This window comes from Pseudomonas sp. P110(2024) (assembly GCF_057480795.1).
The window spans coordinates 1-187080 of record NZ_JBLIYT010000013.1 but is presented as its reverse complement, the minus strand read 5'-3'; the positions used below and the strand labels follow the sequence as shown (position 1 = coordinate 187080).

The 187080-nt window shown below is 63.5% G+C and carries 150 protein-coding genes, 6 tRNA genes and 4 pseudogenes; 46 read left to right on the top strand and 114 right to left on the bottom strand.

Annotation, left to right across the window (positions count from 1 at the left end; all coding sequences use genetic code 11):
- Positions 1–100: pseudogene (locus tag AC25ND_RS21065) on the top strand (IS5/IS1182 family transposase); the annotation flags it as partial.
- 87 nt (positions 101–187) lie between these two features.
- On the opposite strand, the pseudogene AC25ND_RS21060 reads toward AC25ND_RS21065, so the two are convergent.
- The 5 genes and pseudogenes from AC25ND_RS21060 to AC25ND_RS21040 all read right to left on the bottom strand — a co-directional run.
- Positions 188–583 (bottom strand): annotated as a pseudogene (locus AC25ND_RS21060) (IS4 family transposase); the annotation flags it as partial.
- Positions 584–816: 233 nt separating this feature from the next.
- Positions 817–1062, bottom strand: coding sequence for a hypothetical protein (locus AC25ND_RS21055; RefSeq protein ID WP_486976570.1), 246 nt, complete (start codon positions 1060–1062; stop codon positions 817–819).
- Positions 1059–11126, bottom strand: a complete 10068-nt coding sequence (locus AC25ND_RS21050; RefSeq protein WP_486976569.1) for a two-partner secretion domain-containing protein — start codon at positions 11124–11126, stop codon at positions 1059–1061. The genes AC25ND_RS21055 and AC25ND_RS21050 overlap by 4 nt, the downstream gene beginning before the upstream one ends.
- Before the next feature lie 56 nt (positions 11127–11182).
- Positions 11183–12877: a ShlB/FhaC/HecB family hemolysin secretion/activation protein gene (locus AC25ND_RS21045; protein WP_062360716.1), complete on the bottom strand. Its 1695-nt coding sequence runs from the start codon at positions 12875–12877 to the stop codon at positions 11183–11185.
- Between the two features lie 144 nt (positions 12878–13021).
- Positions 13022–13921 (bottom strand): DMT family transporter, encoded by a 900-nt coding sequence (locus AC25ND_RS21040; protein WP_236248290.1) that lies wholly within the window; start codon positions 13919–13921, stop codon positions 13022–13024.
- A gap of 133 nt (positions 13922–14054) precedes the next feature.
- Here AC25ND_RS21040 and AC25ND_RS21035 point away from each other — a divergent pair, with 133 nt between their 5' ends.
- The 3 genes from AC25ND_RS21035 (at position 14055) to AC25ND_RS21025 (ending at position 17224) form a co-directional block, all read left to right on the top strand.
- Positions 14055–14492, top strand: coding sequence for an Lrp/AsnC family transcriptional regulator (locus AC25ND_RS21035; RefSeq protein WP_062360713.1), 438 nt, complete (start codon positions 14055–14057; stop codon positions 14490–14492).
- A 449-nt stretch (positions 14493–14941) separates the two neighbouring features.
- Positions 14942–16477 (top strand): NCS1 family nucleobase:cation symporter-1, encoded by a 1536-nt coding sequence (locus AC25ND_RS21030; protein WP_062360711.1) that lies wholly within the window; start codon positions 14942–14944, stop codon positions 16475–16477.
- Positions 16478–16495: 18 nt separating this feature from the next.
- On the top strand, positions 16496–17224 hold the full coding sequence (locus AC25ND_RS21025) for an aspartate/glutamate racemase family protein (RefSeq protein WP_028692810.1): 729 nt from the start codon (positions 16496–16498) through the stop codon (positions 17222–17224).
- Positions 17225–17333: 109 nt separating this feature from the next.
- Here the strand turns inward: AC25ND_RS21025 and AC25ND_RS21020 are convergent, their stop codons facing one another.
- The 43 genes from AC25ND_RS21020 to flgB form a co-directional block, all read right to left on the bottom strand.
- The gene (locus AC25ND_RS21020; protein ID WP_486976568.1) at positions 17334–18527 is read right to left on the bottom strand and encodes a D-amino acid dehydrogenase; all 1194 of its coding nucleotides are present in this window, start codon (positions 18525–18527) and stop codon (positions 17334–17336) included.
- Between the two features lie 45 nt (positions 18528–18572).
- Positions 18573–19235 carry a histidine phosphatase family protein gene (locus AC25ND_RS21015; protein ID WP_486976567.1) on the bottom strand — a complete coding sequence of 221 codons (663 nt, stop codon included), beginning with the start codon at positions 19233–19235 and terminating at the stop codon, positions 18573–18575.
- Between the two features lie 825 nt (positions 19236–20060).
- On the bottom strand, positions 20061–20399 hold the full coding sequence (locus tag AC25ND_RS21010; RefSeq protein ID WP_028692807.1) for an FKBP-type peptidyl-prolyl cis-trans isomerase: 339 nt from the start codon (positions 20397–20399) through the stop codon (positions 20061–20063).
- A 73-nt stretch (positions 20400–20472) separates the two neighbouring features.
- On the bottom strand, positions 20473–20886 hold the full coding sequence (locus tag AC25ND_RS21005) for a GFA family protein (RefSeq protein ID WP_028692806.1): 414 nt from the start codon (positions 20884–20886) through the stop codon (positions 20473–20475).
- Positions 20887–21850: 964 nt separating this feature from the next.
- Entirely contained in the window at positions 21851–22993 is a 1143-nt protein-coding gene (flhB, locus tag AC25ND_RS21000) for a flagellar biosynthesis protein FlhB (RefSeq protein WP_028692805.1), read from the bottom strand.
- Between the two features lie 2 nt (positions 22994–22995).
- On the bottom strand, positions 22996–23772 hold the full coding sequence (fliR, locus tag AC25ND_RS20995; RefSeq protein WP_028692804.1) for a flagellar biosynthetic protein FliR: 777 nt from the start codon (positions 23770–23772) through the stop codon (positions 22996–22998).
- 7 nt (positions 23773–23779) lie between these two features.
- Entirely contained in the window at positions 23780–24049 is a 270-nt protein-coding gene (gene fliQ, locus AC25ND_RS20990) for a flagellar biosynthesis protein FliQ (protein ID WP_023630488.1), read from the bottom strand.
- Positions 24050–24070: 21 nt separating this feature from the next.
- On the bottom strand, positions 24071–24826 hold the full coding sequence (gene fliP, locus AC25ND_RS20985) for a flagellar type III secretion system pore protein FliP (protein WP_028692803.1): 756 nt from the start codon (positions 24824–24826) through the stop codon (positions 24071–24073).
- Positions 24826–25266: a flagellar biosynthetic protein FliO gene (gene fliO / locus AC25ND_RS20980; RefSeq protein ID WP_186597452.1), complete on the bottom strand. Its 441-nt coding sequence runs from the start codon at positions 25264–25266 to the stop codon at positions 24826–24828. The genes fliP and fliO overlap by 1 nt, the downstream gene beginning before the upstream one ends.
- 9 nt (positions 25267–25275) lie before the next feature.
- Entirely contained in the window at positions 25276–25740 is a 465-nt protein-coding gene (gene fliN / locus AC25ND_RS20975; protein WP_028692801.1) for a flagellar motor switch protein FliN, read from the bottom strand.
- Between the two features lie 46 nt (positions 25741–25786).
- On the bottom strand, positions 25787–26755 hold the full coding sequence (fliM, locus tag AC25ND_RS20970; protein ID WP_028692800.1) for a flagellar motor switch protein FliM: 969 nt from the start codon (positions 26753–26755) through the stop codon (positions 25787–25789).
- 10 nt (positions 26756–26765) lie between these two features.
- Complete coding sequence (gene fliL / locus AC25ND_RS20965; RefSeq protein WP_028692799.1) at positions 26766–27263, bottom strand: flagellar basal body-associated protein FliL; 498 nt, start codon at positions 27261–27263, stop codon at positions 26766–26768.
- Positions 27264–27408: 145 nt separating this feature from the next.
- Complete coding sequence (locus AC25ND_RS20960; protein WP_186597448.1) at positions 27409–28746, bottom strand: flagellar hook-length control protein FliK; 1338 nt, start codon at positions 28744–28746, stop codon at positions 27409–27411.
- A 68-nt stretch (positions 28747–28814) separates the two neighbouring features.
- Entirely contained in the window at positions 28815–29153 is a 339-nt protein-coding gene (locus tag AC25ND_RS20955) for an Hpt domain-containing protein (RefSeq protein WP_189662233.1), read from the bottom strand.
- Positions 29154–29196: 43 nt separating this feature from the next.
- On the bottom strand, positions 29197–30888 hold the full coding sequence (locus AC25ND_RS20950; protein ID WP_186597446.1) for an ATP-binding SpoIIE family protein phosphatase: 1692 nt from the start codon (positions 30886–30888) through the stop codon (positions 29197–29199).
- Positions 30889–30896: 8 nt separating this feature from the next.
- Positions 30897–31202 carry an STAS domain-containing protein gene (locus tag AC25ND_RS20945; RefSeq protein WP_028692795.1) on the bottom strand — a complete coding sequence of 102 codons (306 nt, stop codon included), beginning with the start codon at positions 31200–31202 and terminating at the stop codon, positions 30897–30899.
- 79 nt (positions 31203–31281) lie between these two features.
- A complete protein-coding gene (gene fliJ, locus AC25ND_RS20940) occupies positions 31282–31734 on the bottom strand; it encodes a flagellar export protein FliJ (RefSeq protein ID WP_028692794.1) in 453 nt (150 codons plus the stop codon).
- 6 nt (positions 31735–31740) lie between these two features.
- Positions 31741–33096: a flagellar protein export ATPase FliI gene (fliI, locus tag AC25ND_RS20935; RefSeq protein WP_486976566.1), complete on the bottom strand. Its 1356-nt coding sequence runs from the start codon at positions 33094–33096 to the stop codon at positions 31741–31743.
- Entirely contained in the window at positions 33086–33859 is a 774-nt protein-coding gene (fliH, locus tag AC25ND_RS20930) for a flagellar assembly protein FliH (protein ID WP_062360699.1), read from the bottom strand. The genes fliI and fliH overlap by 11 nt, the downstream gene beginning before the upstream one ends.
- A gap of 179 nt (positions 33860–34038) precedes the next feature.
- Positions 34039–35058 (bottom strand): flagellar motor switch protein FliG, encoded by a 1020-nt coding sequence (gene fliG, locus AC25ND_RS20925; RefSeq protein WP_028692791.1) that lies wholly within the window; start codon positions 35056–35058, stop codon positions 34039–34041.
- Positions 35051–36829, bottom strand: a complete 1779-nt coding sequence (gene fliF, locus AC25ND_RS20920; RefSeq protein WP_028692790.1) for a flagellar basal-body MS-ring/collar protein FliF — start codon at positions 36827–36829, stop codon at positions 35051–35053. Before fliF ends, fliG begins: the two co-directional genes overlap by 8 nt.
- A gap of 15 nt (positions 36830–36844) precedes the next feature.
- Complete coding sequence (gene fliE, locus AC25ND_RS20915; RefSeq protein WP_028692789.1) at positions 36845–37177, bottom strand: flagellar hook-basal body complex protein FliE; 333 nt, start codon at positions 37175–37177, stop codon at positions 36845–36847.
- Positions 37178–37284: 107 nt separating this feature from the next.
- A complete protein-coding gene (locus AC25ND_RS20910) occupies positions 37285–38661 on the bottom strand; it encodes a sigma-54-dependent transcriptional regulator (protein ID WP_062360696.1) in 1377 nt (458 codons plus the stop codon).
- The gene (locus AC25ND_RS20905; protein ID WP_062360694.1) at positions 38658–39875 is read right to left on the bottom strand and encodes a sensor histidine kinase; all 1218 of its coding nucleotides are present in this window, start codon (positions 39873–39875) and stop codon (positions 38658–38660) included. The genes AC25ND_RS20910 and AC25ND_RS20905 overlap by 4 nt, the downstream gene beginning before the upstream one ends.
- 159 nt (positions 39876–40034) lie before the next feature.
- On the bottom strand, positions 40035–41510 hold the full coding sequence (gene fleQ, locus AC25ND_RS20900) for a transcriptional regulator FleQ (RefSeq protein ID WP_028692786.1): 1476 nt from the start codon (positions 41508–41510) through the stop codon (positions 40035–40037).
- A 166-nt stretch (positions 41511–41676) separates the two neighbouring features.
- Positions 41677–41973, bottom strand: a complete 297-nt coding sequence (locus tag AC25ND_RS20895) for a flagellar protein FliT (protein WP_028692785.1) — start codon at positions 41971–41973, stop codon at positions 41677–41679.
- Positions 41974–41992: 19 nt separating this feature from the next.
- Positions 41993–42394 carry a flagellar export chaperone FliS gene (gene fliS / locus AC25ND_RS20890; protein WP_028692784.1) on the bottom strand — a complete coding sequence of 134 codons (402 nt, stop codon included), beginning with the start codon at positions 42392–42394 and terminating at the stop codon, positions 41993–41995.
- A 128-nt stretch (positions 42395–42522) separates the two neighbouring features.
- A complete protein-coding gene (fliD, locus tag AC25ND_RS20885; protein WP_062360742.1) occupies positions 42523–43911 on the bottom strand; it encodes a flagellar filament capping protein FliD in 1389 nt (462 codons plus the stop codon).
- 83 nt (positions 43912–43994) lie between these two features.
- Positions 43995–44345, bottom strand: coding sequence for a flagellar protein FlaG (locus tag AC25ND_RS20880; RefSeq protein WP_062360692.1), 351 nt, complete (start codon positions 44343–44345; stop codon positions 43995–43997).
- A gap of 75 nt (positions 44346–44420) precedes the next feature.
- The gene (locus AC25ND_RS20875) at positions 44421–45833 is read right to left on the bottom strand and encodes a flagellin N-terminal helical domain-containing protein (protein WP_062360689.1); all 1413 of its coding nucleotides are present in this window, start codon (positions 45831–45833) and stop codon (positions 44421–44423) included.
- 300 nt (positions 45834–46133) lie between these two features.
- Complete coding sequence (locus tag AC25ND_RS20870) at positions 46134–47063, bottom strand: ketoacyl-ACP synthase III (RefSeq protein ID WP_028692780.1); 930 nt, start codon at positions 47061–47063, stop codon at positions 46134–46136.
- A 286-nt stretch (positions 47064–47349) separates the two neighbouring features.
- Complete coding sequence (locus AC25ND_RS20865; RefSeq protein ID WP_186597442.1) at positions 47350–48912, bottom strand: flagellar hook-associated protein 3; 1563 nt, start codon at positions 48910–48912, stop codon at positions 47350–47352.
- Positions 48913–48924: 12 nt separating this feature from the next.
- Positions 48925–50964, bottom strand: a complete 2040-nt coding sequence (gene flgK, locus AC25ND_RS20860) for a flagellar hook-associated protein FlgK (RefSeq protein ID WP_186597440.1) — start codon at positions 50962–50964, stop codon at positions 48925–48927.
- A 10-nt stretch (positions 50965–50974) separates the two neighbouring features.
- The gene (flgJ, locus tag AC25ND_RS20855; protein ID WP_062360685.1) at positions 50975–52171 is read right to left on the bottom strand and encodes a flagellar assembly peptidoglycan hydrolase FlgJ; all 1197 of its coding nucleotides are present in this window, start codon (positions 52169–52171) and stop codon (positions 50975–50977) included.
- Between the two features lie 11 nt (positions 52172–52182).
- Positions 52183–53292: a flagellar basal body P-ring protein FlgI gene (locus AC25ND_RS20850; RefSeq protein WP_028691033.1), complete on the bottom strand. Its 1110-nt coding sequence runs from the start codon at positions 53290–53292 to the stop codon at positions 52183–52185.
- Between the two features lie 12 nt (positions 53293–53304).
- Positions 53305–54000, bottom strand: coding sequence for a flagellar basal body L-ring protein FlgH (gene flgH / locus AC25ND_RS20845; RefSeq protein ID WP_028691034.1), 696 nt, complete (start codon positions 53998–54000; stop codon positions 53305–53307).
- A 79-nt stretch (positions 54001–54079) separates the two neighbouring features.
- Positions 54080–54865, bottom strand: a complete 786-nt coding sequence (flgG, locus tag AC25ND_RS20840; protein ID WP_028691035.1) for a flagellar basal-body rod protein FlgG — start codon at positions 54863–54865, stop codon at positions 54080–54082.
- A gap of 48 nt (positions 54866–54913) precedes the next feature.
- Entirely contained in the window at positions 54914–55654 is a 741-nt protein-coding gene (gene flgF, locus AC25ND_RS20835; protein ID WP_062360683.1) for a flagellar basal-body rod protein FlgF, read from the bottom strand.
- 162 nt (positions 55655–55816) lie between these two features.
- Positions 55817–56011 (bottom strand): hypothetical protein, encoded by a 195-nt coding sequence (locus tag AC25ND_RS20830; protein ID WP_062360681.1) that lies wholly within the window; start codon positions 56009–56011, stop codon positions 55817–55819.
- A gap of 69 nt (positions 56012–56080) precedes the next feature.
- A complete protein-coding gene (flgE, locus tag AC25ND_RS20825; RefSeq protein WP_062360680.1) occupies positions 56081–57403 on the bottom strand; it encodes a flagellar hook protein FlgE in 1323 nt (440 codons plus the stop codon).
- 30 nt (positions 57404–57433) lie between these two features.
- On the bottom strand, positions 57434–58126 hold the full coding sequence (gene flgD, locus AC25ND_RS20820) for a flagellar hook assembly protein FlgD (RefSeq protein WP_062360678.1): 693 nt from the start codon (positions 58124–58126) through the stop codon (positions 57434–57436).
- Positions 58127–58139: 13 nt separating this feature from the next.
- Positions 58140–58583, bottom strand: coding sequence for a flagellar basal body rod protein FlgC (gene flgC, locus AC25ND_RS20815; RefSeq protein ID WP_028691040.1), 444 nt, complete (start codon positions 58581–58583; stop codon positions 58140–58142).
- A gap of 2 nt (positions 58584–58585) precedes the next feature.
- Complete coding sequence (flgB, locus tag AC25ND_RS20810) at positions 58586–58993, bottom strand: flagellar basal body rod protein FlgB (RefSeq protein WP_028691041.1); 408 nt, start codon at positions 58991–58993, stop codon at positions 58586–58588.
- Between the two features lie 111 nt (positions 58994–59104).
- On the opposite strand from flgB, the gene AC25ND_RS20805 reads away from it, so the two are divergent.
- Entirely contained in the window at positions 59105–59251 is a 147-nt protein-coding gene (locus tag AC25ND_RS20805; protein ID WP_155952689.1) for a hypothetical protein, read from the top strand.
- Positions 59252–59305: 54 nt separating this feature from the next.
- On the opposite strand, the gene cheR is transcribed toward AC25ND_RS20805, so the two are convergent.
- Positions 59306–60133, bottom strand: a complete 828-nt coding sequence (cheR, locus tag AC25ND_RS20800) for a protein-glutamate O-methyltransferase CheR (protein ID WP_028691042.1) — start codon at positions 60131–60133, stop codon at positions 59306–59308.
- Positions 60134–60184: 51 nt separating this feature from the next.
- Positions 60185–61114: a chemotaxis protein CheV gene (locus tag AC25ND_RS20795; protein ID WP_028691043.1), complete on the bottom strand. Its 930-nt coding sequence runs from the start codon at positions 61112–61114 to the stop codon at positions 60185–60187.
- 63 nt (positions 61115–61177) lie between these two features.
- Between AC25ND_RS20795 and flgA the strand changes: the two genes are divergently transcribed.
- The 4 genes from flgA to AC25ND_RS20775 all read left to right on the top strand — a co-directional run bounded on the left by flgA (position 61178) and on the right by AC25ND_RS20775 (position 63765).
- Entirely contained in the window at positions 61178–61927 is a 750-nt protein-coding gene (flgA, locus tag AC25ND_RS20790; RefSeq protein ID WP_028691044.1) for a flagellar basal body P-ring formation chaperone FlgA, read from the top strand.
- A 174-nt stretch (positions 61928–62101) separates the two neighbouring features.
- Positions 62102–62416 carry a flagellar biosynthesis anti-sigma factor FlgM gene (flgM, locus tag AC25ND_RS20785; protein ID WP_028691045.1) on the top strand — a complete coding sequence of 105 codons (315 nt, stop codon included), beginning with the start codon at positions 62102–62104 and terminating at the stop codon, positions 62414–62416.
- A 47-nt stretch (positions 62417–62463) separates the two neighbouring features.
- Positions 62464–62931, top strand: a complete 468-nt coding sequence (locus AC25ND_RS20780) for a flagella synthesis protein FlgN (protein WP_062360674.1) — start codon at positions 62464–62466, stop codon at positions 62929–62931.
- Between the two features lie 90 nt (positions 62932–63021).
- Positions 63022–63765 (top strand): flagellar brake protein, encoded by a 744-nt coding sequence (locus AC25ND_RS20775; protein WP_028691047.1) that lies wholly within the window; start codon positions 63022–63024, stop codon positions 63763–63765.
- Positions 63766–63813: 48 nt separating this feature from the next.
- Here AC25ND_RS20775 and AC25ND_RS20770 read toward each other — a convergent pair whose 3' ends face one another.
- The 3 genes from AC25ND_RS20770 to bkdR form a co-directional block, all read right to left on the bottom strand.
- Positions 63814–65145 carry an MFS transporter gene (locus AC25ND_RS20770; RefSeq protein ID WP_186597436.1) on the bottom strand — a complete coding sequence of 444 codons (1332 nt, stop codon included), beginning with the start codon at positions 65143–65145 and terminating at the stop codon, positions 63814–63816.
- A 130-nt stretch (positions 65146–65275) separates the two neighbouring features.
- The gene (locus AC25ND_RS20765; protein WP_186597450.1) at positions 65276–66517 is read right to left on the bottom strand and encodes a glutamine synthetase family protein; all 1242 of its coding nucleotides are present in this window, start codon (positions 66515–66517) and stop codon (positions 65276–65278) included.
- 204 nt (positions 66518–66721) lie between these two features.
- Positions 66722–67210 (bottom strand): Bkd operon transcriptional regulator BkdR, encoded by a 489-nt coding sequence (gene bkdR / locus AC25ND_RS20760; protein WP_028691050.1) that lies wholly within the window; start codon positions 67208–67210, stop codon positions 66722–66724.
- Positions 67211–67408: 198 nt separating this feature from the next.
- Here bkdR and AC25ND_RS20755 point away from each other — a divergent pair, with 198 nt between their 5' ends.
- Genes AC25ND_RS20755 through lpdA form a run of 4 tightly spaced genes read left to right on the top strand, consistent with a single transcriptional unit; the run spans position 67409 to position 72352 of the window.
- The gene (locus tag AC25ND_RS20755; RefSeq protein WP_486976565.1) at positions 67409–68641 is read left to right on the top strand and encodes a thiamine pyrophosphate-dependent enzyme; all 1233 of its coding nucleotides are present in this window, start codon (positions 67409–67411) and stop codon (positions 68639–68641) included.
- Between the two features lies 1 nt (position 68642).
- Positions 68643–69701 (top strand): alpha-ketoacid dehydrogenase subunit beta, encoded by a 1059-nt coding sequence (locus AC25ND_RS20750; protein WP_028691052.1) that lies wholly within the window; start codon positions 68643–68645, stop codon positions 69699–69701.
- Positions 69702–70970, top strand: a complete 1269-nt coding sequence (locus tag AC25ND_RS20745) for a dihydrolipoamide acetyltransferase family protein (protein ID WP_182324086.1) — start codon at positions 69702–69704, stop codon at positions 70968–70970.
- A 2-nt stretch (positions 70971–70972) separates the two neighbouring features.
- A complete protein-coding gene (gene lpdA, locus AC25ND_RS20740) occupies positions 70973–72352 on the top strand; it encodes a dihydrolipoyl dehydrogenase (protein WP_062360666.1) in 1380 nt (459 codons plus the stop codon).
- A 63-nt stretch (positions 72353–72415) separates the two neighbouring features.
- Here lpdA and AC25ND_RS20735 read toward each other — a convergent pair whose 3' ends face one another.
- Positions 72416–73414 (bottom strand): diguanylate cyclase domain-containing protein, encoded by a 999-nt coding sequence (locus AC25ND_RS20735; protein ID WP_186597432.1) that lies wholly within the window; start codon positions 73412–73414, stop codon positions 72416–72418.
- Between the two features lie 220 nt (positions 73415–73634).
- On the opposite strand from AC25ND_RS20735, the gene AC25ND_RS20730 reads away from it, so the two are divergent.
- Positions 73635–74183: a hypothetical protein gene (locus tag AC25ND_RS20730; RefSeq protein ID WP_186597430.1), complete on the top strand. Its 549-nt coding sequence runs from the start codon at positions 73635–73637 to the stop codon at positions 74181–74183.
- Position 74184: 1 nt separating this feature from the next.
- Here AC25ND_RS20730 and AC25ND_RS20725 read toward each other — a convergent pair whose 3' ends face one another.
- Positions 74185–75576: an aminotransferase-like domain-containing protein gene (locus tag AC25ND_RS20725; protein ID WP_028691056.1), complete on the bottom strand. Its 1392-nt coding sequence runs from the start codon at positions 75574–75576 to the stop codon at positions 74185–74187.
- Between the two features lie 187 nt (positions 75577–75763).
- On the opposite strand from AC25ND_RS20725, the gene AC25ND_RS20720 reads away from it, so the two are divergent.
- Positions 75764–76966 (top strand): benzoate/H(+) symporter BenE family transporter, encoded by a 1203-nt coding sequence (locus tag AC25ND_RS20720; RefSeq protein WP_186597428.1) that lies wholly within the window; start codon positions 75764–75766, stop codon positions 76964–76966.
- A 27-nt stretch (positions 76967–76993) separates the two neighbouring features.
- On the opposite strand, the gene AC25ND_RS20715 is transcribed toward AC25ND_RS20720, so the two are convergent.
- Both AC25ND_RS20715 and phnN read right to left on the bottom strand, forming a co-directional pair.
- Positions 76994–77070 (bottom strand) — tRNA-Arg (locus tag AC25ND_RS20715).
- A gap of 74 nt (positions 77071–77144) precedes the next feature.
- Positions 77145–77768, bottom strand: coding sequence for a phosphonate metabolism protein/1,5-bisphosphokinase (PRPP-forming) PhnN (gene phnN, locus AC25ND_RS20710; RefSeq protein ID WP_186597426.1), 624 nt, complete (start codon positions 77766–77768; stop codon positions 77145–77147).
- A 109-nt stretch (positions 77769–77877) separates the two neighbouring features.
- On the opposite strand from phnN, the gene AC25ND_RS20705 reads away from it, so the two are divergent.
- Complete coding sequence (locus tag AC25ND_RS20705) at positions 77878–78027, top strand: hypothetical protein (RefSeq protein WP_155952690.1); 150 nt, start codon at positions 77878–77880, stop codon at positions 78025–78027.
- An 87-nt stretch (positions 78028–78114) separates the two neighbouring features.
- Positions 78115–78441 (top strand): Arc family DNA-binding protein, encoded by a 327-nt coding sequence (locus tag AC25ND_RS20700; RefSeq protein WP_003254499.1) that lies wholly within the window; start codon positions 78115–78117, stop codon positions 78439–78441.
- Between the two features lie 162 nt (positions 78442–78603).
- On the opposite strand, the gene mgtE is transcribed toward AC25ND_RS20700, so the two are convergent.
- The 22 genes from mgtE to acs all read right to left on the bottom strand — a co-directional run bounded on the left by mgtE (position 78604) and on the right by acs (position 100433).
- The gene (mgtE, locus tag AC25ND_RS20695) at positions 78604–80046 is read right to left on the bottom strand and encodes a magnesium transporter (RefSeq protein ID WP_028691059.1); all 1443 of its coding nucleotides are present in this window, start codon (positions 80044–80046) and stop codon (positions 78604–78606) included.
- A 398-nt stretch (positions 80047–80444) separates the two neighbouring features.
- A tRNA-Arg gene (locus tag AC25ND_RS20690) sits at positions 80445–80521 on the bottom strand.
- A gap of 71 nt (positions 80522–80592) precedes the next feature.
- A tRNA-Arg gene (locus tag AC25ND_RS20685) sits at positions 80593–80669 on the bottom strand.
- A 72-nt stretch (positions 80670–80741) separates the two neighbouring features.
- Positions 80742–80818 (bottom strand) — tRNA-Arg (locus tag AC25ND_RS20680).
- Between the two features lie 70 nt (positions 80819–80888).
- Positions 80889–80965, bottom strand: a tRNA-Arg gene (locus AC25ND_RS20675).
- 48 nt (positions 80966–81013) lie between these two features.
- Positions 81014–81104: transfer RNA gene (locus AC25ND_RS20670), tRNA-Ser, on the bottom strand.
- Positions 81105–81176: 72 nt separating this feature from the next.
- The gene (csrA, locus tag AC25ND_RS20665; RefSeq protein ID WP_003254503.1) at positions 81177–81365 is read right to left on the bottom strand and encodes a carbon storage regulator CsrA; all 189 of its coding nucleotides are present in this window, start codon (positions 81363–81365) and stop codon (positions 81177–81179) included.
- 168 nt (positions 81366–81533) lie between these two features.
- Positions 81534–82769 (bottom strand): aspartate kinase, encoded by a 1236-nt coding sequence (locus AC25ND_RS20660; RefSeq protein WP_028691060.1) that lies wholly within the window; start codon positions 82767–82769, stop codon positions 81534–81536.
- Between the two features lie 83 nt (positions 82770–82852).
- Complete coding sequence (gene alaS, locus AC25ND_RS20655) at positions 82853–85477, bottom strand: alanine--tRNA ligase (RefSeq protein WP_028691061.1); 2625 nt, start codon at positions 85475–85477, stop codon at positions 82853–82855.
- Between the two features lie 380 nt (positions 85478–85857).
- A complete protein-coding gene (gene astE / locus AC25ND_RS20650) occupies positions 85858–86865 on the bottom strand; it encodes a succinylglutamate desuccinylase (RefSeq protein ID WP_028691062.1) in 1008 nt (335 codons plus the stop codon).
- Positions 86866–86875: 10 nt separating this feature from the next.
- Positions 86876–87166: a hypothetical protein gene (locus tag AC25ND_RS20645; RefSeq protein WP_011534960.1), complete on the bottom strand. Its 291-nt coding sequence runs from the start codon at positions 87164–87166 to the stop codon at positions 86876–86878.
- A gap of 15 nt (positions 87167–87181) precedes the next feature.
- Complete coding sequence (gene astB / locus AC25ND_RS20640) at positions 87182–88531, bottom strand: N-succinylarginine dihydrolase (RefSeq protein WP_207851978.1); 1350 nt, start codon at positions 88529–88531, stop codon at positions 87182–87184.
- 23 nt (positions 88532–88554) lie between these two features.
- Positions 88555–90018, bottom strand: a complete 1464-nt coding sequence (gene astD / locus AC25ND_RS20635) for a succinylglutamate-semialdehyde dehydrogenase (RefSeq protein ID WP_062360656.1) — start codon at positions 90016–90018, stop codon at positions 88555–88557.
- Positions 90019–91047, bottom strand: a complete 1029-nt coding sequence (gene astA, locus AC25ND_RS20630; RefSeq protein WP_028691065.1) for an arginine N-succinyltransferase — start codon at positions 91045–91047, stop codon at positions 90019–90021. It lies immediately after the preceding gene.
- A 55-nt stretch (positions 91048–91102) separates the two neighbouring features.
- Complete coding sequence (gene aruF / locus AC25ND_RS20625; RefSeq protein ID WP_028691066.1) at positions 91103–92122, bottom strand: arginine/ornithine succinyltransferase subunit alpha; 1020 nt, start codon at positions 92120–92122, stop codon at positions 91103–91105.
- Between the two features lie 136 nt (positions 92123–92258).
- On the bottom strand, positions 92259–93479 hold the full coding sequence (locus AC25ND_RS20620) for an aspartate aminotransferase family protein (RefSeq protein ID WP_028691067.1): 1221 nt from the start codon (positions 93477–93479) through the stop codon (positions 92259–92261).
- 328 nt (positions 93480–93807) lie between these two features.
- Positions 93808–94788, bottom strand: coding sequence for a transcriptional regulator ArgR (gene argR, locus AC25ND_RS20615; protein WP_028691068.1), 981 nt, complete (start codon positions 94786–94788; stop codon positions 93808–93810).
- Positions 94789–94891: 103 nt separating this feature from the next.
- A complete protein-coding gene (locus AC25ND_RS20610; protein ID WP_023630946.1) occupies positions 94892–95656 on the bottom strand; it encodes an ABC transporter ATP-binding protein in 765 nt (254 codons plus the stop codon).
- A gap of 22 nt (positions 95657–95678) precedes the next feature.
- The gene (locus tag AC25ND_RS20605; protein ID WP_028691069.1) at positions 95679–96377 is read right to left on the bottom strand and encodes an ABC transporter permease; all 699 of its coding nucleotides are present in this window, start codon (positions 96375–96377) and stop codon (positions 95679–95681) included.
- The gene (locus AC25ND_RS20600) at positions 96374–97063 is read right to left on the bottom strand and encodes an ABC transporter permease (RefSeq protein ID WP_028691070.1); all 690 of its coding nucleotides are present in this window, start codon (positions 97061–97063) and stop codon (positions 96374–96376) included. Before AC25ND_RS20600 ends, AC25ND_RS20605 begins: the two co-directional genes overlap by 4 nt.
- A gap of 91 nt (positions 97064–97154) precedes the next feature.
- A complete protein-coding gene (locus tag AC25ND_RS20595) occupies positions 97155–97940 on the bottom strand; it encodes an ABC transporter substrate-binding protein (protein WP_028691071.1) in 786 nt (261 codons plus the stop codon).
- Positions 97941–98471: 531 nt separating this feature from the next.
- Positions 98472–100433 (bottom strand): acetate--CoA ligase, encoded by a 1962-nt coding sequence (gene acs / locus AC25ND_RS20590; protein WP_028691072.1) that lies wholly within the window; start codon positions 100431–100433, stop codon positions 98472–98474.
- A gap of 407 nt (positions 100434–100840) precedes the next feature.
- Between acs and AC25ND_RS20585 the strand changes: the two genes are divergently transcribed.
- Positions 100841–101095, top strand: coding sequence for a DUF2790 domain-containing protein (locus AC25ND_RS20585; protein ID WP_023630669.1), 255 nt, complete (start codon positions 100841–100843; stop codon positions 101093–101095).
- A 186-nt stretch (positions 101096–101281) separates the two neighbouring features.
- Here the strand turns inward: AC25ND_RS20585 and AC25ND_RS20580 are convergent, their stop codons facing one another.
- Positions 101282–102841, bottom strand: coding sequence for a sigma-54-dependent phenylalanine hydroxylase transcriptional regulator PhhR (locus tag AC25ND_RS20580; protein WP_028691073.1), 1560 nt, complete (start codon positions 102839–102841; stop codon positions 101282–101284).
- Positions 102842–103097: 256 nt separating this feature from the next.
- On the opposite strand from AC25ND_RS20580, the gene phhA reads away from it, so the two are divergent.
- The 6 genes from phhA (at position 103098) to AC25ND_RS20550 (ending at position 111602) form a co-directional block, all read left to right on the top strand.
- Positions 103098–103886, top strand: a complete 789-nt coding sequence (gene phhA / locus AC25ND_RS20575) for a phenylalanine 4-monooxygenase (RefSeq protein ID WP_062360651.1) — start codon at positions 103098–103100, stop codon at positions 103884–103886.
- Positions 103887–103924: 38 nt separating this feature from the next.
- A complete protein-coding gene (locus AC25ND_RS20570; RefSeq protein WP_028691075.1) occupies positions 103925–104281 on the top strand; it encodes a 4a-hydroxytetrahydrobiopterin dehydratase in 357 nt (118 codons plus the stop codon).
- Positions 104278–105474, top strand: coding sequence for an amino acid aminotransferase (locus tag AC25ND_RS20565; protein ID WP_182324074.1), 1197 nt, complete (start codon positions 104278–104280; stop codon positions 105472–105474). Before AC25ND_RS20570 ends, AC25ND_RS20565 begins: the two co-directional genes overlap by 4 nt.
- A gap of 238 nt (positions 105475–105712) precedes the next feature.
- Positions 105713–105841, top strand: a complete 129-nt coding sequence (locus AC25ND_RS20560; protein WP_256582346.1) for a hypothetical protein — start codon at positions 105713–105715, stop codon at positions 105839–105841.
- Between the two features lie 163 nt (positions 105842–106004).
- On the top strand, positions 106005–110285 hold the full coding sequence (locus tag AC25ND_RS20555; RefSeq protein ID WP_486976564.1) for a deaminase domain-containing protein: 4281 nt from the start codon (positions 106005–106007) through the stop codon (positions 110283–110285).
- Positions 110286–110411: 126 nt separating this feature from the next.
- On the top strand, positions 110412–111602 hold the full coding sequence (locus AC25ND_RS20550) for an MFS transporter (RefSeq protein WP_028691078.1): 1191 nt from the start codon (positions 110412–110414) through the stop codon (positions 111600–111602).
- Positions 111603–111633: 31 nt separating this feature from the next.
- Here AC25ND_RS20550 and ydiJ read toward each other — a convergent pair whose 3' ends face one another.
- Positions 111634–114651 (bottom strand): D-2-hydroxyglutarate dehydrogenase YdiJ, encoded by a 3018-nt coding sequence (gene ydiJ, locus AC25ND_RS20545; protein ID WP_028691079.1) that lies wholly within the window; start codon positions 114649–114651, stop codon positions 111634–111636.
- Between the two features lie 152 nt (positions 114652–114803).
- On the opposite strand from ydiJ, the gene AC25ND_RS20540 reads away from it, so the two are divergent.
- Positions 114804–115685 (top strand): LysR substrate-binding domain-containing protein, encoded by an 882-nt coding sequence (locus tag AC25ND_RS20540; protein ID WP_028691080.1) that lies wholly within the window; start codon positions 114804–114806, stop codon positions 115683–115685.
- Positions 115686–115756: 71 nt separating this feature from the next.
- Here AC25ND_RS20540 and AC25ND_RS20535 read toward each other — a convergent pair whose 3' ends face one another.
- The 6 genes from AC25ND_RS20535 to AC25ND_RS20510 all read right to left on the bottom strand — a co-directional run bounded on the left by AC25ND_RS20535 (position 115757) and on the right by AC25ND_RS20510 (position 122172).
- Entirely contained in the window at positions 115757–117175 is a 1419-nt protein-coding gene (locus tag AC25ND_RS20535; protein WP_186596962.1) for an amino acid permease, read from the bottom strand.
- A 654-nt stretch (positions 117176–117829) separates the two neighbouring features.
- Positions 117830–118894 (bottom strand): 23S rRNA pseudouridine(2605) synthase RluB, encoded by a 1065-nt coding sequence (rluB, locus tag AC25ND_RS20530; RefSeq protein ID WP_028691082.1) that lies wholly within the window; start codon positions 118892–118894, stop codon positions 117830–117832.
- A gap of 174 nt (positions 118895–119068) precedes the next feature.
- Entirely contained in the window at positions 119069–119830 is a 762-nt protein-coding gene (gene scpB / locus AC25ND_RS20525) for an SMC-Scp complex subunit ScpB (protein WP_062360641.1), read from the bottom strand.
- A gap of 14 nt (positions 119831–119844) precedes the next feature.
- Positions 119845–120663, bottom strand: a complete 819-nt coding sequence (locus AC25ND_RS20520; protein WP_486950477.1) for a segregation and condensation protein A — start codon at positions 120661–120663, stop codon at positions 119845–119847.
- A gap of 5 nt (positions 120664–120668) precedes the next feature.
- The gene (locus AC25ND_RS20515; RefSeq protein ID WP_036986145.1) at positions 120669–121298 is read right to left on the bottom strand and encodes an L-threonylcarbamoyladenylate synthase; all 630 of its coding nucleotides are present in this window, start codon (positions 121296–121298) and stop codon (positions 120669–120671) included.
- A 13-nt stretch (positions 121299–121311) separates the two neighbouring features.
- Positions 121312–122172, bottom strand: a complete 861-nt coding sequence (locus tag AC25ND_RS20510) for a PHP domain-containing protein (RefSeq protein WP_186596958.1) — start codon at positions 122170–122172, stop codon at positions 121312–121314.
- Positions 122173–122239: 67 nt separating this feature from the next.
- Here AC25ND_RS20510 and AC25ND_RS20505 point away from each other — a divergent pair, with 67 nt between their 5' ends.
- The 6 genes from AC25ND_RS20505 (at position 122240) to AC25ND_RS20480 (ending at position 126306) form a co-directional block, all read left to right on the top strand.
- Complete coding sequence (locus AC25ND_RS20505; protein ID WP_028691087.1) at positions 122240–122836, top strand: septation protein A; 597 nt, start codon at positions 122240–122242, stop codon at positions 122834–122836.
- A 1-nt stretch (position 122837) separates the two neighbouring features.
- Positions 122838–123137, top strand: coding sequence for a YciI family protein (locus AC25ND_RS20500; RefSeq protein ID WP_028691088.1), 300 nt, complete (start codon positions 122838–122840; stop codon positions 123135–123137).
- A gap of 144 nt (positions 123138–123281) precedes the next feature.
- The gene (locus AC25ND_RS20495) at positions 123282–123674 is read left to right on the top strand and encodes an SH3 domain-containing protein (RefSeq protein WP_069016763.1); all 393 of its coding nucleotides are present in this window, start codon (positions 123282–123284) and stop codon (positions 123672–123674) included.
- A gap of 7 nt (positions 123675–123681) precedes the next feature.
- Positions 123682–124359, top strand: a complete 678-nt coding sequence (locus tag AC25ND_RS20490; protein ID WP_028691090.1) for a response regulator transcription factor — start codon at positions 123682–123684, stop codon at positions 124357–124359.
- Between the two features lie 129 nt (positions 124360–124488).
- A complete protein-coding gene (locus AC25ND_RS20485; protein WP_486976563.1) occupies positions 124489–124905 on the top strand; it encodes a Spy/CpxP family protein refolding chaperone in 417 nt (138 codons plus the stop codon).
- Positions 124906–124917: 12 nt separating this feature from the next.
- A complete protein-coding gene (locus AC25ND_RS20480) occupies positions 124918–126306 on the top strand; it encodes a sensor histidine kinase (protein WP_186596954.1) in 1389 nt (462 codons plus the stop codon).
- A gap of 32 nt (positions 126307–126338) precedes the next feature.
- Here AC25ND_RS20480 and AC25ND_RS20475 read toward each other — a convergent pair whose 3' ends face one another.
- Positions 126339–126896: a nitroreductase family protein gene (locus AC25ND_RS20475; RefSeq protein WP_028691093.1), complete on the bottom strand. Its 558-nt coding sequence runs from the start codon at positions 126894–126896 to the stop codon at positions 126339–126341.
- Positions 126897–127077: 181 nt separating this feature from the next.
- Here AC25ND_RS20475 and AC25ND_RS20470 point away from each other — a divergent pair, with 181 nt between their 5' ends.
- The gene (locus AC25ND_RS20470) at positions 127078–128532 is read left to right on the top strand and encodes a TrkH family potassium uptake protein (protein ID WP_028691094.1); all 1455 of its coding nucleotides are present in this window, start codon (positions 127078–127080) and stop codon (positions 128530–128532) included.
- Here the strand turns inward: AC25ND_RS20470 and AC25ND_RS20465 are convergent.
- Complete coding sequence (locus AC25ND_RS20465) at positions 128489–129535, bottom strand: AraC family transcriptional regulator (protein WP_028691095.1); 1047 nt, start codon at positions 129533–129535, stop codon at positions 128489–128491. The two genes, AC25ND_RS20470 and AC25ND_RS20465, sit on opposite strands and share 44 nt — an antisense overlap.
- 154 nt (positions 129536–129689) lie before the next feature.
- On the opposite strand from AC25ND_RS20465, the gene AC25ND_RS20460 reads away from it, so the two are divergent.
- Both AC25ND_RS20460 and AC25ND_RS20455 read left to right on the top strand, forming a co-directional pair.
- Positions 129690–130001, top strand: coding sequence for an Mpo1-like protein (locus AC25ND_RS20460; protein WP_028691096.1), 312 nt, complete (start codon positions 129690–129692; stop codon positions 129999–130001).
- Positions 130002–130103: 102 nt separating this feature from the next.
- Positions 130104–130688 (top strand): HD domain-containing protein, encoded by a 585-nt coding sequence (locus AC25ND_RS20455; RefSeq protein ID WP_028691097.1) that lies wholly within the window; start codon positions 130104–130106, stop codon positions 130686–130688.
- Between the two features lie 16 nt (positions 130689–130704).
- On the opposite strand, the gene AC25ND_RS20450 is transcribed toward AC25ND_RS20455, so the two are convergent.
- On the bottom strand, positions 130705–131520 hold the full coding sequence (locus tag AC25ND_RS20450) for a UDP-2,3-diacylglucosamine diphosphatase (protein ID WP_028691098.1): 816 nt from the start codon (positions 131518–131520) through the stop codon (positions 130705–130707).
- A 124-nt stretch (positions 131521–131644) separates the two neighbouring features.
- Between AC25ND_RS20450 and AC25ND_RS20445 the strand changes: the two genes are divergently transcribed.
- Together AC25ND_RS20445 and AC25ND_RS20440 are read left to right on the top strand one after the other, a co-directional pair.
- Positions 131645–132439, top strand: coding sequence for a helix-turn-helix transcriptional regulator (locus tag AC25ND_RS20445; RefSeq protein WP_028691099.1), 795 nt, complete (start codon positions 131645–131647; stop codon positions 132437–132439).
- A 58-nt stretch (positions 132440–132497) separates the two neighbouring features.
- Positions 132498–133385, top strand: a complete 888-nt coding sequence (locus AC25ND_RS20440) for a DMT family transporter (RefSeq protein WP_028691100.1) — start codon at positions 132498–132500, stop codon at positions 133383–133385.
- Here AC25ND_RS20440 and AC25ND_RS20435 read toward each other — a convergent pair whose 3' ends face one another.
- Entirely contained in the window at positions 133386–133667 is a 282-nt protein-coding gene (locus tag AC25ND_RS20435) for an Rdx family protein (RefSeq protein WP_028691101.1), read from the bottom strand.
- A 66-nt stretch (positions 133668–133733) separates the two neighbouring features.
- Here AC25ND_RS20435 and AC25ND_RS20430 point away from each other — a divergent pair, with 66 nt between their 5' ends.
- On the top strand, positions 133734–135920 hold the full coding sequence (locus tag AC25ND_RS20430) for a patatin-like phospholipase family protein (protein WP_486976562.1): 2187 nt from the start codon (positions 133734–133736) through the stop codon (positions 135918–135920).
- Positions 135921–136014: 94 nt separating this feature from the next.
- Here the strand turns inward: AC25ND_RS20430 and AC25ND_RS20425 are convergent, their stop codons facing one another.
- Both AC25ND_RS20425 and recQ read right to left on the bottom strand, forming a co-directional pair.
- Entirely contained in the window at positions 136015–136452 is a 438-nt protein-coding gene (locus tag AC25ND_RS20425) for a MarR family transcriptional regulator (protein WP_028691103.1), read from the bottom strand.
- 138 nt (positions 136453–136590) lie between these two features.
- Positions 136591–138738 carry a DNA helicase RecQ gene (gene recQ, locus AC25ND_RS20420; protein WP_028691104.1) on the bottom strand — a complete coding sequence of 716 codons (2148 nt, stop codon included), beginning with the start codon at positions 138736–138738 and terminating at the stop codon, positions 136591–136593.
- Between the two features lie 244 nt (positions 138739–138982).
- Here recQ and AC25ND_RS20415 point away from each other — a divergent pair, with 244 nt between their 5' ends.
- Complete coding sequence (locus AC25ND_RS20415; protein WP_028691105.1) at positions 138983–139570, top strand: YecA/YgfB family protein; 588 nt, start codon at positions 138983–138985, stop codon at positions 139568–139570.
- 8 nt (positions 139571–139578) lie between these two features.
- Complete coding sequence (locus tag AC25ND_RS20410) at positions 139579–139941, top strand: YbaN family protein (protein ID WP_028691106.1); 363 nt, start codon at positions 139579–139581, stop codon at positions 139939–139941.
- 84 nt (positions 139942–140025) lie between these two features.
- On the opposite strand, the gene AC25ND_RS20405 is transcribed toward AC25ND_RS20410, so the two are convergent.
- A complete protein-coding gene (locus AC25ND_RS20405) occupies positions 140026–147135 on the bottom strand; it encodes a retention module-containing protein (protein WP_486976561.1) in 7110 nt (2369 codons plus the stop codon).
- A gap of 488 nt (positions 147136–147623) precedes the next feature.
- Here AC25ND_RS20405 and AC25ND_RS20400 point away from each other — a divergent pair, with 488 nt between their 5' ends.
- From AC25ND_RS20400 to AC25ND_RS20390, 3 genes are all read left to right on the top strand, one after another.
- Positions 147624–148997, top strand: coding sequence for a TolC family outer membrane protein (locus tag AC25ND_RS20400; protein ID WP_028691108.1), 1374 nt, complete (start codon positions 147624–147626; stop codon positions 148995–148997).
- A gap of 77 nt (positions 148998–149074) precedes the next feature.
- Complete coding sequence (locus tag AC25ND_RS20395; RefSeq protein WP_088852701.1) at positions 149075–151210, top strand: type I secretion system permease/ATPase; 2136 nt, start codon at positions 149075–149077, stop codon at positions 151208–151210.
- A gap of 51 nt (positions 151211–151261) precedes the next feature.
- Positions 151262–152617 (top strand): HlyD family type I secretion periplasmic adaptor subunit, encoded by a 1356-nt coding sequence (locus tag AC25ND_RS20390; protein ID WP_028691110.1) that lies wholly within the window; start codon positions 151262–151264, stop codon positions 152615–152617.
- A 94-nt stretch (positions 152618–152711) separates the two neighbouring features.
- On the opposite strand, the gene AC25ND_RS20385 is transcribed toward AC25ND_RS20390, so the two are convergent.
- The 8 genes and pseudogenes from AC25ND_RS20385 to AC25ND_RS20350 all read right to left on the bottom strand — a co-directional run bounded on the left by AC25ND_RS20385 (position 152712) and on the right by AC25ND_RS20350 (position 160186).
- Positions 152712–153443, bottom strand: a complete 732-nt coding sequence (locus tag AC25ND_RS20385) for a proteasome-type protease (protein WP_028691111.1) — start codon at positions 153441–153443, stop codon at positions 152712–152714.
- Between the two features lie 32 nt (positions 153444–153475).
- The gene (locus tag AC25ND_RS20380) at positions 153476–154273 is read right to left on the bottom strand and encodes a transglutaminase family protein (RefSeq protein ID WP_486976560.1); all 798 of its coding nucleotides are present in this window, start codon (positions 154271–154273) and stop codon (positions 153476–153478) included.
- Positions 154270–155220: an alpha-E domain-containing protein gene (locus tag AC25ND_RS20375; protein WP_028691113.1), complete on the bottom strand. Its 951-nt coding sequence runs from the start codon at positions 155218–155220 to the stop codon at positions 154270–154272. The genes AC25ND_RS20380 and AC25ND_RS20375 overlap by 4 nt, the downstream gene beginning before the upstream one ends.
- A 3-nt stretch (positions 155221–155223) precedes the next feature.
- The gene (locus AC25ND_RS20370; RefSeq protein WP_028691114.1) at positions 155224–156633 is read right to left on the bottom strand and encodes a circularly permuted type 2 ATP-grasp protein; all 1410 of its coding nucleotides are present in this window, start codon (positions 156631–156633) and stop codon (positions 155224–155226) included.
- A 203-nt stretch (positions 156634–156836) separates the two neighbouring features.
- Complete coding sequence (locus AC25ND_RS20365) at positions 156837–157436, bottom strand: tRNA-uridine aminocarboxypropyltransferase (RefSeq protein WP_280063710.1); 600 nt, start codon at positions 157434–157436, stop codon at positions 156837–156839.
- A 150-nt stretch (positions 157437–157586) separates the two neighbouring features.
- A complete protein-coding gene (locus AC25ND_RS20360) occupies positions 157587–158615 on the bottom strand; it encodes a methyl-accepting chemotaxis protein (protein ID WP_371263157.1) in 1029 nt (342 codons plus the stop codon).
- 234 nt (positions 158616–158849) lie between these two features.
- Positions 158850–159146, bottom strand: a pseudogene (locus AC25ND_RS20355) (PAS domain-containing protein); the annotation flags it as partial.
- Positions 159147–159292: 146 nt separating this feature from the next.
- Positions 159293–160186, bottom strand: coding sequence for a LysR family transcriptional regulator (locus AC25ND_RS20350; protein ID WP_028691117.1), 894 nt, complete (start codon positions 160184–160186; stop codon positions 159293–159295).
- A gap of 226 nt (positions 160187–160412) precedes the next feature.
- On the opposite strand from AC25ND_RS20350, the gene speB reads away from it, so the two are divergent.
- On the top strand, positions 160413–161363 hold the full coding sequence (gene speB, locus AC25ND_RS20345) for an agmatinase (RefSeq protein ID WP_062574808.1): 951 nt from the start codon (positions 160413–160415) through the stop codon (positions 161361–161363).
- A 168-nt stretch (positions 161364–161531) separates the two neighbouring features.
- On the top strand, positions 161532–162911 hold the full coding sequence (locus AC25ND_RS20340; protein WP_028691119.1) for a sodium:solute symporter family protein: 1380 nt from the start codon (positions 161532–161534) through the stop codon (positions 162909–162911).
- 70 nt (positions 162912–162981) lie between these two features.
- On the opposite strand, the gene AC25ND_RS20335 is transcribed toward AC25ND_RS20340, so the two are convergent.
- Together AC25ND_RS20335 and ptrR are read right to left on the bottom strand one after the other, a co-directional pair.
- Positions 162982–163110, bottom strand: a complete 129-nt coding sequence (locus AC25ND_RS20335) for a PA1414 family protein (RefSeq protein ID WP_256206021.1) — start codon at positions 163108–163110, stop codon at positions 162982–162984.
- Between the two features lie 124 nt (positions 163111–163234).
- Positions 163235–164128, bottom strand: a complete 894-nt coding sequence (ptrR, locus tag AC25ND_RS20330; RefSeq protein WP_486976559.1) for a putrescine utilization regulator PtrR — start codon at positions 164126–164128, stop codon at positions 163235–163237.
- A 106-nt stretch (positions 164129–164234) separates the two neighbouring features.
- Between ptrR and AC25ND_RS20325 the strand changes: the two genes are divergently transcribed.
- Both AC25ND_RS20325 and AC25ND_RS20320 read left to right on the top strand, forming a co-directional pair.
- Positions 164235–165404, top strand: coding sequence for an MFS transporter (locus AC25ND_RS20325; RefSeq protein ID WP_486976558.1), 1170 nt, complete (start codon positions 164235–164237; stop codon positions 165402–165404).
- Between the two features lie 95 nt (positions 165405–165499).
- Positions 165500–165643: pseudogene (locus AC25ND_RS20320) on the top strand (helix-turn-helix domain-containing transcriptional regulator); the annotation flags it as partial.
- A gap of 16 nt (positions 165644–165659) precedes the next feature.
- Here the strand turns inward: AC25ND_RS20320 and AC25ND_RS20315 are convergent.
- From AC25ND_RS20315 to AC25ND_RS20270, 10 genes are all read right to left on the bottom strand, one after another.
- Positions 165660–166586 carry a DMT family transporter gene (locus AC25ND_RS20315; RefSeq protein WP_084943071.1) on the bottom strand — a complete coding sequence of 309 codons (927 nt, stop codon included), beginning with the start codon at positions 166584–166586 and terminating at the stop codon, positions 165660–165662.
- Between the two features lie 91 nt (positions 166587–166677).
- Positions 166678–167082, bottom strand: coding sequence for a transcriptional regulator (locus tag AC25ND_RS20310; protein WP_186596945.1), 405 nt, complete (start codon positions 167080–167082; stop codon positions 166678–166680).
- 104 nt (positions 167083–167186) lie between these two features.
- Positions 167187–167627 (bottom strand): SMI1/KNR4 family protein, encoded by a 441-nt coding sequence (locus tag AC25ND_RS20305; RefSeq protein WP_062574811.1) that lies wholly within the window; start codon positions 167625–167627, stop codon positions 167187–167189.
- Between the two features lie 289 nt (positions 167628–167916).
- On the bottom strand, positions 167917–168870 hold the full coding sequence (locus tag AC25ND_RS20300) for an IS5 family transposase (RefSeq protein ID WP_081791576.1): 954 nt from the start codon (positions 168868–168870) through the stop codon (positions 167917–167919).
- A 104-nt stretch (positions 168871–168974) separates the two neighbouring features.
- The gene (locus tag AC25ND_RS20295) at positions 168975–169274 is read right to left on the bottom strand and encodes a hypothetical protein (protein ID WP_230962685.1); all 300 of its coding nucleotides are present in this window, start codon (positions 169272–169274) and stop codon (positions 168975–168977) included.
- 1 nt (position 169275) lies between these two features.
- Positions 169276–169848 (bottom strand): hypothetical protein, encoded by a 573-nt coding sequence (locus AC25ND_RS20290; RefSeq protein ID WP_486976557.1) that lies wholly within the window; start codon positions 169846–169848, stop codon positions 169276–169278.
- 764 nt (positions 169849–170612) lie between these two features.
- Complete coding sequence (locus tag AC25ND_RS20285) at positions 170613–170912, bottom strand: hypothetical protein (RefSeq protein WP_486976556.1); 300 nt, start codon at positions 170910–170912, stop codon at positions 170613–170615.
- Between the two features lie 297 nt (positions 170913–171209).
- The gene (locus AC25ND_RS20280) at positions 171210–171470 is read right to left on the bottom strand and encodes a hypothetical protein (protein ID WP_486976555.1); all 261 of its coding nucleotides are present in this window, start codon (positions 171468–171470) and stop codon (positions 171210–171212) included.
- A gap of 788 nt (positions 171471–172258) precedes the next feature.
- Positions 172259–185332, bottom strand: coding sequence for a hemagglutinin repeat-containing protein (locus AC25ND_RS20275; protein ID WP_486976554.1), 13074 nt, complete (start codon positions 185330–185332; stop codon positions 172259–172261).
- A 23-nt stretch (positions 185333–185355) separates the two neighbouring features.
- The gene (locus AC25ND_RS20270) at positions 185356–187029 is read right to left on the bottom strand and encodes a ShlB/FhaC/HecB family hemolysin secretion/activation protein (RefSeq protein ID WP_486976571.1); all 1674 of its coding nucleotides are present in this window, start codon (positions 187027–187029) and stop codon (positions 185356–185358) included.
- Between the last annotated feature and the right edge of the window lie 51 nt (positions 187030–187080).

Below are 187080 nucleotides of genomic sequence, written 5' to 3'. Positions count from 1 at the left end.
GGGTACACGCTATTGCAAGCTAGCGGAAAGCTTCGCTGCGATGCTCACGCTGGCTTGCTGGCGGCGGTGTTTACGACATTACTTTTCGTACACTGCCTAATCTCGGCCTACCTACATGACAGCTAGATCCCTTCGCTGCCAGGAGCTGGAATTAGAGTAGGAAAAATAAATCTGTCCCCTTTTCTACTCTCCAACGCCACGACGAGGGGGCTTGATCACTGATCGATGAAGCCGTGTGACGAACCAGTGTTGAGACCATTTCCACCGGTAAGCGCTGCCTGGCTCTGCAGAAGGCGCCTGTACGAGTGCTGTTGGGCTTCATACCGTTGCAGGATCGCTTGATGGAAAAGTCATTGACCGCCTGCTGGCAGGAGCGATCAGCATTCATTGCTTGAGCCAGGAACATCGAGAGCGTTTCAGTCGGTGGGAATAGGCGCTCTCGATGTGCTGGCAACAATGACTCGACACGCTTTAGCAGTTCGGGGGCCATGAGGAGATCGAAAAATGCCTGAGCGTCACTGGTCGAAGCATGGTGGCGGAAACGCTGCTGTTGATGCTGCAGGATTTGACGTCTACGATCCATTCTGGGCTGCGTCCTTGGCTTAATGGTGTGTGTTCGTAACTATCACCGTAGACCAAGGCCAGCCCTTCTTCATTTTTTCTTGTGGATCAAAGGGTTGGCTGTTAAGTAAGTGCCATTCAAATCTGCCCCTTTTTGGTCCTACAAACCGAAATTAGAGTATGTCCCTTTTCGGTCTTACTCAAGCTTAGCCCCTTGTGGCTCAAGCAATCCGCGCTCGGGAATCATTTAGAAATTTACTTCCTATCACCCCACTTGAAATATGAAGCAACACATATCCCAAGCCACACAGGTACTGCATAAGCTAAAAAACCAGGAAATAATCCGGAGATATCAGACCAGCCAAAATTCCACGCACCATGCTCATAATAAACAATTATAGCCCCTAAAAAATTTGCCATAACACCTGTAAAGAAAAATAAAGCAACTAAATATATAAAAAGCAGCACATAAGCTTGAAACCTCGACTTAGGCTTAATCACTTATTATCTCCCATTGCTCCTAACTTACCGCCTACAACCTCGGACGTCTGAGAAGCCACGGAGGCACCTACCGCCTCAGAATACCTTCCGGCATACGGCTTTAATTTATCGGTTACAACCTGTCCAGCTTTCAGGCCCACCGCACCGCCAATGGCCGCACCTAAAACTGGATACATTGGACTATCACCTTTAATCAAGCTCCCTAAGAATGCCCCTCCCATACCTGCACCAATAGTGAATGCGGCCCCGCGACCTTGAGTTGCACCACCCACAGTGGTAGCAATGGCAGCATCCACATAACTAAACGGCTTATCCGTAGACAATTGATAGCTAATGTTAGCACCACCGCCAATGACACCGCCCATCGCTGTGCCAGCAAGTCCTGCCGGGGGCGATATAACCGTGCCCAACGCAGCTGGAGTATACACCCAACCAGCTACATAATCATGACCAGGGCCTTTGTACCCATCGCTTCTAGCCAAGGACTGGAACGCATCAGAAATCTGCTCGGGTGTCTTGCCTTGCTCCGCCATAGATGTTCCTAAGCTAGCAGCTTCCGCCCCCCAACTTCCCCCTGGATGTAAAAAGTCATTATAGCGCTGAGCGTTTCCAGCCACCCAACTGGCGGTTTCAGGGTTCCCGTTACCCAGGGCTCCTGCCAAAACCCCAATAATCTGGGCGGTCGCCACCTTGAACTGGTCGTCCGTAGCAAACCGTGAATCGAGATACTTACCTAAACCTGCACTTGTAGCCGCCGTGAGCCCCTGCGCTGCAGCACCTGCCAGTGCCCCTGTTTTGAAGTCTCCTCCCTTGGCGGATGACAGCGCTCCACCCAAGACTGCGTGCATTAGGATTTTTTGTGCAGAGCCAGGACTGACGTTGAGATATTCAGCTAAATCGCCGACCTGTTTATTACCGAAGGCCGCCGCCAAATCCAATCCTTCAGACACAGCAGCAGCCCCAAGATTATCTTTGAAGCTGCCTCCATTTATCGCTGTGTTCACACTGCCAGCGACCAAAGCATGTGTGCTGCTACGAAGGATGTTCTGGCTGACCGAATTCCAATCCAACATACCAGAGCTATACCCTGGATTACTGATGCCATTGGCACTCAGAACCAACGGACCATCAGGATTCCACCCCGCAACTGCTGTGTCTATTCCACTCAAAATTCCGCTTGTTACCATCTGCGTAGCGTATCCCTTTATGGCCTTGCTGCTGGTTGCCGCTTTTAGGCCTGCACCGATGTCTCCACCACCGTTTATGGTTCCTACGGCAAAGTTACTGGCCATGGCACCTGCAAGCGGACCAAGATAGACGCTCGCGACAATCGAAATAATCAGGGCGGGTGCTGCTCCCAGCCCTGAATTTTTGTAATCCCAGCTGTCGTGAATTTCTTTTACTACTCGCCAATCCACTTGTCCGCTGGCCTCGGCCTGCTTGATCCACGCCAGTTGGGGCTCTGCTCGGACCATTGCATCAATCGTTTGGCTGACGGTGTTTTGGTCAATTTGCTTAATATCAATATTTATTTTGCCAGCGGCCCGAATCGCCAATTCCCCCTGGGTTACCATCAAGGTCTGGCGCAGCGTCTCATCCGTACTTCCCTTACCTTTGGCGCTGGTCCACGCCAGGTCCGATTTGCTCTTCTCGTGACTCTCCTGATGCATGTCCTTGACCGCTTCGAAGGTCACCGAACCGCCGCTATCAATAGTCAGGTCCGCACCGGAGGCGAGTTTCGCGCCCTGGTACAGCTGGTCACCGCCGCTCTCGAGGGTCAGGTCGCCACCACTGGTGATCTCACTGCCCACCGCCTTCACGTCGGTCACTTCATCACGCTGGGTCTTCTTGCTCCCCCAACCACCCTTCTTGTTCATGTCATACAGCGAGTACTGGCTGTCGTTGGCGGCCAGCAGCTCGAGCTTGTCGCCGGCCACCAGGTAGGCTTCGTCGCCGGCGCTGGCCTTGCTCGCCACCATGCGCAGGTCGCGCCCGGCGTCGATGGTCAGGTCGCCGCCGGCCTTCACTTCGGCCGACTGCTGCTCGACGTCGTCCTCCTGGCGCTCGTACTTGGTCTTGCCTTTCTTACCCTTGGCGTAGCTGTGCTCCTCGTTCGCCGCGGCGGCCAGGGTCACGTCGCGCCCCGCCTGCAGGGCCAGGTCGCGGCGGGCCTCGATCTCGCTGGCGACGATGCTCAGGTCCTGGCCGGCCGTGGCGGTGAGGTTGCCGCCGGCCTTCACCTCGCTGCCGTACTGGGTGATGCTGGTGTCGTGGCCACTGACGCGGCGGCGCTGGTACTCGTGGCTGTCGACACCTTCCTGGCTGGCGATGATCAGGTCACGCCCGGCATCCATGTCGATGTTGCCGCCGGCCTGCACGGCGCCGCCGACAATGCCGATATCCTGCCCCGCCGTGATCGTCAGGTTGTTCGCCGCCTCGATGCGCGCGGCGGTGTCGACCAGGTCCTTGGTCACGTGCTCACCGCCCGCGCGGCCTTCCAGGCGGGTGACACTGCGCTCGTTGATCACGTCGCCGGTCAACGCGGTGAGGCTCACTTCACGCCCGGCGATGATCCCGCCCTGGGCGTTGCGGATCGACTCGGTGGCCAGCATGTCCAGGCGCCCGCCCGCCTCCATCAACCCGGCGTTGCCGATGTTGGTGGCGCTGACGGCGAGGTTGTTGGTGGCGCGCAAGGTGCCGACATTGACCAGTTCGCCGCCGCTGATCAGGTTGACGTCGCGGCCCTGGATCAAGGCGCCGTTGGGGGCCACGCGGCCATTGGCATGGGCCAGGTACAGTACCGGGGCGAGTACCTTCTCGCCGTTGACCTCGACCTGCTCCATCCAGACGATGTCGTGGGTCAGCGCCGCCACCTGCTCGGCGCTGAGCGACACGCCCACGCTCAGCGACAGCTTGTCCTTGCTGGCGATGGCGTTGTCCATCAGGTAGCGGAACAGCGTCTCGTCGCTGGTCATGCCGTCGATGTAGCGCTGGCCGGTACGGGCCACCACCGCCTCGCGGATCAGGCGCTGCTCGTAGAGGCCGTCGCCCAGGCGCTTGATGGCCTGGTCCGGCTTGATATTGAGCTGGCCGAGCATGTAGTCGGAGCTTAGGAACTGCTTGAGGTCGGTCAGGACCGGATTGGTCTCTACCAGGTACTTGTGCGAGACATTCGGCACGCTGCGCTCAGGCACGCCCTGGACCAGCTTGACCCCGGCGGCCAGGCCGCCCAGCGCCACGCCGGAGCCAGCCACGGCGCCCTGCGCCGCGGCCGCGCCGCTGGCGCCAAGCGTCTGCGCGGCACGGCTGTCGGCGCTGGCCGTGCTGGCCAGCGGTGCGATGAAGGTGCCGCTACCGGCCTGGGTGCGGTCGCCGGTCGCGCCCAGGGCGTCGCCGCTGATCGCGGCCTGGCCGGCCTGGCTGCTGATGCGGAACAGGCCGTTGCTGCCCTGGGGCAGGCTGAAGCTGGGCAGGGTCACCGGGTTGACCTGGCGCTGGGCCAGGTCCGGCGGCAACTGCGGGTTGAGCGCGCGCACCTGGGTCTGGGCCTGGCGCGCATCGGCCGTGGCATCGCCACGGGCATTGATGGTGCCGGCACCGGCCTGGTTGACGCGTACCACGCTGTTGTCGATACGCTGGGTGGCGTTGATGGTCACCGCGCCGGCCGACTGCACCACCGCCGGGGCGACCACGGCGCCGGCAATCGGCGTCTTGTTGTCGATGACGTCATAGATGCTGGCATAAGGATAGCCAGACGCCGCCATGACCTGATCGAGGGTCAGCGAACCCGGGTTCTGGTTGAACTGGTTCTTGGCGTTGATGAAGGCGTTGTACTGCCCGCGATCACGGGTGTACATGCTGGCGGTGAGGTTGCGTTGCTCGCCGCCACCGGCGCCCTTGTTCTCGAACACGGCCGTGTTGATGGCGATATCGCCGCCCGCCGAGACACTGCTGTAGTGGTTGCGGAACGCGTTGCCGGCAAAGGTCAGCTTGCCGCCGCTGGTGATGAAGGCCGTGGGGCTGTCCTGGTCGATGACATCCTGCCAGCTTTCCGTGGCCGAGAAGTACAGCTCGCAACCCTTGCCCTTGCAGCGGTCGTCGGAATACACGTTGACGTAGCCGGCGACCAGCTTCTGCTTCGAGCTCAGGTGTTCCTTGCGGTTGAGCAAGGTGTCCACCGCCAGGGTCATGCTGCCGGCGCTTTCCATGCTGGCGGAGATATTGTCCAGCAACGCGGCGCGGGCGCTGCCGTTGCCGGCCAGGTCCAGGCCGCCGAGGCTGTAGATATCGCCGTAGTAGTTGCTCAGGCTGCCCACGCGCAGGGTCATGTCGTTGCCGCTGAACACCAGGCCGCGCTTGTTGCTCAGGGTGTTGGCGGCAAGTGTCACCGCCGCGGCGCCGCCGAGGGTGCCGCGGTTTTCCAGGCTGGCGGCGTTGACCGTGAGGCCACCGAGGGCGGTCAGGCGACCGTCGTTGCTCAGCAGGTTGCGGGCGGTCACCACGCTGCCGGCGCCACCGGCCAGGCTGGCGGCACTGGACAGGCGGATGTCGGTGGCGCTCAGCCCCAGGCCGCCGAGGCTGCTCAGGCGGCCGTTGCCGTCGTAGTTGCCGGTGAGGTCGAGTTGCAGGCTGCCATCGCTGGCCAGCAGGCCATGGTTGGTCCAGTCGCCACCGCGGCCCTTGAAGCTCTCGACCGCCAGCAGCTTGCCGCTGGCAGTCTGCACGAAGCGACCGATGTCCAGCTCCAGGCGCCGGGCCTGCAGCACGCTGTCGTTGGTCCAGCTGGCGGCGCCGATGCTCAGCAGGCCATCGGTATGCAGCACGCCGCCGGCCTGGGTGACCTTGTCCGAGGCCAGGCCGAAGGTGCCAAGGCCGGTGTGCAGCAGTTGCCCGCCGCTGTTGCTCAGGCCGCCGATCTGCAGGTCGAGGTCGTGGTTGGCGGTGGCCAGCACGCCGTTGTCGTTGAGCAGGTTGCCCGTGACGATGAAGCGGCTGGTGCCGGTCTTGCCGAGGGCGCGCAGGTTGCCCGCGCGGTTGTCGAGCTCGCTGGCGCGCAGCAGCAGGTCGTTTTCGCTTTCCAGCTGGCCGAGGCCGTTGTACAGCGCGCCGCTCAGGCCGAAGTCAATGTGCCCGGCGCCGATCTTGCCGCTCTGGTTGAGCAGCTGCTGGCCCTGCAGGTGCAGCAGCCCGGCGGCGTACAGGCCGCCACCGCGGTTGTCGAACTCGGCGGTGTCGAGCTGATTGTCGCCCCCCAGGGCCGAGAGGTAGCCGCCCTGGTTGTTCACCCGGGTGTCGGCCTTGATGTCCACCGACTGCGCCTGGGTGGTGCCGCCGCCGTTGTCGAACAGGCCGGCGAAGACGCCCTTGAACAGGCCTTTGACCGCGCTGAGCATGCCGTTGCCGCCGTTGTCGAGGCTCGCGGCATGCAGCTCGAGGTCGCCCGCCTGGCTCTCCAGGCGTCCGCCGTGGTTGTTCAGGGCCTTGTCCAGGCGCACGTCGATGCCGCCCTGGCTCTTCAGGGTGCCGGCCTGGTTGTCCAGGGCATTGGCGTGGATGTCGAGCTTACCGTGTTCGCTGAACAGCAGGCCGTCCTGGCCGTTGAGCAGGTCGCCGCTCAGGCGCAGTACCAGGTTCTGCTGGCTGGCCAGGTTGCCGCCGCGGCTGTTGTCCAGCGTCGCCGAATCGACACGCAGCAGGCCGTGGCTGATCAGCTTGCCGCCGTTGTTGGCGATGCTGCCGGCCTTGAGCAGCAGGTCGGCGCCACTGACCAGGCGCGCGCCGTCGGTGTTGAGCAGGGCCCCGGTCAAGGTCAGGTCAAGCAGCGCGCGGCTGGTCAGCTGGCCCTTGGCGTTTTCCAGGCGCTTGCCGACGACGGTGATCGCCTGGCCGTTGATCTGCCCGCCCTGGTTGTCGATGACGGTACCTGCCTGGTCGAACGCCAGGTCGCCGGTGGCGGAAATGAGGCCGCCACCGCTGTTGTCGAGCCGGTCGGTGACACTGAGGGTTATGGCCTGCTCGGAAGAGATGATGCCCTTGCTGTTATGCAGGTTGGCCGCGGTGATCTGTTGGTTACCCTTGCTGACCAGGGCGCCCAGTTCGCGGTTGTCGAGGGTACCGTCCAGGGTCACGCTGAGGTCGCCGTCCTTGCTGGACAGGGTGCCTTCGCCGCTGTTGTTCAGGTCGGTACCCTTGGCCAGCAGGCCCTGCGCGCCGGAAATCAGGCCCTTGCCGCTGTTGTCCAGCAGTGGCGCCTCCACGGTCAGCCGGCCATCGCTGAGGATACGGCCCTGCTGGTTGTCGATGCGCTGGGCGAGCAGGCTGTAGGATTGCTGGCTGGTGACTTCGCCGGCGCTGTTGTCGAGCTTGCCCAGGTTGTGGATGTTCAGTGGACCGTTGGCGCTGATCAGGCCGCCCTGGTTCAGCAGGTCGCCGCCGTTCAGGTCGAGGTCGAGCTTCTGTTCGCCGATCAGCCGCCCCTGGCGCTGGATCAGCGTGCTGACCCGCAGCAGCAGGTCGCCCTTGGCGGAAATTTCACCGCCCTGGCTGGAATCGACCTGCCCCGCCACCAGCGTCAACGCGCCATCGCTGTGGATCCGGCCGCCGCGCAGCAAGGCATCGGCGCCGTTGCGCAGGTCGCCGGTGGTCAGTTTCATGGCCTGCTTGCTGCTCAAGGCACCGCCACGGTTGTCGAGCGCGGCGCTGTCGACGGTCATCGCCGCCTGGCTGATGAGCTGGCCGCCCTGGTGGTTGTCCAGCTGGCCGGTGGTGACGGTCACGCCGGTGTTGCCCGACAGCAGGCCGCGCTCGCTGTTGAGCAAGCCGGCGCTGGTCACGGTCAACGCGCCGACGGCGGACAGGATGCCCTGGTCGTGGTTGTCGAGCTGGCCGCCGATCGTGGCCTTGAGGGCCTGGCCGCTGGCCAGGCTGCCGCCGGTGTAGTTGTCGAGGCGGGTGGCCTCGACCGTGAGGTCATGGCTGGCCGACAACACGCCTGCAAGGCTGTTGTCGAGGACGCCGGCGATGCGCAGGGTCAGGTCCTGGGCACTGATCACTCGCCCGCCACGGTTGTCGAGTTTGTTGGCAACCAGGCTGAAACCGTGATTGGCGGAAATCTCGCCCGTCTCGCGGTTGTCCACCACTCCGATCTGACGCAACAACAGGCTGCCCGGAGAACGCAGCAGGCCGCCGTTGCGGTTCACCAACTGGCCGTGCTGCAGGTCGAGGTCGATACCGGTTTCGCTGACCAATTGCCCGTGGTCGTTCTGGTCGAGGCCGGTCAGCGTGGCATCGATCTGGCCGGTGGCGCTGATGCGCCCATAGGTGTTGTTGTCGAGCTGGGTTCCAACCAGCAGCAGGCTGCCGGCACCGATATTGCCCTTGGCACTGTTGTCGATGGCGCCGCTGCGCAGCTCGGCGTGGTCTTGGGCGCTGATGACGCCGAGGTGGCTGTTGTCCAGGCGACCGGCCTTGAGCAGCAGCCCGGTGTTGGTCACCAGGGTGCCGCCCTGGTTGTCCAGCAACCCCTGGCTGGTCAGGTCCAGGGCCGTGTTGGCCGAGACCTTGCCGCCCTGGCGGTTGTGCAACGTGCCGGCATTCAGGGTAACGGTGGCGTCACTGACGATCAGGCCGGCGTCGCTGTTGTCCAGCTTGCCGTCCAGGGTGACGTCGATGTGCTGGCGGCTGCTCAGCTTGCCGCCGTTGTTGAGCAGCTCCGTGCCGTGTAGGCTCAGGCGGTCATGGCCACTGAGCAGGCCCTTGTTCTGGTTGAGCAGGCGCTGCACGGTGAGGGCCAGGCCACGGTCGCCGATGACCTTGCCGCCTTGGTTGTCCAGCAATTCGCTGGCATTCAGGACGACCTTGCCGGCGCTGGAAATCTCGCCCTGCTGGTTGAGGATGCGCGCCGCGCTGATGTCGGCCACGGTGGTCGCGCCAATCTTGCCGCCCTGCTGGTTGTCGATCGTGTCGGCGGTGAGCAGCAGGCTGCCCAGACTGGTCAACTTGCCGCCTTGATGGTTCAAGTTGCCCAGGTGGGCCTCGAGATCGCCCTTGGCGGTGATGTTGCCCAGGCGCTGGTTGTCGACCGTGCCGGCGATCAGGTCGAGACGGCCATCGCTCTGCAGGTGGCCGGCATCGCTGTTGGACAGGCTGGCGACGTCGATGTGGGCCTTGCCCTTGGTGGTGGCCGCGCCCTTGTCGCGGTTGTCGAAATGCCCGCCGGTGACGGTCAGCGAGCGGTCGGCGAGGACCAGGCCGCCACGGTTGTCGAGACGCTCGCCGTGCAGGGTCAGGTCGCCGAGGCTCGACAGCAGGCCGTTGTCACGGTTGTCCAGGGTCGCCACCTTGACGCCCAGTGTGCCGTCGCTGCGCAGGTTGCCCTTGCCGCTGTTGTCCAGGCCCACGGCCTTGAGGTCGAGCAGGCGCTTGGCCGAAACCAGGCCTAGACGATTGTCGATGTCGGCGCTGGCGTTGATCAGCACATCGCCGCCAAGCAACTGGCCGCCACCGTTGAGTAGGCCGGCGGTGCTGATGTCCAGGCGATCCGCACTGAGCTTGCCACCGTCCTGGTTGTCCAGCAGCGCATGGGTGGTCAGCTTGGCCTGCCGGTCGCTGCCGACCAGGCCTTTGTCACGGTTGTCGAGCTGGGTGGCGGTGACCTGCAGGCCACCCTGGCCCACCAGGCGGCCGCCCCGGTTGTCGAGGGTTGCGCTGACATCCACCACGGCCTGGCCCTTGCCTTGCAGCAGGCCCTGGTCACGGTTGTCGATCGCGTGGGCGTTGACCGTCAGGGTGTCGTCGGCCAGTACCTGGCCTTGGCGGTTGTCCAGCTGGCCAGCCGTCAGCGTGGTCGCTCGGCCTTTGAAGGTGCCACCCTGGTTGTCGAGGGTGGTGCTGCCGGTGGCCTCCAGGGTGCGGTTGGCCACCACGCTGCCACGGTTGCGCAGGGTCTGGCCCGTGAGGGTCACGTCGCCGTGGGCATTACGGGTGTTGTCCAGCTCCACGCCGGCTTCGATGATGCCCTGGTTGTCGATCCGCGCGCCGGCCACGGTGATGCTGCCCCTGGCGGCGAGGCTCTGGCCGACGGTCACATCGTCACGCACGCGCACGGTGGCATTGCCGGCGGCGTAGGTCTTGCCGGTCAGCTCGGCGCTCTGCGCGGCGACCGTCAGGTTGCCGGCACTGGACGTCTGCGCCAGGGTCACCTTGCCGTTGGCGTCCACCTGGATGTCGCCGGTGGTGGCGGCCATGTTGCCGGCCAGCTTGACGCCCACGCCCTGCTCGGTGCCGACCAGGCGAATGGTGTTTGCATACATGCCACCCAGCGCCGAGCTGTCGATGGCCAGCAGCGGCTTGTCGCCGCCCTCGTCGGCACGCGGCGTGGCCTGCAGGGTGTCGGCCTTGACGTCGTTGCGCCCGGTGACGACGTTCAACTGCTTGGCGTGCAGTTCGGTGTTGAGCTTGGCGCTGCGGGTGATCAGGTCGAACTGGTCGAGGTTGGTGGCATTGAGCGCATCGCCTTCGATGGCGATGTCGCCGCCGTCCACCTGGAAGCGGTCGAGGCGCTCGCCGTCCATGATCGGCTTGCCGGTGGTGAGGGTGGCCCGCGGCGTGTTGATGAAGCCGCAGCCCTTGCAGGTGATGCCATGGGGGTTGGCGACGATGACCCGGGCCGCCTGCCCCGCCACCTCGGTGTAGCCCTGCAGGGTACTGCGGTTGCCGCCGGTGACCTGGTTGAGGATCACCTGGGCCGCCTGGCCCCTGAGGTTGGGGTTGCCGACGATGATGCCGCCCAGTTGGGTCGACTGGGTCTTGCTGGTGGCGTTGTTGAGGATCAGCCCGTTGCTGCCGACGTTGTAGTCGCGGAAGGTGTTGGTCGACAGGCCGCTGCCATTGGGCGTGGCGATGTTGACGATCGGCACCCCGTTGCCGGCCTGCTTGATGCTGGTGTTGGCATTGGCCGCCGCATCGACGGTCAGTTGCGCGGCCGTGGCGACGATGGGGTTGAGGAACAGCACCCCCGCGACGATCAGGGCGATGCATTGGTTCAGTGGGGTGCGGATATCCATGTCGAACAAACTCCAGGCGCGGGCGGCGGTGTCACGGGCAAAGGGTGGGTCGGGACTCAGAAGAACGCGTCGACTCGGAAATAGATCGGGTGTTCGCGGCGGGTGATGACGTCGGGGCGCTCCAGCGAGCGGGCGAAGGTCGCGCTGGCGGCGAAGTACTGGCCGCGCACGTTGAACTCGAAGGCGTTGCCGCTCAGGCGACCATGGTCCTGGCCATTGCCGTGCTGACCCTTGATCACCCCGGCGTCATAGGCGAAGGCCATGCCGTATTCGCGCAGCCACGGCTGCAGTGCTGCCCAGGTCACAGGGCGGCGCCAACGCAACTGGTTGCGCCAGTAACCGCCGCTGTCGCCGGTGAGGGTCTGCTCCTTGAAGCCGCGCACCGAGGTCAGCCCGCCGACGCTGATGCGCTGGCCACTGTAGAGGGCGTCTTCGCTGCGCTGGCCGGTGGCCAGGCTGTCGAAGCTGAACTGCTCGCCCCACAGCTGGAACGGCTGCAGGTAACTCAGGGTGAGGGTGTACTTGTTGTAGCGCGCCACCGGTTCGTTGCCGCGCGGATCGCCCGCGCCCTGGGCGTCGAGCGCGCCGATGCCCTGCTGCCAGCCGGCATCGAGGTTGACGAAGGCGTTGCCGATGCGCCGGCCGTGGTTGACGCCCAGCTGGCGTTCGGTGATACGGGTGCTGGAGACGTCGATCAGGGTGTCGTCCAGGTAGTTGCGCGCACGCAGGTGGCTGACGCCAGCATTGACCGCGGTCTTGCTCAGGCTGTCGCGGTGGATCACCCGTTCGGCCTGGAACTGGTGCACGCTGTTGTCGCCATCGAGCTTGAAGGGGAAACCGCTGGAGGTGTCGCGGGTGCGGTAGTAGTTGTGGTTGTAGCTGTAGTTGAAGGTCCACCAGCCCCACGGCAGGCTGTAGTTCAGGCCGTGGCTGTCGGAATGGCGCCAGTGGTCACTGACCACGTCGCGCCCGCCACGCAGGCTCAGCTGATCGGCCAGGCCCAGCGGGCTGTCCCACTCCAGGCCGAGGTTCATCTGCTGTTCGCCACTGCTGGCGTCACCGTTGTTGTGCCGGCTGGCAGAGACGCGCCAGGGCTTGTCACGCTGGCCCTTGAGCTGGACGCGGCTGCCGCCGACCTCCTGCCCCGGCACCAACTCCACCTCGACCTGGCGCGAGGGCAGGCGGCCGAGCTGGTCGACCATCTGTTCCATTTCGCGCAGGTTGAGCACCTCGCCGGTATTGCCGGGGAAGGCCATGGCCATTTCCCGAGGGCTGGCCAGGGCGGAGCCGTCCAGCCCTTCCAGGCGGCCTTCGACGATGATGATCTGCAGCACGCCGGAGCCCAGGTCCTGCTGGGGCAGGTAGGCACGGGTGGTCAGGTAGCCACGGTTCAGGTAATGGTCGGTGATGCGCTTGAGCAGGTCATTGAGCTGGCCGACTTGCAGGCACTTGCCTTCGTAGCCTTCGAGCAGCGCCTTGCGCTGTGGCTCGTCGAGCAGGCTGGCACCTTGCAAGTCGATGCGCTGGATCTGGAAGCAGCGCCCTTGCTCGGGGGGCTGGGCGGGCGCCTGCGGTGCCTGCCTTCCCGGCAGTTGCTGAAGCTCCTCGAGACGCTTGCGCTGCTCCTGCAGCAAGTTCTCCTGGCGATCGCGGATCAGGTCACGGTCGCCGGGTGTCTGGAACGGTGCGGCACCGGCGAGCAAAGGCAAGAGTACCAGGCCTGCGGCCAGGAAGCGGGTAGGAAGGGGCATGGGGCGTGTCCATCACTTAAAGCCGAGCGCATCACTGCGAAATAGTCGCGCAGGGTACTAGAGGACAGCAGTGCTATCAATAAGCCACCTTTCCCCTGTATTGCCGGATAAGTTCTCTACGCCGGGAAGCCGCCCGTCATTGCTTTACTGTTGTCGCGCAGGCTTACCGGCAGGCCGGAACCACCACCCCTGCTGCATGCCGGCAGCAGCGAGCAGAATCAGCCCGACTCCCAACCACTGTAATGCCGCCAGGCGATGGTCGAAGGCCAGCCAGTCGACCAGGATCGCGGCGATCGGGTAGATGAACGACAGCGCTCCGGTCAACGCCGTTGGCAGGCGCTGGATGGCGCTGTACAGCAGCACGTACATCAACCCCGTATGCAAGATGCCCAGCGTGACCAGGCTGCCAAGCGCCGGCAGTTCACCCGGCAGCCCGCCCAGTTGCACCCAGGGCGCCAGCAGCAGGACGCCGGTGCTCACCTGGATCAAGGCAATGAGGTGCGGCGGCGTGCCGGCCAGGCGCTTGATGATCAGCGCCGCCACGGCATACAGAAACGCCGCACCCAGTGCCAGGGCGATGCCCTGCAGGTACTCGCCACCACTGGCCTGCCCCGCGCCGTGAGCGCTGACGATAGCCAGCATGCCGAGGAACGCCACGCTCAGCCAGGTCAGCTTGGCCACGGTGATCTTCTCGCCCAGGAACAGCGCCGCCAGCCCCACCAGCATGAACGGCTGGACGTTGTACACCGCGGTGCCGATGGCGATCGATGCCCGCGAGTAGGAGGCGAACAGCAGTACCCAGTTGCCGACGATCGCCACCCCGCTGGCCACCGCCAGCAGGAAGGTGACGCGGGTCAGCACGCCCGGTTTGAGAAAGCCCATGGCCACGCAGATCAGCAGCAAGGTGCCGGCGCCGAACACGCAGCGCCAGAACACCACCTCCAGCACCGGCTGCCCGGACACCAGCACGAACCAGCCAATGGTTCCGGAGATCAGCATGGCGGCGATCATTTCCAGCGAACCACGGCGCAGCGAATTGTCCATCTCACACCTCCTGTCGACGATGGGCACAGTATGCGGAGGGTCGAGGGCGACCTTCCAGCGGATAACCAAGGCATATCGGTGCTCTCGCCTTTACTATCAAGGCATTTATTGAAAATCACCTAACGAGGCTGCCATGACCGATACCATCGACCAGTTGCTGATCAACGCCCTGATGGAAGACTCGCGCCGCTCGCTCAAGGCCTTGGCGCAGATCAGCGGCCTGTCGGCGCCCAGCGTCAGCGAGCGTCTGCGCCGCCTGGAGGAGCGCGGCGTGCTGCGCGGCTATACGGTGGAGGTTGACCCGCGCTGTTTCGGCTACCAGTTGCAGGCCATCGTGCGCATTCGCCCGTTGCCGGGGCAGTTGCAGGAGGTGGAACGGCAAATCATCGCCATTCCCGAGTTCACCGAATGCGACAAGGTTACCGGCGATGATTGTTTCATCGCCCGCCTGCATGTGCGCTCGATGGAGCAGCTGGACACCTTGCTCGACCGCCTCAACGTGCTGGCCGAGACCAATACGGCAATCATCAAGAAAACGCCGGTGAAGCGGCGGCTGCCGCCCATGGCATGAGGCCAAGTACCCGAGAAAAACTTGTACACAAGAATGTCACCATAAGTGCCATTTTTGTGTGCACTCTCCACGGGTAACGCCCCATTAGGTTACACACTTCGTTTAACTAAATTTGACTAAACGATCAGCTAATTGGTTGTGTGAAAAATATAACCTGTTCATTTGGTCAACTTATAGTTCCAATATTTCATCTACTTAACTTTCATACAGATAGATTGAAAATAGTAGCCGCCTGAAAGCGTATTGATCGCTGGCATGGAACTGGCTTTTGTGTGCTTGTGTTTTGTATACAAGTTTTACGAAACATAAATACACAAGAACCCGCAGCGTCGCCCCGTCGGCGACCGTTGCGCCCAGAACCCAGTGATGCCAACGCCTGCACCGACGAGATGGCGAGCCCGTGCGCCAGCGCCCGCTCATCGCAGTCACACGCATCAGGAGCCACCGGAATGAGTAGCAGCCTCCCCCTTGCCCCTGAACTTTCCGTTGCCAGCCCCCATCCCTCGACCACGACCCTCGAAGGCCACCCGGCCGATCTCGAGCTGAGCCCTCGCCTGCACAACCGCGACCTCGCCCCGACCAAACTGGCAGGCCGCCGCTGGGGCGGCTACAGCATCTTCGCGCTGTGGACCAACGACGTGCACAACATCGCCAACTACTCCTTCGCCATGGGGCTGTTCGCCCTGGGCCTGGGCGGCTGGCAGATCCTGCTGTCGCTGGCGATCGGCGCGGCGCTGGTGTACTTCTTCATGAACCTGTCCGGTTACATGGGGCAGAAGACCGGCGTGCCGTTCCCGGTGATCAGCCGCATCGCCTTCGGCATCCATGGCGCGCAGATCCCGGCGCTGATCCGCGCGGTGATCGCCATCGCCTGGTTCGGCATCCAGACCTACCTGGCCTCGGTGGTGCTGCGGGTGCTGTTGACCGCCGTGTGGCCGCAGGTGGCCGCCTATGACCACGACAGCATCCTCGGTCTGTCGAGCCTGGGCTGGGTGTGCTTCGTGGCGATCTGGCTGGTGCAGTTGGTGATCCTCGCCTACGGCATGGAGATGGTGCGCCGCTACGAGGCCTTCGCCGGCCCGGTGATCCTGCTGACCGTGGCGAGCCTGGCGGTGTTCATGTACTTCAAGGCCGATGCGCGCATCGCCTGGTCGGTCGCCGAGCCCCTGAGCGGCTACGAGATGTGGCGCAACATCTTCGCCGGCGGCGCGCTGTGGCTGGCGATCTACGGCACCCTGGTGCTCAACTTCTGCGACTTCGCCCGCTCCTCGCCGTGCCGTAAAACCATCCGCGTCGGCAACTTCTGGGGCCTGCCGGTGAACATCCTGGTGTTCGCGGCGATCACCGTGGTGCTGTGCGGCGCGCAGTTCCAGATCAACGGCCAGGTCATCGACAGCCCGACGCAAATCGTCGCCAGCATCCCCAACACCGCGTTCCTGGTGCTGGGCTGCCTGGCGTTCCTGATCGTCACCGTGGCGGTGAACATCATGGCCAACTTCGTCGCCCCGGCCTTCGTGCTCAGCAACCTGGCGCCGCGCCACCTGAACTTCCGCCGCGCCGGGCTGATCAGCGCCACCCTGGCGGTGCTGATCCTGCCGTGGAACCTGTACAACAGCCCGCTGGTGATCGTGTACTTCCTCTCCGGCCTGGGCGCCCTGCTCGGCCCGCTGTACGGCGTGATCATGGCCGACTACTGGCTGCTGCGTAAGGGCCGTATCAACGTGCCCGAGCTGTACAGCGAGAGTCCCGCCGGCGCCTACCACTACACCCGCGGCATCAACCTGCGCGCCGTGGCCGCGTTTATCCCGGCCGCGCTGCTGGCGATCATCCTGGCCCTGGTACCCAACTTCCACGGTATCGCGCCGTTCTCCTGGCTGATCGGTGCCGGTATCGCCGCCGCCGTCTACCTGCTGATTGCGCCACGCCACCGCCAATACCTCGATGTCAGCGGCGAATGCATCGCCGTCGACCACAGCAGCCACTGAATTTCAGGGAGATCCGTCATGCGTATTCTGATCGCCAACGTCAACACCACCGAAGCCATCACCGAAGCCATTGCCGAGCAAGCGCGCAGCGTGGCCGCGCCCGGTACCGAGATCGTCGGCCTGACCCCGTGGTTCGGCGCCGAGTCGGTGGAGGGCAACTTCGAGAGCTACCTGGCCGCCATCGCGGTGATGGACCGGGTGCTGGCCTACGACCAGCCCTTCGATGCCGTGATCCAGGCCGGCTATGGCGAGCACGGCCGGGAAGGCCTGCAGGAACTGCTGGACGTGCCGGTGGTAGACATCACCGATGCCGCCGCCAGCACCGCCATGTACCTGGGGCACGCCTACTCGGTGGTGACCACCCTGGACCGCACCGTGCCGCTGATCGAGGACCGCCTGAAACTGTCCGGGCTGTACGAGCGCTGCGCCTCGGTGCGCGCCAGCGGACTGGCGGTGCTGGAGCTGGAAAGCGACCCACGGCGTGCGGTGGAAGCCATCGTCGAGCAGGCCGAACGGGCTGTGCGCGAAGACAAGGCCGAAGTGATCTGCCTGGGTTGCGGCGGCATGGCCGGGCTCGACGAGCAGATCCGCCAGCGCACCGGGGTGCCGGTTGTGGACGGCGTGAGCGCTGCGGTGACCATTGCCGAATCGCTGGTGAGGCTGGGGTTGAGCACCTCCAAGGTGCGCACCTACGCCACGCCGCGGGCGAAGAAGGTGGTGGGCTGGCCGATGCGTTTCGGTCGCTGATTGACCAGTAGCGCCCGTCGCAGGGCAAGCCCACTCCCCTGGCGTCAAAAGCAACCCGTGGGAGCGGCGATGCGGCGACCCGACTTGCCCCGCGATGAGGCCAACAAAGTCAGCGCAACAGCCTCGCCAGCCGCTCGCCACTGCCACATGCCAAGGTGAACCCCAGTGCACCATGCCCCAGGTTTAGCCACAGGTTGCGATACCGTGTGGCACCAATGATCGGCACCCCGGTCGGCGTCGCCGGCCGCATACCCGCCCATTCCACTGCCTGCCCGTAGTCGGCGGCCTCGGGCAAGGTTTCCCGGGCCAGCCTCCGCATGCTCGCGAGCCTGCCGGCATCCACCGACTCGTCGTAACCGACGATGTCCACCATAGCCGCCACACGCAGCTGATCCTCCAGCCGGGCATAGACGATCTTGCATTCGTAGTCGGTGATACTTACCTCGGGTGCCCGATGCGCGGCGCCGACCGGCGCGGTCAGGCTATAGCCTTTCAAGGGATAGACCGGCAAATTCAAGCCCGGCAAAGCCAGGCCGGCGCTACGGTGCCCGGCGCTGAGCACCAGGCGCTGCACGTCCAGCTGTTCGTTGCCCATCTCAAGGGCCAGCACCTGATCATCGTGCGCAATCAGCCGTGTCACCGGCCGCCCCAATAGCAACCGGCATTGCCCGGATGCCTCCAGGCGCTCGGCCAGGCGCAGGCAGAAACGGTGGCAATCGGCGACCTCTTCGTCCGGGGTGAACACGCCGCCAACGAACGGTGCCTCGCAAAGCGCCGGGTCGAGCTCGCGCAGTTCGGCGGCATCCAGTGTTCGCTGGCTGTGGGGATCAAGCAGGTGTTGGCGCCCGCGGTCGAATGCACGCTGGGTACGAAATGCAACCAGCTTGCCGTTGCGCCGCCAGGCGAAATCATCAAGGCCGTCCTGCTCGCGCCAGCGCTGTAACGCCGCCTGGCTTTCGAGCGCCAGGCTCAGCAACTGAGCAGCATTACGGCGATTGACGGAGGTGCGGCACGCCATGACGAAAGCCGCCAGCCAACGCCACTGCGCAGGGTCCAGACGCAACCGAAGGCGCAATGGCGAGTCCCCCTGCAACAACCAGCCAAGCGCCTGCCACGGTACTCCGGCATCGGCCAGAGGCGCGACATAACGATACGAAAGCTGTCCACCGTTGGCGAAGCTGGTGGCGCTGGCCAGGCTGTCCCGGGCTTCGACCAGGTCGACCTGCCAACCGTCGAGCACCAGCGCATAAGCCGTCGCCAGGCCGACCACCCCGCCGCCGATCACTGTCACCCGCTGGTTCATGCGTCCATTCCCGTCCAGGCCTTATGGCCAGACAGTAACAGCAGGTCAGGTCGGACAGCCAGGCTCACCGTGATCGAGCCCCTGACGCACGCTACGGCTGAGCAGGGTAGCCTTGCCCTCGCGCCAGGTCAGCGTGAGCACGTACAAGTTATCGAAGTCGTCGCGATGCCAGTCTTCGGTGAGCACCCGCTCCTCCCCCAGGGCCTTGCCGGCCACGGTGTTGATCAATTCCGGGAGGTAACCGCGGGACCAGGCGGTGTAGACCGTGGCATTGCGGTACTTGCTACTGAGCAATTCGTCAGCCAGATCGTCGGTGTCGTTTGCGCCATAGTCGATGTTCACCGGCAAGCCGAGGCGAATGGCGCTGGGACTGATGGTCATCAACGGGCGGATATAGCTGTAGCGCTCATCCTGGCTACCTTCTTCGACCCCCCGCGAAGGGTTGGCGGCGAATACGTAATCAGCCTTGCCGAAGCGCTCGGGCAACAAGGTGGCGAGATCCAGGGCGCGATTGAGCCCCTGGCAGTTCAGCTGTCCCAATCCCTCGCCGGGCTTCTCGGCATGGCGCAGGAAGACCAGCGTCTGGGTGCCATCCACGGGTTGCGCACGGCTCTCGACCACGGCCAAGGCCAATGGCACGGCCGCAGCGGCGAGCGTCAGGCTCAACAACAGGTGACGACGACGGCGAAGGAAGGTGGGCAGCTTCATCTGGGGCGGACTCTTGTGGCCAGGGTACTGGGTTGCCCCGCCACATGGTCCCGCAGCCTTGGCGGCGGGCCGTCCCTGTTGTGAATGCCATCCGTGGCAGCGAGTGAGGGTCAGAGTGCCCTCGACCCGTTTGGTTCCTCCCTGGGCGCACAGGCCGTTCCATCGACAAAGGCCACGTTAATGCATGTGTGTTGCTGAATTATTGCTCGTGGCTCAATCGTCGCGGGTCAGCACAGTTTCGGTCTATCGCAGGACCGGTGAGCCCCAAAGGCTTGAGTCAAAGCGTTGGGAGAGCAACGTCACGTCGCATCCTTGTAGCGGTCTCTGAGTACAATCAGGCATACACCCAGCACGATAGCGAAAGACTTCCACAGCACCACATCAACACCAGTGAGCGTTTCACGGTGCAAGAACAGCATACCGAGCCCCCCATAGTGAGAAGACTCACGCCAAGCCAGGTACGCAGCCGGGGTGACCTCAACCAGCGATCAATGGCAAAGCCTATGAACAGCGACAGGGCGATCTGAACAGGATCCTCGTACATTGGGGGCTCTCACTCTGTGGCATGCGGAGCATCTCCTCCGTAAGGCTCTGGACAACGATCCAAATGAGCTTGGGACGATAGCTCCGGACATGCCTCTCAAGGCACCAATTGACGTCTGATGTTCAAGTGGGAAATTTCCCAAATCAAACAATTAGCATCGCGGCGCCAGGTTTTCATGATCCGGTTTCTTTGCATGGCGCACATTGATGGGCTGGATGACCTCGATTTTCTGCCATTTGTTCAACGGGTAGGAGCGCATTGACCATACCGAAGGCCGCATCTCAGTCTTCCCGGGTCAGCACTTCCAGCAGCTCGATCTCGAAGGTGAGGTCCGAATTCGGTGGAATCGAACCGACCGAGCGCTCGCCATAGCCCAGGTGCGCCGGGACCAGCAGCTTGCGCTTGCCGCCCACGCGCATGCCCATCAAGCCTTGATCCCAGCCCTTGATCACCCGGCCGGTGCCGATCACGCACTGGAACGGCTTGCCGCGCGACCAGGACGAATCGAACTCGCTGCCATCGGCCAGGGTGCCGCGGTACTGGGTGGTGATCAGCGCGCCCTTGACCACGGCCTTGCCGTCGCCTTCCTGTAGATCGATGACTTGCAACTCACTGCTCATGGCAGGTTCCTCGAGACGGTTTTGGTGGGCGCCCTTTTCTCAGGAATGCGTGGGTTTGGCAAGGCGGGTCGGCTCAGGACGGGGCGAACTGTTCGAAGATCTGTTGGCCGGTGAGGTCCTTGGTTTCGTTCTTGAAGCAGTACCAGGCGGGCTTTTCGTCGATGAAGATCTGCTCGGTGAAGGTCCAGTTTGCCTTACCGTCGAGCAGGCCGACTGGTACGACATAGAGGTTGCTCTCTTTCAGGCGGTAGAACAGGTGCGTGCCGCACTGGCCGCAGAAGCCGCGCTGGGCCCAGGGGGAGGAATCATAGACGCTCGGGGTTGAGCCTTCGAACTGCGGGGGTTCGGCGCAATGGACGGCCAGCAGTGGGCCGCCGGTCCATTTGCGGCACATGCTGCAGTGGCAGGCGCTGACGTGGTTGTTATCGACCTTGACGGTCAGTTTGGTGGCTTGGCATAGGCAGGTGCCTTGGTTTTCCTGGGGCATGGGGGGCTCCTTGCTGTTGTTTTTGGGAGTTGGAGTATAAGTGGTGGGTTCGGGTTCGGGTTCGGGGATGATTGTTTTGGATTTTTGGCTCCATTCATCCGGCCCCTGCGCTTCGCTCCGGGGTTCCCTCGCTCCGTTCTTGCTCCCGTGGGTACCGCGCTGTACGGCCCATCCTGGGCCGCAGCGCTCGACGGCCATCCATGGCCGTCGCCCCACTACGCAAGAACTCCGCTCGGCCTCCTGAAGTCGCAATTGGCGGCGCCTGGACTATCGCGCGCTTAGAAGCAAGAGCAAGAGCAAGAGCAAGAGCAAGAGCAAGAGCAAGAGCAAGAGCAAGAGCAGAAATGCGAAGTTATTTATTTGGCAGTTAATTATATATTGGTTATTCCGGTCCTTTCGCGGGGTAAGCCCGCTCCGACAGGGACTCATATAACAGCGACTATCGTGTAGGAACGGGGTTGCGCCGCAATACGATCAAGAGATTAACTAAACTTCCAACTAGCGACAGCTGCGTCAGTCCAGGCGCCGCCCGTAACTTCGCGACTTCAGGAGGCCGAACGGAGGTCTTGCGCAGGGAGGTGACGGGCATGGATGCCCGTCAAGCGCTGGGGCCCAGGATGGGCCCTGCAGCGCGGTCCTCCCGGGAGCAAGGCCAGAGTGAGGGAACCCGGAGCGAAGCGTAGGGCCGGATGAATGGAGCGAGGATTTTTTGGTTCCTTTTTGATCCTTCAAAAAGGAACTCGCCGTAAAGGCGAAAAGGTAACTATGCGTCAACATCGCAAACGAATGAACTTACAACCATTAAAACCAGCGCCGACCGACTTTGACCTTGAATTTGAACTTTAGAGCATGTGTTTTGAAAGCGATATGCGCATTTATTCGCGATGGTGACTATGCGCCAACATCGCGAATAAATGCGCATACAACTTTCAAAACAACCAAACAACCAAACAACCAACCAACCTTAACTGTCCCGCCGCAGATCCTCAGGAATAGGCAAATCCTTCTTCAACGGCTCCGGCGCCTTCCCCCTCCCGGCCCGATACTGCCGAATCTGGAACACATAGGCCAACACCTGCGCCACCGCCAGGTACAACCCCGCCGGAATCTCCTGCTCCATCTCGGTGGAGTAGTAGATCGCACGCGCCAGGGCCGGCGACTCGAGTATCTGCACGTTATGCTCGACCCCGATCTCACGAATCTTCAAGGCAATGAAATCAGTCCCCTTGGCAACCAGCAACGGCGCCGTCCCACCCTTGTCCGGGTTGTACTGCAGGGCCACCGCGTAATGGGTCGGGTTGGTGATGATCACATCCGCGTCAGGCACCGCCGCCATCATCCGTCGCTGCGACATCTCCCGCTGCAACTGCCTGATACGCTGCTTGACCTCAGGCTTGCCTTCGCTATCCTTGTACTCGTCCTTGACCTCCTGCTTGGTCATCTTCATCTTCTTGTTCGTCTGGAACAGCTGGTATGGCACATCCAGCCCGGCAATCAGCAGCAACCCCGCCGCCATCCACAAGGCGCTCCAGCCCACCACCTGCACCGCATGGATGATCGCCTGCTCCAGCGGCTCGTTGGCGATGGCCAGCAGCGCCTCGCGGTCACTGGCCAGCACCAGCAGCGCCACCAGCAGGATCATGATGAACTTCGCCATGGCCTTGAGCAGCTCGGTCAGCGCGTTCATCGAGAACATGCGCTTGATCCCCGACAATGGGTTCATCCGGCTGAACTTCGGCTGCAGCAGGCTCCCGGAGAACAGGAAGCCGCCCAGGGCAATAGGCGCAACGAAGGAAATCACGAACAGCAGAATCAGGATCGGTTGCACCGACCAGATCGCCATCTTGCCCGAGGCCAGCAGGAACGCGCCCATGCTGCGCTCGTCGACGATCACTTCGCGCGTCAGGCTGAAGTTCATACGCATAAGGGTCATCAGCGTCTCCGCCAGATAACCGCCGAACGCCAGCAAGCCACCAGCGCCCGCCAGGGTCACCGCGACCGTGTTCAGCTCCTTGGAGCGGGCGACCTCACCTTTCTCCCGCGAGTCGCGTTTGCGCTTCTCGGTGGGTTCTTCTGTCTTGTCCTGACCGCTTTCGCTCTCTGCCATGCTCAGCGCGCCCGTGCCAGCTCACGCAGCCACTGCAGCGCTTCGCTGGCCAGTGCCTGGTAGTGTGGAAGGATATCGGCCAGGCCGACCCAGAAAATCCCCATGCCCAACACCAGGGTCAGCGGGAAACCGATGGAGAAGATGTTCAACTGCGGCGCGGCGCGGGTCATCACGCCGAAGGCGATGTTGACCACCAGCAGCGCGGCGATCGCCGGCAGGATCAACAGCAGCGCAGCACCCAGCACCCAGCTCAGGCGCCCGGCGATCTCCCAGAAATGGTTGACCACCAGGGCACTGCCCACCGGCAACGTGGTGAAACTCTCGGTCAGCACCTCGAACACCACCAGGTGGCCGTTCATCAGCAGGAACAGCACGCTCACCAGCATGGTCATGAACTGGCTGATCACCGCGACGTTGACGCCGTTGGCCGGATCGACCATGGAGGCGAACGCCATACCCATCTGCACGGCGACGATCTGCCCGGCGATGACGAAGGCCTGGAACAGCAACTGCAGCGAAAAGCCGAACAACGCCCCGACGATGACCTGCTCGGCGCACAGCAGCACGCCGCGCACGCTCAACGGATCGATCTCGGGCAATGGCGGCAACCCCGGCACGATGACCACGGTGATCGCCACGGCGGCATACAGGCGCACCCGCGCCGGCAGCATCTTGGTGCCGAAGATCGGCATGGTCATCAGCACCGCCATCACCCTGAACAGCGGCAGGATGAAGGTGGCGACCCAGGTGCCGATCTGCGTATCGGTCAGCTCCAGCATGGCGGCCTCAACCGATCAGCTGCGGAATGCTGGTGTACAGGCCGATGAAGTACTCCATGAACTTCTGCACCAACCAGGGCCCGGCGACGATCAGCGTGATCAGCATCACCAAAAGGCGCGGCAGGAAGCTCAGGGTCTGTTCGTTGATCTGCGTGGCGGCCTGGAACATCGCCACCACCAGGCCGATCAGCAGGCTCGGCACCACCAGCACGGCGACCATCAGGGTGGTCAGCCACAACGCATCACGGAACAGGTCGACAGCGACTTCAGGTGTCATGCAAGGCTCTCCTTGGCGGCGTCAGACGCCACCGAAACTGCCGGCCAGGGTGCCCATGATCAGCGCCCAGCCATCGACCAGCACGAACAGCATGATCTTGAACGGCAACGAAATGATCAGCGGCGACAGCATCATCATACCCATGGCCATCAGCACGCTGGCGACCACCATGTCGATGATCAGGAACGGGATGAAGATCATGAAACCGATCTGGAACGCGGTCTTGAGCTCGGAGGTGACGAACGCTGGCACCAGGATCGTCAGCGGCACCTGGTCGGGCCCGGCAATGTCGGTGCGCTTGGACAGGCGCATGAACAGGTCGAGGTCGCTCTGTCGGGTCTGCGCCAGCATGAAGTCCTTCAACGGCCCCTGGGCCTTGTCGATGGCCTGCTGGGCGGTCATCTGCTCGGCCAGGTAGGGCTGCAGGGCGTCCTTGTTCACCCGGTCGAACACCGGCGCCATGATGAACATGGTCAGGAACAGCGCCATGCCGGTGAGCACCTGGTTCGATGGCGTCTGCTGCAGGCCCAGGGCCTGACGCAAGATGGAGAAGACGATGATGATGCGGGTGAAGCTGGTCATCAGGATGACGAACGCCGGGATGAAACTCAGCGCCGTCATGATCAGCAGGATCTGCAGGCTGACCGAATATTCCTGCTGCCCGTCCGCCCCACTGGACAGGGTGATGGCCGGGATCGACAGCGGGTCGGCGGCCAGGGCCAGTGGTGCTGCCAACAGCAGCGCCAGGGTCAACAAAAAGCGCAGCGCGCCGCTCATCACGTCTTGTCCTTCTGATCCTTGCCCATCAGCTCGAGCAGCCGTTGGGCGAATTCCGGCGCGGCCTGGCGCGCCGTAGCGGGCACCTCCACGGGCTCGGCCAGCACATGCAAGGCCTCGATGCTGCCGGGACTGTGACCGATCAGGATCTGCTCCTTGCCCACCTGCACCAGCAGCAACCGGTCGCGCGGGCCGATGGCCCGGCTGCCGACGATCTCGATCACCTGCGCGCCACGCTGAGCATTGCCCTGCATGCGGCGCAGCAACCAGGCCAGGAAGAAGATAAGCCCCACCACCAGCAGCAGACCGAAGACCATCTGCGCCAACTGCGCGCCCAAACCGCCGGGCAACGGCGCGGCAGCCGAGGCGTTGGGCTCGGCCGCGGCGATCACCACTTCACTGACCAGCAATACACCGAGGGCAATCAGGCCCCGCACCATGCGCTTCACTCAGCGCAGCTTCTTGATACGTTCGCTGGGGCTGATCACGTCGGTCAGGCGGATGCCGAACTTCTCGTTGACCACGACCACTTCGCCATGGGCGATGAGGGTGCCGTTGACCAGCACGTCCAGCGGCTCGCCCGCCAGGCGGTCCAGTTCGATCACCGAACCCTGGTTGAGCTGCAGCAGGTTGCGGATGCTGATCTCGGTGCTGCCCACCTCCATGGAGATGCTCACCGGAATGTCCAGGATCACATCCAGGTTCGGGCCTTCGAGGCTGACGTGCTCGTTGGGCTTGGGCGAACTGGCGAATTCCTCCATCGGCAGGCGATCGCCACCAAGGTGGCCGGCATCGCCACCGAGCAAGGCATCGATGTCGGCCTGCCCGGCATCACCCGTCTCTTCCAGGGCAGCAGCCCATTCGTCGGCCAAGGCCTGTTCCTCGGGAGAGTTGATCTCGTTTTCGTTAGCCATGATTTCCTCGACAGGCATTCAATACGTTGGAGCGATCGGCACGCCGTCAGCGGCGCTCGATCGGGTCGATGATCTGCAGCGACAGGGTGCCCTTGTGCGAGCCCAGCCGCGCCTTGAACGACGGCACGCCGTTGGCGCGCAGCACCAGGTGCTCCGGCAGCTCCACCGGAATCACGTCACCCGGCTGCATGTGCAGGATGTCGCGCAGCTTCAACTGGCGGCGGGCGACCGTGGCCGACACCGGCACATTGACGTCCAGCACGTCTTCGCGCAGGGCCTTGACCCAGCGTTCGTCCTGGTCGTCCAGATCGGACTGGAAACCGGCGTCGAGCATTTCGCGCACCGGCTCGATCATCGAGTACGGCATGGTCACGTGCAGATCGCCGCCACCGCCGTCGAGCTCGATGTGGAAGGTCGAGACCACCACCGCCTCGCTGGGGCCGACGATGTTGGCCATGGCCGGGTTGACCTCGGAGTTGATGTACTCAAAGGTGACCGGCATGATCGCCTGCCAGGCTTCCTTGAGGTCGACGAAGCACTGGTCCAGGACCATGCGCACCACGCGCAGCTCAGTCGGCGTGAACTCACGACCCTCGATCTTGGCGTGACGGCCGTCGCCACCGAAGAAGTTGTCCACCAGCTTGAACACCAGCTTGGCGTCGAGGATGAACAGCGCGGTGCCACGCAACGGCTTGATCTTGACCAAGTTGAGGCTGGTGGGCACGTACAGCGAGTGCACGTACTCGCCGAACTTCATCACCTGCACGCCGCCCACTGCCACGTCGGCGGAGCGACGCAGCAGGTTGAACATGCTGATGCGGGTATAACGGGCGAAACGCTCGTTGATCATTTCCAGGGTCGGCATGCGACCCCGCACGATACGGTCCTGACTGGTCAGGTCGTAGCTCTTGATGCTGCCGGGCTCGCCAGCGCTCTCGGTTTGTACCAGCCCATCGTCCACCCCATGCAACAGGGCATCGATCTCATCCTGGGACAGCAGGTCCTGCACGGCCATCTATGTGCTCCTACTGCAATACGAAATTGGTGAACAGCAACTGGTCGACGACCGGCCTGCCGACTTCCTTCTGCGCCACTTCCTGCACTACCGCGGTGGCCTTCTGACGCAGCATCTCCTGCCCGACCGGGCTGCTGGCGAGGGTGTCGAAGCCCTGGCCGGAGAACATCATCACCAGGTTGTTGCGGATCACCGGCATGTGCACTTTCAGCGCCTCCAGGTCGGCCTGGTTGCGCCCCTGCATGGTAATGCTCACCTGCATGTAGCGCTGGCGGCCGTTCTGGTTGAAGTTGACCACGAAGGCCGGCGCCAGGGGTTCGTAGATCGCCGCCGGCTTTACGTTGCTCTGCGCAGCGTCAGGCGCTGGCGCCGACGCGCTCTTGTGCATGAAGAACCACGTGGCGCCCACCGACAGGCCGACCGCCAGGAGCAGGGCCAGCACCAGCAGCAGGATCAACTTGAGTTTGCCTTTAGTGGCGGGGTCTTTCACTGCGTCACTCTTCGCCATGCCAATAATCCGTCGTCCATCGGGGTTTCAAAGAAGGATGACGTGGCTTGAGCAAGTGTTATGCCAGATTTGACCGAGAAGGAAGGTACCGGCCCTGTCGCCAGACAAGCGCCACCCGAAGGTGGCCGCGCAGGGCCGGCGAATATCAGGCGTAATAGTCGACCATGCTGTCGCCGACCACCACTTGATGCTCGGCAGGACGCGCGCCCTCGGCAGGATCGACGCCCTCCCCAACCGCCTCGGCGCGGCGCGCCGCCACGCCGGACAGGCTCGAGCCGCCCTGCTGCGCCTGCTGCTGTTGCTGGCCGCGGGACTGGTCGGCCACGCTGACGTCCGGCTGCGCCAGCCCCTGCTGGGCGAACAGCTCGCGCAGCCGGTAGACCTGGCTGTCCAGCGCATCGCGCACGCCGGCATGCCCACTGACAAAGTGAATCTGGGTGGACTGGTCCGCCGCGACATTGACGCGGATGTCCAGGCGCCCCAATTCAGCGGGTTCAAGCTGGATGTCCGCCGACTTGAGGTTCTGGCTCGACAGGTACATGACCCGGTTCACCAGGCCTTCGGCCCAGGCGCCCTGGTTCATCGCCAGCGGCTGCTGCAGCGGGTTCGGGGTCACCGGTACGGCATTGGCGGTCTTGGGCGTCGCCGCCTGCGTCAGGCTGGCCAGACGGTCGGCGAAGTCATCGATCCGCGTGTCGCTGCTGGCGCCCTTGATATCCTTGAGGCCATCGTCGATCAGCCCGGCGAATGCCTTGTCGCCATGCTCGGCGTTCCCCGCTTCCTGCTCGGCCTTGCCAACCACGTTCGCCAAGGTATTGACGGCTGTGGCGGCGGGATCGGCAGGCGCCTGGCTGCTGTCGGAGCGGCTACTGGCCGCATGGGCCGATGTGGTTCCCTTGGCCTGGGCGTCCTGCTCAAGCGCCAGGCGCAAGGTCGGCATGTTGGCCAGAGGGTCCGCCTCCGGATCGAACGCGGCATCCTTGGGCGCTTCCTCGACGACCGCCGCCGCCGACACAGGCTGTGGCGCCTGCGCCGCCTGCAGCACCGGGGCGACCGCTTCGGCCTGGGCCTGGATCAACTGCGCGCCCGGCTGGGCGTCGGTGACCTGGCCAGCCACCAGGCTGGCATCAAGGGACGAGGTAGTGTCGCCTTCGGTGGCTTCATCCGCCTCGGCAACAGGCTTGCTGCCCGGGATGACTGGCAAGTTATTGCCGTCATCGGCAACCGCCGGCTTGCTGGCGTCGTCCGGCTTGCCGCCTGCGGCAGGTGCGGCCTGCTCCTTGGATTTGGCCGGGTCGGCCCCCTTGGCGACCTTGTCGTCACGCGCTGGAACGCTGTCGCGCCCCTGCCGGGCCATGACCTGGTCGAAGCCATCGCCTTGGCTGGCCGGGGCTTGCAGCGGCTTGTCCGCCACACTGGCAGCCGGGCGCGACGTCTTGTTGACGAGGCCGGCTTGCAACAATGGATTGGATGCGACAGGCATTGAGAGGTCTCCGCTGCAGAACTGGTAAAATGCGTCTGTGCGAAGAAAAGCAAAACTCGCGCCAATTTTTACTCGGCGGCGATCCGCTGCCGCTCGGCACGGTAGAAACGCTGGACCTCCACGTACTCCTGGTCGATGCGGTTGATCAGGTCTTCAATACCGTACAAAGGTTGCTGGCGGACCCGCTCCTCCAACTCCCGGCACAGCTCGGCCAGTCCAACGGCGCCCATGTTGCTGCTGCTGCCCTTGAAGCTGTGCGCGGCCAGGCCCAGCTCTTCGGCGTCCTTGGCCTCGTGCAGCTGGCTCAGGCGTCGCTCGGAGTCTTCGAGGAAGGTTTCCAGCAACTGCAGGTAGCCATCTTCCATGACCTCCCGCAAGTCACTCAGCACCCTCTGATCGATATGCATGTCCACCACTTGTTCACTCCCTGATCAAGCCGCGCAAACCGGCTCACCATTGAAACTCCACGCGCGCCAGACGGCCACCTTCCAGCCACTGGGCATTTTCCGCCAGCCGCCGCACCAGGCTCACTCCGCGCCCACTGAACCCGTGCCAACACGGCCTGTCGAGCGGCAAGCGCGCCACATCGAAGCCTGCGCCGCTGTCGCGAACCTCGATGGTCAGACGCCCGCCCGCACCTTGAGGTTCCACCCGCAGGGCAATGCCGACGCTGCCATGCACCTCGCGTCCCAGACGCTCGGCGCGCTGGCGATAGTACTCGGCGAAGCCGTCGGCGTCGCACTTGAGCGCCGAGTCCAACCCCAGCACGCCATGCTCCAGCGCATTGGCATACAGCTCGCTCAGCACACTGTGCAACTTGCCGCTGCTAGGCCTGAGCCCATGAATCTCCTGCAACAGCTGTACCAGATATGGCACCGGGTTGAAGCGACCCAGGCTCTCGCCCCGCAACTCGAACTGCATCGACCAGTCCAGTGGGCTGGAACGACCACTGTCGGAGTACACCACCGCCTGCGGCGCGACAGGCTCGGGGCCCAGCATGCGGATATCGCACAGGCTGATATCGTCACGAGACTGACCACCGAATCCCGCCAGCGCCTGCATAAGCTCGTCGAACAACACCGCCGGATCGTGGTTGGCCGCCAGCACCTCGCGCAGGCGCTCCACGCCAAACAGGCAGTCCTGCTCATCAGCCGTATCAACGACGCCGTCTGACAGCAGGAACAACCGCTCTCCCACCGCAAGCGGCATCACCTCGGTAGCATCGTCGAACTGTTCGGGCGAAAGGATTCCCAGCGGCAAGTGGCGCGAAGGGAGGACACCCAGCACCTCGCCTTGCGACGACAAACGATAGCCATCCGGCATGCCACCGTTCCAAAGCTCCACCGTCCCTCGCTGGTAACTCAGGTTGAGCAACAGCGCGCAACAGAACATATCCACGGGCAGGATGCGCTTGAGCTTGGCGTTCATCTCCCGCAGGGTTTCGACCAGGCCATAGCCCTTGGCAGTCATGCCATAGAACACTTCCGCCAATGGCATGGCGCCGACCGCGGCCGGCAAGCCATGACCGGTGAAGTCACCCAGTAGCACATGCATGTCGCCCGAAGGCGTATACGCTGCCAGCAACAGGTCGCCGTTGAACAACGCATAGGGCGACTGCAGGTAACGGATATTCGCAGCACTCAGGCAGCCGGAGTGGGCGACCTTGTCGAACACCGCCTTGGCCACCCGCTGTTCGTTGAGCAGGTGATGGTGATGGCGGGCAATCTGGTCGCGCTGCTCCAGCACCGTTGCCTGCAGGCGACGCAAACGGTCCATGGCGCGGATCTTCGCCGCCAGGATAACGGCACTGTAGGGCTTGGCCATGAAGTCGTCGCCACCGGCCTCCAGGCAACGCACCAGCCCCTCCTCTTCATTGAGCGAGGTCAGGAAGATGATCGGCACCAACGCCTCGCCCGCCAGCGCCTTGATCCGCCGCGCCGCCTCGAAACCATCCATCACCGGCATCAGCGCATCGAGCAGCACCAGCTGCGGTCGTCGCTCGGCGAACAGCGCCACCGCCTGCTCGCCATTCTCGGCGGTGACCACCACGTGCCCCTGGCGGCGGACGATCTGCGCCAGCAACAACCTGTCCGCGGCACCGTCCTCGGCTACCAGCACGGTCAACGGCTGATCGGCGGCCATGGCCAGGCTCAACTGATGTCGAACAGCTTTTCGAAGTTGGAGATCGCCAGGATCTTGCGCACATCAGGACTGGCATGGACCACACGGATATCCGAGTCCTCGCCGCCGACATGGTCGCGCAGCAACAGCAACATGCCCAGCGCCGAGCTGTCGAGATACGTGGCTTCCTTCAGATCGACCACCACGGAATCCGGGCGCGGACGCTGATGCTCGTAGGCATTCCTGAATTCCTGATGCTTGCCGAAATCAAAACGCCCCTTGACCTTGATCGTCAGCTTTTTCCCGTCCTGTGAAAAATCAGTTTCGACTGCCATGCGAGCGATTCCTTCGATGATGGCGAATGCGGCTTCTGAAGGTTTAGCAGCCGCTGGCGACGAGCGCCAGTCAGGTCGATCAGGGGTGACCCTGGCGTGGCAGGCGTTGGGACAGCTCGTCGAGCAGCTTCTGCTCGCGCTTGTCCTCGGCACGGCGCGCTTCGTCCAGATAACGCTGGACCAGCTTGCGCAGCCCTTCGACGCGGGCATAAGCCTGCTGCCAGGTGTTGCGGGCGTTGTTCAGGTTGTTCTGGTGCCAGGCCATGCTCTGGCGTTGCTGGGTCATTGCCGTTTCCAGCTGCCCGAGGAAACGCTGGTAGTTGACCAGCCAGTTGCCGTCGACACCCTGGCTGCCGCGATTGATCCATTGCTGCTGATAGGCCTCGCGAAAACTCTCGAGCTCGGCCTGCTTGGCCTGGGCATCGCTGAGCAGCTTCTGGAAATGCCCCAGGCGCTGGGCGGCCTTGCGCTCGGCCTCTTCGGCCATTTCCACCACCGGCACCAGGCGTGCCGCTCGGCTGGGCTGGGCCATGATCTATCAGCCCGCTGGCGGCGCGAACACCGCGGCCAGTTCTTCACGGCTCTGCGCCATGCCGACATTCTCATCCAGACGTTGGCGCAGGAAATCCACCAGTTTGGGTTGCAGGGCGATGGCCAGGTCGGTTTCCGGATCACCACCGGCCACATAGGCGCCGACACTGATCAGGTCGCGGCTCTGCGACAGGCGCGACCACAGCTGCTTGAATTTCTGCGCCTGACGCAGGTGATCGGGATCGACCACCTGGGGCATGACCCGGCTGATCGAGGCCTCGATGTCGATGGCCGGGTAGTGCCCTTCCTCGGCCAAGCGCCGGGACAGCACGAAGTGACCGTCTAGCACGCCCCGCGCCGAGTCGGCGATCGGGTCCTGCTGGTCATCACCCTCGGACAGTACGGTGTAGAACGCGGTGATCGAGCCACCGCCCGGCTCGCCATTACCGGCCCGCTCCACCAGCTTGGGCAGCTTGGCGAACACCGAAGGCGGATAACCCCGGGTGGCGGGCGGCTCGCCGATGGCCAGGGCGATCTCACGCTGGGCCTGGGCGAAACGGGTCAGCGAATCCATCAGCAGCAGGACATTCTTACCCTTGTCGCGGAAATACTCGGCAATGCGCGTGCAGTACATCGCCGCACGCAGACGCATCAACGGCGCGTCGTCCGCTGGCGAGGCCACCACCACCGAGCGCTTGAGCCCTTCCTCGCCGAGGATGTGCTCGATGAACTCCTTCACTTCGCGGCCCCGCTCACCGATCAGGCCGACCACGATGATTTCGGCCTCGGTGAAGCGGGTCATCATGCCCAGCAATACCGACTTACCGACGCCGGTACCGGCGAACAGACCCAGGCGCTGGCCACGACCGACCGTAAGCAAGCCGTTGATGCTGCGGATACCGACATCCAGCGGCTGGCTGATCGGATCACGGTTGAGCGGGTTGATGATAGGGCCGTCCATCGGCACCCAGTCCTCGGCCTTCATCCCGCCCTTGCCGTCCAGCGCGCGACCGGCGCCGTCGAGCACCCGACCGAGCATGCTCATGCCCATCGGCAGGCGACCACTGTCGTCCAGCGGCACCACGCGGGCACCCGGGGCCAGGCCAACGATGCTGCCGACCGGCATCAGGAACACCTTGCTGCCGGCAAAGCCCATGACTTCGGCCTCGACCTGCACCGGGTGGTAGCTGTCGTCATTGATCACCAGGCAACGGATGCCCACCGCCGCGCGTAGGCCCTCGGCCTCGAGGGTGAGGCCGACCATGCGCAGCAGGCGCCCTTCGACGATCGGCTGGTCGGGCAGCTTCACCGCATCGGCGTAGCCCTCCAGGCGCTTGCCGAAGCTGGTACGGTCAAGGCGCATCGGTTTCACCCGCCGGCACGTCCAGTTCGACGGAAATATCCGGCGAAGCAGGATGCAGGGCCTGGTCGTGGGACTGGTCGAACAGTTGCGCCACAGCCTTCTCGATACGGGTTTCCATGGTCGCGTCGATCCGGCTGTGAGCGGTCTCGATCCGACAGCCCCCCGGCAACAGCGACTCGTCCTCGAGCAGCTTCCAGCTCTCCTCGTGACGCTCGCGCAAGGCCTTTGCCAGCTCGAAGTCCTGCGGGTTGAGGTGGATACGGATGTTGTCGGCGCCCATCGGCAGCAGCTTCAACGCCTCACGAAGCACGTGGGTGATCTGGCTCGAGTCGCTGCGCAGCTCACGACCAATGACCTGGCGGGTCATGCCGGCGACCAGCTGCACCAGGGCTTTCTCGATCTGCGTATCCTGCTCGGCAATGGGCTCGAGCAGGTGGCTCATGATTTGCTCCAGGCTGGCCAGCTTGGCCGCCAGGGCCACTTCGGCTTCCTGTCGAACCTTCAGTTGAGTGCTGTGGAAGCCTTCGCGCTCGCCGGTGGCGAAGCCTTCGTTGTAGGCCTCCTGACGGATGGCCTCGAGTTCCTCGAGGGTCAGTGGCTGGACTTCCTCCAGCGGCACTTCTTCGACTTCCTCCTCGATGACTTCCGGCTCAGGCTCGGGTTCCGGCTCAGGCTCGGGATCGAAGCTGGGCAGCGCCCACACATCCACACCCTCGAGGTCGCGGGCACGGATCAGGTCGCTGGGGTGTTCGGTGGTGGACATGTTTTCAGGTACTCAAAAGCCATCTGCAACCAATGCGCCCCTGTAGGAGCGGCCTTGTGTCGCGAAAGGGCTGCAAAGCAGCCCCACGATCTCGATGTCACCGCAAGCTGTCGGGGCAGCCTTGCTGCCCTTTCGCGACACAAGGTCGATCCTACGGTAGAACGCGCGCGCCCCACCGATCAGATCATTTCCTCGGCGCCCTTGCCGCCCAGCACGATCTCGCCGGCTTCGGCCATACGGCGGGCGATGGTGAGGATTTCCTTCTGCGCCGTCTCCACGTCGCTGACCCGCACCGGCCCCTTGGCCTCCAGGTCGTCGCGCAGCAGCTCCGAGGCACGCTTGGACATGTTCTTGAAGATCTTGTCCTTGACCCGCTCGTCGGCACCCTTGAGCGACACCACCAGCACATCGGAGGACACCTCGCGCAGCAGCGCCTGGATGCCACGGTCGTCGACGTCGGCCAAGTTGTTGAAGACGAACATCAGGTCTTCGATCTGCTCCGACAGGTCGCTGTCGATCTCGCGGATCGCGTCCATGAGCGCGCCTTCCACGGAGCTGTCGAGGAAGTTCATGATGTCGGCGGCGCGCTTGATGCCGCCCAGTGTGGTGCGCGCGGCATTGGAGTTGCCGGAGAACTGCTTCTCGAGGATCTGGTTGAGTTCCTTGAGCGCCGCTGGCTGCACGGTGTTGAGCGACGATACGCGCAGGACGATGTCCAGGCGCACCTTGTGGTCGAAGTTGCTCAGCACTTCACCGGCCTGGTCGGGGTCGAGGTAAGCGACCACGATGGCCTGGATCTGCGGGTGCTCGTAGCGGATGACGTCGGCCACGGCGCGCGGCTCCATCCACTTGAGGCTGTCCAGGCCGCTGGTGTTGCCACCGAGCAGGATACGGTCGATCAGGCCGTTGGCCTTGTCCTCGCCGAGGGCCTGGTTGAGCATCTTGCGGATGTAGCCGTCGGAACCGACGCCCAGGCTGGTCTGGTCGCCGACGATCTCGACGAACTCGCTCATCACCTGCTCGACCTGCTCGCGATGGACGTTGCCCATCTGCGCCATGGCCACACCGACCCGCTGCACTTCCTTGGGGCCCATGTGGCGCAGGACCTGCGCGGCATCGGTCTCGCCGAGCGAGAGCAGGAGGATGGCCGCCTTGTCGACGCGGCTCAGCTTGGCGGTAATGGCTCGATTGTCACTCATCGGCGTTGATCCACTCTTTCACGACCTGGGCCACGCGGCCCGGGTCTTCGGCCACCAGGCCCTTGATTGCGTTGAGCTGTGCCTCGTAACCCTCGCTCGGGCTTGGCAACAGAATACTTGTCGGGCCACCCAGGCTGACGCGGTCGTTGGCCAGTTCGCCATCCAGACCGATCATGCCGCCCAGCTCCATGTCGCTGTCCGTGGCAGCCTGCTTGCCGCCACCTGTGATGTTGTTGAGCACCGGACGCAGCACGCCGAACACCAGCACCAGGATGAACAGCACGCCCAGCACCTGCTTGACGATGTCCCAGAACCACGGCTGCGAGTAGAACGGAATGTCGACCAGTTCGTCGCCACGGTCGGCGGCGAACGGCACGTTGATCACGGTGACGCTGTCGCCACGGCTGGCATCGAAGCCCACCGCGTCCTGCACCAGGCGGGTGAAGCGCGCCAGGTCCTCGGCGCCCCACGGGGTGCGGGTGGCTTCGCCAGTGGCGGCGTCGAGCTTGACCTGGTCATCCACCACCACGGCCACCGACAGACGGGTCAGGCGACCTTGCTGCTGACGGGTGTGGCTGATGGAGCGGTCGAGCTCGAAGTTCTTGGTACTCTGCTGACGCTTGTCGCTCGGGTACGGCGCGAGCATCGGCTGGCCGGTGGCCGGATCCATGATCTGCTGGCCGTTGGCGTCCACCAGCGGCTGGCCAGGCTGGATGGCACCGGCCGGCGTGGCGGCGGCCTTGGCGTTTTCGGGCGCGGAGGCGCCGGCCGGCGGCTGGTTGCTCAGGGCCCCCGGCACACCTTGCGGCCCCTGGCTGCTGGCACGCTGTTCGTTGACCGACTGCTCGCTGCGCAGCGCAGGCTGGTCAGGGTTGAACTGCTCGGAGGTAGACTCGACGGCGCTGAAGTCGACGTCGGTCGACACTTCGGCCTTGTAGCGGTCGTTGCCCAGCACCGGCTGCAGGATATTGTGCACGCGCTGGGTGAGCATGCCTTCCATGCGGCGGCTGTAGTCGAACTGCTTGCCCGCCATGGTCAGGGCGGTGTCCTGCAACTGATCGGAAAGCAGATTGCCCTTCTGGTCGACCACGGTCACCTGGGACTTGTCCAGCTCCGGAACGCTGGTGGCCACGAGGTTGACGATGGCCATGACCTGGCCGGCTTCCAGGCTGCGGCCCGGGTACAGCTCGACCAGCACCGAGGCGCTGGGCTTGCGCTCGTCACGCACGAACACCGAGCTTTTCGGGATCGCCAGGTGCACGCGGGCGGCCTTGACGTTGTTCAGGCTCGACACGGTGCGCGCCAGCTCGCCTTCAAGGCCGCGGCGGTAGCGGGTGGCTTCCATGAACTGGCTGGTGCCCAGGCCCTGCTCCTTGTCGAGCAGCTCGAAACCGACATTACCGTCGCTTGGCGCCACACCGGCGGCGGCCAGTTTCAGGCGCGCACGGGAGAGGTCGTCGGCCTTGACCAGCAGGGCGCCGGAGTTCGGCTCAACCTTATAGGGAATATCGGCTGAAGCCAGCGCGTCCACCACCTGCTTGGTGTCCATGCCCGCCAAGCTGCCGTACAGCGGCCGGTAGTCCGGCTGCTGCGACCAGAGCACCACGGCGAAGCCGATGGCCACGCTGGCGGCCAGCCCGACCAGCAGGCCGACCTGACGCAGCATGGGCATCTGCGAGATGTTTTCCAGAAATGCCATGCCGAACAGCGGCGGCTTGGCTGCTGGCGGGCCACTCTTGGCGGGGGCGTTATCGACGACTGCTTCGGCCATGACTCACTCTCGCCCTTATACCGGCATCTGCATGATGTCCTGGTACGCCTGTACCAGTTTATTGCGTACCTGGGTCAGGGCCTGGAACGACACCGAAGCCTTCTGCGAGGCGATCATCACATCGGTCAGGTCGACACCGCTCTTGCCGATCTCGAAGGCGTTAGCCAGCTGGGAGGAAGCCTGTTGCGTTTCATGCACCTTGCCAATGGCCTGGCCGAGCATGTCGGCGAAGCTGCTCTGGCCGGGCGCCAGCTCAGGCGCGGCGGCAACCTTGGGCTGGGACATGGCTTCGGCCTGCATGGCGCGCATGTCCAACATCAGACGATTGAATTCAACACCTTGGGTCATGGACTTCTCTCTCCGGCTGCCGCACTTTTTTTGACACTCATGCAGCGAATGGGTTGGTGCTAGCAAGAGGAGTGCCAGCCAACCCGAAAAACATTCAAAACGACGTATCAACCAAACAGGCTGGCCTCGACATCCAGACCAGCGTCACGCATCTGCGCCAGCTTGTAGCGCAAGGTGCGTGGACTGATCCCGAGACGCTCGGCAGCCTCCTTGCGACGCCCGCGCTCGGCGCGCAGGGTGTCGATGATCATCTGGAACTCGTGACGACGCATGTCGTCGCCCAGCCCCCCGACCTCGGCAGCCGGCTCGACAGATAATGGCTCAATAGTGGCCATTTTCGGCACCGACAATGGAATGGCGCCAGCCAGACAGAAATCCGCCGCCTCGATGACGCCCCCCTGCTGGAGGATCAGCGCCCGCTGTATGGCGTTATCCAGTTCACGCACATTGCCCGGCCAGGCGTAGGCTTGCAGGCACGCCCGCGCTTCGGCGGACAAGCGCACCTGGGCATGGCGCATTTTCTGCGCATGGCGCGCCAGCAAACGCTCGGCCAACGGCACGATATCGGCTGGACGCTCACGCAGCGCCCGCCAAGCCATGGGGAAAACCGAAAGACGGTAGTACAGGTCTTCTCGGAAGCGCCCGGCCGCCACTTCACCCGCCAGGTCGCGGTTGGTCGTGGCGAGAATGCGGATATCCAGGGCGATGGGCTTGCGCCCACCGACGCGCTCGACCTCACGCTCCTGCAGCACGCGCAGCAGCTTGGCCTGCAGGCCCAGCGGCATCTCGGAAATCTCGTCGAGCAGCAGGGTGCCGCCGTCGGCCTGCTCGAACTTGCCGGCCTGGGCGGCGATGGCGCCGGTGAACGCCCCCTTCTCGTGACCGAACAGTGTCGCCTCAAGCATGTTGTCCGGGATCGCCGCGCAGTTGATCGCCACGAACGGCTGGTCCACGCGCCGCGACTGCTGATGGATATAGCGCGCCAGCACCTCCTTGCCAGTCCCCGACTCACCGGAAATCAACACCGTCGAATCGCTTTGCGCGACCCTGGCTGCCAATTCCAGCAATTGCCGACTTGCAGGCTCGCAAGCCACCGGCCCCTCCTCGCCCGCTGACGCACCGGCACCGACGGCATGCCGCGCCACCAGGCTGATCAACGCCTTGGGCTCGAAGGGCTTGACCAGATAGTCGACAGCCCCTTGGCGCATGGCTTCAACGGCCCGCTCAACCGCCGCATGGGCGGTCATCAGCAACACCGGGAGTTGCGGGTGGTTGCGGCGCAGCTGCGCCAACAGCTGGTGACCATCCATGCCCGGCATGTTCACGTCGCTGATCACCAGACTGAACGAATCCTCGGTCACCGCCAGCAAGGCGTCTTCGGCGCTGCCGACGGCGCGCAGGCAGAAGCCGCCGATTTCCAAGGTATCGGCCAGCGCCTGGCGCAGGACCCGATCGTCCTCCACCAGCAGAACCTTGACACTCATTGACCTGCCTCCAGCCGGCTGTCGATCAGCGGTAACACCACGGTGACACAGGTGCCACGCCCAGGCTTGGAGCGCAGGCCCAGCGTGCCACGGTGCGCCCGCACCACGGCCTGAACCACTGCCAGCCCCAGGCCGGTGCCGGTAGCCTTGGTGGTCAGGAACGGTTCGCCAAGACGCGTCAGCAGTTGCGCGTCGATGCCGCTGCCGGCATCACTCACGCAGATGCGCAGGCTATCGTCGCGACGGTACAGATGGACCTTGATTCGCGCCGGCTCATGACTGGCCTGCAGGGCGTTTTCGATCAGGTTGAGCAGCGCGCCAACCAGGGTGTCGCGGTTGCACAGCAAATCGCCAAGATGACTGTCGCACTGCCAGCGCACGGCATGCCCCTGGACATGGGCATGGGCCGCCTGCTGCAACGCCTGGAACAGCGCTTTCGGGCTGATGCGGTCGCTCAGGGGCAACTCGCCGCGGGCGAACACCAGCATGTCGCGCACCTGATGCTCCAGCTCGTGCAGGCGTTCCTTGAGGTTGCCGGCGAAACGCTGACGGGTCTCCTCCGCCAGCGCCTGCTGCGGGTCGGCCAGGTGACCGGCATACAGCATCGCCGCCGAGAGTGGCGTACGGATCTGGTGGGCCAGGGACGCGACCATGCGCCCCAGTGACGACAGGCGCTCGTGGCGCGCCAACTGGTCCTGCAGGCGCCGGGTTTCGGTCAGGTCATTGAGCAGCACCAACTGGCCGGGCTCGGCATCGAGGGAACGCGTGGCAATGGACAGACGGCGTCCGTCACGCAGCGAGACCTCGTGGCCGTCATCCTCACGCGGCGCGAAACTGCGGGCGATCACATGCCGCCAGAGCACACCGACCAGCGGCTCGCCCAGCAACTCGCAAGCTGCCGGATTGGCCTCGCGCACATAGCCCTCGCCATCGATCACGATCACCCCGCCCGGCAGCAGGTCCAGCAGGTTCTGCAGGCGGTTGGCCAGGCGCTCCTTTTCGTCCAGTTCGGCCATGCGCTGGGCGCTGACCACTGCCAGTTCGCCCTTGAGCTCGCTGACGCGCGTCTCAAGCATGTTGTAGGACTGGCTGAGCTGGCTGGAAACCTGGTCGAACAGGGCGAACGCCTGCTCGAGACCCTGCCGGCTTTCCTGCTCGAGCGGGGTGTGTCCTCGCGGATCGGAGGAATGGGAACGGTGGGCGGCCTGGGGCATCGTGCTCTCTCGCATGGCTGACCGTCATAAAAACGGTATGTTGCCAGCGGTGTAGCAATAGCCGTGCCGGAGATGGGGGCAATCAGCCGTGGGCTTGTTGACCGAGCGCAATGACCGGGGTTGTCAAGCACCCGGCCATTGCGCCAAAACCCGGCGGGATCAGTCGTCCGCCTGCTCCTCGCCACCCTGGCGGCTCATGCCGTACTTGCGCATCTTCTCCACCAGCGTGGTGCGGCGGATGCGCAGGCGCTCGGCGGCCCGGGCGACGATGCCATTGGCATCGTCCAGCGCCTGCTGGATCAGCCCCTGCTCCAGGCTGCCAAGATAGTCCTTCAAATCCAACCCTTCGGGCGGCAGCATGGCATGGCTGGCGAAGTTCGGCGCATGCCCGTTGATCGCCACGCGCTCCTCGAGATCGGAACGCAAGCTGTCGACCAACTGCTCGTCTTCGTCATCCACGTAGCGGAACTTCTTCGGCAGTTCCGCCACGCCGATCACCCCGTACGGATGCATGATCGCCATGCGCTCCACCAGGTTGGCCAGCTCACGGACGTTGCCCGGCCAGCCGTGACGGCACAGCGACATGATCGATGCGGAGTTGAAGCGGATCGAACCGCGTTTCTCGTGCTCCATACGCGAGATCAGCTCGTTCATCAGCAGCGGAATGTCTTCCACCCGCTCACGCAATGGCGCCATCTCGATAGGGAACACGTTCAGCCGGTAATACAGGTCTTCGCGGAAGGTCCCGTCCTCGATCATGGTCTCGAGGTTCTTGTGCGTCGCGGCGATGATGCGCACGTCGATGCTCTGGGTCTTGTTGCTGCCGACCCGCTCGAAGGTGCGCTCCTGCAGGACACGCAGCAGCTTGACCTGCATCGGCAGCGGCATGTCGCCGATCTCGTCGAGGAACAGCGTGCCGCCGTTGGCCAGTTCGAACCGCCCGGCACGGCTGGTAATCGCCCCGGTGAAAGCGCCCTTCTCGTGGCCGAACAGTTCGCTCTCGAGCAATTCCGCCGGAATCGCCCCGCAGTTGACCGGCACGAACGGCGCCTCGCGGCGCTTGGAGTGGTAGTGCAGGTTGCGCGCCACCACCTCCTTGCCGGTACCGGACTCGCCGAGAATCAGCACGCTGGCATCGGTGTCGGCAACCTGCTGCATCATCTGCCGCACATGCTGGATGGCACGGCTGGTGCCCACCAGGCTACGGAACAGGTTGGGCTCGCGCTGACGACCACGCTCACGGGCCTGGTCATACATCTCGCGGTAGACCTGGGCACGGTGCAGGGAGTCGAGCAACTGGCTGTAGCTCGGCGGCATCTCGAGATTGGAGAGCACGCGCCGACGCAGGTCCTCGGGGAACTCCGCGGAAGAAATTTCACCCAAAAGCAGAACCGGAAGGAACTCATCCCACCCGACCACTGTCTTAAGGAGCCCCAGCACACTGGCCGGAGCATTCACGGTCCCGATCAGGACGCACAGGACTTCGCGACTGGAAGACAAACCCTCGACCACCTGCTGCCAGTCGCCGCTGGAACAGGAGAGGTTATCTTCGCCGAGAAAATTCAGGACCACCGCCAGATCGCGGCGGCGTTCGCTGTCGTCATCGATCAGGAGAATCTTGGTTTCACGCCACATGCAATAGCAACTTCCCTAGTCATATCGGCGCCCGGAGGGCGTGCACGACATCATTCCGACTGAATGGTCAGTGTTCGGACGTCTGAATTTCGAAAACAGCCACTAGTAAAGTCAAAAAGGCCTGCACAGTCAAATTTATGGCGCCTTTTGCTCAGTCCGGTGCATATTAACTGAACAAATGGTAAACCTTCGACGCATTCTTTGCTTGATTGATCTGGGTCATTTCATCGGCGATGGCCTGGCGCTCGCCGATGGTCGCGTCGAGCAGTTCACGATAGACCTGCAACAACCCTTCCAAGCGCTCCTTGACCAGCTCTTCATCCAGCGCTGGCGCGCCGAGCATGTCGTCGATGCAGGTGCGGCAGCTCTCGTCGAGCCTGCCGATGGCATCCCAGTCCTTGGCACTCAGAGCGTTCAGCAGTGCGTCGCGGGTCTCGTCGAATCGTTGCAGTTCGCTGCTCACCTTGCTCTCCCTGTCCGGCTCAGCCGGCTTGTTGCGCTTCGGCGATCGCGTCCCAGCCGCTCTTGACGGTGATCAGCAATTGCGCGACCTCGTCGATGATCGCCGGGTCGTTGTCGATATTGGCCTGCATCAGGCGATTGGTCATGTAGGCGTAGAGGCTCGACAGCTGCTCGATGTAGGCAGGGTCCGCGCTCTTCTGCGCATCCAGGCCGTCGTTCAGGCCGATGATGATGTCGATGGCCTTGCCCAGCATCAGGCCTTTTTCGGCGATGTCGCCGCGGGCCAGCGCACCTTTGGCCTGGGCCATGCGATCGAGCCCACCCTCCATCAGCATCTGCACCAGGCGATGGGGCGTTGCTTCGGAAATTTGGGCATGGGAATTGACCTTCTGGTACTGCCGAAGGGCTCTCATGGGATTCATCTTGCGACCTCGTAGCGGGCAAAAACGACTGGTTTCATAGTCCTTGTATCGGGCCGGCGGCGGAAAACTTTACCTGCCGCCGAGGTGAAGCCGGACATCATGCCCGGACTTCACGGGACCTTCACGGATTATTTGTCGTTCTTGGCATTGTTCAGTGCGTTGAGCGTGCCCAGCACGTTGTTCTGCTGCTGGCGCAGCTGAGAGACCAGGGTATCCATGCTGTTGTACTTGTCCTGCAGGCTGACGCGCAGGGCTTCCATACGCGTATCCAGGGTGTCCTGCTCGGCCTTGAGCTTGGTCAGACTCTCGCTCAACACCTTGGAGCGCTCGGCCAGGGTGCCGGTGGCTGCCTTGGCATACGGTTCGGTCGCGGTCTGCAGACGTGCCAGCAGGCCATTCTTGCCATTGAAAATGCTGGTCAGGTCGGCGGCGTTGGTGGCCGCGGCCTTGTCCCACTTCTTTTCGTCCAGGGTGAGCGTGCCGCCATCCTGGGACGAGGTGACGCCAAAGGCGGCGAGCGACTTCATCGTGCCGTTGCCGGAAAGCGCGTTCATTTCTTCGCGGATCGATGACATCAGCGCACGCATGGACGCGTCGCCGGTGAGCGCTGCGGGCGTCACAGTGCCGTCGGCGTTCTTTGTCACCCTGGTCTCGGCGTTGACCACCTTGAGCAGCGCATTGTAGGTGTCGATGAAGCCTTTGAGTCCCGACTTCAGCGCGGTGGTGCTGGTGGTCAGAGACAGCGTGGTCTTGAGGAACTCCTTGGTATCCTTGTCCTGGGGGGAAACACCCACCAGCTTGATATTCAACCCGCTTACCGCATCGCTGATATCGTTGCTCTTGGACTCCATGGAGATGCCATCAAGCGTGTACTTGGCATTCTGGGGTTCATCTACAACGGTCGCCCCAATGTCGAGCCCCGAGTTGCCCGACAACGTGATATCGGAACCCACACCCATCTTGTTGGAAGTAATCACCAGACGCGAACCCGAGGCGTCAGTTAGAACGTTGGCACTCAAGCCTGCGGTACCGAACTGGCTGTTGATCGCCTCGCGCACTTGCTGCAGCGTAGCGCCCGGCGGGATGCTGACGTCGTGGGCCTTGCCATTCTGGGTAATGGTCAGTTTGGTCGAGGTGGTCCCCGGGTTGATCACGCTATCCGCGCCGCCAGCGTACACCTTGGTGGACACCTTGGAAGCCGATGCCAGCTGGGTCACAACCAGGTTGAAGGAACCATTGGCCGCTCCAGCACCAGCGGTGATGGTCGCAACCTTCTCATCCGAGGACTTCAACGCCAGACCACCGAAGCTGTTGTCGTTGGTCATGCTGGTCAACGCGCCACGGAAGGCATCCAGGGCCGCCTGGATCTTGCCGATCGAGGACAACGTGGTGGTTGCCTTCAGTGTCTGGGTGTTGATCTGTGCCTGTTTCGGCGCCTTCTGCGCGTCCACCAGGGACTTCACAATCGCCTGGGTATCGATGCCCGAACCGATACCGCTGACTGTTGAACCTGCCATCATTGCTCTCCTTGTTCGGTAGCTGCCGGGTCCTTGACGACTACACACATCAAATGACCGACAGCAACAAAAATCATGCCAGCTTAAGCCTTGCCATCAAACAGCAGGCTGCCAGCTTCGCTGAGGCTTTGTGCCAGCTTCAGCGCCGTTTCCGACGGGAGCTGGCGGATCACATCACCGGATTCGGTGGCGATCACCTTGACCACGACCCGGCCGGTGGAATCATCGATTGAAAAATCCAGCTTGCGCTGGCTCGACTGGACGAAATCGCGGATCTCGCCAACCGCCTTCTCCAGGTCCTCGCGGGTGTGCGGCTTGTCATCGACGGCCGCGGCTTCCGGCACCTTGGCAGGCACCAGCGGGTCCTTGGCAGTCGTCACTGCCTGAGGCAGCACCGGAGGATACACCTGGTTCAGCTTGACACTCATGTCCATGCTTCGAACTCCTCATGTCAAAAAAGCGAAAGGGCACGTAAACGCGCCCTTCCACCTCTTACTCAGGCGCCTGAATTACTGGAGCAGTTTCAGGACCGAGGATGGCAGCTGGTTAGCCTGCGACAGGATCGCGGTCGAAGCCTGCTGCAGAGTCTGCTGCTTGGTCAGCTCTGCAGTTTCCGAAGCGAAGTCCACGTCCTGCACGGTCGAACGGGCAGCGGTGGAGTTCTTCTGGATGTTCTGCAGGTTGTCAACGGTGGTGGTCAGACGGTTCTGGGTAGCACCCAGGCCCGAACGGACGCTGTCGATCGAACCGATGGCCTTGTCGATAACGGCCAGGGCGTTCTGAGCCTTGGTGGCGTCGGTGACGTCGGTTTGCGAGATGGTGGTCTTGGCGGAGGTAACGGTCGCAGCACCGAACAGATCAGTAGCGCCGCCCAGCGAGAAGCCCTTGGCCGAGTCCAGGGAGATCTGGCCGGTCACCACAATGGCAGCACCACCCAGAGCAGCACCAGCAGCGAAGTTGCCGGAGCCGTCTTTGGCAGCGATCGAGATGTTCGTCTGGGCGTTGGCGTCAGCAGCCGAGAAGTTGATGTTCTCGCCGGTGTCCGACTTGATGCTCAGGGTTTGTTTGGCTTCGTCGTAGTTGACGCTGATGCCCAGTTTGGCGGCGTTGGATTTCAGCTGGTCAGCCAGGCCTTTCTGGTCGGTCACACCAACGAAGTCAACAGTACCGCTCGAACCGACGGACAGCTTGAAGTTGGATGGAGTGGCAGCGGTAACGTCCAGCTTAACTTCAGTGCTGGCGGTTGCAGTCAGACCACCGATCGAACCGTTCAGGTTGCTGGCGATTTGCTTGGCGGAAGCGCCAGCAGCGTAGGCGACAGTGGCGGTCTGGCCGTTACCGGTAACGGACAGGCTACCTGCGGCAACGCCGCCTGCGCTTGGAGCGATCGCGGTGCTCTTGACCTGCTGGGAACCGATGTTGCTGGCAGCAACGTTTTCCAGGGTCAGGTTGATGGTTTCGTTGGCGTTGGCGCCGACCTGGATGGCCTTGGTGCCGTAGGAGCCGTCCAGCAGCTTCTGGCCACCGAAGGTGGTGGTTTCCGAGATACGGTTCAGCTCGGCGGTCAGAGCCTGGTATTCGTCGTTGTTCGACTTACGGTCGTCGGCGCTCAGGGAGCCAGTGGCCGAGGACAGGGCCAGGGTACGCATTTTCTGCAGGATGTCGGTCGAAGCCTGCATTGCGCCTTCGGCGGTCTGGGCGATCGAGATACCGTCGTTGGCGTTCTTAACTGCCTGGCCCAGGCCGTTGATCTGGCTGGTCAGACGGTTGGCGATCTGCAGGCCGGCAGCGTCGTCTTTGGCGCTGTTGATGCGCAGGCCGGAAGACAGGCGCTGCATCGAAGTGGTCTGGGCGCTGCTGGCCTTGTTCAGGTTAACTTGAGTAGTAACCGAAGCAATGTTGGTGTTTACAGTTAAAGCCATGACGAAATCCTCGTTGGATGGGTACTGCGGCTTCCGGCCCTGGCATCCGCCGGGTATGGCCTAGAGAACCTTCGTAATGGTTATCGTCGTCTGCGTGGGTTGCTTGAGGGCATTTTCGAAAAAAAAATGCCATCACCCCGCCACCCCCATGAAATCAGGGGGTTATTGATTTGGCGGTTGCCGATCAGCGGCTGCTTTGCAGCCCATCACGGGGCAAGCACGCTCCTACAGGGCGATCTTCCACGCATAAAAAAACGCCTGACGGGGCACGCCAGGCGTTTTATTCGAGGTCTTCGCGAATCAGCCGCGATAGAGAATCGCCGAACCCCACGAAAGGCCCACGCCAAAGCCGCTGATGGCAACGCGCTTCCAGCTACTGTCGAACATGTGCTTCTGCAGCAGCAGCGGCACACTGGAGGACACGGTATTGCCAGTCTCGAGCATGTCCTTGACGAACTTCTCCGGATGCTGCTCCTCGAAGCGTCGCGCCACGGCATCGACAATTGCCGCACTGCCCTGGTGGATGCAGAACGCATCGATGTCCGAGGACTGCAGGCCACTGGCCGCCAGCAGCTCATGCAGGTGCGCCGGCACCTTGACCAGGGCGAAGTTGAACACCTGGCGACCGTTCATGAAGAAGGTGCCGTCGCTGACTTTGAGGTGCTCGGCACCCGAGCCATCGGTGCCGAAACGCGCCTCGCCCAACTGCCAGACGGCGTTCTCGCCCATCCAGGTGGCCGTGGCGGCGTCACCGAACAGCATGGTGGTGTTGCGATCTTCCGGGTCGACGATCTTCGAATACGGATCGGCGGTGATCAGCAGGCCGTTCTTGAGCCCTGCCGCCTGCATGAAGCCCTTGATGGCGTACAGACCGTACACATAGCCGGAGCAGCCCAGCGACACGTCGAAGGCCGCCACGCGGGTCGACAGGCCCAGCTTGTTCTGGACAATCGCCGCAGTGTGCGGCAGGCCTTCTTCGTCACCGTTCTGGGTGACGACGATCAGCACATCGATCGACTGCGGGTCCAACTCCGGGTTGTTGGCGAACAACGCCCGGGCCGCCTCCACGCACAGATCGGACGTTTCCTGCTCCTCAGCCTTGCGCGGCAGGAAGGAAGCGCCGATCTTGCCGAACATGAACTCTTCGTCCTTGCCGAACTTCGCACCCTGGACGTAGTTGTCCAGGCCAGCGGTGGGCACGTAACTCGCGATGCTTTTGATGCCAATCATTCTGGCTTCCCAATGAAAACAGCCAAAGACCGCCACTCGATGAATTGAGGGCGCCGACTACCGGCGTCAAGGGCAATGCGCCCTGGACAGGCCGACATCAGGCCTGCCCTCTGCGTACCGGTAACAAAATGCTGCAGCAACTGCCGCATAGAATACAGGGAAGATGCACGATTTGACTCATTAGTCACAGTCAATTATCGCCAAACCCCTGCCACCACCGCGCGCCAGACACGAAAAAGCCCCGGCAGCATGGCGCTGGCCAGGGCTTTCCTGAGGCGGATCGCGATCAGAGCTTGTTGAACAGGCTCAGTTGCGAAATACGCGAGAAGGCCAGCTGGGAAGCTTCGAGCATGGCCTGCTGCAGGGTCAGCATGATCGAGGCGTCGGCCATGTCGGTGTTGCCGATGGCATCCTGGGTGACCTTGTTGGCCGTGCTCAGGCTGGTGTTTTCCTGGCGCTGGATATCGAGCGAGTTGCCACGAGCACCGATCGAACCACGGGTGATATCCACCTGCTCGCGGGCACTGGCCAGGTTGGCCACAGCCGAGGCTACGGCGTTCTTGATGGCGGTATTGTCGCCCGAGGTGCCTGGCGGCGCATCCAACGCCGCACGCAGCTGGCTGATGGTCTCCAGCACGCTCTGGTTCTGGTGGTTGTTGGCATTGACCGCGAACTGGTCACCCGTCTGCGGCGTACCGGATACCTGGTAGGTCACCCCCGCCACCGTCAGCGACGGCGCGGTGAAGGTACCGCTGGCAACGGGTTTGCTGTCCGCAGTCAAAGGCTGGGCATAGAACTCGTAAGTGTTGGCACCGGTGAACTTGATCACCGCCCCATCGCTCGGGAAGGTACTGCTGTAGGCGGCCGGGTCGGTCACGGCGCCGCTGGTGACCTGCGCACTGGACGGGTTGCCGGCACCACGCACGGTCGTGAGCGTATCGGGGCGGGCCTGCACGCTGAACTCACGGCCGGCGAAGACGGCATTGGCATCATCACCCTCCTTCAGCGACGCGGTGACCTCGAACTCGACGCCGCGCACCGCGATACGATTGCCACCCTCGGCCTTACTGTCGAAGGTGCCATTGGTGGGCGTCTCGGCAGTGATGTCGTTACCCAGAGCATCGGTCACCGTGTACTGGGTGGCGCTGGTGAAGGTGATCTTGTACGGCTGGCCGGCGGTGAAGCTGCTGTTGTAGGTGTTGTTCGAGGTCAGCAGGCCCGGCGAGAGCGCGACCTTGCCGTCATTGACCGGCGGCGTCAACAGGGTGGACTGGGTACGGCTTTTGTTCTTGGCCGAATCGAAGATACTGAAGCCGGTGTCGTTGGTCGCCAGGCTCAGGGTGTCGGACACCTGCAGGCTCAGTTGGGTCTGGTCGCCCTGGTAGCTGTAGGTACCATCGGCATTGCGCACATAGGGTGGCGACGAGGTCTTGGTGCCACCGAACATGTAGTCGCCGTTGGCATCGCGCGAATTGAGCAGGCCGAAGATGTTAGCCTCGATCTCCTTGAGCTCGCTGCTGATGGAGACGCGATCAGCATCGGTCACGCCAGCGCCACCGGCACGCAGGGCCAGCTCGCTGGCACGCTGCATGGCATCGTTGATGGTGCTCAGCACGCTCTCTTCCTGCAGCAGCGAATTGTTCACCGTGGTCATGTTGCCGTCGTATTGCTTGAGCAGCGCTTGCTGCTGTTGCAGCAGGAGCAGGCGCGCGGCGCCGACCGGATCGTCGGCAGCGGTCTGGATGCGCACGCCGCTGTCGATCTGCGTCTTGCTCTTCATCAGGTCAGCGAAGTTCTTGGTGTAGCTACTGGCGCTCGACTCATAGAACTGAGCGGTGGAAATACGCACGATGGCTACTCCTTACAATGCGTTGATCAGGATGCTGAAGGTTTCCTGCGCCGCCTTGATGATCTGCGACGACGCGGTGTAGTAGTGCTGGAACTTGATCAGGTTGGCTGCCTCATCGTCCAGGTTGACACCGGAAACCCCGTTGCGGCTTTCCTTGGCCGCATCGAGCACGGCCTTGGTCGCAACGGTATCGATTTTGGCCTGGTTGGCCTTGGCTCCGACCCGCTCGACCAGCGAGGCGTAGGCCGAGGTGAAGCTGGAGCCGCCGCCGGAGGTCACGCCGACGGTGGATTTGGTCTGCAATCCCAGCAGCGCCTGGGCGTTGCGGTTGTCGGACTTGCCGTCGGCATTGAAGCCAAAGGTAAAGCTGTCGTTGGTCGCCGGGCTGCCGCCGACGGTGGTCTCGACGCTGAAGGTCCGCGGGTTGCCGCTACCATCGAGGATCGGCGCACCGCTGGCATCGCGCATCGGCACATTGATGGTCAGCTTGTTGTCCTGACCAGGCACGATGGTGCCTGTGCCGATGGAGTTACCCTTGGAGTCGTACAGGGTGTAGCCCTGCGTACCTCCGCTGGCGGCCTGGAACACCATGCGTACCGGCATGGAATGCTTGATCGAATCCTGGATCAGCGCAGTGTCGGCGCCACCATAGATATCCAGCTTGGCTCCCAGGTTTGGCTGGGTGATGGTGCCGGAGCCGGTATTGCCACTACCCACAACGCCATTGATCGGCCCGGCGAAGGCGAGCTTGTTGGCATCGGTGAGCACGGTATTGATGGAGCCTGCCGCCGAACGGGTCGGGCTCACGTTGAAGGTGTCGCCAGCGGCCAGGCCGCCACCGTTCAGTTTCAAGGTGAAGCCGTCGATCACCGGCGGCGGCGTGGTGGTCAGGTCGAAGTTGCCCATGTCGGTGCCGTCGGAACGGCGCACGCTGTACTGGTTCGGGCCGGTGAACTTGACCTCGTAGTCGTAGGTGGTGAGCGCGCCGCTGTTGGCGATGGTCACATCCAGGTTGCCGGAGCCTGCGCTGTTGTTCGCGGAGGCCAAGCTGCGCTGGCTGATCGCCAGGGCGCTGTTGATGCTGGAGAACAGCGCGCTGCCGAACTGCGCGTTGGCATCCAGGCCCTGCCCCAGCTGGCTGTTGATGCTGTCGGCCACCACCAGGGCGACACGCCCCAGCTCGTTCATCGACGGGGTGAGCACATCGCTGCGGTAGCGCAGCAAGCCGCCGATCTGCCCGCCGGTGACCACCGAGGTGACATCCGAGGAGAAGGTCGGGTAGTTGATCTGCAGGCTGTACTGGCTCTGGTCCGCGGCGCTCGGCACGGCGCTCAGGGTATTGGCGCGGTTGCCGGTGACCAGCGACTGGCCGTTGCCCAGGTACACGTCGTAGTTGCCGTCACGCTCCTGCACGGTGACGCCGACCAGCTCGTTGAGCTGGCGGACCGCTTCGCTGCGGGCGTCGAGCAGGTTGTTCGGCGAGGCGCCGGAGGCCGACAGCTGGGTGATCTGCTTGTTGAGATCAGCGATGCTCGAGGTCAGCTTGTTGACCTGGCCCGACAGGGTGTCCAGCTGGCTGTTGATGCTGTCGTTCTGCTTGCTCATCTGGCTGGAGATGGCATTGAAACGGTTGCTCAGGGTCTGCGCCTGGGTCAGCAGCAACTGGCGCGAGGCGACGTCGCTGGGTTTGGCCGAAGCGGTCTGCAGGGCCGAGAAGAACGCGGTCAGCACCGAGCTGATACCGGTGTCGCTTTCGGCCAGCAGCTTGTCAATGCCGGTGATCTGATCCTGGAACGCCGCCGCATCGGTATTCAACGAGGTGGAGGTCTGCAGCTGGTTGTCCAGGTAGGCGTTGTAGATACGACGCACATCCGACAACGTGGTACCAGTGCCGACGAAGCCCGTGCCGATATTGTGCGACGGCCCCGTGGTCTGGATGGTCTGCTGACGCGAGTAACCCGAGACGGCCGCGTTGGCGATGTTGTTACCGGTGATGGACAGCGCGGTCTGGCTGGCATTCAGGCCGGAAAGCCCGATCGAGATCAGAGACATGCTTCAATCCTTATAGATTCGTGTTAGTGCCGGCCATGGCGTATTCCTGGGTTGGCCGCAGCTGCCGGGCAATGCTGATGATCTTGCGGGCGTAGTCCGGATCGGTCGCGTAGCCAGCCTTCTGCAGCTCTCTTGCAAACTGTTCCGGGTTATCGGCGGCGCCGACGGCATCTTTATAGCGGTTGTTGTTCTGCAACAGGCTGACCAGATCGTGGAAGCTGTCCTGGTAGGAGTCGTAGGAACGGAACGCCGCCGTCTCCTTGACGAACTGCCCACCACGGAACTCGCTGGTGATCGCCCGTGCCTCGCCACCCTGCCAGTTACCGGTGGCCTTGATGCCGAACAGGTTGTGGCTGCTACTGCCGTCGGGATTGCGCATGACCGACTTGCCCCAACCAGTTTCCAGCGCAGCCTGGGCCACCAGGTAGCGCGGGTCGATACCGATGCGCTTGGCCGCCTGCTCGGCCATCGGCAGCATGGTGGCGACGAAAGCATCGCTGTCGCTGAACGCCTTGCTCGGCGCCAGCGGCGGCTGGGCCACGGCCCGGCCCAGAATGCGCACACCCTCGCGCGGCGCGGCGAACGTCTGCGCCGGCTGCCAGTCGCCCCGGGCGACGCCGGCGAGCGTGGGGCCAGTGCGACTGGGCAGGGCTGTGTCGTTGCCCGCGGCGCCGGCACTGGCGGCGGACGGTACGATCCCAGCCAGCAATCGGTCGGTCAGCTTGCCCGGCAAGGCCAGGCGCCGCGAATTGAGGGCAGCGACGTCGTTGCGCCCGGCAGCGGGCTGCTCGCCGTGCACCGGCGCGGCCACGCGACTGCCCCAGAGCACCGGAGCGGCACCGTCGGTGCGCGGGAATGGGCTGGAGTTCACGCTGTGCTTCTGCTTGCTCAGCTGACGCACCAGCACATCCTGCAGGCCAATGCCGCCACCCTGGCGGGACATGCTCACCGCCAGTTGCTGGTCATACATGTCACGGTACTGCTTGACCGTGTCGCTGTTCATCGGGCCGTCTTCGTCGGCCATCACATCGGTGGCCTTGCGCGACGCCTTGAGCATCTCGCTGACGAACAACGACTCGAATTCCTGGGCCACCTTGCGGATGTTGCCCTCGCTGTCGCGATCGCCAGCTTTGAGCGAACTCAACCGATTGAGGTCGGTGAAGGCCCCACTGTCGGACGCGCCGGAGATCAGGCTTTTCGGATTCATCCCTGGCGTCCTCAGATCACGATCAGGTCGGCTTGCAACGCACCGGCCTGCTTCAGGGCTTCGAGGATCGCCATCAGGTCGCTCGGCGCTGCGCCGACCTGGTTCACCGCGCGGACGATCTCATCCAGCGTGGTGCCCGGGCCGAACTTGAACATCGGCTTGGCTTCCTGCTCGGCATTGACCCGCGAGCGTGGCACCACGGCGGTCTGGCCGTTGGAGAACGGCCCCGGCTGGCTGACGATCGGGTCTTCGGTGATGGTCACGGTCAGGCTGCCGTGGGTCACCGCCGCCGGCGAGACCTTGACGTTCTGGCCGATGACGATGGTACCGGTGCGCGAGTTGATGATGACCTTGGCCACAGCCTGCCCCGGATCGATCTCCAGGTTCTCGAGAATGGACAGGTAGTCCACTCGCTGGCTCGGGTCCATCGGCGCGGTGACCCGCACCGAACCACCATCGACGGCCTGGGCCACGCCCGGGCCAAGCAGCTCGTTGACCTTGTCGACGATGCGCTTGGCGGTGGTGAAGTCCGGGCGATTGAGGTTCAGGGTGAGACTGTTGCCCTGGTTGAAGCCACTTGGCACCGCGCGCTCGACCGACGCGCCACCGGGAATACGACCGGCCGACGGGACGTTGACGGTGATCTTCGAGCCATCACGGCCTTCGGCGTCGAATCCACCGACCACCAGGTTGCCCTGGGCGATGGCGTAGACGTTGCCGTCGATCCCCTTGAGCGGCGTCATCAACAGGCTGCCGCCGCGCAGGCTCTTGGAGTTGCCGATCGATGACACCGTGATGTCGATCACCTGGCCCGGCTTGGCGAAGGCCGGCAGGTCGGCATGCACCGACACCGCGGCAACGTTTTTCAACTGCACGTTGCCCGATCCTGGCGGCACCTTGATACCGAACTGCGACAGCATGTTGTTGAAGGTCTGCAGGGTGAACGGGGTCTGGGTGGTCTGGTCACCGGTACCGTTCAGGCCCACCACCAGGCCGTAGCCGATCAGCTGGTTGGCCCGCACGCCGGAAATGCTGGCGATATCCTTCAAGCGCTCGGCGTGAGCGCCGAAGGCACAAGACAGAAGTAGTGTCGCGGCAATCAACCGCCTAGCGTTGAACATGGTCATCCGTACTCAGAAAGGCCAGAGCGGGCTGATGAAGAAGCGGTCCAGCCAACCGGGCTGGCTGGCATCGGCAAACGAGCCGGTGCCCGAATAGGTGATGCGCGCGTCGGCCACGCGGGTGGACGGCACGGTGTTGTCGGTGGCGATGTCGTCGGCACGCACCAGGCCAGCAATGCGCACCAGCTCTTCGCCGGTGTTCAGGGTCATCCACTTCTCGCCACGCACGGCGATAATGCCGTTAGGCAGCACCTCGGCCACGGTGACGGTGATCGAGCCGGTCAGGGTGTTGCCCTGGGTGGCCTTGCTGTCACCTTTGGTGGAACGGTCACCGCTGTAGCCGGCCTCCAGGGTGAGGTCGCCACTGCCCAACGGGTTGTTGGTGTTCGGCACGGTACCGAACAGCGAGGTCAGACCGAGGTTGGCCTTGCTGTTCTTCTGGATCTGGGAACCTGCGTTCTTGCTCGCCGAGGTGCGCTCGTTGAGGGTGATGGTGATGATGTCACCGACCCGAAACGCCTTGCGATCGGTATACAGGCCCTGCTCGAAACCGGCCTGGTAGATCGAGCCGTTGTTGGCCGCTGCCGGCAACGGGGTGCGCGGCAGGACCGGCGCGTAGTACGGATCGTTGGGCTTGGGCGTCGGCGCGACGCAACCGGCCAACGATACCGCCCCCCCCAGGGCGAACACGGACAACAGACGTTTCATGACGCTTACCTCTAGGCAAAACAGGCGCTGCAACAGCGAGCGAATGGTCAGCGGCCCGCACCCGGCGGGCCGCCAGGGGTTACAGCTGCTGGGTGACGAACGACAGCATCTTGTCGGCGGCGGAGATGACCTTGGAGTTCATCTCGTAGGCGCGCTGGGTGGTGATCATGTTCACCAGCTCTTCGACGGTGCTAACGTTGGACGCTTCCAGGGTCTGCTGCTCGGTGGTGCCGAAGCCGTTCAGGCCTGGGGTGCCGACCTGCGGCGCGCCGCTGGCAGCGGTCTCCAGGAACAGGTTGCCACCGATCGCCTGCAGACCGGCCGGGTTGATGAAGTCGGCGGTCTGGATGTTGCCGATGACCTGCGCGGCCGGGTTGCCGACGGTGGTGATCGACACGGTGCCGTCCTTGCCGACGGTGAACGTCTGCGCGTCTGGCGGCACGACGATGGCCGGTTCCAGGGCAAAGCCGTTGGCGGTGACGATCTGGCCGTCGGAGTTCAGGTGGAAGGTACCGTCGCGCGTGTACGACACGGTGCCGTCGGGCTGCAGGATCTGGAAGAAACCGCGACCGTTGACCGCCATGTCCAGCGGGTTTTCAGTGGTCTGCAGGCTGCCGGCATTGAAACTCTTCTGGGTGCCGACGATGCGCACACCGGTACCGACCTGCAGGCCCGAAGGCAGCTCGCTGTCCTGGGTGGACTGCGCGCCAGGCTGGCGCTTGATCTGGTAGAGCAGGTCCTGGAACTCGGCACGATCACGCTTGAAGCCGGTGGTCGAGACGTTGGCCAAGTTGTTGGAGATGACCGCGAGGTTGGTGTCCTGGGCGGACAGGCCGGTTTTAGCGACCCAAAGAGCCGGAAGCATTTAATGTTCTCCTCGTGCGCCTGTTTTACGGCACCCGTTCAAATGTAATTAGCCGATTTGCAAAACCCGAGCCATGGCTTCATCGCCTTCCTTGGCCGCGTTCATCATCTTGACGTGCAGTTCGAACTGACGGGACAGCGCCAGCACCGAGGTCATTTCCTCGACGGCATTGACGTTGCTCGACTCCAGGAAACCCGAGACCACCCGCACGTTGACATCGGCGTCAGCCGGCTGGCCAGTGGTGGTGTGGATCATGCCGTCCAGGCCCTTGGTAAGCCCCTTGATATCCGGATTGACCAGCTTGATCCGGTCGACCTCGGCCATCACCCGCGGATCCTCGCCCATGGCGCGGATGCTGATGGTGCCGTCGTCGCCGACCTCGACCTTCTGCTCCGGCGGAATAGCGATGGGACCGCCATTGCCGATCACCGGCATGCCGTTGCCAGCACGCAGCACGCCCAGGGCGTCGATGTTCAGGCTGCCGGTGCGCACGTAGGCTTCGCTACCGTCTGGTGCCTGCACGGCGATGAAACCCTTGCCGGCAACCGCCACATCCAGCTCCCGACCGGTCTCGACCAGCGCACCCTCGCTGAAATCGGTGGCCGGGCGCTCGGTCATGGCGAAGGCGCGTGCCGGAAAGCTGTCGCCGAACACCGGCATCGAACGCGCCTGCTCCAGGTCACGCTGGAAGCCGTTGGTGGAAACGTTCGCCAGGTTGTTGGCATGGGCCTTCTGCGCCAGCGCGTTCTGGCTGGCGCCGGTCATGGCCACGTAAAGCATCTTGTCCACAGCATCTCCTCTACGCGAACCTTGCCGCGCTATCGTTGGCAAGGCTAAAGCAAATATCGAACCAAGCTGACACAACCCTTTGAGTACGGGGTATTCAGGGCCACGCCAAGGCCAAAAGCGTCAGTTTGTCGGCGAATGTTTGCCGCAGGCGGCAACACCCCGTCAGTTGTTCCGACACGCGCCATTGTTGTAGGGCCCGGAATGACGCTTCCAGCCCTCGCCCGGATCGGTGGCCGAGCACATGTAGCGCCCGGTCGCCAGGCTTTGCCACTGATACCAGGGCGCCGGCGCGGCGCGCAGCGAGAGCGCGATCAACAGTGCGCCCGCCACCGCCACAAGCATCGACAGTTTCTTCATGGCTTTGCCCTCCGCTGTGCCAGACGTGAAAAAGCCCCCGCAAGCAGGGGCTTTTTCACGCCACGATCATCAGGTCATCTGGATGATGGTCTGCATGATGGTGCTTTCGGTGGAAATGGTCTTGGCGTTGGCCTGGTAGTTGCTCTGCGCCTTGATCAGGTTGACCAACTCGCCAGTCAGGTCGACGTTGGAGTCTTCCAGGGAACTGCCCGCGATACGACCCAGGGTACCGGTGTCCGGCTCGCCGATGATCGGCACGCCCGAAGCGTAGGACTCTTTCCAGGCGGTGGCGCCGACCGGGGTCAGCCCCTGCAGGTTCGCGAAGTTGGCGATCACCACCTGACCGATGACCTTGTTCTGGCCGTTGGTGAAGTTGGCGAACAGGTTGCCGCTCTGATCCACGGTCAGGCCGGCGAGCTCACCGGTGGCATAGCCATCCTGGTCCTTGGCAGTGGTGGCCGAGGCCGCGTTGTACTGAGTGGTGGCCAGCATGTCCAGAGTCACACCACCGGTGCGTGCGGTGGCACCATTGCCTACCCAGGCGCCTGCGGCGTTCTTCTCGGCCGGCACCCAGTTGGCCAGCTGGAAGGTCTTGTCGGCAGCGACGGTCAAGCCACCTGCGACCGGCCCGGCAGCCATTGCGGCGGTATCCAGCTTGCCTGCCGAGGTGAACGGCAGCTTGTTGACCAGCGGAGTGGACAAGGTGGGGTCGGCCGGATTGCGACCATCGATGGTGGTGTACATGGTCCAGGAGTTGGTACCGGCATCCTTGACGAAATACTGGTTCATCTGGTGTTCGTTGCCCTGGCTGTCGTAGACCGGGGTATTGAAGGTGTAGTTGTAGCTTTTGACATTGGTCGGATCGAACGGCGCAACCGTCGGCGCTGCGTCGCTGGAGTTCAGGTTGACCGTTTCGGAAATGCGACCCGTCGGCTTTGGCGACAGGTTCGAAGTATCGATCTTCAGGTTGGTCAGCGACCCCTGGATGACCTTGCCGTTTTCATCCACCGGATAACCCTGCAGGTTGGCGCCGTTGGCGTTGACCACGTAGCCTTCCTTGTCGCTGTAGAAGGCGCCGGAGCGGGTGTAAATCCGCGAGCCGTTGTCATTCAGGGCAAAGAAGCCGTTGCCGTCGATGGCCATGTCCAGCGCCTGGCCGGTGCCATTGATGTTGCCCGGGTTGAACATCTGCGAGACCGCCATGGTCTTCACGCCGCTGCCCACCTGGGTCTTGCCGCCGGCGGTGCCACGGATGGACTGCGAATACTGGTCGCCGAACTCGGCGCGCGACGATTTGAAACCGGTGGTGGCGACGTTGGCAATGTTGTTGCCGGTAACGTTCAGAGCCTTGTTCGCCGCGTAGAGACCGCTAAGGCCGATATTGAAAGACATTTACTCGCTCCTTGTGCCGATGCTGCGGCGTTAGATTCCGATGGTGGTTACTTTGGAGATGCCGACTTTGCCGATACCGGCCAGGTCGAGCATCATCTCGCTGCCGTTCTGGAAGCTGACACTGTTGACCTTGGCCGGCAGCAGCGTGGCCAGCGTCTTGGCCTTGCCGTCGACCTTGGTCTCGGCACTGAAGGTATAGGTGCCCGGCTCGACCGCCTCGCCCTTCTCGTTCTTGCCGTCCCAGATGAAGTCGGCGGTACCGGCCTTGCGCGCCCCCAGGTCGATGGTCTTGACCACGTTGCCATCCTTGTCCTTGATGCTGACCTTGCCCTCGGTGATGTTCGACGGCACCACGACCTGGCCATTGAAGCTCTTGGTGGTGTCGACCACCGCCTTGTCGCTCGCCACGATCACCGAGCGACCGACCAGCGAAGTGGCCTGCAGCGCCTGGGACGAACCAATGCCGGTGAGGATGCCGTCGACCGACTCCTTCAGCGACTGGATGCCCTCGAGGCTGCTGAACTGGGCCAACTGCGCGACGAATTCGCCGTTGTCCTGGGGATCCAGCGGGTTCTGGTTCTTCATCTGCGTCACCAGCAACTGCAGGAACGCATCCTTGCCCAGCGCGCTGCCGGCCTGCCCGGTGTTGCTCTTGTTGGCAGGCTTCTGCAGCGAATCCAGATAGCCGCTGCCGACCTTGGTATCGGTATTGGTGGTAGTCATTACGGCTCCCTGCTTACTGACCCAGGGTCAGCACTTTCTGCATCATGTTCTTGGCGGTGTTCATCAGTTCGGCGTTGGTCTGGAACGCGCGACTGGCGGAGATCATGTCGGCCATCTCCTCGACCACGTTGACGTTCGGGTAGTAGACGTAGCCGTCCTTGTTCGCCGCCGGGTGGTTCGGCTCGTAGCGGGCCTCGAGGTTGCTCTGGTCCTCGATGATGCCCTTGACCTGAACGCCCTGCCCCGCCTCGCCCTGATCCTCGAACAGCGACTGGCCCGCGCCGCTCTGGGCCTGCTGGAAGGTGGTGGCGAATACCGGGTGGCGGGCGCGGTAGGTCTGGTCGATGCTCGAGGACACCGTCTCGGCGTTGGCGATGTTCGAAGCGACGGTGTTCAGGCGCGTATTCTGCGCGCTCATGCCGCTACCGGCGATGTTGAAGACACTGGCAAGGGACATGGTCACTCTCCGCGCAGGGCCGATACCAGCCCTTTGAATTTACTGTTGAGCAGGGTGAAGCTGGCCTGGAAGCCAACGGCGTTTTCGGTGTAGTTCGATTGCTCGATCTGCGCGTCCACGGTGTTCTGGTCGATCGACGGCTGCATCGGGGTGCGGTACTGCAACGTGTCGTCCATCATCGCCAGGCCTTCGGCCTCGATGTGACGGCTGTTGGTGCGGTCCAGGGCGATACGTCCGTTCTGCTGTTTATCGGCCTCGGCGGCGAGCACCGAAGAGAAGTCCATGTCACGCGCCTTGTAGTTGGGCGTGTCGGCGTTGGCGATGTTGTTGGCCAGCACCTCGGCACGCTGGGCGCGAAAGCCCAGCGCCTTTTCGTGGATGCCGAGCGCTTTGTCGAAGCTGATGCTCATATCGGGGAAACCTTCGGAGGTTGACCAGAGTTTCGTTGGCTTAGGCTTTAGCAAGGGCTGTGCCAACCATCAAAACCCTCGTAAATAGGGGGCCAGCCGATCAAATAGGCGATGGCGCTGCCAGAAAAGCGGCAAGGCGCTTCCGCTTTGCGCGCATCAAGCGGCAATTGCCAGGCGGCAAAAGCGGCAAAACAAAAAATTGACGTCAAGGGCTATCCCCCGCCGACCGGCAACCTCAAACTCAAGACCACGCCCTGACAACAGGAACAAAAAAGGCCGGTGTCGCAAGACACCGGCCTTTTTTGCCCGACCTTACTTGGCCTGGTAAATGATCCCTGGACTGCACTGGACCATCTGATAGTGGTCCGGCAACCCGTTGAGCGCCTCGGACGCGCCAAGGAACAGGTAGCCACCAGGCTTGAGCGTGCTGTGAATGCGCATGAGGATGTCCTTCTTGACCTGAGCCGAGAAGTAGATCAGCACGTTGCGGCAGAACACAATGTCGAATTTGCCCAGCGGCGCATAGCTGTCGAGCAGGTTGTACGAACGGAACTCGACGCGACTGCGGATCGGCGGCTTGACCGCCCAGCGCCCCGGCCCCTTGGGGTCGAAGTAGCGCTGCAGGCGCTCCTGGGACAGGCCACGGGCAATGGCCAGGCTGTCGTACTCGCCAGTCTTGCAGTTGTTGAGCATGGCGCCGGACAGGTCGGTGGCAACAATCTGCGCGCCCATCTTCAACTGGCCGAGGTTGGTGCGCTCGAACTCGTCGATCGACATCGAGATCGAATACGGCTCCTGCCCCGACGAACAGGCCGCCGACCAGATGCGCAGCCGCTGGCCCGGATTGTTCTTGATGAACTCCGGGATCACCTTGCTCTTGAGCACTTCGAACGGGTAGGTGTCGCGAAACCACAGCGTCTCGTTGGTGGTCATGGCATCGACCACCTGCTCGCGCAAACCACTGCGTGGCTGGGTCTGGATGCGCTGCACCAATTCGCCCAGCGACTTGATGCCCTGTTGCTCCATCAGCTTGTTGAGACGGCTGGAGACCAGGTACTGCTTATTCTCGCCCAGCAGGATGCCACAGGCTTTCTCCAGGAAGACCCGGAACTGTTCGAAATCCAAATTACCCGTAGACAATGCTGCCGCCTCTTCTTAAATCGCTAGCGCCGGGGACGAGCCCCGGCCGTTTCAATGACTCGCCTTGATCCGATCGACCACGCGCTGGGCAAGATCGTCCGGCCTGAACTTGGCCAGGAAGTCATCAGCACCGACCTTCTTGACCATCGCCTGGTTGAATACCCCGGACAGCGAAGTATGCAGGCAGATGTGCAGCTTTTGCATACGCGGATCGCTGCGGATCTCCGCCGTGAGGGTATAGCCGTCCATTTCCGGCATTTCAATATCCGAGATCATCATGAGGAACTCTTCCTCCGGACGCTTGCCCTCGTCCACCAGCTTACGCAGGTAGTCCAGGGCCTGGCGACCGTCGTTGAGCGCCACCACCTCGACCCCCACAGTCTGCAGGCAACGGCTCACCTGCTTGCGCGCCACCGACGAATCATCGACCGTCAGCACCCGCAACATCACCGCCTTGTCCTGCACCTCGGCATCGATCACCCCCTCGGACACCGACTCGGACGACGGCGCCACTTCGGCCAGCACCTTCTCGACATCGATGATCTCGACCATGCGATTGTCGACCCGGGTCACGGCGGTCAGGTAGTGATCGCGCCCGGTGCCCTTGGGTGGCGGATGGATCTCTTCCCAGTTCATGTTGACGATGCGCTCGACCGAGTGCACCAGGAAGCCCTGGGTCTTGGTGTTGTACTCGGTGATGATCACGAAACTGTTGCGCGTTTCTTCCTTCAACTGCGGAAGGCCAGTGGCCATCGACAGGTCAAGGATCGGGATGGTCGCCCCCCGAATGTTGGCCACACCGCGCACCACCGGATGGGATCTGGGCAGAAGCGTCAGGTCCGGGCACTGCAGCACCTCCCGCACCTTGAACACATTGATGCCGTAGAGCTGATCGCCATTGAGGCGAAACAAAAGCAGCTCCAGGCGGTTCTGCCCCACCAGTTGCGTGCGCTGGTTGACCGAATCCATCACTCCAGCCATGCCAGACTCCTTCAACGATTGCCTAAGTACCGAATCGGCACGGGCTTTGCTTTTTTGAACGCCATGTACACGAAAACGACAAATTTCCGACGACTGACGCGCCTGCTGACCGGCTCACTGGCCGCCCTGTGCCTGCTGGCACCCGGCATTCGTACGCTGGCGGACTCTTTTACCTTGCCTGAACAGCTTATCGGTGTCACTCAGGGGTTTCTTGAGTTCACCGTAGAGGATTATCTGGCGACGACCCAAACCCCGGGCCGCTACGAAATCCAAGTCAATACCCTGGACCCGCGCCTGCGCATGCCCCAATGCAGCCAGCAATTGGATGCCTCGCTGGAAAGTTCGACGCCGCTCGGGCGGGTCACGGTACGGGTACGCTGCGACAGTGCCGCGCCCTGGACGGTGTTCGTCCCGGCACAGGTCCGCCTGCTGCGCGATGTGGTGGTCATGACGCGCCCCCTGAAGCGCGAAAGCGTGGTGACCGAAGGCGATGTGGCCATGCGCGAGCGCGATGTCGGCAGCCTCGGCCCAGGCTACCTGACCCAGCTCGACCAGGCCGTGGGCATGAAGCTGCTGCGCCCCACTGTGCTCGACCAGGTACTGACGCAACAGCACCTGGAACAGGCCGAGGTGGTTCGCAAGGGCGACCATGTGGTGATCATCGCCCGCAGCGGCAGCCTGAGCGTGCGCATGCCGGGCGAGGCACTGGACAAGGGCGGCCTGCAGACGCAGATCCGCGTGCGCAACCTGAATTCCAGGCGCGTGGTCAAGGCGCGGGTCACAGGCCCCGGCCAGGTCGAGGTGGCCATGTAACACACCGTGTCGGGATAATGACAGAACGCTGGCGATGTGGAACCGCGCGCCCTAAACTGTGTCACAAATCGGGTTGCGCACCTGTACCTGGAGGCCCTGATGCATTCACACCTAAAGTTTTGCTCAGGCTGGCCGAAAACCAGGCATGCGTCCTAATTCCCAGGGGTTCTGAACATGGTCATCGACTTCAGTCGTCTCAACAACTCTCCGTCCGTCACGGGCGGCGTTCGCGGCAATGCCGCGCCAGGCAACGCCGAAAAAGCCGGCGAAGCCAGTGAAGCGCCAAAGCGCGCCAATGCCAGCGGAGAAGCGGTACACCTGAGCCCAGAGGCCCAGCAATTGCAGAAGATCAGCGACAAGCTGCGCGATCAGCCGACCGTCAACAGCGCCCGCGTGGCCGAGTTGAAGCAGGCCATCGCAGACGGCAGCTACAAGGTCGATGCCGACCGGGTCGCCAGCAAACTGCTTGATTTCGAAGCCCAGCGCTGACCTTCAGGCGCGCTGACTTCAAGGACGCAACACGCCAAGAGTTAGCCATGCACGACACTACCCTGCTGCAACTGATTGAAAACGACATAGCGCCGACGCAGGAACTGCTCGAGCTTCTGCAGAACGAAGCGATAGCCCTGCACGGTCGGGACATGCTGGCCCTGGAGCAAATCCTGGCCCGCAAGCAGTCGTTGATCATCTTGCTCGAGCAGCAGGGCAAGCGGCGCAGTCAGTTGCTCCTCGAACTCGGCCTGAGTGCCGATCGCGAGGGGGCCCAGGCGCTGGCCGCACAGTCGAGCAATGGCGAGGCCATCATGAGCCGGCTCGATGCACTGGGCGAGCTGATGGATGCCTGCCGGCAGGTCAACGAGACCAATGGCCGGATCATCCAAGTGCAACAACAGACCACGGCGAACCAGATCAGAATCCTTCAGGGTGGCGATTCCCCGTCGCTCTACGACAGCCGTGGCGGCACCTCGCCAATGGCCAAGCCCCGCGCACTCAGCCAAGTGTGATTAGTTCTATCTTATTTGTACCAAGACACGGAACATACTGGCAAAATGCCGTAACTTGCGTGTGCCGTTTTGCCTGGAGATTGATAACCCGTGTTCAATGAATCCGATGCGCCCCAGCCACCAAAGGTGCTCACCACCCCTTTGGAGATCACGGCCAACTTGCGCCAGTTGCTGGATAGCCACGACCCGCTGATCATCAGCTTCCACGAGCGCAGCCAGCGATTCCAGAGCTATGTGGTGCACGTCGACCGGGACAACGGCGTCCTGGCACTGGATGAAATGATCCCCCGCGATGGCGAAAAGTACATCGAGAACGGCGAGTCGTTCCGCGTCGAAGGCTTCCATGACGGCGTGCGCATCGCCTGGGAGTCCAGCACACCACTGACCATCACCGAGATCGACGGCCATCGCTGCTACCGCGGCCCACTGCCCGAGGAAGTGACCTATCACCAGCGTCGCAACGCCTTCCGCGCCGCGCTGAAGCTATCGCAACTGGTCGACATCACCCTCGACGGCGCCCACCTCAAGGGCAACGGCGCCCTGCGCGGCAAACTGCTGGACATCTCCGCCACCGGCTGCAAGCTGCGTTTCGACGGCAACGTCGAGGACCGCCTGCAACTGGGCCAGGTCTACGAACGCTTCAAGGCCGGCAACCCGCTGGGCCTGACCGACACCCTGGTAGAACTGCGTCACCTGCACTTCGAGGAACGCATCAACACCACCTTCGCCGGGGTGCGCTTCCATAACCTCAACGGTCAGGCACAGCGCAAGATCGAGAGTTTCGTCTATCAACTGCAGCGCGAGGCACGGCGGTTCGACAAAGACGACTATTGAGCGTCGCCAGGACATGATAAACGCCACCCCATGGGTGGCGTTTTGCATTCAGCGAGTAGCTGATTTGCTCGTCTCGCTTTCCCTCTCCATGCCGGCCTCCTCTTCGGTATCTTCCGCCGCCACCGGCGCCTGCATCACCTCCTGCACGGTCTGCTCATCGACCCGAGGGTCAAGGGCCGCCGACAAGGGCGAGCCAGCCGCCGGCATGGCCACGTGCCCAAGCGGCGCATCCTGGACCTGGTGCAGCCCGGTGACTGCCTTGGGCCGGATACGCCAGACCAGCACCAGGGCGAAGAATACGAAGAAGGCATACAGCATCTGCGCGCCCAGCAGCTTCATCAGCACCCCGGCCGCCAGCGGCCCGATGCAGGCGCCCACGCCATAAGTGACCAGCAGCATGGCGGTCAACGAGACCCGCCGCTCGCTTTCCACATGGTCGTTGGAGAACGCCACCGCCAGCGGATACAGGCAGAACTGCAGCAGCGATATGATGAAACCGATGCCGAACAACAGCGCCAACGGCACGCCTGGCAGGATCGCCAGCGGCGCCGAGGCCAGGGCCAGGCCGATCGCCACGCCACGTATCAGCACGGCGCGATCATAGCGGTCGGACAACCAGCCCAACGGCCACTGCACGAGCAGGCCGGCGAAAATGCAACTGCCCATGAACAGGCCGATCTGCTCGGTGGAAAGCCCCTGGCTGGACGCATACAGCGGCGCCAAGCCATAGAACGAACCGACGATCAGACCCGAGCCAAGTACCGTGGACAGCGACTGCGGCACACGCTTGATGAAAAACTTCGGCTCCATCGGCGCCGGCCGCAATGGCGCGGGGTGGATGCGTCGGGTCATGGCCACGGGCACCAGGCACAGGGCAAAGCACATCGCCACGAGCATCAGCAACTCAGGCCCAAGCTGCGGATGCACCACCAGGATCAACTGGCCAAGCACCAGCCCCAAATAGGAAGCGATCATGTAGCCGCTGAACACCGCGCCGCGATGCTTGGCATCGGCCTGCTCGTTGAGCCAGCTCTCGATGACCATGTACTGGCACATCATCCCCAGGCCGACGATCATGCGCAGCCCGACCCAGGCCGGCAGCCAGCTGGTCAGCCCGTGCCCGAGCACCGCCGCGCCGACAATGCCGGCACAGGTGGCGTAGGCGCGGATATGCCCGACCCGGCCAATCAGCCGGTGCCCGACCTTGCCGCCTACCGCCAGGCCGAAGTAGTTGGCCGCCATCAGCGCACCGATCCACAGGCTGTCGACATGGTCGGCGGCCAGACGCAGGGCCAGGTAGGTACTGAGCAGACCCGAACCGATCAGCATCATCAGGGCGGCGAAGTACAACGACTGAAACGGCTTCCAGATATTTCGCATACGTCCCGTCAAGCTCCTTGATCTGGTGGCGCGAGGTTGCCGCCAAGCATAAAAGCAAATTCACTGCAGCGCAGGCCCCCGGCGGCTAAATCGGCCGCCGGGGGCGCATCCAGTAGCGGTCGTGTCGCGCTCAGGCTTGCGCGGCCAGCACGCGGCGCTCCCAGGGCGTGATCTCATCGAAGAAATCGCTCAGCTCCAGGGTCTTGGTGGCGATGTAGCCTTCGATGAACTCCCTGCCGAACAGTTCCCGCGCCAGGTTGCTGCGCTTGAGGCGTTCCAGCGCGGCGTGCAGCGTACAGGGCAGCCTCAGGTGCTCGGGCACCTCGAACTCGCCCTGGATCGCCGGCGTTGGCGCGATCTGGCGCTCGATGCCATGCAGCCCGGCGGCAAGGCTCGCGGCGATGGCCAGGTAGGGGTTGGCGTCGGCGCCCGGCAGGCGGTTCTCCACCCGCCGGGCCGCAGGTGAGCTGGCCGGGATGCGCAGGCCCGCGCCGCGATTGTCCTCGGACCAGCAGGCGTTGTTCGGCGACGCATAGGGGTGGCACAGCCGCTGGTAGGAATTGACGTTAGGCGCGAACAGCACGGTGAAGTCAGCCAGGCAAGCCTGCAGGCCACCGATGAAATGGTGGAAGGTGTCGGTCGCCCTGCCCTGCTCGTCGCTAAATACATTGCGCCCGCTGGCGCTGTCGACCAGGCTCTGGTGGATATGCATCGAGCTGCCGGGCGTGTGCGCCAGTGGTTTGGCCATGCACACCACGGTCAGGCCGTGCTTGAGCGCGACCTCCTTGAGCAGGTGCTTGAACAGGAAGGTCTGGTCGGCCAGCAGCAACGGGTCACCGTGCAGCAGGTTGATCTCGAACTGGCTTACGCCCATCTCGTGCATGAAGGTGTCACGCGGCAGACCCAACGCCGCCATGCAGCGGTACACCTCGTTGAAGAACGGACGCAGACCGTTGTTGGAGCTGACGCTGAAGGCCGAGTGCCCCATTTCCCGACGCCCGTCCTTGCCCAGCGGCGGCTGGAACGGCAGGGTCGGGTCGCTGTTGGCGGCAAACACGAAAAACTCAAGCTCTGTCGCCACCACCGGCGCCAGCCCGCGCTCGGCATAGCGGGCAATCACCGCCTTGAGCTGGCCACGACTGGACAGCCCCGAGGGCGTGCCATCGAGTTCCACCGCGTCGCAGATCGCCAGGGCCCGAGGCTCGTCGCTCCAGGGCAGGCGGTGGATCTGCGAAGGCGCCGCCACCAGCGCCAGATCACCGTCGTCGCTGCCATAGTATTTGGCCGCCGGGTAACCGCCCATGATGCACTGCAGCAGGACCCCACGGGCCATCTGCAGGCGGCGGCCTTCGAGGAAACCCTCTGCGGTCATCACCTTGCCGCGAGGCACGCCGTTAAGGTCGGGGGTGACGCATTCGATTTCATCGATGCCCTTGAGGTGCGCTGCCTGGGCGCGCGGGCCTTCGGTCGTCATGACGCTGTCCTTCTTGTTGTGTTCGCATGCCGGGAATGGCGACGCACACAACATAGGCCGGGGGTGTTTAAAATATCAAGCACCCCAGGCACCTTGCCCGGATCATTGCTCGCGCAGGGTCATGCCATTGGCCGGCAACGGCAGCGCGGTCTTGTAGCGCACCTGCTTCAGCGCAAAGCTGGAGCGAATGTTCGCCACTCCGGGCAAGCGCGTGAGGTAATCGAGGAAGCGCTCCAGCGCCTGGATGCTCGGCAGCAGCACCCGCAGCAGGTAATCCGGATCCCCGGTCATCAGGTAGCACTCCATGACCTCAGGCCGTTCGGCAATCTCCTCCTCGAAACGGTGCAGCGACTGCTCCACCTGCTTCTCCAGGCTGACGTGGATGAACACATTCACATCCAGCCCCAGCGCCTCGGGCGATAGCAACGTGACCTGCTGGCGGATCACCCCCAACTCCTCCATGGCCTTGACCCGGTTGAAGCACGGTGTGGGCGAAAGGTTGACCGAGCGCGCAAGCTCGGCGTTGGTGATGCGGGCATTTTCCTGCAGGCTGTTGAGGATGCCGATATCCGTTCGATCCAGTTTACGCATGAGAGAAATTGACCTGGTTTTTGTGTTTGTACGGAATGTTTATCTGCGCCGCCGGACAAAGGCAATGAACTTGAGAGAAAAATTCTTTTGCCGTCCCCCTATGATGTAAAAAGACGCTGACCTGCCAGTCACAAGCAGGCAGTCAGCAGCGGCCGCTTCAAAGCTCACAAAAACAACATTCGAGCGAGCGTAAAAAGCATGAACGAGTACGCCCCCCTGCGTCTGCATGTGCCCGAGCCTACAGGCCGGCCAGGCTGCCAGACCGATTTCTCCTACCTGCGTCTGAATGACGCCGGTCAAGTCCGTAAACCCCCTATCGATGTGGAGCCTGCCGACACGGCAGACCTCTCCTACAGCCTCGTGCGCGTGCTCAACGAGCATGGCGACGCCGTCGGCCCCTGGGCCGAGGGCATCGACCCGAAGGTGCTGCGCCAGGGCATGCGCGCCATGCTCAAGACCCGCATCTTCGACAGCCGCATGGTGGTCGCCCAGCGCCAGAAGAAGATGTCGTTCTACATGCAGAGCCTGGGCGAGGAAGCCATCGGCAGCGGCCAGGCCCTGGCCCTCAACCGCACCGACATGTGCTTCCCCACCTACCGCCAGCAGAGCATCCTGATGGCCCGCGAGGTGTCGCTGGTGGACATGATCTGCCAGCTGCTGTCCAACACCCGCGACCCGCTCAAGGGTCGCCAGCTGCCGATCATGTACTCGGTGCGCGAAGCCGGCTTCTTCACCATCAGCGGCAACCTGGCCACCCAGTTCGTCCAGGCAGTCGGCTGGGCCATGGCCTCGGCGATCAAGGGCGATACCAAGATCGCCTCGGCATGGATCGGCGACGGCGCCACCGCCGAATCGGACTTCCACACCGCCCTGACCTTCGCCCACGTCTACCGCGCCCCGGTGATCCTCAACGTGGTCAACAACCAATGGGCGATCTCGACCTTCCAGGCCATCGCCGGCGGCGAGTCGACCACCTTCGCCGGTCGTGGCGTAGGTTGCGGCATCGCCTCGCTGCGGGTCGACGGCAACGACTTCATCGCCGTCTACGCCGCCTCGCGCTGGGCCGCCGAACGCGCTCGCCGCGGCATGGGCCCAACGCTGATCGAATGGGTCACCTACCGCGCCGGCCCGCACTCGACCTCGGACGACCCGTCCAAGTATCGCCCGGCCGACGACTGGAGCCATTTCCCGCTGGGCGACCCGATCGCCCGCCTCAAGCAGCACCTGATCAAGCTCGCCCAGTGGTCCGAGCAAGAGCACCAAGCGGTCACCGCGGAGCTTGAGGCCGAGGTGATCAAGGCGCAGAAGGATGCCGAGCAGTTCGGCACCCTGAGCAATGGCCATATCCCCAGCGCCGCCTCGATGTTCGAGGACGTGTACAAGGAAATGCCCGACCACCTGCGCCGTCAGCGCCAGGAACTGGGGGTCTGAGATGAACGATCACAACAACAGCATCCATCTGGAAAACGCCATGTCCACCACCACCATGACCATGATCCAGGCCCTGCGCTCGGCCATGGATGTCATGCTCGAGCGCGATGACAACGTGGTGGTCTACGGCCAGGACGTTGGCTACTTCGGCGGCGTGTTCCGCTGCACCGAAGGACTGCAGACCAAGTACGGCAAGTCCCGCGTGTTCGACGCGCCGATCTCCGAGAGCGGCATCGTCGGCACCGCCGTGGGCATGGGCGCCTATGGTCTGCGTCCGGTGGTCGAAATCCAGTTCGCAGACTACTTCTACCCCGCCTCCGACCAGATCGTCTCGGAGATGGCCCGCCTGCGCTATCGTTCGGCCGGCGAGTTCATCTCGCCGCTGACCCTGCGCATGCCCTGCGGCGGTGGCATCTACGGCGGCCAGACCCACAGCCAGAGCCCCGAGGCGATGTTCACCCAAGTCTGCGGTCTGCGCACCGTGATGCCATCCAATCCCTACGACGCCAAGGGCCTGCTGATCGCCTCGATCGAATGCGACGACCCGGTGATCTTCCTCGAGCCCAAGCGCCTGTACAACGGCCCGTTCGACGGCCACCACGACCGCCCGGTAACCCCGTGGTCCAAGCACCCGCACAGCGCGGTGCCGGATGGCTACTACACGGTGCCGTTGGACAAGGCGGTGATCACCCGCCCGGGCAACGACGTCACCGTGCTGACCTACGGCACCACCGTGTATGTCTCGCAGGTGGCCGCCGAGGAGAGCGGCGTCGACGCTGAGGTCATTGATCTGCGCAGCCTGTGGCCGCTGGACCTGGAAACCATCGTCGCGTCGGTGAAGAAGACCGGTCGCTGCGTGGTCGTGCACGAGGCCACCCGTACCTGCGGCTTCGGCGCCGAACTGGTGTCGCTGGTCCAGGAGCATTGCTTCCATCACCTCGAGGCGCCGATCGAGCGCGTCACCGGCTGGGACACCCCCTACCCCCACGCACAGGAATGGGCCTACTTCCCCGGCCCTTCGCGGGTAGGCGCGGCACTGAAACGGGTCATGGAGGTCTGAATGGGCACGCACGTCATCAAGATGCCGGACATTGGCGAAGGCATCGCGCAGGTCGAGTTGGTGGAATGGTTCGTCAAGGTCGGCGACATGATCGCCGAGGACCAGGTGGTGGCCGATGTCATGACCGACAAGGCCACCGTGGAAATCCCCTCGCCGGTCAGCGGCAAGGTATTGGCCCTGGGTGGCCAGCCGGGTGAAGTGATGGCGGTCGGCAGCGAGCTGATCCGCATCGAGGTCGAAGGCAGCGGCAACCATGTCGACGCGCCCCAGGCCAAGCCGGCGGAACCGGAACCGGCGCAGGTCAAGGCCGCGGCCCAACCCGAGCCACGCATCGAAGCACAACCCCAGGTTGCCGCGACCCACGCCGCCGCGCCTATCGTGCCGCGCGAAGCCCACGACAAGCCACTGGCCTCCCCGGCCGTGCGCAAACGCGCCCTGGACGCCGGGATTGAGCTGCGCTACGTGCATGGCAGCGGCCCGGCCGGGCGCATCTTGCATGAAGACCTCGACGCCTTCATCAGTAAACCGCAGAGCAGCGCCGGCCAGGCGCCGAGCGGCTACGGCAAGCGCACCGACAGCGAGCAGGTGCCGGTTATCGGCCTGCGCCGCAAGATCGCCCAACGCATGCAGGACGCCAAGCGCCGCGTCGCCCACTTCAGCTACGTCGAGGAAATCGACGTCACCAACCTGGAAGCCTTGCGCCAGCAGCTCAACGCCAAGTACGGCGACAGCCGCGGCAAGCTGACCCTGCTGCCGTTCCTGGTGCGCGCCATGGTCGTCGCCCTGCGCGACTTCCCGCAGATCAACGCCACCTACGACGACGAGGCCCAGGTCATCACCCGCCACGGCGCGGTGCATGTCGGCATCGCCACCCAGGGCGACAACGGCCTGATGGTGCCGGTACTGCGCCACGCCGAGGCCGGCAACCTGTGGAGCAACGCCAGCGAGATTGCCCGTGTCGCCCACGCCGCGCGCAACAACAAGGCCAGCCGCGAGGAGCTGTCCGGCTCGACCATCACCCTGACCAGCCTCGGCGCCCTGGGCGGCATCGTCAGCACCCCGGTGGTCAACACCCCGGAAGTGGCGATCGTCGGCGTCAACCGCATGGTCGAACGGCCGGTGGTGATCGATGGCCAGATCGTTGTGCGCAAGATGATGAACCTGTCCAGCTCGTTCGACCACCGCGTGGTCGACGGCATGGATGCCGCCCTGTTCATCCAGGCCGTGCGCGGCCTGCTGGAACAGCCCGCCTGCCTGTTTGTGGAGTGATCATGCAAGCGCTCATCAATACCACCCTGCTGATCATCGGCGGCGGCCCCGGCGGCTATGTGGCCGCCATCCGCGCCGGGCAACTGGGCATCCCCACCGTGCTGGTCGAAGGCCAGGCCCTGGGCGGTACCTGCCTGAACATCGGCTGCATTCCCTCGAAGGCGCTGATTCACGTGGCCGAGCAGTTCCACCAGGCCAGCCGTTACACCGAACCTTCGCCGCTGGGCATCAGCGTGGCCTCGCCGCGACTGGACATCACGCGCAGCGTCGAGTGGAAGGACGGCATCGTTGACCGCCTCACCAGCGGCGTCGCCACCCTGCTGAAAAAGCACGGCGTGAAGGTGATCCATGGCTGGGCGAAGATCCTCGACGGCAAGAATGTCGAGGTTGATGGCCAGCGCATCCAGTGCGAGCACCTGCTGCTGGCCACCGGCTCGAACAGCGTCGAACTGCCGATGCTGCCGATCGGCGGGCCGATCATCTCGTCCACCGAAGCCCTGGCGCCCAAGGCGCTGCCCCAGCACCTGGTGGTGGTCGGCGGCGGCTACATTGGCCTGGAACTGGGTATCGCCTACCGCAAGCTTGGCGCCAAGGTCAGCGTGGTGGAAGCCCGCGAACGCATCCTGCCGACCTACGACGGCGAACTCACCGCGCCGGTGGCCGACTCGATCAAGAAACTCGGCATCGCCCTTTACCTGGGCCACAGTGTCGAAGGCTATGCCGACGGTTGCCTGCTGGCCAGCGACGGCCAGGGTGGCCAGCTGCGCCTTGAGGCTGACCAGGTGCTCGTGGCCGTGGGCCGTCGCCCTCGTACCAAAGGCTTCGGCCTGGAAAGCCTGGACCTGAAGATGAACGGCGCGGCCATCGCCATCGACGAACGCTGCCAGACCAGCATGCGCAACGTCTGGGCCATCGGCGACGTGGCCGGCGAGCCGATGCTGGCGCACCGGGCCATGGCCCAGGGCGAGATGGTCGCCGAGATCATCGCCGGCAACAGCCGACGCTTCGAGCCGAGCGCGATCGCCGCGGTGTGCTTCACCGATCCGGAAGTGGTGGTGGTCGGCCAGACCCCGGAACACGCCAGCCAGCAGGGCGTAGACTGCATCGTCGCGCAGTTCCCCTTCGCCGCCAACGGCCGGGCCATGAGCCTGGAATCGAAGACCGGCTTCGTGCGCGTGGTGGCTCGTCGCGACAACCACCTGATCCTCGGCTGGCAGGCCGTGGGCGCGGCGGTATCGGAACTGTCGACCGCCTTCGCCCAGTCGCTGGAGATGGGCGCTCGCCTGGAAGACATCGCCGGCACCATCCACGCCCACCCAACCCTGGGCGAGGCGGTGCAGGAAGCGGCGCTGCGCGCCCTGGGGCACGCCCTGCACATCTGACCTGATACTGAAGCGGCAATCGCCGATTTGGCCCGCTGCGCCCCTGGCGCCGCGGGTCTTTTTTCATTCGGCGACAACGTTCTTGCCGGCCGCCTTGGCCCGGTACAGCGCCTTGTCGGCACGGGCCAGCAGATCATGCCAGTCCTCCCCTTCCCGCCACTGCACCACGCCATAGCTCATGGTCAGCTGGCACTGACCAATTAGCGCCACCTTGGCCAGTGCCTCGCGGATTCGCTGGGCCGCTTCGCGCGCCTGCGCCAGTGAAGTCCGCGGCAAGACCACGACGAACTCATCACCGCCCCAGCGCGCCAGCAGGTCCTGCTCTTCCAGACACTGGCGGATCCGCTCGGTGACCTCGACCAGCGCCGCATCGCCACGGGCATGGCCGTGAAGATCGTTGATCGGCTTGAAGTCGTCCAGATCCATGGCGATCAACGCCAGCGGTTCGCGGAAGCGCCGGGCACGCTCGCACGTCTGCTCCAAGGTCTTTTCCAGGCGATAGCGATTGGCGGTGCGGGTCAGGGCGTCACGCTCGGCCAACTCACGATTTTCGTCGAGCTGGCGCTGCAACTGCTGGTTGACCCAGGACAGTTCGCGGGTGCGCTCGGCCACTTGGCTTTCCAGGGACAGGTTACGCTGCTCAAGTTCCGCCACCAACCGCTTGCCCGGGTCGATATTGCGGTGAGCACCCAGCATGCGCGCCACCGAACCATCGGCGTTGCGGGCGATGATATGGCCACTGTCCTCGATCCACAGGTAGCTGCCGTCCTGGCAGCGGCAACGGTACTCGATGCGATAGCGCTCATTGCGTTGGTTGATATATGCCTCGAAATGCGCCATCACCCGCGGGTAATCCTCGGGGTGGATCACGCTTTCCCAGGTCAACACGGAATTGTCCAGCGAATGGCTGGCGTAGCCGAGCATCGCGTACCAGCCAGGATTGCGGTAAACGTAGCCGTTGTTGGCATCCCAATCCCAGATGCCGTCGCTGATCAAATCGAACAAGGTGTGCAATTGCTGCTCGGTGAAGCCAGCCGGTAGTGGCTTTGCTGCCTGACTCATGGACGCGCTCCCTGTTGTCCAGCAACTGCGCCCCGTACCCGGTGCTGCCGACACATGATTGTGTTTGCCGCAAGCGGCAATCCTGTTCCTCTGCCGGGCAAGCATATTCCGAGGAACAGGCTGTCGGAATAGTCCTAACAGCCTATTTCGCCCCGGTCTCACTGCTGGCACAGCTTTTGCCACTTTCGTCGCGTTCTCACGATCCATTCATGGAGGAAACATGCTTATTACAGCGAACGGCCTGGGCTGGCAGGCCGTGCAACAGCAGCGCAGCGGTAACGAACAGTCCGCGACTCAACCGTTCCCGTTCCAACTGGTCTCAGCCAGCGGCAAAGCTTCGGCGCAGCAGAACAGCCAGGGCAGCACCTCGCAACAGCATGCCGAGGACAACCGCAAGGAAGCTTTCTCCAAGCTGATGGTCATGCTGCACAACCCCGACGCGGCGAAGCAGGAGCAGACCAGCGTGGGCAAACAGGAAGCATCCGGCGCCCTGCAGGAGTTTCGCGACTACATGAGCAAGTCACCAGCGCAGAAGATCAAGGAAAAGCTGCTCGCGGAGCTTGGCCTGACCAAGGAAGAATACGACGCGCTGCCGCCCGAAAGGAAAATGATGATCGACCAACAGATCGCCCAACGCATGCAGGAAGAGGCCGAAATGCAGGTCCAGGCCAAACTTGAGCAGCAGGCACAGGCCGCCAGCCAGCCGCATGGCAGCCTGAGTTCGACAGATGCCCGCGACATCGAAAAACGTTACAGCCCCCAGCTCTGACTCAGTAGAAGCGCTTCGGATCCCCTGACTCGAGCAGGCTGGCCAGCTGGGTCAGGGCGAAGCGCAGCTCCTCCCGGCTGGTCGGCGACATCAGCACGACCCGCACGCCACGCGGATCGCCCGTGCGCTCCACCTGGAACTGACTGGCGCTCATCACCACCACGCCATTGGCCCGCGCCAGCAGGGCAAACTCGTCACTGCGCCATGGCTCGGGCAGGTTGAGCCAGAGGTGATAGCTGTGCGGTTGGCTTTGCAGCGATGCCTCGGTGAAGACTTCGCGGGCGATGGCCTGGCGCGCCGCCGCCTCGGCCCGATGCATTCGAATCAGTTGGCTGTCCAACCCTTCGCCGATCACATGGCTGGCCAGTTGCGCGGTCAACGGCGAAGGCATCCACACCGTGCTGCGCACCATGGCGGTCAGGCGCGACAGCAATTTCGGCGGGCTGTACAGGTAGCCGATGCGCAGCGCCGGCATGACTGACTTGGACAGGCTGGTGAGGTAGATCGAACGCTCCGGGGCAAAAGTCGCCAGCGGCCGGGTCTGTGGGTCGGTGGCGAGGAAGCCGTAGATGTCATCATCCAGCAGCAGGAAGTCGAACTCCTCCGCCAGCGCCGCGATCTGGGCACGGCGCTGGTTGGACATGATTGCCGTGGTTGGGTTCTGGCAGGTCGCCACGCACACCAGCATCGTGGGCCGCTCGCGCTGGCAGATCTCGCGCAAGGCCTCGGGAATGATGCCCTGCTCGTCCATCGGCACGCCCCGCAGGCGGCGGCCCAGGCCGTGGGCCACGGAAATGATGCCCGGATAGCACAGCGACTCGCATAGCACCAGGTCGCCCGCCCCGGTCAGGGCGCTGATCGCCACCATCAGCCCGTGCTGTGCACCACTGGTGATGACCACCTGCTGCCACTGCGCGCCTGGCAGCCACTGGCGCAACCATTGCGCGCCCGCCTCGCGATGCGCCGGGTGGCCCCCGTCGGGGGCGTAGTCCAGCACCTGCTCCAGTCGCGTGGTATTGGCCAGTTCGGTCAACGCGTTGCGCAACCAGTACTGCAGGGTTTCGCCGTAGGGCTTGATGATCGACAGGTCGAGTGCTTCGCCGCGGGCAGCGGGCGCCGCGCGGGTAACGACAGGGGCCTCGCCGGTGTCGGCGATCCGGTCGAGGACGTAGGTGCCACGCCCCACCTCGCCCTGGGTCAGGCCACGCCGTGACGCCTCGGTGTAGGCGCGGCTGATGGTGCCCGGGGTGACATCCAGCGCCTGTGCCAGTTCGCGCAGCGTCGGCAAGCGCTCGCCACGGCGCAGCGCGCCGCTGGCGATGTCATGCGCCAAGGCATCGGCAATGGACAGGTAGACAGGCTGATTGCTTTCGCTGATCCGTGGAACCCACATGAGACGGCTACCGGGCTGAAAATGATTGAAATTTGAACATACAGGTCGACTTGAGTCGATCCTTCGAGCGATTCAAGTTGTTAGCAGCATCCGCGTGAGAGTCGCCCCACTTGAATTCAGGTCTCGTTACCGTATAGATTCAATTTGAATCGAATCAATCGAATCAATTAACTCAAATGGACTCGCCATGGATAACCTCAGAAAGGATTTTTCCGTCTCCGCCCTGGTCGCCGGCCTGATCGCCGTGATCATTTCCTACGCCGGCCCCTTGATTATCGTGTTCCAGGCCGCTGACCAGGCGGGCCTGGGCAACGAAGCGACTGCTTCGTGGATCTGGGCCATCTCCATCGGCAGCGGCCTGACCGGCCTGCTGCTGAGCTGGAAACTGCGGGTGCCGGTGATCACTGCCTGGTCCACGCCTGGCGCGGCGTTTTTGGTGTCGATGCTGCCGGGCGTGTCACTGGCCCAGGCGGTGGGCGCCTACATCGTCGCCTCGCTGCTGATTGGCGTGATCGCCCTGAGCGGAGCCTTCGACAAGCTGATGAATCGCCTGCCCAAGGCCATTGCCGCAGCGATGCTGGCCGGCATCCTGTTCCGCTTCGGCGCCGAGCTGTTCAGCTCGATCCGCCTGCAGCCCGTGCTGGTGCTGTCGATGCTGGCGAGCTATCTGCTGTTCAAGCGCCTGTCGCCGCGCTACGCGATTCTTTCGGTGCTGATCGTCGGTTGCGGCCTCGCCGCCGGCCTGGGCCAATTGGACACCCAGGCCCTGGTGCTGGAAATGACCATGCCGACCTGGACCAGCCCACAGTGGAGTTGGCAGGCCATCGTCAATATCGGCCTGCCTCTGGCCCTGGTGTCGCTCACCGGCCAGTCGGTGCCCGGCATTGCCGTGCTGCGCACCTCCGGCTACCAGGTACCGGCACGCCCGATCGTCTCGGTCACCGCCCTGGGTTCGCTGCTGCTGGCGCCATTCGGCTGCCACGGCGTCAACCTGGCGGCGATCACCGCTGCCATCTGCACCGGCCGCGAGGCCCACGAGAATCCGGACAAACGCTACATCGCCGGCATGGCCTGCGGCGCCTTCTACCTGCTGATGGGCAGCTTCGGCGCGACCTTGGCCTCGGTGTTCGCCGCCTTGCCGAGGGAACTGATCGCCGCCCTCGCCGGCCTCGCGCTGTTCGGCGCCATCGCCAACGGCCTGGCCGGCGCCATGAATGACGAGAAACAGCGGGAGCCGGCGCTGATCACCTTCCTGGTCACCGCATCCGGCATGAGCCTGCTCGGCCTTGGCGCCGCGTTCTGGGGGCTGATCTTCGGGCTGGCGGCACACTTCGCCCTGAGCTACAACCGTACGACGCGACAGCCGCAGACAAGCGTTCAGGTTCGTTGAACGAAGACAAGGGGAATGGGGGAGAAATGGCGTCCCAGGGCAGGTTCGAACTGCCAACCTTCCCCTTAGGAGGGGGATGCTCTATCCAATTGAGCTACTGAGACACTGGAGCCGACAACAGACGCTGTGCGGCGGGGACGGCGAGCATGTTAACCAGCGTGTGGGCATTTGTCATGTATCAATCGGGCATTTTGCACGTCGGCTTTTTCCCCGCCGCGTCGGCGATCACGCCTTCGCTGCGCAACAGCGCAAGCAGCGCCTCGACCGCGCTGACCAGAGAAGCAGAGTTGTCCACGACATGCACGCTGGGATCATAGGCCTGCAACCTGAAGTTGCGGGCCAGGCGCAGCTCGATCTCTTCGTTGCTCTCCCGCCCCCTGGCCAGCAATCGCTGCCGTAGCGCCTGCTGGGAAACCGTCAGCCCCACGGCCACCAGGTCGGGATAACGCTGCCGGGCGTTGGTCAGGTAGGCACGAGAGCCATTGACCAGCACCGACCGCCCTGCGGCGAGCCACGCGTCCAGCTGTACGGGAATGCCATAGCTCAGGCCGTTCGCCTGCCAATTCAGGGCAAACGCCCCCGCCTCGCGCATCGTCTCGAAGCGCTCGACACTCACCCCCAGTGCGTCTTCACCCTTGGCCTCGGCCGAGCGTGTGATGACCCGGCGGGCGATTTCGATGCCGTGGGCAATCAATCGCTGACGCGCCGCTTCGATCAGGGAATCTTTTCCCGAACCAGACGGTCCCATGAGGAATATCAAGCGCCCTCTTGAGGCCGCACCACCGCTTGCGTCATATTGCATAGCCACTATGCTCAATGTGTGGGAAACCAGCGAATTCCAGGATTTTCCCTAGGCCTTTGCCGTCTTTTACCAGATTTTGACGGCATTTGTCTGACGCCGGTGCAATTCGATGAATGTGAAACTTTTCAAACCAGTGCTCATTTCTGATAATTGGTACTGGCAAAAAGCCTTTATCGAGATCACTATTTGTCACAGAATTGACGCCAAGGAAACGGCGACCATGAGGCAAGATGAAGAACCAAAATCACATCACGGTTGAACATTTTGTCGTCGCCGCGGTCGTACTTCCACCGTGCGGCCAATTTGCGAACCGCTCCCCCTGAACCAGAACAACCGGTCAATTTATATGCGCCCAATGAAACAGGCTATCTATTCGAGCCGCACCGCCGACAAGTTTGTCGTCCGCCTGCCAGACGGGATGCGCGAGCGCATTGCCGAGGTAGCGCGCAACCATCACCGCAGCATGAACTCCGAAATCATCGCACGTCTGGAGCAGAGCCTTATCCAGGAAGGTGCCTTGGGTGACGAACTGAGCATGCGCCTGGACAGCCCAGAGCTCAGCCTCCATGAACGTGAACTGCTGCAGCGCTTCCGCCAGCTGTCCCATCGCCAGCAGAATGCGCTGGTCGCCCTCATCGCTCACGATGTGGAAATGGCCGCCGACGCGTCCTGATCCAGGCAAGCGACAACCGCACACAAAAAAGCCAGCGCAAGCTGGCTTTTTTGCATCTGATGATTGCAGAGTTGCGACGGGGTCACGCACGCCCCTGTAGGAGCGGCCCTATCGCGACACAAGGCCGCTCCTACAGAGGTTGGCATGGCCTGAGCACCACGCTTACAGCAGGAACAACGTGGCCAGGCCGAGGAAGATGAAGAAACCGCCGCTGTCGGTGACCGCCGTGATCATCACGCTCGACCCCATCGCCGGATCACGCCCCAGGCGCGTCAACGTCATCGGGATCAGCACGCCCATCAAGGCAGCCAGCAACAGGTTCAGGGTCATCGCAGCGGTCATTACCAGGCCCAGCGACCAACTGCCATAGAGCCAGAACGCCACGGCACCGATCACGCCCCCCCAGATCAGGCCATTGAGCAGCGACACCGCCAGCTCCTTGCGCATCAGACGGCTGGTATTGCCCGGCGACACTTGGTCGAGGGCCATGGCGCGCACGATCATGGTGATGGTCTGGTTACCCGAGTTGCCGCCGATACCCGCCACGATCGGCATCAGCGCCGCCAGCGCCACCAGCTTCTCGATGGAGCCTTCGAACAGGCCGATCACCCGCGAGGCGACAAATGCGGTGATCAGGTTGATGGCCAACCACGCCCAACGGTTGCGCAACGAGCGCCAGACCGAAGCGAAGATGTCTTCTTCCTCGCGCAGACCGGCCATGTTGAGCACTTCGCTCTCGCTCTCTTCACGAATCAGGTCGACCATTTCATCGATGGTCAGACGACCAATCAGACGCTCGTTCTTGTCCACCACAGGGGCGGACACCAGGTCGTAGCGTTCGAAGGCCAGGGCGGCGTCGTAGGCATCTTCCTCGGGATGGAAGCTCACCGGGTCATTGGCCATGACCTCCGCGACTTTCTTGTCCGGGTCGTTGACCAGCAACCGCTTGATCGGCAGCACACCCTTGAGAATGCCATCGTAATCGACGACGAAGAGCTTGTCGGTGTGCCCCGGCAGCTCCTTGAGCCGGCGCAGGTAGCGCAACACCACCTCGAGGCTGACGTCTTCGCGAATGGTGACCATCTCGAAGTCCATCAGCGCGCCGACCTGCTCTTCGTCGTAGCTCAGGGCCGAGCGCACACGCTCGCGCTGCTGGGCATCAAGGCTTTCCATGAGCTCGTGAACGACGTCGCGGGGCAGTTCCGGCGCCAGGTCGGCGAGTTCGTCGGCGTCCATTTCCTTGGCGGCAGCCAGCAGCTCGTGATCGTCCATGTCGGCGATCAGGGTCTGGCGTACGGCGTCGGAGACTTCGAGCAGAATGTCGCCGTCGCGATCCGAGCGCACCAGTTGCCAGACCGTCAGGCGGTCGTCCAGCGGCAAGGCTTCAAGGATGTAGGCGATGTCGGCGGGGTGCAGGTCGTCGAGCTTGCGCTGCAACTCGACAAGGTTCTGACGGTGGACGAGGTTTTCCACCAGGTCATGGTGATGACCTTCCTGACGGTGCGTCAGGTCCTCGACCACCCGCTGGCGCTGCAGCAGTTCGATCACCTGGGCCAGGCGATCCTGCAGGCTGTCTTGGGCTTTCTTTACTTCGATTTCGGTCATAGGCGAACTCCACTCCCAGCAGCGGAGCACGCCGGGAGAATCAATCGGTCAGATCTGGCTGTATGAAGCGTGTTAGCGAGTAACTACTGGGTAAGTCCATGGTGGGATTCCACAAGCCCCGGCGGGGCTGACGGGCGCAATCATACACTGTGTAAGCTGTCGGATCGCTTAAATTTTTGGCCAGAACAATCGTTTGCGCGCTAAAGCTGTGACAACGCTCGAAGCCATCAGTGCGACGGTCACTCTGGCGTGAAAAGCACATTCGTCGTGTGCCGACTCGATGTGCACCGCCGATCCCTGCAGGGACCTCCTACAGAACAGCGTAGATGGACATCCGTGACAATTCAGCGCGCCAGAAAAACAAAAAGCCCGCTCTAATGAGCGGGCTTCTTGATGTATGGCGGACTCAGGAGGATTCGAACCTCCGACCGCTCGGTTCGTAGCCGAGTACTCTATCCAGCTGAGCTATGAGTCCATGGTGGTAGTTTTAGGCCAGATTACCACTGGCTTGTTGAAGCGTCTTTGCAAGCAGAGCCACTTCAAAAGTGGCGGACTCAGCAGGATTCGAACCTGCGACCGCTCGGTTCGTAGCCGAGTACTCTATCCAGCTGAGCTATGAGTCCGTGGTTGGTAGTTTTAGGCCAGATTACCACTGGCTTGTTGAAGCGTCTTTGCAAGCAAAGCCACTTCAAAAGTGGCGGACTCAGCAGGATTCGAACCTGCGACCGCTCGGTTCGTAGCCGAGTACTCTATCCAGCTGAGCTATGAGTCCGTGGGGTAGTTTTAGACCAGATTACCACTGGTGGATTGAAGCAGCCTTGCAGGCAAAGCCACTTCAAAAGTGGCGGACTCAGGAGGATTCGAACCTCCGACCGCTCGGTTCGTAGCCGAGTACTCTATCCAGCTGAGCTATGAGTCCGTGTCTTGCTGTGCCATTCGGATCGCTTTAAGCGCTCCAGGCAAATAATGGCGGTGAAGGGGGGATTCGAACCCCCGATACCCTTATGAGGTATACTCCCTTAGCAGGGGAGCGCCTTCGGCCACTCGGCCACCTCACCGCAACACGAGGCGAATATTAAACACACCCTTCCTCGTTTGCAACCCTTTTTTTGAAAAAAACTTCAAAAAAATTAAAGGCTTGGCTCCTCGTCCTTCTCTTTCTTGATCCGCAGGTAGATTTCCTCGCGGTGAACAGCCACTTCCTTGGGCGCGCTAACGCCAATACGCACCTGGTTGCCTTTGACACCCAGGACCGTCACGGTGATCTCACCGTCACCAATGATCAGGCTCTCGGCGCACCGACGAGTCAGAATCAGCATAGTTTTCTCCTCACATGAATCTTCAGGGACAACAGTCTTTGAAAAGCAGGGCCTGGCCGGGGACAACGGCACTGGCCCGGATCGACCGCCACGACTGCCTGGACAGGGACAGCCGCAGCGACCAGAAACGCGAAGGGCGCGGCAAGCCGCGCCCCTCCAGGCAGCGTGTCACTCACCCTGTCGGGCAGGCGCGTCAAGCTCGAACGCGGTGTGCAGCGCGCGCACGGCCAGCTCCAGGTACTTCTCTTCGATCACTACCGAGACCTTGATCTCGGAGGTGGAGATCATCTGGATGTTGATGCTCTCCTTGGCCAGGGCCTCGAACATGCGACTGGCAACGCCCGCGTGGGAGCGCATGCCGACGCCGACGATCGACACCTTGGCGATCTTGGTATCGCCGATCACTTCACGCGCGCCAATTTCGCGGGCGGTATTCTCCAGCACGCTCAACGCCTTCTCGTACTCGTTGCGGTGCACAGTGAAGGTGAAGTCGGTGGTGTTATCGTGCGAGACGTTCTGCACGATCATGTCGACTTCGATGTTGGCAGCGCTGATCGGACCGAGGATCTTGAAGGCAACGCCCGGGGTATCCGGGACGCCACGAATGGTCAGCTTGGCCTCATCACGGTTGAAGGCGATACCGGAAATGATCGGCTGTTCCATGGATTCCTCTTCATCGATGGTAATGAGGGTACCCGGACCCTCCTTGAAGCTGTGCAGCACGCGCAGCGGGACGTTGTACTTGCCGGCGAACTCCACCGAGCGGATCTGCAGCACCTTGGAGCCGAGGCTGGCCATTTCCAGCATCTCCTCGAAGGTGATCTTCTCCAGGCGCTGGGCCTGGGGCACGACACGCGGGTCGGTGGTATAGACGCCATCGACATCGGTGTAGATCTGGCACTCGTCGGCCTTCAGCGCCGCCGCCAGGGCCACGCCGGTGGTGTCGGAGCCGCCACGACCGAGGGTGGTGATGTTGCCGTGCTCGTCGACACCTTGGAAACCGGCGACCACCACGACACGGCCGGCCTTGAGGTCGGCGCGGATCTTCTGGTCGTCGATCTGCAGGATGCGCGCCTTGTTGTGCGCACTGTCGGTGAGGATGCGCACCTGGTTGCCGGTGTAGGACACCGCCGGCACGCCGCGCTTCATCAGGGCCATGGACAACAGGGCGATGGTGACCTGCTCGCCGGTCGAGACGATCACATCCAGCTCCCGGGGTTCGGGCTTGTCGGTGATCTGCTTCGCCAAGTCGATCAGGCGATTGGTTTCCCCGCTCATCGCCGACAGCACAACCACCAGGTCGGTGCCTTGCTCGCGGAATTTCTTGACCTTGTCGGCAACCTGCTCGATCCGCTCGATGGAACCGACAGAGGTACCGCCAAATTTCTGTACGATCAACGCCATTTCAAAGGTGCCTCAGCCCTCAAGGGCCCCAAAAAACAATCCAACATGGCGGAGACGCCGACCAGACCGACGCCCCCGCCATCTCAAAGTCCCTGCTCGGCGAACGGCACGGCCAGGGCCAGCGCCTGGTCCAGCGCGGCGACGTCGACGCCACCGCCCTGGGCCATGTCAGGACGACCGCCGCCCTTGCCACCGACCGCCGCAGCAGCTTGTTTCATCAGGTCGCCAGCCTTGAGTTGGCTGGAGAGGTCCTTGGTCACGCCAGCCACCAGCACGACCTTGCCCTCATGCTCGCTGCCCAGCAGGATCACTGCGTGGCCGAGCTTGTTTTTCAGTTGATCGACGAGCGCCAGCAGCGCCTTGCCATCCTGCCCATCCAGGCGGGCGGCGAGGACCTTGGCACCCTTGACCTCAACGGCCGCGTTGGAGAGATCATCCCCGGCGGCGCTGGCGGCCTTGGCCTGCAGCTGCTCAAGCTGCTTTTCCAGCTGGCGGTTGCGCTCGAGCACAGCCGACAGCTTGTCGATCAGGTTGTCGCGATTGCCCTTGACCAGTTGCGCGGCTTCCTTGACCTGCTCTTCGGCAGTGTTCAGGTAGGCCAGCGCAGCAGCGCCGGTGATCGCTTCGATACGGCGCACGCCAGAGGCCACGCCGCCTTCGCTGATGATCTTGAACAGGCTGATGTCGCCAGTGCGTTTGGCGTGGATGCCGCCGCACAGCTCGACGGAGAAGTCACCGCCCATGCTCAGCACGCGCACGGTGTCGCCGTACTTCTCACCGAACAGCGCCATGGCGCCCTTGGCCTTGGCGGTCTCGATGTCGGTCAGCTCGGTCTGCACCTCGGTGTTGCGACGCACCTCGCGGTTGACAATGTCTTCCAGGGCCTTGATCTGCTCCGGTTTGACCGCCTCGAAGTGGCTGAAGTCGAAACGCAGGCGCTGGCTGTCTACCAGCGAGCCTTTCTGCTGCACGTGTTCACCCAGCACCTGGCGCAGGGCTTCGTGCAGCAGGTGAGTGGCGGAGTGGTTCAACGAGGTGGCGTGCTGCACTTCGGCATCGACGCGAGCATCAACCACGGCGCCGACAGTCAGCGCACCACTGGCGACCACGCCGTGGTGCAGGAAGGCACCGCCGGTCTTGGTGGTGTCGCGCACGTCGAAGCGCACGGCGCCGGCCTGCAGATAGCCGCTGTCACCGACCTGACCACCGGACTCTGCGTAGAACGGGGTGCGATCAAGGACAACAACGCCCTCCTCGCCTTCTGCCAGTTGCTCAACGGCCTGGCCGTCCTTGTACAGAGCGATGACCTTGCCCTGACCTTCGGTAGCGTCGTAGCCGAGGAAGTCGGTGGCGGTGTCGACCTTGACCAGGCTGTTGTAGTCCATGCCGAAGGCGCTGGCGGAGCGGGCACGCTCACGCTGGGCCTCCATCTCGCGCTCGAAGCCGGCTTCGTCGATGGTCAGCTCGCGCTCGCGGGCGATGTCGGCGGTCAGGTCCATGGGGAAGCCGTAGGTGTCGTACAGCTTGAACACCACGTCGCCCGGCACGACCTTGCCCTGCAGTTGTGCCAGGTCCTGCTCGAGGATGCGCAGGCCCTGCTCGAGGGTCTTGGCGAACTGCTCTTCCTCGGTCTTGAGCACGCGCTCGATGTGTGCCTGCTGGCTCTTGAGCTCAGGGAACGCTTCGCCCATCTCGGCCACCAGCGCGGCGACGATCTTGTGGAAGAAGCTACCCTTGGCGCCCAGCTTGTTGCCGTGGCGGCAGGCACGACGAATGATGCGGCGCAGCACGTAGCCGCGGCCTTCGTTGGACGGCAACACGCCGTCGGCGATCAGGAAGCCGCAGGAACGGATGTGGTCGGCGACCACTTTCAGCGACGGCTGATCGTCATTGGCGCAACCGATGGCTTTGGCGGCAGCAGCCAGCAGGCTCTGGAACAGGTCGATCTCGTAATTCGAGTGCACGTGCTGCATGACCGCACTGATGCGCTCCAGGCCCATGCCGGTGTCCACCGACGGGGCGGGCAACGGGTGCAGGACACCGTCGGCGGTGCGGTTGAACTGCATGAAGACGTTGTTCCAGATCTCGATGTAGCGGTCGCCGTCTTCTTCCGGCGAGCCGGGTGGGCCGCCCCAGATGTCGGCGCCGTGGTCGTAGAAGATCTCGGTGCATGGGCCGCACGGGCCGGTGTCGCCCATGGTCCAGAAGTTGTCGGAAGCGTACGGGGCGCCCTTGTTGTCACCGATGCGCACCATGCGCTCGGCCGGCACGCCGACTTCCTTGGTCCAGATGTCGTAGGCTTCGTCGTCACTGGCGTAGACGGTGACCCACAGTTTTTCCTTCGGCAGGTTCAGCCACTTGTCCGAAGTCAGGAAGGTCCAGGCGAAGGTGATGGCATCGCGCTTGAAATAGTCGCCGAAGCTGAAGTTGCCCAGCATCTCGAAGAAGGTGTGATGACGGGCTGTGTAGCCGACGTTTTCCAGGTCGTTGTGCTTGCCGCCGGCGCGTACGCACTTCTGGCTGCTCACGGCGCGGGTATAGGCGCGCTTTTCCTGGCCGAGGAAGCAGTCCTTGAACTGGTTCATGCCGGCGTTGGTGAACAGCAGGGTCGGGTCATTGCCCGGGATCAGGGAGCTGGAGGCAACGCGAGTATGTCCCTGCTCTTCGAAGAAGCGGAGGAAGGCTTCACGGATTTCTGCGCTTTTCATAGGTTCTTCCACGGAAACGGCGGCCACGCGTCGAATCGACGAAACGACGGCAAAGGGCCGCATTATATCGGTCCTGCAGTCTCGGTGCAGTGTGTTTATGCGATAGAAACCGTCGAATGGACGGTTTGTCGGACTACAGCAATTGAAAACGGCATGACCGCGATGCTAAAGCCAGCGTTTCGCTACTGGCAAGCCAATTACGGTCCCGGGGCGGGGAAAATTAACAGCTTGGTGAATTAAAAGAATTTCATCACCGAAAGGATCCAAAACCAGCCAGGCGCGCAGCACTCCTGCAGGAGCGGCCTTGTGTCGCGAAAGGGCTGCGTAGCAGCCCCGGAGATCTCAGTAGCGAAGCTGATATTGCCGGGGTCGCGCAAGGCTTAAGCCAGCCGCTGCCCCGAATCCGGCACGATGAGGATGCCGGCGCGCAGCCCGTTTTTCACCTTGGGGTTGGGGAAGATGATCCGCGCGCCCTCCTCCTCCACCACCCAGCGCGTCTCTGCCAGGTCCTCGGCCAGCAGGTAACCCTTGCTCAGCTCGGAGAAGTTCTCGATGTCCGCCGGCAGGTGCAGGTGGAAGCTGTCGCTGTGCTTGATGATCTCGCGGGCGACGCTGAACAGCTTGAGGCCATCCAGGGACTGCTCGGTTTGCGGCTCGGTATCCTCGATGAGCTGGATCAGGCGCGCCTCGAGCCGGTCGAGGTTGACCTCTTCGTTCTGCCCGAACGGGCGGGCCTTGCCGAGTTCCAGGGTGAAAGCCTCGGCGTCGAGCTGCTCGTAGGTGAATGCGCTGAAGGTGATCGACGACTTGCTCTGCAGCAGCACCGCCTCCATGCCGGCCGCAGCCAGACGGGCCAGCTCGCGTCGGGAATGCCGGCGACCTTCCTTGTAGGGATACAGGGCAAACTGCTCGATCTTCGACCCGCGAATGGCAGTATGCAGGTCGTAATGCAGGCGGGTGCGCTCGGGCTTGCTGAAGAACACCCGGGCGAACTGTTCGAGCTCGGCGGCACGCAGCGCCTCGAAGCCACTGGAGAGTTCATGACGGCCATTGAACAGGCGGTTGATGTCCTGTTCGATGAAGCGCTCGCCCTTGCGGATCGCCGCTGGGTTGCCGAACAGGAACAGCACCCGCGCGCGCGGCTTGATCTTGCCGTTTGCAACACCGTGCAGCAGCCTTTCGAGCAGCTCGATCGGCGCCGTCTCGTTGCCATGGATACCGGCCGACAACAGCAGGTCGAGACCGCAATCCTCACCTTCGGGCGGACGCACTTCCAGCGCACCCTCCCCCAGCCAGCGCAAACGCACGCCCCGGGTGGTCACTTGGGTCTTCTCGGCCGGTTCGTGATCGGTCAGGGTCAGCTCAAGCAGTTTGCCAAGGGCGAGCATAGGCGCTTCCTTAGTGGTGGTGGCCGCAGTCCGGGCCGTGGACGTGGTCGTCGTCACCGGCGACGTCGGCCGGTTCCATTTCCAGTTGCAGGCTGACCAGGTTGGTGGCCATCGGGCGCAGCAGCAGATTGGCGTACTCGGTGTCGTCTTCCTCGACATCGACGCCGATCAGCAGCTGGCCGCGGCCGTCCTGCTGGATCCACACTTCCTTGCCTTGCCAGACCACGGCAAAACGGGTGCAGGAGGTTTCCAGCTGGGTGCCGTCTTCATCTTCCAGGATCAGGCGCAGGGCGTCGGACATTGCAATTTCTCTCTATCAAGGTTGGCGTTGGAACGGATACACCGAACCCAGCTTGAGGATCTGGGTCAGTTCATCCAGGGCCGTGCGGCATTCCACCAGCAACTGCGGGTCGGCCAGGTCCGCTTCGCCGAGGCGATCGCGGTAATGCTTGTCGACCCACTGCACCAGGGCGTCGTACAGCGAGGCGGTCATGATAACGCCTGGATTGACCGCCGCCAGTTCGTTTTCCTTCAGCGCCACACGCAGACGCAGGCAAGCCGGGCCGCCACCGTTCTGCATGCTCTGCTTGAGGTCGAACACCTTGACCTCCTTCACCGGACCGCCCCGGCTGGTCAATTGACTCAGGTAAGCCCAGACGCGCTCGTTGTTGCGGCACTCTTCCGGCACCACCAGCAGCATCGAACCGTCCTCGCGGCTGAGCAACTGGCTGTTGAACAGGTAGGAACGCACCGCGTCCTCCACCGTCACTGCCGCGCGCGGCACGCAGATACCCTGGAAGTTGCCACCCTTGCTGGCCAGTTTAGCCTGCAACTGGCCGAGCACCGCGTGGGTCTCGAGGAAGGCGTCCTCGTGGTAGAACAGCACCTCGCCGTTGCCCACCGAGATCACGTCGTTGTGGAACACGCCCTGGTCGATCACCGCGGGATTCTGTTGAGCGTAGACCACGCCATCATCGCTCAGCCCGTGCAGGCGAGCGACAGCCTGGGAGGCTTCCAGGGTCTGGCGCGCCGGATACTTCTGCGGCGCGGGATAGCGGCTGTCGAAGGCGCTGCGGCCATAGACGAAGAACTCGACGCCGGCCTCGCCATAGGCGCGGCAGAAGCGGGTGTGGTTGGCCGCGCCCTCGTCACCGAACTGGGCCACCGCTGGCAGCGCCTCATGGTGGGCGAAGACCTTGTCATCGCTGAACATGGCGCCCAGCACACGGCTGGTGGTCGGGTGCTCGATGCTGCGGTGGTACTTGCAGTTGAGGTTGGCGGCGGTGAAGTGCACGCGGCCATCGGCAGTGTCGGCGCTGGGGCTGACGGTGGCGGCGTTGGCCACCCACATGCTCGAGGCCGAGCAACTGGCGACCAGCAGCGGCATGGCTTCCTTCGCGGCGCGCTGGATCACTTCGCCGTCGCTGCCGGTGAAGCCCAGGCGGCGCAAGGCGGCCACGTCCGGGCGCTCCTGCGGGGCCAGCACGCCCTGCTTGAAGCCCATTTCCATCAGCGCCTTCATCTTCGCCAGGCCCTGGCGCGCCGCCTCGCGCGGGTTGGAACCCTGCTGGCTGTTGCTCTGCGAGGCCACGTTGCCGTAGGACAGGCCGCCGTAGTTGTGGGTCGGCCCCACCAGGCCATCAAAATTCACTTCAAAGGATTTCATCGGCAAGGCTCCGAGACCGGTTGTTATAGGGTGACGCCCGGCGTCAGGGTCGCCGGCAGTGCAAGGCTCGCGGTCTCCAGCGAAGCCACGGGGTAGGCGCAGTAGTCCGCCGCGTAGTAGGCGCTGGCGCGGTGGTTGCCGCTGGCGCCGACGCCACCGAACGGCGCGCTGCTGGCGGCGCCGGTCAGCTGCTTGTTCCAGTTGACGATGCCGGCGCGGCTGCGCAGCCAGAAGTGCTGGTAGCGGGCATTGGAGTCCGACAGCAGGCCGGCGGCCAGGCCGTACTGGGTGTTGTTGGCCTCCTTGATCGCCGCATCGAAGTCGGCGTAGCGGATCACCTGCAGCAGCGGGCCGAAGAACTCTTCGTCCGGGCGCTCGGCCACGGCGCTGACATCGATGATGCCCGGCGTGAGCAAGGCCGCGTCGGCCTGCGGCTGGGTCATCTCCAGCAGCGTCACCGCGCCCTTGGCGAGCAGGTCGGCCTGGGCCGCCAGCAGCGCGCGGGCCGCCTGCAGCGATATCACCGAGCCCATGAATGGCGCGGGTTGCTGATCGAAGGCACCCACACTGATGTTGCGGCTCACCTCGACCAGGCGCTGGATCAGCGCGTCACCCCAGGCGCCCTGCGGCACCAGCAGGCGGCGGGCGCAGGTGCAGCGCTGGCCGGCGGAGATGAACGCCGACTGGATGATGGTGTACACCGCAGCGTCCAGGTCCTTGACCTCATCGACAACCAGCGGGTTGTTGCCGCCCATTTCCAGGGCGAGAATCTTGTCCGGGCGGCCGGCGAACTGCTGGTGCAGCAGGTTGCCGGTGCGACTGGAACCGGTGAAGAACAAGCCATCGATACCCGGGTTAGCGGCCAGCGCGACGCCGGTATCGCGAGCGCCCTGGACCAGGTTGAGCACGCCGGCCGGCAAGCCAGCCTCGATCCAGCACTGCACCGTCAGCTCGGCGACCTTCGGGGTCAGCTCGCTGGGCTTGAACACCACGCAGTTGCCGGCCAGCAGCGCCGGAACAATGTGCCCGTTGGGCAAGTGGCCGGGGAAGTTGTACGGGCCGAACACCGCCACCACGCCATGGGGCTTGTGCCGCAGCACGGCGGTGGCGTCGGCCAGCGGGCCGCTCTTCTCGCCGGTGCGCTCGCGATAGCTTTGCACCGAGATGGCGACCTTGTTGACCATGCTGGTCACTTCGGTAGCCGACTCCCACAGAGGCTTGCCGGTTTCCTCACCAATGCAGCGCGACAACGCCTCGGCATTGGCCTTGAGCTTGTCGGCAAAGGCCTCCAGCACGCTGATACGCGCTTCCAGGCTCAGCGAAGCCCAGGCCGGGAACGCCTGGCGGGCGGCCTGCACGGCAGCTTCGACCTGGGTGGCGTCGGCGCCCTGCCCTTGCCATATCACCGCCTGGGTGACGGGATTGAGCGACTGCAGGGTTTCACCCTGGCCGGCCAGCCAGTGGCCGGCGATGTAATGCGTGTTCATTTACTGGGCCTCCCGACCGGCGGACAGCGGCACGGCGCGGACATTGTCGCCGGCGCCCAGGCGCAGGCGCTTGGCAGTCTGCGGATCGACCACCAGGGTGCCTGCCGCCAGGCGCGCCGGTGCGGCGGTGATGCGGCAATCTTCGCGCTTGCGGTTGTGAATGATGTAAGGGGTGGCGTCGTCACCCGGGGTGCCGACGGCCAGTACCAGGGTCTCGCTGTCACGCACGGCGCGGATCTTCGAGGTCTCGCACTCGATGGCGGGACCTGCGTCGAAGATGTCGACGTAACCCTGGTAGTTGAAGCCTTCGCGCTTGAGCATGGCCAGCGCCGGCTCCGTGTCGGTGTGCACGCGACCGATGACATTGCGCGCCGCTTCCGAGAGGAAGCAGGTGTACAGTGGAAACTTGGGCATCAGCTCGGCGATGAACGACTTGTTGCCCACGCCGGTCAGGTAGTCGGCCTGGCTGAACTCCATCCTGAAGAAGTGCCGGCCCAGGCTCTCCCAGAAGGGCGAACGGCCTGCCTCGTCGGACATGCCGCGCATCTCGGCGATGATCTTGTTGCCGAACAGCTGCGGGAACTCGGCGATGAACAGCATCCGCGCCTTGGACAGCAGACGACCATTGAGACCGCTGCGGTAGTCGCTGCGCAGGAACAGCGAGCACAGCTCGGAGTTGCCGGTCAGATCGTTGGCCAGGAACAGCGTGGGAATCTCGCGGTAGATGTTCAGTTCCTGCGAGGCGCTGACGGTCAGCCCGACCCGGTAGTTGTACCAGGGCTCACGCAGGCCGACGGCACCGGCGATGGCGCTGATGCCGACCACCAGGCCTTCGTCGTTCTCCAGCACGAACAGGTAGTCGGTGTCGCCGCGCTCGGCTTCGCCGCGAAAGCTCTTCTCGGCCCAGCCGACGCGCTGGCCGAGGCGCTCCTCGTTGGCGGGCAGCGTGGTCAGCCCGGTGGTGCCGGTGCTGCGGGCCAATTCGATCAGCGCGGGTAAATCGCTGCTGCGTACAGGACGAACGATCATGCTATCTCCTTGTGCGGCGGTCTGTGCCTGCCGCGAAACTCTCTGTTGCGGCGGTTCAGACCGCGACCAGGCGCACGCTGGCGCCTTCGCCGACCCCCAGGGCCTCGGCGGCTTCGCCGCTCAGGCTGACCGGCTTGCCCGGCACCCAGTCCAGCTCCAGCAGCACGGCGCGGTAATCCTGCAACTGGCCGTTGCACACCAGGTACGGACGGCCACCCTTGACCGGCGTCTGGTCGAGCTTGACCGGCACCACCCGGCTCTGGGCGATGGAGCGGATACCCGAGGCGCGGGCGTGCAGGGTCGGGCCGCCGTCGAAGATGTCGATGTAGTGCTCGGTCTCGAAGCCTTCGCGCATGAGGATGTCGAAGGTGATCTGCGCCCGCGGGTGCACCTGGCCCATGGCTTCCTGTGCCTGGTCGGCCAACAGCGGCACATAGATCGGGTAGTGCGGCATCAGTTCGGCGAGGAAGGTGCGGCTCTTGAGGCCGCAGAGGCGCTCGGCGTCGGCGTAGTTGAGGTCGAAGAAGTTGCGGCCGATGGCGTCCCAGAACGGCGACTCGCCCTGCTCGTCGCTGTAGCCGACAATCTCGGTCACCACCGAGTCGGCGAAGCGCTCGGGGTGCGCGGCCATGAACAGCAGGCGGCCGCGGGAGTTGAGCTCGGCGAAGGCGCTGCTCACCAGCTCCGGCACCACGTAGAAACTGGTCAGCAAGCTGTTGCCGGTGAGGTCGTGGCACAGCGACAGGACGTGGATCTTGTTGTGGATCTTCAGCTCGCGGGAGGCGTGCACGAAGGTCTCGTTGCGAAAACTGTAGAACGGCTCGGAGTAGCCGGCCGAGGCGACAATGGCCGAGCAGCCGACCAGTTTGCCGGTGGCGCTGTCCTCGAGCACGAAGAAGTAGCTCTCCTCGCCATTGAAGCTGACCTCGGCGGCGAAGGAGGTTTCCGAGGCGGCGATCTTGTCGCCCAGGCGGCCGGCGTCATCCGGCAGCGAGGTGACACCAATGGGGCTGTCGGCAGCCATGCGCTGCACTTCGTTCAGATCAGCCATTTGCGCGGGGCGCATCACCAGCATGGTGTCACTCCTTTCGGGAAAGCGCGCCGATCACATCGGCACGGAAAAACGGCGGGCACGCGCCACCACCTGCAAGCAGGTGCCCGCACTGGAATTCAGGTATCGCCGGCCCCGTCTGGAGGCCGGCGAAGGGCGATCAGCCCTTGGTCAGTTTTGCCACGGCACGCTCGAAACGATCCAGGCCTTCGTCGATGTCGGCATCCTCGACCACAAGGCTCGGGGCGAAGCGCACCACGTCGGGACCGGCCTGCAGAACCATCACGCCCTCCTTCTCGGCGGCGTTTAGAATGTCCTTGGCCTTGCCTTTCCAGGCCTCGCTCAGCACGCAGCCGATCAGCAGGCCGACGCCACGCACCAGGGTGAACAAGCCGGTTTCCTGGCCGATCTTCTCCAGACGGGCCTTGAAGCGCTCATGCTTGGCCTTGATGCCTGCCAGGGTTTGCGGGGTGTTGACCACATCAAGCACGGCGCAGGCGACGGCACAGGCCAGCGGGTTGCCGCCGTAGGTAGTGCCGTGGGTGCCGACGGCCAGGTGCTTGGCCAGGTCACTGGTGGTCAGCATGGCGCCGATCGGGAAGCCGCCGCCCAGGCTCTTGGCGCTGGTCAGGATGTCCGGGGTCACGCCGTAGTGCTGGTAGGCATACAGCGAGCCGGTACGGCCAACGCCGGTCTGCACTTCGTCGAAGATCAGCAATGCGTTGTGCTCATCGCACAGCTTGCGCGCGCCTTCCAGGTAGGCCTTGTCGGCCGGGACCACGCCGCTCTCGCCCTGGATCGGCTCGATGACCACGGCGCAGGTCTTGTCGGAAATCTGTGCCTTCAGCGCTTCCAGGTCGTTGTACGGCACGTGGCTGATGCCGGTGATCTTCGGACCGAAGCCGTCGGAGTACTTGGGCTGGCCACCGACGCTGACGGTGAACAGGGTACGACCGTGGAAGCTGTTCACGGTCGCGATGATCTCGTGCTTCTCCGGGCCAAAGCGGTCGTGGGCGACGCGACGGGCCAGCTTGAAGGCGGCCTCGTTGGACTCGGCGCCGGAGTTGCAGAAGAACGCGCGCTCGGCAAAGGTCGCGTCAACCAGCTTGTGCGCCAGGCGCAGGGCCGGCTCATTGGTGAACACGTTGGAGACGTGCCAGAGGGTGTTGGCCTGCTCGGTGAGCGCCTTGACCAGCGCCGGGTGGCAGTGGCCCAGGGCATTCACGGCAATGCCGCCGGCGAAGTCGATCAGCTCGCGACCGGTCTGGTCCCAGACTCGGGAACCCTCGCCTCGTACAGGAATGAACGCCGCCGGGGAGTAGTTGGGAACCATGACCTGGTCGAAATCGGCACGTTGCACCGGGGCTTGCTCAACGGACATCTGAGTCTCCTGAAGAGGAACGCTGGCCTGGAAGTGGCGAGCGATGAGGGGATTGTAAGGACTGATTGGCGCCTGTCCTTGCTGCCAGGCGACAACTTGTTACAGCGCCAAACCGTGTTTTCACGCGGTTTTCGGCAATGCGACAAACAGTGTCGCAATCGCGCAGTGTAACGGGAGGACGGGGTGTCGGGGAGATGCCCGGCGAGAATTGGGTGAACGGGTGTTCACATATATAAACCCCATCGCGGGGCAAACCCTCTCCCACACACAGCGCAAGCCGTGGGAGCGGGCCTGCCCCGCGATAGCGTCTTCGCAGGAAGGAAGGTCTTCAGCCCCGCTCGGCCGGCGCCGAACTCAGCTCGAATGGGCTGCTGCTGCGCCGCTGGTTACGGTCTTCACGCGGCGTGGCGCCAAAGAAGTTGCGGTACGCACTGGAGAAATGCGGCCCCGAGGAGAACCCGCAGGACAGCCCGATCTGGATGATCGACTTGCTGGTCTGCATCAGCATCTGCCGTGCCTTGTTCAGGCGCAGCTCCAGGTAATACTGACTGGGCACTCGATTGAGGTACTGCTTGAAAATCCGCTCCAGCTGGCGACGGGACACGCACACATGCTGGGCGATCTCGTCGGTGGTCAGCGGCTCCTCGATATTGGCCTCCATCAGCAGCACCGCCTGGGTGAGCTTGGGATGACTGGAGCCCAGGCGATTCTGCAGCGGAATGCGCTGGCGCTCGCCGCCTTCACGGATACGCTCGACCACCAGCTCTTCGGACACCGCGCCCGCCAGCTCCGCGCCATGATCGCGCGCCAGCACCGCCAGCAACAGGTCGGTCACTGCCATGCCACCGCAGGCCGTCAGGCGGTCACGGTCCCAGTCGAACAGATGACTGGTGGCGATCACCTTGGGGTAGCGCTCGGCGAAATCATCCTGCCAACGCCAGTGCACCGCGGCGCGGTAGCCATCGAGCAGGCCCAGCGCCGCCAGTGGGTACACGCCGGCGGACAGGCCACCGATCATGCAGCCGCTGCGCGCCAGTTGCTTGAGCGCGGCGGACAGCGACGATCCGATTGTCACCGGCGGCTCATCGGCCAGCAGGAACAGTTTGTGGCAACCCTCGAGACGACCGTTCCATGCCTCGCCCGGCAAGCGCCAGGGGCCCTCCTGCCCGGCTTCGGCCTGCAGATAGCTCAACTCGTAGACCACGTCCGGATGCACCCGCTGGGCCACCTGCAGCACCTCTTCAGCCAACGCCAGGGTCAGCGGCTTGGTACTTGGCCAGATGAGAAATCCGATTCGCTGGGTGGTCATAGGGCGTGGTCCGAAACCTGGAAGGAAGGGTTCGCGCTTGTGGCGCCAGGGCGTGCCGCGCGGATGGCGCAGCATGCCCCATTAGGGTGCAAATGTGCAGCGATTACTTCAAGCTGCCGGAAAGGAACTGCTTGAGGCGCTCGGACTGCGGATTGACCAGCACCTCGCGCGGGCAGCCGCGCTCCTCCACCAACCCCTTGTGCAGGAACACCAGCTGGTTGGACACCTCGCGGGCAAAGCCCATCTCGTGAGTGACCACGACCATGGTGCGGCCTTCCTGGGCCAGCGACTGCATGACCTTGAGCACATCGCCCACCAGCTCCGGGTCGAGCGCCGAGGTCGGTTCGTCAAACAGCATCACCTCAGGCTCCATGGCCAGGGCGCGGGCGATGGCCACGCGCTGCTGCTCGCCGCCGGACATGTGGCCAGGGAAGGCATCCTTGCGATGGGACACGCCGACCTTCGCCAGGTAGTGCTCGGCCTTCTCCAGCGCTTCCTTCTTGTTCACCCCCAGCACGTGCACCGGCGCTTCGATGACGTTCTCAAGCGCGGTCATGTGCGACCAGAGGTTGAAATGCTGAAACACCATCGACAGCCGGGAGCGCATGCGCTGCAGTTGTTTCGGGTCGGCGGCCTTGAGCGCGCCGTCCTTGCCGGCCACCAGCTTGAGCTCTTCGTTGTTGAGCAGGATCTTGCCCGCGTGCGGCTGCTCCAGCAGGTTGATGCAGCGCAGGAAGGTCGATTTGCCCGAACCGCTGGAGCCGATGATGCTGATGACGTCGCCTGCCTTGGCTTCGAGGGAGACGCCCTTGAGCACCTCATGGCTGCCGTAGCGCTTGTGCAGGTCTTGGATTTGGAGTTTGTACATGCTGTCGGATCTCACAGAGCGGTCAGTGCTTGCGCGGCGCCAGGTAGCCGAGCCAGCGGCGTTCGGCCATCTTGAACAGGCGCACGAGGATGAAGGTCAGGCACAGGTAGAACACGCCCGCCGTGATGTAGGCCTCGAAAGGCAGGTAGTACTGGGCGTTGACCGTGCGCGCGGCACCGGTGATGTCGATCAGGGTGACGATCGACGCCAGACTGGTGGTCTGCAGCATCATGATCACTTCGTTGCTGTACTGCGGCAGCGCCCGGCGCAGCGCCGAAGGCAGGAGGATGCGGCGGTACATCTTCATGCGCGACATGCCGATGGCCTTGGCCGCCTCGATCTCGCCGTGAGGCGTGGCCTTGAGGCTGCCAGCGATGATCTCGGCGGTGTAGGCGCTGGTGTTGATGGCAAAAGCCAGGCAGGCGCAGAAGGTCGCGCTGGACAGCCACGGCCACAGGAAGCTTTCGCGCACCGCCTCGAACTGGGCCAGGCCGTAGTAGATCAAAAACAGCTGCACCAGCATCGGCGTGCCGCGGATCACGTAGGTGTACAGCCAGGCGCTCATGTTCACCAGCGGCTGCCTGGAGACGCGCATCAGGCCCAGCGGAACAGCCGCCAGCAGACCGAACAGCAGCGACAGCGCCAGCAGCTTGAGGGTGGTCAGGAGGCCGCCCAGATAAAGCGGCATGGCCTCCCAGATGACGTTGTAGTCGAAGATCATAGTTCAGCCGCCTTGACGCCCACCGAGTAGCGCTTCTCGAGATACTTCAGCGCCAGCAGCGAGACACTGGTCAGCACCAGGTACAACGCCGCCACCGCGAGGAAGAAGGTGAAGGGTTCGCGGGTGGCGTCCGCCGCCTGCTTGGCCTTGAACATCATGTCCTGCAGGCCGACCACCGAAATCAGCGCGGTCGCCTTGGTCAGCACCAGCCAGTTGTTGGTGAAGCCAGGGATCGCCAGACGGATCATCTGCGGCACCATGATGCGGAAGAACACCTGGACACCGCTCATGCCATAGGCCGCGCCCGCCTCGGCCTGCCCCTTGGGAATACCCAGGAAAGCGCCGCGGAAGGTTTCCGAGAGGTAGGCACCAAAGATGAAGCCCAGGGTGCCGATGCCGGCGACCAGCGGGTTCAGGTCGATGTAGTCGTCATAGCCGAGCAGCGGCGCCACCCGGTTGATGATGTCCTGGCCGCCATAGAAGATCAGCAGGATCAGGACCAGGTCAGGGATGCCACGGATCACCGTGGAATACAGATCCCCCAGCCAGGCCAGCCAGCGCACCGGCGACAAGCGCAGCGCCACGCCGATCAGGCCGAGGACGATGGCCAGGGCCATCGACGACAGGGCGAGCTGCAGCGTCAGCCACGCCCCATCGAGGATGACTGCCCCATAGCCTTTCAACATGATTCGAATTCCTCAGGGCTTGGGAATGAAAAATGGTGCAAACCTCAGAGATTCTGCTGTTTGCACCATTGCACAGGTGAAACTCGAGGGCTTACTTCGAGTCTGGACCGTAGATATCGAAGTTGAAGTACTTCTTCTCGATTTCTTTGTATTTGCCGTTGGCGCGGATAGCGTCGATGGCCGCGTTAATGCGCTCGGCGTTGGCGGTGTCGCCCTTGCGCACGGCAATGCCGACACCGTCACCGAAGTACTTGGTATCGGTGAAGGCCGGGCCTACGAAGGCGAAGCCCTTGCCGGCGTCGGTTTTCAGGAAACCGTCTTCGAGCAGGGTGGCGTCGGCCACGGTACCGTCCAGGCGACCGGCGGCGACGTCCAGGTAGATTTCGTTCTGGGTGCCGTAAGGCACGACGGTAGCGCCTTGCGCGCCCAGGACTTCCTTGGCGAAGCGATCATGGATGGAGCCGCGCTGCACGCCGATCTTCTTCCCCTTGAGCTCAACCAGGCTGTCGCTGACGGCAGTGCCTTCCTTCATGACCAGACGCGCCGGGGTGAGGTAGTAGCGCTTGGTGAAGTCGACCGACTTCTTGCGATCATCAGTGATCGACATGGACGAGAGGATGGCGTCGATCTTGCGCACTTTCAGCGCAGGAATCAGGCCGTCGAACTCCTGCTCGACCCAGGTGCACTTGGCTTTCATCTGTTCGCACAGGGCGTTGCCGATGTCGTAGTCGAAGCCGGCGAGGCTGCCATCGGGTTGCTTGAAGGCGAAGGGTGGGTAGGCGGCCTCGATACCGATCTTCAACGGCTTCTCATCGGCCTGCGATACCAGGGAAAACACGGAAAGCGCCAGGGCGCCAAGCAGTGCGAGCTTCTTCATCAGGTAACTCCATCGGTACGGGGCAATACAAGGCAGTTGTAACGGCTGCCCGATATGCGAATGGGTACAGCGCGAGCCGCGCAGGTTTCGACCAAGGTCGCAGACCACGAGCGAGTGAGTGGCATTCTAGCGACAGCCCGGTGGTCGATATTTCTTCAAAGCGACAACTAATTACAGAAGCGCCAGGAACCGCGGCGGGCGATATTGACAGCTCCTGCGAGATATGCAAGAGCAAAAGAGAAATAACCTATACCCAAAGCAATAAGCGGGCCCATTATTGGCAAAGCCTTGTATTCCGGCAAGTGCAGCGTGCGACCCCGCACAAAATGCTCGCAGCAATGCACTCAAATGGCACGCGAATGTTTCCACAAGCCCCGCATTTGGGCGAAATCGGTGACAGCCAGGGTTACCGATGGATGTCGGAGTAACAGTCGGTATCAGTAAAGCAAAAACCCCGCCGGGCATGGGCGGGGTTTTTGCTGATGACCGTATCGCGGGAAAGGTCCACCCCCACGATTGCGATGCTTCAACTCAAGCGGTGGCCAGACTCATCGCCTTGTGGGTGTCGATCAGGTGCTGCACCACCCCTGGGTCGGCCAGGGTGGAGATATCACCCAGCGCATCGTACTCGCCGGTGGCGATCTTGCGCAGGATGCGGCGCATGATCTTGCCCGAGCGGGTCTTCGGCAGCCCCGGCGCCCACTGAATCACATCCGGCGAGGCGATCGGGCCGATCTCCTTGCGCACCCAGTTCTTCAGCTCCTGGCGCAGTTGCTCGCTCGACTCCTCGCCGGCGTTGAGGGTGACATAGACGTAGATACCCTGCCCCTTGATGTCGTGCGGCACGCCCACCACGGCCGCCTCGGCGACCTTCGGATGCGCCACCATCGCGCTCTCGATCTCGGCAGTGCCCATGCGGTGCCCGGAGACGTTGAGCACGTCGTCGACGCGACCGGTGATCCAGTAATAGCCGTCCTCATCGCGACGGGCACCGTCACCGGTGAAGTACATGCCGCGGAAGGTCTTGAAGTAGGTGTCGACGAAACGGTCGTGGTCGCCGTACAGCGAACGCGACTGACCCGGCCAGGAGTCGAGGATCACCAGGTTGCCCTCGGCGGCGCCTTCGATCAGGTTGCCCAGGTTATCCACCAGCGCTGGCACCACGCCGAAGAACGGACGCGTCGCCGAGCCCGGCTTCAGCGCGGTGGCGCCCGGCAGCGGGCTGATCAGTACACCGCCGGTCTCGGTCTGCCACCAGGTATCGACAATCGGGCAACGTTCCTTGCCGACGGTCTTGTAGTACCAGTTCCAGGCCTCGGGGTTGATCGGCTCACCCACCGAGCCCAGCAGGCGCAGACTGGAGCCATCAGCACCGGCCACCGCCGCCTCGCCCTCGGCCATCATGGCGCGAATGGCGGTCGGCGCGGTGTAGAGGATATTGACCTTGTGCTTGTCGACGATCTTCGACACCCGGGTGATGTCCGGGTAGTTCGGCACGCCCTCGAACAGCAGTGTGGTGGCGCCATTGGCCAGCGGGCCGTAGACGATGTAGCTGTGGCCGGTGACCCAGCCCACATCGGCGGTGCACCAGTAGACCTCGCCCGGACGGTAGTCGAACACGCGCTCGTGGGTCAGCGCGGCATACACCAGGTAACCGCCGGTGGTGTGCAGCACGCCCTTGGGCTTGCCGGTGGAACCGGAGGTATAGAGGATGAACAGCGCCTCCTCGGCGCCCATCTCTTTCGGCGCGCAGTGGCTGGAAGCAACCTTCATCAGGTCTTCGTACCAGATGTCGCGGTGCTGGTGCCAAGCGATGTCGCCACCGGTGCGCTTGCACACGATGATCTTCTGTACGCTGTTGGTTTCAGGGTTGGTCAGGGCCAGGTCGACATTGGCCTTGAGCGGGGTGCGACGGCCACCGCGCAGGCCTTCGTCGGCGGTGATCACCACTTTCGACTTGCAGTCGATGATGCGCCCGGCCAGCGCCTCCGGCGAGAAGCCGCCGAACACCACCGAGTGGATCGCGCCGATGCGGGCACAGGCCAGCATGGCGACCACGGCCTCGGGGATCATCGGCATGTAGATGGTCACCACGTCACCACGGTGCACATCCTGGCCACGCAGGGCGTTGGCGAACTTGCAGACCTGCTCGTGGAGCTCGCGATAGGTAATGTTGCGGTGTTCGGAAGGGTCGTCGCCTTCCCAGATGATCGCCAGCTGGTCGCCGCGCTCGGCGAGATGGCGGTCCAGGCAATTGTAGGAAACGTTCAGAGTGCCGTCGGCGAACCACTTGATGTCGACATGGTGGTCGTCGAACGAGGTCTGCTTGACCTTGGTGAAAGGCTTGATCCAGTCCAGACGCTGGGCCTGCTCGCGCCAGAAGCCGTCCGGGTTGATCACCGATTGCTGGTACATGGCCTTGTAGGTGGCCTCGTCGGTCAGGGTACTGGCCGCAACCTCGGGACGAACGGGATACAGTGGAGCCGCACTCATCTGTGTTACCTCGGTGTAATAGTTGTTTTTGTATGGAACCGTTTGTAACTGTACCAGAGCGGCCAAGACCATTCGACGTTGGTAGTAACACGACGGGTCGTCGACCTACCGATCGGGCGCGACCGCTCTAGTACATGGCATGCAGCCATCGTCGAGAGGAAAAGACAGGGTTTCGACGGGGATTGTTACAGATTCTGTCAAAAGACTTTATCAAAACCCCCTCTGTTTCAGCCGTGGGCGCCCCCCCTAAAATTCATCTCGCCAGCAACGGCAACGCGATTAACTTGGTAACAGCCCCCACGCAGGCAGCGTTAATCCGTATCTCATCCCGATAGTTGAAACTTGCTGTACTCGCGGCGCCATAAGCGCCGCGTGCCCCCTCACGACCTTAGACAGGTAACTTGAAAATGAAAGCTTTACTGGTATTGGTACTTGGCGGTTTTTGCGGCGCGGCATTGGCCGGCGAAGCAAAAGATGTCGAGCAGATTCCGGTTGAACAGTACAGTTATTCGCAGCACCTGGACATCGCCCGCGTCATCTCCATGAGCGAAGTGCCAAATGTCTGCGAAGTGGTGCCGGCCCGTATGACCTACGAGGACTCCCAGGGCCAGAAGCATATTCTCGAATACCGCGTGATGGGGAACGGTTGTTCCAACGGCTGAGGCGACCGCGCCAATCTCAAGCCTTGCGCGATCCCTGTAGGAGCGGCCTTTTGTCGCGAAAGGGCCGCAAAGCGGCCCCGGCGATCTTTGCATGCTGCTAAAACCCCGGGGCTGCTACGCAGCCCTTTCGCGACACAAGTCCGCGCCCACAAGACCAAGTGTAACTTTTAAGGCAATTAGCCACGCTCACTCCCCTGACTTGCTCAACGAATAATCCCGCAACTTGTTGGCAATGGTCGTATGGGAAACCCCCAATCTTTTCCCCAGCGCCCGGCTACTTGGAAATTCACTCATCAAACTTTCCAATACCGCCTTTTCAAACCGCCCGACAATTTGCGAAAGATCGCCATCCAGGGAAAACTCGCCCAATGGCTGGCGTGCGCCATAATCCGGCAAACGGATATGTTCGCTCTTCACCACCCCGCCCTCGCACAACGACACCGCCTGGAACAGCACGTTCTCCAGCTGGCGCACGTTGCCCGGCCAATGATATTGAGCAAGCTTGTCCATCGCCGCCGGTGCCAAGCGCGGCATCGGGCAACCGATCTGCCGGCTGGCCTGGTCAAGGAAGTGCTGCACCAGCCCCTCCAGGCCATCCATGCATTCGCGCAGCGGCGGAATATGCAGCGACAGCACGTTGAGGCGATGGTAGAGGTCCTGGCGGAACTCGCCCCGGGCACATAGCTCGGACAGGTCGACCTGGGTCGCGCAGATCACCCGCACATCCAGGTACACCTCTTCGTCACTGCCGACCCGGCGGAAACAGCCATCCTGCAGAAAGCGCAGCAGCTTGACCTGCAAGCGCGGGCTCATCTCCCCGACGCCATCGAGGAACAGCGTGCCACCGGCGGTAAGCTCCAGCAGCCCCAGCTTGCCTTCGGCACGCGCGCCTTCGAACGCCCCCGGGCCGTAGCCGAACAGCTCGGTTTCGGCCATCGACTCCGGCAGGCCGGCGCAGTTGAGCGCCATCAGCGGCGCCTGGCCACGGGGGCTGGCCAAGTGGCAGGCGCGCGCCAGCAATTCCTTGCCGGTACCGGTCTCGCCCTCGATCAGCAGCGGCGCATCCAGCGGCGCCATGCGCCGCGCCTCGCGCACCACCGCAGCCATCACCCGCGAGCTCTGGAAGATGCTGTCGAAGCCTCGCAGCTCCTGCTTGCGCACGTTGTAGATACGCTCGCCGATGCGATCGGCGCGATGCAGGGTGATCACCGCACCCGCCAGGGCCTCGCTGTCATCGTGCTCCGACTGCAATGGCGCGATATCAGCGAGGAACACATCGCCCTTGACCTTGATGCGCAGGCCGTTGATGCGCGACTTGTTGGCGCGGATCAGCTCCGGCAGGTCGAAGTCCTCGACATAGCGCGACAACGGAATGCCCGGCACCTCGTCCACCCGCACCCCGAGCAACTGTGCCGCGCCACGGTTGGCGGCAACGATGCTGCCACCCATGTCGATCGACAGCACCGGGAAATCCAGCGCGCCCAGCAAAGCGTTCAGTTCCATGTGTCGGCGCTCGCTGGGCATCAGGCCGACGCGCTTGACCCCGAACACCCCGGCGATCGACTCGAACTTCGGCCGCAGCGCCTGGAACTGCAAGTTGATCAGGTTTGGGCAGTGCAGGTAGATGGCGTTGCCATGATCGCCGCCCACCTCGCCGCGCAACACGTTGATGCCGTACTCCACCAGCAGGTTGAGGATATCCCGCAGGATGCCGATGCGGTTCTGGCAGTGCACTTTGATACGCATGAAAGGTCTCGAAGCGGCCAAGGTTTTTACTCGGCACGCGGAAAATTCGTAAAGATAAACTGACAGAATTACCCTTCTGCCCAGCTCGATACCCGTGATTTTCCGGCACAAGGGCATTTTTGTAAAATTATCGTTACGATTTCAGGACCAGCGGATAGCCATAACTGGCCTCAACCCCGGTGCAAAGCCGCGTTTGTAGGGATATTCCTAAGGTATGTCCTGTACATAACAAGAACGCCCTCACCAGGAGAGCCACATGAAACAGACGCAATACGTGGCACGCGAGCCCGATGCGCATGGTTTTATCGACTACCCGCAACAAGAGCATGCGGTGTGGAACACCCTGATCACTCGCCAACTGAAAGTGATCGAAGGCCGGGCATGCCAGGAATACCTGGACGGCATCGAGCAGCTCAAGCTGCCCCATGACCGCATCCCCCAGCTCGGCGAAATCAACAAGGTGCTGGGCGCCACCACCGGCTGGCAGGTTGCCCGCGTGCCGGCGCTGATCCCTTTCCAGACCTTCTTCGAGCTGCTGGCCAGCAAGCGCTTCCCGGTCGCCACCTTCATCCGCACACCCGAAGAGCTGGACTACCTGCAGGAGCCCGACATCTTCCACGAGATCTTCGGTCACTGCCCGCTGCTGACCAACCCCTTCTTCGCCGAATTCACCCACACCTACGGCAAACTCGGCCTGGCGGCGACCAAGGAACAGCGTGTGTACCTGGCGCGCCTGTACTGGATGACCATCGAGTTCGGCCTGATGGAAACCGCGCAGGGTCGCAAGATCTACGGCGGCGGTATCCTCTCCTCGCCGAAGGAGACCGTCTACAGCCTGTCAGGCGAGCCGGAGCACCAGGCCTTCGACCCGATCGAGGCCATGCGCACGCCGTATCGCATCGATATCCTGCAGCCCCTGTACTTCGTCCTGCCGAACATGAAGCGCCTGTTCGACCTGGCCCACGAAGACATCATGGCCATGGTCCACCAAGCCATGCAGCTGGGCCTGCACGCACCGAAGTTTCCACCCAAGGTCGCCGCCTGAGCGCCCCTGTCGATAACAACTCAAACCGGAAAACACCCATGAATGCCTTGAACCAAGCCCACTGCGAAGCCTGCCGCGCCGATGCGCCGAAAGTCACCGACGAGGAACTGGCGGAACTGATCCGCGAGATCCCGGACTGGAACATCGAAGTCCGCGACGGCCACATGGAGCTCGAGCGCGTGTTCCTGTTCAAGAACTTCAAGCACGCCCTGGCTTTCACCAATGCCATTGGCGAAATCGCTGAAGCCGAAGGCCATCACCCGGGCCTGCTGACCGAATGGGGCAAGGTCACCGTGACCTGGTGGAGCCACTCGATCAAGGGCCTGCACCGCAACGACTTCATCATGTGCGCGCGCACCGACGAAGTCGCCAAGACCGCCGAAGGGCGCAAGTGATGCACTTCGCAGCCATCGGCCGGGTCCCTGGCGACCCGATCCTCGGGCTGATGGAGGCCTACGCCCGCGACGCCAACCCGGCCAAGTTTGACCTGGGAGTCGGCGTGTTCAAGGACGCCCAGGGTCTGACGCCGATTCCCGCGGCGGTCAAACAGGCCGAGCAGCGCCTGGTCGAACGCCAGGCCACCAAAAGCTACATCGGCGGCCATGGCGACGCGGCGTTTGGCCGCCTGGTCAGCGAACTGGTGCTGGGTAGCGACTCGCCGCTGCTGGCCAGCCAGCGCGCCGGCGCGACCCAAACCCCGGGCGGCACCGGTGCCCTGCGCCTGGCCGCGGAGTTCATCGCCCATTGCCTGCCGGGGCGTGGTATCTGGCTAAGCGACCCGACCTGGCCGATCCACGAGACGATCTTCGCCGGCGCCGGGCTCACGGTGTCGCACTACCCCTACGTGGGCAAGGACAACCGCCTGAACGTCGACGGCATGCTCGCCGCGCTGGAACAGGCAGCGCAAGGCGATGTGGTGCTGCTGCACGCCTGCTGCCACAACCCGACCGGCTTCGACCTGGGCCAGGACGACTGGCGCGCGGTGCTCGACATCGTCAAGCGCCGCAACCTGCTGCCGTTGATCGACTTCGCCTACCAAGGCTTCGGTGACGGCCTGGAAGAAGACGCATGGGCGGTGCGCCTATTTGCCGCCGAACTGCCAGAACTGCTGGTCACCAGCTCCTGCTCGAAGAACTTCGGCCTGTACCGCGATCGCACCGGCGCCCTGCTGGTGTGCAGCCACGATGCCGAGAAACTGCTGGATGTGCGCAGCCAATTGGCGTTCATTGCGCGCAACCTGTGGTCGACGCCACCGGACCATGGCGCCGCGGTGGTCGCCGAGATCCTCGGTGATCCGGCGCTCAAGGCGCTGTGGGTCGAGGAAGTGAACGCCATGCGCCAGCGCATCGCCGAGCTTCGTCTAGGCCTGGTGCAGGCGCTGGCCCCACATGGCCTGGCCGAGCGTTTCGCGCACATCGCCGCGCAACGCGGGATGTTCTCTTACACCGGGCTGAACCCCGAGCAAGTGCGCCTGCTGCGTGAGCGGCACAGTGTGTACATGGTCGGTACCGGCCGGGCGAACATCGCCGGGGCGGATACACGACGCCTGGAGCAATTGGCGGCGGCCATCGCCGACGTCTGTCGCTGATATCTGGCCGATGTGGCGTGGGAGCGGGCTTGCCCCGCGATAGTGCTATCGCGGGGCAAGCCCGCTCCCACGCGCCCTCCTGAAGCTCCCCTTGACCGATAGCCGACCGCTTGAACCGACCAGCGCCCGGCAAAAATCTCAAACTGTCACCCAGACTGCTGTATCCTGCCCCAGCTTTTCGAAGCCACACATGCGCCCTGGCGCCGCCTTTTCACTCACACTTGCGAGGAACGACGAGATGCATGAAATCCCGAATCTTCCCTTCCCAAGCCTGAACCCCGAAGAGCAATCCGTTGCCGCCCACGCCGAACCGACGCCCGCCGTCGACCAGGACGGCGATGATCAATCCAGCGCCGACCAGGAATAACCCGCGCACCGTTCGACAGTGTGAAAACGGCTGACCTGCGGGAGCTTCCCCATCATCACGTTTTCACACCGTCAAGACACCTTTAACGCCACGCCATATCCTCTTACCGCACCGACCTGCCCCACTCCGACAAACTGCGGCCTTCCAAAACGGAGGCTCCCGCATGTTTCGCCGCTCTCATCTCAACGCCGCCGAAAAGGCAAAAATCCTCGCCCTGACTCCCGCCGATGTCATCGTCGTAAGCGAGCTCTCCGGACCTCAGGACATCGCCACCTCGCTTAACGACCATTTCGACCAAGCCTTCGGCGTGGACGCTCTCTATCCGAGAATGCTCATGGATCTGGAGCTCGAGACAGCCCTGGAGACAGCGCTGGGTAGCGAGCACGCCAGGCTGTACCTTAATCGCTTTCTGGGACGCGAGCGCTCTCAGCCAGCGAACCACAACGACTGTGCACTCTTCTACGGCACCTTGGCCGGGCAACTGATCAAGGTTGCCGACACCGGCAGATTTCCTGAGCTGCTACCTGACTCACACCTTGACACACCTTACGCAGTCGCCAGCTTCGCCCAGGCGCTCTGGCACACCTATCCACGCCTGACACGCGCCGTCACCTACCTTGCGGCAACGCTGTTACTCCGCGGCAAACTGAGCGTGAAGCCCCTGCGCCCGCAGCAGCCCAGACTGGAACTCGACGAGCACCTTGACCTTCCCATCCTGGCCACTCACCTGTTCAAAGCGACACCCGGTCAGCATCTCTTCGAGAAACTGCTCAATGAACTGCAGGCCACATTCTTTTACCAAGGCTTGCACTATCGTTTCGCCACTGCGCGGGAGCGCAAGACAGACAAGCCGGTCAACCAGTATGGGCGCATCACGCTGGATGGCCCCGCCCTGAACGCCCCGGCAGGCCAGGTACTGGATGCCTTGCTGGGCGCTATCACCTTCGACCGCCTGGGCCAACGCCTGGCGGCAGCAGTGCAGTGGGACAGCACGCCGGCAAACGCCCCCGCGTACCGCGCCCTGGTCGAACAGACCTTGATCGATGCACTCTATCCTGCGACCAAGTACCGTCCAGGCCATATCCTCGATTTCGCGCTGTTCAACGCACACAACAAATACCAGCATTTGAGCGAAATTCGCCTCGACCTGATCAACAGCCTGCACAGTCATCTTGGCGGCGTGCCCGCCATGGCAGAACTGGCTGCCGAACTGCTGTTACGCCGCTTCGCACCTGAGCTGCTTATCGACGACGCTCCCGACGACTATCTCTACGATCACGATGTGCGCTGGGCCAACCTGCGCCAAGGTGCCTATCTGCTGCTGGCCCAGCGCAAGCCCGTGACCTTCGCCGCTGCAGAACAAGCTACCGACCTGCCCGACAAGCAGGCTACCCCGGCGTTCGAGGGGGCCTTGGCAGCGACCGTCGCCGAGTGGGTTCAGTTGCAGGGCCTGCTCAAGCAACCTCCACCCTGGTCTAAAGCACAATGGCAACTGGCCTATGACCATTACCTCACCGCCTGGGACCGGGAGAGCCTTCGCGATGTCCCTGATCGCTTCGAGCTGGCTCGGCATGAGCTGCGCCAGGCAGGCATCGATCCGCAGGGCAGCAACGTGGACAACCAACTGCACGTCAATGCCTACCTGGATCACGGAGCAGGCTATCGGCACAGCCAACTGCCGGACGCCACGGCACGTTACGACCGCGAGTTCCAGGCATGGCGCCAACGTGCCCAGATGATCTACGCCGATGCAATGCAGCGCTTATTGCGCCATCTGCCCCAAACAGACCAGGACCGAATGAAGAACAGTGATTGGCATTGCCATGCCGTCACATGGCCGACGTACATAGGCCCTATCAAAGGCAGCGTTCCCAGCTACGGAGACTCACCCATCGCGGACTGGAGAATGGAAATCGGCACCCAAGGCATCATCGTCCATCTCTACGGCGACACTGTCGACACCTTCTATGAGCTGTTTCCAGAGAAGCTGACCTGGCGTCGCCATGTCGTCACCAGCACACAACGCGAACGATGGATCGAGCCCCTGCCTCTGGACTACACCGACTACAACGAAACCACTATTCCCTGGCAGGTCGCGCCATGGCCAACAATTGTGGAATTGGGCAAAGCGCCGATTGAACATCGCCTGGAAGCATTGATCCGCTATTACGCAGAATCCATCGCTTTGGGCAACTGCGACGCACTGTATGGCATCTGCAAAGGTACGACATCACACGAACAGTTCCTCGCCGAACAGCGCAAGGACAGTATCGGACGCTACCTGTTCAAGCTGCTGTCCAACCTGGTGCCCGGGCTAAGCTGCTTCGGCGTGCGCAATGGTACAGAAGCATTGGGCTGCGGCCTGGACGTACTTGGCACCGCGGGCAGTGCCTTCGTCTTGGGCGGACGCCTCATCAAACCCCTGGCGCGGCTCCATGGCGCAGCTGGCAAAAACGCCAAGGCGCTGCGCCTTGGCATGTTGCGAGCCGCCAGGCACTGGAAGGGCCAGCCACTGCCCACCAGGCTGCATCGCCGCGGCGCAGGCCCCAGCGACTGGCCGGGCGGCACCGACGCACGCACACGGGCCAGCCTCGCCGCACCGATTCCCCAGCACAAACTGCTGCCCGGCCACAAGCCCAATGCCATCAGACTGCTGCTGGGCGAGGGCGACGATATCACCAGAGCGTGGGAAAAAGCCTCCAACCCGGTCGTCTACCCGGTGTTCATCATCCGCGACCCAGACCATGTCGACGCGATCATCAACGGAGTCGCCTATCGCCACCGCATCGGTCAGCCTGCCGGCGTGGCCGAGCGTGTGCGCAATACGCCCCTGCTGTGGGCACAAGACCCTGTACGCCAAGCACCGCCCTATCCGGATGCTCCCGCACAGGGTATCGCGCTTCAGCTGGCGCCACCCGCCAACCAGGCCGGCACGCCCGCCTACGGCCAACAAGTGAGCCACGCCTTCGAGACCATCCGTATCGAACCGCAGCCGATCACCTACCGCGCCAACGGCGCACACGGCGACAGCGTGGCGCAGGTCATGGTGCGCGAGAATCGCCTGGTGCAATACACGCAGGAAATCATTCCCGGCAGAGGACGCCAACCTGCCAGCAGTCGAAGGGCCCTCACCCCCCTGAGCGACGACGAGGCCGATGCCATGGGCCTGCTTAATCCGCCGCACTACTACGAGGACGGCGTACTGGGTTACCCGGTAAGCGAACACTGGTTCGGCCTGCCGGCCGACATGACAGTCGATCAGGTCGCGCTGTTCAGCGGCCACTGCCCACCGGTCCGGCTAGGCCGGTTGATCCGAGGCCTTGCCGACCGTCGCACCTTGCGCGGTGCGCGCGTGCAGTACCTGGACAGCGACTGGTTGTTGGTCGAAGCCGATACCGGCGTATTCTACGGCGCCCCGTTCGACTTCGAAGCCTGGCAGCGCAGCCAGACCGCCGCCTTGCGCCAGGGCACGCTGACCCCCAGCCAGTACCCCATCCCGGCACAGGACACCCGCCTGACCTTTACCCGAGTCACCGACTTGAACGCCATCGCCCAATACCTCGATGTCAGCGAAACCTATCGCATCGTGGCCACCAGGCCGAACCTGCAACAGGACATCGACAACCTCGCCGGCCTGCTGCGCGACTGGGTACGCCACAATCGACGCAGCAATCCACCCAGCGTACCGACCGCCCTGCAGAGCGCACTCGACCAGCTGGAAGAGGCGCAATACCCGGAATTTGCCCGCAACATCCTGACCTCGTCCCGGGCGCAGGATCAACTGGCCGGTTTTTCGCTGAACGATGTAACGGGACTGAACAAAATGATCATCCCCGAATTTCATAACCTGGCCAGCTTCGATGCCGTGGAGCAATTGCATGTCAACGGCGTGCTCAACCTGCTGCTACCCGCCTCGGGCGCACGCAGCGCCTACACCCCACTGAGCGTTGCCCAGATGCTGACCGACGGTGGCATGAGGCAATTGCGCCAACACCTGTCGGGGGCCAATTTCGCTTTTGCCACCGTCACCTTGAGGGACGGCAGCCGCCACGTGTACTTCGCGTTGTCCGGTGGCCGGGCGAAACGGGGGATCGGTCTCCATCCTCCCGCGCCGGGCCAACAGCCGCCCATCGACTACATTGACGCCCGCGCCCGCATGCAGGGACTGGACCCGGATCCACGCTTCACCCACCTCCCCGTCCTGCGCCGCGCCAACTGGCTGATCATCAAGAACCACTGGCGCCATCTGGATTCCGAGCGCCTGATCGCCTCGACGATCAACCAGGACTTGCTCGCCCGCAGTGACGAGATCGCCAGCATCAAGGTCTTCACCCTGATGGATACCTGCCGCTCGTGCGGCGGCTTCGTACTGCCGCGCCTGCGTCTTGACTATCCGAACGCTGATTTCAGCGTCAGTTGGCTGCTGCCATACAGCAACTACTGACGCTCCCCACCACCGCGACAGTGGCCCCGCTGGCCACCGTCACCTGCCCCTGCAACCTTAATCCACAGCCCTGCGCCACCAGGCTATGATGACCGCGCCTTGGTCTTATCGTTTCCGGAATCCTTCATGCTTGAGCAGCGCCCCTCCTCCCTCAGGACCACCGCCCAGGTCGTCGCCATTGTCATCTTCACCTTCATCGGCTACCTGAACATCGGCATCCCGCTGGCTGTACTGCCCAGCTACGTGCACAACGACCTTGGCTTCAGCGCCGTGGTTGCCGGCCTGGTCATCAGCGTGCAGTACCTGGCCACCCTGCTCAGCCGCCCCACTGCGAGCCGCATCATCGACAACCTGGGTAGCAAGCGGGCCGTGATGTGGGGCCTGGCCGGCTGTGGCCTGAGCGGAGTGTTCATGCTGGCCTGCCACTTCCTCACACCCTGGCCCTGGCTGAGCCTTGCCTGCTTGCTGGTCGGACGCCTGGTGCTGGGTAGCGCCGAAAGCCTGGTGGGCTCGGGCTCGATCGGCTGGGGCATCGGCCGGGTCGGCTCGCAGAATACCGCCAAGGTGATTTCCTGGAACGGCATCGCCAGCTATGGCGCCCTGGCGATCGGTGCACCCCTGGGAGTACTGATGGCCAAGAGCCTTGGCCTGTGGAGTATCGGCGCCAGCATCATCCTGCTCGGCGTGCTCGGCCTGCTGCTGGCCTGGCCCAAGCGCGCCGCGCCGGTGGTCGCCGGCGTGCGCCTGCCGTTCATGCGAGTGCTGGGCAAGGTGTTCCCCCATGGTTCGGGGCTGGCCCTGGGTTCGATCGGCTTCGGCACCATCGCCACCTTCATCACGCTGTTCTATGCCAGCCGTGACTGGCCCAACGCCGCGCTGACCCTGAGCCTGTTCGGTGCCAGCTTCATCTGCGCGCGCCTGCTTTTCGGCAACCTTATCAACCGCATCGGCGGCTTCCGCGTGGCGATCGCCTGCCTGTCGATTGAGACCCTGGGGTTGCTGATGCTGTGGCTCGCCTCCAGCGCCGAGATGGCCCTGGCCGGTGCGGCGCTGAGCGGTTTCGGATTCTCACTGGTTTTTCCCGCGTTAGGGGTGGAAGCCGTGAACCAGGTGTCGCCAGCCAACCGCGGCGCGGCGGTGGGGGCCTATTCCCTGTTCATCGACCTGTCGCTGGGGATCACCGGGCCGCTGGTGGGCGCAGTGGCGGCGGGGTTCGGATTTGCCTCGATGTTCCTGTTCGCGGCGGCAGCAGCGGGATGCGGGTTGTTGTTGAGTTGTTATCTGTACCGACAAGCTCGACTGCAACGGGAGCGATAAACCGGGGGCGCTATGCGCCCCCAGCAATTGACTAGCGCTGCGCGTACTGCAACACCACCTCCAATGGATGACGCAACTGCTTCTCGGTCATGCGCTTGACCTGGCTGCGGCACGAGTAGCCGGTCGCCAATGCCTCACCCTGCTTGTCCAGCTTGGTCGCCCAGGACTGCTCGAAGATGGTCTTCGAGGTTTCCTGGTTGCGCGCTTCATGCCCATAGGTACCGGACATGCCGCAGCAACCGGTGACCTCGGTGACCAGCTTCAGCCCCAGGCGGGCGAACACCTGCTCCCACTGCTTGGTACTGGCTGGCACATTGGTTTTCTCGGTGCAGTGGGCCATCAGGCGGAAGCTGTCGCCCTTGGCCGGCGCCTGCTCGGGCAGCACGTTCATCAGCCACTCCTGGGGCAGCAGCACCGACGGGCACTCCACGCCATCGACCTTCTGGTACTCCTGGCGGTAGACCAGGGTCATCGCCGGATCCAGCCCCACCAACGGCACGCCGCAGTCGGCCAGGGCCTTGAGCTGGGTGGCGTTGCGCAACGCCGCCTTCGCGAAGGCACCGAGGAAACCCTGCACGTGCAACGGCTTGCCGTTGGCGCTATAGGGCGCGAGGAACACCTTGTGCCCCAGGCGGTGGGCCAGCTCGATGAACGAGGCCAACAGTGGCGTCTCGAAATAGCGGGTGAAGGCATCCTGCACCAGCACGATGCTGCGCTCGCGCTGGGCCGGGGTCAGCTCACGCAGGGCCGGCACGCTCGCCACCTGGACCCGGCAACGGGTCAGGGTGGCCTGGAAGTTGAAACGGCTGATCAGCGGGCTGTCGACCATGCCGACCTTGTCCGCCAGCAGCCTGCTCACCCACTTCGAGCCCATCACCGCGTTGTACAGGCCCGGCGCATGGGCCAGGTACGGGATGGTGAACTCCAGCGAGCCGATCAGGTAATCGCGCAACGGGCGCTGGTAGCGGCCGTGGTACAGCTCGAGGAAGCGCGAGCGGAAATCCGGCACGTTGACCTTGATCGGGCACTGCCCGGCGCAGGACTTGCACGCCAGGCAGCCGGCCATGGCGTCGTATACCTCGTGGGAGAAGTCTTCCTGTCCCTGCTGGCGCGCACGGCTGTTGCGCAGGCGCGCCGGCAGCCCCATGAACCAGGCCCCCTTGCGTTGGGCGGCGGCGAGCACATCGATGTTCGCCTCGCCCTGCAGACGCAGCCATTCGCGGATCAGCGAAGCACGCCCCTTGGGTGAGTGCTGGCGTTCACGGGTGGCCTTCCACGACGGGCACATGGCGTCGTTGGGGTCGTAGTTGTAGCAGGCGCCGTTGCCGTTGCAGTGCACGGCGCTGCCGAAGCTTTGCCAGACGCGCTCGTCGATACTGCGGTCCAGGTCACCGCGCAGGGTAACGCCATCCACGGGGGTCAGGCCTTCGGCGCTGTCAGGCGGGGTGCAGATCTTGCCTGGGTTGAGCTGGTTGTGCGGGTCGAAGGCGCCCTTGAGACGCTGCAGCGCCGGGTACAGTTCGCCGAAGTATTCCGGTACGTACTCCGAGCGCAGGCCTTTGCCATGCTCGCCCCAGAGCAGGCCGCCATAGCGCTGGGTCAGCGCCGCCACGGCATCGGAGATCGGCTTGACCAGCGCGGCCTGGGCCGGGTCCTTCATGTCCAGCGCCGGACGCACGTGCAGCACGCCGGCATCGACATGGCCAAACATGCCGTAGGCAAGGCCGTAACCGTCAAGCAGCGCGCGGAAGTCGGCGATGTAGTCAGCCAGCTGCTCCGGCGGCACGGCGGTGTCCTCGACGAACGGCTGTGGCCGCACTTCGCCCTCGACGTTGCCCAGCAGCCCCACCGAACGCTTGCGCATGGTGTAGACCCGGGTGACCGCCTCGGCGCCCTCCGCCAGGGTATGCCCCAGGCGCTCGACGCTGGTGTCGCGCTGCAGGTGGGCGACGAACGCCTCGACCCGGGCATTGACCTCGGCCGGCTCGTCGCCACAGAACTCCACCAGGTTGATACCCAGCGTCGGGCGCTCGGCGTCGGCCGGGAAATACTCGGCGACGCTGTGCCAGACGATGTCCTTCATCGCCAGCATCAGCACCTTGGAGTCAACGGTCTCGATCGACAGCGGCTTGTGCGCCATCAGCGCATTGGCGTCGCGCAGGGCGTCCATGAAGCTGGTGTAGCGCACGTTGACCAGCACCGCGTACTTCGGGATCGGCAGCACATTGAGCTTGGCCTCGACCACATAGCCCAGCGAGCCTTCGGCGCCGCACAGCACGCTATTGAGGTTGAAGCGACCCTGCTCGTCGCGCAGGTGCGCCAGGTCGTAGCCGGTCAGGCAGCGGTTGAGCTTGGGGAAGGTGCTTTCGATCAGCCCGGCCTGGGTTTGCTGGATCTCGCGGGCCATGCGGTACACCTCGCCGACCCGGCCGGGCGCGGCGCAGGCCTGCTCCAGCGTCGCGTCGTCGATCGGCAGGCTGTGCAGACGCTCGCCACCGAGCAGCACACTGTGCAGCTCGAGCACGTGGTCGCGGGTCTTGCCATAGGTGCAACTGCCCTGGCCGCTGGCGTCGGTGTTGATCATGCCGCCGACGGTGGCGCGGTTGGAGGTCGACAACTCTGGCGCGAAGAACAGCCCATGGGGCTTGAGCGCGGCGTTGAGCTGGTCCTTGACGACGCCCGCCTGGACCCGCACCCAGCGCTGCTCGACGTTGATCTCGAGAATGCTGTTCATGTGCCGCGACAGGTCGACGACGATGCCGTCGGTCAGCGACTGGCCGTTGGTGCCGGTGCCACCGCCACGCGGGGTCAGCTTGATATCGCGAAAGCGCGGCTCGGCCATGAGCGTGGCGACCCGCGCCACATCGTCGGCATCCAATGGGAACACCGCCGCCTGGGGCAGGCGCTGGTAGATGGAGTTGTCAGTGGCCAGCACGGTGCGGGTGCCGTAGTCGGCACTGATCTGACCACGGAAGCCGCTGCTCTTGAGGGCTTCGAGAAACTCGGGATAGTGGGCGGCGGGCGCACGGGGCGGCAGCTGGGCGATCATCGAAGGATGCCTCTTTGATATCGGGCTAATTCACGGAAATCTTGTCACTCCTGCATGAATGACTCATGGGAGGATTTCGAACAGGCCAATGTTCCTGTAGTTTCGCGCCAGGGGCAAATGGATATTCCTGCCGCTATCAATGAGCTTTATGAATGAATTACCGCCACCTCACGCCGTCCATGTCGCTGCTGCTGGCCTTTGAGGCGGCCGCGCGGCATGAAAGCTATACCCGCGCCGCCGCCGAGCTTTCGCTGACCCAGAGCGCGGTGAGCCGCCAGGTGCAGGCGCTGGAGCAACAGTTGGGGCTCACCCTGTTCCGTCGCGAGGGGCGCCAGGTGCAGCTGACTGATGTCGGCCGCCTGTACCAGCGCGAGCTCAGCGAGGCCCTCGGCCGGATCCGCAGCGCCACCTTGCAGGCCCTGGCCTACCAGTCCGGGGTCGGCACCCTGCGCCTGGCGACCCTGCCGACCTTCGGCTCGAAATGGCTGCTGCCGCGCCTGCATGCGTTCTACAGCGCCCACCCCGGCATGCTGGTGCACATTCATTCCCGTATCGAAGCCATCAACTTCGACACCAGCGAGATCGACGCGGCCATCGGCGTGGCCACCCACGACCTGCCCGGACTGGTCTGCCATCGCCTGCACGCCGAGGAACTGGTGGTGATCCTGCCACCCGAAGCCAAGGTGGACGGGCATTGGAACCCGCAAAGGATGAGCGAGGAGGTACTGCTCAACGTCGCCAACAACCCCCATGCCTGGGGAGAGTGGTTTTCCCACCATGCCCTGCCCCACCGGACGATGCGCCTTGGGCCAAGTTTCGAGCTGACCTCGCATTTGATTCAAGCGGTTCGGGCAGGCATAGGCATTGGCCTGGTGCCCAGAATCCTGGTGCAGGAGGAACTGGCCAGCGGCGAACTTTTCAGCCCGGGCACACCGTTTGCCAGCCAACGCAGCTACTACCTGATCTATCCACCCAGGAATGAGGCATTGCCTTCGTTGCGGGCGTTTCGCGGCTGGTTGCTCGAACAGATCTGAGGCCGGCGCAACAACAAAAAACCCGATGCCCGTTACCCGGCATCGGGTTCTTTGTTGGTGCGCCTCAGTGCTTACTTGGCGATGCTGCCAGCAGCGCCATTGGCCTGGGAGCCACGCTTGCTCTTCAGTTGGTAGGCCACATACATCACCACCAGCCATACCGGCATGGCGTACACCGATACCTGGATGCCCGGGATCTGCAGCATGATGCCGAGGATCAGCACCACGAAGGCCAGCACCAGGTAGTTGCCGTACGGGTACCACAGCGCCTTGAACAGCGGCTTCTGGCCGGTGCGGTCGAGGTGCTGGCGGAACTTCAGGTGCGAGTAGCTGATCATCGCCCAGTTGATCACCAGGGTCGCCACCACCAGCGACATCAGCAGCTCCAGGGCGTTCTGCGGCATCAGGTAGTTGAGCAGCACCGCGATCAGGGTCACGGCCGCCGACACCAGGATCGAACGAACCGGCACGCCGCGACGGTCGACCTTGGCCAGCGCCGCCGGGGCATCGCCCTGCTCGGCCATGCCCAGCAGCATGCGGGCATTGCAGTAGGTGCCGCTGTTGTACACCGACAGCGCCGCGGTCAGGACCACGAAGTTCAGCAGGTGCGCGGCCACGTCGCTACCCAGCAGCGAGAAGACCTGGACGAACGGGCTGCTGCCGTAGCTGCCGCCGGAAGCGTCGATGCTCGCCACCAGGCTGTCCCACGGGGTCAGCGACAGCAGCACCACCAGGGCGCCCACGTAGAAAATCAGGATGCGGTAGATGACCTGGTTGATCGCCTTGGGGATCACGGTCTTCGGCTTGTCGGCCTCGGCTGCGGTGAAGCCGAGCATTTCCAGGCCACCGAAGGAGAACATGATGAAGGCCAGGGCCATCACCAGGCCGCTGACGCCATGCGGGAAGAAGCCGCCATGGACCCACAGGTTGGTCACCGACGCTTCCGGGCCGCCACTGCCACTGGTCAGCAAGTAGGCGCCCAGGCCGATCATGCCGACGATAGCGGCGACCTTGATGATCGCGAACCAGAACTCGGCCTCGCCGAAGAACTTCACGTTCATCAGGTTGATGGCGTTGATCAGCAGGAAGAACGCCGCCGCGGTCACCCAGGTCGGGATCTCCGGCCACCAGTAATGGACGTACTTGCCCACTGCCGACAGCTCCGACATGCCCACCAGGATGTACAGCACCCAGCAGTTCCAGCCCGACAAGAAGCCGGCGAAACCACCCCAGTACTTGTGTGCAAAGTGGCTGAACGAGCCGGCCACCGGCTCTTCGACGATCATCTCGCCGAGCTGGCGCATGATCATGAAGGCGATGAAGCCGCAGATCGCATAGCCGAGGATCATCGACGGACCGGCGGACTTCATCACGCCGGCCGAGCCCAGGAACAACCCGGTGCCGATCGCGCCACCCAGGGCGATCAGTTGGATATGGCGGTTCTTCAAGCCACGCTTGAGCTCGCCAGACTGTGAATTATGTCCACTCATGAACGAAGTCACCTGCTTGTTTTTATCTGTGACGGAATCGGACCCACCGCACTCGTGGCGCAGCGGAATGGGCAAGGTGGTTACCTTGGGTTCTTGGACGGGACTGTCCTGACGGGCGAGGTGCCCGGACGGATCAACCGGGTGTCAGCAAGAGTGCGCGGTACGCAAGGGGGTCACAGGTAAAACGCGGCGCATTGTATACCCCTGCAAACGCGCAGGCGTCAACGCGTTGCATCGTTTCCTGTGGAAAAAACGCAGCGGTCCTGGGGTGAAGGCCTGAAAAGGCGGAGTGATCGGCGTACATGGCGCCTCCATTTTGTTGTTTTCGATGCCTGGCTATCCTGCCTGGCTCTGCACACGGCAATGGCGCTATCTCAGCGTTTGGGCAGAGGTTTGGGAAGGGGGGAAAGGGTGTCGGAAAGGCTCTGGCGCGCAAGTCTTGGAAAGATTTTGTGACGAAGAGCGGTAAATCACTGGCAAGCCGAGGAAAAGGCCTCGAATCGTATAATTTTCTTTACATAGTGGTTTGAAAATTTGCCACTGGCCGGGAAAATTTCTGTCTGTTCAGGTACTTGGGGCCGATTTGCCCCGTGCCATAAACCGCAGCCACAAAAAAGCCAGCCCGAAGGCTGGCTCTTTCGCTACCTGGGTGAATCAGCCACGCGGCTTGCCGCGGCCACGGCCGGCAGGCTTGTCGCCCTCGGGACGGGCCGGACGCTTGCGCATCTCGCTCGGGCGCTCGGCCACCGTGCTGCCACGACCACTCTTGCGCGGCGCAGACTCTTCACGCGGCGCGCGCGCCGGGCGCTCGGCCTTACCTTCGGCAGCCGGACGCAAGGTGCGCACACGCTCGCCACGCCCCAGCGGACGGGTCGACTTGCGCTGCAGACGCTCGAGCTTGTCCTTGGCCTTGAGCTTCATCTCCGGCAGCGCCACTGGCTGCAGGCCGACTTCGGCGGCCAGGATGTCGATCTCGCCCTGGCTCATTTCGCGCCAGCGGCCCATCGGCAGGTCGGAGTTGAGGAACACCGGGCCGAAACGCACACGCTTCAGGCGGCTGACCACCACGCCCTGTGATTCCCACAGGCGGCGCACTTCACGGTTGCGGCCTTCCATCACCACGCAGTGGTACCAGTGGTTGAAGCCTTCGCCGCCCGGTGCCTTCTGGATGTCAGTGAACTTGGCCGGACCGTCCTCGAGCACCACGCCGGCCTTGAGGCGATCGATCATGTCGTCGTCGACCTCACCGCGCACACGCACGGCGTACTCGCGGTCCATTTCATAGGACGGGTGCATCAGGCGGTTGGCCAGCTCGCCGTCGGTGGTGAACAGCAGCAGGCCGGTGGTGTTGATGTCCAAACGGCCGATATTGATCCAGCGGCCCTCTTTCGGGCGCGGCAGGCGGTCGAACACGGTCGGGCGGCCTTCCGGGTCGTCACGGGTGCAGATTTCGCCGTCGGGCTTGTTGTACATGATCACGCGGCGGGTCGCCTCGGCGGCCTCGACACGCTTGATCAGCTTGCCGTCTACGGTGATGGCGTCGTGCAGGTCGACGCGCAGGCCCAGGGTGGCCTCGACGCCGTTGACCTTGATACGGCCCTGGCCGATCCAGGCCTCGACGTCACGACGCGAGCCGACGCCGATGCGCGCCAGCACTTTCTGCAGCTTTTCGCCGGACGGCGGGGTAGGTTGTTGGTCTTGCAGGTCTTTGTCACTCATCTGGGCACCTCCCGGTGTAGTAGTGAAAGCGGGCGCGCATCATACGCGGTTCGGCGGGGGAACGCACTGGAGGGTAGAAGGTTTTTGATGATAGCTCTGTAGGTTCCGCCCAAAGGTATGCGTTGGCGATGCCAGCCTCATCGCGGGGCAAGCCCGCTCCCACAAAGCCGGCAGTCAGGCCTTTGGTTCATCCTCGGGCTCGATGGACGCCTCATCGCGCAAATCATCGAAATCGGTCTTGAGCCCCTCTTCCATCGCATCCAGCTCAACCAGCAGCGAGCGAAAACTGGTCTCCTCCTTGGACTCCACCTCTTCGCCCTCCTCGTCCAGGCTGGCATCGGCCATGGCTTGCAGATGCGCTGGCACCGGCGCCTCGTCCGGATCGAGCATCGGTTCAGGCTCCAACTCGCGCAACTCGGCCAATGCCGGCAGCTCGTCGAGGCTCTTGAGGTTGAAGTGATCGAGAAACACCTTGGTGGTGGCGAACATCGCCGGCCGGCCAGGCACCTCGCGGTAGCCGACGATACGGATCCACTCGCGCTCCATCAGGGTCTTGATGATGTTGCTGTTGACCGCCACGCCGCGCACGTCCTCGATCTCGCCACGGGTGATGGGCTGGCGATAGGCGATCAGCGCCATGGTTTCCAGCAGCGCGCGGGAATAGCGCTGCGGGCGCTCCTCCCACAGGCGACCGACCCAGGGCGCATAGTCTTCGCGAATCTGCAGGCGATAGCCGCTGGCCACCTCCTTGAGCTCGAAGGCACGGCCGCTGCAGGACTTGCCCAGCACCTCCAGGGCCTTCTTGAAAACAGCGGGGGCCGGGCGCTCGGCCTCCTCGAACAACTCGTGAAGGCGTTCGAGGGATTGCGGCTTGCCCGAGGCAAGCAGGAAGGCCTCGATCAGCGACGCCAGTTCGCGGGGTTCGTTCAGGTTCATCGGTAGTCGTCAGGTCACTCTGCCCGGGCACGGACGTGGATCGGGGCGAAAGGCTCATTTTGCACGAGTTCGATCAGCGATTCCTTCACCAGTTCGAGAATCGCCATGAAGGTCACCACCACGCCGAGCTTGCCCTCCTCGCGGGTGAACAGTTCGACGAAAGGCACGAAGCCACCGCCCTTGAGGCGTTCGAGCACCTCGCTCATGCGCTCGCGGGTCGACAAGGTCTCGCGGGTGATCTGGTGGCTCTCGAACAGGTCGTTGCGGCGCATGACCTCGGCCATGGACAGCAGGATCTCCTCCAGCGCCACCTCCGGCAGCAGCTTGCGCACCTTGGCCTGGGGCGCCTCGAGGCGCGGCACGACGACGTCGCGGCCAACCCGCGGCAGTTCATCGATGCCTTCGGCGGCAGCCTTGAAGCGCTCGTACTCCTGCAGGCGGCGGATCAGTTCGGCGCGCGGGTCGCCTTCCTCTTCCTCGATCTCGCTGGAGCGCGGCAGCAACATGCGCGACTTGATCTCGGCGAGCATGGCGGCCATCACCAGGTACTCGGCGGCCAGCTCCAGGCGCACGCTCTTCATCAGTTCGACATAGCCCATGTACTGGCGAGTGATCTCGGCCACCGGGATGTCGAGGATGTCGATGTTCTGCTTGCGGATCAGGTACAGCAGCAGATCCAGCGGGCCTTCGAAGGCCTCAAGGATCACTTCCAGCGCGTCCGGCGGGATGTACAGATCCACCGGCAGCTCGGTCAGGGCTTCGCCGTAGACCAGGGCCAATTGCAACTGCTGCGGCGCTTCAGCCTCCAGGGCCGGCGCCTCGGGCGCTTCCAGCTGGCTCACACGTTGACCAGGAACGGCGTGGGGTCGCCGCAGCCTTCACGGATCAGCTCCGGCTCGTCACCGGACAGGTCGATGACGGTCGAAGCCTTCAGGTCGCCGAAGCCACCGTCGATGATCAGGTCGACATGGTGCTCCAGGCGCTGGCGGATCTCGTAGGGATCGGTCATCGGCTCATCGTCACCCGGCAGGATGAGGCTGACGCTCATCAGCGGCTCGCCAAGCTCTTCGAGCAGGGCCAGGACGATGGGGTTGGACGGCACGCGCAAGCCGATGGTACGGCGCTTGTCGTGCAACAACAGGCGCGGCACTTCACGGGTGGCGTTGAGGATGAAGGTATAGGGCCCCGGAATGTGCGCCTTGAGCAGGCGGAACGTCGCCGTGTCGATCTTGGCGAAAGTGCCCATCTCGGACAGGTCGCAGCACAGCAGGGTGAAGTTGTGGTTCTTGTCCAACTGGCGCAGGCGGCGCACCCGCTCGATGGCGCCTTTGTCGCCGATCTGGCAGCCCATCGCATAGGCCGAGTCGGTCGGGTAGACCACGACCCCACCCTTGCGGATGATCTCGACCGCCTGCTTGATCAGGCGCGCCTGCGGATTTTCCGCATGGATCTGGAAAAATTGGCTCACGTAGTCGTCCTGTTCATACCGCCATAGGCTGTTCATGTCGGAATCGGCGCCACAGGGGTGGCAGGTCCTCGGGCAATGGCCGGTAGGCACCGATCTCGCCCCAGGTGCCAGGGCCGTGGAAGTCACTGCCGGCGCTTGCCAGCAAGCCGAACTCACGGGTAAGGATCGACATGGTCCCCACCTGCTCGGGCGGCATCATCCCATTGACCACCTCCAGCGCCTGCCCTCCTGCCTGAATATAGTCGGCAATCAGCCGTCTGCGCTTGCTGCGGGTCAGTTCGTAGTGCATGGGATGGGCCAGGCTCACCCAGGCATTGGACTGGCGCAACGTGGCGACAGTTTCCTCCAGCGTCGGCCAGTGCAGCTTGACGTCCCCCAACTTGCCGGCGCCCAGCCACTTGCGAAAGGCCTCGCCACGGTCCTTGACGAAACCTGCGCGCACCAGGAATTCGGCGAAGTGCGGGCGCGCCGGAGCGTTGCCGCTGTCACCCAGCTCCTGCTGCACGGCGCGCGCGCCGTCCAGCGCGCCGGGCATGCCCTTGGCCGCCAGCTTGCGGTCGATTTCCTCGGCGCGCAGCCAGCGGCCACGGTGCAGGTTGTCGATGGCCTCGAGCAAGGGCGCGGCACCGAGCGGAAAATCGTAACCCAGCACATGGATGGTGGCGCCGCCCCAGGTGCACGACAACTCCACCCCACTGATCCACTGCATGCCGTTGTCCAGGCAGGCCTGGCGGGCCTCGGGCAGGCCTTCGAGGGTGTCGTGGTCGGTGAGAGACAGCATCCGCACCCCGTGCTCATGGGCCCGGGCGACCAGTGCCGTGGGCGACATGGCGCCGTCGGAGGCCGTGCTGTGACAGTGCAGATCAACATTCATGGAGGAGCGCTTTCGCAGGAATCGATGTTTGTTATTATGCCGTCACATCCCGCTTCTGGCTGCCACTGTGAAACAATTCATCGATTTCATCCCGCTGCTGCTGTTCTTCATTGTCTACAAACTGGACCCGCGCCCGGTCGAATTCGCCGGCCACGGCTTCGAGTTTGGCGGGATCTACAGCGCCACCGCCATGCTGATCGCCAGCTCCGTGGTGGTCTACGGCGCGCTGTTCCTGCGCCACGGCAAGCTGGAAAAGGGCCAGTTGCTGACCCTGGTCGCCTGCCTGGTGTTCGGCGGCCTGACCCTGGCCTTCCACAGCGAGACCTTCCTCAAATGGAAGGCGCCGGTGGTCAACTGGCTGTTCGCCCTGGCCTTCGCCGGCAGCCACTTCATCGGTGACCGGGTGCTGATCAAGCGCATCATGGGCCACGCCCTGACACTCCCTGAAACAGTCTGGACCCGCCTGAACCTGGCGTGGATCGGCTTCTTCCTGGTGTGCGGCGCCGCCAACCTGTTCGTCGCCTTCACCTTCCAGGACATCTGGGTCGACTTCAAGGTGTTCGGCAGCCTGGGCATGACCGTGCTGTTCCTGGTGGCCCAGGGTGTCTACCTGTCGCGTCACCTGCACGATACCGACCCTTCCACCTCCAAACCCAAGGACTGACATGCTCTACGCCATCATCGCCAGCGACGTCGAAAACTCCCTGGAAAAACGCCTGGCCGCACGCCCCGCCCATATTGAGCGCCTGCAACAGCTCAAGGCCGAGGGCCGTGTGGTGCTTGCCGGCCCGCACCCTGCCATCGACAGCAACGACCCGGGAGCCGCCGGTTTCAGCGGCAGCCTGATCGTCGCCGAGTTCGATTCGCTGGCGTCGGCCCAGGCCTGGGCCGACGCCGACCCGTACATCGCCGCGGGCGTCTACGACAAGGTCGTGGTCAAGCCATTCAAGCAAGTCCTGCCATAAACGGGCTGTTGAGCACAGGCCTTGTGGTAGCAGGCCAAGGCCGCGCCGACAAAGCCTGCTTCTTGCCACACCCCGCGCTGCGCTATTCATAAATTCCGACAACCGGCCGACAACCTCCTGAATCGATACGAATCAGGAGTTCCAATGCGTCAAGGTCCGATGTCCCTGCTGCTTTGCCTGTTGCTGTCGTCCCCTTTCGCCGCGGCCGAACAGCCGCTGTCGCTGGAAGCCGGGGCGCGGATCACCGAGCTGCAGCAGCGCCTGGAAGAAAGCGAGAAACAGCGCGACGCGCTGACCCTGCAACTGCAGAACCAGGACAACGAGCGCGAAAGCGCCCAACTCTCGCGCCTGCGCCAGGACAACCAGCGTCTGAAGCTGGCGGTCAAGGAGCTGCAGGCCGCCAGCAGCGCGCCCCAGCGCCTGCTCACCGACCAGCAGCAGTGGTTCCTGATCGGTTCGGTCGTTGCACTGTTGTCGGCAGTCTGCGGTATCTTAGCCAGCGGCGGACACAGAAGACGCCGGCAATGGTTGAATTGAGTGAGACATGAGCGAGCTGTTACTGATTGATGATGACCAGGAACTGTGCGAGCTGCTCGGCAGCTGGCTGACCCAGGAAGGGTTTGCGGTGCGCGCCTGCCACGATGGCCAGAGTGCGCGCCAGGCCTTGGCCACCCACGCCCCGGCGGCGGTGGTGCTGGATGTCATGCTGCCCGATGGCAGCGGCCTGGAACTGCTCAAACAGTTGCGCAGCGAGCACACCGACCTGCCGGTGCTGATGCTCTCGGCCCGGGGCGAGCCGCTGGACCGCATCCTCGGCCTGGAGCTGGGCGCCGACGACTACCTGGCCAAGCCCTGCGACCCCCGCGAGCTCACCGCCCGCCTGCGCGCCGTGCTGCGCCGCAGCCACCCCAGCGCGCCCAGCAGCCAGGTCGAGATCGGCGACCTGACCTTCAGCCCGGTGCGTGGCGTGGTCAGCATCGACGAGCGCGAGATGACCCTTACGCTGTCCGAGAGCCGCATCCTCGAGGCGCTGCTGCGCCAGCCCGGCGAGCCGCTGGACAAGCAGGAACTGGCGCAGATCGGCCTGGGTCGCAAGCTCACGCTTTATGACCGCAGCCTGGACATGCACGTCAGCAACCTGCGCAAGAAGATCGGCCCGCACCCGGATGGCCGCCCGCGCATCGTTGCCCTGCGCAGCCGCGGCTACTACTACAGCTTGTAGGCGTTGGGGGGCCGCTTCGCGCCCCCGCTCATCTTTACCCAGCCTTTACCCTCGCCTGACCGCCCTTGACCTTGATCTCCCTAGACTGGGCTCATCCGGTAACCGCCGGCCCCTGAAAGGAGAGACACCATGCGCAAGACCCTGATCGCCCTGATGTTCGCCGCCGCCCTGCCGACCGTGGCCATGGCCATGCCTGACGGCGGCCCGCGCCACGACGGCCCCCATCATCGCGGTGACGCGCCTTTCGCCCAGCTGGACCTGAGCCGCGACCAGCGCCAGCAGATCGGCAAGCTGACGGGCGAGCAGATGCAGCAGCGCCGCGACATCACCGAGCGCTACATGGCCAAGCTGCCGGCCGCCGAGCAGAAAGCGATGAAGGACGAACTCAAGGCCAGCCACGACAAGACCGACGGCCAGATTCGCGCCCTGCTCAAGCCCGAGCAGCAGAAGAAGTTCGACGAATTGCAGAAGGAACGCACAGCGCGCAAGGCCGAATGGAAGGAGTTCCAGGCCTGGAAGGCTGAAAAAGCCGGCAAGGCCCAGTAAGCTGTCAGCCCGATGCCCGGCCCGCGCCCCCGCGGGCCGGGCTTTCGCCCTTTCTCGGAGGTGCTCGTCTTGCGTTCACTGTTCTGGCGCATCCTGGCCAGCTTCTGGCTGGCCATCGCCCTGGTCGCCGGGCTGTCGATCCTGCTCGGGCACATGCTCAACCAGGACACCTGGATCCTCAGCCGCCATCCGGGCCTGAACAACTTGGCCAGTCACTGGGCCCAACACTATGAACAGGACGGCCTGGAGTCGTCACAGCGCTTCCTGGAGCGACGCAAGCAGCGCTACAAGATCGACGTGCAGGTGCTCGACGACAGCGGCGATGCCGTGGTGCCCGGTACCTTCCCGCGCCGCGCCGCCGCCTTCGAGGCGCGCCAGCACAACGACGAGCGCCGCCTGCCCTGGCGCCGCCTGACCGAGGAATACACCAGCCCCACCAGCGGCGAGACCTATCTGCTGATCTACCGCATTCCCCACCCCGAACTGGCCGCCTGGCACCGCGAGAGCCTGATCTGGCCGCTCAGCGCCCTGGGGATCGCCCTGGTGGTACTGACCCTGTTCAGCCTGCTGGTCACCCTGTCGATCACCCGACCGCTCAGCCGCCTGCGCGGCGCGGTGCACGACCTTGGACAGACCAGTTACCAGCAGAACAGCCTGGCGCGGCTGGCAGTGCGCCGCGACGAGTTCGGCGTGCTGGCCAACGATTTCAACAAGATGGGCGCGCGCCTGCAGAGCCTGATCGGCAGCCAGCGCCAGCTGCTGCGCGATGTATCCCACGAATTGCGCTCGCCGCTGGCGCGGCTGCGCATCGCCCTGGCCCTGGCCGAACGCGCCGAACCGCAGCAGCGCCAGGCCCTGTGGCCGCGGCTGACCCGCGAGTGCGATCGTCTGGAAGACCTGATCAGCGAGATCCTGGTGCTGGCCCGGGTCGATGCCGACCAGGCCCATGCCGAGCCCGTTGACCTCAATGCCTTGCTGGGCGGCGTGCGCAAGGACGCCCAACTGTCAGCGCCGGAACAGGACGTGCGACTGGAGGCGCAGGCAGGCCTGACCTTGCACGGCTGGCCGACCTTGATCGAACGGGCGGTGGACAATTTATTGCGCAATGCCCTGCGCTTCAATCCGGCCGGGCAGCCGATCGAGGTGCATGCCCGCCGCGAACAGGATCGCATCGTGCTGAGCGTGCGCGATCATGGGCCGGGGGTGGCGGCAGAGCACCTGGCGCAGTTGGGCGAGCCGTTCTTCCGGGCGCCGGGGCAGGAGGCGCCGGGGCATGGCCTGGGGCTGGCGATTGCGCGCAAGGCGGCTGAGCGCCATGGCGGAAGCCTGGTGCTGGGCAATCATCCGCAGGGTGGGTTCATTGCGACGCTGGCGCTTCCCTGCAACCTCAGTGCTGGCTGACAAATCGCGGGGCCGCAGAGCGGCCCCAATGCTCACTCGCCCCAGGCGCTGACGTACCGCGCCGTCTCCAGGACCGGCGCCGTGCGCGGCTCGCCCATCGGCGTGCCGACATACAGGTAGCCGACCACCTCTTCACTCGCCTCAAGGCCCAAGCCCTCGTGCACATGGGCGTCGTACGCCATGTCGCCGGTGCGCCACACGGCGCCGATACCCTGGGCGTGGGCGGAAACGAGGATGCCGTGGGCGGCGCAGCCGGCGGCCAGGCGCTGCTCGATCTTCGGCACCTTGAAATGATCCTGCAAGCGGGCGATCACCACGATCAGCAACGGCGCCCGCAGCGGCATCGCCCGGGCCTTGTCCAGCGCGGCCGGAGTGGCATCGCCCTTGGCCTGCACCGCCTCGGCGAACAGCTCGCCGAGCTTCTCGCGGCCCTGCCCCTCGATAGTCAGGAAGCGCCAGGGACGTAACTGGCCATGGTCCGGCGCACGTAGCGCGGCCTGGAACAGGGCCTCGCGCTGGGCGGCATTGGGCGCCGGTTCAGTCAGGCGTGGCACGGAAACACGGTTGAGCAATGCGTCGAGAGCCTCCACGGGCTACCCTCCTGGCAGATTGGAAGTGCGGCCATTCTGCACCATAGCGCCGCCCTTGTGGGAGCGGGATTGCCCTGTCGCAGGAGCAGCAGCGCTTCCACGACACGCTCAATCGTACGTTTACATCACCTCCCCCACAGGTAGAATGACGCCCTTTCCGTAGCGAGTCAGAGCAGATCACATGGCGTTGCCGACCTTAAGGATCATTGGTTTCATCATCGGCATCTTCCTGATCACCCTGGCAGTGAGCATGGTGGTGCCCATGGCGACCCTGGTGGTCTTCGAGCGCACCGGCGACATGCCGTCGTTCCTCTGGTCGAGCCTGATCACCTTCCTCGCCGGGCTCGGCCTGGTCATCCCCGGCCGCCCCGAGCACGTGCACCTGCGTCCCCGCGACATGTACCTGCTGACCGTCAGCAGCTGGCTGGTGGTCTGCGTGTTCGCCGCCCTGCCGTTCCTGCTGACGCAACACATCAGCTACACCGACGCCTTCTTCGAAAGCATGTCTGGCATCACCGCCACCGGCGCCACCGTGCTCAGCGGCCTGGACACCATGTCGCCGGGTATCCTGATGTGGCGCTCGATGCTGCACTGGCTGGGCGGCATCGGCTTCATCGGCATGGCGGTGGCGATCCTGCCGCTGCTGCGCATCGGTGGCATGCGCCTGTTCCAGACCGAGTCCTCGGACCGTTCGGAAAAGGTCATGCCGCGCTCGCACATGGTCGCCAAGTCGATCGTCGCGGTGTATGTCGGCATCACCGTGCTCGGCAGCCTGGCGTTCTGGTGGGCGGGGATGAGCCCATTCGACGCGATCAACCACGCCATGTCGGCGATCTCCACCGGCGGGTTCTCCACCTCCGACCAGTCCCTGGCCAAATGGGACATCCCTGCGGTGCACTGGGTCGCGGTGGTGGTGATGATTCTCGGCAGCGTGCCGTTCACCCTGTACGTGGCCACCCTGCGCGGCCACCGCAAGGCACTGATCAAGGACCAGCAGGTGCAGGGCCTGCTGGCCATGCTGGTGGCCACCTGGCTGGTGCTCGGCACCTGGTACTGGGCCACCACCGACCTGCACTGGCTCGACGCCCTGCGTCACGTGGCGCTGAACGTCACCTCGGTGGTCACCACCACCGGCTTCGCCCTGGGCGACTACAGCATGTGGGGCAACTTCTCGCTGATGCTGTTCTTCTACCTGGGCTTCGTCGGCGGTTGCTCGGGCTCCACCGCCGGCGGCATCAAGATCTTCCGCTTCCAGGTCGCCTACATCCTGCTCAAGGCCAACCTCAACCAGCTGATCCACCCGCGGGCGGTGATCAAGCAGAAGTACAATGGCCATCGCCTCGACGAAGAGATCGTGCGTTCGATCCTGACCTTCTCGTTCTTCTTCGCCATCACCATCTGCATCATCGCCCTGCTGCTGTCACTGCTGGGCGTGGACTGGATGACCGCGCTGACCGGCGCCGCCGGCACGGTGTCGGGTGTAGGCCCCGGGTTGGGCGAGGTGATCGGCCCGGCCGGCAACTACGCCAGCCTGCCGGACGCGGCCAAGTGGATCCTCTCCGGCGGCATGCTGCTGGGCCGCCTGGAGATCATCACGGTGCTGGTGTTGTGCATGCCGGCGTTCTGGCGTCACTGACCGACAACCGCGTGCGGTACTCGCTCGGGGTGGTGTCGAACCAGCGGCGGAACGCCCGGTAGAAGTTGCTCGGATCGGCGAAACCCAGCAGGTAGGCGGTCTCCAGCAAGGTGGTGCCGGGCTGGGCCAGGTACTGCTCGGCCAGTTCGCGGCGGGTGTCGTCGAGCAGGGTCTGGAAGCTGGTGCCCTCGTCCTGCAGACGTCTTTGCAAGGTGCGCTGCGACAGGTGCAGGGCCTGGGCCACGGTCTCGCGCTTGGGCTCGCCCTGGGGCAGGATGCGGCACAGCACCTGGCGCACGCGGTGGGTCACGCGGCTTTCCGAGAAGCGCGCCAGGTATTCCCCGGCAAAGCGATCATGCAGCACCGCCATCGCCTCGTTGGCGGTCGGCAGCGGCGCCTCCATGTCGGCACGCTCGAGCACCAGCGCGTCATGGGGCGCGCCAAACACCAGCGGTGCATGGAACGCCACCTTGTACGGCTCGACATTCTTCGGCTGGCCGCCCTGGATCAGTACCCGCCGCGGCTGGATCGGCCGCCCGCTGAGCCAGGTGCACAGGGCCAGGGCACAGGCCAGGGAGGCCTCGGCGCTGTGCCGGGTCGGTGGCAGGTGATCGCCATGCACGGTCAGCACCAGGGCGTAGCCGTCCGGCTCGAGGCGAAAGCTCAGGTCCGAGCTCTCGGCGATGATCCGCTGGTAGCGCACCAGGCGCTCGAAACCCTCGGCCAGGGTGCGGCTGGACATCAGCGCATAACCCACCACATGGAACGAGGCCGGTCGCACCACCCGGGCCATGTTCAGGCCGATGGCCTCATTGCCCGACAACTCGACCGCCAACTGCCACAGCCGGGTCATCGAATCCTGGGTGAATCGCGCATCGGGGTCGTCGAGGGCGGAAAAGTCGAGCCCTAGTTGCTTGAACATGGCCGGACAATCGAGCCCTTCCAGCTCGAGTGCCTTGACGATCCCTGATGCCCAGCTGGCTGACGTGGTTCTCTCACTCATGACAGGCTCTTGTGCTGACCGCTCCTGCGGTGAACCGAAAGGATACTCAATTGGCGCCTATTGTCACTGGCCACTGCCCCCAATGACTCTAGACTCGATTCAGGCTCCACGCCGTGTATCCTGTAAGCACGACCCGCAGATCCGGAAACCCGCCATGACCCGCACAGCGCAGTTCCGCAGTTTTGCCGAGTTCTATCCCTACTACCTGGGCGAGCACAGCAACGCCACCTGCCGTCGCCTGCACTTCGTCGGCACCAGCCTGGTGATCGCCCTGCTCGCCTACAGCATCGGCAGCGGCCAGTGGCTGTTGCTGCTGACCGTGCCGCTGGCCGGCTACGGCTTCGCCTGGGCCGGGCATTTCTTCTTCGAGAAGAACCGGCCGGCCACCTTCACCCATCCCTGGTATAGCCTGGTCGGCGACTTCGCCATGTTCCGCGACATCCTGCTGGGCCGGCTCAGCCTCTGAATCGGCCCGCAAGGCCAGGTTCGCGTCCCGGCCGGCCACTGCCAAAGCCCGCGCCCTGGCCAACACTGCCAGGCATGCCCCCGACACGAGTGGCCCGCGGCGATGAACAAGCAAGCGAATTTCAGCCACATGCGCGACGGCACCGCCCAGGACTGGGCAATCATTGCCGACGACTTTCGCGCCTATGCCCAGCAGTTGCCCCAGCGCATCCTCGCCCACCTGCGCCTGCTCGATGGCGACTTCGGCGGTTTTCCCATCGATCGCCTGAGCCACTCGCTGCAGACCGCCACCCGCGCCTACCGTGACGGCCGCGACGAGGAGTACGTGGTCTGCGCCCTGCTGCATGACATTGGCGACACCCTCGGCAGCTACAATCACCCGGATATCGCCGCAGCGATCCTCAAGCCCTTTGTCAGCGCCGAGAACCTGTGGATGGTCGAGAAGCACGGGATCTTCCAGGGCTACTATTTCTTTCACCACCTAGGCATGGATCGCCACCTGCGCGAGCAGTTCAGCGATCACCCGCAATACCAACGGACCATCGAGTTCTGCGCGCGCTACGACGCGGCGGCATTCGACCCCGAGTACCCGAGCCTGCCGCTGTCGTTCTTCGAGCCGATGATGGAGCGGCTGTTCGCCCGGCCCAGGCAGTCGATCTACAAGACAGCCCTGAAAGCGTCGGCCTGACCGGCAGGGACGGCGATCAAGCCGGTTCACCAAGCTCCGCCAGGCGCGACGCGGCTTCCCGCGCCTGCGCCTCGGCGAACCGGTACAGCTCGATCCGCCCGTCCCAGTGCTCGATCAGCGCCGTGCACGACTCCACCCAATCACCGCAGTTGAGGTACTCCACCTCGCCCACCCGACGAATCTCGGCATGGTGGATATGCCCGCACACCACGCCCTGGAAGCCACGCCGGGTGCACTCGTGGGCGATGGCGTCTTCAAAATCGCTGATGAAGTTCACCGCCCCCTTGACCTTGTGCTTGAGGTACGCCGACAACGACCAATAACCGTAGCCATAACGGGCGCGCCAGTGGTTGAGCCAGCGGTTGAGCACCAGGGTGAATTCGTAGGCCCGGTCGCCGAGAAACGCCAGCCAGCGGTGGTAGCGGGTGATCACGTCGAACTGGTCGCCGTGGATCACCAACAGCCGCCGGCCATCGACGGTGAGGTGCTCGGCTTCGTCCACCAGCTGGATATTGCCCAGGATCAGTTTCGAGTAGCGGCGCAGGAACTCGTCATGGTTACCGGTGACGTAGATCACTTCGGTACCGCGCTTGCTCAGGGTCAGCAGGCGGCGGATGACGTTGGTGTGAGCCTGGGGCCAGTAGATGCCGCCGCGCAGTTTCCAGCCGTCGATGATATCGCCGACCAGGTAGATGCGCTCGGCCTGGTAGCCCTTGAGAAAATGCGCGAGGTGTTCGGCCTGGCAATCCCGGGTGCCCAGGTGCACATCGGAAATCCACAGGGTGCGGACACGCAGCTTGCGTGACGGGCGAAGGGGTTCGGCGTGGGTCATGGGCAGGCTCCGGCGCTGTTTGCTGGAGACTGGCAGGCACCGGTGACAGATTGGTGGCAGGTGCATGACCATCCTGCGTCCGCCTTGAGGTGTACACTCTTCACCTGCTTCGTGAGGACTCACCATGACCGCCGCCCCCCTGCTTTCGCTGCGCCATTATCGCCACGACCTGATCGCCCACAGCCACGACCACTCGCAACTGGTGTTCGGCCTGGGCGGACGCCTGGATTTCGAGGTGGATGGCCGCGGCGGCAGGGTCGGTCGCCAGGACCTGATGGTGGTGCCTGCCGGTGCCCACCACACCTGCGGCAGCCCCGAGGGTAGCCACTGCCTGGTGCTGGACGTGCCAGGCGGGCACTGGCTTGGCGAGCACCTGGGCGAGCACGCCGACAACAGCCGCCGCCTGCTCGACCGCCCCGGCCCCCTGGGCCTGGACAGCCGCCAGCAGCAGTTGGTGGACTGGCTGGCGGCAAGCCCGGTGGACGACCCGCTGATTGCCCGCCAAGGCGCGGTGCTGTTGCTGGCCAGCCTCAACCCGCAGGTCGGTGCCCCGGTACTGGCCAGCAGGCGCCTGCCCTATGCCGCCTTCGACCGGCATATCGAGCAGCACGCCGCCTATCCATTGCAGGTCGCCGATCTGGCGCGGCTGGCCGGGCTTTCCAGCGCGCGACTGCATGCGCGTTTTGCCAGCGAGCGCGGTATGACGCCGATGGACTATATCCGTGAGCGGCGGTTGGCGATGGCCCGGCGACTGTTGCGTGAAACGCTGTTGCCGGTGGGTGAGGTCGCGGCGCGGGTGGGGTATGGCTCGCAGAGTGCCTTCAGCGCGGCGGTGATGCGGGCGTTCGGCTGCACGCCGCTGGCGTTGCGGCGCGAGTCTGGCGACAACGGGCGCGAGGTGGGCGACAGACACAGCTAGACCGGGCTCTTACACTGAGCGCCAGGATCTTCTCTCCCTGCGAATGCAAAGGACCACCATGAACCACCGCACCGCCCTCGGCGCCCTGCATATCGGCGCGCTGTTCTTCGGCCTGACCGGCGTCTTCGGCAAGCTGGCCGCCAGCGCCAGCCCCTCGATCATCGTCTTCGGCCGCGCCCTGTTCGCGGTGCTGGCCCTGACCCTGTTCGCCGGCCTGGCGCGCCAGGCCTGGCAGCCGCTGCGCGGCCAGGACCTGCGCCGCCTGCTGCTGGGCGGCGCGCTGCTGGCCGGGCACTGGGTGAGCTTCTTCATCGCGGTCAAGGTCGGCGGCGTGGCCATCGCCACTCTCGGTTTCGCCAGCTTCCCGGCCTTCACCGTGATCCTCGAGGGCCTGCTGTTCCGTGAACGCATCCGCCGCAACGAAGCGCTGCTGGTGCTGCTGGTGAGCATTGGCCTGGTGCTGGTCACCCCGGCCTTCGACCTGGCCAGCGAAGCCACCGGCGGGCTGCTCTGGGCGCTGCTCTCGGGCCTGCTGTTCTCGCTGCTGTCGCTGACCAACCGCGCCGGTTCCGGGCGCCTGCCCGCCGTGCAGGCAGCGCTGTGGCAGAACCTGGTGGTGAGCCTGTGCCTGCTGCCGTTCGCCGCGCCCGGCCTGGACGCGGTGACGCCGCTGGACTGGCTGTGGATCGCCCTGCTCGGCGTTTTCTGCACCGGCGTCGCCCACAGCCTGTTCGTCGCCAGCTTGGCGGTGATCAAGGCGCGCACAGCCGCGGTAGTGTTCGGCATGGAGCCGGTGTACGGCATCGCCGTGGCCTGGGTGGTGTTCGCCGAACAGCCGACCCTGCGCATGCTCGCCGGCGGCGCCTTGATCATCTTCGCCATCGTGCTGTCCAGCCGCCTGGCCGCCGAGCAACCCGCCCGCCAGCCACAGCCCGAAAGCGCCTGATCAGCGATCGTTGTGGCCCAGGTCGCGCTGCGGATCGATCTGGTCGCGCACCCGCTGCTTGAGCACCTTGGCCTCGGGGAAGCCGCCGTCGGCCTTGCGTTCCCAGATCTGCACGCCGTCGCAGGTGATGCGGAACACCCCGCCGGTTCCAGGCTCCAGCGCCACCCGGCCGAGGTCGTCGGCAAAGGTGCTGAGCAGTTCCTGGGCCAGCCAGGCGGCGCGCAGCAGCCACTGGCACTGGGTGCAATAGGTAATGACGATTTGTGGCTTGCTGTCTGCCATGTAGGGAAACTCAGTAGGAAGGGCCGCTTATACTAGCGGTCTTTATCCTCTGGTTTGAGACTCACGATGCGCCGCCTGCTGTACTGCCTCCTGCTGATGCTCACCTCCTTCGCTGTGCTTGCCGCCGAGACGGCACGGCCGAAGATCGGCCTGGTACTGTCGGGCGGCGCCGCCCGCGGCCTGGCCCATATCGGCGTGCTCAAGGCCCTGGAGGAACAGGGCGTGCGCATCGACGCCATCGCCGGCACCAGCATGGGCGCGGTGGTCGGCGGGTTGTACGCCTCGGGCTACAGCATCGCCGAGCTGGAAAACCTGGCCACCACGCTGGACTGGCAGCAGGCGCTGTCCGATGCGCCGCCGCGCAAGGATGTGCCGTTCCGACGCAAGCAGGACGACCGCGACTTCCTGGTCAAGCAGAAGCTGAGCTTTCGCGACGATGGCAGCCTGGGCCTGCCGCTGGGGGTGATCCAGGGCCAGAACCTGGCCCTGCTGCTGGAAAGCAAGCTGGCCCACACCGCCGACATTCGCGACTTCGACAAGCTGCCAATCCCCTTCCGCGCCGTGGCCACCGACATCACCAGCGGCGAGAAGGTGATCTTCCGCCGCGGCCACCTGCCCCAGGTGATCCGTGCCAGCATGTCGATCCCGGCGGTGTTCGCCCCGGTGGAGTTGGACGGCCGGCTGCTGGTGGATGGCGGCATGACCGACAACATCCCGGTGGATGTGGTGCGCGAAATGGGCGTGGACCTGGCCATCGTCGTCGACATCGGCACCCCGCTGCGCAACCGCAAGCAACTGGCCACGGTGGTGGACGTGCTCAACCAGTCGATCACCCTGATGACCCGGCGCAACTCCGAGGAACAACTGGCCAGCCTGCGCCGCGAAGACATCCTGGTACAGCCACCGCTGTCGGCCTTCGGCGTTACCGATTTCGGCCGCGCCCGGGACATGATCGACGCCGGCTACCGCGCCACCCGTGCCCTCGACCCGCGCCTGGCGGCGCTGCGCCAGCCCGAGGGCGACAGCAACCTGGCGGTGGCGCGCTCGCCGAAACAGCGCACGCCGATCATCACCGCCATCCGCGTGGAGAACGACTCCAAGGTCAGCGACGATGTGATCCGCTACTACATTCGCCAGCCCGTCGGCGAGCCGCTGGATCTCGGCCGCCTGCAGACCGACATGGGCACCCTCTACGGCCTGGACTACTTCGACCAGGTGCAATACCGCGTGGCGCACAAGGGCGACGAGCATACCCTGGTGATCAACGCCCGTGGCCGGCGTGGCGGCACCGACTACCTGCGCCTGGGCCTGAACCTGTCGGACGACTTGCGTGGCGACAGTGCCTTCAACCTCGGCGCCAGCTACCGGGTCAATGGCATCAACCGGCTCGGCGGCGAATGGCTGACCCGCGCGCAGATCGGCGACGAGCAGGAACTGTACAGCGAGTTCTACCAGCCCCTGGACGTGGGCTCGCGCTACTTCGTCGCCCCTTACCTGGCCTTGGGCTCGCAGAACGTCGAGGCGACCCTGGACAACGACCCGGTGGCCGAGTACCGCCTGGAACGCTATGGCTTCGGGCTCAATCTCGGCCGGCAGATCGGCACTTACGGCGAGGTGCGCCTGGGCGTGGGCAAGGCCTGGGGCAACGCCGAGGTGCGCATCGGCGACCAGGACCTGCCCAAGGTCAGCTTCAACGAGGGGTTCTACGAGCTCAAGTACTCGTTCGACACCTTCGACAACGTCTACTTCCCCCACAGTGGCGAGGACATCGGCCTGACCGTGCGCAAGTACGACAAGTCACTGGACTCGGACCAGAACTACCGGCAGTGGCTGTTCAACCTGGACAAGGCCTTCAGCAGCGGGCCGAACACCCTGGTGCTGGGCGGCAGGTATGGACGTACGCTGGATGACGCGGTGGTGGTCACTTCAAGCTTCGTGTTCGGCGGCGCCCGACAGCTGTCGGGCTTTCGCCAGGACTCGATCTCGGGGCAGAACATGAGCCTGCTGCGCATGGTCTATTACCGCCGCCTGACGCCACGGGCCTACCTGCCCCTGGACTTCCCGTTGTACCTGGGTGGCTCGCTGGAGCGTGGGCGGGCGTGGAACAACGACAATGAGTTCGACAGCGGCTATATCAATGCGGCGAGCATCTTCCTGGGGCTGGAAACGCCGCTGGGGCCGTTGAACCTGAGTTATGGGGCCAACGATGCCCATGAGAAGGCGGTGTACCTGAACCTGGGGCACACCTTCTAGAACGATCGCGGGGCAAGCCCGCTCCCACAAGTCATGCAGACAATTGCGCAAGCAGACTCGTGGGAGCGGGCTTGCCCCGCGATTGATGAAGGGTTCAGGACTTCTCGAGATTATCGAGAATCTTCGCATGCACGCGCATGCACACTTCCATGTCGGCCTCGTCTATGCCGGTGAACAGCTCGAGGCGCAAGGCGTTGGCGATGGTCTCGATCTGATCGATCAGCGGCTTGGCCGGCGGGCACAGCAGGATCTTCTTGGCCCGGCGGTCTTCCATCACCGCCTGGCGGCGTACCAGCCCCTGGCTCTCGAGGCTGTCGAGCAAGCGCGCCAGGGTCGGGCCTTCGACGCCCACGCTCTGGGCCAGCTCACGCTGGGTCGGCGCCTCGTCGAACCTGGCCAGGTGCAACAGCACCAGCCAACGGGCTTGCGACAGGTTGAGCCCGGCCAGGCGTCGGTCCAGTTCGGCACGCCAGCCCCGAGACATCTGGGCCAGCTGCATGCCGAAGCGGTGTTGGTTGTCGGTCAGGGGCATAAGCAACTCAATGAATAGAACTAATTATTAGCCAGCTAATCATGGCCCGGCCAATCAGGCAAGGTTCGATGCCTCGGAAATTGCTGATAATCATGTAAGGGTATGACAAAGGTCAGCAATTGGCGCAAATGCCGGCAATCACAAGCCGAACTCCACCGCCAGCGCCGCCCGTACGCAATGCAGGACGCCTTCCGGCACCCGCTGGCCAAACAGCGGCGCCACGCCGGACACCGGCGGCAACTCGCCCTCGCCGTCGAGGAAGGCGTCCTGCACCTCCATCATCAGCTCCTCCGGCAGGTCCAGGGCCTGCTCCAGGCTCAGTTCCTGGCGGCCGATGGCCTCGGCCAGCAAGCTGTAGACGTTCTTCTCGGTGCAGTTCAGTTGCCCGGCGATCTGCGCCGGGGTCATGCCGGCGCGGGCCAGGCTGACCAGTTCGTGGCGCAGGTCGAGCACCACCTTCGGCGCCTCCTCGGTGCCGCCGGCGCCGTTGAGCACCTCGAGGAAGGCCTGGCCGTAGCGCTCCAGCTTGCGCGCGCCGACACCGCTGACCTGGGCCATGTCGCTGAGGCTGGTGGGCATGCTGCGCAGCATCTCCAGCAGCGTCGAGTCGGGGAAGATGACGTAGGGTGGCACGCTGTGCTCTTCGGCCAACTTGCGCCGCAAGGTACGCAGCGCTTCCCATAGTTCGCGCTCCTCGGCGCGCACCAGTTGGCTGGCCGGGCTGCCGCCACTGCCGCCGGAGGCCTTGGCCGCGATCTGCGGCTTGAGGTCGCGGCGCAGTTGCAGGTTCACCTCGCCGCGCAGCAACGGCCGGCAGCTGTCGGACAGGCGCAGGCCGCCATAGCCTTCCAGGTCGATATCCACCAGGCCACGGGCCACCAGCTGGCGGAACAGCGAGCGCCATTCGGCCTCGGCCAAGGCCTTGCCGACGCCGAACACCGAAAGTTTCTCGTGGCCGAAATTACGTACTTTTTCGGTGTCCTTGCCCAGCAGCACATCGACCAGGTGGCCGACGCCGTAGCGCTGGCCGGTGCGGAACACCGCCGACAGCGCCTGACGGGCAGGTTCGGTGGCGTCCCAGGTCTGCACATTGTCGACACAGTTGTCGCAATGCCCGCACGGCTGATCGAGCACTTCGTCGAAGTAGGCCAGCAACGACTGGCGACGGCAGCGGGTCTCCTCGCACAGCGCCAGCATGGCGTCGAGCTTGTGCTGCTCGATACGCTTGTGGCGCTCGTCGCCCTCGGAGTTCTGCAGCATCTGCTTGAGCATCACCATGTCCTGCAGGCCGTAGGCCATCCAGGCATCCGAGGGCAGACCGTCACGGCCAGCGCGGCCGGTCTCCTGGTAATAGGCCTCGAGTGACTTGGGCAGGTCAAGGTGGGCGACGAAGCGCACGTTGGGCTTGTCGATGCCCATGCCGAAGGCGATGGTCGCGACCATGATCAGTCCTTCCTCGTTGAGGAAGCGGTGCTGGTTGGCGGCGCGGGTCTCGGCGGCCAGGCCTGCGTGGTACGGCAGCGCCGGGAAGCCCTGGTCGCACAGGAAGGCGGCGGTCTCGTCGACCTTCTTGCGCGACAGGCAATAGACAATGCCGGCGTTGCCGCGGCGCTCGCCGAGGAACGCCATCAACTGCTTGCGCGGCGATTCCTTGGGCACGATGCGGTAGAAGATGTTCGGTCGGTCGAAACTCGACAGGAAGCGCTCGGCGCCCTGCAGGTGCAGGCGCTGGACGATCTCCTCGCGGGTGCGCATGTCGGCGGTGGCGGTCAAGGCGATGCGCGGCACATGCGGGAATAGCTCGGCGAGCTGGCCCAGTTGCAGGTACTCGGGACGGAAGTCATGACCCCACTGCGACACGCAGTGAGCCTCGTCGATGGCGAACAGGGCAATGTCCAGGCCGCGCAGGAAATCCAGCATGCGCGGCTGGACCAGACGCTCAGGGGCCAGGTAGAGCATCTTCACCTCGCCACGGCGCAGGCGCCCGGCCAGGTCGCGCTGCTGCTCGGCGCTGAGGGTGGAGTTCAGCGCCGCGGCGGCCACACCCAGCTCGTCGAGGGTGGCGACCTGATCGTCCATCAGCGCGATCAGCGGCGACACCACCACGGTCAGGCCCGGGCGCAGCAGGCCAGGTACCTGGAAGCACAACGACTTGCCACCACCGGTGGGCATCAGCACCAGGGCGTCGCCGCCGCCTGCCACACATTCGATGATCGCTGCCTGGCGCCCGCGGAAACTGTCGTAACCGAAGACATCCTTGAGGACGCGCTGAGCCTGTTCGAGCATTTGCCACTCCAAAATCGCCGTACCATCCTGGACTCAGGCTGGACGATAAATCCGCCGCGCGCACATCGAATGCGTAAGCGGTTTTTGCCAGATGGCAGGAAAACGCCACCAGAGCACGAAAAACTGCGGAGTATACCCGACTGCCCTACCCCCGGCATGCCCCGCGGACAGACGTTCCCTTTGCCCCGCAGCCGCCGCAAGGTGCTAGAATTCACTATCGTTTATTCCCCAAGGTAGCCCTGTAATGTCCTTCGCCGAGCAACTGACCCGCCTGCAAGCCTTCCTCGACGCCGATGAGCTGCACGAAGAAGCGCTGGACTACGTCGCCGCCCACGGCTACCTGACCGCGCTGTCGATCTGCTCCGAGGAAGTTCCAGAACGCGAATGGATCGACGCGCTGTTCGCCGAAGAACCGCACTATGCCAGCGATGCCCAGCGCACCGAGATCGAGGCCACCCTGGTCGCGCTCAAGGCGCACATCGCCCGCCAACTGGCCAGCGACGAAGAATTCGACCTGCCCTGCGAGCTGGACCTGACCGACGAGCCGGACGATTCCGACCTGCGCGGCTGGTGCATCGGTTTCATGGAGGGCGTGTTCCTGCGTGAAGAGGCCTGGTTCGAGAACGCCGAGGAAGAAGTCAGCGAAATGCTGCTGCCGATCATGGTCGGCTCGGGCCTGTTCGACGAGCAGCCGGAGTTCGCCGACATCGCCGGTAACGCCAACCTGCAGGACGACATGATCGTGCAGATCCCCGAGGCGCTGAGCGCCCTGTTCCTGCTGCTGCACGCCCCCGAAGAGAAACCTGCCCTGCTCAAGCCGCGCCACCACTGATCGACGTGGTGCGCTACCTGCTGCTGGCCGCCGGCTGGCTCAGTGTCGCGCTCGGGGTGGCGGGGATCTTCCTGCCGGTACTGCCCACCACCCCGTTCCTGCTGCTGGCGGCGGCCTGTTTCGCCCGCAGCTCGCCGCGCTTTCACCACTGGCTGGTGAATCATCCGAAACTCGGGCCATGGATCCGCGACTACCTCAGCGGCGAGGGAATTCCGCTGCGGGGCAAGGTTTATGCGATCGGCCTGATGTGGGCCAGCATCGGACTGTCCTGCTACCTGGTGCCGTTGTTCTGGGCACGGGTGTTCATGCTGACCAGCGCGGTGCTGGTCAGTACCTGGATCCTCAGGCAGAAGACCCTGCAGCGACCGTAGTGACGCCATCGCGGGGCAAGCCCGCTCCCACAAGGCCAATACAGCGCTTGTGGGAGCGGGCTTGCCCCGCGATCCGCGCCTGCGTTACACCGTATCCACCTTCAACGAATGGTCATTTAGCATGCCGGTGATGATGGTCGCCGTGTCATGCCCCGCCGCGATCACCCCGCCCGCCCCGGCGGCGACCCCGTAGTGCTGCGCCAGGTCCACCCCGGCCAGGTCGATGGTCTGGGTCGGCGCCGCGCCGGCGATGCTGCTGACTTCGATGGTCGACACCACGTTGACGCCGCTGCCACTGACCTTGAAGTGCAGGTAGTCGTCCAGCGACGCGCTGGTGGCGTTCTCGCCCTGCAACAGTTGCGACAGGTCCAGCCGATCGCTGCCCGGGGTGAAGTCGGTCACGGTGTCGTGCCCGGTATCGCCCTTCTGCCAGACGAAGGTGTCGTTGCCGCTGCCACCGGTGAGGGTGTCATCGCCGCGCCCGCCGATCAGGATGTCATTGCCGGCACCGCCCCTGAGCACATCGTTGCCCGCGCCACCGTTGAGCAGGTTGTCGCCGTCGTTTCCGGTCAGGGTGTCGTTGTAGTCCGAGCCGATCAGGTTCTCGATGCCGGTAAGAGTGTCCAGCCCCGCGCCGACAGTGTTCTGCTGGCCGACATGGCTCAGGTCGACGGTCACGCCACTGGTTGCCCTGGCATAGCTGGCGGTGTCGTTGCCGGGGCCGCCGTCGAGCAGATCATTGCCCGGCCCGCCAATCAGCAAGTCGTCGCCATCGCCGCCATACAAGCTGTTGTTGCCTGCGCCGGCCACCAGCACATCGTTGCCGGCGCCGCCGTGCAGGATGGTGTCACCCGCCCCGGCCAGCAGCACATCGTCCCCTGAGGTACCGGTAAGGGTATTGCCGGCCTGGTAGGTGATATCCACCGCTCCAGTGGCCGTGCCGCCATGGTTGTCGCTGACGGTGTAACTGCCGTGGTAGTCGTCGTTGCTGGCGTTGCTGTAGTCCACCACCAGGCTCAGCTTGTAGTTCTCGGCGGCCTTGCTGTTACCGGAGGCGTTCTCGGTGTTGATCACATGGATGCTGTACACGCCGCCATGGGTAGCCGTGAAGCTGCCGCCATCGGCAATGGTCTGGTAACTGCCGCCGGCCTCCTTCCACTCCATCAGCAGGTTGCCGGCGGGCCGGTCATGGTCGAGGGTCAGGGTCTCGCCCTTGCGCAGGGTGACCGTCAGGGTGTCCTCGTCGTTGGCGTTGGCGGTGCTTATCGAACCCAGGTAACCGGCCACCACCAGGGCGGCGGTCATGCTGCCATTGAGGCTGGTGAACTCGCTGCGGGCCAGGTCGCGCAACTGGTTCTCGGCCTTGTTGGCGGTGGCGTTGAAGGTGATGGTCTGGGCCTGCGTACCCGCCGTGAAGCCCGCGCCCTTGTCGGCGAAGTTGGTGTTGAACGTAGTTGGCGCGGCACTCAGGGTATCGTGGTCCGGATCGCTGTCATTGGCCAGCAAGGCCTCGGCCGGCACACTCAGGGTGGCGCCCTTGATGTTGGTGATGATGTGGTCGGCGCCGGCGACCGGCGCGCCATTGCCATTGATGTTCACCGTCAGGCTAGCGCTGCGGGTATCGCCGTCGTTGTCGCTGGCGGTAAAGCCGAACTTCTCTACCTGGCCGCTGCCGTTGTCCTTCGGCGGTGTGTAGGTGAACTCGCCGCTGTCCATGTTCACCACCAGGGTACCGCCCAGGCCGGTCTTGATATTCAGGCTGTTGCTCACGGTGTCGAACGAGGCCTTGTCCACCCCGCCACTGACCGCATAGCCGCCCTGCCCGCCATTGGCTTTCGGATCATAGGTGTAGGTAGTGCCGTCCACCAGCAGCGCCTTGATGAAGCCGCCGTCGGCCCCGAAGTCGCCGCCGCTCATCAGGCTGCCGGTGATCGGCGCGCCCTGCACCGTGCCGGAGAGCACCGCACTCAGCTGGCTGAGGTCGGTGACCACCACCGAGTTGGTGTCGGTATGGCTGCTGCCGTCGTAGGCCAGCGGATTGAGGTTGCCTTCGTTGACGCCGCTGCCCATGCCGATGGCGTAGGACTTGATGCCGTTGTTGTCGAGGAAGGTTTCCCAGGCAGCCTCGCGCGGCGCTGTCATGGCGTGGCCGTTGGTGGGCTCGCCGTCGGAGAAGAAGTAGCTGATGTTCTGCGCACCCACCAGCTTGCCGGTGGTGGCGAAGGCTTCCTGGGCCTTGGTGGCCGCCGAGTCGTAGTAGGTCGAGCCGCCGGGATTGAGCCCGGCGATCAGGCTCTTGGCCTCGCTGATGGAGACCCACACGGGTGTCTTGATCTCGGCGCCGGTGCCGAAAGTGACGATCTGCACCTTGATGTCGCCCATCTCGTCGTACTTGTCGAGCAAGGCATTGATGGCCTGCTTGGCCAGCTCCAGGCGGGTCAACCCCGGCACGCCGGAGCTTGCGGCCATGCTGCTGGACACATCCACCACCAGCAGGATGTTGGAGTCCACCTGGCCGGGCGTGATACTGCGCACCGCGCACTGTACCGTCGGCACATCGTCGACGATGTTGATGGCGATGGTGCTGGTGACAGTGTTGCCCAGGGCGTCGGTGGCCTTGTAGGTGAAGTACTCGTTGACGGTGTTGGCCCCGTCGTTGGCGCCACCCGGGGTCTTCGGCGCCGAGGTCAGGGTGTAGGTATAGGAGCCGTCTGCGTTGAGCTGGATCTGGCCGTACTGGCCCACGGCGTTGCCGACCAGGCTGTAGGTCAGGGCGCCGACGCCACCATGCACCGAGCCGACCAGGCTGCCGGAGGCCGTCTCGCCGGTGGAGTTCGGATCGCTGCCGGTCACGCTGCCGGCGGCCAGGTCGTTGCCATCCTTGTGCAGGTCCAGGGCTTTTTCGTAGACGGTGACGTCGTTGTCCTCGCACGCCACCAGTTTGCTGTCCTGGACATTGATGCGGATGGTCGTGGTGCTCTCGTCGCCATCGGCGTCGCGGATGGTGTAGACGAAGCTGTCGGTTGCCCCGGTGGGCGGCACGCTATTGGGATTGGCGTGGTAGGTGGCGTTGCCCTGGCTGTCCAGGGTCAGGTAGCCATACTGGCCGACGATCGTATCGCCGACATGGCCGATGGCTGACGTCGAGGTGTCGGAGCCTGCTCGCACGCCGACCACGTATTGTCCGTCGGCACGTACATCGGCGCCGACCACATCGTTATCCAGCACGTTGCCGCTGACACTGGCGCCTTCCGTGACCGAAGCCACATCGCAATGGGCCTTGGGCACATCGTCGACGATGCTGACCACGATGGTGCTGGTGGTGGTGTTGCCGAGCGAGTCCTTGACTTGGTAGGTGAAGCTCTCGGTGACCACATTCGGGCCGTCGTTGGCATGGTTGGGCGAGTTCGGCGCCGAGGTCAGGGTGTACGTGTAAGTGCCATCGCCGTTCAGCTGGATCTGGCCGTACTGCCCGGTGGCGTTGCCCACCAGGGTGAAGGTCAGGGCGCCGACGCCGCCACTGACCGAGCCGGCCAGCGAGCCGCTGGTGGTTTCCGTGGTGGCATGCGGATCGCTGCCGGTGACCGTGCCGGCGGCCAAGTCGTTGCCATCCTTGGTCAGGTCCAGGGCTTTCTCGTAGACCTTGGCCGTGTCGTCCGGGCAGGCGACCAGCGAGATATCGTGCACGTCGATGGTGATGGTCGTCGTGCTCTCGTCGCCATCGGCATCGCGGATGGTATAGACAAATACATCGGTGGCACCGGGCGGCGCCACGCTGTCGGGGTTGGCGTGGTAGGTGGCGTTGCCCTGGGCGTCGAGGGTCAGGTAGCCGTACTGCCCAACCACATTGCTGCCCAGCTGGCCGATGGCCGAGGTCGAGGTGTCGGCGCCTGCGCGCACGCCGACCACGTACTTGCCATCGGCCGGCACATCCGCGCCGATCACATCGTTGACCAGCACGTTGCCGCTGACCGTGCCGCCTTCATAGACGTTGGCGAAGTCGCTGTGGGCCTTGGGTACGTCGTCGACGATGCTGATCACGATGGTACTGGTGGTGGTGTTGCCCAGCGAATCCTTCACCTGGTAGGTGAAGGTTTCCGTCAGCACGTTCGGCCCATCGTTGACATGATTCGGCGAATTTGGCGCCGAGGTCAGGGTGTAGGTGTAGGAGCCATCGGCGTTCAGAAGGATCTGGCCGTACTGGCCGGTGGCGTTGCCGACCAGGGAAAAGGTCAAGGCGCCCACTCCGCCACTGATGGAGCCGGCCAGCGATCCACTGGCCGTCTCGCCTGTGGCGCCAGGATCGCTGCCGGTGACATTGCCACCGGCCAGGTCATGGCCGTCCTTGATGAGATCGAGCGCCTTCTCATAGACGGTCACGCCGCTGTTGGGACCCGCAATGAGCGAACAGTCGTGCACGCTGATGGTGATGGTGGTGGTGCTCTCATCGCCATCGGCATCGCGGATGGTGTAGACAAACACATCCGTGGCACCGGCCGGCGCCACGCTGTCGGGGTTGGCGTGGTAGGTGGCATTGCCTTGGGCGTCGAGGGTCAGGTAGCCATACTGCCCAACCACATTGCTGCCCAACTGGCCGATGGCCGATGAGGACGTGTCGCTGCCCGCGCGCACGCCCACCACATACTTGCCGTCGGCCACCGTATCGGCACCACTCACATCGTTGACCAGCACGTTGCCACTGACCGTACCGCCTTCATAGACGTTGGCGAAGTCGCTGTCGGCCTTGGGCAGGTCATCGACGATATTGACGTCCAGCGAGCCACTGGCCGTGCTGCCGTCGGTATCCGTGGCCGTGACGGTGAAGTGCTCCGTGAGGCTGTTGGCGCCGTCGCCGTTGGCATGGGTCTCATTGTCCAGCAAGGTGTAGCTATAGCTGATCACGCCCGTGGTGGGGTTGTAGCCGGTGATGGTCAGGGTATTGCCCAGGGCCGTGGTGATCGACTGCGGGAAGCTCGCCGCCACGCCGCCGCTGACCACGCTGATGCCGCCGACGCTCAAGGATTGCAGGCCATCCGGCGCGCTGACCGTGAAAGTGCCGCTCTGGGTCAGGGCGCCCGGGTTCGGCGCGCTGCCATCGGCCAGGTTCTTCTCGTAGACGGTCAGTTCGCCACCGTTCACGTCCAGCCCGCCCAGGGTCACCGGGTCGTTGAGGTTGCTGACATTGAGGGTCAGGGTCGCGGTGCTGGTGTCGCCGTCGGCATCCTTCAGGGTGTAGGTGAAGGTCTCCACCCCATTGCCACCGCCGTGCAGGTTCTTGAAGTCCGGGTCGTTGGTGTTGAGGGTGTAGGTGTAGGAACCGTCCGCCGCCAGCACCAGGGTGCCGTAGGTGCCAACGAAGGTACCGGCCACCACCGGACCGCTGGGGATCCGATCCGCCCCCTGGAGGTCATTGCTCAGCACATTGCCGCTGAGTTCCACATGCTGTTCGGTGGCAGCGGTGGCATTGGTGTCGTTCACAGCCTTGGGCAGGTCATCGACAATATTGACGTCCAGCGAGCCACTGGCCGTGCTGCCGTCGGTATCCGTGGCCGTGACGGTGAAGTGCTCCGTGAGGCTGTTGGCGCCGTCGCCGTTGGCATGGGTCTCATTGTCCAGCAAGGTGTAGCTGTAGCTGATCACGCCCGTGGCCGGGTTGTAGCCGGTGATGGTCAGGGTATTACCCAGGGCCGTGGTGATCGACTGCGGGAAGCTCGCCGCCACGCCACCGCTGACCACGCTGATGCCGCCGACGCTCAAGGATTGCAGGCCATCCGGCGCGCTGACCGTGAAAGTGCCGCTCTGGGTCAGGGCGCCCGGGTTCGGCGCGCTGCCGTCGGCCAGGTTCTTCTCGTAGACGGTCAGTTCGCCACCGTTCACGTCCAGCCCGCCCAGGGTCACCGGGTCGTTGAGGTTGCTGACGTTGAGGGTCAGGGTCGCGGTGCTGGTGTCGCCGTCGGCATCCTTCAGGGTGTAGGTGAAGGTCTCCACCCCATTGCCACCGCCGTGCAGGTTCTTGAAGTCCGGGTCGTTGGTGTTGAGGGTGTAGGTGTAGGAACCGTCCGCCGCCAGCACCAGGGTGCCGTAGGTGCCAACGAAGGTACCTGCCACCACCGGACCGCTTGGGATACGGTCCGCTCCCTGGATGTCATTGCTCAGCACATTGCCGCTGAGTTCCACCTGCTGCTCGGTGGCGGCGGTGGGATTGCTGTCGTTTACGGCCCGTGGCACATCGTCGCGGATGATCACGTCCAGGGACCCGCTGGCCACGTCGCCATCCGTATCGCTGACCAGCACCGGGAAATGCTCGCCCAGCGTGTTGGTACCCGCGCCGTCAGGGTGATGCTCGGCGCCGGTCAGGGTGTAGCTGTAGCTCACCACGCCGGTGGCCGGGTTGTAGCCGGTAATGGTCAGCACATTGCCGAGCCCGGTGACGATGGACTGCCCGACGCCCGTGACCACGCCCGCCGTGACCACATTGATGCCACCGACACTGAGGTTGAACACGCCGTCGGCAGCCACCACCGTGAAACTGCCGGCCTGTGTCAGCGCCGCAGGGTTGCTGGCCGAGCCCTGGGGCAGGTTGGCCTCGTCCAGGGTCAATTCGGCCAGGCTGACCTCCAGGCCAGTGAGGCTGACCGGATTGTCGACCACCGGCGTATTGGCTGGGAGCGGCCCGTCATCGTTGCCATCGAGGCCGCCAAGCTCGAGGTTGGCCAGCAGGGGGAAGCCATTGAATCCCGCGGTGGGGAAACCGATGGTGGGATCCACACGGGCGCCCACTTCAGTCAGTATCACGAAACTGTGGCCTCCGCCGAGCGCCCCCGAAACGCCTGAGGGGTTGCCACCCGCCGCCGTCGCTTCAGCGTCCTGCGTGGGGTCGGCACCTGCGGCAATGGCTTTTTGCAACTGCTCGACATCGCTGAGCTGGGCCTCGCTGGGCTGAGCATCAGGCGCCTGCACATGGGGAGCGCGATTGGCCAGCAGGTCGGTGGTCATCTCCAGGCTGCTGCCGCGACCCAGGGTCAGCTCCGCGCCATTGTGCAAACGCACCGCCACGGCGCCCTCGCTGCCGGTCTCGAGTTGTTCGCCGGCGAACAAGCGGTCGCCTTCCACCAACAGGCGGCGATGACCATCGTCGCCCACCGCGAATACCTGGCCGATCACCTTGCCGACTACACCGACTAATTTAGCCATGAGCGTACGCCTCCCCTGCCGATGGGCTTTTCGCAGATCAAGGCGTGCCGGGTAATGTGCGCAACGTTCCGAGTGCCATGGCTGGTGGATCGCTGCTGTCACGTTCGTGAGAAACCACGCTCCTTGTGACGACTGCCGCGATAGCGAAGAGGGCGAATGGCCATTATTAAGTGCCATTTTTTTGTCGCCAAATTCCGCTTTCGCCTTCCTCCCCTGTCTCCTTAGCTGCAAAAAATCTGGAACTTTCACAAAGGCCCGAAAATCGCCTGTCCCAGCCAATTCCCGTAACCACCTGAATGAAACAATGTCCCGGATTCCTTAGACCGCATAAGTTTTTTTTCGCATATATCTTATGAAAAAATCTTCTTAGCTCGCCCGATAAATGTTCTTAGCTCTGTTGTTACAAACCTGAAACGGTTTGACTCTAATTTTTCGTCATTTTTTTGGCGAACAGCAGGACATTATTCAAGACCAGGGAGATGTACCCCATGCGCGCTTTAACCCCCATCACCAGTGCGATTTTGTTGGCCATGGCGTGTGCCAACAGTCAGGCGATGTCGATCACCGAGGCTGTCCAGAACGCCGTGGACCAGCATCCCGAGATCAGCGCCAGCCGCAACAGCAGGCTGTCGGCCGACGAGGATGTGAAGTTCGCCCGCGGGGGGTACTACCCAACCGTCGATCTGGTCGCAGGCTACGGCCGGCAACGCTCGGACAACACCAACACCCGCGGCTTCAACCCCGACGGCACGCGTAACCACAACAAGGAAACCCTCAACTACACCCAGTCCGAACTGCGCCTGCGGCAGATGCTGTTCGACGGCTTCAACACCTCCAACGAGGTCGCCCGCACCGAAGCGGTGGCCACCTCGCGCGCCTACTACACCCAGGCCACCGCCGAGACCGTCGCCCTGCGCGCCATCGAGGTCTACCTCGAAGTGCTCAAGCGCCGCGAGCTGGTGACACTGGCCAAGAACAACCTGCAGGCGCACCTGCGGGTCAACGACCAGATCGGCCTGCGCAGCGAGCGTGGCGTGGGCAGCACCGCCGACCTCGACCAGTCCCGCGCGCGTCGCGCCCTGGCCGAGAACAACCTGGACACCGCCGAGGTCGACCTGGCCGACGCCGAGGCCAACTTCTACAGCGTAGTCGGGCGCATGCCGGACGAGCTGGAAACACCGGTCACGATCAAGGGCGAAGTACCGGCCGACCTGCTCAACGCCCGCCAGGGCATGCTGGAGAACAACCCCTACCTGAAGTCGGCCCAGGCTGACGTACGCTCCGCCGAGCAGCAATACGAAGTGGCCAAGTCGCCCTTCTACCCGCGCCTGGACGCGGTGCTGGCCACCGGCGCCAACAACAATATCGGCGGCCAGAAGGGCCACGACAACAACGACTGGCAGGCCGGCGTCGAGCTCAGCTACAACCTGTTCCGCGGCGGCAGCGACAAGGCCCGCCTGCAGTCCGACGCGCACAAGATCAACCAGGCGATGGACATCCGCAACAACGCCCTGCGCGAGCTGAATGAAAACCTCAGCCTGGCCTGGAACGCGATGAACAACGCCCGCAAGCAGACCCCGAGCGCCCGCGAGTACGCCGAAACCACCCAGCGCGTACGCGCCGCCTACCAGGACCAGTTCGGCCTGGGCCAGCGTACCCTGCTCGACGTGCTCGATAGCGAGAACGAGCTGTACAACGCCAACCGACGCTATACCGAAGTGCGCTACACCGAAGAGTTCTCCATGTACCGAGTCCTGGCGACCATGGGTGAGTTGCTGAGCAAGCAGCACATCTCGCTGCCGCCCGAGGCCATCGCCAAGACCGAAGTACGCAACGAGGCGAAACTGCCAGACATGCGCTAGGTTCTGACGAGACAAGAGATTTTTCGCCAGCGCCCGTTTCCCGTCCACCGCGGCAGGAGTAGGCCATCGTGACCAGTATGCAAAGCGCGCAACCGCGCCTGGATGTTGATGATCCGTTGCTCGATGGCCTGTTGATCCTGTGCAAGTTGCACGGCTGCCCTGCCAGCCGTGCCAGCCTGTGCAGCGGCCTGCCGCTGGCCGCGCAGCGCCTGCCCCTGGCCCTGCTGCCCCGCGCCGCCGCGCGGGCGGGGTTGCAGGCGCGGGTGCTGCAGCGTGAGCTGGACGCCATCTCGGCACTCAACCTGCCGGTCTTGCTGATCCTCAACGACGGCCGCAGCGCCGTGCTGCAGCGCTGGGGGGACAACGGCCGGGGCCTGCTGCTGCCGTGCGAAGCCGAAGGCGGCGAGCAGTGGGTAGAACGCGATGCCTTGGCCGAAGCCTACAGCGGCCAGGCCCTGTTCGCCCGTCCCCGTCATACCTTGGAAGAGGTGCGCGCCCCACTGATCCCGCGGGTCAACGCCTGGTTCCGCGACACCCTGCGCCACTCCCGATGGCTGTATGGCGATGCCCTGCTGGCCAGCCTGCTGATCAACCTGCTGGGGTTGATGGTGCCGCTGTTCGTCATGCAGACCTACGACCGCGTGGTGCCCAACCAGGCGCTGTCCACCCTCTGGGTGCTGGTGGCCGGCCTGTTCATCGGCACAGCCTTCGAGCTGGTGCTGCGCATGGTTCGTGCGCACCTGCTGGACCAGGCTGGCAAGAAGACCGACCTGATTCTCTCGGCCACTTTGTTCGAACGCATTACCGGCATGAGCATGAAGGCGCGGCCGGCCACCATCGGCGGCTTCGCCCAGAGCATCCATGACTTCCAGGGACTGCGTGAATTCCTCACCGCGGTCACCCTGACCAGCATCATCGACCTGCCATTCGTGGCGCTGATGCTGCTGGTGATCGGCCTGCTCGGTGGCTGGCTGGTGGTGATCCCGCTGATCGCCTTCCCGCTGGCCGTGGGCCTGGCGCTGTTCATCCAGGTGCGCCTGCGTGACACGGTACAGAAGAGTCTGAGCCTCGGCGCGGTGCGCCAGGCGCTGCTGATCGAGACCCTCGGCGGACTGGAAACCCTCAAGGCCTGCGGCGCCGAAAGCGAACGCCAGTACCAGTGGGAGCACACAAACGGCGCCATCGCCCGCCTCGACGCCCATGCCCGCAACCTGTCCTCGTTGGCCAGCAACGGCACGCTCTTCATCCAACAGTTCTGCGGCATGGCCACCATCGTCGCCGGGGTCTACAGCATCATCGCCGGCAACCTCAGCGTCGGCGCGCTGGTGGCCAGCTACATGCTCGGCAGCCGGGTCCTCGCGCCGCTGGGCCAGATCGCCGGGCTGATCACCCGCTACCAGCAGGCGCAGTTGACCATGCGCAGCACCGACGCGCTGATGAGCCTGCCCCAGGAACGCGAAGCCGAGCACCAGGCCCTGGAACACACCGCGCTGCAGGGTGGCATCAGCATCAACCACGCCACGTTTCGCTATGCCGGGCAAACGGCCCCGGCGCTCAATGATGTCAGCGTCACACTCAAGCCGGGCGAGCGCATCGGTATCATCGGCCGCAGCGGCTCGGGCAAGAGTACCCTCACCCGCCTGCTGATGGGCTTCCATCACCCCGAAGATGGCCAGGTGTTGCTGGACAACCTCGACCTGCGCCAGCTGGACATCGCCGACCTGCGCAGCCAGGTCGGCTACGTGGCCCACGACCTGCCCCTGCTGGCCGGCAGCCTGCGCGACAACCTCACCCTCGGCGCCCGCCACGTCAGCGATGCGCGCATGCTCGAGGTGGCCGAGCTGACCGGGGTCAGCGAACTGGCCCGCCAGCACCCGCAAGGCTTCGACCGCCCGGTGGGCGAGCGCGGCCAGCTGCTGTCCGGCGGCCAACGCCAGGCCGTGCTGCTGGCCCGGGCCCTGCTGCTGGAGCCGCCGATCCTGATCCTCGACGAACCCACCAGCCACATGGACAACAGCAGCGAGGAGCAACTGCGCCAGCGCCTGCTGAACTGGGTGCAGGGCAAAACCCTGCTGCTGGTCACACACCGCACCTCGATGCTCAGCCTGGTGGACCGGCTGCTGGTGCTGGACAACGGCAAGATCGTCGCCGACGGGCCGAAGGACGCGGTCATCGACGCGCTGCGCAAGGGCCGTATCGGCGCGGCGCTGTGAACCAACAACCTGGGATTCCACAACGGCCTCGGTCTGCACCGGAGGTAGAACATGCCCCTCAGCCACAGCGTGCGCAGCTACCTCCAGGGCGCCGACAAGCGCGCCGAGCGCGACTACATGCCGGAGCTGGCCGGTGCCACCTTGCAGGAATCGCCCAGCCTGTCGCGCCTGACCGTGTGGCTGGCCGCGATCCTGCTGTTGGTAGCCTTGGTCTGGGCCAATTTCGCGGTGCTCGACGAGGTCACCGTCGGCGAGGGCAAGGCCATTCCGTCTAGCAAGGTGCAGGTGGTGCAGAACCTTGAGGGCGGCATCGTCACCGAGATCTTCGTGCGTGAAGGGCAGATGGTCGACAAGGGCGCGACCCTGCTGCGCCTGGACGACACGCGCTTCAAGTCGAACAAGGGCGAGAGTGAAGCCGACCGCTACGCGCTCACCGCCCAGGTCGAGCGCCTGTCGGCCGAGTCCGAAGGCCGTCCCTTCGTGTTGTCGAGCGAAGTCCGCGCCAAGGCACCGCAGGTGGCCGAGGACGAAGCCGCTCTGTATGACTCGCGCCAGCGCCGCTTGGCCAGCGAAAAGCAGACCCTCAACGAACAATTGCGGCAAAAGACCCAGGAGCTTGCCGAGTTCCGCTCCAAGGTCGATCAATACCGCTCGGCGGTCGGCCTGCTGCAACAGGAACTGGACATGTCCTCGCCACTGGTGAGCAAGGGTGCCATATCCCCCGTGGAAATCCTGCGCTTGAAGCAGCGCAGCGTCGAGGCGCGCGGCCAGCTCAATGCCACCAACCTGGCCATTCCCCGCGCCGAAGCGGCGATCGCGGAGATCCGCAGCAAGATCCAGGAATCCGACGCCAGCTTCCGTTCCGACGCCGCCAAGGAACTCAACGACAAGCGCACGGAGCTGTCGAAGATCACCGCCACCAGCATCGCCATCGACGACCGGGTCAACCGCACCACCGTGGTGTCGCCGGTGCGCGGCATCGTCAAGCTGCTGAAGGTCAACACCATCGGCGGCGTGGTCCAGCCCGGCAGCGACCTGGTGGAGATCGTGCCGATCGAGGACAACCTGCTGATCGAGGCCAAGGTAAGGCCCCAGGACGTGGCGTTCCTGCACCCGGGGCAGACCGCGATGGTCAAGTTCAGCGCCTACGACTACACCATCTACGGCGGGCTCAAGGCCAAGCTGGAGCTGATCGGCGCGGACACCGTCACCGACGACAAGGGCAATGCGTTCTACCTGATCCAGGTGCGCACGGACAAGAACCACCTGGGCGGGGACAACAAGCCGCTGCTGATCATTCCAGGGATGGTGGCCACGGTGGATATCATCACCGGGCAGAAGAGCGTGCTGGACTATCTGCTCAAACCCGTCCTCAAGGCCAGGACCGAAGCGTTGCGAGAGCGGTGAATGCCTATCCAGGCGCCTTCACGGAGAAGCCCGCTCAGACAGGCATATCAGCACAGCAGGATCGGTGGTGCGCCCCTATCCCCGACAAACGCCCTCAACGGATATAAGCCTCCGGCGGCTCCGGCAACGCGGCGAGCAGATCCCGCAGACCATCGGCCCATTGCGCCTGGATCCGCAGAAAATAGGGATCGTGGGTGCCGATCCGGTGACAGTTGCTGGCAGCCAGGCTGTCCTTGCGATACACCAGCACATCCAGTGGCATGCCCACCGACAGGTTGCTGCGCATGGTCGAATCGAACGAGATCAGGCCACAGCGCAATCCCTCGCCCAGGGGTGTGTGATACAGCAGGTTGCGATCAAGGATCGGCCTGCCGTACTTGCTCTCGCCCAGTTGCATGAACGGCGTGTCTTCCGTGGCCTGGATGAAATTACCCTGGGGATAGATGTTGTACACCCCCATGGGCTGCTCGGCGATCTGCCCGCCCACCAGGAACGAGCAGCTCAGGTCGACCTTGCCTGCCAGTTTGGTGCAGTCGCGGGCGATCACCTCGCGGATGGTCTCGGCCACCAGCGCCGTGGCGTCATACAGCGTCGGCACGTTCAACAGGTGCGCGCCGTCCTGGTTGCAGCGCTGACGGAGCAGGCTCACCACCGATTGCGACGTGGCCAGGTTGCCGGCGGTCTGCAGCACAATCACACGCTCGCCCGAGCGGTTGAAAACGAACAGCTTGCGAAACGTCGATATCTGGTCGATCCCCGCATTGGTCCGTGAATCCGAAATGAACACCAGCCCATCGGCCAGGTGCATCGCAACGCAGTACGTCATGGTGCTAACTCATGCAGAGGTAGGAAGTGTCGCTATTGCTGCTGAGGCTGTGGCTTGGAGCTGACCAGAACCTGTGCCTGCATCGACTCGGTCCCACCGCCACGGCGCATGCCGCGTACCGGGCAAGCGTCCAGGTAATCATGCCCCACCGCCAGTTTCAGGTGGCGCTCGGGCCGAGCCAGGCGGTTGGTCACATCGAAGCTGTACCAGCCATCGTCAAGCCAGGCCTCGGCCCAGGCGTGACTGGCCAGATGGTTCTCGTCCTCGGTGCACAGGTAACCTGACACATAGCGCGCCGGCACGCCCAGGCTGCGGGCACAGGCGAGAAAAGCGTGGGTATGGTCCTGGCAGACTCCGGCGCGGTTGGCGAACGCCTCGGCGGCCACGGTATCGACCGCCGTCGAACCGGGCCTGTAGGCCATGTGATCGGCCAATCCGTTCATCAACTCGATCAGCGCCGTCCGATCACGACGAGCGCCACAGTGGCGCACGGCGAAATCGCGCAACGCCTCGTCGGGGTTGCTGAGCTTGCTCGAGCGCAGGAAGGGCAAGGCCGATCGAGAGTCGTGCTCCACCTCCAGGGTCTGGTCGATCTCCACCTCGCCGTGGGCGCTCAGCATCAACGCACCATGGGGTTCGTCGAGCGTCAGCACGTGCAGGACGTTGCCATAAGGGTCAAGTTGGCTGCCTACCGGGCGCGGCAATTCCAGCTGCCATTGCAGGACGCGCTGGCGCTCGCTGCTCTGGGGCGTCAGTCGCAGCAGCTGAATGCTCATGCAGACATCGTCGGAATAGTGATAAGTGGTGTCGTGACGAATGGACAGTCTCATACTACCTCCAGATAGGAATCGTGAACGCTCTGCCCCAGATGATTGATCTGGCCAATGTGATGGTTCAGCCACTGATGCAATCCGGACGCGAGAATTTCCTCGATGCCGGTAAAGCGCAACCGCGCACTCAGCTCTGCCGCCAGGCGTTGCGCCGGGCGCCCGTTGTCGCCCGGCAGGCCGGCCAGCAACTGGGCCAGCTCCTCGACACAGGCATGCAGCGAACGCGGTACGTCCGCGCGTAGCAACAACATCTCTGACACCTGCTCGGCACCGGGAGCCGTGCGGTAGATTTCATTGAACGCCTCGAAGGAGGACAGTGCCCGCAGCAAGGCACTCCACTGGTAATAGCCACGGGCCGAATTGTCACTGACCTCCTCGGACTCCTCACCAAACATTTCGTAGCGCGCATCCAACAGGCGCAGCGTGTTGTCGGCCCGTTCGAGGAAGGTGCCCAGCCGGATGAAGCCATAGGCGTCATTGCGCATGATGGTGCCGGCGGTGGCTCCGCGGAACAGATGCGAACGCTCCTTGACCCATTCGCAGAAAGAGTTGATGCCGTAGCGTGCCAGGCCCTTGTCGGCGATGTTGCGCATCTCGAGCCATGTAGCGTTGATGTTCTCCCACATGTCAGCAGTGATCCGCCCGCGCACGGCATGCGCATTGCTGCGAGCCGCGCGCAGGCAACAATAGATGCTGCCGGGATTGCGTTCGTCCAGGGCGAAAAAATGCAGCATGTACTCGACGTTGAGTTCACCATGGCGACGGTGATAATCGTCCAGCGTCCCGGCCGCCAGCAGCGACATCGCCAGCTCGGCTCGGCCATCGCTACGCCCCGCCTGCGGCATCAGCGAAAGCGAATAGCTGACTTCGAGCATGCGTGCGAGGTTCTCCGCGCGCTCAAGGTAACGGGACATCCAATACAGGTCGGCAGCCGTTCTTGAAAGCATGATTCAGTCCTCCACCACCCAGGTGTCCTTGGTGCCGCCGCCCTGGGAAGAATTGACCACCAGCGAGCCTTCACGCAGCGCCACGCGGGTCAGGCCACCTGGCACCAGGCGGGTTTCCTTGCCTGACAGCACAAACGGGCGCAGGTCGATATGCCTGGGCGATATGCCACTTTCGACAAAGGTCGGGCAAGTGGATAGGCACAGCGTGGGCTGTGCGATGTACGCATGGGGTCGCGCCTTGATACGGGCACGGAACGCTTCGATTTCCGCCGTGCTGGCGGCCGGCCCGACCAACATGCCGTAGCCACCAGACCCTTGGGTTTCCTTGACCACCAGGTCCGCCAGATTGGCCAGCACATGGGACAACTCCGCAGGCTTGCGACATTGCCAGGTGGGCACGTTCTTGAGAATCGGCTCTTCGCTCAGGTAGAAGCGGATCATGTCGTCGACATACGGGTAGATCGACTTGTCGTCAGCCACTCCGGTGCCCACGGCGTTGGCCAGCACAACGTTGCCGGCCCGGTAGGCCGTGATCAGTCCTGGCACGCCCAGCAACGAGTCCGGATTGAACGTCAGCGGATCGAGGAAGGCATCGTCCAGCCGGCGGTAGATCACATCGACCGCCTGCGGGCCTGACGTGGTACGCATGAACACCCGGTTGTCACGCACGAACAGGTCAGCGCCCTCCACCAGTTCCACACCCATTTCCCGCGCCAGGAAGGCATGCTCGAAATAGGCACTGTTGAAGCGGCCCGGAGTCAGCACCACGGTGGTGGGGTTGTCCAGCGGGCTTGAGCGCTTGAGGGTGTCCAGCAACAGATTGGGATAGTGGTCGATGGGCGCCACCCGCTGGGCGGCGAACAGCTCCGGGAACAGCCGCATCATCATCTTGCGATCTTCGAGCATGTAGCTCACGCCGCTCGGTGTGCGCAGGTTGTCTTCCAGGACGTAGTAGCTGCCGTCGCCATCGCGCACCAGATCGACACCGGCGATGTGCGCATAGATGCCTCGGTGCAGGTCCAGCCCCTGCATGGCCACCTGGTAACCGTCGTTGGCCAGTACCTGCTCCGGTGGGATGATGCCTTGCTTGAGGATCCGCTGGTCGTGGTAGATGTCCTCGAGGAACAGGTTCAGCGCCTGCACCCGCTGGATGCAGCCACGCTCCACGACCTGCCACTCGCTGGCCTTGATGCTGCGCGGAATGATATCGAAGGGGATCAGCCGCTCGGTACCCTGCTCATCGCCGTACAAGGTGAACGTGATGCCTGCCCGGTGAAACAGCAGGTCCGCCTCGCGACGCCGCTGTTCGAGCAGCTCCAACGGCGTATCGGCCAGCCAGCGTGCGAACGCCTGATAATGAGGCCGGCAATCACCCGCCGCATCGTACATCTCATTGAAAAAGGCCCGAGGCATAATCAGTTCCTCACCACGCAATGCTTGTCCGTTATCGATGCATGGTTGACCTAGCAATAGCAGTGCCGGAAACACGGCACCTCAGGCGGGACGAGGTGTGCACGGGTCGCAGCAGGCGGCGGCCATGCCCCAGATCAGGGCCTCACCGGCGAACGCGCCCCTGTCGGTGAACCAAAACAGGGTGCTGGTGATCGGCGTAGTCCTCACTTTTCGCCATGATTACGTTCGAACGTCTCCAGCCCCATCGCGCTGATCTGCCCCTCGATCAGCGCTTCGAAAGGCCTCAACAAAGCAGCGAAGCCGCTCGGCGCCTCCAACACATTCAACGCCTGCACCACCGCCTCCAGGGTCGACAAGGCCCCTGGTTCCGGTGCCTTGCGCAGCCGGTAGCGCGAGGGTGGGACGTTGCCCAGGGCCACTCGCGGCAGCGCCTCGAGCTGCGGGTTCAGGTACAGCATCTTGCGCGCCTTGCGCCAGGTGCCATCCGGCACGATCAGCATCAGCGGCAGGTCGACGTCTTGACCATAGCCTTGCAGAACCTCGGCTTCATCACCGGGGAACAGCAACGCGGGTCGATAGCCCGGCGTGGCCAGCAGCGTGTGCAGGTCGTCGAACACCTCGCCGATCCGCAGCTCGGCGTTGACCAGCCCAAGGACCGCCAGGCGTGCGGTGTTCAGGGCGTGGGCGGTTTCACTGGGGTGCTGCAGCACGACCACGCGGGTGCGGCTGTCCAGGTGCGGGATCAGTGGGCAAAGGCAATGGGCGAGCGGGCGCTGACAACGCTCGCAGCGGGGTCTGGGCATGGGGGGCTCCTTGGGGCGGGTAGTTTGCCACAGGGCTGCCATCCCCGGGTTGCTGCGAGGCGTTCGTGGGAGCGGGCTTGCCCCGCGATAAAGCCAGCACCGCAATCGCGGGGCAAGCCCGCTCCCACGCACCGCTCACACAGTCCAACTTCAGCGGTTGAACCGCTCCGCCAGGCTGTGCAGGTACTCCGCCATGCGCTCCAGGTCCTGGCTGATCTCGGCCCCCTGCCTGGCCTGCCCCGCGCTTTCGTCGCACAAATGGGCGATGCGCACGATCTGCTGGTTGATGTCCTCGGCGACATGGCTCTGCTGCTCGGACGCCGTGGCCATCTGTTGGCTCATGCCAGTGATGCGACTGACCGCCTGGGCGATCCCCGACAACGCCGCCTGCACCGCCTCGACGCTGTGCACGCTGTCGCTGGAGATCTGCTGGCCGCGGCTGGCGCTGGCCACCGCGCGGTCGGCACCGGAGCGCAGGGTGGAGATGATGTGGTGGATCTCCTCGGTCGAGGCGCGGGTCCGCTGCGCCAGCGAGCGCACTTCATCCGCCACCACGGCGAAACCCCGGCCCTGCTCGCCGGCCCGCGCCGCCTCGATGGCGGCATTGAGCGCCAGCAGGTTGGTCTGCTCGGCAATCGAGGTGATCACATCCACCACGCTACCGATCGACTGCGTCTGCTCGGCCAGGGCGTTGACCGCCTGGCCGATGTCGCTCACCGCCTCGCTCATGCTGCCCATGGCGCGCAGGCTCTGCTGCGCCAGGTCGCTGCCCTGCTGTGCCAGCTGGTCGGCGTCGCTGGCGGCATGGGCGGTGCTCTGCACGTTATGGGTGACCTGCTGGATGGTCGCCGCCATCTGCGCGATGGCGGTGGCCGACTGGTCGGTCTCGCTGCGCTGGCGGTCGAGCATCTGCGCCTGGGCATCGGACAGGTCGGCGGACTGCGCGGCCCGTGACTTGACCCCGACACCGGCGTCCACCAGACGGGTCAGCGCAGTCTGCAGGCGCGCCTCCTCGCTGATGATCGCCAGGTCGAGCTGGCCCTGCAGCCCGGGGTTGTCGCTGTAGGTCAGCGCCACCAGAGGGCTGGTGAAGGCCTTGGGGTGCTCTTGCAGGGTGCGTCGGATCGACTGGTTCTGCCGGTGCTCGACCACGTACCAGGCCGCCAGCAGGCTGGCCATCAGCACACCCAGTGCCGCGTAGGGGGGCAGCCACAGGTAGGCGGCGGCTGAAAGCAAGCCTGCGCCAATCAAAGGCCAGCCATGACCGACGCCATAACCGAGGCGCGCCGCCAGGGGCACTGGCGAGCGCCCCGCCCGCAGGCGGGCATACAAATTCTCGGCCCGGCGGATCTGCTCCCGGGTCGGCACCGAGCGCACCGACTCGTAGCCGCTGATGCGACCGTTCTCGTAGACCGCCGTGACGTAGGCGCTGACCCAGTAGAAGTCGCCGTTCTTGGCGCGGTTCTTGACCACGCCCATCCAGGGTTTGCCTTGCTTGATGGTGTCCCACATATGCCCGAAGACCGCCGGCGGCATGTCAGGATGACGCACCAGATTGTGCGGCTGGCCGACCAGTTCGTCGTAGGTGAAACCGCTGATGGCCACGAAGGCGTCGTTGCAATAGGTAATGCGACTGTTCAGGTCGGTGGTGGAGATCAGCCGCTGGTCTTGGGGAAAGGTTCTTTCGTGCTCGGTGACGGGCAAATTCATGCGCATCGTTGGCGATCCCTTGCTTATCCAGATGAGTGGGAAAATCATCAAAGCAAGTAGATATTTAGCAGAAGGCCATCACGTGAGCGGTCAACTTTCGTAGGAAATTTACCCGACCTGACGGAATGTGCTGAAAGCGACCTGGATCAGCCCACATTGAGCTGGCTCTTGAGCAGGTCACGGAACGTCTGGATCAAGGGTTCCCGGCTCCGGCCACGGCGGATGATCAGGGAAAACGGCGCCTGGTAGCCGAAGGTCGCCGGCGACAGCACGCGCAGGTCGCCCTTGTCGACCCAGGCCTGGGCGTAGTGCTCGGGCAGGTAGCCAATGTAGGCGCCGGAGAGAATCAGAATCAGTTGCGCTTCCATGCTCTCCACGGTGGCGGCGCTGTGCTTGAAACCGTGCCGGGCCAGCTCCGCCTGGCTCCAGTAGCCACGCCCGACCATGCGCTGTTGGGTAATCACCGGCTCCGGGATCCGTCGCTCGCCGAACAGCGCGTGACGGCTGCTGCAATACAGCCAGTGCTGCTCGCGGTACAACGGCTGGTAGACCAGGCCACTCATGCGCGATGAAAACGCGCCAATGGCCAGGTCCAGGCGGTTGTCCTGCACGCCCAATTGCAGTTCGTAAGGGCTGGACACCGACAGGTGCAGGTGTACCGCCGGGTGTTCCTGGCTATAGGCGCCGATGGCCTCCGCCAGCGGCAGGGCGCGGTCGCCCACGGTGGAGTCGATCACCCCGAGGTTGAGGGTGCCGCGCAATTCGCCCTTGAGCGCCGCCGCATACTGCTCGAAGCCATCCAGTTCCCCCAGCAGGCGCAGGGTCTCCTGATGAAACAGCTCGCCCTTGCTGGTCAGGCTGAAACCGCCACGGCCTCGGTGGCAGAGCACGATGCCCAGGGCGCTTTCCAGCTGGCTCATGTAGGTGCTGATGGCCGAGGTCGACAGGTTGAGGTCGCGCTGGGCGTTGGCGAAGCCCTGGTGACGCACCACGCTGGCAAAGATGCGCAGCAGTTTCAGGTCGGGCAGCGATGAGGCCATGGGGCAACGGGTCCGTGGGCTGGAAATGGCCTGAGTCTAACCCGGCCGCGCACCGATAGTTCAGAAATTCCTGAAGTAAGTTTTTGTCGGTAGCGATTCTTCCCGGGCACTACCTTGCGCAGACTGCGGCGAAATGTCCCTGCCCGCCAGCACAACCAGAGCAACGAGGCGCGCGGCGGCACAGGTTCGAACAAACAGAACAATCGACCGACTGATGAGGCCCACCGTGGACAAGATTCTCCACCAACCACTGGGCGGCAACGAAATGCCGCGTTTCGGCGGCATCGCCACCATGCTCCGACTCCCCCACCTGCAGAGCGCCGAAGGGCTCGACGCCGCGTTCATCGGCGTGCCCCTGGACATCGGCACCTCGCTGCGCTCGGGTACCCGCTTCGGCCCACGGCAGATCCGTGCCGAGTCGGTGATGATCCGCCCGTACAACATGGCCACCGGCGCCGCCCCGTTCGACTCGCTGTCGGTGGCCGACATCGGTGACGTGGCGATCAACACCTTCAACCTGCTGGACGCCGTGCGCATCATCGAAGAGGCCTACGACGAGATCGTCGAGCACAATGTCATCCCGCTGACCCTCGGTGGCGACCACACCATCACCCTGCCGATCCTGCGTGCCCTGCACAAGAAGCACGGCAAGATCGGCCTGGTGCATATCGACGCCCACGCCGACGTCAACGACCACATGTTCGGCGAGAAGATCGCCCATGGCACCACCTTCCGCCGCGCCGTGGAAGAGGGCCTGCTCGATTGCGACCGCGTGGTGCAGATCGGCCTGCGCGCCCAGGGCTACACCGCCGACGACTTCAACTGGAGCCGTCGCCAGGGCTTCCGTGTGGTCCAGGCCGAAGAATGCTGGCACAAGTCGCTGGAGCCGCTGATGGCCGAAGTGCGCGAGAAAGTCGGTGGCGGCCCGGTGTACCTGTCGTTCGACATCGACGGCATCGACCCGGCCTGGGCGCCTGGCACCGGTACCCCGGAGATCGGCGGCTTGACCACCATCCAGGCGATGGAGATCATCCGCGGCTGCCACGGCCTGGACCTGATCGGCTGCGACCTGGTCGAAGTCTCCCCACCGTACGACACCACCGGCAACACCTCGCTGCTGGGCGCCAACCTGCTGTTCGAAATGCTCTGCGTGCTGCCGGGCGTGGTACGCCGCTAACCGCCGAGTACCGCCCGTTTACAGGGGCGCTGCAATCGATTGCTTGACCCCGGCAGGAGCCATTCGGGAGGGCCATAGAGGCCCGCCAACACATGACAGGACCGCCGGGCGCCTTGCAGCGTCCGGACGGCCGATCTCGCCATAATAAAGATAATCGGGAGACCCCCAATGGCCTTGGACATCATCGTTGTACTGATCTATGCCGCCGGCATGCTCGGCCTCGGCTGGTACGGCATGCGGCGCGCAAAGACCCACGAAGACTACCTGGTGGCCGGGCGCAACCTCGGCCCGACCCTGTACATGGGCACCATGGCCACCACCGTGCTCGGTGGCGCCTCCACCGTCGGCACCGTGCGCCTGGGCTACGTCCATGGCATTTCCGGCTTCTGGCTGTGCGCCGCCCTGGGTCTGGGGATCATCGCCCTCAACCTGTTCCTGGCCAAGCCGCTGCTGCGCCTGAAGATCTTCACCGTCACCCAGGTACTGGAGCGCCGCTACAACCCAATGGCCCGCCAGGCCAGCGCGGCGATCATGCTCGCCTACGCGCTGATGATCGCGGTGACCTCGACCCTGGCCATGGGCACCGTGCTGCAGGTGCTGCTTGACGTGCCGTTCTGGATGGCGCTGCTGTTCGGCGGCGGCGTGGTGGTGGTGTACTCGACCATCGGCGGCATGTGGTCGCTGACCCTGACCGACATCGTCCAGTTCATCATCAAGACCGTGGGCCTGATGTTCATCCTGCTGCCGGTGTGCCTGTACAAGGCCGGCGGCTGGGACGCCCTGGTGGCCAAGCTGCCGGCGGCCAGCTTCAGCTGGACCACCATCGGCTGGGACACCATCATCACCTACTTCCTGATCTACTTCTTCGGCATTCTGATCGGCCAGGATATCTGGCAGCGCGTGTTCACCGCCCGTGACGAGAAGGTCTGCCAGCGCGCCGGCACCACCGCCGGTATCTACTGCGTGCTGTACGGCCTGGCCTGCGCCCTGATCGGCATGGCCGCCCATGTGCTGATGCCGGACCTGGCCAACCCGAACAACGCCTTCGCCGAGATGATCAAGGGCCAGTTGCCCGAGGGCATCCGCGGCCTGCTGATGGCCGCCGCCCTGGCCGCGATGATGTCCACCGCCAGCGCGGGCCTGCTGGCCGCCTCGACCACCCTGACCGAAGACCTGCTGCCCAAGCTGCGCGGCGGCAAGCAGTCGAGCCTGGGCATCAACCGCCTGTTCACCCTGCTCACCGGCCTGGTGGTGCTGGGTATCGCCCTGGCAGTGAACGATGTGATCAGCGCCCTGACCCTGGCCTACAACCTGCTGGTGGGCGGCATGCTGATCCCGCTGATCGGCGCGATCTTCTGGAAACGCGCGACCACCGCCGGGGCCATCGCCAGCATGTCGCTGGGCTTCGGCACCGCGCTGTTGTTCATGTTCAAGGACGGCCTGGAAGCCAACTCGCCGATCTACTACAGCCTGGCCATCGGCCTGGTGAGCTTCGTGGTGGTCAGCCTGGCTTCGCGCAAGCCGGTGGCGACGGTGAACCTGGCCTGAGGCCAGATCCCGGGGCAACAACGCAAAAGGCCGCCGCATCGATAAGATGCGGCGGCCTTTTTGTCAGGGGTCAGCGCCGACGCGGCTGGCGCTTGCGCTGTTCTTCGTCGGTCGGGATCGGCACCGGCTGCAGCGGTGGCGGGAGCAGCCCCAGGGCGACGGCGAGGTCATGGAGCCAGTTGTACATGCGTTCGTTCATAGTGCCCCCTTGACGGGTCAGCCTCACGGTCAATCAAACTTGCGATGCGTCATACAGATCATAGACCTATGTCCTGTATTGCGCATGCCTCTGTTCCTACACATAGGGGCGATTTTGACCCGGATCAAGCGCAGACGGCAGCTTCCGACGGTCGGTTAATCGTTTCGCTTTGTTGCAAGTCGATCCAGGCCTGCAGATTCGCCCCGCGTTTTTCCTGGCGCCACATCAGCCAGGTCATCGCCTGGTCGAACGGCGCCTGCAGCCGATGCGCCCTCACCTGCTCGCGACCCGGCAGGCTGTCGAGCATGGACTGCGCCATCAACGCCACCCCGGCCCCGGCGATCACACAGGCCAGCATGCTCTGGTACGACTCGATCTCCATGACCCGCCCCATGGGCGTGTGGGCATGGGCGTACCAAGCTTCCAGGCGCATGCGGTACGAGCAGCCCTGGCGGAAGGTGAACACCGCCTTGCCGGCGACATCCCTGGCACTGTGTACCACCGGGTGCTCGGGGCTGGTGATCAGCACCAGGGTTTCCTCGCACAACGGCACGCCATCGAGCCCTGCCAGGTTGAGCGGGCCGTCCACCAGCGCCGCGTCCAGCCGATGGCTGAGCACCCCCTCCAGCAGCTCGGCACTGGGCGCCGCCTGCACTTGCAGGTTCACCGCCGGGTAGGCCTGGTGGTAGCGCGCCAGCAGCGCCGGCAAATGAATGGCTGCCGTGCTGTACATGGTGCCCAGCACGAAATCCCCCGCCGGCTGGCCGCCCTGCACCGCGGCCAGGGCCTCATCGCGCAGGTTGGACAGGCGGTGGGCGTAGTCCAGCAGCACCTTGCCGGCCGGCGACAGCTGCAAGCGCTGGCGCTCGCGCAGGAACAGCTCCACCCCCAGTTGCTCCTCGAGCTGGCGCAGACGCGTCGACAGGTTCGACGGCACCCGGTGCAATCGCTCGGCAGCGCGGGTCACCGAGCCCTCCTCGGCCACGGCCTGGAAGATGCGCAGTTGGCTGAACTCCATGAGATTCTCCAAAACAGAACAACTTGATCATCATTATTCAATTTTATTGAAAGTCAATGAACCCTACCCTGCCATCCATCGCATCCCTTCGTGCAGGAGACTTTCCATGTCACCCTTCGTGCAATTGCTGGCCAGCGCCGTGGCGCTGATGATGGCCATGGGCATCGGCCGCTTCGCCCTCACGCCGCAACTGCCCCGACTGATCGCCGAGGGCCAGTTCGACCTGACCGCTGGCGGCCTGGTCGCCGCCGCCAACTACCTGGGCTACTTCCTCGGCGCCGTGGACGCCATGTTCGCCCGCCAGCCCGCCCAGGTGCGTTTGCGCCTGCATGGAGGCCTGTGGCTATGCGTGCTGCTGACCCTGATCTCGTGGGCCGCCGACGGTTTCTGGAGCCACCTGTTGCTGCGTTTCGGCACTGGCGTGGCCAGCGCCTGGGTGCTGGTGATGATCGCCAGCCTCAGCCAGCAACTGGCCAGCGCCCATGGCCGCCAGCGCCTCGGTGCGCTGGTGTTCGCCGGGCCCGGCGTCGGCATCGCGGTGACGGGCGTGCTGGCCCTGGGTGCGCACCTGCTGGGGCTGGATTCTGCCGCCCTGTGGCTGGTCTATGGCGTCGCCGCGCTGGTCATGCTGCTAGCGGTGCTACCGTGGCTGCCACGGGCGCTGGAGCCCGCCGCCACGCCTGCGGCCGTCAACGAACAAGGCCATGGCACCGGCATCGGACGGCTGGGACTGGTCTATGCGCTCTACGGGATCGGCTACATCCTGCCGGCCACCTTCCTGTCGCAGATGGCCAGCCAGCAGTTCCATGGGCAGTGGCAAGCCGACCTGTTCTGGCCCGCGTTCGGATTGGCATCGGCGCTCGGCGTGGCCATCGTCAGCCTGCGCCGCCCTGGGCGGACCTCTGCCTGGCTGACCACCACCCTGTGGCTGCAAGGGCTCGGCGTACTGGCCTGCCTGCTCGGTGGCGGTATCGGCCTGGCATTGGGCGTGCTGCTGTGCGGCGGGCCGTTCCTGGCCTGCATGCAACTGGTGATGCAGCGCTCACGGGAGCTGGCGCCCCATGCCACACAGCGCAATGCCGGGTTGCTGACCGCATGCTTTGCCCTGGGGCAGTTGAGCGGGCCGTTGCTGGCGGCGTTGAGCAGTCATTTCAGTGGTGGATTACAGCCAGCATTGGTGTTGGCGGCGGCAGGGTTGGCCGTGGCCGGAGTGCTGGCCGTGACGGGAGGTCATTACCTGCAGGATTGCCACTCAAATGCCCGAACAGCCGGGTGATGGTGGGTTCAGTTCAGCAACAGATCGAAATCATTTGTGCCTCTCTCGACAACGTTTCATTGGCTACATTCTCCAGCACTCGCAGAGGACGCAAAATGACTGAAACGTTCCATGAATTCGACGCTGCCGCCTATCTGGCTTCTCCGGAAACCATCGCACAGTTCATGGCTGACGCATTAGAGACAGGAGATGCAGCCTACGTAGCAAAAGCCGTGGACGTGGTGGAGCGCGCCAGGGGCCGGCGCGTCTACCCTCTCATCCCACCAGCTTGCGCAACTGCTGCCGCACCCACGCCTCGGCGCTGACCATGACCACCCCGAGCAATACCATCACCGCGCCGATCACGAAGTTCAAGCTCAACGGCTCATCCAGCAGCAACACGCCGAAGGTCACCCCGAACAGCGGCGTGATGAAGGAAAACACCGCCAGGTTCGAGGCCAGGTATTTGCGCAGCAACCAGAACCAGGTCAGGTAACTGACGAACGACACCACGATCCCCTGGAACAGCACACTGCCCACCGCTAGCGGGGTCAGCGAGAAATCGGCGATCTGCCCGCTCACCAGGGCGATCAGCACCAGCCCGACAAACCCCACCGCCAGCTGGTAGAACAGCGTCAGGGTCGCCGGCGCCTCGGACAGGCGCGAGCCGCGCACCACCACCGTGGTCGCGCCCCAGGCCAGGCCTGCCAGGATCGCCAGGGCATCGCCCAGCAACATGCGTCCATCGAGGTACTCTAGGGAAACGCCACCAGCAAAGGCCAGGGCAATCCCCCCGAAGGCCAGCAGGATGCCCAGCCACTGCAACAGCCGCAGCCGTTCGCTGGGCATCATGAAATGCAGCCCCAGGGCGGTGAAGATCGGCGCGGTGTAGAGAAACACCGACATATGCGCCGCCGAGGTCAGCTTCAGCCCCTCGGCGATGAACAGGAACTCCAGGCCGAACAGCGCGCCGGCCAGCAACCCGGCACGCCAGGTGCTGCCCACCTGGCTCCAGCCTCCCCGCCAGCAGACCAGCAGCCCCACCAGCAGCGCGGCGATACCATTGCGAAACGCCGCCTGCATGACCGGTGCAATGTCCACGGCAGCGGATTTGATCAGCACCTGCTGGCAGCCCCAGATCAGGCACAGCCCCAGCATGACCTGGAAGGCGAAGGCGTCGGGGTTCTTGCGGACCGCAGTCATGGGCGGCCCCTCAGCGGGTTGAACGGCATGGCAAGGCTCGGCAGTGAGAATGGATCCCGATTATCGGGGGACCGGCCTTGCCGATGCCAGTCTAAATTGATCCGCCAGCGATCTGTGCCTTGGCCGAGACGTGCTCGAAGGTGGCTTCGTCCAGCGCATCAGCCTGTTCATCGAGCACCTGGCGTGGGTGTTCGAAGCCCGGAATGCTGCTGTCGATCAGGCTGAGCAGGCGCGAGCCACGCGGACTGAGGACGAAATTCTCGCCGTTGCCGCCTTGCGCTTCAGGCCGGCTCTCGATGAAACCCCGTTCCAAGAGGATCTTTTCGTACTCGCAGGCCTGGGCCTTGAGCTGGTTCAGATCGCCCGGCGCCTCGCCATCGGCGGCCAGCGCGGCGGCATGCTGCTCGGCATAGGGGCGTGGCGTGAAACTGTGACCGGCGCCGTTCTGCACTTCGTGCAGCAAGCGTTCGATCAAGTCCCAGTCGTATGTGCTCATGGGGTAAGCCTCCTGCTGTGGACAAGTAGGTACACAGCGTGGGACTGACAGAGGTTGCCAGGTGTTCAATCAGAAACCGAGGCCACCCCATTGCTCCTCGACGGCTAAAAGTCGTTCAGCATTTCACGTATGTACTCGGAAAAACTGTCCGCCACTTGATGCGCTTCACGGCTTACCGGGTCGATATCGACAACCACCCAGCCATTGTTCGTATCGAACCCCGAGCAGTACCCCTGCATGTCATCCCCGAACAGGAGGATGCCGTCCAGGGGGAGTTCATCATCTTCATCGTAGATCTGGTCTGGCGTCAGCAGGCCCTCATACAACATGTAGGCAGCCTTACCCACTTCACCCCAGCCAAGCTCCTTCATGAAGGCAACATAATCGGCCGGCACTTGCGAATGATCGGCAGTCAGTGCCGCGAGCACCTGCGCATTGACTGTCTTCAGTTTTGCAAGCAGGCCGGATGCCTTGTCCGGCTGCAGATCTTCATACCTGTCCACGACCGCTCCTTCCATATCACGAATCAGCCGAAACTCGATCACGACAACGCCGGGGTGGCGAACATGCTTTCTGCCCCGGGCTTAGCACCTATACAAATCGTAAAAATACTCGTTGATACATTTCCCACTCAACACTTGTTTCGAATTGAAATCCAAGGTTTGAGAGACGACAATTCCTGCTCTCAGGAAACTCCGAGCAAGTTTCTCATCAGCCGGAAGTGGGCGGTTGAGGGATGCCGAAAAGCCCGATTTTCAGCCGCTGATTATTGGATAACCAAGGCAAAGCCTTGGTTTTCTGCCCTCACGGGCGCACCTCTCCCGCAGCAGGCAATCATTGCCGGCGCACCATCCACAGATTCGACAGGGCAAACAGCGTGGTCAGTTGCGCCGTGTTCTTGGCCAAGCCACGGAAGCGGGTTTTCACATAGCCGAACTGACGCTTGATCACACGAAATGGATGTTCGACTTTCGCTCGCGTCTGCGCTTTGACCTTCTCGATCTTGCGTCTGGCTTTGTAGAGCACGCTGCGTTTGCTCAAGTGCTTGTAGGTACTGCGGCGGGCTGCGACCTGCCAGACCACCGGCCGCCCTTCATGCTCCGGTCGCTTCTCTACGCCGGTATAGCCCGCATCGGCACAGATAACATTTTCGTCGCCATGCAGCAGGTGAGCGACCTCCGTTACATCAGCCACATTCGCAGCTGTGCCGTGGACGTGGTGCACCAGGCCCGATTCAGCATCGGCACCGATATGCGCCTTCATGCCAAAGAAGTACTGGTTGCCTTTCTTCGTCTGATGCATCTCGGGATCGCGCTTGCCGTCCCTGTTCTTGGTCGAACTGGGCGCGTGAATGATGGTGGCATCGACAATGGTGCCCTGGCGCAACGACAGGCCCTTGTCTCGCAGGTAATGGTTGATGGTTTCCAGAATGCCCGCCGCCAGTTCGTGCTTCTCCAGCAGGTGCCGGAAATTCATGATGGTCGTGTCTTCGGGGATCGGAGCGCTGAGCGTCAGCCGAGCAAACTGGCGCATCGAAGTGATCTCGTACAGCGCCTCTTCCATGGCTGGGTCGCTCAGCGAGAACCAGTTCTGCAGCAGGTGAACACGCAGCATGGTTTCCAGTGGATACGGCTTGCGGCCACCGCCAGCCTTTGGATAGTGCGGCTCGATCAACGCCACTAACCCACTCCACGGAACCACCTGCTCCATCTCGGCCAGGAAACGCTCGCGACGGGTTTGCTTGCGCTTACCGGCGTACTCGAAATCGGAAAAGCTCATCTGACTCATGGAATGGCGGGCTTGTAGAGGGCAGTTGGACGGAGGGCTATTTCAGCACAGGTCAGATGGCCTGTGCTGACTTGATCGGAGAATCCCTAGCTCCTTTGGCATCATCAGGTTTCTATGCGCCTCAAAAACTCGGCCATCGCTTGCGGATCGCGCTCCGCAAGTTCTTCAATCAGATCTTCGGCTGCCCAGTGCAGAATCATGTCTCCCCCATCCCCTGCTTTGCAGATGATGAGATCACCTGATAAGGTAGAGTCAACAACATTGACCTCTCTATCACTAAGTGCCATAAGACCACCGTAACCTTCATAGGGAATAACCCAGTAAAAGCGCTCATTCCCTACCCAGTAAATCCCAAATACCTGCACAGGCTCAGCCCGCCCAATTTCTCGAACAATCATATCCACATCACTCAATAGTTCTTCCAGGTTGCAGCACAGGTGGAAGCTGCTGCGGCGTTGTGATTTTCATATCATATGCCTTGTCGATCACAGAGTTATATTGGTAGTGAATAGTAACATTCTCCCCATTAGGTAGACGATGACTAACTTCCATTTTTCTCCACCCTTCACTTCGCGGAAAATCTTTATCACCTGCCAATTTAGTATCACGACCCGCTGAAGGATTATCTATCACTCTATTCCACAAAATCTGCTCATTCAGGTCTCTAGGCCCCTTGGACTGATAGCTCTTAGCTGTTGAATGAGTTGCATAGTTTGGAAGACCAGCAGAAAACTCATCCGCCGCATTATCCCGACCATAGTGTTCTCTATTAAGCTTAGACCTTTCAGCAACAGAATGTGGACTGTATGGATCATCCAATACACTGGGCTTACCACCACTGAATCCAGCTGTACCTCCATCTTTCGCACCATTAATGACACCCCTCCCGCCCCCTGGCAACTCCACAGGAGTAGTCGTTGGCTTTTTGGCCTCATGCCCACCACTCCCTTTGCGCCCCGAGGCAACACCCAGAATCATGCTGCTGATGGGCGAAAAAGGGGACAGATTTATTTTCTATACTCTAGATTCGACCTGCCCTGCATGACTGTTCGACCCCTTCTCCACTACAGGATCGAAACTAGAGCAGGAAAAATAAATCTGTCCCCTTTTTCGCCCAAAGATAAGGAAAATCACTATTTACATCACCAACTTTCTCAAACACCAAACTGGTCACGACCTCACTCCTCTAAACCCAATAAACTTACCACCCGGCTCCCAACTTGCAGCTCTACCATCTGGCAATGTATAAGTCACCCAACCTGCTGGTTAGCGACCTCCCGCCCCCGAGCTCCTAGTACCCCCTTTGAGTATTTAGTCTACAGCCGCACTGCCCACCTCACTCAGTTGAGTATCTGCTCTATACGTCTTTCTAAGCGCCGCAGTCGAATCAAACCCAAAATATTCTGGATGCTTTGTAACAGGCAAAAAGGGACAGATTTATTTTCTATACTCTAGATTCGACCTGCCCTGCATGACTGTTCGACCCCTTCTCCACTACAGGATCGATAGTAGAGCAGGAAAAATAAATCAGGAAAAATAAATCCGCCCCCTTTTTTCTTTTTGCACCATTAAATCATGCCAATATTCCGCAACACTCCCTCACTTACAAATTCTAACCCACCAGCTTCCACCTTGGATCCGTCTATGTAATGGGAATGACCACAGACGTCACATTGGTAAGCCAGTAGCCCGTTATGCCTACCTATAAAGACGCGCAGCCCAGTAGACTCACACCTAGGGCATTATTTATCAACTTCAACAGTTATCAAGGCCTCGATTGTATCGCGTAGAAACCGCGCTATAGACTCAACGTCCTTAGCCTGATGTCCCAGAATGACCTTTTTGAAGCGTGTTATATCACTAGGTAAAAATGACGAATAATCAACAGGCATCAAACTTTCATTTACATTTGAAAACTCATCGACTCCATAAATCAAGAACGGCTCAACAGTAAAACATTTATAGTTACCTCTGACCCACAAAAGAATAACCCCAAGACCCCCTCTTAACGATGACTCTTCACTAAGCAGCATCACAGCCAACTGAAGCTCACGCCACACATGCACAGGGAGAGACCTCATTAGTTCATCAACTTAACCGGGAATGTACTTATCAAGTTACCGGCCTTATCAGTGAACACCTTTATCACTAAAGTAGCGCAAAGGGGACAGGTTTATTTTCTACACTCTAGATTCGACCTTCCCTGCATGACTGTTCGCCCCCTTCTCCACTACAGGATCGAAACTAGAGCAGGAAAAATAAATCTGTCCCCTTTTTCGCTTTTCGCCACCAGGAACCGAAATTAGAGCAGTAAAAATACATCTATCCCGGATGGCCTACTATTCCTTTTCTTCAAGATAGGGCCAATATTCTGCCCCTTCATCCTTTCTTACCCAAACTCGACCGCATGCAGGACAAGCAATAACCTCTTTACCAACTACATCTATACGATCAAAAAACTCATCAAAAGGGATTCTTCCTTTATCAGCTCGCCCCGCCAACTCATACAACAACTTATTTGGAACGAGAGTGAACTCCTCTGAAACAGGAGAACCAACCAAGCTAATGACATGAGTGCATCGACATCGAAACTTAGCCATTTTTACCTCCCTAACAAGCTATTAATAGCCTGCCTATCTAACGCAACAGAACGCAAAAGGGTACAGATTTATTTTCTATACTCTAGATTCGACCTGCCTTGCATGACTGTTCGACCCCTTCTCCACTACAGGATCGAAACTAGAGCAGGAAAAATAAATCTGTCCCCTTTTTCGCTTACACAAGAATTTTGGCATTCTGCTTTTCCACTATCTGGTCTATCGAAGCGTGTCACCGTTATGCAGAACCACTTAAACAACCACCCCAGAGATATAACATACAACCTGATACCGGTGCTAATATCCACACCAGCATTTGGCATCTTTGAGATGCCATAACCCTATTCCGCGCAGCATACGGTCAAACACCTTCCAGAAGCGCCTGAAGCTTTAGTGGGTCAGCAATGCTGCCAAAGGGCAAAGGGGATTGATTTATTTCCCACAATTGTTACAGATCCATCATTCAAATGGATGCTCTCTTACATAGGCCTGCAAATCCTCGAGTGCTATACCCGGTGCACCTGCAGCCAACCACAGCTGAAACTCTGCAGGGTAGGGTGATAGCACTTGGCCATCAGCGATCTGAGACTTCGTCACCTCTCCATACCGCGTGACAAATCTGAGATGCGTTACAACAAGCACCCAGATTCTTCTCAGCCAAGGTGATTCCGGTACTCCCTGTGAAGCATCGGTCAGGTACGGAGACTCCCCCTCGACGAAAGCGAGAAGATCGCCCGCCCTGCCCGCCTTAATCAAAGCACGAATCAACTCAGCCTTTTCCATAATACCCTCTAATATCGGAATTTAACCGAATAACTTGATGTCACCTCGACATTCTTGAAACCGAGCGAGGACATTGTTTTACCTAGCGGAGTACCCCATACCGCCTGATCAGCCGGCAGGCCTGCGTCCCGGGCAGTTTGGTAGGCTTCTCGATTATCATTCCCCAGTGTCGCGGACACCTGCTTAACACGTGTCGGCCCGACCTCTTCAATCGCCCGAGATATCAGTTCTGTGCCAATATTCCTACCCTTTACGGTTGTGCCATACCAGTCTATGAACAAACCCGTTTCTGGTGCAAAACGTGCCACCAAGTCGGTGTGCGCAAACTTGCTATCCACTACCACTCCATTCTTATCGAACTTCTGACGTGCTGACAACTCAATCTCCAGCGCACCATTAGGTTTATTGACTATGCTGGTGTCAAATTTTATACCACTTCTATCTGCAGGTTTAAAATCGTAGCCAGTGTTTTCATTGAACACCAGCCCTGGGTTTTGCTGATGCTCCGGGGTGACATAGGTGCCGCTACCTGACTGCCCATCAAGCTGTTTGCCGCCGGTATGTGGCGTCGTGACGACCTGCCCACCTTCACCATACCCGCCACTACTAGGGTTCCTCCCCTCCCCCTCAATCCGCGAGCCCTCGTACTGCTTGAGTCTCGGATCAAGCACATGGATCGGCAGCCCTTGCTCTTCGAGGACAACCTCGACCATGAGCCTGACAATCCGCGCTCGCTGGTTGTAATCGCTGACGTTTGCCTCAATCGAATCAATCGCACTCGAAACTGCAGCCTGCATTTCTGCCTGACGCTCTGGTGCAAGTTGGCTAACACCCAGGGCAGTAGCCAGTGCCCCCATCAACACATAACCGGCATAGGCCACCGGGACGAAATTCTGCTGCCCAGGTTTCTGCCCGTTCAGTTTCGCCATGTCATTGAGGATCTTCGCCACCCTGGCCGGGTCCTCGCCGGACACCTCGGTCAGGCGTTGGGCAACGATATCGAACGCCTCGCTGTTCTGATTGCCAGCAATACGACCGAGCAGCGACCTGACGACGTTCGAGCGCGTCTGTTCGTAGCGACTGCCCAGTTGACGATAAATCTCGCGCGTAGCTAACCCGAAATTCACTGAATCAGGGTTAGTGCCAACAGCCAGCGCCGCGGTCGCAAGGAACACGTCACCTAGTTTGTTAAGAGCCTCTTCACTGTTCTCCCCATACTTTGCCGCGCTGTCTTTCCACTGCTGCAGCGTCTGGACGGGATTCATCACCGCGTGGGTAGAGGACCCAGTCGCATAAAGATCGGTGCGCGACTCATGATCCCGCGTGATCTCGTAAGCCTTGTCCAGATCCCGATTCAACCCGACAGTGGAGTCCTTACCCGTCTCCGCATCCTTGCGCACCGTGATATCACCCGCCCCCACGGTGGCACGGACAATCTGCTCGCGGTCCTTCTCGTACTTCCAGCCACTGACGCTCCAGCCGTTCTCGCCTTTGTCACCCTTGCCCGTCTGGCTGCTGTCCTGCTGTGTTGCTGCATTCCCTTTTTTCCAGGTACCACCGACGTTCAGGTAATAGCCGCTTTCCTGGTCCTTGCCGGCGATATCGCTGTGGCCCAGCGTGCCGGTGTCGAGCTTGAGGTTGCCGTTGTCAGCGGCGATCAAGGCACCATCGAGCTGGGTGTGGTTTTCGCTGCGGATATCCACCTTGTCCCGAGCGGTGATGCGGGTCTGGTTTTCTACCCACTCGGTCTCGCCCCTGGTCTTGCCCTTGCCAACCGAGCCACTGATACCCGAGCCCGGGCCTACCGTGACGGTGGCACTCAGGTCGAACTCCTTGCCCTTGACCTTGCCGGTGTCAATGGCCGAGGCCACGTTCAGGTCGCCCCCCACACGGCCGATGACTTCGTCCCCGCGCACCTGGGCACCCTGGACGTTGGTGTCCTTGCCGCTGCTGAACTTCAGCTGGTCGCCCGCGTAGACATAGGCCTCCTGGTGACGCTGGGCATCGCGCTCCAGCGCGCCCTTGCCAAGGTTGACGCTGGCATAGATACCTACCCCTTCCGAGCCGAACGCCAACCCGACTTCACCACCGCCGCTGCGACGGTTTTGCTCGTAGTGCGAGTCATTCTGTGCGGCGCGGATGTTCAGGTCATTGCCCGCAGTCAGGTCGATGTCACGCCCGGCCTTGACCTGCGAGCCGACGATGTTCAGGTCGTGGCTGGCGTCGAGCTTGATATCGCGTCCCGCGTCTAGCTGGGTCGGCGTCGAGTTGCCCTGGGTGCCATTAACACCCGCAGCGCCATGGCTGGCGCCGATGCCCACCTTGATGCCGCCACTGGTACCACCGTGAACCCCGGCCCAGTTCTGCGACTCACGGGTCTTCTGGGTGCTGCTGCCGTGGGCGACATCGATATTGATGTCGCGCCCCTTGACGTCGATGTCCCGCCCGGCCTGCACCTGGCTGCCTTTGACATTGACGTCGTTGCCAGCCTGCAGCTTGATATCGTGGCCGGCCTCCAGGCTGGAGCCACGGTTGCTTTGCTCGATGCTGGTCTGCTGGTTCTTCTGCGAACTGTTGCCGATCTTGAGATCGCCGGTTGGCCCGGCAAGGAACTGGTTGATGCCGTCAATGGCCTGCAGGGTGCTGGCGACCTTGCTCACGCCATTCTCGCCCTTGCCGGCGTTGCTCACCGCGTCCTTGGTGCGGCCGAAGTTATGGTTGATCGAAGCCCCGGCACCCTGTGTCGCATACTCCCGCTCCTGCTCGTGGATACGGGTTTCACGCGCTGCGTCGATATTGATGTCGCGGCCCGCGCCCAGGCTGATGTCATGGCCTGCGATCAGGTCGGAGCCGGTCTGGTTGATATCACGCCCCGCGTTGACATCCAGGTCCTGGCCGGCCTTGATCTGACTGGAAGAGGCCAACTGTTCGCGCAAGCGATCCTTAGCCACTTCCTTCTCGACACCCACGAACACCTTGATCCCGTTGTCGTCGGCACTGGTAGTCAAACCGACCTTCGAGGTTTTTGACCAGGTCTTGCTGTCGCTCTGGTTCTCGGCGGCGGCCACGTTGACATCACGTCCCGCGTTCAAGCTGACATTGCGACCGGCATTGACACCACTGCCCAGCAGGTTGATGTCGCGCTCGGCCTGGAGCGAGGCATCACGCACCGCCAGGACCTGACTGCCGACACTGGTACTGCTGCGTGCTTCCTGCCCGGCTTTCTTCGCCGAGGCTAGCGAGACGGACGGAATGACGACGATGCCGGGGGAAACCGACATGCCGATCTTTTTCTTGTACGAGTCGCTGTGGCTATAGGCCGTGTCATTGGCCGACACCAGGTTGACGTCACCCTCTTTGTCGATCAACCCCGCACGCAGCTCGACGTCCTTGCCGGCATTGGCCTCACTGGCGCGCAGGCGCACATCGCTGCCTGCGGCGATGACGATGTCGTTACCCGCATCCAGCTCGCTGCCGACCTGAGTGGCGTGGGTCTGCAGTTGGCTCTTGCCGCTCTTCGACAGGCCCAGGAAGCCGGACTTGGTCTTCTTGCTGTACTCGCCGTGCTCCTCGACGCCGGACAGCACCGCCACATCGCCGGTGGCACCGAGCATGACATCGCCGCCGGCCTTGAGCTGGCTGCCGATCACCGAGACATCGCGGCCACCGTCCAGGGCGATGCCGCCGTCGTCCTTCTTGCTGACGTTGACGGTCAGGTCGCCACCGGCCTCGATCACCGAGGCAACGTTGGTGCTGTGGTAGCTCTCCTGCTGCTTGGAGCTGCCGCGACCAAACGAGCCCTTGCTCTTCTTCAGGTAGTACGAAGCGCTTTCGTTCTGCTCGGAGGCGATGGTCAGGTCGCGCTCGGCATCGATATCGACAGCGCCCTTGCCCTTGACCTGGCTGGCGACGATGGCCATGTCCTGGCCCGCGGACAGCGAGACGTCGCCACCGGCCTTGACCGTGGTCGAGACCTGGGTGACCTGGTCATTGGACTGGGTGACCTTCTTGCTGCGGCTGAAGCTGTGGGCTTCGTTGGCGGCGGAGGTCAGGTTCAGGTCCTCGCCGGCGGCCAAGGTAAGGTTGCGGCCCGCGTCGATCTGGCTGGCCACGGCGGTGAGGTCGCGGCCGGCGCCGAGGCTCAGGTCGCGACCGGCGCTGACCGTGGCGCCGTGCTGCTGCACCGTGCTGCTGCGTTGGCGATCGGTGTAGAAGCCTTGACGTTCCTCGACCGACAGCAGGCTCACATCACGACCGGCACTGAGCGACAGGTCGCCGCCGCTCTGGATCACGCTGGCGACGTTCTTGATGTCCTGCCCGGCCTTGAGGCTGAGGCTGTTGCCGGCCTCGATACGCGCGGCGCTTTCAAGATAATCCTTCTGCTCACGCACGCCGCCGTAAACGATGTCCGTGCGCGTGAGGTCGCGTCGGTTGATCAGGTCACCGTTGATGGCGGTCAGGCTGACGTCACGACCGGAGACGATGCCACCGGCACTGTTGACCAAGCTGTTGCCGGCCAGCAGGTCCAGGCGCTCGCCGGCCTGGACCAGGCCGGTGTTGGTCAGGTCCTTGCCGGCGGTGGCGCTGAGGTTGCGCGAGGCACGCAGCGTGCCTACGTTGTCGAGATTCTCCCCGGCGATCAACTGGACGTCCTGCCCCGCGATCAGCGCACCGTCAGGCGCCAGTCGACCATTGGCATGGGCCAGGTACAGCACTGGCGCAAGTACCTGCTCACCATTGATCTCGCGTGCTTCGAGCCAGACGATATCGTGGGTCAACGCCGCGACCTGGGCGGAGGTCAAACCGACACCCAGGCTCAGGTTGAGCTGGTCCTTGCTGCGGATGGCATTGTCCATCAGGTGCTTGTACAGCTGCTCGCCGGAGGTCTGGCCATCGATGAACTGCTGGCCGGTGCGAGCCACCACCGCCTGCTGGATCAGGCGTTGCTCGTAGAAGCCGTCACCCAGACGCTTCCAGCTCTTGTCCGGATCGAAGCCCAGGTTGCCAAGCAGGTAATCGGAGCTCATGAACTGCTTGAGGTCGGTCAGCACCGGATTGGTTTCGATCAGATACTTGTGCGGCTTGCTCGTGTACTGGCTATCCGGCAGGCGAGTGACGCCCGCAATCCAGGGGCGAGCGCCGATACCCGGCACCTGTGCCACCAGCTCGGCGGCCAGCGCACCTGCGCTCGGTGGGGGAACGTAGCTATCCACGGCCTCGCCCGCAGGCGCATTGACCCCGATGACACTGGCCTTGGCAGCCGACTCGACACGTTGGTGGGCAACGCGATCGATTGCCTGCTCACTTCCTCTGGACGCGGACGCATCCATTGCCTGGATCGAGCCTGGTCGGGAACTGGCCAGCACCTCACGCTCATGCGAGGTGACAGTGGCGTTGCCCAATGTCCAGCGCTGGGCGGTGCCAGTGGCTGTGTCGCTGCCTTTGCCACTCAGGCGGAACAGGCCATTCTGCCCGGCTGGCAGGCTGAAGCCTGGCAGGGTGGTGGGATCGACCTGTCGCTGGGCCAGATCAGGTGGCAACTGCGCATTCAGGTTGACCACCGTGGGCTGCGTCACGCTGGATACCTGGGTATCGAACGAGCGATTGCCGGTAGCCGCTGCCGCCCTGTTCACAACGATATTGCTGATGCTGCCTGCGGCAGTGAGCTTGGCCGTCCCGGCGGCCTGAATGACCGCTGGAGCGATGAACTTCTGATCCGGCTGGACCACGGGCTCTGCATCGATGCCGTAAAATACCCCGGGGTCGAACTTCGCGACCAGTTTGTTGAAGGCGGCTTCATCAAACGGCCCGGAACGTGGGTGGGCCTGGTTGTAGGCGTTTACTTCGTTGATCAACTGGAAGAAATACGCTCTGGGGATCTTGACTCCAGCCCCCACCTCTCTGCCAACGGTTCCCGACCTGGAACGCTCACCCTCGTTGGTAATGCTGCCGGCCGTGATGGTGAGATCATTGCCCGCCGAGATCACACTTCGAGAATTGAGAACGCTGTCCCCACCGATGGTCAGGTTACGCCCGGCAGCCAGGGTTGCCGTTGGCGAATCTTCCAGCACCACGGTTTCCTGGGTCTTGTAGATGTGCACCGGCCCCCTCACCCGCGGCCCTTTGCAATGCTGGACGCAGTAGATGGTCATGTAGCCATCGGTGATCTGGTGGCTGGCCCTGAACTTGTCGCGTTTGTTGACGAAACTGGATGCCTGCAGGTTGATGTCGCCGGCCGCCTCGACAGTGCCGGAGCTGTTCAGGAAGGTTGCCGCAGAACTACCCGCGGTGACGCCGGCAACCAGCAGATTGCCCAGGCTGTACACATCCGCGTAGCGATTGCTGAAATCGGCGGTGCTAATCGTCATGTCCCGCCCACTGAACAGCAAGCCTCGACTTCCGTCGGCAGCCTGGTCGTTGTGGACGGACTGGGCGATCAAGTTCAGGTTGCGTGAAGCGGCCAATGCACCGTAGTTGGACAGGCTGCCCGCGTTGATCGTCAGGTCATTGGCCGCCGACAAGCGCCCAAGGTTGCTCAGCTGGTTGCCGATGTTGACCACAATGCTGTCGCCACCGGCGATGCTGGTGGCGGTGCCTAGGCTCATCTGCGCCGCAGTCAGGGTCATGTTCCCCAGGCTGGTCAATCGGCCGTTGCCCGAATAGGCACCACCCAAGGTCAGGTTCAATGTGCCATCGCTGGCAATCAACCCGTCATTGAGCCAGTTGCCGCCCGTGCCCAGCAACGCCTTGGTCGCCAGCAACTGCCCGCTCGAGGTCTGGCTGAAGTTGTTGACATTGAGGTTGAGCGTGCCGGCTTGCAGCACGCTGCTGTTGACCCAGCTGTCGGCACTGAGATTCAGGGTGCCATGCGTCAACAGGCGACCTCCCGCCGCCATGACCTGCTGGCTGCTGACACCGAAATCGCCATTGCCGACGTGTGCGATGCTGCCCCCGGTGTTCACCAGATCGCCGATGACCAGGGCAAGATCGGTGTTGGCGGTTTCCACGGTTCCGTTTCGGTTATCCAGCACCCCGCCAATCTGGAATCGCGTTGTGCCGCTGTTGCCCAGGGCACGCAGTTTCCCCGCCTGGTTGTCCAGGCTGGCGGCCGTGATGGCGAAAGTACTCACGCTTTCGACGATGCCGCCAAGGTTGTCCAAGGCACCGCTCAGCCCAATGTCGATACGCTGGCCGACCATCTCGCCGCGCGCGTTACCACCGTTGAGCAAGCTGGTGCCGATGACCTTGAGCAGGCCGCTGGCGGAGATGCCGCCGTCGCGGTTGTCCAACTGCCCGGTGCGGATCAGTGCATCACTACCCAGCGCCGCGATACGCCCGCCGTGGTTGTCGAGGTTGGCGCTCTGCACATCGATGCCCAGGGCCTGAAGGACGCCACGTTGGCCGTTGGCATCGCTGCCGTTGCGCAGCACACCGGTGGTGCGCACGCCCAGCGACTGCTTGAGGCTGGCGAGGATGCCGCCGCGGTTGTCGAGGGTGTCGGCGGTCACCGTCAGCGCGCCTTCCTGGGCGATCAGCTTGCCGACCTGGTTGTCAAACACGGCGTTTGCCTGCGCGGTGATCGCGCCCTTGGCCTGCACGGTGCCCTTGGCGTTGTTCAAACTCGCCGCCTGCAGGCTCACGTCACCCTGCTGGCTGTAGATCAGGCCATCGTTCGTGTTGCTGAGCGACCCGCTGCTGTTGAGCATGAGCGCGCCATTGGCGGCCAGGGTGCCGCGCTGGCTGTTGTCGATGCTGCCAGCCAGCACCTTGAGCAGGCCCTGGCTGGCGATCTGGCCAGCCTGGTTGTCGACCAGCCCGACGCGCTGGATCAGCAGGTCCTTGCCGGCGAACAGCGTGCCCTTGCGGTTGAGCAAATCGCCGAGCAGGTCGAGGGTCAGGGCGCCCTGGGCGGCGAGGTTGCCGTCGGTGTTGTTCAGGCTCGCGGCGGTCAGGCCGAGGTCCTGGCGGGTGGCCACGCGGCCGCCGTGGTTGTCGAGGGTGCCAGCGCTGATGACCAGCTTTTCACCGGCATCGATCAGGCCGCCTTCATGGTTGTCCAGTGCCCCCGTGATGGTCAGCTGCTGGCCGCTGCCGCTGGACAGGATACCGTTGGCGCTGTTGTCAAGGCTGTCGGCCTTGACGTCCAGGCGCTGCTGGGCGACCAGCGCGCCGCCGTCGCTGTTGCGCAGGGCGCCGGCCACGGTCACCTGCACGGCGCCGGAGCGGCTCGACAGCGTGCCTTGCTGGCGGTTGTCCAGGCTCTGGCCGGTAACGGTCAGCCCCTGCCAGCCCGAGACCAGGCCATTGCGGTTGTCGATGGCGCCGCTGGTGATGGCCAGGGTCTGTTCGCTGATCAGCTTGCCGTCACGGTTGTCCAGTTCGCTGATATCCAGGCGCAGGGCCTGGGCGGTGGAGATCTCGCCGCCCTGGTTGGAGAGCTTGGCCAGGTTGGCGAGGGTCAGTGGGCCGGCGGTGGTGATCAGGCCGGCGCCGTTGTCCAGGTCGACGCCGAGCAGGTCCAGTGCAAGGCTGCTGCCGAGCAGTTTGCCGCCGTGGTTGTCCAGGCCCTTGCTGGTAAGTGTGAGCGCGTCCTTGGCTTCGATTCGGCCACCGTCGCGGTTGCTCAGCACACCGGCATGAACCTCCAGCGACTGGCCGCCGATCAGGCCCTTGAGGTTGTCCAGGCGCTGGCTGATCTGCAGCAGCAGGCGCTGGTCGCTGAGCAAACGGCCATTGCCGTTGTCGAGTTGCTCGGCGGCGACGGTGAACGCTTGCGCGCTGGAAATCTCGCCACCCTGGTTGGCCACGCTCTTGAGATTGTTCAGCAGCAGCGACGGGGCATTGATCAGGCCGCCACGGTTATCCAGGTGGCCATGGCTCAGGTCGAGGTTCACCGAAGTGTCGCTGAACAGCTTTCCGCCCTGCTGGTCGAGGCCGGTGACCGTCGCGCTGAGTGCTTCGCGGCTGCCGACCCGGCCGCCGTCACGGTTGTCCAGCTGGCTGGCGTGCAGGTCGAGGGTGCGGTTGCTGCTGACACTGCCCTGGCGGCTGTTGTCCAGGTGGCTGGTGGTAATGGCCAGCGCGCCCTTGCTGGCAATAACACCCTTGTCAGTGTTGTCCAGGCTGGCGCTGGCCAGGGTGATATCGCCGTCGCTCAGCAACTCGCCACCCTGGTTGAGCAGCGCGCCCGTCGTGGTCAGCTTCAGGCTGCCGGCACTGTCCAGTTTGCCGGTGCTGTTGTCCAGGCTTTGCGCAGCCATCAACAGCTGGCCCTCGGCGCTGATCAGGCCGAGGCGGTTGAGCGCCCCGCAGGTCAACGTCAGGGTCATGTCCCGTTGGCTGGTCAGGCGGCCACCGTCGTTGTCCAGGCTCAGGCCGGTCAGGGTCAGGCCGGTCTGGGCCTCGATACGTGCCTTGTTGCGGTTGAGCAGCGCCTGCAACGCGAGGGTCATGCCGGTGCCGGCGACCAGCAGGCCGCCGTCGCTGTTGTCCAGCGAGGTGGCGGTCACGCCGACGGCGGCCTTGCCGGTGATCTCGCCGCCGCGGTTGTCGATGCGATCAACTTCCAGGGTCAGCGCGCCGTTGCTGCCGAGCAGGCCCGCCTCGCGGTTGTCCAGCCCGCCACCCTTGACCTGCAACTGCTCCAGGCTGACCAGCGAGCCTGCGGTATTCACCAGCGTGGCGGCCTCGATCTCGCCGCGGCCCTTGCCGGAAATCTTGCCCTTGCTGTTGTCCAGGGTCTTGGCGTAGAGCTTCAGCGAGGTGTCGCTCACCAATGTGCCCTGGCGATTGTCCAGGCGATCATCAATGGTCAGGGCCAGACCCGCTCGGCTGCTGACTTCGCCTTCGCGGTTGTCCAGGCTGGCGGCACGCAGGTCCAGGCCCTTGGCCGAGACCAGGCCCTTGGCATTGTCCAGTGCCTGGGCAATACGCACCGTGAGAACCTGATCGCTGAGCAGCTTGCCCTGGCGGTTGTCCAGCGTATCGGCGGCCAAGGTGAAGCCTTGCGGGCTGGTGATCTCGCCCTTCTGATTGTCAACGCTGCCGAGGTTGTTCAGCACCAGCAGCGGAGCCTTGATCAGGCCATGGTTGACCAGCGCGCCCTGGCCCAGGTCAAGGGTGATCGAGGCCTTGCTCAGCAGCCGCCCGGCCTGCTGGTCGAAACCCGTGGCGGTCAGGCTCATTGCGCCATCACTGTCGATGCGGCTGTCTGCACCGGCATTGTTGACCTGGCCGGCCTTGATGGTCAGGCGGTCGTTGCCGACCACATGCCCGCTGTCGCGGTTGTCCAGCGCGCCGGTGGCGATGTCCACGGCCCCCTGGGCGCCGATCTCGCCGGCACGGTTGTCCAGACTGGCGCTGCGCAGGTCGAGGGTGCCGTCGGCGGTGATCGAACCGCGCTGGTTGTCTACCTTGCCGGTGGTGGCCAGGGTGAGCTTGCCGGCGCTGCTCAGCTCGGCGTCGCTGTTGTCGAGGCTGGCGGCGCCGATATCGAGGTCACCCTCGCTGGTCAGCAGCCCATTGCCGTTGTCGAGCGCCTGGCCCAGGCGCAGGCGTACGCCCTGCTCGCCGGACACACGCCCGTCGCGGTTGTCCAGGGTCTGGCCGTCGAGGGTCAGTTGGCCCTTGCCGCGCAGCAGTCCCTGGGCCTGGTTGATGACTTCGGCCACCGTCAGCGACAGGTCGGTTTCGGCCAGGACCTGGCCGCCGGTGTTGTCCAGGCGCTGGCCGGTCAAGCTCAACGCCTTGGCTGCGGACAGCTCGCCGCCACGGTTGTCGACGTTGTCCACGGTCAGGCGCATGCCCTGCCCGGCACCCAGCACGGCGCCCTGGCGGTTGACCAGCGAATTGCCCTTGAGGGTCAGCTTGCCGTCGGCGGACAGCTTGCCGCCGAGCTGTTCCAGGCGCGTGACCTGCCCATTGAGATCGCCACCGCTGGTCAGGCTGCCGCCGCTGTTGTCCAGGTGGGCAGCGACCAGGTCCAGGTTGCCCTTCGCACCGAAGATGCCGAGCTGGTTGAGCAGCTCGGTGCCATTGAAGCGCACCCCAGCCTGGCCGCTGACCAGGCCCTGGTCACGGTTGTCGAGCTGGTCGAGGGTCAGCGTCATCGCGCCACCACCCTCGATCTTGCCGCCGCGGTTGTCCCAGTGCTGGCCGTGCAAGGTCAACAGGTCCTTACCAACCAATCGCCCGCCGCGGTTGTCCAGCTGACCGGCTTCGATGCGCGTCGCACCTACGCCACTGAGCAAGCCTTTGTCCTGGTTGTCGAGCATGCCGCTGACCGTGACCGTCAAGGCATCGTCGCTGAGCAGCTTGCCCTGCTCGCGGTTATCGAGGCTGGCGGCGTTCAGCGTCAGGGCCTTGCCCGAGGCCAGGACACCTTGGCGGTTATCCAGAGCCTGGTCGACGGTCAGCGTCAGCGCCTGATCAGCACTGAGCCTGCCGCCACGGTTGTCGAGGCTGGCGGCGCGCAGGTGGCTGTCGCCGGCGCTGGCGATCTCACCGTGCTGGTTGTCGATAACCGCGCCACTGACCACCTGGCTTGTGAGGGTAATGCCCCGGTTAGCCAGGACCTTGCCATTGCGGTTGTCCAGGCTGCCGAGATTCAGAGCCAAGGCATCGAGGCTGGATAACTCACCGGCCTGGTTGTCGAGATGCGCCCAGGTGGCGTTCAGTGCTCCCTGGCTGGTGATCTGGCCACGATCGCTGTTGAGCAGTTGCCCACCGGTGAGGGTCATATGTCCGTCAGCGAGGACCTTGCCCTGCTGGCGGTTGTCCAGCGTTGCGGCGTTGATGTCGACATGGCGGCCGGCGCTGACGCTGCCGCCCTGGTTATCCAGGCGGCCACCCGTGGACAGCGTCAGGTCACCGCTGGCGATCAAGCGCTGGTTGCGGTTGTCCACGGCACCGGCGTTGACATTCAGGTCGGCATCGGCCACGCGGTTGCCAGCGGCGTCGATACCCGCCTGGATACCGCCGAGGTTGCTCAGTTTGCCAGCCGCGTCCAGTTGTACCGAACCTGCAGCGGTCAGCCCCTGGCGGTTGACCAACTCGCCGCGGCTGTCCAGCTGCAGTTGCTTGCCGGCATGTACCGGGCCCTGCGCATCGATGGTCTGCGCCTGCAGGCGTACGTCCCCGGTGGCACTGGCCTGGGCCATGCGCAACTGACCATTGGCATCGAGCTGGATATCGCCACCGCTGGCGATCATCCGCCCGTCGAGGCGCACACCGACACCGGCCTCGGTGCCGACCAGCCTGACCGCGCCGGCATACATGCCGCCCAGCGCGCTGGAGTCGATCGCCAGGCTCGGCTCGGCGCTGCCGTCGTCAGCACGCGCGGTGGCCGCCAAGGTGCGGGCGTCGACATCGTTGCGCCCGGCGACGATGGCCAGGTTGCGGGCCTGGATCTCGGCGTTGATCTTGGTACTGCGGGCAATCAGCTCGAAGCTGTCGACGTTGCTGGCATTGATCCCCGCGCCTTCAATGGCGATGTGGCCCTGGTCGACCTGGTAACGGGTCAGCTGGCCGTTCTCGATCACCGGCTTGCCGGTACTGAGTGTCGCCTGTGGCGTGTTGATGAAACCGCAGCCATCACAGGTAATGCCATGGGGGTTGGCGACGATGACATGCGCCCCGCGTCCGGCCACTTCGGTGTAGCCGCGCAGCTGGCTGGCGTTGGCACCGTTGACCTCGTTGAGGATGACATTGGCCGCCGCCCCCTGCAGGTTCGGGTTGCCAAGGATGATCCCGCCCAACTGGGTAGCCTGGGTACGATCGGTGGCATTGTTGAGGATCAGCCCCTGTTGACCGACGTTGTAGTCGCTGAACTGGTTGTGCGACAGCCCGCTGCCGTTGGGCGCGGCGATGTTGATGATCGGCACGCCGTTGCCCGCCTGGCCGAGGCTGGTGCCCGGCCCGCTGACCACCACGCCTTCGGCGGCCTGCGCCCACAGCGGCTGCCAGAACATGGCGTTGGCCAGCAGGAAGGCCAGGCCACGCTTGGGCAACCCGCAGAAATGATCACGGGGCTGAATTTCGGCCGAGCGTTGGCGGGCCAGGAAGGCAAACAGGCGGACGTCCATGTCAGGTCTCGTGAATCAGGCGGTCAGATGAAGAAGTCCAGGCGGAAATACACCGGGCGTTCCTTTTCGGTCAGCACGTCGGGGCGTTCCAGGCTGTGGGCGAAGGTCACGCTGGCGGCCATGTGCTGGCCGCGGGCGAACAGCTCCAGCGAATGGCTGCTGGCACGGCCGTGGTACTCGCCGTTGTAGCGATCGTTGCGGATTACCCCGAGGTCGTAACCCAAGCTCAGGCCGTACTCGGCCACCAGCGGTTGCAGCAGCGGCCAGTTCACCGGGCGGGTCCAGCGCAGGTCGTTGCGCCAGTAGCCGCCGCTGTCGCCGGACAGCGACTGGTCCTTTAGGCCGCGCACCGACGACAGCCCGCCAAGGCTGATGCGCTGCGGGCTGAACAGCACGTCCTCGCTGCGCTGGCCGGTGGCCAGGCTGCTGAAGCTCAGGCGCTCGCCGAGGAGCTGGAAGCCCTGCACGTAGCTGAGCGTGGCGCTGTACTTGCGGTAGCGCGCCACCGGCTGGCCCGGGCGTGGGTGGCCATTGTCCTGGGCGTCGAAGGCGCCGATGCCTTCCTGGGTGCCCAAGTCGAGGTTGACGAAGGCATTGCCCAGACGCCGGCCATGGTTGATGCCGAACTGCGCCTCGCTGAGACGGTTGCTGCTGCCGGCCAGGCGGCTGTCCTCGATGTAGTTGTTGGTGCGCAGGTGGGCCATGCCGGCATTGAGCGAGGTCTTGCTGGTGGCGTCGCGGTGTACCACGCGCTCGGCGCGCAACTGGTGGTTCTGGCTGTCGCCGGTCTGCTTGAAGGCAAAGCCGTTGGCCTGGGCCAGGGAGCGGTATTCGCTCTCGCTGTAGCTGTAGGTGAAGTTCCACCAGCCCCAGGGCAGGCTGTAGAACAGCACGCCGTTCTTCGAACCCTGGGTGTGGTCGCTGACCACGTCGTGGCCACCGCGCAGCATCAGCTGGTCAGCCAGGCCCAGCGGGCTGTCCCATTCCAGGCCGAGGTTGAGCATCTGCTCGCCGGTGCTGCGCTGGCCTTCGTTGTTGCGCGACAGCGAGGCGCGCCAGGGTTTCTGTTGGGTGTTGCGCACCAGCACTTCGCTGCCGCCGACGGCCTTGCCCGGGGTCAGTTCCATCTGCGCCTTGTTCGACGGCAGGCGGTTGAGCTGGTCGACCATCTGCTCGATCTCGCGCAGGTTCAGGCGCTGGTCGATAGCGCCGGGGAAGGCCATGGCCAGTTCGCGGTCGCTCAAGCCGCTGTTCGAGTCCGGGCGCAGCCCCTCCAGGCGCCCTTCCACCACCAGCACCTGCAGATGGCCCGAGGACAGGTCCTGCTGCGGCAGGTAGGCACGGCTGGTGACCAGGCCGCGACCCAGGTAATGGTCGGTGATGGCCTTGAGCAAGGCATTAAGCTGGGTGACGCCCAGGCACTGGTCGATGAAGGGCTTGAGCAGGCGATCGCGGTCGGCGGCGGACAGGCTGTCGGCGCCCTTGAGTCCAATGGTGTGGATGGTGAAGCAGCGGCTGTCGGTCGCCGGTTGCGCTTCACCGGGTTCGGCGGCCTTGCCGGGCAGGTTGCGCAGCTCTTCGAGGCGGCGCTGCTGCTCTTCGAGCAGGCGGTCCTGGCGGTCGCGGATCAGGTCCTGGTCGCCGGGTGAGGAAGTGTCAGATTTTTTGTGTGCGGGCCGGTAACGGCCTGCCGTCAGGCAGGCCCTGACTTTCACCAGGTCGGCCTGATGAACCGATCTCCGTACAAA

Excerpts from the sequence above, each read along its gene's own strand:
- AC25ND_RS21015 (WP_486976567.1), bottom strand. The coding sequence starts at position 19,235 with ATGAAGCTGCCCACCTTCCTTCGCCGTCGTCGTCACCTGTTGTTGAGC.
- AC25ND_RS20830 (WP_062360681.1), bottom strand. The coding sequence starts at position 56,011 with ATGAAGAAACTGTCGATGCTTGTGGCGGTGGCGGGCGCACTGTTGATC.
- fliI (WP_486976566.1), bottom strand. The coding sequence starts at position 33,096 with ATGCGCCTTGACCGTACCAGCTTCGGCAAGCGCCTGGAGGGCTACGCC.
- AC25ND_RS20755 (WP_486976565.1), top strand. The coding sequence starts at position 67,409 with ATGAACGAGTACGCCCCCCTGCGTCTGCATGTGCCCGAGCCTACAGGC.
- fliG (WP_028692791.1), bottom strand. The coding sequence starts at position 35,058 with ATGAGTGACAATCGAGCCATTACCGCCAAGCTGAGCCGCGTCGACAAG.
- AC25ND_RS20465 (WP_028691095.1), bottom strand. The coding sequence starts at position 129,535 with ATGAGTGAGAGAACCACGTCAGCCAGCTGGGCATCAGGGATCGTCAAG.
- AC25ND_RS20480 (WP_186596954.1), top strand. The coding sequence starts at position 124,918 with ATGCCCGGCCCGCGCCCCCGCGGGCCGGGCTTTCGCCCTTTCTCGGAG.
- AC25ND_RS20400 (WP_028691108.1), top strand. The coding sequence starts at position 147,624 with ATGCGCGCTTTAACCCCCATCACCAGTGCGATTTTGTTGGCCATGGCG.
- scpB (WP_062360641.1), bottom strand. The coding sequence starts at position 119,830 with ATGAACCTGAACGAACCCCGCGAACTGGCGTCGCTGATCGAGGCCTTC.
- AC25ND_RS20645 (WP_011534960.1), bottom strand. The coding sequence starts at position 87,166 with ATGTCCGACGCCCTGCGCCTGATCCTGGAAGATGAAGACGGCACCCAG.
- AC25ND_RS20425 (WP_028691103.1), bottom strand. The coding sequence starts at position 136,452 with ATGCCCCTGACCGACAACCAACACCGCTTCGGCATGCAGCTGGCCCAG.
- AC25ND_RS20620 (WP_028691067.1), bottom strand. The coding sequence starts at position 93,479 with ATGTCCGTTGAGCAAGCCCCGGTGCAACGTGCCGATTTCGACCAGGTC.
- argR (WP_028691068.1), bottom strand. The coding sequence starts at position 94,788 with ATGACCACCCAGCGAATCGGATTTCTCATCTGGCCAAGTACCAAGCCG.
- AC25ND_RS20875 (WP_062360689.1), bottom strand. The coding sequence starts at position 45,833 with ATGGCTTTAACTGTAAACACCAACATTGCTTCGGTTACTACTCAAGTT.
- astA (WP_028691065.1), bottom strand. The coding sequence starts at position 91,047 with ATGATCGTTCGTCCTGTACGCAGCAGCGATTTACCCGCGCTGATCGAA.
- AC25ND_RS20610 (WP_023630946.1), bottom strand. The coding sequence starts at position 95,656 with ATGTACAAACTCCAAATCCAAGACCTGCACAAGCGCTACGGCAGCCAT.
- AC25ND_RS20730 (WP_186597430.1), top strand. The coding sequence starts at position 73,635 with ATGCTTATTACAGCGAACGGCCTGGGCTGGCAGGCCGTGCAACAGCAG.
- AC25ND_RS20455 (WP_028691097.1), top strand. The coding sequence starts at position 130,104 with ATGAACAAGCAAGCGAATTTCAGCCACATGCGCGACGGCACCGCCCAG.
- fliN (WP_028692801.1), bottom strand. The coding sequence starts at position 25,740 with ATGGCTAACGAAAACGAGATCAACTCTCCCGAGGAACAGGCCTTGGCC.
- AC25ND_RS20950 (WP_186597446.1), bottom strand. The coding sequence starts at position 30,888 with ATGGCCGCCGATCAGCCGTTGACCGTGCTGGTAGCCGAGGACGGTGCC.
- flgD (WP_062360678.1), bottom strand. The coding sequence starts at position 58,126 with ATGACTACCACCAATACCGATACCAAGGTCGGCAGCGGCTATCTGGAT.
- AC25ND_RS20540 (WP_028691080.1), top strand. The coding sequence starts at position 114,804 with ATGAATTACCGCCACCTCACGCCGTCCATGTCGCTGCTGCTGGCCTTT.
- AC25ND_RS20490 (WP_028691090.1), top strand. The coding sequence starts at position 123,682 with ATGAGCGAGCTGTTACTGATTGATGATGACCAGGAACTGTGCGAGCTG.
- AC25ND_RS20535 (WP_186596962.1), bottom strand. The coding sequence starts at position 117,175 with ATGAGTGGACATAATTCACAGTCTGGCGAGCTCAAGCGTGGCTTGAAG.
- AC25ND_RS20360 (WP_371263157.1), bottom strand. The coding sequence starts at position 158,615 with ATGGCCAGCCTGCTGGCGGCCTGGTACGTGGTCGAGCACCGGCAGAAC.
- AC25ND_RS20605 (WP_028691069.1), bottom strand. The coding sequence starts at position 96,377 with ATGATCTTCGACTACAACGTCATCTGGGAGGCCATGCCGCTTTATCTG.
- AC25ND_RS20370 (WP_028691114.1), bottom strand. The coding sequence starts at position 156,633 with ATGCCTCGGGCCTTTTTCAATGAGATGTACGATGCGGCGGGTGATTGC.
- AC25ND_RS20435 (WP_028691101.1), bottom strand. The coding sequence starts at position 133,667 with ATGGCAGACAGCAAGCCACAAATCGTCATTACCTATTGCACCCAGTGC.
- AC25ND_RS20395 (WP_088852701.1), top strand. The coding sequence starts at position 149,075 with ATGCAAAGCGCGCAACCGCGCCTGGATGTTGATGATCCGTTGCTCGAT.
- AC25ND_RS20275 (WP_486976554.1), bottom strand. The coding sequence starts at position 185,332 with ATGGACGTCCGCCTGTTTGCCTTCCTGGCCCGCCAACGCTCGGCCGAA.
- AC25ND_RS20430 (WP_486976562.1), top strand. The coding sequence starts at position 133,734 with ATGCGCCGCCTGCTGTACTGCCTCCTGCTGATGCTCACCTCCTTCGCT.
- AC25ND_RS20555 (WP_486976564.1), top strand. The coding sequence starts at position 106,005 with ATGTTTCGCCGCTCTCATCTCAACGCCGCCGAAAAGGCAAAAATCCTC.
- AC25ND_RS20770 (WP_186597436.1), bottom strand. The coding sequence starts at position 65,145 with ATGCGAAATATCTGGAAGCCGTTTCAGTCGTTGTACTTCGCCGCCCTG.
- AC25ND_RS20745 (WP_182324086.1), top strand. The coding sequence starts at position 69,702 with ATGGGCACGCACGTCATCAAGATGCCGGACATTGGCGAAGGCATCGCG.
- phhA (WP_062360651.1), top strand. The coding sequence starts at position 103,098 with ATGAAACAGACGCAATACGTGGCACGCGAGCCCGATGCGCATGGTTTT.
- AC25ND_RS20595 (WP_028691071.1), bottom strand. The coding sequence starts at position 97,940 with ATGAAGAAGCTCGCACTGCTTGGCGCCCTGGCGCTTTCCGTGTTTTCC.
- AC25ND_RS20340 (WP_028691119.1), top strand. The coding sequence starts at position 161,532 with ATGGCCTTGGACATCATCGTTGTACTGATCTATGCCGCCGGCATGCTC.
- fliL (WP_028692799.1), bottom strand. The coding sequence starts at position 27,263 with ATGGCGAAGAGTGACGCAGTGAAAGACCCCGCCACTAAAGGCAAACTC.
- AC25ND_RS20380 (WP_486976560.1), bottom strand. The coding sequence starts at position 154,273 with ATGAGACTGTCCATTCGTCACGACACCACTTATCACTATTCCGACGAT.
- recQ (WP_028691104.1), bottom strand. The coding sequence starts at position 138,738 with ATGCTCGAACAGGCTCAGCGCGTCCTCAAGGATGTCTTCGGTTACGAC.
- rluB (WP_028691082.1), bottom strand. The coding sequence starts at position 118,894 with ATGAGTGACAAAGACCTGCAAGACCAACAACCTACCCCGCCGTCCGGC.
- fliE (WP_028692789.1), bottom strand. The coding sequence starts at position 37,177 with ATGACCCAAGGTGTTGAATTCAATCGTCTGATGTTGGACATGCGCGCC.
- AC25ND_RS21045 (WP_062360716.1), bottom strand. The coding sequence starts at position 12,877 with ATGCCCCTTCCTACCCGCTTCCTGGCCGCAGGCCTGGTACTCTTGCCT.
- AC25ND_RS20910 (WP_062360696.1), bottom strand. The coding sequence starts at position 38,661 with ATGAGTGTCAAGGTTCTGCTGGTGGAGGACGATCGGGTCCTGCGCCAG.
- fliJ (WP_028692794.1), bottom strand. The coding sequence starts at position 31,734 with ATGGCCCAGCCCAGCCGAGCGGCACGCCTGGTGCCGGTGGTGGAAATG.
- AC25ND_RS20750 (WP_028691052.1), top strand. The coding sequence starts at position 68,643 with ATGAACGATCACAACAACAGCATCCATCTGGAAAACGCCATGTCCACC.
- fliM (WP_028692800.1), bottom strand. The coding sequence starts at position 26,755 with ATGGCCGTGCAGGACCTGCTGTCCCAGGATGAGATCGATGCCCTGTTG.
- fleQ (WP_028692786.1), bottom strand. The coding sequence starts at position 41,510 with ATGTGGCGTGAAACCAAGATTCTCCTGATCGATGACGACAGCGAACGC.
- AC25ND_RS20315 (WP_084943071.1), bottom strand. The coding sequence starts at position 166,586 with ATGACTGCGGTCCGCAAGAACCCCGACGCCTTCGCCTTCCAGGTCATG.
- AC25ND_RS20805 (WP_155952689.1), top strand. The coding sequence starts at position 59,105 with ATGGCGCTGCCAGAAAAGCGGCAAGGCGCTTCCGCTTTGCGCGCATCA.
- AC25ND_RS20500 (WP_028691088.1), top strand. The coding sequence starts at position 122,838 with ATGCTCTACGCCATCATCGCCAGCGACGTCGAAAACTCCCTGGAAAAA.
- AC25ND_RS20510 (WP_186596958.1), bottom strand. The coding sequence starts at position 122,172 with ATGAATGTTGATCTGCACTGTCACAGCACGGCCTCCGACGGCGCCATG.
- AC25ND_RS21030 (WP_062360711.1), top strand. The coding sequence starts at position 14,942 with ATGAGTAGCAGCCTCCCCCTTGCCCCTGAACTTTCCGTTGCCAGCCCC.
- AC25ND_RS21005 (WP_028692806.1), bottom strand. The coding sequence starts at position 20,886 with ATGCCCCAGGAAAACCAAGGCACCTGCCTATGCCAAGCCACCAAACTG.
- fliQ (WP_023630488.1), bottom strand. The coding sequence starts at position 24,049 with ATGACACCTGAAGTCGCTGTCGACCTGTTCCGTGATGCGTTGTGGCTG.
- AC25ND_RS20440 (WP_028691100.1), top strand. The coding sequence starts at position 132,498 with ATGAACCACCGCACCGCCCTCGGCGCCCTGCATATCGGCGCGCTGTTC.
- AC25ND_RS20290 (WP_486976557.1), bottom strand. The coding sequence starts at position 169,848 with ATGATTCTGGGTGTTGCCTCGGGGCGCAAAGGGAGTGGTGGGCATGAG.
- flgE (WP_062360680.1), bottom strand. The coding sequence starts at position 57,403 with ATGTCTTTCAATATCGGCCTTAGCGGTCTCTACGCGGCGAACAAGGCT.
- alaS (WP_028691061.1), bottom strand. The coding sequence starts at position 85,477 with ATGAAAAGCGCAGAAATCCGTGAAGCCTTCCTCCGCTTCTTCGAAGAG.
- fliP (WP_028692803.1), bottom strand. The coding sequence starts at position 24,826 with ATGAGCGGCGCGCTGCGCTTTTTGTTGACCCTGGCGCTGCTGTTGGCA.
- AC25ND_RS20905 (WP_062360694.1), bottom strand. The coding sequence starts at position 39,875 with ATGCCCCAGGCCGCCCACCGTTCCCATTCCTCCGATCCGCGAGGACAC.
- AC25ND_RS20550 (WP_028691078.1), top strand. The coding sequence starts at position 110,412 with ATGCTTGAGCAGCGCCCCTCCTCCCTCAGGACCACCGCCCAGGTCGTC.
- AC25ND_RS20600 (WP_028691070.1), bottom strand. The coding sequence starts at position 97,063 with ATGTTGAAAGGCTATGGGGCAGTCATCCTCGATGGGGCGTGGCTGACG.
- fliO (WP_186597452.1), bottom strand. The coding sequence starts at position 25,266 with ATGGTGCGGGGCCTGATTGCCCTCGGTGTATTGCTGGTCAGTGAAGTG.
- AC25ND_RS21035 (WP_062360713.1), top strand. The coding sequence starts at position 14,055 with ATGACCGATACCATCGACCAGTTGCTGATCAACGCCCTGATGGAAGAC.
- AC25ND_RS20795 (WP_028691043.1), bottom strand. The coding sequence starts at position 61,114 with ATGGCTGGAGTGATGGATTCGGTCAACCAGCGCACGCAACTGGTGGGG.
- flgB (WP_028691041.1), bottom strand. The coding sequence starts at position 58,993 with ATGAGCATCAGCTTCGACAAAGCGCTCGGCATCCACGAAAAGGCGCTG.
- AC25ND_RS20300 (WP_081791576.1), bottom strand. The coding sequence starts at position 168,870 with ATGAGTCAGATGAGCTTTTCCGATTTCGAGTACGCCGGTAAGCGCAAG.
- fliD (WP_062360742.1), bottom strand. The coding sequence starts at position 43,911 with ATGGCAGGTTCAACAGTCAGCGGTATCGGTTCGGGCATCGATACCCAG.
- AC25ND_RS20570 (WP_028691075.1), top strand. The coding sequence starts at position 103,925 with ATGAATGCCTTGAACCAAGCCCACTGCGAAGCCTGCCGCGCCGATGCG.
- ptrR (WP_486976559.1), bottom strand. The coding sequence starts at position 164,128 with ATGGAGTTCAGCCAACTGCGCATCTTCCAGGCCGTGGCCGAGGAGGGC.
- AC25ND_RS20325 (WP_486976558.1), top strand. The coding sequence starts at position 164,235 with ATGTCACCCTTCGTGCAATTGCTGGCCAGCGCCGTGGCGCTGATGATG.
- AC25ND_RS21010 (WP_028692807.1), bottom strand. The coding sequence starts at position 20,399 with ATGAGCAGTGAGTTGCAAGTCATCGATCTACAGGAAGGCGACGGCAAG.
- fliR (WP_028692804.1), bottom strand. The coding sequence starts at position 23,772 with ATGCTGGAGCTGACCGATACGCAGATCGGCACCTGGGTCGCCACCTTC.
- flgM (WP_028691045.1), top strand. The coding sequence starts at position 62,102 with ATGGTCATCGACTTCAGTCGTCTCAACAACTCTCCGTCCGTCACGGGC.
- AC25ND_RS20880 (WP_062360692.1), bottom strand. The coding sequence starts at position 44,345 with ATGGACATGAGTGTCAAGCTGAACCAGGTGTATCCTCCGGTGCTGCCT.
- AC25ND_RS20310 (WP_186596945.1), bottom strand. The coding sequence starts at position 167,082 with ATGAGCACATACGACTGGGACTTGATCGAACGCTTGCTGCACGAAGTG.
- mgtE (WP_028691059.1), bottom strand. The coding sequence starts at position 80,046 with ATGACCGAAATCGAAGTAAAGAAAGCCCAAGACAGCCTGCAGGATCGC.
- AC25ND_RS20850 (WP_028691033.1), bottom strand. The coding sequence starts at position 53,292 with ATGTTCAACGCTAGGCGGTTGATTGCCGCGACACTACTTCTGTCTTGT.
- ydiJ (WP_028691079.1), bottom strand. The coding sequence starts at position 114,651 with ATGATCGCCCAGCTGCCGCCCCGTGCGCCCGCCGCCCACTATCCCGAG.
- AC25ND_RS20720 (WP_186597428.1), top strand. The coding sequence starts at position 75,764 with ATGGATAACCTCAGAAAGGATTTTTCCGTCTCCGCCCTGGTCGCCGGC.
- AC25ND_RS20705 (WP_155952690.1), top strand. The coding sequence starts at position 77,878 with ATGAATGTGAAACTTTTCAAACCAGTGCTCATTTCTGATAATTGGTAC.
- bkdR (WP_028691050.1), bottom strand. The coding sequence starts at position 67,210 with ATGCGTAAACTGGATCGAACGGATATCGGCATCCTCAACAGCCTGCAG.
- AC25ND_RS20415 (WP_028691105.1), top strand. The coding sequence starts at position 138,983 with ATGTCCTTCGCCGAGCAACTGACCCGCCTGCAAGCCTTCCTCGACGCC.
- AC25ND_RS20450 (WP_028691098.1), bottom strand. The coding sequence starts at position 131,520 with ATGACCCACGCCGAACCCCTTCGCCCGTCACGCAAGCTGCGTGTCCGC.
- AC25ND_RS20955 (WP_189662233.1), bottom strand. The coding sequence starts at position 29,153 with ATGCATATCGATCAGAGGGTGCTGAGTGACTTGCGGGAGGTCATGGAA.
- astE (WP_028691062.1), bottom strand. The coding sequence starts at position 86,865 with ATGCTCGCCCTTGGCAAACTGCTTGAGCTGACCCTGACCGATCACGAA.
- AC25ND_RS20485 (WP_486976563.1), top strand. The coding sequence starts at position 124,489 with ATGCGCAAGACCCTGATCGCCCTGATGTTCGCCGCCGCCCTGCCGACC.
- AC25ND_RS21025 (WP_028692810.1), top strand. The coding sequence starts at position 16,496 with ATGCGTATTCTGATCGCCAACGTCAACACCACCGAAGCCATCACCGAA.
- AC25ND_RS20470 (WP_028691094.1), top strand. The coding sequence starts at position 127,078 with ATGGCGTTGCCGACCTTAAGGATCATTGGTTTCATCATCGGCATCTTC.
- AC25ND_RS20585 (WP_023630669.1), top strand. The coding sequence starts at position 100,841 with ATGAAAGCTTTACTGGTATTGGTACTTGGCGGTTTTTGCGGCGCGGCA.
- AC25ND_RS20780 (WP_062360674.1), top strand. The coding sequence starts at position 62,464 with ATGCACGACACTACCCTGCTGCAACTGATTGAAAACGACATAGCGCCG.
- phnN (WP_186597426.1), bottom strand. The coding sequence starts at position 77,768 with ATGCAATATGACGCAAGCGGTGGTGCGGCCTCAAGAGGGCGCTTGATA.
- flhB (WP_028692805.1), bottom strand. The coding sequence starts at position 22,993 with ATGGCAGAGAGCGAAAGCGGTCAGGACAAGACAGAAGAACCCACCGAG.
- AC25ND_RS20945 (WP_028692795.1), bottom strand. The coding sequence starts at position 31,202 with ATGGCAGTCGAAACTGATTTTTCACAGGACGGGAAAAAGCTGACGATC.
- AC25ND_RS20725 (WP_028691056.1), bottom strand. The coding sequence starts at position 75,576 with ATGTGGGTTCCACGGATCAGCGAAAGCAATCAGCCTGTCTACCTGTCC.
- flgJ (WP_062360685.1), bottom strand. The coding sequence starts at position 52,171 with ATGAATCCGAAAAGCCTGATCTCCGGCGCGTCCGACAGTGGGGCCTTC.
- AC25ND_RS21020 (WP_486976568.1), bottom strand. The coding sequence starts at position 18,527 with ATGAACCAGCGGGTGACAGTGATCGGCGGCGGGGTGGTCGGCCTGGCG.
- fliS (WP_028692784.1), bottom strand. The coding sequence starts at position 42,394 with ATGAATCCCATGAGAGCCCTTCGGCAGTACCAGAAGGTCAATTCCCAT.
- AC25ND_RS20385 (WP_028691111.1), bottom strand. The coding sequence starts at position 153,443 with ATGACGTACTGCGTTGCGATGCACCTGGCCGATGGGCTGGTGTTCATT.
- lpdA (WP_062360666.1), top strand. The coding sequence starts at position 70,973 with ATGCAAGCGCTCATCAATACCACCCTGCTGATCATCGGCGGCGGCCCC.
- AC25ND_RS20405 (WP_486976561.1), bottom strand. The coding sequence starts at position 147,135 with ATGGCTAAATTAGTCGGTGTAGTCGGCAAGGTGATCGGCCAGGTATTC.
- aruF (WP_028691066.1), bottom strand. The coding sequence starts at position 92,122 with ATGCTGGTGATGCGCCCCGCGCAAATGGCTGATCTGAACGAAGTGCAG.
- fliH (WP_062360699.1), bottom strand. The coding sequence starts at position 33,859 with ATGTCCACCACCGAACACCCCAGCGACCTGATCCGTGCCCGCGACCTC.
- AC25ND_RS20560 (WP_256582346.1), top strand. The coding sequence starts at position 105,713 with ATGCATGAAATCCCGAATCTTCCCTTCCCAAGCCTGAACCCCGAAGAG.
- AC25ND_RS21040 (WP_236248290.1), bottom strand. The coding sequence starts at position 13,921 with ATGGACAATTCGCTGCGCCGTGGTTCGCTGGAAATGATCGCCGCCATG.
- astD (WP_062360656.1), bottom strand. The coding sequence starts at position 90,018 with ATGAACACGCATTACATCGCCGGCCACTGGCTGGCCGGCCAGGGTGAA.
- AC25ND_RS20870 (WP_028692780.1), bottom strand. The coding sequence starts at position 47,063 with ATGATTGGCATCAAAAGCATCGCGAGTTACGTGCCCACCGCTGGCCTG.
- flgC (WP_028691040.1), bottom strand. The coding sequence starts at position 58,583 with ATGTCCCTTGCCAGTGTCTTCAACATCGCCGGTAGCGGCATGAGCGCG.
- AC25ND_RS21050 (WP_486976569.1), bottom strand. The coding sequence starts at position 11,126 with ATGGATATCCGCACCCCACTGAACCAATGCATCGCCCTGATCGTCGCG.
- AC25ND_RS20445 (WP_028691099.1), top strand. The coding sequence starts at position 131,645 with ATGACCGCCGCCCCCCTGCTTTCGCTGCGCCATTATCGCCACGACCTG.
- flgK (WP_186597440.1), bottom strand. The coding sequence starts at position 50,964 with ATGTCTCTGATCTCGATCGGGCTTTCCGGCCTGAATGCCAGCCAGACC.
- AC25ND_RS20375 (WP_028691113.1), bottom strand. The coding sequence starts at position 155,220 with ATGCTTTCAAGAACGGCTGCCGACCTGTATTGGATGTCCCGTTACCTT.
- flgG (WP_028691035.1), bottom strand. The coding sequence starts at position 54,865 with ATGCTTCCGGCTCTTTGGGTCGCTAAAACCGGCCTGTCCGCCCAGGAC.
- astB (WP_207851978.1), bottom strand. The coding sequence starts at position 88,531 with ATGAAATCCTTTGAAGTGAATTTTGATGGCCTGGTGGGGCCGACCCAC.
- AC25ND_RS20280 (WP_486976555.1), bottom strand. The coding sequence starts at position 171,470 with ATGGCTAAGTTTCGATGTCGATGCACTCATGTCATTAGCTTGGTTGGT.
- AC25ND_RS20350 (WP_028691117.1), bottom strand. The coding sequence starts at position 160,186 with ATGGCCTCATCGCTGCCCGACCTGAAACTGCTGCGCATCTTTGCCAGC.
- AC25ND_RS20580 (WP_028691073.1), bottom strand. The coding sequence starts at position 102,841 with ATGCGTATCAAAGTGCACTGCCAGAACCGCATCGGCATCCTGCGGGAT.
- csrA (WP_003254503.1), bottom strand. The coding sequence starts at position 81,365 with ATGCTGATTCTGACTCGTCGGTGCGCCGAGAGCCTGATCATTGGTGAC.
- AC25ND_RS20495 (WP_069016763.1), top strand. The coding sequence starts at position 123,282 with ATGCGTCAAGGTCCGATGTCCCTGCTGCTTTGCCTGTTGCTGTCGTCC.
- AC25ND_RS20660 (WP_028691060.1), bottom strand. The coding sequence starts at position 82,769 with ATGGCGTTGATCGTACAGAAATTTGGCGGTACCTCTGTCGGTTCCATC.
- acs (WP_028691072.1), bottom strand. The coding sequence starts at position 100,433 with ATGAGTGCGGCTCCACTGTATCCCGTTCGTCCCGAGGTTGCGGCCAGT.
- AC25ND_RS20365 (WP_280063710.1), bottom strand. The coding sequence starts at position 157,436 with ATGCCCAGACCCCGCTGCGAGCGTTGTCAGCGCCCGCTCGCCCATTGC.
- AC25ND_RS20735 (WP_186597432.1), bottom strand. The coding sequence starts at position 73,414 with ATGAGTCAGGCAGCAAAGCCACTACCGGCTGGCTTCACCGAGCAGCAA.
- flgH (WP_028691034.1), bottom strand. The coding sequence starts at position 54,000 with ATGAAACGTCTGTTGTCCGTGTTCGCCCTGGGGGGGGCGGTATCGTTG.
- AC25ND_RS20335 (WP_256206021.1), bottom strand. The coding sequence starts at position 163,110 with ATGAACGAACGCATGTACAACTGGCTCCATGACCTCGCCGTCGCCCTG.
- AC25ND_RS20700 (WP_003254499.1), top strand. The coding sequence starts at position 78,115 with ATGCGCCCAATGAAACAGGCTATCTATTCGAGCCGCACCGCCGACAAG.
- AC25ND_RS20390 (WP_028691110.1), top strand. The coding sequence starts at position 151,262 with ATGCCCCTCAGCCACAGCGTGCGCAGCTACCTCCAGGGCGCCGACAAG.
- AC25ND_RS20460 (WP_028691096.1), top strand. The coding sequence starts at position 129,690 with ATGACCCGCACAGCGCAGTTCCGCAGTTTTGCCGAGTTCTATCCCTAC.
- AC25ND_RS20960 (WP_186597448.1), bottom strand. The coding sequence starts at position 28,746 with ATGCCTGTCGCATCCAATCCATTGTTGCAAGCCGGCCTCGTCAACAAG.
- AC25ND_RS20765 (WP_186597450.1), bottom strand. The coding sequence starts at position 66,517 with ATGACCGCAGAGGGTTTCCTCGAAGGCCGCCGCCTGCAGATGGCCCGT.
- flgA (WP_028691044.1), top strand. The coding sequence starts at position 61,178 with ATGTACACGAAAACGACAAATTTCCGACGACTGACGCGCCTGCTGACC.
- fliF (WP_028692790.1), bottom strand. The coding sequence starts at position 36,829 with ATGGCCGAAGCAGTCGTCGATAACGCCCCCGCCAAGAGTGGCCCGCCA.